General features: G+C 68.8%; 220 protein-coding genes, 2 tRNA genes and 2 pseudogenes (1 of these 224 only partly in view). 123 read left to right on the top strand and 101 right to left on the bottom strand.

Annotation, left to right across the window (positions count from 1 at the left end; translation table 11 throughout):
* Positions 1-476, bottom strand: partial view of an amidohydrolase gene (locus ACN8HC_RS08695; RefSeq protein ID WP_490074434.1) — the 5' end (the start) only. Its footprint begins 1,168 nt before the window's first position; only the first 476 of its 1,644 coding nucleotides appear in the window; it begins with the start codon at positions 474-476; its stop codon lies beyond the left edge, outside the window.
* The gene (locus ACN8HC_RS08690; protein ID WP_490074433.1) at positions 473-1,924 is read right to left on the bottom strand and encodes a purine-cytosine permease family protein; all 1,452 of its coding nucleotides are present in this window, start codon (positions 1,922-1,924) and stop codon (positions 473-475) included. Before ACN8HC_RS08690 ends, ACN8HC_RS08695 begins: the two co-directional genes overlap by 4 nt.
* A gap of 108 nt (positions 1,925-2,032) precedes the next feature.
* Between ACN8HC_RS08690 and ACN8HC_RS08685 the strand changes: the two genes are divergently transcribed.
* A complete protein-coding gene (locus ACN8HC_RS08685; RefSeq protein ID WP_490074432.1) occupies positions 2,033-3,070 on the top strand; it encodes a LacI family DNA-binding transcriptional regulator in 1,038 nt (345 codons plus the stop codon).
* 11 nt (positions 3,071-3,081) lie between these two features.
* On the top strand, positions 3,082-3,867 hold the full coding sequence (locus tag ACN8HC_RS08680) for an MBL fold metallo-hydrolase (protein WP_490074431.1): 786 nt from the start codon (positions 3,082-3,084) through the stop codon (positions 3,865-3,867).
* A 15-nt stretch (positions 3,868-3,882) separates the two neighbouring features.
* On the opposite strand, the gene ACN8HC_RS08675 is transcribed toward ACN8HC_RS08680, so the two are convergent.
* Positions 3,883-4,776, bottom strand: coding sequence for a PP2C family protein-serine/threonine phosphatase (locus ACN8HC_RS08675; RefSeq protein WP_490074430.1), 894 nt, complete (start codon positions 4,774-4,776; stop codon positions 3,883-3,885).
* Between the two features lie 105 nt (positions 4,777-4,881).
* A complete protein-coding gene (locus ACN8HC_RS08670) occupies positions 4,882-5,559 on the bottom strand; it encodes a Crp/Fnr family transcriptional regulator (protein ID WP_490074429.1) in 678 nt (225 codons plus the stop codon).
* A gap of 138 nt (positions 5,560-5,697) precedes the next feature.
* On the opposite strand from ACN8HC_RS08670, the gene nth reads away from it, so the two are divergent.
* Both nth and ACN8HC_RS08660 read left to right on the top strand, forming a co-directional pair.
* Positions 5,698-6,465 (top strand): endonuclease III, encoded by a 768-nt coding sequence (gene nth, locus ACN8HC_RS08665; RefSeq protein WP_490074428.1) that lies wholly within the window; start codon positions 5,698-5,700, stop codon positions 6,463-6,465.
* Positions 6,462-7,115, top strand: a complete 654-nt coding sequence (locus ACN8HC_RS08660; protein ID WP_490074427.1) for an NUDIX hydrolase — start codon at positions 6,462-6,464, stop codon at positions 7,113-7,115. The genes nth and ACN8HC_RS08660 overlap by 4 nt, the downstream gene beginning before the upstream one ends.
* 33 nt (positions 7,116-7,148) lie before the next feature.
* Here the strand turns inward: ACN8HC_RS08660 and ACN8HC_RS08655 are convergent, their stop codons facing one another.
* The 3 genes from ACN8HC_RS08655 to ACN8HC_RS08645 all read right to left on the bottom strand — a co-directional run bounded on the left by ACN8HC_RS08655 (position 7,149) and on the right by ACN8HC_RS08645 (position 9,777).
* Positions 7,149-7,550: a phage holin family protein gene (locus ACN8HC_RS08655; protein WP_490074426.1), complete on the bottom strand. Its 402-nt coding sequence runs from the start codon at positions 7,548-7,550 to the stop codon at positions 7,149-7,151.
* Between the two features lie 127 nt (positions 7,551-7,677).
* Positions 7,678-8,976 carry a Na+/H+ antiporter NhaA gene (nhaA, locus tag ACN8HC_RS08650; RefSeq protein WP_490074425.1) on the bottom strand — a complete coding sequence of 433 codons (1,299 nt, stop codon included), beginning with the start codon at positions 8,974-8,976 and terminating at the stop codon, positions 7,678-7,680.
* A gap of 114 nt (positions 8,977-9,090) precedes the next feature.
* Positions 9,091-9,777, bottom strand: coding sequence for a TetR/AcrR family transcriptional regulator (locus tag ACN8HC_RS08645; protein ID WP_490074424.1), 687 nt, complete (start codon positions 9,775-9,777; stop codon positions 9,091-9,093).
* A 331-nt stretch (positions 9,778-10,108) separates the two neighbouring features.
* Between ACN8HC_RS08645 and ACN8HC_RS08640 the strand changes: the two genes are divergently transcribed.
* The 12 genes from ACN8HC_RS08640 to ACN8HC_RS08585 all read left to right on the top strand — a co-directional run bounded on the left by ACN8HC_RS08640 (position 10,109) and on the right by ACN8HC_RS08585 (position 17,766).
* Positions 10,109-10,336: a hypothetical protein gene (locus ACN8HC_RS08640; RefSeq protein WP_490074423.1), complete on the top strand. Its 228-nt coding sequence runs from the start codon at positions 10,109-10,111 to the stop codon at positions 10,334-10,336.
* 69 nt (positions 10,337-10,405) lie between these two features.
* A complete protein-coding gene (locus ACN8HC_RS08635) occupies positions 10,406-11,014 on the top strand; it encodes a hypothetical protein (protein ID WP_490074422.1) in 609 nt (202 codons plus the stop codon).
* 32 nt (positions 11,015-11,046) lie between these two features.
* Positions 11,047-11,364, top strand: a complete 318-nt coding sequence (locus ACN8HC_RS08630) for an ArsR/SmtB family transcription factor (RefSeq protein ID WP_490074421.1) — start codon at positions 11,047-11,049, stop codon at positions 11,362-11,364.
* Positions 11,361-11,840 carry an SRPBCC family protein gene (locus ACN8HC_RS08625; protein ID WP_490074420.1) on the top strand — a complete coding sequence of 160 codons (480 nt, stop codon included), beginning with the start codon at positions 11,361-11,363 and terminating at the stop codon, positions 11,838-11,840. The genes ACN8HC_RS08630 and ACN8HC_RS08625 overlap by 4 nt, the downstream gene beginning before the upstream one ends.
* Before the next feature lie 93 nt (positions 11,841-11,933).
* On the top strand, positions 11,934-12,770 hold the full coding sequence (locus tag ACN8HC_RS08620) for a Fic family protein (protein WP_490074419.1): 837 nt from the start codon (positions 11,934-11,936) through the stop codon (positions 12,768-12,770).
* 745 nt (positions 12,771-13,515) lie between these two features.
* A complete protein-coding gene (locus ACN8HC_RS08615; protein ID WP_490074418.1) occupies positions 13,516-14,217 on the top strand; it encodes a CpaE-like family protein in 702 nt (233 codons plus the stop codon).
* Positions 14,214-15,371: a TadA family conjugal transfer-associated ATPase gene (locus tag ACN8HC_RS08610; protein ID WP_490074417.1), complete on the top strand. Its 1,158-nt coding sequence runs from the start codon at positions 14,214-14,216 to the stop codon at positions 15,369-15,371. Before ACN8HC_RS08615 ends, ACN8HC_RS08610 begins: the two co-directional genes overlap by 4 nt.
* The gene (locus ACN8HC_RS08605) at positions 15,371-16,060 is read left to right on the top strand and encodes a type II secretion system F family protein (RefSeq protein ID WP_490074526.1); all 690 of its coding nucleotides are present in this window, start codon (positions 15,371-15,373) and stop codon (positions 16,058-16,060) included. The genes ACN8HC_RS08610 and ACN8HC_RS08605 overlap by 1 nt, the downstream gene beginning before the upstream one ends.
* A complete protein-coding gene (locus ACN8HC_RS08600; protein ID WP_490074416.1) occupies positions 16,057-16,629 on the top strand; it encodes a type II secretion system F family protein in 573 nt (190 codons plus the stop codon). The genes ACN8HC_RS08605 and ACN8HC_RS08600 overlap by 4 nt, the downstream gene beginning before the upstream one ends.
* A gap of 125 nt (positions 16,630-16,754) precedes the next feature.
* Positions 16,755-16,934, top strand: a complete 180-nt coding sequence (locus ACN8HC_RS08595; RefSeq protein WP_490074525.1) for a DUF4244 domain-containing protein — start codon at positions 16,755-16,757, stop codon at positions 16,932-16,934.
* A gap of 50 nt (positions 16,935-16,984) precedes the next feature.
* Complete coding sequence (locus ACN8HC_RS08590; RefSeq protein ID WP_490074415.1) at positions 16,985-17,323, top strand: TadE family type IV pilus minor pilin; 339 nt, start codon at positions 16,985-16,987, stop codon at positions 17,321-17,323.
* Positions 17,320-17,766 (top strand): Rv3654c family TadE-like protein, encoded by a 447-nt coding sequence (locus ACN8HC_RS08585; protein WP_490074414.1) that lies wholly within the window; start codon positions 17,320-17,322, stop codon positions 17,764-17,766. Before ACN8HC_RS08590 ends, ACN8HC_RS08585 begins: the two co-directional genes overlap by 4 nt.
* A 7-nt stretch (positions 17,767-17,773) precedes the next feature.
* On the opposite strand, the gene ACN8HC_RS08580 is transcribed toward ACN8HC_RS08585, so the two are convergent.
* From ACN8HC_RS08580 to ACN8HC_RS08570, 3 genes are all read right to left on the bottom strand, one after another.
* Complete coding sequence (locus tag ACN8HC_RS08580) at positions 17,774-19,312, bottom strand: hypothetical protein (protein ID WP_490074413.1); 1,539 nt, start codon at positions 19,310-19,312, stop codon at positions 17,774-17,776.
* Between the two features lie 202 nt (positions 19,313-19,514).
* On the bottom strand, positions 19,515-20,309 hold the full coding sequence (locus ACN8HC_RS08575) for a GNAT family N-acetyltransferase (RefSeq protein WP_490074524.1): 795 nt from the start codon (positions 20,307-20,309) through the stop codon (positions 19,515-19,517).
* A gap of 64 nt (positions 20,310-20,373) precedes the next feature.
* On the bottom strand, positions 20,374-22,707 hold the full coding sequence (locus ACN8HC_RS08570; RefSeq protein ID WP_490074412.1) for a DEAD/DEAH box helicase: 2,334 nt from the start codon (positions 22,705-22,707) through the stop codon (positions 20,374-20,376).
* Between the two features lie 108 nt (positions 22,708-22,815).
* On the opposite strand from ACN8HC_RS08570, the gene ACN8HC_RS08565 reads away from it, so the two are divergent.
* The gene (locus ACN8HC_RS08565) at positions 22,816-23,181 is read left to right on the top strand and encodes an STAS domain-containing protein (protein WP_490074411.1); all 366 of its coding nucleotides are present in this window, start codon (positions 22,816-22,818) and stop codon (positions 23,179-23,181) included.
* A gap of 5 nt (positions 23,182-23,186) precedes the next feature.
* Here ACN8HC_RS08565 and ACN8HC_RS08560 read toward each other — a convergent pair whose 3' ends face one another.
* The 4 genes from ACN8HC_RS08560 to ACN8HC_RS08545 all read right to left on the bottom strand — a co-directional run bounded on the left by ACN8HC_RS08560 (position 23,187) and on the right by ACN8HC_RS08545 (position 28,026).
* Entirely contained in the window at positions 23,187-24,563 is a 1,377-nt protein-coding gene (locus ACN8HC_RS08560) for a UbiD family decarboxylase (RefSeq protein WP_490074410.1), read from the bottom strand.
* Complete coding sequence (locus tag ACN8HC_RS08555; protein ID WP_490074409.1) at positions 24,560-25,192, bottom strand: UbiX family flavin prenyltransferase; 633 nt, start codon at positions 25,190-25,192, stop codon at positions 24,560-24,562. Before ACN8HC_RS08555 ends, ACN8HC_RS08560 begins: the two co-directional genes overlap by 4 nt.
* Before the next feature lie 55 nt (positions 25,193-25,247).
* Complete coding sequence (locus ACN8HC_RS08550) at positions 25,248-26,681, bottom strand: nucleobase:cation symporter-2 family protein (RefSeq protein WP_490074408.1); 1,434 nt, start codon at positions 26,679-26,681, stop codon at positions 25,248-25,250.
* A gap of 337 nt (positions 26,682-27,018) precedes the next feature.
* Positions 27,019-28,026, bottom strand: a complete 1,008-nt coding sequence (locus ACN8HC_RS08545) for a LacI family DNA-binding transcriptional regulator (RefSeq protein ID WP_490074407.1) — start codon at positions 28,024-28,026, stop codon at positions 27,019-27,021.
* 76 nt (positions 28,027-28,102) lie between these two features.
* Here ACN8HC_RS08545 and pucD point away from each other — a divergent pair, with 76 nt between their 5' ends.
* Genes pucD through ACN8HC_RS08525 form a run of 4 tightly spaced genes read left to right on the top strand, consistent with a single transcriptional unit; the run spans position 28,103 to position 32,286 of the window.
* Positions 28,103-30,460, top strand: a complete 2,358-nt coding sequence (gene pucD / locus ACN8HC_RS08540) for a xanthine dehydrogenase subunit D (protein WP_490074406.1) — start codon at positions 28,103-28,105, stop codon at positions 30,458-30,460.
* Positions 30,457-30,912, top strand: a complete 456-nt coding sequence (locus ACN8HC_RS08535; RefSeq protein ID WP_490074405.1) for a GNAT family N-acetyltransferase — start codon at positions 30,457-30,459, stop codon at positions 30,910-30,912. Before pucD ends, ACN8HC_RS08535 begins: the two co-directional genes overlap by 4 nt.
* Position 30,913: 1 nt before the next feature.
* Positions 30,914-31,801 (top strand): FAD binding domain-containing protein, encoded by an 888-nt coding sequence (locus tag ACN8HC_RS08530; protein ID WP_490074404.1) that lies wholly within the window; start codon positions 30,914-30,916, stop codon positions 31,799-31,801.
* A gap of 2 nt (positions 31,802-31,803) precedes the next feature.
* Positions 31,804-32,286 (top strand): (2Fe-2S)-binding protein, encoded by a 483-nt coding sequence (locus ACN8HC_RS08525; RefSeq protein ID WP_490074403.1) that lies wholly within the window; start codon positions 31,804-31,806, stop codon positions 32,284-32,286.
* Positions 32,287-32,492: 206 nt separating this feature from the next.
* On the opposite strand, the gene ACN8HC_RS08520 is transcribed toward ACN8HC_RS08525, so the two are convergent.
* On the bottom strand, positions 32,493-33,887 hold the full coding sequence (locus tag ACN8HC_RS08520) for a nucleobase:cation symporter-2 family protein (RefSeq protein WP_490074402.1): 1,395 nt from the start codon (positions 33,885-33,887) through the stop codon (positions 32,493-32,495).
* Between the two features lie 91 nt (positions 33,888-33,978).
* Positions 33,979-35,370, bottom strand: coding sequence for an amidohydrolase family protein (locus ACN8HC_RS08515; protein ID WP_490074401.1), 1,392 nt, complete (start codon positions 35,368-35,370; stop codon positions 33,979-33,981).
* Positions 35,371-35,764: 394 nt separating this feature from the next.
* Between ACN8HC_RS08515 and ACN8HC_RS08510 the strand changes: the two genes are divergently transcribed.
* Positions 35,765-36,790, top strand: coding sequence for an amidohydrolase family protein (locus tag ACN8HC_RS08510; RefSeq protein ID WP_490074400.1), 1,026 nt, complete (start codon positions 35,765-35,767; stop codon positions 36,788-36,790).
* Between the two features lie 31 nt (positions 36,791-36,821).
* Here the strand turns inward: ACN8HC_RS08510 and ACN8HC_RS08505 are convergent, their stop codons facing one another.
* Positions 36,822-37,544 carry a GntR family transcriptional regulator gene (locus ACN8HC_RS08505; RefSeq protein ID WP_490074399.1) on the bottom strand — a complete coding sequence of 241 codons (723 nt, stop codon included), beginning with the start codon at positions 37,542-37,544 and terminating at the stop codon, positions 36,822-36,824.
* Between the two features lie 109 nt (positions 37,545-37,653).
* Here ACN8HC_RS08505 and ACN8HC_RS08500 point away from each other — a divergent pair, with 109 nt between their 5' ends.
* The 3 genes from ACN8HC_RS08500 to ACN8HC_RS08490 all read left to right on the top strand — a co-directional run bounded on the left by ACN8HC_RS08500 (position 37,654) and on the right by ACN8HC_RS08490 (position 41,167).
* Positions 37,654-38,637: a CobW family GTP-binding protein gene (locus ACN8HC_RS08500; RefSeq protein ID WP_490074398.1), complete on the top strand. Its 984-nt coding sequence runs from the start codon at positions 37,654-37,656 to the stop codon at positions 38,635-38,637.
* 72 nt (positions 38,638-38,709) lie between these two features.
* Entirely contained in the window at positions 38,710-40,218 is a 1,509-nt protein-coding gene (locus tag ACN8HC_RS08495) for a DUF7059 domain-containing protein (protein WP_490074397.1), read from the top strand.
* A gap of 10 nt (positions 40,219-40,228) precedes the next feature.
* A complete protein-coding gene (locus tag ACN8HC_RS08490; RefSeq protein ID WP_490074396.1) occupies positions 40,229-41,167 on the top strand; it encodes an LLM class F420-dependent oxidoreductase in 939 nt (312 codons plus the stop codon).
* 94 nt (positions 41,168-41,261) lie between these two features.
* Here the strand turns inward: ACN8HC_RS08490 and ACN8HC_RS08485 are convergent, their stop codons facing one another.
* On the bottom strand, positions 41,262-42,056 hold the full coding sequence (locus ACN8HC_RS08485) for a dioxygenase family protein (RefSeq protein WP_490074395.1): 795 nt from the start codon (positions 42,054-42,056) through the stop codon (positions 41,262-41,264).
* 182 nt (positions 42,057-42,238) lie between these two features.
* Between ACN8HC_RS08485 and topA the strand changes: the two genes are divergently transcribed.
* Entirely contained in the window at positions 42,239-45,040 is a 2,802-nt protein-coding gene (gene topA / locus ACN8HC_RS08480) for a type I DNA topoisomerase (RefSeq protein ID WP_490074394.1), read from the top strand.
* Positions 45,041-45,226: 186 nt separating this feature from the next.
* Positions 45,227-45,904: a hypothetical protein gene (locus ACN8HC_RS08475; RefSeq protein ID WP_490074393.1), complete on the top strand. Its 678-nt coding sequence runs from the start codon at positions 45,227-45,229 to the stop codon at positions 45,902-45,904.
* A gap of 97 nt (positions 45,905-46,001) precedes the next feature.
* Here ACN8HC_RS08475 and ACN8HC_RS08470 read toward each other — a convergent pair whose 3' ends face one another.
* Entirely contained in the window at positions 46,002-47,357 is a 1,356-nt protein-coding gene (locus ACN8HC_RS08470) for a serine hydrolase domain-containing protein (RefSeq protein WP_490074392.1), read from the bottom strand.
* Positions 47,358-47,430: 73 nt separating this feature from the next.
* Between ACN8HC_RS08470 and tmk the strand changes: the two genes are divergently transcribed.
* Both tmk and ACN8HC_RS08460 read left to right on the top strand, forming a co-directional pair.
* Positions 47,431-48,024 (top strand): dTMP kinase, encoded by a 594-nt coding sequence (tmk, locus tag ACN8HC_RS08465; RefSeq protein ID WP_490074391.1) that lies wholly within the window; start codon positions 47,431-47,433, stop codon positions 48,022-48,024.
* Entirely contained in the window at positions 48,021-49,166 is a 1,146-nt protein-coding gene (locus tag ACN8HC_RS08460; protein WP_490074390.1) for a DNA polymerase III subunit delta', read from the top strand. The genes tmk and ACN8HC_RS08460 overlap by 4 nt, the downstream gene beginning before the upstream one ends.
* A gap of 9 nt (positions 49,167-49,175) precedes the next feature.
* Here the strand turns inward: ACN8HC_RS08460 and ACN8HC_RS08455 are convergent, their stop codons facing one another.
* On the bottom strand, positions 49,176-49,682 hold the full coding sequence (locus ACN8HC_RS08455) for a GNAT family N-acetyltransferase (RefSeq protein ID WP_490074389.1): 507 nt from the start codon (positions 49,680-49,682) through the stop codon (positions 49,176-49,178).
* Between the two features lie 102 nt (positions 49,683-49,784).
* Between ACN8HC_RS08455 and ACN8HC_RS08450 the strand changes: the two genes are divergently transcribed.
* From ACN8HC_RS08450 to ACN8HC_RS08435, 4 genes are all read left to right on the top strand, one after another.
* Positions 49,785-51,374, top strand: coding sequence for an alpha/beta hydrolase (locus tag ACN8HC_RS08450; RefSeq protein ID WP_490074388.1), 1,590 nt, complete (start codon positions 49,785-49,787; stop codon positions 51,372-51,374).
* 39 nt (positions 51,375-51,413) lie between these two features.
* On the top strand, positions 51,414-52,163 hold the full coding sequence (locus tag ACN8HC_RS08445; RefSeq protein WP_490074387.1) for a 3-hydroxybutyrate dehydrogenase: 750 nt from the start codon (positions 51,414-51,416) through the stop codon (positions 52,161-52,163).
* 67 nt (positions 52,164-52,230) lie between these two features.
* Positions 52,231-53,127 carry an alpha/beta hydrolase gene (locus tag ACN8HC_RS08440; RefSeq protein ID WP_490074386.1) on the top strand — a complete coding sequence of 299 codons (897 nt, stop codon included), beginning with the start codon at positions 52,231-52,233 and terminating at the stop codon, positions 53,125-53,127.
* 168 nt (positions 53,128-53,295) lie between these two features.
* Positions 53,296-53,372, top strand: a tRNA-Thr gene (locus tag ACN8HC_RS08435).
* Positions 53,373-53,541: 169 nt separating this feature from the next.
* Here the strand turns inward: ACN8HC_RS08435 and ACN8HC_RS08430 are convergent.
* The 6 genes from ACN8HC_RS08430 to ACN8HC_RS08405 form a co-directional block, all read right to left on the bottom strand.
* Positions 53,542-53,832 carry a type II toxin-antitoxin system RelE/ParE family toxin gene (locus ACN8HC_RS08430; RefSeq protein ID WP_490074385.1) on the bottom strand — a complete coding sequence of 97 codons (291 nt, stop codon included), beginning with the start codon at positions 53,830-53,832 and terminating at the stop codon, positions 53,542-53,544.
* Positions 53,829-54,062 (bottom strand): type II toxin-antitoxin system ParD family antitoxin, encoded by a 234-nt coding sequence (locus ACN8HC_RS08425; protein WP_490074384.1) that lies wholly within the window; start codon positions 54,060-54,062, stop codon positions 53,829-53,831. Before ACN8HC_RS08425 ends, ACN8HC_RS08430 begins: the two co-directional genes overlap by 4 nt.
* A gap of 152 nt (positions 54,063-54,214) precedes the next feature.
* Complete coding sequence (locus tag ACN8HC_RS08420; RefSeq protein WP_490074383.1) at positions 54,215-56,536, bottom strand: bifunctional metallophosphatase/5'-nucleotidase; 2,322 nt, start codon at positions 56,534-56,536, stop codon at positions 54,215-54,217.
* A 146-nt stretch (positions 56,537-56,682) separates the two neighbouring features.
* Complete coding sequence (locus ACN8HC_RS08415) at positions 56,683-57,105, bottom strand: hypothetical protein (protein ID WP_490074382.1); 423 nt, start codon at positions 57,103-57,105, stop codon at positions 56,683-56,685.
* 36 nt (positions 57,106-57,141) lie between these two features.
* Positions 57,142-57,327 carry a DUF1232 domain-containing protein gene (locus ACN8HC_RS08410; protein WP_490074381.1) on the bottom strand — a complete coding sequence of 62 codons (186 nt, stop codon included), beginning with the start codon at positions 57,325-57,327 and terminating at the stop codon, positions 57,142-57,144.
* 82 nt (positions 57,328-57,409) lie between these two features.
* The gene (locus tag ACN8HC_RS08405) at positions 57,410-58,132 is read right to left on the bottom strand and encodes a Type 1 glutamine amidotransferase-like domain-containing protein (RefSeq protein WP_490074380.1); all 723 of its coding nucleotides are present in this window, start codon (positions 58,130-58,132) and stop codon (positions 57,410-57,412) included.
* Between the two features lie 45 nt (positions 58,133-58,177).
* Here ACN8HC_RS08405 and ACN8HC_RS08400 point away from each other — a divergent pair, with 45 nt between their 5' ends.
* The 3 genes from ACN8HC_RS08400 to ACN8HC_RS08390 are packed head-to-tail and all read left to right on the top strand — an operon-like array spanning position 58,178 to position 60,767.
* Positions 58,178-59,086 carry a carbohydrate kinase family protein gene (locus tag ACN8HC_RS08400; protein ID WP_490074379.1) on the top strand — a complete coding sequence of 303 codons (909 nt, stop codon included), beginning with the start codon at positions 58,178-58,180 and terminating at the stop codon, positions 59,084-59,086.
* Positions 59,086-60,006 (top strand): pseudouridine-5'-phosphate glycosidase, encoded by a 921-nt coding sequence (locus ACN8HC_RS08395; protein ID WP_490074378.1) that lies wholly within the window; start codon positions 59,086-59,088, stop codon positions 60,004-60,006. The genes ACN8HC_RS08400 and ACN8HC_RS08395 overlap by 1 nt, the downstream gene beginning before the upstream one ends.
* A 56-nt stretch (positions 60,007-60,062) precedes the next feature.
* Positions 60,063-60,767, top strand: a complete 705-nt coding sequence (locus ACN8HC_RS08390; RefSeq protein WP_490074377.1) for a hypothetical protein — start codon at positions 60,063-60,065, stop codon at positions 60,765-60,767.
* 79 nt (positions 60,768-60,846) lie between these two features.
* On the opposite strand, the gene ACN8HC_RS08385 is transcribed toward ACN8HC_RS08390, so the two are convergent.
* Positions 60,847-61,461 (bottom strand): CGNR zinc finger domain-containing protein, encoded by a 615-nt coding sequence (locus tag ACN8HC_RS08385; RefSeq protein WP_490074376.1) that lies wholly within the window; start codon positions 61,459-61,461, stop codon positions 60,847-60,849.
* An 80-nt stretch (positions 61,462-61,541) separates the two neighbouring features.
* On the opposite strand from ACN8HC_RS08385, the gene ACN8HC_RS08380 reads away from it, so the two are divergent.
* The 3 genes from ACN8HC_RS08380 to ACN8HC_RS08370 are packed head-to-tail and all read left to right on the top strand — an operon-like array spanning position 61,542 to position 63,434.
* Positions 61,542-62,087: a hypothetical protein gene (locus tag ACN8HC_RS08380; protein ID WP_490074375.1), complete on the top strand. Its 546-nt coding sequence runs from the start codon at positions 61,542-61,544 to the stop codon at positions 62,085-62,087.
* 44 nt (positions 62,088-62,131) lie between these two features.
* Positions 62,132-62,356, top strand: a complete 225-nt coding sequence (locus tag ACN8HC_RS08375; RefSeq protein WP_490074374.1) for a hypothetical protein — start codon at positions 62,132-62,134, stop codon at positions 62,354-62,356.
* Positions 62,328-63,434, top strand: coding sequence for a serine hydrolase domain-containing protein (locus ACN8HC_RS08370; RefSeq protein ID WP_490074373.1), 1,107 nt, complete (start codon positions 62,328-62,330; stop codon positions 63,432-63,434). Before ACN8HC_RS08375 ends, ACN8HC_RS08370 begins: the two co-directional genes overlap by 29 nt.
* On the opposite strand, the gene ACN8HC_RS08365 is transcribed toward ACN8HC_RS08370, so the two are convergent.
* Positions 63,423-64,280, bottom strand: a complete 858-nt coding sequence (locus ACN8HC_RS08365) for an alpha/beta fold hydrolase (RefSeq protein WP_490074372.1) — start codon at positions 64,278-64,280, stop codon at positions 63,423-63,425. The genes ACN8HC_RS08370 and ACN8HC_RS08365 overlap by 12 nt on opposite strands.
* A 77-nt stretch (positions 64,281-64,357) precedes the next feature.
* On the opposite strand from ACN8HC_RS08365, the gene ACN8HC_RS08360 reads away from it, so the two are divergent.
* Positions 64,358-64,981: a GntR family transcriptional regulator gene (locus ACN8HC_RS08360; protein WP_490074371.1), complete on the top strand. Its 624-nt coding sequence runs from the start codon at positions 64,358-64,360 to the stop codon at positions 64,979-64,981.
* Positions 64,978-66,336 carry an MFS transporter gene (locus tag ACN8HC_RS08355; protein WP_490074370.1) on the top strand — a complete coding sequence of 453 codons (1,359 nt, stop codon included), beginning with the start codon at positions 64,978-64,980 and terminating at the stop codon, positions 66,334-66,336. The genes ACN8HC_RS08360 and ACN8HC_RS08355 overlap by 4 nt, the downstream gene beginning before the upstream one ends.
* Positions 66,337-66,484: 148 nt before the next feature.
* Here ACN8HC_RS08355 and ACN8HC_RS08350 read toward each other — a convergent pair whose 3' ends face one another.
* A complete protein-coding gene (locus ACN8HC_RS08350) occupies positions 66,485-67,009 on the bottom strand; it encodes an inorganic diphosphatase (RefSeq protein WP_490074369.1) in 525 nt (174 codons plus the stop codon).
* 86 nt (positions 67,010-67,095) lie between these two features.
* Here ACN8HC_RS08350 and dacB point away from each other — a divergent pair, with 86 nt between their 5' ends.
* The 10 genes from dacB (at position 67,096) to ACN8HC_RS08300 (ending at position 77,457) form a co-directional block, all read left to right on the top strand.
* Complete coding sequence (gene dacB, locus ACN8HC_RS08345) at positions 67,096-68,517, top strand: D-alanyl-D-alanine carboxypeptidase/D-alanyl-D-alanine endopeptidase (RefSeq protein WP_490074368.1); 1,422 nt, start codon at positions 67,096-67,098, stop codon at positions 68,515-68,517.
* 213 nt (positions 68,518-68,730) lie between these two features.
* Positions 68,731-69,774 carry a zinc-dependent metalloprotease gene (locus tag ACN8HC_RS08340; RefSeq protein ID WP_490074367.1) on the top strand — a complete coding sequence of 348 codons (1,044 nt, stop codon included), beginning with the start codon at positions 68,731-68,733 and terminating at the stop codon, positions 69,772-69,774.
* A gap of 11 nt (positions 69,775-69,785) precedes the next feature.
* The gene (gene tilS, locus ACN8HC_RS08335) at positions 69,786-70,811 is read left to right on the top strand and encodes a tRNA lysidine(34) synthetase TilS (RefSeq protein WP_490074366.1); all 1,026 of its coding nucleotides are present in this window, start codon (positions 69,786-69,788) and stop codon (positions 70,809-70,811) included.
* A 4-nt stretch (positions 70,812-70,815) separates the two neighbouring features.
* Complete coding sequence (gene hpt / locus ACN8HC_RS08330) at positions 70,816-71,367, top strand: hypoxanthine phosphoribosyltransferase (RefSeq protein ID WP_490074365.1); 552 nt, start codon at positions 70,816-70,818, stop codon at positions 71,365-71,367.
* Positions 71,368-71,570: 203 nt separating this feature from the next.
* Positions 71,571-73,604, top strand: a complete 2,034-nt coding sequence (ftsH, locus tag ACN8HC_RS08325; RefSeq protein WP_490074364.1) for an ATP-dependent zinc metalloprotease FtsH — start codon at positions 71,571-71,573, stop codon at positions 73,602-73,604.
* Entirely contained in the window at positions 73,582-74,169 is a 588-nt protein-coding gene (folE, locus tag ACN8HC_RS08320; RefSeq protein WP_490074363.1) for a GTP cyclohydrolase I FolE, read from the top strand. The genes ftsH and folE overlap by 23 nt, the downstream gene beginning before the upstream one ends.
* Positions 74,169-75,026, top strand: a complete 858-nt coding sequence (folP, locus tag ACN8HC_RS08315; protein ID WP_490074362.1) for a dihydropteroate synthase — start codon at positions 74,169-74,171, stop codon at positions 75,024-75,026. Before folE ends, folP begins: the two co-directional genes overlap by 1 nt.
* On the top strand, positions 75,019-75,912 hold the full coding sequence (gene folK, locus ACN8HC_RS08310; protein WP_490074361.1) for a 2-amino-4-hydroxy-6-hydroxymethyldihydropteridine diphosphokinase: 894 nt from the start codon (positions 75,019-75,021) through the stop codon (positions 75,910-75,912). The genes folP and folK overlap by 8 nt, the downstream gene beginning before the upstream one ends.
* A complete protein-coding gene (locus tag ACN8HC_RS08305) occupies positions 75,909-76,406 on the top strand; it encodes a DUF3180 domain-containing protein (protein ID WP_490074360.1) in 498 nt (165 codons plus the stop codon). The genes folK and ACN8HC_RS08305 overlap by 4 nt, the downstream gene beginning before the upstream one ends.
* A 40-nt stretch (positions 76,407-76,446) precedes the next feature.
* On the top strand, positions 76,447-77,457 hold the full coding sequence (locus tag ACN8HC_RS08300) for a GNAT family N-acetyltransferase (RefSeq protein ID WP_490074359.1): 1,011 nt from the start codon (positions 76,447-76,449) through the stop codon (positions 77,455-77,457).
* Positions 77,458-77,484: 27 nt separating this feature from the next.
* Here the strand turns inward: ACN8HC_RS08300 and ACN8HC_RS08295 are convergent, their stop codons facing one another.
* Positions 77,485-77,814 (bottom strand): VOC family protein, encoded by a 330-nt coding sequence (locus ACN8HC_RS08295; protein WP_490074358.1) that lies wholly within the window; start codon positions 77,812-77,814, stop codon positions 77,485-77,487.
* A gap of 111 nt (positions 77,815-77,925) precedes the next feature.
* Between ACN8HC_RS08295 and ACN8HC_RS08290 the strand changes: the two genes are divergently transcribed.
* Both ACN8HC_RS08290 and ACN8HC_RS08285 read left to right on the top strand, forming a co-directional pair.
* The gene (locus ACN8HC_RS08290) at positions 77,926-78,753 is read left to right on the top strand and encodes a sigma-70 family RNA polymerase sigma factor (protein ID WP_490074357.1); all 828 of its coding nucleotides are present in this window, start codon (positions 77,926-77,928) and stop codon (positions 78,751-78,753) included.
* Between the two features lie 129 nt (positions 78,754-78,882).
* Positions 78,883-79,629 carry a sugar isomerase domain-containing protein gene (locus tag ACN8HC_RS08285; RefSeq protein WP_490074356.1) on the top strand — a complete coding sequence of 249 codons (747 nt, stop codon included), beginning with the start codon at positions 78,883-78,885 and terminating at the stop codon, positions 79,627-79,629.
* A 19-nt stretch (positions 79,630-79,648) separates the two neighbouring features.
* Here the strand turns inward: ACN8HC_RS08285 and ACN8HC_RS08280 are convergent, their stop codons facing one another.
* Together ACN8HC_RS08280 and ACN8HC_RS08275 are read right to left on the bottom strand one after the other, a co-directional pair.
* Entirely contained in the window at positions 79,649-80,809 is a 1,161-nt protein-coding gene (locus ACN8HC_RS08280) for an NADH-quinone oxidoreductase subunit D (protein ID WP_490074355.1), read from the bottom strand.
* A gap of 55 nt (positions 80,810-80,864) precedes the next feature.
* Positions 80,865-81,845, bottom strand: coding sequence for an EamA family transporter (locus ACN8HC_RS08275; protein ID WP_490074354.1), 981 nt, complete (start codon positions 81,843-81,845; stop codon positions 80,865-80,867).
* Positions 81,846-81,945: 100 nt separating this feature from the next.
* Between ACN8HC_RS08275 and ACN8HC_RS08270 the strand changes: the two genes are divergently transcribed.
* From ACN8HC_RS08270 to ACN8HC_RS08260, 3 genes are all read left to right on the top strand, one after another.
* Positions 81,946-82,518: a CGNR zinc finger domain-containing protein gene (locus ACN8HC_RS08270; protein ID WP_490074353.1), complete on the top strand. Its 573-nt coding sequence runs from the start codon at positions 81,946-81,948 to the stop codon at positions 82,516-82,518.
* On the top strand, positions 82,515-83,540 hold the full coding sequence (locus ACN8HC_RS08265) for a DUF8017 domain-containing protein (protein WP_490074352.1): 1,026 nt from the start codon (positions 82,515-82,517) through the stop codon (positions 83,538-83,540). Before ACN8HC_RS08270 ends, ACN8HC_RS08265 begins: the two co-directional genes overlap by 4 nt.
* Before the next feature lie 67 nt (positions 83,541-83,607).
* Positions 83,608-84,768, top strand: coding sequence for a DUF8017 domain-containing protein (locus ACN8HC_RS08260; RefSeq protein ID WP_490074351.1), 1,161 nt, complete (start codon positions 83,608-83,610; stop codon positions 84,766-84,768).
* Here ACN8HC_RS08260 and ACN8HC_RS08255 read toward each other — a convergent pair.
* Positions 84,743-85,732, bottom strand: a complete 990-nt coding sequence (locus tag ACN8HC_RS08255) for an SAM-dependent methyltransferase (protein ID WP_490074350.1) — start codon at positions 85,730-85,732, stop codon at positions 84,743-84,745. The two genes, ACN8HC_RS08260 and ACN8HC_RS08255, sit on opposite strands and share 26 nt — an antisense overlap.
* A gap of 71 nt (positions 85,733-85,803) precedes the next feature.
* Here ACN8HC_RS08255 and ACN8HC_RS08250 point away from each other — a divergent pair, with 71 nt between their 5' ends.
* The 6 genes from ACN8HC_RS08250 (at position 85,804) to ACN8HC_RS08225 (ending at position 90,375) form a co-directional block, all read left to right on the top strand.
* Positions 85,804-86,694, top strand: a complete 891-nt coding sequence (locus ACN8HC_RS08250; RefSeq protein ID WP_490074349.1) for a Rossmann-like and DUF2520 domain-containing protein — start codon at positions 85,804-85,806, stop codon at positions 86,692-86,694.
* On the top strand, positions 86,691-87,566 hold the full coding sequence (panC, locus tag ACN8HC_RS08245) for a pantoate--beta-alanine ligase (RefSeq protein ID WP_490074348.1): 876 nt from the start codon (positions 86,691-86,693) through the stop codon (positions 87,564-87,566). Before ACN8HC_RS08250 ends, panC begins: the two co-directional genes overlap by 4 nt.
* A 74-nt stretch (positions 87,567-87,640) precedes the next feature.
* Positions 87,641-89,143, top strand: a complete 1,503-nt coding sequence (locus ACN8HC_RS08240; protein WP_490074347.1) for an AlkA N-terminal domain-containing protein — start codon at positions 87,641-87,643, stop codon at positions 89,141-89,143.
* Complete coding sequence (locus tag ACN8HC_RS08235; protein WP_490074346.1) at positions 89,140-89,646, top strand: methylated-DNA--[protein]-cysteine S-methyltransferase; 507 nt, start codon at positions 89,140-89,142, stop codon at positions 89,644-89,646. Before ACN8HC_RS08240 ends, ACN8HC_RS08235 begins: the two co-directional genes overlap by 4 nt.
* A 66-nt stretch (positions 89,647-89,712) precedes the next feature.
* A complete protein-coding gene (locus ACN8HC_RS08230) occupies positions 89,713-89,895 on the top strand; it encodes a hypothetical protein (protein WP_490074345.1) in 183 nt (60 codons plus the stop codon).
* 153 nt (positions 89,896-90,048) lie between these two features.
* On the top strand, positions 90,049-90,375 hold the full coding sequence (locus ACN8HC_RS08225) for a histone-like nucleoid-structuring protein Lsr2 (protein ID WP_490074344.1): 327 nt from the start codon (positions 90,049-90,051) through the stop codon (positions 90,373-90,375).
* A 78-nt stretch (positions 90,376-90,453) separates the two neighbouring features.
* Here ACN8HC_RS08225 and ligD (ACN8HC_RS08220) read toward each other — a convergent pair whose 3' ends face one another.
* Entirely contained in the window at positions 90,454-91,365 is a 912-nt protein-coding gene (ligD, locus tag ACN8HC_RS08220) for a non-homologous end-joining DNA ligase (RefSeq protein ID WP_490074343.1), read from the bottom strand.
* The gene (gene ligD / locus ACN8HC_RS08215) at positions 91,358-92,314 is read right to left on the bottom strand and encodes a non-homologous end-joining DNA ligase (protein ID WP_490074342.1); all 957 of its coding nucleotides are present in this window, start codon (positions 92,312-92,314) and stop codon (positions 91,358-91,360) included. Before ligD (ACN8HC_RS08215) ends, ligD (ACN8HC_RS08220) begins: the two co-directional genes overlap by 8 nt.
* A gap of 46 nt (positions 92,315-92,360) precedes the next feature.
* On the opposite strand from ligD (ACN8HC_RS08215), the gene ku reads away from it, so the two are divergent.
* The 3 genes from ku to ACN8HC_RS08200 all read left to right on the top strand — a co-directional run bounded on the left by ku (position 92,361) and on the right by ACN8HC_RS08200 (position 96,798).
* Positions 92,361-93,320 carry a non-homologous end joining protein Ku gene (gene ku, locus ACN8HC_RS08210; RefSeq protein WP_490074341.1) on the top strand — a complete coding sequence of 320 codons (960 nt, stop codon included), beginning with the start codon at positions 92,361-92,363 and terminating at the stop codon, positions 93,318-93,320.
* Positions 93,321-93,576: 256 nt separating this feature from the next.
* Complete coding sequence (locus tag ACN8HC_RS08205) at positions 93,577-96,102, top strand: ATP-dependent Clp protease ATP-binding subunit (RefSeq protein ID WP_490074340.1); 2,526 nt, start codon at positions 93,577-93,579, stop codon at positions 96,100-96,102.
* 183 nt (positions 96,103-96,285) lie between these two features.
* Complete coding sequence (locus ACN8HC_RS08200; protein ID WP_490074339.1) at positions 96,286-96,798, top strand: amino-acid N-acetyltransferase; 513 nt, start codon at positions 96,286-96,288, stop codon at positions 96,796-96,798.
* 137 nt (positions 96,799-96,935) lie between these two features.
* Here the strand turns inward: ACN8HC_RS08200 and ACN8HC_RS08195 are convergent, their stop codons facing one another.
* The 4 genes from ACN8HC_RS08195 to ACN8HC_RS08180 all read right to left on the bottom strand — a co-directional run bounded on the left by ACN8HC_RS08195 (position 96,936) and on the right by ACN8HC_RS08180 (position 101,143).
* Complete coding sequence (locus ACN8HC_RS08195; RefSeq protein ID WP_490074338.1) at positions 96,936-98,318, bottom strand: MFS transporter; 1,383 nt, start codon at positions 98,316-98,318, stop codon at positions 96,936-96,938.
* Between the two features lie 220 nt (positions 98,319-98,538).
* Positions 98,539-99,507, bottom strand: coding sequence for an ABC transporter ATP-binding protein (locus ACN8HC_RS08190; protein WP_490074337.1), 969 nt, complete (start codon positions 99,505-99,507; stop codon positions 98,539-98,541).
* 2 nt (positions 99,508-99,509) lie between these two features.
* Positions 99,510-100,349, bottom strand: coding sequence for an ABC transporter permease (locus tag ACN8HC_RS08185; RefSeq protein WP_490074336.1), 840 nt, complete (start codon positions 100,347-100,349; stop codon positions 99,510-99,512).
* The gene (locus ACN8HC_RS08180) at positions 100,346-101,143 is read right to left on the bottom strand and encodes an ABC transporter permease (RefSeq protein ID WP_490074335.1); all 798 of its coding nucleotides are present in this window, start codon (positions 101,141-101,143) and stop codon (positions 100,346-100,348) included. Before ACN8HC_RS08180 ends, ACN8HC_RS08185 begins: the two co-directional genes overlap by 4 nt.
* A 145-nt stretch (positions 101,144-101,288) precedes the next feature.
* Between ACN8HC_RS08180 and ACN8HC_RS08175 the strand changes: the two genes are divergently transcribed.
* A complete protein-coding gene (locus ACN8HC_RS08175; RefSeq protein ID WP_490074334.1) occupies positions 101,289-102,920 on the top strand; it encodes a hypothetical protein in 1,632 nt (543 codons plus the stop codon).
* Positions 102,921-102,938: 18 nt separating this feature from the next.
* Here the strand turns inward: ACN8HC_RS08175 and ACN8HC_RS08170 are convergent, their stop codons facing one another.
* The 6 genes from ACN8HC_RS08170 to ACN8HC_RS08145 form a co-directional block, all read right to left on the bottom strand.
* Positions 102,939-103,475: a gluconokinase gene (locus ACN8HC_RS08170; RefSeq protein ID WP_490074333.1), complete on the bottom strand. Its 537-nt coding sequence runs from the start codon at positions 103,473-103,475 to the stop codon at positions 102,939-102,941.
* 101 nt (positions 103,476-103,576) lie between these two features.
* Positions 103,577-104,479 carry an HhH-GPD family protein gene (locus tag ACN8HC_RS08165; protein ID WP_490074332.1) on the bottom strand — a complete coding sequence of 301 codons (903 nt, stop codon included), beginning with the start codon at positions 104,477-104,479 and terminating at the stop codon, positions 103,577-103,579.
* Between the two features lie 10 nt (positions 104,480-104,489).
* Positions 104,490-105,566, bottom strand: coding sequence for a DNA integrity scanning diadenylate cyclase DisA (gene disA, locus ACN8HC_RS08160; protein WP_490074331.1), 1,077 nt, complete (start codon positions 105,564-105,566; stop codon positions 104,490-104,492).
* A gap of 36 nt (positions 105,567-105,602) precedes the next feature.
* Positions 105,603-106,988, bottom strand: a complete 1,386-nt coding sequence (gene radA / locus ACN8HC_RS08155; protein WP_490074330.1) for a DNA repair protein RadA — start codon at positions 106,986-106,988, stop codon at positions 105,603-105,605.
* A 156-nt stretch (positions 106,989-107,144) separates the two neighbouring features.
* On the bottom strand, positions 107,145-107,798 hold the full coding sequence (locus tag ACN8HC_RS08150) for a class I SAM-dependent methyltransferase (protein ID WP_490074329.1): 654 nt from the start codon (positions 107,796-107,798) through the stop codon (positions 107,145-107,147).
* Positions 107,799-107,842: 44 nt separating this feature from the next.
* Positions 107,843-108,652 (bottom strand): DUF3109 family protein, encoded by an 810-nt coding sequence (locus ACN8HC_RS08145; protein ID WP_490074328.1) that lies wholly within the window; start codon positions 108,650-108,652, stop codon positions 107,843-107,845.
* A 48-nt stretch (positions 108,653-108,700) separates the two neighbouring features.
* Between ACN8HC_RS08145 and ACN8HC_RS08140 the strand changes: the two genes are divergently transcribed.
* The 11 genes from ACN8HC_RS08140 to ACN8HC_RS08090 all read left to right on the top strand — a co-directional run bounded on the left by ACN8HC_RS08140 (position 108,701) and on the right by ACN8HC_RS08090 (position 117,590).
* Complete coding sequence (locus ACN8HC_RS08140) at positions 108,701-109,627, top strand: Ppx/GppA family phosphatase (protein WP_490074327.1); 927 nt, start codon at positions 108,701-108,703, stop codon at positions 109,625-109,627.
* Entirely contained in the window at positions 109,627-110,430 is an 804-nt protein-coding gene (locus tag ACN8HC_RS08135) for a sugar phosphate isomerase/epimerase family protein (protein WP_490074326.1), read from the top strand. The genes ACN8HC_RS08140 and ACN8HC_RS08135 overlap by 1 nt, the downstream gene beginning before the upstream one ends.
* Before the next feature lie 82 nt (positions 110,431-110,512).
* Positions 110,513-111,466: a proline dehydrogenase family protein gene (locus ACN8HC_RS08130; RefSeq protein WP_490074325.1), complete on the top strand. Its 954-nt coding sequence runs from the start codon at positions 110,513-110,515 to the stop codon at positions 111,464-111,466.
* Between the two features lie 6 nt (positions 111,467-111,472).
* Entirely contained in the window at positions 111,473-112,312 is an 840-nt protein-coding gene (proC, locus tag ACN8HC_RS08125) for a pyrroline-5-carboxylate reductase (RefSeq protein ID WP_490074324.1), read from the top strand.
* An 82-nt stretch (positions 112,313-112,394) separates the two neighbouring features.
* Complete coding sequence (locus ACN8HC_RS08120; RefSeq protein ID WP_490074323.1) at positions 112,395-112,928, top strand: GNAT family N-acetyltransferase; 534 nt, start codon at positions 112,395-112,397, stop codon at positions 112,926-112,928.
* Positions 112,894-114,153 (top strand): acetoin utilization protein AcuC, encoded by a 1,260-nt coding sequence (locus tag ACN8HC_RS08115; RefSeq protein WP_490074322.1) that lies wholly within the window; start codon positions 112,894-112,896, stop codon positions 114,151-114,153. Before ACN8HC_RS08120 ends, ACN8HC_RS08115 begins: the two co-directional genes overlap by 35 nt.
* 330 nt (positions 114,154-114,483) lie before the next feature.
* Positions 114,484-114,684: a helix-turn-helix domain-containing protein gene (locus ACN8HC_RS08110; RefSeq protein WP_490074321.1), complete on the top strand. Its 201-nt coding sequence runs from the start codon at positions 114,484-114,486 to the stop codon at positions 114,682-114,684.
* 169 nt (positions 114,685-114,853) lie between these two features.
* A complete protein-coding gene (locus ACN8HC_RS08105) occupies positions 114,854-114,952 on the top strand; it encodes a 30S ribosomal protein bS22 (RefSeq protein ID WP_082775156.1) in 99 nt (32 codons plus the stop codon).
* Between the two features lie 132 nt (positions 114,953-115,084).
* On the top strand, positions 115,085-116,071 hold the full coding sequence (locus ACN8HC_RS08100; protein ID WP_490074320.1) for an NAD-dependent epimerase/dehydratase family protein: 987 nt from the start codon (positions 115,085-115,087) through the stop codon (positions 116,069-116,071).
* Entirely contained in the window at positions 116,064-117,323 is a 1,260-nt protein-coding gene (locus tag ACN8HC_RS08095) for a lysophospholipid acyltransferase family protein (RefSeq protein ID WP_490074319.1), read from the top strand. Before ACN8HC_RS08100 ends, ACN8HC_RS08095 begins: the two co-directional genes overlap by 8 nt.
* 3 nt (positions 117,324-117,326) lie before the next feature.
* Positions 117,327-117,590 carry a glutaredoxin family protein gene (locus ACN8HC_RS08090; protein WP_490074318.1) on the top strand — a complete coding sequence of 88 codons (264 nt, stop codon included), beginning with the start codon at positions 117,327-117,329 and terminating at the stop codon, positions 117,588-117,590.
* A gap of 53 nt (positions 117,591-117,643) precedes the next feature.
* Here ACN8HC_RS08090 and ACN8HC_RS08085 read toward each other — a convergent pair whose 3' ends face one another.
* Positions 117,644-118,006 carry a VOC family protein gene (locus ACN8HC_RS08085; protein WP_490074317.1) on the bottom strand — a complete coding sequence of 121 codons (363 nt, stop codon included), beginning with the start codon at positions 118,004-118,006 and terminating at the stop codon, positions 117,644-117,646.
* Positions 118,007-118,323: 317 nt separating this feature from the next.
* Between ACN8HC_RS08085 and ACN8HC_RS08080 the strand changes: the two genes are divergently transcribed.
* From ACN8HC_RS08080 to hemB, 5 genes are read left to right on the top strand one after another with little or no spacing between them, the layout of a single operon-like run.
* Complete coding sequence (locus ACN8HC_RS08080; RefSeq protein ID WP_490074316.1) at positions 118,324-118,992, top strand: redox-sensing transcriptional repressor Rex; 669 nt, start codon at positions 118,324-118,326, stop codon at positions 118,990-118,992.
* The gene (locus ACN8HC_RS08075; RefSeq protein ID WP_490074315.1) at positions 118,992-120,293 is read left to right on the top strand and encodes a glutamyl-tRNA reductase; all 1,302 of its coding nucleotides are present in this window, start codon (positions 118,992-118,994) and stop codon (positions 120,291-120,293) included. The genes ACN8HC_RS08080 and ACN8HC_RS08075 overlap by 1 nt, the downstream gene beginning before the upstream one ends.
* A complete protein-coding gene (hemC, locus tag ACN8HC_RS08070) occupies positions 120,290-121,303 on the top strand; it encodes a hydroxymethylbilane synthase (protein WP_490074314.1) in 1,014 nt (337 codons plus the stop codon). The genes ACN8HC_RS08075 and hemC overlap by 4 nt, the downstream gene beginning before the upstream one ends.
* Positions 121,300-122,937 carry a bifunctional uroporphyrinogen-III C-methyltransferase/uroporphyrinogen-III synthase gene (locus ACN8HC_RS08065; protein WP_490074313.1) on the top strand — a complete coding sequence of 546 codons (1,638 nt, stop codon included), beginning with the start codon at positions 121,300-121,302 and terminating at the stop codon, positions 122,935-122,937. The genes hemC and ACN8HC_RS08065 overlap by 4 nt, the downstream gene beginning before the upstream one ends.
* Positions 122,934-123,980, top strand: coding sequence for a porphobilinogen synthase (gene hemB, locus ACN8HC_RS08060; protein WP_490074312.1), 1,047 nt, complete (start codon positions 122,934-122,936; stop codon positions 123,978-123,980). The genes ACN8HC_RS08065 and hemB overlap by 4 nt, the downstream gene beginning before the upstream one ends.
* 227 nt (positions 123,981-124,207) lie before the next feature.
* On the opposite strand, the gene ACN8HC_RS08055 is transcribed toward hemB, so the two are convergent.
* A complete protein-coding gene (locus ACN8HC_RS08055; protein WP_490074311.1) occupies positions 124,208-124,756 on the bottom strand; it encodes a YceI family protein in 549 nt (182 codons plus the stop codon).
* Positions 124,757-124,884: 128 nt separating this feature from the next.
* Between ACN8HC_RS08055 and ACN8HC_RS08050 the strand changes: the two genes are divergently transcribed.
* The 9 genes from ACN8HC_RS08050 to ACN8HC_RS08010 all read left to right on the top strand — a co-directional run bounded on the left by ACN8HC_RS08050 (position 124,885) and on the right by ACN8HC_RS08010 (position 133,079).
* Positions 124,885-125,394 carry a MarR family winged helix-turn-helix transcriptional regulator gene (locus ACN8HC_RS08050; RefSeq protein ID WP_490074310.1) on the top strand — a complete coding sequence of 170 codons (510 nt, stop codon included), beginning with the start codon at positions 124,885-124,887 and terminating at the stop codon, positions 125,392-125,394.
* Between the two features lie 34 nt (positions 125,395-125,428).
* Positions 125,429-126,760: a glutamate-1-semialdehyde 2,1-aminomutase gene (hemL, locus tag ACN8HC_RS08045; RefSeq protein ID WP_490074309.1), complete on the top strand. Its 1,332-nt coding sequence runs from the start codon at positions 125,429-125,431 to the stop codon at positions 126,758-126,760.
* A gap of 87 nt (positions 126,761-126,847) precedes the next feature.
* Complete coding sequence (locus ACN8HC_RS08040) at positions 126,848-127,504, top strand: histidine phosphatase family protein (RefSeq protein WP_490074308.1); 657 nt, start codon at positions 126,848-126,850, stop codon at positions 127,502-127,504.
* Positions 127,505-127,512: 8 nt separating this feature from the next.
* On the top strand, positions 127,513-128,088 hold the full coding sequence (locus tag ACN8HC_RS08035) for a TlpA family protein disulfide reductase (protein WP_490074307.1): 576 nt from the start codon (positions 127,513-127,515) through the stop codon (positions 128,086-128,088).
* Positions 128,089-128,095: 7 nt separating this feature from the next.
* Positions 128,096-128,839 carry a cytochrome c biogenesis CcdA family protein gene (locus ACN8HC_RS08030; RefSeq protein WP_490074306.1) on the top strand — a complete coding sequence of 248 codons (744 nt, stop codon included), beginning with the start codon at positions 128,096-128,098 and terminating at the stop codon, positions 128,837-128,839.
* Complete coding sequence (gene resB / locus ACN8HC_RS08025) at positions 128,840-130,483, top strand: cytochrome c biogenesis protein ResB (RefSeq protein WP_490074305.1); 1,644 nt, start codon at positions 128,840-128,842, stop codon at positions 130,481-130,483.
* The gene (gene ccsB / locus ACN8HC_RS08020; RefSeq protein WP_490074304.1) at positions 130,480-131,514 is read left to right on the top strand and encodes a c-type cytochrome biogenesis protein CcsB; all 1,035 of its coding nucleotides are present in this window, start codon (positions 130,480-130,482) and stop codon (positions 131,512-131,514) included. The genes resB and ccsB overlap by 4 nt, the downstream gene beginning before the upstream one ends.
* Positions 131,514-131,762 carry a DUF4229 domain-containing protein gene (locus ACN8HC_RS08015; RefSeq protein ID WP_490074303.1) on the top strand — a complete coding sequence of 83 codons (249 nt, stop codon included), beginning with the start codon at positions 131,514-131,516 and terminating at the stop codon, positions 131,760-131,762. The genes ccsB and ACN8HC_RS08015 overlap by 1 nt, the downstream gene beginning before the upstream one ends.
* A gap of 96 nt (positions 131,763-131,858) precedes the next feature.
* The gene (locus ACN8HC_RS08010) at positions 131,859-133,079 is read left to right on the top strand and encodes a S1C family serine protease (RefSeq protein ID WP_490074302.1); all 1,221 of its coding nucleotides are present in this window, start codon (positions 131,859-131,861) and stop codon (positions 133,077-133,079) included.
* 16 nt (positions 133,080-133,095) lie between these two features.
* On the opposite strand, the gene ACN8HC_RS08005 is transcribed toward ACN8HC_RS08010, so the two are convergent.
* Complete coding sequence (locus ACN8HC_RS08005) at positions 133,096-133,974, bottom strand: 1,4-dihydroxy-2-naphthoate polyprenyltransferase (protein WP_490074301.1); 879 nt, start codon at positions 133,972-133,974, stop codon at positions 133,096-133,098.
* 39 nt (positions 133,975-134,013) lie between these two features.
* Positions 134,014-135,171, bottom strand: a complete 1,158-nt coding sequence (menE, locus tag ACN8HC_RS08000) for an o-succinylbenzoate--CoA ligase (RefSeq protein WP_490074300.1) — start codon at positions 135,169-135,171, stop codon at positions 134,014-134,016.
* A gap of 129 nt (positions 135,172-135,300) precedes the next feature.
* Between menE and ACN8HC_RS07995 the strand changes: the two genes are divergently transcribed.
* Positions 135,301-136,125, top strand: a complete 825-nt coding sequence (locus ACN8HC_RS07995; protein WP_490074299.1) for an inositol monophosphatase family protein — start codon at positions 135,301-135,303, stop codon at positions 136,123-136,125.
* Between the two features lie 38 nt (positions 136,126-136,163).
* On the opposite strand, the pseudogene ACN8HC_RS07990 reads toward ACN8HC_RS07995, so the two are convergent.
* Positions 136,164-136,511, bottom strand: a pseudogene (locus tag ACN8HC_RS07990) (cytidine deaminase); the annotation flags it as partial.
* 128 nt (positions 136,512-136,639) lie between these two features.
* Positions 136,640-137,635: an o-succinylbenzoate synthase gene (locus ACN8HC_RS07985; protein WP_490074298.1), complete on the bottom strand. Its 996-nt coding sequence runs from the start codon at positions 137,633-137,635 to the stop codon at positions 136,640-136,642.
* A 31-nt stretch (positions 137,636-137,666) separates the two neighbouring features.
* On the opposite strand from ACN8HC_RS07985, the gene ACN8HC_RS07980 reads away from it, so the two are divergent.
* Positions 137,667-138,590, top strand: coding sequence for a 1,4-dihydroxy-2-naphthoyl-CoA synthase (locus ACN8HC_RS07980; protein WP_490074297.1), 924 nt, complete (start codon positions 137,667-137,669; stop codon positions 138,588-138,590).
* Positions 138,591-138,711: 121 nt separating this feature from the next.
* Here the strand turns inward: ACN8HC_RS07980 and ACN8HC_RS07975 are convergent, their stop codons facing one another.
* Positions 138,712-139,155: a MarR family winged helix-turn-helix transcriptional regulator gene (locus ACN8HC_RS07975; protein WP_490074296.1), complete on the bottom strand. Its 444-nt coding sequence runs from the start codon at positions 139,153-139,155 to the stop codon at positions 138,712-138,714.
* Positions 139,156-139,239: 84 nt separating this feature from the next.
* Between ACN8HC_RS07975 and ACN8HC_RS07970 the strand changes: the two genes are divergently transcribed.
* The 5 genes from ACN8HC_RS07970 to ACN8HC_RS07950 all read left to right on the top strand — a co-directional run bounded on the left by ACN8HC_RS07970 (position 139,240) and on the right by ACN8HC_RS07950 (position 143,753).
* Entirely contained in the window at positions 139,240-141,117 is a 1,878-nt protein-coding gene (locus ACN8HC_RS07970) for an ABC transporter ATP-binding protein (RefSeq protein ID WP_490074295.1), read from the top strand.
* Positions 141,118-141,187: 70 nt separating this feature from the next.
* A complete protein-coding gene (locus ACN8HC_RS07965) occupies positions 141,188-141,802 on the top strand; it encodes a hypothetical protein (RefSeq protein WP_490074294.1) in 615 nt (204 codons plus the stop codon).
* Between the two features lie 36 nt (positions 141,803-141,838).
* On the top strand, positions 141,839-142,459 hold the full coding sequence (locus ACN8HC_RS07960; protein WP_490074293.1) for an HAD family hydrolase: 621 nt from the start codon (positions 141,839-141,841) through the stop codon (positions 142,457-142,459).
* Between the two features lie 138 nt (positions 142,460-142,597).
* Positions 142,598-142,981 carry a cold-shock protein gene (locus ACN8HC_RS07955; protein ID WP_490074292.1) on the top strand — a complete coding sequence of 128 codons (384 nt, stop codon included), beginning with the start codon at positions 142,598-142,600 and terminating at the stop codon, positions 142,979-142,981.
* 1 nt (position 142,982) lies between these two features.
* Positions 142,983-143,753, top strand: a complete 771-nt coding sequence (locus ACN8HC_RS07950; protein ID WP_490074291.1) for a DUF3027 domain-containing protein — start codon at positions 142,983-142,985, stop codon at positions 143,751-143,753.
* 132 nt (positions 143,754-143,885) lie between these two features.
* Here ACN8HC_RS07950 and zwf read toward each other — a convergent pair whose 3' ends face one another.
* Positions 143,886-145,325 (bottom strand): glucose-6-phosphate dehydrogenase, encoded by a 1,440-nt coding sequence (zwf, locus tag ACN8HC_RS07945; protein WP_490074290.1) that lies wholly within the window; start codon positions 145,323-145,325, stop codon positions 143,886-143,888.
* 42 nt (positions 145,326-145,367) lie between these two features.
* The gene (locus ACN8HC_RS07940; protein ID WP_490074289.1) at positions 145,368-145,622 is read right to left on the bottom strand and encodes a DUF2530 domain-containing protein; all 255 of its coding nucleotides are present in this window, start codon (positions 145,620-145,622) and stop codon (positions 145,368-145,370) included.
* A gap of 50 nt (positions 145,623-145,672) precedes the next feature.
* Here ACN8HC_RS07940 and ACN8HC_RS07935 point away from each other — a divergent pair, with 50 nt between their 5' ends.
* From ACN8HC_RS07935 to ACN8HC_RS07925, 3 genes are read left to right on the top strand one after another with little or no spacing between them, the layout of a single operon-like run.
* Positions 145,673-147,142, top strand: coding sequence for an NCS2 family permease (locus tag ACN8HC_RS07935; RefSeq protein WP_490074288.1), 1,470 nt, complete (start codon positions 145,673-145,675; stop codon positions 147,140-147,142).
* 26 nt (positions 147,143-147,168) lie between these two features.
* On the top strand, positions 147,169-147,387 hold the full coding sequence (locus ACN8HC_RS07930) for a ribbon-helix-helix domain-containing protein (protein ID WP_490074287.1): 219 nt from the start codon (positions 147,169-147,171) through the stop codon (positions 147,385-147,387).
* Positions 147,384-147,791, top strand: a complete 408-nt coding sequence (locus tag ACN8HC_RS07925; RefSeq protein ID WP_490074286.1) for a PIN domain-containing protein — start codon at positions 147,384-147,386, stop codon at positions 147,789-147,791. The genes ACN8HC_RS07930 and ACN8HC_RS07925 overlap by 4 nt, the downstream gene beginning before the upstream one ends.
* A 7-nt stretch (positions 147,792-147,798) precedes the next feature.
* Here ACN8HC_RS07925 and ACN8HC_RS07920 read toward each other — a convergent pair whose 3' ends face one another.
* Positions 147,799-149,445 (bottom strand): DNA repair helicase XPB, encoded by a 1,647-nt coding sequence (locus ACN8HC_RS07920; RefSeq protein ID WP_490074285.1) that lies wholly within the window; start codon positions 149,443-149,445, stop codon positions 147,799-147,801.
* Positions 149,446-149,520: 75 nt separating this feature from the next.
* Complete coding sequence (locus ACN8HC_RS07915) at positions 149,521-150,060, bottom strand: YbaK/EbsC family protein (protein WP_490074284.1); 540 nt, start codon at positions 150,058-150,060, stop codon at positions 149,521-149,523.
* A 176-nt stretch (positions 150,061-150,236) separates the two neighbouring features.
* On the opposite strand from ACN8HC_RS07915, the gene ACN8HC_RS07910 reads away from it, so the two are divergent.
* Positions 150,237-152,183: a M13 family metallopeptidase gene (locus ACN8HC_RS07910; RefSeq protein ID WP_490074283.1), complete on the top strand. Its 1,947-nt coding sequence runs from the start codon at positions 150,237-150,239 to the stop codon at positions 152,181-152,183.
* Between the two features lie 163 nt (positions 152,184-152,346).
* Here ACN8HC_RS07910 and ACN8HC_RS07905 read toward each other — a convergent pair whose 3' ends face one another.
* On the bottom strand, positions 152,347-154,326 hold the full coding sequence (locus ACN8HC_RS07905) for a putative Ig domain-containing protein (RefSeq protein ID WP_490074282.1): 1,980 nt from the start codon (positions 154,324-154,326) through the stop codon (positions 152,347-152,349).
* A gap of 238 nt (positions 154,327-154,564) precedes the next feature.
* Between ACN8HC_RS07905 and ACN8HC_RS07900 the strand changes: the two genes are divergently transcribed.
* Complete coding sequence (locus ACN8HC_RS07900) at positions 154,565-155,398, top strand: TrmB family transcriptional regulator (RefSeq protein WP_490074281.1); 834 nt, start codon at positions 154,565-154,567, stop codon at positions 155,396-155,398.
* A 66-nt stretch (positions 155,399-155,464) separates the two neighbouring features.
* Here the strand turns inward: ACN8HC_RS07900 and ACN8HC_RS07895 are convergent, their stop codons facing one another.
* Complete coding sequence (locus ACN8HC_RS07895; RefSeq protein WP_490074280.1) at positions 155,465-157,666, bottom strand: helicase-associated domain-containing protein; 2,202 nt, start codon at positions 157,664-157,666, stop codon at positions 155,465-155,467.
* Between the two features lie 109 nt (positions 157,667-157,775).
* On the opposite strand from ACN8HC_RS07895, the pseudogene ACN8HC_RS07890 reads away from it, so the two are divergent.
* Both ACN8HC_RS07890 and ACN8HC_RS07885 read left to right on the top strand, forming a co-directional pair.
* Positions 157,776-159,414: pseudogene (locus ACN8HC_RS07890) on the top strand (AMP-binding protein).
* Positions 159,407-160,336, top strand: coding sequence for an aldose 1-epimerase family protein (locus ACN8HC_RS07885; protein ID WP_490074279.1), 930 nt, complete (start codon positions 159,407-159,409; stop codon positions 160,334-160,336). Before ACN8HC_RS07890 ends, ACN8HC_RS07885 begins: the two are co-directional and overlap by 8 nt.
* Positions 160,337-160,482: 146 nt before the next feature.
* Here the strand turns inward: ACN8HC_RS07885 and menD are convergent, their stop codons facing one another.
* The 10 genes from menD to ACN8HC_RS07835 all read right to left on the bottom strand — a co-directional run bounded on the left by menD (position 160,483) and on the right by ACN8HC_RS07835 (position 173,699).
* Complete coding sequence (gene menD, locus ACN8HC_RS07880; protein WP_490074278.1) at positions 160,483-162,246, bottom strand: 2-succinyl-5-enolpyruvyl-6-hydroxy-3-cyclohexene-1-carboxylic-acid synthase; 1,764 nt, start codon at positions 162,244-162,246, stop codon at positions 160,483-160,485.
* A gap of 61 nt (positions 162,247-162,307) precedes the next feature.
* Positions 162,308-163,642, bottom strand: coding sequence for an MFS transporter (locus tag ACN8HC_RS07875; RefSeq protein WP_490074277.1), 1,335 nt, complete (start codon positions 163,640-163,642; stop codon positions 162,308-162,310).
* Positions 163,643-163,722: 80 nt separating this feature from the next.
* Complete coding sequence (locus tag ACN8HC_RS07870) at positions 163,723-164,181, bottom strand: flavodoxin family protein (protein ID WP_490074276.1); 459 nt, start codon at positions 164,179-164,181, stop codon at positions 163,723-163,725.
* Complete coding sequence (treZ, locus tag ACN8HC_RS07865) at positions 164,178-165,896, bottom strand: malto-oligosyltrehalose trehalohydrolase (RefSeq protein ID WP_490074275.1); 1,719 nt, start codon at positions 165,894-165,896, stop codon at positions 164,178-164,180. Before treZ ends, ACN8HC_RS07870 begins: the two co-directional genes overlap by 4 nt.
* Complete coding sequence (gene treY / locus ACN8HC_RS07860; RefSeq protein WP_490074274.1) at positions 165,893-168,301, bottom strand: malto-oligosyltrehalose synthase; 2,409 nt, start codon at positions 168,299-168,301, stop codon at positions 165,893-165,895. Before treY ends, treZ begins: the two co-directional genes overlap by 4 nt.
* 62 nt (positions 168,302-168,363) lie before the next feature.
* Positions 168,364-168,489: a hypothetical protein gene (locus ACN8HC_RS07855; protein WP_490074273.1), complete on the bottom strand. Its 126-nt coding sequence runs from the start codon at positions 168,487-168,489 to the stop codon at positions 168,364-168,366.
* Positions 168,490-168,511: 22 nt separating this feature from the next.
* Positions 168,512-169,528: a GNAT family N-acetyltransferase gene (locus tag ACN8HC_RS07850; RefSeq protein WP_490074272.1), complete on the bottom strand. Its 1,017-nt coding sequence runs from the start codon at positions 169,526-169,528 to the stop codon at positions 168,512-168,514.
* Positions 169,529-169,577: 49 nt separating this feature from the next.
* Positions 169,578-170,594 (bottom strand): CapA family protein, encoded by a 1,017-nt coding sequence (locus ACN8HC_RS07845; RefSeq protein ID WP_490074271.1) that lies wholly within the window; start codon positions 170,592-170,594, stop codon positions 169,578-169,580.
* 444 nt (positions 170,595-171,038) lie between these two features.
* Entirely contained in the window at positions 171,039-173,237 is a 2,199-nt protein-coding gene (gene katG / locus ACN8HC_RS07840; protein ID WP_490074270.1) for a catalase/peroxidase HPI, read from the bottom strand.
* Between the two features lie 24 nt (positions 173,238-173,261).
* Positions 173,262-173,699 carry a Fur family transcriptional regulator gene (locus tag ACN8HC_RS07835; protein WP_490074269.1) on the bottom strand — a complete coding sequence of 146 codons (438 nt, stop codon included), beginning with the start codon at positions 173,697-173,699 and terminating at the stop codon, positions 173,262-173,264.
* A 166-nt stretch (positions 173,700-173,865) separates the two neighbouring features.
* Between ACN8HC_RS07835 and ACN8HC_RS07830 the strand changes: the two genes are divergently transcribed.
* From ACN8HC_RS07830 to ACN8HC_RS07820, 3 genes are read left to right on the top strand one after another with little or no spacing between them, the layout of a single operon-like run.
* Positions 173,866-176,511, top strand: coding sequence for an FtsX-like permease family protein (locus ACN8HC_RS07830; protein ID WP_490074268.1), 2,646 nt, complete (start codon positions 173,866-173,868; stop codon positions 176,509-176,511).
* Positions 176,508-177,362, top strand: a complete 855-nt coding sequence (locus ACN8HC_RS07825; RefSeq protein ID WP_490074267.1) for an ABC transporter ATP-binding protein — start codon at positions 176,508-176,510, stop codon at positions 177,360-177,362. Before ACN8HC_RS07830 ends, ACN8HC_RS07825 begins: the two co-directional genes overlap by 4 nt.
* The gene (locus tag ACN8HC_RS07820; RefSeq protein ID WP_490074266.1) at positions 177,359-177,964 is read left to right on the top strand and encodes an ATP-binding cassette domain-containing protein; all 606 of its coding nucleotides are present in this window, start codon (positions 177,359-177,361) and stop codon (positions 177,962-177,964) included. The genes ACN8HC_RS07825 and ACN8HC_RS07820 overlap by 4 nt, the downstream gene beginning before the upstream one ends.
* Positions 177,965-177,997: 33 nt before the next feature.
* Here ACN8HC_RS07820 and ACN8HC_RS07815 read toward each other — a convergent pair whose 3' ends face one another.
* From ACN8HC_RS07815 to ACN8HC_RS07800, 4 genes are all read right to left on the bottom strand, one after another.
* The gene (locus ACN8HC_RS07815) at positions 177,998-179,509 is read right to left on the bottom strand and encodes a bifunctional phosphatase PAP2/diacylglycerol kinase family protein (RefSeq protein WP_490074265.1); all 1,512 of its coding nucleotides are present in this window, start codon (positions 179,507-179,509) and stop codon (positions 177,998-178,000) included.
* A gap of 117 nt (positions 179,510-179,626) precedes the next feature.
* A complete protein-coding gene (locus ACN8HC_RS07810) occupies positions 179,627-180,592 on the bottom strand; it encodes a PDR/VanB family oxidoreductase (RefSeq protein WP_490074264.1) in 966 nt (321 codons plus the stop codon).
* Positions 180,589-180,801 (bottom strand): hypothetical protein, encoded by a 213-nt coding sequence (locus ACN8HC_RS07805; protein WP_490074263.1) that lies wholly within the window; start codon positions 180,799-180,801, stop codon positions 180,589-180,591. The genes ACN8HC_RS07810 and ACN8HC_RS07805 overlap by 4 nt, the downstream gene beginning before the upstream one ends.
* Positions 180,801-181,865, bottom strand: a complete 1,065-nt coding sequence (locus ACN8HC_RS07800) for a Rieske 2Fe-2S domain-containing protein (RefSeq protein ID WP_490074262.1) — start codon at positions 181,863-181,865, stop codon at positions 180,801-180,803. Before ACN8HC_RS07800 ends, ACN8HC_RS07805 begins: the two co-directional genes overlap by 1 nt.
* Positions 181,866-181,970: 105 nt before the next feature.
* On the opposite strand from ACN8HC_RS07800, the gene ACN8HC_RS07795 reads away from it, so the two are divergent.
* Positions 181,971-182,768: an IclR family transcriptional regulator gene (locus ACN8HC_RS07795; protein ID WP_490074261.1), complete on the top strand. Its 798-nt coding sequence runs from the start codon at positions 181,971-181,973 to the stop codon at positions 182,766-182,768.
* 64 nt (positions 182,769-182,832) lie between these two features.
* On the top strand, positions 182,833-183,513 hold the full coding sequence (locus tag ACN8HC_RS07790; RefSeq protein WP_490074260.1) for a Pr6Pr family membrane protein: 681 nt from the start codon (positions 182,833-182,835) through the stop codon (positions 183,511-183,513).
* A gap of 93 nt (positions 183,514-183,606) precedes the next feature.
* On the opposite strand, the gene ACN8HC_RS07785 is transcribed toward ACN8HC_RS07790, so the two are convergent.
* On the bottom strand, positions 183,607-184,542 hold the full coding sequence (locus ACN8HC_RS07785; protein WP_490074259.1) for an alpha/beta fold hydrolase: 936 nt from the start codon (positions 184,540-184,542) through the stop codon (positions 183,607-183,609).
* 19 nt (positions 184,543-184,561) lie between these two features.
* Positions 184,562-184,637, bottom strand: a tRNA-Lys gene (locus ACN8HC_RS07780).
* Between the two features lie 145 nt (positions 184,638-184,782).
* On the opposite strand from ACN8HC_RS07780, the gene ACN8HC_RS07775 reads away from it, so the two are divergent.
* The 3 genes from ACN8HC_RS07775 (at position 184,783) to ACN8HC_RS07765 (ending at position 188,396) form a co-directional block, all read left to right on the top strand.
* The gene (locus ACN8HC_RS07775) at positions 184,783-187,338 is read left to right on the top strand and encodes a DEAD/DEAH box helicase (RefSeq protein WP_490074258.1); all 2,556 of its coding nucleotides are present in this window, start codon (positions 184,783-184,785) and stop codon (positions 187,336-187,338) included.
* A 42-nt stretch (positions 187,339-187,380) separates the two neighbouring features.
* Positions 187,381-188,028, top strand: coding sequence for a hypothetical protein (locus tag ACN8HC_RS07770; protein WP_490074257.1), 648 nt, complete (start codon positions 187,381-187,383; stop codon positions 188,026-188,028).
* Between the two features lie 170 nt (positions 188,029-188,198).
* Positions 188,199-188,396, top strand: a complete 198-nt coding sequence (locus ACN8HC_RS07765) for a hypothetical protein (RefSeq protein WP_490074256.1) — start codon at positions 188,199-188,201, stop codon at positions 188,394-188,396.
* Here ACN8HC_RS07765 and ACN8HC_RS07760 read toward each other — a convergent pair.
* The 11 genes from ACN8HC_RS07760 to ACN8HC_RS07710 form a co-directional block, all read right to left on the bottom strand.
* Positions 188,377-189,093, bottom strand: a complete 717-nt coding sequence (locus ACN8HC_RS07760; protein WP_490074255.1) for a GAF and ANTAR domain-containing protein — start codon at positions 189,091-189,093, stop codon at positions 188,377-188,379. The genes ACN8HC_RS07765 and ACN8HC_RS07760 overlap by 20 nt on opposite strands.
* A gap of 185 nt (positions 189,094-189,278) precedes the next feature.
* Positions 189,279-190,055, bottom strand: a complete 777-nt coding sequence (gene pstB, locus ACN8HC_RS07755) for a phosphate ABC transporter ATP-binding protein PstB (RefSeq protein ID WP_490074254.1) — start codon at positions 190,053-190,055, stop codon at positions 189,279-189,281.
* 24 nt (positions 190,056-190,079) lie between these two features.
* A complete protein-coding gene (gene pstA, locus ACN8HC_RS07750) occupies positions 190,080-191,060 on the bottom strand; it encodes a phosphate ABC transporter permease PstA (protein WP_490074253.1) in 981 nt (326 codons plus the stop codon).
* A 25-nt stretch (positions 191,061-191,085) separates the two neighbouring features.
* Complete coding sequence (gene pstC / locus ACN8HC_RS07745; protein WP_490074252.1) at positions 191,086-192,039, bottom strand: phosphate ABC transporter permease subunit PstC; 954 nt, start codon at positions 192,037-192,039, stop codon at positions 191,086-191,088.
* 57 nt (positions 192,040-192,096) lie between these two features.
* A complete protein-coding gene (gene pstS / locus ACN8HC_RS07740) occupies positions 192,097-193,233 on the bottom strand; it encodes a phosphate ABC transporter substrate-binding protein PstS (protein WP_490074251.1) in 1,137 nt (378 codons plus the stop codon).
* Positions 193,234-193,369: 136 nt separating this feature from the next.
* A complete protein-coding gene (locus tag ACN8HC_RS07735; protein WP_490074250.1) occupies positions 193,370-194,314 on the bottom strand; it encodes an NUDIX hydrolase in 945 nt (314 codons plus the stop codon).
* Complete coding sequence (locus tag ACN8HC_RS07730) at positions 194,311-196,575, bottom strand: RNA degradosome polyphosphate kinase (protein WP_490074249.1); 2,265 nt, start codon at positions 196,573-196,575, stop codon at positions 194,311-194,313. Before ACN8HC_RS07730 ends, ACN8HC_RS07735 begins: the two co-directional genes overlap by 4 nt.
* A gap of 166 nt (positions 196,576-196,741) precedes the next feature.
* A complete protein-coding gene (locus tag ACN8HC_RS07725) occupies positions 196,742-197,041 on the bottom strand; it encodes a sigma factor (protein ID WP_490074248.1) in 300 nt (99 codons plus the stop codon).
* A 437-nt stretch (positions 197,042-197,478) separates the two neighbouring features.
* On the bottom strand, positions 197,479-198,213 hold the full coding sequence (locus ACN8HC_RS07720; RefSeq protein WP_490074247.1) for a class F sortase: 735 nt from the start codon (positions 198,211-198,213) through the stop codon (positions 197,479-197,481).
* 21 nt (positions 198,214-198,234) lie between these two features.
* Positions 198,235-199,095 carry a GVDTG sorting domain-containing protein gene (locus tag ACN8HC_RS07715; protein WP_490074246.1) on the bottom strand — a complete coding sequence of 287 codons (861 nt, stop codon included), beginning with the start codon at positions 199,093-199,095 and terminating at the stop codon, positions 198,235-198,237.
* A gap of 180 nt (positions 199,096-199,275) precedes the next feature.
* Positions 199,276-199,878 (bottom strand): hypothetical protein, encoded by a 603-nt coding sequence (locus tag ACN8HC_RS07710; protein WP_490074245.1) that lies wholly within the window; start codon positions 199,876-199,878, stop codon positions 199,276-199,278.
* 134 nt (positions 199,879-200,012) lie between these two features.
* Between ACN8HC_RS07710 and ACN8HC_RS07705 the strand changes: the two genes are divergently transcribed.
* The 4 genes from ACN8HC_RS07705 to ACN8HC_RS07690 all read left to right on the top strand — a co-directional run bounded on the left by ACN8HC_RS07705 (position 200,013) and on the right by ACN8HC_RS07690 (position 204,024).
* Positions 200,013-200,432, top strand: a complete 420-nt coding sequence (locus ACN8HC_RS07705; protein WP_490074244.1) for a hypothetical protein — start codon at positions 200,013-200,015, stop codon at positions 200,430-200,432.
* 157 nt (positions 200,433-200,589) lie between these two features.
* The gene (locus ACN8HC_RS07700; protein WP_490074243.1) at positions 200,590-202,302 is read left to right on the top strand and encodes a PxKF domain-containing protein; all 1,713 of its coding nucleotides are present in this window, start codon (positions 200,590-200,592) and stop codon (positions 202,300-202,302) included.
* 379 nt (positions 202,303-202,681) lie between these two features.
* Complete coding sequence (gene sigK, locus ACN8HC_RS07695) at positions 202,682-203,275, top strand: ECF RNA polymerase sigma factor SigK (protein ID WP_490074242.1); 594 nt, start codon at positions 202,682-202,684, stop codon at positions 203,273-203,275.
* Positions 203,272-204,024, top strand: coding sequence for an anti-sigma factor (locus tag ACN8HC_RS07690; protein ID WP_490074241.1), 753 nt, complete (start codon positions 203,272-203,274; stop codon positions 204,022-204,024). Before sigK ends, ACN8HC_RS07690 begins: the two co-directional genes overlap by 4 nt.
* A gap of 33 nt (positions 204,025-204,057) precedes the next feature.
* Here ACN8HC_RS07690 and mshD read toward each other — a convergent pair whose 3' ends face one another.
* From mshD to ACN8HC_RS07620, 14 genes are all read right to left on the bottom strand, one after another.
* The gene (gene mshD, locus ACN8HC_RS07685) at positions 204,058-204,906 is read right to left on the bottom strand and encodes a mycothiol synthase (protein ID WP_490074240.1); all 849 of its coding nucleotides are present in this window, start codon (positions 204,904-204,906) and stop codon (positions 204,058-204,060) included.
* Positions 204,907-204,957: 51 nt separating this feature from the next.
* A complete protein-coding gene (locus ACN8HC_RS07680) occupies positions 204,958-205,944 on the bottom strand; it encodes an NYN domain-containing protein (RefSeq protein WP_490074239.1) in 987 nt (328 codons plus the stop codon).
* Between the two features lie 6 nt (positions 205,945-205,950).
* On the bottom strand, positions 205,951-206,925 hold the full coding sequence (locus ACN8HC_RS07675; protein ID WP_490074238.1) for a glycosyltransferase family 87 protein: 975 nt from the start codon (positions 206,923-206,925) through the stop codon (positions 205,951-205,953).
* Positions 206,922-208,295, bottom strand: a complete 1,374-nt coding sequence (locus ACN8HC_RS07670) for a glycosyltransferase family 87 protein (RefSeq protein ID WP_490074237.1) — start codon at positions 208,293-208,295, stop codon at positions 206,922-206,924. Before ACN8HC_RS07670 ends, ACN8HC_RS07675 begins: the two co-directional genes overlap by 4 nt.
* A complete protein-coding gene (locus ACN8HC_RS07665) occupies positions 208,292-209,740 on the bottom strand; it encodes a hypothetical protein (RefSeq protein WP_490074236.1) in 1,449 nt (482 codons plus the stop codon). The genes ACN8HC_RS07670 and ACN8HC_RS07665 overlap by 4 nt, the downstream gene beginning before the upstream one ends.
* Positions 209,727-210,641: a type II secretion system F family protein gene (locus ACN8HC_RS07660; RefSeq protein ID WP_490074235.1), complete on the bottom strand. Its 915-nt coding sequence runs from the start codon at positions 210,639-210,641 to the stop codon at positions 209,727-209,729. Before ACN8HC_RS07660 ends, ACN8HC_RS07665 begins: the two co-directional genes overlap by 14 nt.
* 1 nt (position 210,642) lies before the next feature.
* Positions 210,643-212,607: a type II secretion system F family protein gene (locus ACN8HC_RS07655; RefSeq protein ID WP_490074234.1), complete on the bottom strand. Its 1,965-nt coding sequence runs from the start codon at positions 212,605-212,607 to the stop codon at positions 210,643-210,645.
* The gene (locus ACN8HC_RS07650; protein ID WP_490074233.1) at positions 212,604-213,977 is read right to left on the bottom strand and encodes a TadA family conjugal transfer-associated ATPase; all 1,374 of its coding nucleotides are present in this window, start codon (positions 213,975-213,977) and stop codon (positions 212,604-212,606) included. The genes ACN8HC_RS07655 and ACN8HC_RS07650 overlap by 4 nt, the downstream gene beginning before the upstream one ends.
* Positions 213,974-215,140: a CpaE/TadZ family protein gene (locus ACN8HC_RS07645; RefSeq protein ID WP_490074232.1), complete on the bottom strand. Its 1,167-nt coding sequence runs from the start codon at positions 215,138-215,140 to the stop codon at positions 213,974-213,976. Before ACN8HC_RS07645 ends, ACN8HC_RS07650 begins: the two co-directional genes overlap by 4 nt.
* Positions 215,140-215,970 (bottom strand): Flp pilus assembly protein CpaB, encoded by an 831-nt coding sequence (gene cpaB / locus ACN8HC_RS07640; RefSeq protein ID WP_490074231.1) that lies wholly within the window; start codon positions 215,968-215,970, stop codon positions 215,140-215,142. Before cpaB ends, ACN8HC_RS07645 begins: the two co-directional genes overlap by 1 nt.
* An 18-nt stretch (positions 215,971-215,988) precedes the next feature.
* The gene (locus ACN8HC_RS07635; protein WP_490074230.1) at positions 215,989-217,206 is read right to left on the bottom strand and encodes a pilus assembly protein TadG-related protein; all 1,218 of its coding nucleotides are present in this window, start codon (positions 217,204-217,206) and stop codon (positions 215,989-215,991) included.
* The gene (locus ACN8HC_RS07630; protein ID WP_490074229.1) at positions 217,194-217,619 is read right to left on the bottom strand and encodes a TadE/TadG family type IV pilus assembly protein; all 426 of its coding nucleotides are present in this window, start codon (positions 217,617-217,619) and stop codon (positions 217,194-217,196) included. Before ACN8HC_RS07630 ends, ACN8HC_RS07635 begins: the two co-directional genes overlap by 13 nt.
* A gap of 338 nt (positions 217,620-217,957) precedes the next feature.
* Positions 217,958-218,146 (bottom strand): Flp family type IVb pilin, encoded by a 189-nt coding sequence (locus ACN8HC_RS07625; RefSeq protein WP_490074228.1) that lies wholly within the window; start codon positions 218,144-218,146, stop codon positions 217,958-217,960.
* A gap of 620 nt (positions 218,147-218,766) precedes the next feature.
* Entirely contained in the window at positions 218,767-219,474 is a 708-nt protein-coding gene (locus tag ACN8HC_RS07620; RefSeq protein ID WP_490074227.1) for a winged helix-turn-helix transcriptional regulator, read from the bottom strand.
* Positions 219,475-219,580: 106 nt separating this feature from the next.
* Here ACN8HC_RS07620 and ACN8HC_RS07615 point away from each other — a divergent pair, with 106 nt between their 5' ends.
* The 3 genes from ACN8HC_RS07615 (at position 219,581) to ACN8HC_RS07605 (ending at position 221,469) form a co-directional block, all read left to right on the top strand.
* On the top strand, positions 219,581-219,820 hold the full coding sequence (locus ACN8HC_RS07615) for a MoaD/ThiS family protein (protein WP_490074226.1): 240 nt from the start codon (positions 219,581-219,583) through the stop codon (positions 219,818-219,820).
* Between the two features lie 16 nt (positions 219,821-219,836).
* Positions 219,837-220,613 carry a hypothetical protein gene (locus ACN8HC_RS07610; RefSeq protein WP_490074225.1) on the top strand — a complete coding sequence of 259 codons (777 nt, stop codon included), beginning with the start codon at positions 219,837-219,839 and terminating at the stop codon, positions 220,611-220,613.
* A 157-nt stretch (positions 220,614-220,770) separates the two neighbouring features.
* On the top strand, positions 220,771-221,469 hold the full coding sequence (locus tag ACN8HC_RS07605) for a GAF and ANTAR domain-containing protein (protein WP_490074224.1): 699 nt from the start codon (positions 220,771-220,773) through the stop codon (positions 221,467-221,469).
* Positions 221,470-221,592: 123 nt separating this feature from the next.
* Here the strand turns inward: ACN8HC_RS07605 and ACN8HC_RS07600 are convergent, their stop codons facing one another.
* Positions 221,593-222,153: a heme-binding beta-barrel domain-containing protein gene (locus tag ACN8HC_RS07600; protein ID WP_490074223.1), complete on the bottom strand. Its 561-nt coding sequence runs from the start codon at positions 222,151-222,153 to the stop codon at positions 221,593-221,595.
* A gap of 86 nt (positions 222,154-222,239) precedes the next feature.
* Positions 222,240-223,373 carry an LCP family protein gene (locus tag ACN8HC_RS07595; protein WP_490074222.1) on the bottom strand — a complete coding sequence of 378 codons (1,134 nt, stop codon included), beginning with the start codon at positions 223,371-223,373 and terminating at the stop codon, positions 222,240-222,242.
* A gap of 65 nt (positions 223,374-223,438) precedes the next feature.
* On the opposite strand from ACN8HC_RS07595, the gene ygfZ reads away from it, so the two are divergent.
* The 3 genes from ygfZ (at position 223,439) to ACN8HC_RS07580 (ending at position 225,729) form a co-directional block, all read left to right on the top strand.
* The gene (gene ygfZ, locus ACN8HC_RS07590; protein WP_490074221.1) at positions 223,439-224,485 is read left to right on the top strand and encodes a CAF17-like 4Fe-4S cluster assembly/insertion protein YgfZ; all 1,047 of its coding nucleotides are present in this window, start codon (positions 223,439-223,441) and stop codon (positions 224,483-224,485) included.
* Positions 224,486-224,552: 67 nt separating this feature from the next.
* Positions 224,553-224,897 carry a helix-turn-helix domain-containing protein gene (locus ACN8HC_RS07585; RefSeq protein ID WP_490074220.1) on the top strand — a complete coding sequence of 115 codons (345 nt, stop codon included), beginning with the start codon at positions 224,553-224,555 and terminating at the stop codon, positions 224,895-224,897.
* A gap of 58 nt (positions 224,898-224,955) precedes the next feature.
* The gene (locus ACN8HC_RS07580) at positions 224,956-225,729 is read left to right on the top strand and encodes a hypothetical protein (protein WP_490074219.1); all 774 of its coding nucleotides are present in this window, start codon (positions 224,956-224,958) and stop codon (positions 225,727-225,729) included.
* Positions 225,730-225,879 lie beyond the last annotated feature (150 nt).

The raw sequence follows: 225,879 nt of genomic DNA, 5'->3' as shown, positions 1-225,879 counted from the left end.
GTTTCGTCGTCGATGCCCAGCTCGTGCAGCGCCGCCGTGTTGACCCAGCCGGTGTGCACGTCGTTGGAGATCAGGTAGACCGGCCGGTCGGGCACCGCTGCGTCGAGCATTCGCCGGTCCGGCATACGGCCCTGCAGCGGTGCATAGAGCCAGCTGCGTCCGACGACGCGTGCGGCATCGGGGTTCGCCGCGGCAGCCGCGGCGAGCCGCTGCTGTATGTCGGCCAGGTCGACCGCCGGCAGCAGATCGACCTGCTGCAGCGACGTGCCCAGGCCGAGCAGGTGCGTGTGCGCGTCGACGAATCCGGGCAGGACCAGCGCGCCGTCGAGCTCGACCACCCGGCCGTTGCCGGCGATCGCGTCCGCGCCGGCGACGTCTCCGACATACGCGATCAGACCGTCACGCACGACCAGCGACTCCGCCCAGGAGCCGTTCGCGGCATACACCATCCCGCCGCGGTAATGAACCGAACTCATGAGGCGAAGGACCTCCTCGCCGCGCGGTAGCGCGGCATCAGCAGTAGGTAGGCGATGCCCGGCAGGAAGGTGCCGACCCAGACCGACACGTCGACACCGCTGAGTCCGCCGGCGACCCAGCCGGTGTAGCTCGCGCCGCCCGAGAAGACGACGGATGCTGACATCGCGCTCAGGACGATGCCGCCGACCGCGCAGCCGATGCCGACGAGGTTGGCGCCGCCCGAATACCAGTAGGGGCTGGTCCGGCTCTCGTCGCACAGTCCGGGGCCGTCGTATCGATTGCGACGCAGGATCATGTCGGCGACATACACCGACATCACCGGGCCCAGTACGACGACGGCGAGCTGCAGCGCGTTCTGCACGGTGTCCAGGAAGTTGGAGACGAGCACCGCGTAGAGCGTCATGAGCGTGCCGACCGTGCCGTCGAGCAGCACCGTGCGGGTGCGCGGCCACTTGATGCCGACCACCTGCAGGGCCAGGCCTGAGCTGTATGCCGTCATCGCGTTGTTCGCCACGGTGCCGAGGATGACCGCGATCATGAAGACCGGGCCGAACCATGGCGGCAGAATGTGGTCGAGTGCACGCACGGGGTCGGACATGTCGAGCGCGGTCGCGGCCAGCACACCGACGATGGTGAAGATCATGTTCGGTATGGCGGAGCCGACCGCGGTCCACCACGCCACCGACGCCCCGGACGTCTTCGAGGGCAGATACCGGGCGAAGTCCGCGCTGTTGTTGTAGGACAACGGCGCCGACGCGATGGTGGCGACCGCCGCGGCCAGGCTGCCCCACAGCAGTGCGCCGTGCAACGGCTGCTTGGGGTGGTAGCCGAACTGCGCGTGCGCCAGCACATAGGCGGAGGCGATCACGAAGACGACCACCAGGCTCCAGGCCAGCGGCTGGTAGAGCCGCATGATCAGCCCGTGACCGTAGACGCTGATGGTCAGCGTCACCGCGGACACCACCAGGATCAGCAGGATCTTGACCGGATCAGCGGTGTCGACGCCCACCCGGTGAGCCAGTTCGAAGCTGACCACGGCGACCGTCGCCCAGTTGATCGCCAGGTAGCACACGCTGATGAACCAGCCGTTGACGAAGATCGCGACGCGGTTGGCCCGGGTGCCGAAGAGCGCGCGCATGATGACTTCGCTCGGTGTGCCGGCAGCTGGGCCGCTGGCGGCGACCACGCCGGTGAAGACGGTGAAGAGGCTGCCGACCACGATCGCGGCGATCGCCTGCCAGAGGGTCAGCCCGAACACCGCAATGAGCAGGCCGCCGACCAGCAGGTTGAGGTAGTTGACGTTGGGTGCCGCCCAGACCGCGAACAGTTCACGCGGCCGCCCGTGTCGCTCGGACTCGGGGATGTAGTCGATCCCGTGCGTCTCGACGCGGGTGGGTTGGTCGGGTATGGCGGTGGCGTCGTCATACGACTTGGTGGTGGTGGTCATCCGGGCTCTCCAGGGGTGCGGCCGCGGCAGCGGCTGAGGGGACGCTTCAGCACGTTAGGGATCCAAATCGTTTTGGGGAAGGGGGTACGGGCAGATATTCTTCGGCGCATGTCCGAGCGCGCCGTCCCACGCCGAGCACGGCCCACGATCCATGACGTCGCCCGCAAGGCCGGTGTCTCACCGACGACCGTGTCGCACACCTTCAGCGGCAACGGCACCGTCGCGCCCGCCACACGGGAGCGGGTCCGGCGCGCCGCGTCGGCGCTCGGCTACCGCCCGGACGTGCTCGCCAGCAGCCTGCGCAACAACCGGCTCGGAGTGATCGCGCTCGTGCTGCGCACCCTCGAGGACAATCCTCCCGAGGGCATCGACTACGTGCTGCAGTTCGTCGGTGCCGCTGCGGTGACCGCCATGCAGTTGGGCTACGGGCTGATGCTGGTCGCCGATCCGACCGCACCCGGCGCACCCGCGACGGCGATGGCGTGCGACGGCTTCATCGTCACCGAGCCGGTGCAGGACGACCCCCTCGTCGCGGTGCTGCAGAACGACGGACTCCCTTGCGTCGCAGTGGGTCGCGTACCGGGTCGCGACGATGTCGCCGCGCTCGACATCTTCACCGCACCGATCACCGATCGGGTGCTGGAGCGGCTGCGGGCGAGCGGTGCCCAGCGGATCGCGCTGCTCTCCGGGACCACGCCGAACGCCTGGAACCTCGACACCGAGACCGCGTACGAGGCGTGGGTGAGACCGCATCGCAGGACTGCGCTCGCCATACGGCGTCCCGAGCGCAGCGAGCTCGTGGGCGGGCGCGAGGCCGTCGACGAACTGTTCGACCGGGCCGACCCGCCGGACGGGATCTACTGTCTGACCGCCGAGCACGCCGCCGGCGTGCTGGATCGTTTACAGGAGAAGGGGATTGCGGTTCCCGACGAGGTGCAGGTGTTGTGCGGCTCTGACGCCACGCGTGTCCGGGCGACCGACCCGCAGATCACGGCGGTCGATCTGCAGCCGGAGTTGCTCGCCCAGCTCGCGGTGACCCGGCTGGTCAACCAGCTCGATGGCGCCGACCATCCCGAGCCCAGCGAGGCGGCCACCGGCCGCTTGGTGGAGCGTGCCTCGACCCGGCCCGCCGGAGGTGGACGCTAGCGTGGTTGCTCGTGACTGAATCTGTATGGCGCGGCGGCGCTCTCGGTGATCACGCCCGCGCCGTGCTCGCGCCCAACCCCGGGCCGATGACCCTCGACGGCACCAACACCTGGATCCTGCACGCACCGGGCGATGACCGCGCCGCCGTGGTCGATCCGGGTCCGCTCGACGAGGGGCACCTGCAGGCCGTGCTCCGCGAGGTCGACCGGCTCGGTGCCCGAATCGCGCTGACCCTGGTGACACATTGGCACCACGACCACACCGAATCCCTCGGCCGCTGGGCGCAGCTGACCGATGCACCGATCCGCGGCGGTGGGCACGGGAAGCCGTTCGCCGACGAGGAGCGGATCGTTCTCGGGTCATTGGAGATTCGGGTGCTCCGGACACCGGGCCACACAGCCGACTCGGTGTCCTTCCACCTGCCCGACGCGGACGTGCTGATCACCGGTGACACCGTGCTGGGCCGCGGCACGACGGTCGTGGCGCACCCGGACGGCGCACTCGGTCCCTACCTGGCGTCGCTGGACACGTTGTATGCCGTCGCGGCGGCTCGGCCCACGGCACTGGCACCCGCCCATGGCCCCGCGCACGCGGATGCGGCAGGCGTCATTGCGGCATACCGGCAGCATCGCGCCGAGCGCCTGGAGCAGGTCCGTGCGGCACTCGCCGCGGGTGACGCCGAGGCGCCGGACGTCGCACAGGCCGTCGTGGAGCGTGTCTATGCCGACGTGCCGCGCGAGGTCTGGCCGGCGGCGAAGGCGAGTGTGCAGGCGCAGCTGGACTATCTGGCTGGGTGACCGAGCCGGTCGGGGTCAGCCGGTCAGGGCGGCAAGGACCACACTGATGTTGTCAGCGCCGCCGGAGGCGTTGGCGAATTCGACCAGTCCGTCGGTGATTTCGGCCGGCGCGTCACCCCGAGTGGAGCGGATCCGCTGCACCAGGTCCCAGAGATCGGCGGGCGCTGAGCAGTAGTTCCAGAGGCCGTCGCTGCACACGATCAGCCAGCCGGGCTCCTCGGCGAACAGGTGCGCCAGGTGTGGCGTGACGTCCGCGGGCGCGGTGCGGCCCAGCCACCGCGTGATCGCGTGGGCGTTGGGTGCGTTCTCGGCGTTCTCCCGCGGCACACCGCGACGGATGAGTTCGTTGGCCATCGAGTCGTCCTGCCCCAGTTGCACCGCGCGCTCCGGCCCGGCGGCCGGGATCCAGTAGACCCGGCTGTCGCCGACGTTGCCGCCGACGATCAGGTTGTCCTCGACGACGGCAGCGGCCATTGTGCAGGAGGGGGGCGTCGGATCGTCCTCCACCGCGGTCGCCGCCGCAGCGCTGCGGCCCGCCTCTGCAGCCTCTGCGAACGCCTGCGCCGCCGTCTCGAGCCAGCTCTCGACGGGCACGTCGCTGCGCGGCATGGGCTCGGACAACCGCTCCATCGCGGCGATCGAGGCCGCCTGGGACGCCAGTTGTGACTCGGTGGAGGTGGATACTCCGTCACACACCACGAGGACCGCGCGGGCACCGACCTCCGCAGAGGCCGCGAGCGCGATCGAGTCCTCGTTGCGGTGGTGCCGGCGCCCGATGTCGGACTGGCCGGCGACCCACGAATGGGTGGACAGCACAACGTGGTTGCGCGGATCCTCCGCAGCGTGGCTGTTGTCCACTCGTGTGCCCTTTCTTCCGCCGCTCACCTTGGTGCCCAGAGCAGACGGCACCAGGGCACCGGTGGTTCCCCCGGTCGGCGAGGTCAGTATGCCGGATCGGTTGCCGCCCGCGCGGCCATCGCGTGCGGTCTCGGCGGGTGGTGTCAGCGGGTGGTGTCAGCGCGCGCGGCGCTGCAGCCGCTCGGTGTCGATCAGCGTGACGGCCCGAGCCTCGAGCTTGATCCACCCGCGCGAGGAGAAGTCCGCGAGGGCCTTGTTGACGGTCTCGCGGGAGGCGCCGACCAGCTGGGCGAGTTCCTCCTGCGTGAGGTCGTGGGCGACGAGCGTGCCTTCGTCCGACGGCTTGCCGAACCGGCGTGACAGGTCCAGCAGCGCCTTGGCGACACGGCCCGGGACGTCGGTGAAGACCAGGTCACCGAGTGCCTCGTTGGTGCGTCGCAGCCGCGCGGCCAGCGCGGAGAGCATGGTCATCGCCACCTCCGGGCGCGTGCCGAGGAAGGCGGTCATGTCCGGATGCGACAGACCGACCAGCTCGGTGTCCGCGATGGCGGTCGCAGTGGCGGTGCGCGGACCGGGGTCGAAAAGGCTCAGCTCGCCGAGCATTTCGCCCTCGCCGAGAATCGCCAGGAGGTTTTCCCGGCCGTCCGGCGAGCGGCGTCCCAGCTTGATCTTGCCGGACGTGATGACATACAGGGAGTCGCCCTGCTCGCCCTCGTGAAACAGCTCCTGGCCCCGCGCGAACTTGCTGCGGGTCATCGTCGAGAGCAACGCCTCCGCGGCGTCGTCGTCCAGAGCGGCGAACAGTGGCGCTTTGCGCACGGCCTCAGTATCCACGCCTGCAGTCTGCCACGACGTGGCTGCCGAAGTTGCGCAGCTCACACGCCATGCCGTCGAACCGCGTGCCGCGGACGCACTCCGGGGGCCCGGCCGTCGGGACATCGCCCGTCGGTCCCCGCGGCTAGGCTCGGCGACGTGAAGCGCATCGACGTCTCGGCCGAGTCCGACCTCGCCCGCACCCGCCGGGCTCGCAAGATGTTCCGTGCACTGGCGCAGCAGTTCCCGCACGCTCACTGCGAGCTCGACTTCCGCACGCCGCTCGAGTTGCTGGTCGCGACGATCCTGTCCGCGCAGACCACCGACGTGGGCGTCAACAAAGTGACGCCCACCCTGTTCGCGCGCTACCCGGACGCCGCGGCCTATGCCGCCGCCGACCGCGACGAGTTGGAGAAGCTGCTCAAACCCACCGGCTTCTTCCGCGCCAAGACCAACTCGGTGATCACGCTCGGCCAGGCACTGGTCGAGCGCTTCGAGGGCCAGGTGCCGGCTCGGCTCGACGACCTGGTCACGCTGCCGGGAGTCGGTCGCAAGACCGCGTTCGTCGTGCTGGCCAACGCGTTCGGGCAGCCTGGGGTCACCGTCGACACGCACTTCGGACGTGTGGTGCGGCGGATGGGCTGGACGGGCCAGGAGGATCCGGTCAAGGTCGAGCACGCGATCGGCGCGATGTTCCCGCGCAACGACTGGACTCATCTGAGCCACGTGCTGATCTTCCACGGCCGGCGCATCTGTCACGCGAAGCGCCCGGCGTGCGGTGTGTGCCCGGTGGCGCGGTGGTGCCCGTCATACGGCGTGGGGGAGACCGACCCCGACAAGGCGCGCAAGCTGCTGAAATTCGAGCTCGCACCGGGCGCCGAGCGCCCGGCCGGAGTTCCCGAGCCCGCCGCGGTGTCGCCTGTATGACGGCACAGGTCACCGGCGTGCCGGAGCCGGGCTGGTTACAGGACCTGGACCGCCGGGCACACGCGTCGTCGTTCGCCGCGAAGCTGCCGCCCGCTCGGGGCCGCGCGTCCGCGGTGCTGATGCTCTTCGGGCCGGCCGGCGACGGCGGCGAGGACGTCGTGCTGACCGAGCGTGCGGCGACGCTGCGCAAGCATGCCGGGCAGGTGTCGTTCCCGGGTGGTGGCGCGGACCCCGGCGACACCTCCCTGGTCGACACGGCGCTGCGCGAGGCTCGCGAGGAGATCGGCCTGTCGCCCGACGGTGTGCAGGTGATCGGCGAGTTGCCGGTGCTGCCGCTCAGCGTGACCGGGTTCCAGGTCACTCCGGTCGCCGCCTGGTGGCACACCCCGTCGGCGATCGGCGTGGTCGACACAGCGGAGGTCGCCCGGGTCGAGCGGGTGCCGCTCGGGGAGCTGGTCGACCCGGCGCACCGCTTCACCGCGGTCCATCCGGCCCGGTCCTTCGACGCACCGGCCTTCGAGGTCGACGGGCTCTACATCTGGGGCTTCACCGCGATCCTGCTCGACGCGACGTTGCGCCTCGCCGGGCTGGAAGTGCCGTGGGACCACGGGGACAGGCGTCCGGTGCCGGAGCGCTACTTCCGGTCCTGAGCTGTCCCGGTTGCGCGCTGCGGACGTGTGGAGTCAGACCTTCGGCGGCTTGATCGCGGCGACGGTGCGCTGCGCGTTGTCGATGGTGCGCGCCGGCTTGCCCTTGACCTTCTTCAACGCGGTGATGCCCAGCAGGGCGAGGATCAGGGTGATGACGAGCAGCAGACCCGAGGTGATCAGCAGCCCGATCCACAGCTGCAAGCCGGCCGCGTGCAGGCCCCAGGCGAGCGTGAGCAGCAGGAAGCCGAGCAGGTAGAGCCCGAACAGCCCGGCGCCCGCGAGCAGGCCCGCGCCCTTGCCGCCCTTGGCGACATCGGCCTTGATTTCCACCTTGGCCAGCGCGATCTCGTCCTTGACGATCGTCTTCAGGTCGGCGGAGGCGTCGGCGACCAACTGGCCGAGAGTCCGCTCCGTGCCCTTGGTGGTCTGGGCCATCGATTGCTCCTCGTGGTGGTTGTCTGCTCGCTCTTCAGGCTGCCTACGCGTGCCAGCATAAAGTGATCGAACCCCTCGGTACCTTAGTCGGGGTCCGGCGGGATGGCAGCCCGGGCAGCGCGCAGCGTCAGCGGGCGGGTGGCGAGCCTGCTTCGGCGGCGTAGCAGTCCGGTACCCCGTCACCGTCCTCGTCACGCGACTCGATCTCGTGGATCCTGCGGTATGTCGCATTGCGCAGCCGCAAACACACCGACGCCAGCAGCGCGGCGAGGACCGAGCCGCCGAGGACGCCCAGCTTCACGTGGTCGTCGGTGGCCGTCCCACCCCCGAACGCCAGCTCACCGATGAGCAAAGACACGGTGAACCCGACACCGGCCAGCATCGCCAGGCCGAAGATGTCCGGCCAGGCCAGCTCGTCGTCGAGTTCGGCCCGGGTCAGCCGCACGGTGAGGAACGTGCCGCCGAAGACGCCGATCGTCTTGCCGATGACCAACCCAATGGCGACGCCGACCAGTACCGGGTCGTGGATCGCCGCGCCCAGGCCGCCACCGACCACGGTGACGCCCGCAGCGCAGAAGGCGAATGCCGGCACGCACCAGCCGGCCGAGAACGGCCGCATCCACCGGTCGAGGCGCTCGCCGAGGGAGACGGGTTCGCCGGGTGTCGGGGTCACCGGCACCAGCAGGCCGAGCGCGACGCCGGCCACCGTCGCGTGCACGCCGGAGTTGAGCGTCGCCAGCCAGGCGACCAGCGCGATCACAATGAGCAGCAACGGATTTCGGGTATGCCGCAGCGCCAGCGCGAAGCAGCCCAGGGCTGCCACGGCGAGGAGGAGCCAGCCGATACTGATCGTGCTGGTGTAGAAGAACGCGATGATCGTGATGGCGATCAGGTCGTCCACCACCGCGAGGGTGAGCAGGAAGGACCGCAGCGCGCTGGGCAGGTGGGTGCCGATCACGGCGAGCACCGCCAGCGCGAAGGCGATGTCCGTCGCGGTGGGGATCGCCCAGCCGCGGAGTTCGCCTGCGCCATACAGCTGCCAGCCGGCGTAGAGGATCGCCGGGAGTGCGACGCCGGTGCACGCGGCGACGATCGGAACGGCCGCCTTGCCGGGGTCGCGCAGCTCGCCGTGCGTGAACTCGTGTTTGAGCTCCAGGCCGGCCAGCAAGAAGAAGATCGCGAGGAACCCGTCAGACGTCCAGTGCGCGAGACTCATGCCCAGATGCAGGAAGTGCGGTCCGACTTCGGTCGCTACCAGCCGGTGGTATCCGTCCCGCCACGGGGAATTGGCCCAGACCAGTGCGGCGAGGGCGGCGACGAGTAACAGGGCGCCGCCGACGGTCTCCTGGCGCAGCAGCGCGGCGACACGGCGGGCCTCGGGCCACTCACCGCGGGAGAACACACGGCGGATGGGGTGAATGGTCATGGGACCTTTCAGGGTAGGCGGATGACGTCGCCGACCAGCCTTCCCGGCACACCGACACTCATTTTACCGTGCGGCGGTGTGGACCATCAGTGAGCCGCTGGAGGGCCCGAGCGGTCAGTCGGTGAAACCGATGGTCTGCGCGGCGGTGCGGAAGGTGAAGGTGCAGACCGCGTCAGCCGGCTCGAAGCTGCCGACGAACTGGCCGAACAGCTCGAAGCTGATCGCACCGAAGACCTGCGTCCAGGCGGCGGCGAAGCGCAGCAGGACCGACTCCGGCAGCTCGGTCGCGAGCGCGGCCCGCAGCTCGCGCGCCTGGCGTCGCAGCGTGCTGCCCGTGGGTGGCAGCGGCCGGTCGGTGAGTTGCCCTGCTGTCCACGCAGCCTCGATGAGTCGTATGGCGGCAGCCGGCGTGCGGGCGGCGTCGGTGACGGTCTCCTGCGGCGCGCGGTAGCCCGGCACCGGTGATCCGTAGAGCAAGGCGTACTGGTGGGGGTGCTCGCGTGCCCATCGGTGGATGGCGTCGCACAGTGCGATGAACCGGCGACCCGGTGCGGCCCGACCGGCAGCCGCGCCCTCGGCCACCTCGGCCAGATCGCGGTAGCCCTCCACGATGAGCGCGGTGAGCAGGTCGTCGCGGCTCGGCACGTAGCGATAGACCGCGGAGGAGACCACGCCGAGGTCGCGGGCGACAGCACGCAGCGAGAGGGCGGCTGCTCCCTGCTCGGCAAGTTGCCGGCGTCCGGAGTCGAGGATCCGCTCCATGGTGTCGATGCGTGCGCGTTCACGAGGAGTCCGATTCATGAGGCCCATGCTCGCAAGAGCGAGCACCTCACACAACAGAGAGCACCGCTCTTGTTTTGGGATGTCCAGTGTGCTTGACTGATTGCGAGAGCGGTGCTCTCGAAACTTCGGAAAGGTGTTGCCATGACTTCTCAACTCGACCGGTCGACCCGCGTGATGAACGTGGTCGTCAAGGCGCTGTCTCGCCTCGGCATCAGTGCGTTCGGTGCAAAGGAACTCGTCGTCGTGGGGCGCCGGACCGGCCGCCCGCACAGCACGCCGGTGAACCCCGTGGAGCTGAACGGCACGCTCTACCTCCTCGCGCCCCGCGGGCAGACGCAGTGGGTGCGCAATGTCCCACGATCCTCGGGTCACGTTGCGCAGCGGACGGACCGAGGCGTCATACAGCGCGCACGAGGTGCACGGTGTGGCCGCCGTGCCCGTGATGCGGCACTACCTGGGGCGGTGGGCGTGGGAGGTCGGCAAGTTCTTCCCCGAGGGCGTGACAGCGAAGTCGACCGACGCCGAGATCGAGACCGTGATTCCGGATCACCCCGTCTTCCGCCTCGAGCGAGTGTGAGCCCGCCGGGTGGCCCGGCATACAACCCGAACGCATGACGTTGTCGGTTCGGTGCGAAAGACTGGGCGTATGCCGTTGACCGATCAGGAGATCGAGCAGCTGTCCGCGTCCGAACGGCTCGCCCTGATTCGCCGGCTGCGACGGGGGACCGTTGAGCCGGTGCGTGCATCCGCGGCGCGCCACTGGCGTCTGCGTCGCGCCGTCGCGCTCACCGTCACCGCTGTGGCGACCGCGCTGCTGGTGCCGTGGACGGCGTACCTCGGGGTCCACCTCCCCGAGCACTACGAGTCGCACGCCTGGGCGCTGACCTGGGTGGGCTTCGACGTGCTGCTCATGGTCATGTTCGGGCTGACGGCGTTCTTCGCGTGGAAGAAGCGGATGCTCGTGATGCTCACGTCGTTCGCGGCCGGCGTGCTGCTGTTCGCCGATGCGTGGTTCGACATCACGACGGCCGACCGCACGACGATGCCCTACTCGGTGGCGGAGGCGGCGGTCGTCGAGATCCCGCTCGCGATCTTCCTGATCGGTATGGCGATCAGCATCGCGTGGCGACTGACCCGACTGCTCAATGCGGCGACCGGACACGGAGCCGCAGGGCGCTGGCGGATGCCGATCCACTCCGACGTCATCTCCGACTCGCCGGAGGACCTCGTGCGCGAGACCGCACAGCAGGATTGACATCCCCGCCGGTAAGTGGAAACTTACCGTTCGTGACAACTTACCAAGACGCGTGGGCCGTGTTGTCCGACCCCAGCCGGCGAGCCATCGTGGAGGCGCTCGCCGACGAACCTCGTGCCGTGGGCGAGCTCGCGGCCGAGCTGCCGATCAGCAGGCCCGCGGTCTCCCAACACCTCAAGGTGCTCAAGGATGCCGGCCTCGTTGCAGAGCAACCGGCGGGCACCCGGCGGGTCTACCGCCTCAACCCGGTTGCGGTCGAGGCACTGCGTGACCAGTTGGACGCGTTCTGGGCACGCACGCTCGCCCGTTTCGGCGAGCAGGCGAGGGAATCGAAGGGACAGACGACATGACGACGACAACGCCCGAAGTGGTGCGCACCGTGACGGTGCCGCTGCCGGTCGACGACGCATTCCGGATCTTCACCGAACAGTTCGACCTGATCAAACCGCGCGAGCACAACCTGATGCAGGTGCCCGTCGCCCGCACCGTCATGGAGGTCCGGCCCGGTGGCCGGATCCTGGACGAGGCCGAGGACGGCACGCAGTGCGTCTGGGGCGAGGTGATCGCCGTCGAGCCCCCGGACCTGCTGCGCTTCGCATGGCTGATCGGGCCGGACTGGCACGTGCAGGCGCGCGAGAACGCCAGCGAGGTCGAGGTCCGATTCACACCGGACGGCGACGGCACGTTGGTGTCGCTGCGGCACTTCCGGCTCGACCAGCACGGTCCCGGGTGGCAGAGCATGCCCGAGGCGCTCGGCGGCGACGGCGGCTGGCCGCTCTACCTCGCCCGGTTCGCCGAACTGGCCGGTGCTGCCGCAGAGGTCTGACGCAGCGCTGCGGCGTCATACCGCGTGTGGCGAGCGCTCGGGACCGCCCTATCCTCGGGTGGTCCCGACCAGCACGAGGAGTGCGACCTGCAGATGACCGCTGAGCTGACGCGCCTGCTGGTGTTGCCCGGCGTCGCCGAAGCGGTCGACGCCGCCCGGGAGGCGTGCACCCGGTTGCGCTGGCACCAGGCGCTGCGCCGGCGGATCCCTGAGGTCGCGGCCGAGTCGCGGGTGCGCGGCGCGCGAGCCAGCGCGTTCCTCGAGGGCGCGGAATTCCCGGTGCCGCTGGTGCGAGACGTCATACGGGGCGCCCTGGCGCTCGAGCACGACGGTCCGGGGGAGCGGGTGCTGCGCGGCGCCATTCACGCGACCGCCGCCACTGAGCAGGTGCGTCCGATCGCGCTCACCGCGCCGGCTCAGGCACTGGCCCGGTTGCACACGGCAGCCGCCGCCGGGCTGGCGGCGGCCGACCAGCTCGGACGCCCCCGACTGGCCGGGGAGACCTCGGCCGAACTGAAGGACGTCGGTCCGCCTCCGGAGGCGGCCACCGCGGCGGCGCGACTGCGTGGCGTCGTCGAACTGATCGGCTCCGCCGAGGACCAGCCGGGAGTGCTGGTCGCGGGCATCGTGCACGCGGAGATCGCCTCCGCGCGGCCGTTCGCGCGGGGCAACGGGGTGGTGGCACGGGCGCTGGAGCGCGTGCTGCTGCAGGTCCTGGGCGTCGACCCGACCGGTGTCGTCGTCAGCGAAGCGGGCTACTCCCGCCAGGGTGCCGTCGCCTACCAGGGCGCGCTCGCGGCATACGCCACGGGCCGGCCGGACGGGGTCGGGCTGTGGCTGCAGCACTACGCGGAGGCGGTGATCGCGGGCGCCGCGGAGGCCTCCGACATCGCCGACGCGGTGCTCGCCGGGCGGCTCACCACTGGCTGAGCCGAGGGTGGATTGTCCGCCTCCGGCGCGCCGGATACAAGTCTTGTATGACGACTCCGATGGGAGTAAACCTGATCCCACGAACGACGGATGGGAATCCGACGACCACCGCTATCGAAACCGGCACCCACGCGGAGACAGTCCACGTTATGGACCGCTCGTCCGGGGCCTTGCGCCGCGGCGACAAACCTTGAGGATGCACGCCTGGTAACCGGAGGTAGAAAGCGGTTGAGGGCCTCGCCACTCCACGTGGCGGGGCCCTCGTCCCGTCTTCGGATCGTTCTCGTCCGCCGTAGCGGTTCTTCTCCGGCATAGTTCGCGGGCTCGGACGGGCGGCCCGGAAATTATCCGCTCGCCGGCGGGATGCGGCGAAAACCGTTGTGTTCCTTACCAAACGCACCTACTTCTGCGTAGGGTAAGGATTTCTTATGGGATCGCGTGAGGCCATTGTCTTGTGCCGCAACGCGTTTCACACTGGATGACGAAGCGCTCCCTTCCAGGTCGAAGCGCCGCAGCGGGTTCCTAACCCCCCCCCGGGGACCCGGTGCACACAGAAGGCCCCCGCCCACCCCCCCCGGCGGGGGTCTTCTAGTGTCCACCGGCCAGAGCCGGTGCGCCCTTGCAGCGAATGCCGACCGACACACCTCCGGTCCCCTCATCCACACCCCGGTGGCGTGCCGGCCGACATCCACAGGTAGCGACGTGCGGACTGCCGTTTCGGTTCCACCGGCTCCACGCTCGAGCCATGGACGACGTGAGAACCATCGCGGTGCTGGGCGGCGGCACCGGTGCCGGAGCGACGACGATGTTGGTCGCGCTCGCGATGCGGGCGACTGCTGCCGGTCGCGATGTAGCGGTCATCGATGCCGATGCCTGCGGCGGAGGCATCGACGTCGCGTTCGGGATCGAGACCGAGTCCGGGGTGCGCTGGGAGGACCTGCTCGGCTCCGACGGCCCGCTCGACGGCCGGCGCCTCGCCGAGCGATTGCCGGCGTACCCCGACGGGCCACCCGTGCTGTCCTTCGGGCGGCAATGGTGTGCGCTGCCCGATGAGCTGCTCGAGCGGGCGCTCGCCGCCCTCAGTGGGGTCAACGAGCTGACTTTCGTCGATCTCGGCCGGGACACGACGGCGATGCAGTCGCTCCGTTGCGACGAGCTGCTCTTGGTCGGCCGGGGCACGCCGTGCGGGCTGGCGGCCGCCGGCGCCACCGCCCAGCGCTTGGAGTGCTCTCCGCGGTTGATCGTGCGCGGGCTGCCCGAGCCGCGCGCCCGCGATGCGGCGGAGGCACTCGCCCTGGACTTCGCGGGCTGCCTGCCCGAGGACCGCCATCTCGCCGGTGATTCCGACCGTGGCGTGCCGCCGGGCTCACGTGCCCGGTCGGCATATGCCGGCGCGTGCGACCGCCTGCTGCGCGACCTGCTCCTGCCGGAGGTGGAGGCGTCATGACGGACAGAGACGTCGCGGTGGGTGACGCGCTCTGGGCCGAGATCCGGGACGGGCGTTCGCCGACCCCGGAGACCGTCGACGGGCTCGCCGCGGTCGACGCCGCCGTGCTCGGGGAGCACAGCGTCCACACCCTCGCCGGGCGGCTTCGTTCCGACGTCTTCGGCGCCGGACCGCTCGACCCCTTGCTGGGGGTGCCCGGCGTCACCGATGTGCTGGTCAACGGCGTGGAGGGAGTGTGGCTGGACCGCGGGCACGGGCTGGAGCGAACCGACGTCGAGATCCGGGAGCCGGCTGCGGTGCGCCGGCTCGCAGTCCGGCTGGCCACCCGCGCCGGGCGCCGGCTCGACGAGACCGTGCCCTACGTCGACGGACTGCTCCCCGGCGGCGTGCGCTTGCACGCCGTGCTGCCACCGCTCGTCGAGGGCGCCGCACACATCAGTCTCCGGGTGCCCCGCCGGCATCCGCCCGGTCTGGAAGAGCTGGCGGTCACCGGCACGTGCGATCGGCGTGGCCTCGACGTGCTGCGCCGGATCGTCGCCGGACGACTGGCCTTCGTGGTCAGCGGCGGCACCGGCTCCGGGAAGACGACACTGCTCGCGTCGATGCTGGCCGAGGTGGCCCACGCCGAGCGCATCGTGATCGTCGAGGACGTCCGGGAGCTGCAGGTGGACCACCCGCACGTGGTGCGTCTCGAGAGCCGCGCGCCCAATGTCGAAGGCCGGGGCGAGATCTCGTTGTCGACCCTGGTCCGGCAGTCGTTGCGCATGCGGCCTGACCGGCTGGTCGTCGGTGAGGTCCGCGGCGGCGAAGTGCGAGAACTGCTCAGCGCGCTCAACACCGGCCACGAAGGTGGCTGCGGGACGGTGCACGCCAACACGAGCGCCGACGTGCTGGCACGGTTCGAGGCGCTCGGTGCGCTCGCCGGTATGTCGGGCGACGCGGTGCGTTCCCAACTGGCATCCGCGGTCCAGGTCGTCGTCCATCTGCGCCGGGAAAGCACCGGCCGTGCCGTCGCGGAGATCGGCGTGATCGGCTGGCACGACGGGCGGTTGCGTGTGACGCCGGCCCTGCGCCGGATCGACGGCGTGCTGTGCGAGGCGCCCGGCTGGCCGCTGCTGTCGGCGTTGCTCGGGCTGGCGGGGCGGCTCTCGTGATGCTGTTGGCCGCCGCCTGCCTGTGCCTCGCCATTGTCGCGTGGCCGCTGCGGGAAGCCCCCGTCATACCGCCTCGGGAGGGGGGTCGGGCGATCCGTCGGCTGCGGCGGCGACGAAAGCCGGTCAGCGACCTGGAGGCGGTCACGGCCATGCTCGAGGGCATCGCGCCGGCGCTCGCCGCCGGCGTTGCGCCGGCGACTGCGGTGTCGACATCTGCCTCGCTGGCCGCTGCGCGAGTGTCGCGCGCGGGACTACGGGAGGACCTCGGCCGCCTCGCGCGGGAGTCGGCCACCGGCGCGGAGCTTGCTCCGCTGTGGGCCCAGATGTACGCCCGGCACCGGCTCCCGGCGCTCGATGACATCGCCCGCGCCTGGGCGCTCTCCGAACAACTCGGCTGCCCGATCGGAGCCGCGCTGGGCGCGGCGACGGCGATGATGCGCGAGCAGGCCGATCTGGAGCGGCGGATCGCCGCCGCGACGGCCGGTCCCCGCGCGACGATGCAACTGCTGACGGTGCTGCCCGTCCTCGGCGTCGTCATCGCCTCGCTCATCGGGGTCCCGCCCTGGCAGCTCTATGCCGGGACGCTCGGCCTGACCGTGCTGGTCCTGGGGGCGCTGTTCGTGACGTCCGGGCGGTTGCTGACCCGTCGCATGATTCGGCGGGCGACCGCACCGGCGGCGTTGTCATGACTGTGGTCGCCGCGCTCGCGCTGGCCCTCGTGCCACTCGTGTGGCCGGCCGACATGAGGCGGCGCTACCCCCCGGTGGCGTGGCCGTCACCTGCGACCGGGAAGTCCGCGCCGGTGCACGCGCGCACGGAGGACGTGCTCAGTGTCGCGAGTGCTCTCGATCTGATGGCGCTCGCGCTGAGCAGCGGCGTGCCGCTCGTGCTCGCCGTCGAGGAAGTGGCGACGCGCTCCGGGCCGGTCGTCGCGGCCCATCTGCAGCAAGTGATCGCTGCGCTGCGGTGGGGCGTCGAGGACGCTGCCGCCTGGGACGGACTGCCGGACGTATGGCGCCCCGCCGGCCACGCCGTCGCGCTCGCCGGGATGGCCGGAGTGCCACCTGCCGGTTTGCTCGCCCGCGCTGCCGCCGATGTGCGCCGTGCCGAGCAGCGACGGATCGAGGAAGCCGCCGGCCGGCTGTCGGTGCTGGTCGTCATACCGCTCGGACTGTGCTTTCTACCGGCATTCGCGCTGCTCACCGTCGTGCCGGTGATCGCGGCGCTCGCCGGCGACCTGCTCGCGGGAGCGGCGTGACATCACAGAGCTGCGCCGAACGTGGCGCATGAAAACCGCTCTCGCAGAGGGCGACTCACATCAAAGGGAGATAACACATGTCACAGAGAACACTCCGGCTCGGCGTGCGGTTGCAAAGTCGACTGATGCGGCTGGTCACCGCGCCCAAGGACCGTCGCGACAGCGGCATGACCACGGCCGAATACGCCGTGGGCACGCTGGCAGCGGTGGCCTTCGCGGCCGTGCTGATGGTCGTCGTGAAATCCGGCGCGGTGAAGTCCGCACTCACCGGCATCATCCAGACGGCGCTGAGCGTCGGTTCCTGATGCGGGCCCGGTGGTCGCGGCGCTCGCGGCGTCGTCGCCCCGAGGGCGGGATGGTCACTGCTGAGCTCGCGGCCACCATCCCGGCGCTGGTGTTCGTGCTCCTGCTCGCGGTCAACGCCGTGCTGATCGGCATGAACCAGGTGCGGTGCGTCGACGCCGCGCGCATCGCGGCGCGCGCCGCCGCACGAGGCGACAGCGCGGCTGCCGTGCAGGAAGTCGGCGCCCGCGCGGGACCCGCGGGCAGCGCGGTGTCCGTCACCGCCGGCGGCGCTGAGGTCACCGTCACTGTCATCGCGCCGGTGCCCGGCCCGTTCGGCTGGCTCGTCGGCGGACACCCATTGCGGGCCGCCGCGACCACACCGGTCGAGGACGCGGAGTCGGCGTCGTGAGCAGTGAGCCGACACCTGCCGACGGTGGCCGCCGGTTCCCATCGCCCCATCGCGGCCGGCTGTCACGGGAACGTCACATCCGTGACCGGGGGTCGGGGACCGTGCTGGTGGTGGGCGCCATCGGAGTGCTGGCGGTCGTCCTGATCGCAGCCCTGGCCCTGCTGTCGGCGGTCATCGCCAGTCATCGCGCGCGAGCGGCCGCCGACCTCGCGGCACTCGCCGCCGCTCGACTGCTGGTCGACGGTGCGGCCGCCAGTGACGCCTGTGCGCTCGCCTCGAGCGTCGCAGCCCGCAATGGATCTCTGCTCGTCGCGTGCACAGCCGTCGGTGACGACGCGTCCGTCACGGTCGCGAGCAGCGCCAGGTGGCCCGGGTTGGGGCCGGCGCGGGCACGCGCCCGTGCCGGGCCGGACCCGCCTCCGGTGTCGGGTGGCGGGCCGTGAGCCGCGGCTACTCGCAGACGCCGCCACCCTTGGCGCGCCACCACGTCGCCCAGTCACTGTCCGCGTCCGCGCTGTAGAGGTCTGGATGATGGGTGATGCCGGCAGCGTAGACGCCGGTATAGCGACAGCCCTTGGCCCGCATGAACGGCTTGAGATCATCCTGTGCGGTCAGCACGCCGGCATGGGCCATGCCCGTCAGCGTGTTGATGACCAGCCCCGCACGGCGGCCGCGTTTGAGAAGCAACCGGAGCCGCTCGTCGTTCTCCCGTGTCGCGAGCCGTGAGACGAGATAAGTCGCCAGCTGCCGGGTCAACGGATCCTGTGCGCTGGTGCACACGTCCGCTGCGGCGTCGCAAATGGCGGCGGCGAACGGACTGAAGTAGATCAGCGTCGCGGCGTGGTGGCGCAGGCCGAACTGCTCGCTGGTGAGAACGAGCCGCAGCAGTTCGGGCAGCACGCTGCCCGTCGGGTGGTCCGGCCACGAGTTGGCCATCGCGGCACGGGTGTAGGTCGCGATCTCGTCGCCGACGTGCCGGTCATCCCGATGCCCGGTCAGCCGGGACATCGGGTGCACTTCGGCGTCGATCCTCTGCAGGATCGGCACGCCGAGTGCCTCCGGGAGCGCCGCGGCGAGGCTGGCCAGCGGCTCGCACGACCCCAGTGACCAGTGGGGGAGTCGGCGGATCAGCTCGGCGGCGATCACCCGCTCCTGCTCGTCGGAGAGGGCGCCGCGGTGCATGGGCATGGCGAGCGCGACGGCGAGCTTGAAGAACCCGTCGTCCGGCACCGACGACAACTCCGCGACCAGTTCCTCGATCACGTCCGGTGCCCGGATGTCGCCCACCACGCTCCACGCCTCGAGGGTCCCTGAGGCTCCAGGTGCCGCAGTCAGCTCGCGGGCTGCATCCAGCAGGTGGGCCGCATGATGATCGTGCCCGGCCACCGTCGACAACGCTTCGATCCGCGGGAAGTATGCCGCGTTGACCGACCGCATGCATTCGTCGAGCAGCGTCCGGATCCACTCAGCCGCCAGTGCGTCGGGAAGAAGGGACTGCTCCCCGTAGGTGATCGCGTCCGCCAGTCGTAACCAGTCGCCGGCGCTGAAACGCTCACCGTCGCGATAGCGCACGTAGAAGTCGTTGACGACCTCCTGCCTGGCGGTCAGGGACCTCGGGACCGTTCGAAGTGCGGCCAGCTTGTCGGACCCGGGCGCAGCAGGCGCCAGTCGGGCGGCCGACCGAAGCGGCGCGCTGAGACGTCCCACCGGCATACCGAGCACCCGCTCGTACTTCGCAATCGCGGTCACCGCGATGTCGCCCTCGCCGTTCTCGGCGCGTGACACCTCCGTCTCGGACAGTGATACGCCGCAATCGCGTGCCGCGGCGGCGAAGGCCCGCCCCGTCATACCCCCGTAACGCGACGCCATCCGATGCGACCACAGCAACCAGCCGGCGACCGCGTTCATGTCCTCCAACGTCTGCCACGGTCCGGCAACAGCCGGTCCCTGGCCGACGTGCCCCCGTCGCTTTGCGACCTCCCACACCATGGGCGAATCTTGCCGCCGAAACGCGGGGGCAGCGCGCCGATTCGCAGAATCTTGCGGTGCTGGCGAGGCGACGCAAGTTCGAGACCCCGTGGCCCTATCCGGGGCTCATGGTGAGCGCCCCGGGCATCCCATGCCAGCCGGAGTGGGCTCGCCCGAGGTGGACGACGAGAAGGGCCGAGGTGCTTCGGGTGTGACGCTGCGTTCAGCGACGCCAGGTGTATGGCGTGGTCGTCGTCACCCGGCGGAAGCCGGACCGCTCCAGGATCGGTCGGGAGAACTCGGTCGAGTCGGAGTTGATCAATGTCTTACCGGCGCGAAGGGCCGCCTGCGCGCGCTTCGCGGTGAGCGCCCGATAGATCCCGCGGCCCCGCCACTCGGGCAGCGTCGCCCCGCCCCAGATGCCGGCGAAGTCGGTGCCCGGCACGGGCTCGATCCGGCCGGCGCTCAGGACCTGTCCGCCGGCCTCGGCGACCCACAACTCGAAGCCGTCCCCGTCAGCCTCGGTGAGCCGCTCCATCGTCGACTCGAGTCGTTCGGTCGTCGTCTCCGGATCGCCGAAGACCGATGCCTGCATCCGGGTCATCGCTTCGACATCGGCGCGCTCGGTGATGCGGCGGAGCGAAACCCCTTCAGGGAGAGCGACGTCGGACGCCAGCAGCTGCGCTTCACCGATCATCACCGACTCCTGCTCCTCCGCGACGATGCCGTGTTCGGTCAGCAACGCGTCGAGCTGCGGAACTCCGTCGTGCCCCCTCGTCTTCCACTCGAACTGGTTGATCTCCGGATCCGCGGCGTAGTGCTCGACCGTGTCGAGGATCAGTTGCTCGAGCTCGTCGTCGCTCGGGGAACCGAGCGATCGATAGCTGACGAAACCGCGGCCGCCGCGGTATTTCCCCCAGAACAACGGCCCGTGTTGCTCGAATTCGAGCGTCGAGCGCATCTCGGTCGTGGTGCGCAGTTGTTCGTCGTATGCCGCCAGCAGGCTCGCGTCGTCCATCACGGACCAGACCCTGCCCGGTGAAAAGCGTTGCCGGCAAGCGATTTACGGAAGTAGAACAGGGTCAGCTGCGGTCCCGCAACACGCGATCGAGCACGACGACCGCGCCGGCCTTGTCCAGCGGATTGTTGCCATTGCCGCATTTAGGGGATTGCACGCATGTGGGGCAGCCGTCGGTGCACGCGCACGCCGCGATCGCCGCGCGGGTTGCCATCAACCAGGTCGCCGCCTCGGCATACGCCCGCTCGGCGAAGCCGGCACCTCCGCGGTAACCGTCGTAGACGACCACGGTGGGAAGCCCGGTGTCCGGATGCAGGGCGGTGGACACGCCGCCGACATCCCACCGGTCGGATTGGGCGACCAGCGGGAGCATCGCGATCGAGGCATGCTCCGCGGCATGCAGCGCGCCGGGCAGGGCAGCCGGCGCCAACCCTGTGGCCAGCAACTCGTTCTCGTCGAGCGTCCACCACACGCCGCGCGTGACAAGCTCCTGCTCCGGCAGGTCGAGCCGGTGTATGCCGAGCACCTCGCCCGACGGCAGCAGCCGCTGGAAGGATGTCACCTGCGTGCGCACCCGGATCGTGCCGAAGTGCAAAGCCACACTGCCCCAACGGGTTTCCCGGTCCACCTGTTGGATGTCGAACGCCGACACGGACTGCGCCACCGTGGACCAGCCCGGGTCACCGACGACCACCTGTGCGGTGGTCGCCTCCAGGTCGAGCTCGGTCACCACGTGCGACTGCCCTTGGTGGAGGTAGACAGCACCGGTGTGGACGGCAGCGTGGGCGCGCGTCGCGTCCACAGTGCCGAGGACGCGCGCGGTGCCGGTTTCGACGATGCGGACGTCGTCCTCGCCGCCGCCGCGCAATGAGAAGTGGTCGGCCGGCCGGTCGTCGCGCGCCCAGAACCAGCCCCGGGGACGCCGCCGGAGGATGCCGCCGCTCACCAGCGAGTGAAGGATGCCCGGCAGCGACGGCCCGAACAGTGTGGTGTCGCCGTCGGTGACCGGCAGCTCGTGCGCGGCCGCCGCCACGTGTGGAGCGAGGACGAACGGGTTGCCTGGGTCGAGCGTGGCTGCCTCCACCGGCCGTTCGAACACCGCCTCCGGGTGATGCACCAGGAAGTTGTCGAGCGGGTCGTCATCGGCGACCAGCACGACCAGCGAAGCACGCCGGCTGCGCCCGGCGCGGCCGGCGCGTTGCCACAGCGATGCAAGGGTGCCCGGCCAGCCGGCGAGGATGACCGCGTCCAGGCCGCTGACGTCGATGCCCAGCTCGAGTGCCGACGTTGCCGCGAGTCCTCTGAGTTTGCCCGTCCGGAGGTCGTGTTCGAGCGCGCGACGCTCCTCCGGGAGATAGCCACCCCGATATGCGGCAACGCCCTCGCCTGCGGACCGGCGCACCATCTCCGCCACGACCTCGACGCCCACGCGCGAACGCGCGAAGGTCAGGGTCTGCACGCCCCGGTCGATCAATGCTGCCATCAGGTCAGCCGATTCGGCCACGGCGCTGCGTCGCGCATCCTCGCTGCCGGCACCGGCCTTGGCGCCCGGTTGCCAGAGCCCGACGAGCATCGGGGCCCGTGGTGAGCCGTCCTCGGTGACCTCCTGGACCGGCAGCCCGGTGAGCTCGCTCGCGTGCAGCCCAGGAGTCGCGACCGTGGCGGAGGCCAACACGAAGGTCGGGTCGGCGTGATAGCGCGCCGCGATGCGTCGCAGCCGGCGCAGAACACCGGCGACGTGAGAGCCGAAAACCCCTCGGTAGACGTGACATTCGTCGATCACGACATATTGCAGCGCGCGGAAGAACGATGCCCACCGCTCATGTCCCGGGAGGAGCGTGTGGTGCAACAGATCGGGGTTGGTGAGGAGAAGCGACGCATGATCGCGGATCCACCGCCGCTCGTCGAGTGGCGTGTCACCGTCGAGGGTCGCTGCGCGCACGCTCGGTATGGCGAAACCCCGGATCCGCGCTTCCTGGTCGGCCGCGAGCGCCTTGGTGGGCGCGAGGTAGATGGCCGTCGCGCCACGGCCGGTCGGCGCCGCGGAGCCGTCTGCCACGCCGGACAGCATCGGCAGCAGATAACCCAGGCTCTTGCCCGACGCGGTGCCGGTCGACAGGACCACGTGCCGGCCGGAGCGGGCGAGGTCGGCAGCCTGCCGCTGGTGCGACCACAGCCGGAGGATGCCGGTGCCCTTGATGGCTGCCGCGACCTGCGGGTTGACCCACTCCGGCCACGCCGTCTCCTGGGCAGGGCGTCCCGGAATCTCCCGCACGTGCAGCAGTTGTCCGGTGCCCACGCCATCGAGGGCCGCCAGGGCAGCGCGCGCGTCGAAGTCGGCCGGTTGATCCCCGAGCGGGGACAACACAGGAGCGGTCAGCGGCGCGGTGTCGGTCATGGCACCTCCCACGGTAGGTCCGATCGGGGACAGGTGCTGACACCACCCGGCCGCGTCGATGGGAGACTTGCCCGCAGCAGCCGCTCCCGACATCGAAAGGCACTCCCCGTGACCGTTCTGGACATCACCGGCAGCGACGAGGGCGATTTCACGGTCATCCGCCTGGTCGGTGACGTGGATGTGTCGGCGGCGGCTCGGTTGCGCGATGCGCTCTCGAGGATGATCACCGAGTCCTCCGAAAAGGTCCTCATGGACCTGACCGAGGTGCCCTTCCTGGACTCCACGGGACTCGGGGTGCTGGTCGCCCGCCTCAAGCAGCAGCGACTCGAGGGTGGCGACCTGGCGCTCGTCATACCTTCTGAGCGGCTGCTGCGAAACTTCCGGATCACCGGCCTGGACCGTGTCTTCCGGATCTACCCGACCGTTGCGGAGGCGGTCGCCGACGACGCCACCGCGCCCACCGACGAGGGCTGACGACCTCAGCTCATGGACGCGAGCAGGTCGCGCGCCCAGTCACGCGCGTCCTGGGAAATCACGATGCGTCGCCCGTGGAAGTCCGGTCCGCGCGTGGCGTCCAGACAGAGCCGGGACGTGGTGCCGTCGGCGGACGATGACGGGTCCAGCGGCGACCCCGGCAGGCCGTCGACCGTGAACAGGTCGCGGTCCGGCTGGAAGTGGGTCGCGAGTGCCCACAGCACTTCGCTGTCCTGCGTGACGTCGACGTCGTCGTCCACCGCGATGACCGTCTTGAGGTAGGGGTCCCAGCCGAGCAGCCCGAGCATGACCTGTCGTGCCTGACCGGGGCGGCGCTGCCGGAGCGCGACGTAGCAGTGGAAGTGCGTGCCCGATGTCGGATAGTGCACCGCCGTCACGTCCGGGAAGCGCTCCTTGAGCTTCTGTGCCATCTCCGACTCGCGGGGGATCCGCGCCAGGTTGAGGTGCTCGTCGGTATTGCCGCCCTCGACGTCGATCAGCAAAGGCTCGCGTCGCTGCAGGACTGTGTCGACATGGAGCACATTGCGCGTCGAGCGGTCGGAGGAGTAGCCGGAGAACTCGCCGAACGGCCCTTCGTCGGCATGCGCCTCGGGATCGATCGTGCCCTCGAGCACGAAATCTGCCCACGCAGGCACCTGTATGCCGTGCTTCGGCGTTTCCACGACTTCCAGCGGAGCACCGAAAAGGCCTCCCGCCACTGCGCGTTCGTCGATCTCGTAGCCCACCCGTGCCGACGCGGCGAGCATGAAGAGCGGATGGCCGCCGATCACCATCGCGACCGGAAGCCGCTCGCCGCGCTCCTGCGCCTGCTGCAGCATCCGCCACGCGTCTCCGCGCGAGTGCAGGCTGGTGGCCAGCTCCCGCGGCGAATGCACCATCGACCGGTGGTAACTCAGGTTGCCGACTCCGCTGAGCGGATCTTGACAGACCAGGATTCCGCTGGTGATGTATGGCGCCCGGTCCGACCCGAAGTGCCGGATCATCGGCAGCGCGCGGAGATCGACGTCCTCACCGGAGCGCACCACCTCGGTGATCGGGCCCACGTCGACCAGCCGCGGCGGGAGCAGATTGGCCGCGCGTCGTTGGTAGGTCTCGTGCAGACCCGGGAGGTCGGTGCCCAGGATCCGCGCGATCCGCTCGCGGGACGCGAAGACATTGCTGAGCACCTGCACGTCGAGGCCGTCGACCTTGCGGCAGAGCACCATCGGCCGCCGGCCGGTGGCGGTGAGCTCGTAGATCAGTCCGGTGATGCCTTGGTCCGCGGGCACCGGCTCCTCGACGACGAGCACGTCGTCCGGATACTCGCGCCGGTATGCCTCGACGAAAGCGTGCGGGTCCTGAGCGGACGCCGAAGTGTTCATCTGCGTGCTTCCTTCAGGTCTGCTGCGACGTCGTCCCATCGAAGACTCGCCGTGTCGGGTGGTCCCTGCCAGCGCGGGTAGAGGTCGTGCTCGATGCCGAATTGGTCGAGCACCTTGCCGGTGAGGTGCGCCAGCAGGTCGGGGACCGATTCCGGCCGGTGGTAGAACGCCGGCACCGGGGGGAGCACCACGGCGCCGGCTTCGGTCACCGCCACCATGTTGCGCAGGTGGATCAGGCTGAGCGGAGTCTCCCGCGCCACGAGCACCAGTCGGCGCCGCTCCTTGAGACAGACGTCCGCTGCCCGGGACACCAGGTCCTCGCTGAAACCGTGCGCGATGCTCGCGAGAGTCTTCATCGAGCAGGGCACCACGACCATGCCGAGCGTGAGGAACGAGCCGGAGGCGATCGGTGCGGCGATGTCGCCGCACCGGTGGTGAACGTCCGCGAGTGCGGCGACTTCTCTTGACCGGTAGTCGGTTTCGAGCTCGATCGTGCGATGTGCGGCGCGGGACATCACCAGGTGGGTCTCGACCGTGCCGAGCCTGGCCAGGGACTGCAGCAGGTGTATGCCGAGCACCGGCGCACTCGCCCCCGTCATCGCCACGACCAGCCGCGGCCGCTCGCTCATGGCCTGCTCCTCCTTCGTCGGGTCGCGCCCTTCACCTGAGTCGTTGGTCGCTCGCTCATGGCGCGTCCAGTGCCTCGGCCGCGCGGGGGTCGTCCAGCGCGGTCTTCACGTCCTCGTTCGCCGTGCCGTGGAAGTCGACGCGGTCCTCGTGGTCGAAGTTGCCGAGGTGGTGGAAGAGGATGTTGAGCAGGACGGCGACCGCGGTGCCGGTGGCGACGCCGCTCTTGAGGAAGATCTGCGCCCAGTCGGGGAACTGCTGGTAGAAGTTCGGCGCTCCGGCGGGCACGAGCCCGAAGCCGAGCGACAGCATCACGATCGTCAGGTTGCTCGGGCGGCCGAAATCCACGCTGGAGAGCAGTTGGATGCCGGAGACGGCGAGTGCCGAGAACGTCACGACGGCAGCGGCGCCGATGACCGGCTGCGGTATGGCGGCCATGATCTCGCCGAACGGGCGGAAGACGCCGAGCGCCACCAGGATGACCCCACCCGCTGCCACGGGGAACCGGCTGCGCACCCGGGTGAGGGCGATGAGCCCGATGTTCTGACCGAAGGTGGTGTAGGCGAAACCGTTGAAGATGCCGCTGATCGCGGTCAGCAGGCCGTCGACGCGCAGCAGGCGGGCGATGCCGTCGGGCGTGGTCTTCTTGCCGACCACCTGGCCGACCGCCAACCCCTGGCCGCTGCCCTCGACCATCAGCACGAACGCGATGATCAGGAACAGCACGATGGACGGTATGTCGAACTTCAGCGCCCCGAAATGGAAAGGCTCGACGAACGCGACGATGGGCCCGTGCCCGACATCCTTCAGACTCGACATGCCGGTGAACCACCCGATGGCAGAGCCGATGGCCAGCGCGATGAGGATCGACAGCTGGTTCAGCAGTCCCCGGAACACCCGGTAGAACACCGCGATGAGCAGACAGGTGAACGCGGCGAGCGCGATGTTCCGCATGCTGCCGTAGCTCGGCGCGGACGGATCGGGGCCGGCGATCATCTTCAGGCCGACCGGCACCAGGGTGAGACCGATGAGCGCGATGACGGTGCCCGTCACCACGTTGGGGAAGTAGCGCAACGCCTTGCAGAAGACCGGCGCGAGCAGGATCCACAGGATGCCCACCACCAGCAGCGAGCCGTAGACGGTACCCATGCCCTTGTCCTTGCCGACCAGGATCATCGGCACGATGCCGTTGGACGCGGCGCCGACGACGAGCGGCATCCGGATCCCGAACTTCCACAGGCCGAGTGCCTGCAGGAGAGTGCCGACGCCGGCGAGCACCAGGTCGATGCTGACCAGTTGCGCGGTTTGCTCACCGGACAGGCCGAGTCCGGCGCTGACCAGGATCGGCACCACGACGACGCCGGCATACATGATGAGCACGTGCTGTGCGCCGAGCAGCACCGTGCGGCCGAAGGGGAGTCGCTCGTCGACAGCGCTGGGCGGATCACCCGCGGTGGGCTGCGGGGATGCGGAGAGGAAATTCCAGACCATGGTCACTCACCTCGAAGGAGTCGCCGGCCGGTGGGTCTGCCTCGGGTCCGGTGACGCTGCCGCGGGGAGGCATCGGGTCCGAAGCTCCGGCAGGACCCTGTCGTCCGTGCCGGGCCCCCGGCCACGCGATCACGCGTACCTACGGGGTGTGCGAGGCGGTTACGCCTGGGCAACAAGATTGCATGTAATGGAGGGACTGTCAACGGATTGTTGCAGAATGTCCCACCTCCGTTGGCGGCGCCGTGTCGCCGTGCTGTATTGGAGCTGCGGCAGTTTGATCCGCCACCGCTGATCGCCTGGCAAAACATGCAATGTGTCGCTGTCCGGGCGGTTCCTGTCAGGCATGGCAACCACAACTGGCGCGCATCGTGAGACCGACGTCGAGCACCACGTCCGGGTGGCTGCCGTGTTCGGCGACCGCCGCCAGTGTTCGCACCGCTACTTCGCCGAAATCGGCGAACGAGTGCCCGGCCGTGGTGAGCGACGGCCAGCTGTCCGCGGCGGCTTGGGTCCCGCCGAAGCCGACGACTGCCAGGTCTTCCGGCACGCGCAGGCCGAGGGCGTGGGCCGCGGCGATGGCGTCCAACCCAAGACCGTCGGCGGTGGCCACGATCGCGTCCGGCCGGTCGGGGTCGCGCAGCCAGCGGGTGACGACCTCGCGAGCGCGCCTACGGTCGAGCGAGGTCCGCCGCATCGGCCGGTTGCGGCCGGCCTCGCGCATGGCGTCGCGCCAACCCTCGGCGCGCTGTGCCACCGCGCCCGACGGTGCGGCGCCGGTCAGGCAGCCGATGCGCGAATAGCCGTGGGCCAGAAGATGTTCGGTCAGCATCCGGCCGCCCGCCGTGTTCGCCAGGACCACCGAGGTGGCGCCCGACCCCTCTGGCGCGGCGTTGTTGAGGTGCACGACTGGCACCGCCGAGTCGAGCCCGGCGCGTGGGCCGCTCTGGTGGGAGCGGCGCACTTCCGCCCGCGCGAGGAGCACGCCGTCGACGTGCATGCTGGTGAGCGATTCGAGGTACCGGTCCTCGTGCTCGACGGAGAACTCGGCGTTGCCGAGCAGCACCAACGACCCTCGCGCGTATGCCGCGCGTTCGACCCCGTGCACCAGCTCGTTGAAGAACGCCTGACTGCTGTCCGGCACCACCATGCCGATCGTGTTGCTCCGGCGAGCACGGAGGGCGCGGGCGACCAGGTCCGGCTGGTAACCGAGTTCGGCGATCGCCGCCTCGACCCGGGCACGTGTGGCGGCCGCGACCGGTCGGGGCCCGTTGTTGACGACGTAACTGACGACGGCGGTCGAGGTGCCGGCGCGCCGGGCCACGTCATTGCGGGTCACACGCGACATGCGGGAAGGCTACAGCGCGGAGCGATGGTCCGAGCGACTCTGGACAGAACGGATCTACACGAGTAGATTCCGGCGCATGACAGCACGCCAGGTAGGTCTCGTCGCAGCTTCCGAAACACGCTCCGCGGGGAAGGTCGGGTCGTGCGCGAAGCGCCCCGACGGGAATCTGAAGGTCACCGGGCGGTTCGCCTATTCGTCCGACCTGTGGATGGAGGGCATGGTCTGGGGCGCGACGGTCCGCAGTCCGCATCCCGCTGCTCGCATCCTGTCGATCGACGTCTCGCAGGCACTCGCGCTGCCCGGGGTGCACACAGTGCTCACCCACGAGGACGTCCCCGGCGCCAAGACCTACGGGATGAAGGTCGCGGACCAGCCGGTGCTGGCCATGGATTGCGTGCGTTACCAAGGAGAACCGGTTGCGGTCCTCGCCGCGGATTCGCCCGAGATCGCCCGGCAGGCCGTCAAGCTGGTCCACGTCGAGTACGAGGTGATGGACCCGGTGGTCGACGCGGAGCTCGCGCTCGACCCGAGCAGCCGCGCCGTGCAGGAAGGTATGGCGAACGGAAATCTCGTGCGACACGTGAAGATCCGGCACGGTGACATGGAGCGGGCCGAGCGGGAGGCCGAGGTCGTGGTGTCGGGCGTCTACGAGACCGGCATGCAGGACCACGCCTACCTGGGCCCCGAGTCGGGCCTGGCCGTCCCCGGTGAGGACGGCGGGGTCGACCTCTACGTGTCGGCGCAATGGCTGCACAAGGACCGCGAGCAGATGGCGCCGTGCCTTGCGCTCCCCGAGGACAAGGTGCGGCTGACCCTGGCCGGTGTCGGTGGTGCGTTCGGCGGCCGGGAGGACCTGTCGATCCACCTGCACGCCTGCATGCTCGCGCTGCGCCTCGGCAAGCCGGTCAAGATGTCCTACAACCGGTACGAGTCCTTCATGGGACATGTGCACCGGCACCCGGCGAAGATGTACTACGAGCACGGCGCCACCCGCGACGGCAAGCTCGTCTACGTCAAGGCACGCCTGGTGATGGACGGCGGTGCCTACACCTCGACGTCGCCGGTGGTGATCGCCAACGGTTCCTACTTCGTCGCCGGTGCCTACGACGTGCCGCATGCGCAGATCGACGGCTTCGCGGCATACACCAACAACCCGCCGGCCGGCGCCATGCGCGGTTTTGGCGCCGTACAGGCCTGCTACGGCGTGGAATCCAACATGGACAAGCTCGCTCGCGCACTGCAGATGGATCCACTCGAGCTGCGGATCCGCAATGCGATGCAGACAGGGACGGTGCTTCCGACCGGTCAGGCGATCGACGGTCCGGCGCCGGTCGCCGAACTGCTCGAGCGGCTGGGCAGTATGCCGTTGCCGCCACCCGCCAGCAGCACACCGGACATCCGCGAACTGCCCGGCGGCGTCGGCAACACCAGCCACGGCGAGGGCATCCGGCGCGGTGTCGGCTATGCCGTGGGAGTCAAGGCGATCGGCTACTCCGGTGGCGTGGACGACATCTCGACGGCGCGGGTCACCATCGCGGTCGCCGGCGGCGAGCCGATCGTCTCGGTGCACACGGCCGCCGCCGAGTGCGGGCAGGGTGTCACGACGGTGCAGGCGCAGATTGCCCGTACCGAGCTCGGGATCTCGCGGGTGGTCGTGTTGCCCGCCGACACCCAGGTCGGTGACGCCGGCTCGGCCTCCGCCTCCCGGATGACCTGGATGTCCAGCGGCGCGGTGCAGGGCGCCTGCCGGCAGATCGCCCGTGAACTGATCCGCCGGGCCGCCGCGTCCAGCGGCCGCAGCGATGCGAGCCTGGAACTGGGCGAGGGGTATGTCGTGGACGCCACGACCGGTGAACCGCTGGTATCGGTCGTCGAGCTGCTCGGCGACGAGACTCTCGAGCGCACGCACGAATACCACCACCGTCCCACGGAACCCATCGACGACGAAACCGGTCAGGGCGACGCGCACATCGCCTACGCGTTCGCGGCGCACCGGGCGGTGGTCGACGTCGACACCGAGCTCGGCCTCGTGAAGGTGGTCGAGCTGGCCACCACGCAGGACGTCGGCAAGGCGATGAATCCGCTTGCCGTGGAAGGCCAGATCGAGGGTGGCTCGGCGCAGGGCCTGGGCCTGGCGCTGATGGAGGAGATCCAGCTGGATCACGGGAAGGTACGCAACCCGTCCTTCACGGACTACCTCATCCCGACGATCCTCGACATGCCGCCGATGCGGATCGAACTCTTCGAATACCCGCATCCCGACTCGCCATACGGCCTCAACGGCGTCGGCGAGCCGCCCACCCTTTCGTCGACCCCCGCAATCCTCAACGCGCTGCGCGACGCCACCGGCCTGGAGCTGCCCCGCGCACCGATCACACCGGACGACATCGCGCTGGGGCGTGCGGTGCCGGCCCGCTCCGGGGACGTCGCGTGACCGCAGCCACGGCCCTGCGGCTCGTCGACCTGGGGGCAGAGGACGCGCGGTGGGCGCAGGCCTTACCCGTGCTGCGCGAGCTGCGGCCGCACCTCACCCCGGAACTGCTGGCCGCCGTGCTGAGCCACGAGACGGCGCCGACGTTCAGTGCGCTGCTCGACGCCGAGGGCACGTGCCACGCGATCGCGGGCTGGCGGGTGATGGCGACGACCGCGAACGGGAGCGGTCGCCGGCTGCACGTCGACGACCTGGTCACCACCGCGGCCCACCGGGGCAAGGGGTATGGCGCCCGCCTGCTCCGGCTCCTCGAGGAGCGCGCGGCGGCTGCCGGCTGCGGTCTGCTCGAGCTGGACTCCGGTCTGGAGCGCAGCGATGCCCACGCGTTCTACCGCACCCGGGGGATGACGCACACGTGCCACCACTTCGGCAAACACATCGACCACGGAGGCTGACATGGACTTCATCCGGCCGCAGACCTGGGCCGAGGCCCTGGAAGCCAAGGCCACCCATCCGGACATCGTCCCGATCGCGGGCGGCACCGACGTCATGGTGGAGCTCAACTTCGACCGGCGCCGACCGCCCGGTTTGCTCGATCTGTCCGGCATACCGGAGCTGACGGGGTGGGAGGTCGTCGATGACCGGCTGCGGCTCGGCGCCGGCGTCAGCTACACCCGCGTCATCGACGAGGTCGCGCAGCTCGTGCCCGGGCTGGCAATGGCTGCACGCACGGTCGGCTCACCGCAGATCCGCAACCGGGGGACCGTCGGTGGCAACCTCGGCGCCGCCTCTCCAGCAGGGGACTCGCACCCCGCGCTGATCGCGGCAGGTGCGGCCGTCGAGTTGCAGTCGGTGCGCGGAACCCGCATCGTGCCGATCGACGAGTTCTACACCGGCGTCAAGCGCAACTGCTGCGCGCCGGACGAGCTCATCGCCGCGGTATTGGTACCGAAAGCGACCGGACCGCAACAGTTCTGCAAGATCGGCACCCGCAATGCCATGGTGATCTCGGTGACCGGGTTCGGTCTCGCCCTGTGGCCGGACCGGTATGCCGTGGGCGCCGGCATCGGTTCCGCGGCGCCGACCCCTCGACGGGCCGCGCAGGCCGAGGCGTTCCTCGGAGTCGCGCTGGCGAGCTTCGACCTCTGGTCATCCCGAAAAGCACTGCCCCAGGCGGTGATCGACGAGTTCACCGGTCTCGTTCGGGCCGATGCCGCACCGATCGACGACGTGCGTGGCACCCGGTCCTACCGACTGCATGCGCTCTCGGTCATGGCCGGCAGGGCGCTGCGCTGGGCCTGGCGGGACTACTGCACCACCACCGACGAACGGAAGGCTTCCTGACCATGCGGGTCAACACCACGATCAACGGCCGCGCGGCCGAGGTCGACGACGTCTGGGAGGGGGAGAGCCTGCTCTACGCGCTGCGTGAGCGCGTCGGCCTCCCGGGCTCCAAGAACGCCTGCGAACAGGGCGAATGCGGTTCCTGCACCGTCTATCTCGACGGCGTCCCGGTCTGCTCCTGCATGGTTGCCGCGGGGCAGGCGGAGGGACGTGAGATCGTCACGGTGGAGGGGCTGGCCGGCGACGACGAGGAGCTGCACACGGTGCAGCGTGCCTTCATCGATGCCGGTGCCGTCCAGTGCGGCTTCTGCACGCCCGGCCTGCTGGTCGCCGCGCACGACCTCATCGCCCGCAACCCTGACCCGGACGACCTCGAGATCCGTGAGGCACTCGCCGGAAACCTCTGCCGCTGCACCGGGTACGAGAAGATTCTGGATGCGGTCCACCGCGCAGCCGCCGAGCAAGCCGGGACCCCCGCCGGCTGACCACGCCTTTCGCCGAGAGGCTCAGAAACACCTCGAAAGGCTCAGCTAATTCGCTCGAATCGGCCGCATTAGCTAAGCCTCTCGACGATTGGTGAGCCTCTCGGCGAGGTGGGCGGGCGGGCGGCGGGTGTCATACGTCGTGGCAGACGGAAGCGGCCCGCCATACCTCATGGTTCGAGGTATGGCGGGCCGCTTCTCGCTGCGGCTCAGACGGCGTCGAGCGCCTCCTGCTCCAAGGTGGGGTCCGACTCGTCCGGCCTGCCGTCGTCCGTACGGCGCGCACCCGGTCCGTGGTGCAGCACCAGGTTGAGACAGAAGGCCACGATCCCGCCGGCCGCGATGCCGCTGGTCAGCACCGTCTGCAGCGCGTTGGGCAGGTGGCTGTAGAACTGCGGGGCACCCACCGGCAGCAGCCCGAAGCCGAACGACACCGCCACGATCAACAGATTGCGGCCCTCGTTGAGGTCGGCCTGCGCGATGATCCGCAGGCCGATGGCGCCGACGGTGCCGAACATCACCACCGCGACGCCACCGAGCACCGGGCCCGGCAGCGATGCGACGACGGAGCCGAGCTTCGGCATCAGGCCCATCACGACCAGGATGACGCCGGCGATCGCCACCACGAAGCGGCTCATCACCTTGGTGATGCTGACCAGGCCCACGTTCTCACCGAAGGTCACCATCGTGAACGAGTTGAAGACGCCGGCGAACGCCGTGCCGGCACCGTCGGCGCGCAGCGCCTTGGAGATCTCCTTGGGTCCGACCGGTTTGTCGACGATCTGTCCGATGGCGAGCGTGTCACCGGTCGACTCCACCATGTTGACCAGCTGCACGACCAGCATCGGCAGGATGGCGGCCACCGTGAAGGTCGGAGCACCGAATTCGAAGGGATGCACGATGCCGACCCACTGCGCGTGTCCGACCGACGAGAAGTCGACCAGGCCGAGTGGCCAGGCCGCCAGGGTGCCGAGCGCGAGTGCGATGAGGATGGCGAATCGGCCGATGCTCGCCGGTGCGTAGCGTTCCAGCACGACGACCAGGACGATGGTGGCGACGGCAAGCCCCAGCCGTTCGGCGGAGCCGTAATCGGCTGCGGTGGGGTTGGATCCGGCGATCAGGTTGGACGTCGAGGGCAGCAGCGAGAAGCCGATGATCGCGATGATGGTGCCGGTCACGATGGGTGGGAAGAAGCGCAGCAGTTTGCTGAACCACGGAGCCACGAGCCAGGTCAGGACGCCCGCGACTATGGTCGCGCCGAAGATGGCGGGCAGCCCGCCGTCCTTGCCGACGATGATCGCCGGCGTGATGCCCGTGAAGGTCGACCCCATCAGGATGGGCATCCGGACACCGGTGCCCCAGATGCCCATCGTCTGGATCAAGGTGGCGACACCGCTGACGAGAACGTTCGCCGTCACGAGCGTGGCGATCTGATCGGTCGACAGGCCGATGCCGAGGCCGATGAGCAGTGGCACGGTGACCATGCCGGAATAGCCCACGAGCACGTGCTGCAGGCCGAGCGGGATCGACCGGCGCAGTGGCGGCAGGGTGTCGACGGGGTGGGTCGCGGTGCGGTCGGGCGGGCGGGTTGCGCGAAGAGGCATTGCTCCTCCAGGGTTTCGTGAGTGCAGTGGGGGATGTGCGGTGACGCCATACGGCGAAAAGAGCTGTGCTACGGATGAATTGGGCCAGCTGTTAGGAAGGCGAGTTGATGCCGGCACGGGCCAGCAGCGCGCTGGCACGCTCGCGGGCGGTCGCCATGACGGCCTGCTCGTCGACCAGGAGGCAGTGGCCGTCGCGATAGACGATGTGCCCGTCGACCACGGTCAGCACCACGTCGGAGCTGCGCGCGGAGTAGACGAGCGTGCTGACGACGTCATGGACCGGCTGGAGGTGCGGCTGGTCCAGGTCGACGACGACCAGATCGGCGAGACGACCGCCGACGAGCTGGCCGGCGTCGACCCCGGCGTAGCGCGCACCCTCGCGGGTCGCCAGGTCGAGGGCGTCCGCCGCCCTGGCCGCGGCCGGCTCGAGGGTGTGCAGTCGCTGGACGAAGACGCTCTGCTTCATCACCTCGAACATGTCCTGCCGGTGGCCGCAGCTGGGACCGTCGGTGCCGAGCGAGATCGGTATGCCGCCGGCCCGCAGCTCCGGTATCCGCGCGGTGCCGGACGCGAGATAGGCGTTCGATGTCGGGTTGTGTGCGACGCCGGCACCGGCCGCGATCACGTGATCGAGGTCGGTGTCGTCCAGCCAGATCGCGTGAGCGAGGGTCGCTCGATCGTCGAGCAGTCCCTCCTTGGCCAGCCATTGCACCTGACGGATCCCGTAAGTCTCGAGATAGCCCTCCGGATCATCGCTGCCCTCGCAGCAGTGGGTGTGCCACTTGGTGCCGAACTGCCTTGCCAACTCGATGCTCGCGGCGACGAGATCCTGATCGACATACGTCAGGTTCAGGGGTGCCGGCCAGACCGTCACCTTCGAGCCGCTCGGGCGCGCCTGCATCGCCTCCCGCGTCATCGCGATCTCGTCGGCGGCGCTGTAGCGGAACAACTCCGGCGGTTGACCGCGTGTCGCCGAGATCTCGGTGCGTTCGCCGACGATGCCGCGGGCGACGATGCCTCGGCCGCCCACCTGCTCGATGACGTCAGCCACGGCCAGGGTCGTCTCGAGGGCACTGGGCGCGTAATGGTTGTCGACGATCGTGGTGATGCCGCCGCGCAGTGCTTCCACGACGCCGAGTCGTGCGCCGGCGACGGCGTCGGCATGCTCGACGGCGATGGAGTAGGGCCACATGAAGTCGCACAGCCACGGCACGATCGACATACCTTCACCGAGACCGCGGGCCAGCGCCTGATAGAGGTGGTTGTGACCGTCGACAAAGCCGGGCAGCACGGCCTTGCCGCGACAATCGACGGTCTCGGCCGCGCTCCATGCGGCGCACTGCTCGGTGGGGCCGACGGCGACGATCCGGTTGCCGCGGACCGCCACGAAGCCGGAGCGGTGCACCGTCCGGTCGTCGTCGACCGTGACGACCGTGCCTCCCGTCAGCAACAGATCGCAGTGTTGGGGTTCAGGGTGACTCATTCGGACCTCTTCCCCGGCGAGCACGGCTCGCCGTCGACCTCGTCGGAACTGCACGTGAGGGATCTGGCGGTCGGCCGAACGGTTTAACCCGGGAAGGGAGGTCACCGGCGCTGGACGTCGAAGGGACGTCCCGTTGTTCTGCTGTTACATGCAATCAGTGACGACGATCGCTGTCAACGATTTCGAACAATTTGGCCGCTTCGATTCAACGGTGCCGCAGCCTTCCGGTGCCTGACCTGGGAATCTTCGCGGTAGTTACATGCAATCCCTTGACACTGCTCGGCGCATTGTGTTGCACTCGTCGGGACGCCGCACATCGCGGCGAGTGGCCCGAAGGTGCGGTGCGAGGCCGCGGCCGGGGAAGCAATCAGCTCCGACCGAAGGAGACTCGACAATGCTCATCGACACCCATGTCCACCCCACCAACCTGGTGGACGAGGCCTGGCGGCACACCGGGACGCCGTTCACCGGCGACCGGGTCATCAAGATGATGGACGGGCCGTTCTACATCAACGGCAAGCCGCGCCGCGTCGACATCAGCTGCATCATGCCGCCCCCCGGCAACACCCAGTGGCGCGAAGGCAACCGGACTGGGCGCGAGGGGATCCGCGACTACCAGGCGCACGTCACCGACATGGTGCACAAGTACCCCGACCGGTTCATCGGCAACTTCATCTACAACCCGCGCTTCGGCCCGGAGAACGGTGCGGCCGAGCTCGCCTTCCACGTGAAGGAGCACGGCTACAAGATGATGAAGCTGCACGCCAACATGCACTCCTACCGGCCGGACCGGGCCCTCGACTGGCTGCGGCCGGCTCTGCGCGTCTGTGACGAGCTCGGCGTGATCGTGTTGATCCACACCGGTGACGGTCCCTACTCGATCCCGACGCAGTTCTACCCGATCATCCGCGAGTTCCCGAACGTGCAGTTCATCCTCGGTCACTTCGGCATCCAGACCGGCGGCGTCTACTGCTTCGAGGCGTTCTGGATGATCCAGGACTCCGAGAACGTCGTCGGTGAGTCCGGCTGGTTGCTCCAGTCGCGGATCGTGGAGTTCGCCAAGGAGATGAAGAAGTCGAAGATGGTCTACGGCACGGATTCGCCGCCCAACGAGCCGGGCATGTGGGCGCGCGAGCTGGAAGTGCTATGCCACGACGCGCCGCAGGGGCTCAACCTCTCCGAGGACGACCTCGAGGGATACCTGGGCAACAACATGGCCAAGATGCTCGGCCTGCAGCCGACGCCGCCGCCGAGGGACAAGGCGGAGGCCGAGGCCTACCTGCGCGGTGAGGTCGTCCAGGCGTCGGCGACCAACTCCCACGCGGACCACTACGCCGGCTACACCCCGTCGGCGTGGTCGGAGCCGGGCCAGGAGGTCCCGAAGACCTCGGTGGCCAAGGCCGCAGCGGGCGTGAGCTGAGACGCCGGCGGGGCATCGGTCCGATGGGTGGTCACTGCTGCAGCCGGGCCTTGGTCCGGCTGCCGGCATGGCCCTCATCGGGCTGGAAGGCGCGGGCCCGGACGAGCCGGATGCGCAGTCGTGCGATGTGCTGCCGGGCGGCCTGCTCGGCGAGCGCCGGGTCGCCGATGACGATGGCCTCGGCGATCCGGCGGTGCTCGTCGAGCGCCTGCCGGGGCGCATCGGGGCTGCGCCACAGCGAGTGCAAGGCGAAGTGGGAACGACCACTGATCGGGTCCAGAGCAGCGGTGAGATGACTGTTCGCGGCGAGCTGGCGGATCATCCGATGGAAGCGCATGTCCAGCTCGATGTGCCGTGCATCGCTCGGGTCCTCGGTCAGCGCCTGCTCGTGCTCGTCCAGGATCTCCTGCAGGGCGCCGACGCCTGCCGCGTCGCTGCGCTCGGTCGCCAGCCGAGCGGCCAACCCTTCGAGGAGCTCCCGGACGATGTAGAGCTCACGGAGGTCGTCGGTGTTGACGTGGCTCACCTCGGCGCCGCGGTGGGGCACGTGCACCGCGAGCCCGTCGTAAATCAGTCGCTGCACGGCTTCGCGGACCGGGCTGCGGCTCAGGTTCAGCTGCCGGGCCAGCTCGGGCACCGACAACGCCGTTCCCGGCGGCAGTTCACCCGAGAGGACACCGGACTTCAGCCGTTCGTAGGTCTGCTCGGAGAGCAGCCGGCCCTCACCGTGCTCCGCGCGTTCGGTCCCCGTCATGGCCGTCAACTCCCCTCGAGCCTGGTGAACACGCCAGCCGCGGCGCCTGCGCCACATTACATGCAAGCCACCCGACATCACTTTCGACACTTCGTACGGAGAGCACCTGATGACCACCACCTCGAAGATTCCCGCCACCGTTCTGTCCGGTTTTCTCGGCTCGGGCAAGACCACCTTGCTCAACCGGATCCTGACCGAGAACCACGGACAGCGGATCGCCGTGATCGAGAACGAGTTCGGCGAGATCTCCATCGACGACGCCCTGGTCCTGCAGGGCGACGAGGAGATCATCGAGATGAGCAACGGCTGCTGCCTGTGCTGCACGGCTCGCTCCGATCTGGTGCGCATGCTGCACTCGTTGCTGGAGCGTCCCGGCCGCTTCGACCGGATCGTCATCGAGACGACCGGTATGGCCGACCCGAACCCGGTCGCCCAGACGTTCTTCTACGATGAACAGATCAGCCAGGCCGTCGAACTCGACGCCATCGTGACCATGGTCGACGCGAAGCACATCCTGCCGCACCTGGCGGAGGTCGACGTGGAGGGCGTCGGCGACAAGGCACTGGACCAGATCGCCTTCGCCGACAAGCTGGTGCTCAACAAGACCGACCTGGTCGACGCGGCAGAGCTGGACGCCGTCGAGACGCGGTTGCGTGGCATCAATGCGACCGCGGACATCCTGCCCGCCACCTATGCCTCGGTGGACCTGGACCGCATCCTCGGCACCAATGCCTTCGCGACGACGCACACGGCGGCGATCGACCCCGACTGGCTGGAGGCAGAGCACCTGCACGACCCGGCCCTCGCCTCGGTGGGGATCGAGCTGGACGGCGAGCTGGACTCGAGCCGGCTGGAGAAGTGGATCGCGCAACTGGTCGATGAGCAGGGCGACACGATCTACCGCCTGAAAGGCATCCTGGCGCTCAAGGGGGACGCCCGGCGGTCGGTCCTGCAGGGCATTCACCGGCTCTACGAATTCCGCCCCGCACAGCCCTGGGGCGTGGAGGAGCGGTCCAACAAGCTGGTCTTCATCGGCCGTGACCTGGACCGGGTGGCGCTCACCGACGGCCTGAAGGCCTGTCTCGCGGCGTAGCGCCTGGCCGGCTCAGTACGGCCGCGACGCCGCTCGATCCGGACCGACGGCCAGGTTGGGCAGGATGGAGGTATGCCGCACTCCGCCCCGCCGCCGCTCGGCGACGACCCTGCCGCACTTCGACGCGCACTGATCGCGGCGCACTTCACCCTGGACGGCGTCGCCGACTGCCTCGGGCCACTGGCGTCGGCGGCGCTGCACCGCGAGCAACGGCTGCCCGCGGATCTCGCCACGCGCGACGACGACTCCCCGGTGGCGACGCTCGTCCGGCTGTTCGCGCTGGGACTGCCAGCCGGCGTCCGGCAGCTGGACCGGGCGCTCGCCGGCTGGGACACCGCCCGGTTGGCCGCCGCCGGCCTGGTCCGCGTGGACGGATCGCGTGCTCGGGCGGCATACGACCTGCGACCGTACGGCGACGATCAACACCAGTGGTGGATCGCGTCCGACGTGTCCGAGGTGATGACCGGCGAGCCGCTACCGGTGGACCACGTGCTCGGGATCGGCGGTGCGTCGATGACGCTGGCGTCGTGGACGCCCCGCCGTCGCGTCGCGCGGGCGCTCGATCTCGGCACCGGGTGCGGTGTGCAGTCGCTGCACCTCACCGGGCACGCCGGCGAGATCGTCGCGACCGACACCTCCCAGCGTGCGCTGGACATCGCCGCGTGGAACGCTCGGCTCAACGGTGCCCAGTGGGATCTGCGGCGCGGCGACCTCTTCAAACCCGTTGCGGGACAACGATTCGACCTGATCGTCAGCAACCCGCCGTTCGTGATCACCCCACGGGCGGACGGTGTGCCGGCCTACGAATACCGGGACGGCGGGCGCGTCGGTGACGGCGTCGTGCGCTCGCTCATTCGTGAGCTGCCGCGCCACCTCAATGCCGGCGGCGTCGCCCAGCTGCTCGCCAACTGGGAGGTGCCCGAGGGGTCGGACTGGAAGGACGTGGTCGGCGCCTGGTTCGATCGCACCGGCCTCGACGCCTGGGTGGTCCAGCGCGACACGCAGGACCCGGCCGAGTATGCCGAGCTGTGGGCCGGTGACGGCGGATTGCGTGCGGGGGCAAGCGGTTTCGAGCAACTGTATGCCGCCTGGCTGCGCGACTTCGCCGCGCGGGGCGTCGGCGAGATCGGGTTCGGCGTGATCACCGTGCAGCTTCCGGAGACCCGGCGCCGACCATGGCGCGACCTCGTCGAGGTGACCGGTCCGGTGCAGTCGCCGATGGGTCCCGCCATCGACGCGGGTCTCCGGGCCCGGACGCGGCTGGCCGACGTGGGGGAGTCGGGCGTCCTCGACGCGCAGCTGACCGTTGCCCCGGACGTGACCGAGGAGCGGCACGGGCGGCCCGGTGCCGAGGACCCGTCGGTCATCGTGGTCCGGCAGGGCGGCGGTCTGCGGCGAGCGTTCACGGTCGACACCGCAATGGCTGCTTTCGTGTCCGTGTGCGACGGTGAGTTGTCCACCCGGCAGGCACTCGGCGCGATCGCGTCCCTGCTCGACGTGCCGACCGATGGGTTGGTGCGCGAGACGCTGCCCGTCATACACGACCTCGTGGCGGACGGTCTGCTGATCGCCGGCCCGTAGCATCGGCTTCATGGAGCTACGAATCTTCACCGAGCCGCAGCAGGGAGCGTCGTATGACGACCTCATCGCCGTCGCGAAACGTGCCGAAGAGCTCGGCTTCGGAGCATTCTTCCGCTCCGACCACTACCTTGCGATGGGCGACGCCACGGGCCTGCCGGGCCCGAGTGACGCGTGGATCACGCTGGCCGGGATTGCCCGGGAGACGTCGACGATCCGGCTCGGCACGCTCGTGACGAGCGCGACCTTCCGGCTGCCCGGCGTGCTCGCCATCGAGGTCGCGAACGTCGATGCCATGTCCGGCGGCCGGGTCGAACTCGGGCTGGGTGCAGGGTGGTTCGAGCGCGAGCACGCGGCATACGGCATCCCGTTCCCGTCGACCCGGGAGCGCTTCGACCGGCTCGAGGAACAACTGGAGATCGTCACCGGCCTGTGGTCCGCACGCGGCAGCTACTCGTTCGACGGCACCCACTACCAGCTCGTCGACAGCCCGGCGTTGCCGAAACCGATGCAACGTGACGGGATTCGCGGTGGTGTTCCCGTCGTCGTGGGCGGGCACGGCAAGAAGCGCACGCCGAGGTTCGCCGCGACCTATGCCGACGAGTTCAACATCGCCTTCTCCTCGATCGAGGACACCCGCGCACAGTTCGGCCGGGTACGTGCAGCGGTCCAATCCGCCGGGCGCGCCGCGGACTCGATGACCTACTCGGCGGCGCAAGTGCTCTGTGTGGCCAAGGATGAAGCCGAGCTGGAGCGGCGGGCCAGGGCGATCGGGCGGGACACGGCGGAGTTGCGGGCCAACGGCGTTGCGGGCACACCGGCCGAGGCGGTCGCCCGGCTGCGGGCCCTCGCCGACGCCGGTGCCGAACGGGTCTACCTACAGGTGCTCGACCTGCACGACCTGGAGCACCTGGATCTGGTGGCCGCGGAGGTCATGCCGCACGTCTCCTGATTGAGCGGCAGACGAATGTGTTGACCGGCGTAGGGAATCGCGGGGATTCCGTGTGCCGGTCATTGTGGAGGTATGCCGCTCGATCGAGAACGCGTCAGGCGGCGGAGTGCATGTCCAACTGCCAACTGCGCTTGGACAGGCCGTGCCAGAAGCCGTCGATGACGGTGCGTGACGCGGCTCCGTCGGACGCGGCCGCACCGAGTGCGACATACAGCGGTGCCCAGTGCTCGGTGCGCGGGTGCGCGAGCTGGGCGGCCGGAGCGGTGTGGCTGAAGTCCATCAGCGCGTCCAGGTCGCCGCGCGCCATCGTCTCGGCAGCCCAGTGGTCGAACTCCGTCATCACGGCCTGCGGCGCGGAGTCGGAGCCCGGCGCCATCAGGTGCAGGTTGTGTGTGGTGAAGCCGGACCCGACGATCAGCGTGCCGTCATCGCGCAGGGGCGCCAGCTTGCGGCCCAGATCGTAGAGCTCCTGTGGGTCGAGCGTCGGCATCGACAGCTGCAGCACCGGCACGTCGGCGTCGGGGAACATCTCGGCGAGTGGCACGTACGCGCCGTGGTCGAGGCCGCGGCTCTCGTCGTGCACGAGCGACTGTCCAGGGGTGGAGATCAGCTTGGCGACGTCCGCGGCGAGGTCCGGCGCCGACGGGGCGTCATACCGCACGTCGTAGTACTTCTGGGGAAAGCCCCAGAAGTCGTAGAGCAGCGGGGCTCCCGTGGTGGAGCTGACCGCGATCGGCGCCGACTCCCAGTGCGCCGACACCATCAGGATGCGCTTCGGGCGGGGCAGGTCCTGGCCCCACGCGCCGAGCTCGGCGGTCCATCGGGCGTCGTCGGCGAGCGGCGGCGCGCCGTGGCTGAGGAAGAGAACGGGCTGCCGGTCGGTCGTCATGATGTCCATGCTGACAGCAACAAGTTAAACATTCAACTAATTCCCGAGCACTGGTCCGGTCGGCTGGTGCTCCCTGCCCGGACTGCGCCCGATCAGACAGTCGTGCATAGACTGCGACGCGTTCGCACGTCGAAGCAGTGACGAATCCACTGCACGTCGGACAGAGAGTGAGAAGAACACGAGTGGCGCGCAAGCTTGTCATCGTCGAGTCGCCGGCCAAGGCGAAGAAGATCGGCGGTTATCTGGGGGACGACTACATCGTCGACGCGAGTGTGGGACACATCCGTGACCTGCCCAATCCGTCGGAGCTGCCGCCGGAAATGAAGAAGGGCCCTTACGGCAAGTTCGCCGTCAACATCGAGGAGGGCTTCGATCCCTACTACGTGGTCGCGACCGCGAAGAAGAAGAAGGTCGCCGAGCTCAAGCGCCTGTTGAAGGACAGCGACGAGCTCTACCTGGCCACCGACGAGGACCGCGAGGGCGAGGCCATCGCGTGGCACCTGCTCGAGGTGCTCAAGCCGAAGGTGCCCGTCAAGCGGATGGTCTTCCACGAGATCACCAAGGACGCGATCCAGCGCGCCGCCAACAACACGCGCGACCTCGACGACCGGCTCGTCGACGCCCAGGAGACCCGTCGCGTCCTCGACCGGCTCTACGGTTACGAGGTCAGCCCGGTCCTCTGGCGCAAGATCCGGCGAGGCCTGTCCGCCGGCCGCGTCCAGTCGGTCACCACCCGCATGGTCGTGGAGCGGGAGCGGGAACGTATGGCGTTCCGCGCCGCCTCCTACTGGGACGTCGAAGGCGAGTTCGCGCCCGGCGGCGGCACCAGCCAGGCGTTCACCGCGAAGCTGACGTCGCTCGACGGCACCCGGGTCGCCACCGGCCGCGACTTCGACGACCGCGGAAACCTCAAGAACGACAACGTCTTCCACCTCAACGCCGCTCAGGCGAACGCCGTCGCTGAGTCGGTCGCTGCGGCGGTCGCGTCGGTCAGCGCCGTGCAGGAGAAGCCCTACACGCGGCGGCCGAGTGCGCCGTTCACGACGAGCACGTTGCAGCAGGAAGCCGGTCGCAAGCTGCGGATGAGCAGCAAGGCGGCGATGAGCGTCGCGCAGCGGCTCTACGAGAACGGCTACATCACCTACATGCGCACCGACTCGATCACGTTGTCGGAGTCGGCGATTCGCGCCGCACGCACCCAGGCCCGTGATCTGTATGGCGCCGACTACGTCCCGGACCAGCCGCGTCGCTATCAGGCCAAGGTCAAGAACGCCCAGGAGGCGCACGAGGCGATCCGTCCCGCCGGCGACACCTTCCGCACCCCGGCGCAGGTCGCCGGCGAGCTGCGCGGCGAGGAGTTCGCGCTCTACGAGCTGATCTGGAAGCGCACCGTCGCCTCCCAGATGGCCGATGCGCGCGGCAGCACCGCAACAGTGAAACTTGCTGTGCCGATCGAGGACTCGGGTGTCGCGCAGCGGTCGGAGTTCACCGCGTCCGGCACGGTCATCACGTTCCGCGGCTTTCTCGCGGCATACGAAGAAGGCCGTGACGTCGAGCGCAACGCCAGCGACGACACCGAACGCCGGCTGCCCAAGCTCTCCGAGGGCGTGGCCGTCGACGTGCTGCGCGCGGAAGCAGAAGGCCACCAGACCAGTCCGCCGCCGCGCTACACCGAGGCCACCCTGGTCAAGGCCATGGAGGAGATGGGCATCGGGCGCCCGTCGACCTACGCGACCATGGTCGCCACCATCCAGGACCGCGGCTACGTGAACAAGCGCGGCACCGCGCTGATCCCGACGTGGACCGCGTTCGCGGTGGTCCGGCTGCTCGAGGAGCACTTCCCGTCGCTGGTCGACTACGACTTCACCGCCTCGATGGAGGAGGGTCTGGACCGCATCGCCGGCGGTGACATCGGCCGTGTCGACTGGCTCACGCGGTTCTACTTCGGCGACGGGAACGACCGCGCGCCAGGGCTTCCCGCGGCCGGCCCGGACAGCAGCGAGGGCCTGCAGGAGATGGTCGAGCGCCTGCCGGACATCGATGCACGCGCCATCTCCACCATCGAGATCGGCGACGGCATCGTCGTGCGCGTCGGCCGCTACGGCCCGTATGTCGAAGAGGTCGTGCCGGACGGCGTCGACCCGTCGACCGGCGAGGTGACGACGGACACGGCCGAGGCGCCGAAGTCGCGCCGCGCCACCATCAACGACGACATCGCGCCGGACGAGATGACTCCAGAGAAGGCACGCGAGTTGCTCGTGGCCGCGGACGACGACGGACGGGTGTTGGGCCAGGACCCCGAGACCGGGCACGACATCGTCGCCCGGGCGGGACGATATGGCCCCTACGTCACCGAGGTGCTGCCCGAGCCGCCGGCACCGGCCGATGACGCGAAGCCCAAGAAGGCCAAGAAGGTCGCCGGACCCAAGCCGCGAACCGCCAGTCTTTTCAAGGACATGGACCTCGCCACCGTCGACCTGCAGACCGCGCTCAAGCTGCTCAGCCTGCCGCGGGTGCTCGGCACGGTCACCGAGGGTGAGGGTGACGAGGCCAAGCAGGTGGAGATCACCGCGCAGAACGGCCGCTACGGTCCCTACCTGAAGAAGGGCACCGACTCCCGCTCCCTGGCGAGCGAGCAGCAGCTCTTCGACATCACCCTCGAGGAGGCCTTGGCGATCTACGCCGAGCCGAAGCGACGTGGCCGTGCCGCGCAGCCGCCGCTGAAGGAGCTCGGCAAGGACCCCGTGTCGGACAAGCCCGTGGTGGTCAAGGAGGGCCGCTTCGGTCCTTACGTCACCGACGGCGAAACCAACGCGACGCTGCGCCGTGGCGACGACCCGTCGTCGATCACGCCCGAGCGCGGTTTCGAGCTGCTCGCCGAGAAGCGAGCCAAGGGGCCGACCACGCGCAAGCGAGCCGCCAAGAAAACCACCGCGAAGAAGACCACGACCAAGAAGACCGCCAAGAAGACCGCGAAGAAGTAGGCGTTTCCATCCGGCGAATCGTCCGCACTGCGGACGATTCGCCGGATCCGTCGAGAATCTATACGCTTCGAGGGGAACCCTGCCCGGACGAGCACCGTCACAAGCTCGATCGCCACGCAGGACGCATGGGGAGCGCACGCAGCCGTCATCTGCGGTGCTGAACGGATACTTCACGGAGGAAAAGTCATGCCCAGCAACACGTTTCGTCGCACTCTGGTCGGTGCCGTCGCCGTCGCCGGGGCCCTGGGCCTGGCAGCGTGCAACAGCAACGACACCACGAGTGTGACGACACCGACCGGGTCGCAGACCACGACGACCTCGGCCGCGCCTGCTCCGAGCACCACCACCACCGAGTCGAGTGCGCCGGAGACGTCCACCACGACCTCGGAGGCCAGCGAGACGTCATCCGACGCCAGCAAGCCGGTCACCGGGCCGACCCAGGTCAGCAACCCGGACGGCAAGTTCACGATCGGTCAGCCCGCGGTCATCAAGGACGACGACGACACCTACCGACTGACCCCGACCTCGCTGGAGGTTGCGCCGGCGTCCGCTTACAACGAGGCACGCCTGAAGAAGACCGACGGGACGATCTACTACCTGAAGTTCGACGTCGCCCCGATCAAGGTCAACTCGACCTTCTTCGGCACCAACTCCATCAACGGACTGTTCTTCCACCCGGAGATCGGCTCCTCGGTCAAGAACGCCAAGCGCATCTACGGCGACACCGACGCGTGCACGAGCGACTCCAAGAAGCTCGCTCCGGGTGAGTCCGGAAGCAGCTGCTACATCTACCAGATCCCCGGCGCCACGGTGTCGACCGTCGTCTACAACGACTACGAGCACAACATCCGCTGGACCAAGTAATCAGCGTCGGAATGCTCCGACTCCTCGCGAACACCGAAGGCGGCCAACTCATTTCGTTCGAGTCGGCCGCCTTCGGCGCGCGGTCGTCGCCGCCACGTCAGGGCGTCGGCTGGCCGAATCCCAACGGCTCTCGGGTGAACCGGTAGGTCGCCCAGTTGAATTGGCGCACCGACCCGTCGTCCCTCCGGTGTATGACGAGCCGCTCGCCGCGTTCCCGGCCGCTGACCGTGCGATAGACGTCATCGCCCTCGGCCTCGAAGACCGAGTCGGGCACGCTCGACGGTGCGCTCGTCAGACGCGCGGTCAGCTTCCCGTCGCGGATGGCAAAAGTGAACTCGTTGCCCTCGGAGAACCACTGCCCCACAAGGGGTTTGAGCTCTTCCGGCTCGACCGTGCCCGGGGTCCACGGCTCGGGCAGCTCCGGGTCGTGGACCACGATATACGCGCCCAGCTTGATGGCGGTGCCCGCCGGGTCCTTGGAGATCGAGTTGTTCATCAGCACCGCGCCCGTGGTGCCCGACTCCGGCTCGGAGAAGAAGCCGGTGATGCCGCCCGGCATACCACCGGTGTGGCCGAACCAGATCCGGCCGTCGCGGCGCTCGAGCTCGAGACCGAGGCCCCAAGCGGTGTTCCACCCGCCGTCGGCGGCGATCTGGGGCTGGCGCATCTCCTCGACGGTGTCGGGAGAGAGGATCTCCTCGTCCGGGTCGAGCAGGAAGCCGTGCCACCGGACCATGTCCGCCAAGGTGCTCGCCAAGGCGCCGGCGGACGCGGTGGTGTTCTTGGTCAGCACCGGCTCCTCGACCGGCACATCGGTGAACGGCGGCACGTAGTAGAGGCCGGCGCGGGGCGGGGTGAGGGAGAGCGTCGTGCGGCGCAGTTCCAGCGGATCGAGCAGCCGTCGCTGCAGCGAGGCCTCCCAGCTGCCGCCGTCGAGGCGGGCGACCACCTCGCCGAGCAGTGCGTAGCAGAGGTTGGAGTAGTGCCAGCGGTGGTGCGGGCGCAGCACCCGTTCCGCGTCGTTCCAGCCGGCGAGCAAGCCGTCGCGGTCGGGGAACTCCAAGGTGTCCCAGACATCGCCGACCGGCTCGCGCTGCATGCCGCTGACGTGCGCCAGCATCTCGCGAATGGTGACCTGGGCATGTGTGGTGCCCGGCACCAGCTGGTCGACGGTGTCGTCGAGCGACAGCTTGCCCTCGTCGCGCAGCTGCATGATCAGCACCGCGGTGAACGTCTTGGTGTTGGACGCGACGAGGAACTGCGTGTCCGCGCCGAGTGGGACGCTCGGGTCGGACAGGTCTGCCTGGCCCACGGCGGCGTCCCAGAGCAGCGTGCCGTGTCGCGCCACTCCCGCCACGAGCGCCGGTGTGCGGCTGGCGCGCTGCGCCTCGATCGCAGTTGCGGTCAGCGCGCGGTTTGTCGAATCGCTGAGGGGAGAGGAGCTTTGCGTCATACGACCAACCTAGGGCAGGGCTCAGCGGTCGGCGCTCGCGCACCTGTCGGCCGGCCCGACTACGCTCCGGATCGTGTTCATAGCGTTCGAGGGCGGCGACGGTGCGGGCAAGACGACCCAGATCGAGTTGCTGCGTGCGCGGCTGGTCGATGCCGGGTATGACGTCGTCGTGACCCGCGAGCCCGGGGGCACCGCACTGGGGACCAGCATCCGCCAGGTGCTGTTGCACGGCGACCACGTCGCGCCGCGCGCCGAAGCGCTGCTCTTCGCCGCGGACCGCGCGCAGCACGTCGCGACGGTCGTTCGGCCTGCGCTCGCTCGTGGCGCCGTCGTGTTGCAGGACCGCTATCTCGACTCGTCGGTGGCCTACCAAGGTGCCGGGCGCGCGCTCGAACCGGCTGAGGTCAGAGCGCTTTCGCTGTGGGCGACCGAGGACCTGCTACCCGACCTGACGGTGCTGCTCGACGTGACGCCGGAGATCGGCCGCGCCCGACGGGGCGACGTGCACGACCGGCTGGAGTCGGAGGAGGACCACTTCCACGCCCGGGTGCGCGAGCACTACCTGCAACTCGCGGCTGCCGACCCGAGCCGCTACCTCGTCGTCGATGCCAGCCTGCCTGCCGAGGAGATCGCGGCGATCGTCAGTGAGCGGGTGGGCCGGCCATGACCGTTTGGGACGAGGTGATCGGGCAGGACCAGGCGGTGGCCACGTTGCAGGCGGCGGTGGCGGACCGCGGCAAGATGACCCACGCGTGGCTGCTCACCGGGCCGCCCGGCTCGGGTCGCTCGATCGCGGCGCGCGCGTTCGCCGCGGCGCTGGAGTGCCCGACCGGCGGCTGCGGCGAGTGCCACGAGTGCCGGACGGTGCTCGATCAGAGTCACGCCGACGTGACGGTGATGGCCACCGAGGGCTTGTCGATCCAGGTGAAGGACGCCCGGGAGCTGGCCGGCCTCGCCCAGCGCCGGCCGAGCATCGGCAGCTGGCGGGTCATCATCATCGAGGACGCCGACCGGTTGACCGAGCGCGCCGCGGACGCCCTGCTGAAGGCACTCGAGGAGCCGGTGGAGCGCACCGTCTGGGTGTTGTGCGCACCGTCGCTGGAGGACGTGATCATCACCATCCGCTCACGGACCCGGCACGTGCGACTGCGCACGCCGCCGGTCGAGGCGGTCGCCCGGTTGCTCGTGCAGCGGGACGGCATCGCCCCGCAGCTGGCAGAGGACGCTGCGCGCGCGGCCCAGTCGCACGTCGGTCTCGCCAAGCGCCTCGCGACCGACGAGTCGGCGCGTGAACGACGCCGCAAGACCCTGTTGCTCGCCGGGCAGATCCGGCACCTGGGCGACGCGATGGCCGCTGCCGCCGACCTGGCTGCGATCGCCGGGGAGGAGTCCTCGGCATCCTCCGCCGAGCGCGACGCCGCCGAAAAGGCCCGGTTGATGGCGCAACTGGGCGCCGACCCGAGCGCTCGCACCCAGCCACCGCACGTGCGCTCGCAGTTGTCGGCGCTGGAGAAGGAGCAGAAGACACGCGCGACCAGGTTCAGCCGCGACGTGATCGACCGCTCCCTCGTCGACCTGTTGTCGATCTACCGCGACGCCCTCGTGGTGCGCGCCGGCACCACGGTGCCGTTGATCAACGCCGATCTCGGAGACGAAGTTCAGCGGCTCGCCGAGACCCGCACCGGTGAGCAGTTGCTGCTCGCCATGGACACCATCGGCACCGCACGGGAGCGGATCGAGGCCAACGTGCCGCCGCTGCTGGCGCTGGAGGCCATGGCGATCGGACTGCAGGCTCCGGCGCGCGGCTGACCGGGGCGGTCAGAGATTGCGACGGTAGCCGATGAAGCGGGCGCGGGAGCCCTCCGGCGCGTCGGCCGGCCCGGTCCTCACGAAGCCGCAGCGCTCGAGCACGCGCTGCGAGGCGTGGTTCGTCGTGGCGACGCGTGCAGCGATCGTCCGGACGCCGTGCTCGGCGGCGAGTTCCAGCATCGCGTCGACGCCCCGGGTCGCGACGCCGCGGCCCTGTTCCTCCTCCGCGACGCGGTAGCCGAGCTCGGTCAGCTCCGGGTCGTCGATGTCGGTCAGGTTGACGCGCCCGACGATCGCACCGGCATCGTCGACGATCACCGTGATGAGCGACGTGCCGGTGCGGTTCTCGGCCGCCAGCGCGGCCAGCCGCTCGGCGAAGTGCTCGAAGTAGTCGTCGCCGCGGTCACCGATCCGGCGTGCGAAGAAGGCCCGGTTGGTGCGCTCGAATCGCTCGAGCTCCGCTTCGTGCGACGTGTTGAGCAACTCGAGCCGTAGGCCGTCGGCGATCACCGGCATGGTGTCGAGCGTCGGGCAGCGAACACCCTTGCGGCAACCGGTTTTCACCGGCACCGGCCGGAGCCGGACTCCGTCAAGGTCGATGACGTAACGTGCAGCTTCATGGTGCGACGACGGCAGGTGGCCGGGCTGGCAGGCGTCACAGTCATCGGTATGGTGATGGCGACCGGCTGCAGCAGCGACCCCGGGCACGCCGCCGCGAGCAGTGCCGCGACGTCGTCGGCCGGCGCCTCGACCGCGGCCGGATCCACGAGCGGCACCGCGGCAGCCGGTGTTACCGCCGGCACACCGTCCGCGCTCGCGCGCTTCTACGAGCAGAAGCTCGACTGGAGCTCCTGCGGCCGCGCCGAGTGCGCGAAGCTGACCGTGCCGGTCGACTACGCGAAGCCGGACGGCGCGACGATCCAGCTGGCCGTCGACAAGGTTGCGGCGACGGGTGACCGCAAAGGCGCCCTCGTCGTCAACCCGGGCGGCCCGGGTGGCTCCGGGGTGGACTATGCCGCGGCCGCCGCCCTGGGCTACGTCGTGACCAAGGACGTGCGCTCGTCATACGACATCGTGGGCTTCGACCCGCGCGGGGTGCAGCGGTCCGCGCCCATCACCTGCTACGGCGACGCGCAGATGGACAGCTACCTCGGGGAGGACCCGACACCGGACACCACCGCCCAGCAGCAGCAGGCGGCCCAGGAGAACAAGGCCTTCGGCACGGCCTGCCTCGCGAAGGCCGGCACCCTGCTCGGCCACGTGTCGACCGTCGAGGTCGCCAAGGACATGGACGTGCTGCGCGCGGCGCTCGGCGAGAACAAGCTGGACTACCTCGGCAAGTCCTACGGCACGTTCATCGGGTCGACCTACGCGGGGCTGTTCCCGAAGCGGGTCGGTCGCTTCGTGCTCGACGGGGTGGTGCCGCCGGACATCACGGCCACCGAGGAGAGCCTCGGTCAGGCGAAGGGTTTCGAGCAGGCGACCCGGTCCTACGTGCGCGACTGCGTCGCGCAGAGCAATTGCCCGCTCGGCAGCAGTGTCGACGCCGGCATGACGCGAATCCGCTCGTTTCTCAAGGCAGTCGACGCCAAACCGCTGCCCGTCACGGGGGAGGGTGACGTCACCGAGCTGACCGAGGGTTGGGCGACGCTCGGCATCGCGGACGCGATGTACGACAAGTCGTCCTGGCCGTCGCTGACTGACGCCTTCCAAGCGGCGTTCAACGGCAGCGGCGACAAGCTGATGGCGCTCGCGGACCAATACGCCGACCGCAACAGCGACGGCACCTACAACGGCAACATCATGCAGGTGATCAACGCGGTCAACTGTCTCGACCGGGGCGCCTCGTCCGACCTGGCGACCTACCGCAAGGAGGTCGCCACGTTCCAGAAGGCGGCGCCCACCTGGGGACCGATGCTGGCGTGGGGTGGCCTCGCGTGCGGGGAGTGGCCGATCAAGGCGACCGGCAAACCCGAGAAGATCACCGCGGCCGGGTCCGGCCCGATCCTGGTCCTCGGGACGACCCGGGACCCGGCGACACCGTACGACTGGTCGGTGCGGCTGGCACACGAGCTGACGGGCGGTCATCTGCTGTCGTATGACGGGGACGGCCACACGGCATACATGATGGGCTCGTCGTGCGTCGACAACGCCGTGGACGCATACCTGTTGAAGGGAACGATCCCTCCGGCGGGCAAGACCTGCTGAAATCGACGGCGGGAGCATCGCCGAGCGAAGGAGAACCGGATGAGCGTGAACCTGACCGGCAAGCGAGCGCTGGTGACCGGCGCGGGCAGCGGTATCGGTGAGGCGTGCGCGGTGGCCCTCGCAGAGGCGGGTGCGTCCGTGACCGTGGCGGACATCAACGAAGAGGCCGCGGGTCGTGTCGCCGACAAGGTAGGCGGCACACCGTGGGTCGTCGACCTGGCCGACCCCGCCGCGCTCGCGGACCTGCGACTCGACCACGATATCCTGGTGAACAACGCTGGCATTCAACACGTTTCGCCGATCGAGGACTTCCCGCCCGAGAAGTTCCACCTCATCCTCACCCTGATGCTGGAGACGCCGTTCCTGCTGACGCGCGCCGTGCTGCCGGCGATGTACGAACGGCGGTTCGGCCGCATCGTCAACATCACGTCGGTGCACGGATTGCGCGCGTCGGCATACAAGTCGGCGTATGTCGCGGCCAAGCACGGGCTCGAAGGGCTCTCGAAGGTCATCGCGCTCGAAGGCGGCGGTAAGGGCGTCACCAGCGTCTGCGTCAGTCCTGGATATGTGCGAACTGCGTTGGTGGACAAGCAGATCGCCGACCAAGCTCGGACGCACGGGATCAGTGAGGACGAGGTCGTCGAGAAGGTGTTCCTGGCCGAGAGCGCGGTCAAGCGACTCGCCGAGCCGTCCGAGGTGGCCGATCTGGTGACCTGGCTGTGCGGTCCGACGGCCGGTATGGCGAACGGCACCAGCTTCACCCTCGACGGCGGCTGGTCGGCGCACTGATGCGACCCTTCGTTCCTCAGCGTCGCATCCGTGCCTGTGCTCATGCCCGTCCTTCGGACGGTGACTGATGAAACACACGACGCACGACGTTCCGGTGCGTGGTGGCTCCCTGCGGGTCGGCCGCTGGCAGGGCGACGGTCCGGTCGAACGCGTGGTGCTCGCGGTGCACGGCATCACCGCCAATCACACCTCGTGGCAGCTGATCGGTGCGGCCGTGACGCCGGGCACGGTGATCCTCGCACCGGACCTGCGGGGTCGCGGCCGGTCCGGCTCACTGCCCGGTCCGTGCGGTATGCCGCAGCACGCGACCGACTGTGTCGCGGTGCTGGAACAGCTGGCCGACGGCCGGTGCGACCTGGCGGTCGGGCACTCGATGGGTGGTTTCGTCGTCGCGACCCTGGCCGGTCAGCATCCCGAGACCGTGGGCCGGCTGTTGCTGGTCGACGGCGGCGTGCCGTTCCCGGTGCCGGCCGGCGTGGACCTGGCGGCGCTGATGAAGGCGGGGCTCGGGCCGGCGGTGGAACGCCTGAGCATGGACTTCCCGAGTCGGGAGGACTTCCAGGCGTTCTGGCAGCGGCATCCCGCGTTCATCGACGGGTGGAACGACGCCGTCGCGGCCTATGCCAACTATGACCTGGGCTCCGGTCCGCCATACCGGAGCACGGTGGCGGCCGACCTGATCGGCCAGGACTACTTGGAGATGTTCGTCGGCGGGCCGGCCGACGTCGCGTGGCGGTCGGTTGTCGCCGACGCGCTCCTGCTCCGGGCGCCACGTGGGTTGCTGAACGAGGACGGCGGTCTCTACCCGCCGGCCGTACTCGACGCCTGGGCAGCCGGGCACCCGCGGTTCGTATGGCGCGACGTGCCCGACGTCAACCACTACACGATCACCCTCGGCGAGCCCGGCGCGCGCGTGGTGAACGACGCGATCACGAAAATGCTCGCCGGAGAGCCGGGCGGCTGATCGACCCTCCGCGCCGACCAGGAAGATGGTTGCCCCGGGCGCTTCGGTTAGACACATCGCGCTGTACCGCGCGATGTGTCTAACGGGAACGGCCGGCAGGCCGCCGATTCGCTGTCCGCGCAGTCTCCTGCGTATACTCGTCGCGGCCTCGGCACCGCCGCTGGCCATGCCGCCTTAGCTCAGTCGGCCAGAGCGATTCACTCGTAATGAATAGGTCGTCGGTTCGATTCCGACAGGCGGCTCCACCGTGATGGCGCGGTCCGGGAGATCCCGGGCCGCGCTTTCTCATGTCTGGCCGCGGCACGATCGAGCGGCATACCGACGCATTGACCGGCGTATCGATTTGCCGGGCTTCCGTATGCCGCTCAATGCACGGGTATGCCGCTCAATGGGAGGGGCTGCTTCGCACGGCACCTAAAGGCGCTCGGACGGCTCCATGCGCTGGTGCAGGATCCGAACGACATCCACATTCTCGGCCGTCTCGACATAGAACACCAGGTGACTGCCGACGCCGTACCTCCGGTAACCCGGCCGGATCTCATCGCAGGCGCGCCCGCGCCGCGGATCGGCGGCGATGCGCTCGACCACTGCCCTGAGCTCGGCGAGGTATCGCTCCGCTTGGTCGGCGTCCCACCGCTCCTGGGTGAAGTCCCATATCTCCGAAAGATCCTGCTGCGCCGCAGGTGTGAGGCGGTATCCCTTCACTGCTTCTTGCCAGCGATAAAGGCATCGAAGTCGAAGGGTTCAGCTGTGCCGGAGGCTTCACCCTCGACGAGCGCGGCACGCAGCGCCGCAAGTTGCGTCTCTCGGTCCTCGAGCAGGCGCAGCCCTGCCCGGACAACCTCGCTGGCCGACCGGTAACGCCCCGACGCAACCTGGCGGGCGAGGAAGCTCGAGAAGTGCTCGTCCAGGCTGACGGAGGTGTTCTGTGCCATGGACGAAGAACACCAATTCTTGGTACCACCCCGTGGCACGTGCCCGGTGAGCATTGCTTCGCCGGTGAAATCTGTGCGCCGAGACACCGAGGAAGAAAGGCCCGCCCCGCCGACTGGTCAGCCGGCGGGAGGGGCAATTCGGTCAGGCGGGACTACTTGACGACGGTGATCACGACCGGGTCGGAGGTGACCACTGCGCCGTTCGGCGCGGTGTAGACGGCAGTGATGCTGTGCGTGCCGAGAGCCGCGTCGCGGGGCAACCAGTGGTCCGCCTTGCCGGCACCGTTGGTGGTGACCGTCGCGACGAGGGCCGCGTTGTCGACGAACTGCACCGGGACACCGGTGGCCTTGCCGGTCTCGGGCGTGACCCATGCGGTGACCTTGGTGCCGTTGCCCTTGCCGTAGCGCTGCACGGTGCCCTGCGCGTCGAGGCGCACCGTCGTGCCGGTCGTCGGTGCGGCCTCGACCGGCACCTGCACCTGTGAAGTGGTGCCGGTGCTGTTGCCGGTGATGGTGAGCGCCGCGGTGCCGACCGGAGTGCCGGCCGGCAGCACGATACTCACGCTGGCGGTGCCGGTCTCGTCGTCCTTCGCGCTGCCGAGCGTGCTGTCGACCGGGAAGGTGCCAAGTGTCGTGTCTCCCAGGCTGACCGTCACCGAGCTGTCCTTGACGGTGCCCGTCGACATCGAGAGCGAGGACAGATCGAACGCCACCGTGTCACCCGGGTGGTATGCCGCGGGCGCACCCGCCGGGAAGTGAACGCCGACCGAGCGCTGGGAGTTGTCAACGGGGAGAGCAGCATTCGAGGCCTTCGCCGCCATGTAGTCGACCATGCCCTGCAGGTCCGTCTGGCCGGTGTCCTTCTTGTTGCTACCGGCCGCCAACTCCAGGAAGTTGTCGCCACCGGTCGCCAGGAAGGAGTTGACCGTCACCGAGTAGCTGCCGGCCGGGTCGATCGGCCCGCCATTCAGCCACATCTGCCGGATGTGGTCGCCGCTCGCGCCGGCCGGGTCGTAGGTGTAGGTGAATCCCTTCGAGATGCCGAGGCGCAGGAACGGCCGTGACGCGCCCGCCGGCTGCCACTGTTGCTCCAGCACCGTCTTGATCTGCGCGCCGGTGAGCGTCATGTTGACCAGCGTGTTGGCGAACGGCTGCACGGTCGCGGCCTGCTTGTAGGTCAGCACCGCCGGGTAGCCGGACTCGTTGTTGCCGGTCATGTCGGCGCGCAGGCCACCCGGGTTCATGAAGGCGATCTGGGCCGATCCGGTTGTCGCGGACTCGGTCGCCCAGCGCTGGGCCTCGGCGACCAGGTTGCCGAGGGTGGACTCACCGCCGCGGTTCTCGACGGCAGCGGAGTCCTTCGCCCGGTTGAACGGTCCACCGATGTTGCCCAGCGGCACCGCGCCCAGGACGTCGGCGTTGGCCACCGCCTTGGAGACGATCTGCCCGACCGTCCCGTCGGCCGCGTAGTGCGGCACCCAGATCGTCTTCGTCGGGTCCTTGGGGTCCGGGACCTGCTCGGTCAGGGCGAGCGTGTTGGACTGCACGCCCGTGACTTCACCGGCGTTCGAGACGGTGAAGTTCAGCTGGTCCAGGTTGTAGCCGTACTGGCCCGCCGAGACCACCGGACGCTGATGCACCGCGCGGCCCGCCCAGCCGGGGACGTCGACCATGCAGTTGTAGGTCAGGTGCGTGTGGCCGGAGATCACGGCGTCGACGTTGTCGTCCAGGTTGGTCACGATCTTGCCGAAGTCGTTGGCCGGGTCGGTGACCGATGAACAGTCGGTGTTCGGGGCGCCCTCGTGCACCAGCATCACGACGATGTCGGCGTCTCCGCTCGCCTTGAGCGCGTCGGCCTCCTGGTTGACCGCCTGGGCGATGTTCGTCACCTGGATGTTCGAGATGCCGCCGGGCGACACCAGCTCGGGCAGGTGCTCGGTGACCGCGCCGACGAAGCCGACCTTGACGCCGTTGAACTCCTTGACCCAGGTCGGGTCCAGTGCGGGGTTGCCGGAGTCCTTGAACTTCACGTTGGCGCCGAGGTACTTCCACTGCGCGCCGCCATAGGGGTTGGTCGAGGCGTCGTATGGCGCCATCACGCGGTTGACCAGGTCGTCGTAGCCCTGGTCGAACTCGTGGTTGCCGACCGCGGACACCTCGAGGCCGGCGGCGTTGAGCGCGTCGATCGTCGGTTTGTCGTGCGCGATGAACGACTCGAAGGTCGACGCGCCGATCAGGTCGCCGGCCGCCGCGAACACGGTGTTCGGCTGCTCGGCTCGCAACTGGTTGACCGCACCGGCGAGCACCGCAGCGCCCGCCTCCTGGCCGTTGGCCTGGATGCGGCCGTGGAAGTCGTTGATCCCCAGGATCTGCACCTGGGTGTCGCCGTCGGCCGCGCTGGCCGGGGTTGTCGCGGCCAGCGTCATACCGGTCGCCATTGCCAGGGCGCCGATGACGGCCGTCCCCAGTCTCATTCCATGACGTCTCACGCCCGTGCACTCTCCTGTGGTCGTCCCTTACCTGCGCGGCGGATGTCCTTAATGCCGCCACCTGTCAGATTCCGGAACATTAGTTGAAAGAGAGCTGTGAATCGGACGATATGGACGAATCCGACTGAATATCAGTGGTTCATTGACTTGGTCGCACGTTCGGCGATGGCGCGCACGCGGTGATTGTCGTCCGCGGCCAGTCGATCGAGCGCGGCGCGGGCGGCGCCGGACGCCGGCTTTCGGGCGGCGAGGACTTTCCCGGCCATCTCGCGCACCCGCCAGTGATCGTCGGAGCAGGCCGCGACGACCGCCGACTCGGCGACCGGATCCCACGCGTAGAGCAACGCACGCAGCGCCCAGGTGCGCGGCCAGTATCCGCCCGGGCCGCCTTCGTGCCCACTGAGGACGTATGGCGCACTCGCCCCGCCGAGCACCTCGATCAGCGGTGGATCCGGTGCACCCCCGAGCAGCTGCACGCACCGCGTGACGACCGCACGCTCGCCGTCGCGCGCCACCACGTCCCGGACCCGCTGCCGGGGTGTCGTCTGCGCCATGTCGCCGAGTCTGGCACTCGGCGGCGACAATCCGACCTACTCGGCGGGAGCCTCGCCGGTCGCGACTCGGGTGACCGAGCGCAGCACTGCCACGTCGTCGACGTGCCCCTCCGGCAGATGGTCGGGTATGACGTCGTCGGGCTCGACCAGATAGTGGAGTGCCGCAATGATCAGGCGACACCGAGCGTCCGCGAGCGGGCCCGTCGCGTCACCGGCGGTCAACCCGGTGATGTGTGCCTCGACGACCGCGCAGGCGATGTCGACTGCCGGCTCCGCGAATGGTGTGAGTCGGCCTGGCGCATCCTCACAACCGGCGTGGCTCGATGCGGGTCTCCACAGCGGTGTCGCCGTTGCGGACCAACCGGTAGGCGGCGGCGCCGTCGACCTCGGACACGGCCTCGACCAACTCGGTGCCGCGGTAGAGCAGACCGACGCCGTCGTCGGTGCAGAAGGACTCCGGCAGCGTGCCGTCGCCGACCAGCCGGTGCATCAGCGGCCGACGCCGCTCCTCGGCGTCGTAGTGCACGCCGTTGCCGTAGGGCAGCAGGCCGAGCCCGTCGGTCACCGGGCGCAGGTCGACACCGAAGGAGTCCGTGGTGCCGCCGGTGTGCCAGCAGATCGAACCGGCGCTCACTCCGGTGAGCACGACACCGGCGTCCCAGGCCGCTCGCATCGCATGGTCGAGGCCGTGCACCCGCCATACGGCCAGCAGGTTGGCGACCGAGCCGCCCATCACCCAGATGACGTCCTGGCCGAGCAGGTGCTCGGCCGGATCGGCGACGTTCGGCATCGGGAAGAGCTGCAGGTGGGAGTGGTCGTAGCCGGCGACCTTTGCCGCCTCCGCCAGGGCGTGCAGCACGTGTGGGCTGTCGCCACACGCGGTGGCGATCGTGCAGACACGTGGTGCGCGGCCGGTGACACCGGCGAGTTCGATTGCGAACTGTGTCAATTCGCTGAACTCGAAATAGGTGCGCTCGCCCTGGCGAAGACCGCCCGAGGTGGCGAGGATGGTTCGCTCGGCTGCCATGGGGTGACCGTAACGCACGAGGTGTCCCCTGACAGACTGACTTTCGTGGCAACGGTGCTGGTGGTGGGCGGCGCGAATGTCGACGTCATCGGCCGGTCGAGCGGGCCGTTCGTCACCGGCACCAGCAACCCGGGCAGCACACACAGCAGTCCGGGTGGAGTGGGCCGCAACATCGCGGCGAATCTCGGACTGCTCGGTGTGCCGACCGTCCTGATCGCGGCATTCGGCGATGACACCTTTGGGCGGCGGATGGAGGACGAAACGCGTGCCGCTGGAGTCGATCTGAGCCATTCGGTGCAACTGCCGATGCCGAGCGGGAGCTATCTGGCGATGCTCGGCGCCGACGGTGAGCTGGTCGGTGCGGTCTCCGACATGACGGCCGGCGAGTCGCTGGCACCCCAGCACGTGCCCGACGCCGTCGTGGCGGCCGCGTCGTACCTCGTGGTCGACACCAATCTCTCGGCGCAACTGCTGGAGCACGTATGCCGCAGAGCGGCCGCCCACGATGTGCCGGTGATCCTGGACCCGGTGTCGGTCCCGAAGGCGGAGCGTCTGGCACCGGTCCTCGGTCACGCACCGATCCACACGATCACGCCCACCCGGGCCGAACTCGCGGCGCTGTCCGGCGAGCAGGGGCTCGAGAGTGGCGTCACTGCACTACTCGGCCTCGGTGTCGATCGTGTCTGGGTGCGCGAAGGCGCAAGTGGTTCAACGCTTTTCGCTGCCGACTCGGTGGTGCGTGTGCCGGCGATACCGGCCGAGGTGCGTGACGTGACCGGTGCCGGCGACGCGATGTGCGCGGCATACGTCCACGCCCTCACCGCCGGACTGGACGACGCCGCGGCAGTCGCGCGTGGTGCTGCGGCGGCATACCTGACCGTCACCAGCGACCACACGGTCCGGCCCGACCTTTCCGCCGAACTCCTCGAACGTGTCCTGAAGGAGCCTGTATGATGACGCCGCATCCCCGCTTGCAGCTGACCGATGAAGTGCGCACCGCGCTCGCCGACGGTCGTCCCGTGCTGGCGCTGGAGAGCACGATCATCAGTCACGGGATGCCCTATCCGGACAACGTGCGCATGGCACGCGAGGTCGAGGCGTTGATCCGCAACGCCGGTGTGACGCCCGCGACGATCGCCGTGCTCGGCGGTGTGCCGCGCATCGGGCTCGGCGACGATGATCTCGAAATGCTCGGCCGCGCCGGAGAATCCGTCACCAAGGCCAGCGTGCGCGACCTGGCCTACGTGCTGGCCAAGGGCAGCCACGGAGCGACGACAGTCGCGGCGACCATGCGGCTCGCGTCGCTCGCCGGCATCCGGGTCTTCGCCACCGGCGGGCTGGGCGGCGTGCACCGCGGGGCGGTGACCTCGATGGACGTCTCGGCCGACCTCACCGAGCTGTCTCGCACGCCGGTCGCCGTCATCTCCGCCGGGGTGAAGTCGATCCTCGACATCGGGCTGACCCTGGAGGCGATGGAGACCCTCTCGATCCCCGTCGTCGGTTATCAGACCGGCGAATTCCCTTCCTTCTATTCACGATCCAGCGGGTATGCCGTGCCGATGCGCGCCGACAGTCCTGAGGAGCTCGCGGTGATCATGAGCACGCAGTGGGGCCTGGGCATCACCGCCGGACTGGACATCGCCAACCCGATCCCCGCGGCGGACGAGATCCCCGCCGAGCAGATCGCCGGAATCATCGAGCAGGCGCTCGCCGACCTGGATCGGCTGGGCATCACCGGGAAGGACGCCACGCCATACCTGCTCGGGCGGGTCGTCGAGCTGACCGGCGGTGCATCGCTCACCGCCAACATCGCGCTGGTCAAGAACAACGCGCTGCTCGGCGCCCAGCTCGCGACGGCCTATTCGCGGCTCTGACCTCGGCACCAGCGCGCGAGCGTTGTCCGGCGCTGCGGAGCGCGGGACAATGCGGCATGCAACGGCGTGGGGTTCTGCCCGAGGACGCGCCGGACCCTCGCGTGGAGCTGGCCGCGCGGGCCCGGCAGCTGCCCGTGCCGGTCATGGGCCTGGTGCCCCAGCCGGCCCTGGAGGACACCGGCACGCTCGGCGTCACCGACGGCCACGATGCCTCCCGTCTCGTCGACATGTCGGTCAGCGTCACCTACACGTTGTGGCGCACTCCGGCCGACCGGTCGGACCCGGTCAACCTGGCCGCACTCGACGACCAGACCCGGGACGCCATCGAGCGGGACACGCCCTGGCCACGGCCGAGGTGGCTGCTCGAGCACCTTCAACAGATGCGCTATCCCCAGCTGTGGGACGCCGTCCGAACTTCCTGGCGCCGAGATGGCAGAGGCCTCGAGCTGGTCGACGAGCTGGCAGCCCACGCCGACGACGTGGCGGGTAACAGGGGCGATGGCGAGGACTGGGCCGACCGGTGGTCGGCGGAATCACGCCGGGCGGCCGCGGGCGCAAGGCGGGACGTGATGATCGACGTCGATGGCGTGCCGGTTCGCGCCGCCGAGATCGACACGCATCCGGCCATTTATGCCATCGGCGTCCAACTCACGCCAAGCAGTGTCGCCACCGTGGTGCTGCCGCGCAGTGCCATGCCGTATGTCGCCGTAGCTCTTGCCGCACGAGACGCCCCCACATCGAGGGGACACGAAACACAGTGAGAGGACACGAAATGCGGCCGCGGACGGCCGAAATATCGTGTCCTCTCGGCCGTTTCGTGTTCTCTCGGCGAAGGGGGCGTCAGTTGTGCCGGCGCGCTGCGAAGGCAGCTTGCTTCGCCCGGTTGCCGCACACCGCCATCTGACACCAGCGCCGCCGGCCCGAAGTGTTGAGGAAGAGCCACCCGCAGTCCACGCCCGGGCACGCCGTGACGGTCTTCCGCACGTCGCTGGTGAGCAGGTTGCCGGCCTCCAGCAGGAATGCGTCGACTGGATCGTCGAGCTGGGGCGACGCGTCGAATTCCCAACGAGCTGAGCGGTTCTCGAGGATGAGGCGTTGCCGAGTGTGCGCCCTGCTGATCGCCTCCGCCAGCCGGCGGCGGGAAGCGGCGCGAGGCTCGCCGGTGAGCGCGGCGTAGAGATCTGCGCGGAGGCCCCGGGTTCGCTGCAGCGTTCCCGCGGCATCGTCGGGCTGCTTCGCTGCCCGGCTGCGGAGCAGCTCGCCGGCCTCGGCGGAGATGACCCCGGAGGTGACCGCGAGCAGCGCGAGCGCGTCATACAACCGCAGGTATTCGCCGCCTGGGCCGGGCGCCTCGCGCCATCCGGCGCGCGTGTTGCACAGCTCGAGCGCGGGATGTCCGCTGAGCGGCTTGGGGAGTCGGATCCCGTCGACCTCAATCACCCAGGGGGTTGACATACCCGCATTCAACCACTGTTATCGATAACCAGTTAAACTGATCTAGCGGTTAGGACGGCATGATGCGAATTTCACGACGTATGGCGACAGGAGTCGGCGTCCTCGTGTTCGCCGTGGGTGGTGCGCAGGCGGTTCCGGCGCAGGCAGCTGCGCGGTCGACGACGTCGATGGGCTGGCATCGGGTGACCGAGGCATGGCAGCCCTACGTCCAGCCGGACATCACCTTTCCTGCGACGCGGTACTGCGGGTCGTTCGACCTGAAGTCCACCGTGATCAGCCAGAACATCCGCTACCGGGTGATCTCGCGCTGGGACAACGGAGTCGCACGCCAGACCTTCTACAACGGGCCGTTGGTCATGGACGTCAGCAACGCGACGACAGGCAAGTCCGGCGACTATTTCATGGGAGGGGACGGCATCGAGACCGACGACGCCACGGGCGCCATCCAGACCTATCAAATGATGGGCCCGGTGGGGTTCGGTATGCCGATCGGCAGTTCTACAGGAATCGCTCCCGGCGTGTACGTGTTCAGCGGCAACCATGTCGTGCAGTTCAATGCCGACGGGAGCCGCACACTGACGCGGTCTTCCGGCCCCGCGACCGACCTGTGCACGGCGCTGGGTTGACGCCGGGTCGGTAGTCCGGTTCCTCGCGGTGCACAATGGAAGGCGTGATTGCCGCCCTGTCAGCCAAGCTCGACCAGAACGACGGGCACCCCATCGGCATCGGCGTCGGGTTCTTCGGCATCTGCCTCTTGATGATCCTGCTCTTCCTGCTCATCGTCTGGGTCGGCAAGCAGCGCGACAAGCGGCGTGGGCCTCGTCCGGCACCGGAGCTGCCGCTGCTGGTCAAGAAGGACGAGGAGCGTGAGCGTCGCAAGCAGTCCGGTCGATGATGCGATCGCGGCCCTCGAGGCGGCGCGCTCCACACCGGTAACGCCCGCCGGACCCCGGCTTGCCGGCGCCGTCGGCATCCTGGCGGTCGAGGACGACATCCTCGCCATGCACGTCACCGGCCACGCCGTCCTGTATGACGCGGCCGGCGCGCTCCTCCCGTCCGACGCCCGGGTGCCGATGCGCGCCGACACCGTCTTCGACCTGGCGTCGCTGACCAAGCTCTTCACCGCGACGGTGGCGATGCAGCAGGTGGAGGCGGGGCTGCTCGACCTCGAGGCGCCGGTCGCCCACTACCTGCCGTCCTTCGCAGCAGGCGGCAAGGGGGGCATCAGCGTCCGCCAGTTGCTCACGCACACCAGTGGCCTGGAGTGGTGGTTACCGCTCTGGCGGGACTGGCCCGACCCGGAGAGCCGCATCAGTGCCGCGCTCAGCAACCCGCCCGCCAGTGCGCCCGGTGGCTTCGTCTACAGCGACCTCAACCTGATCGCGCTCGGCGTGCTGCTCGAACAGCTCGGCGGTACATCGCTCGATGTGCTCGTGCGCGACGGGATCACGCAGCCGCTCGGGATGTCCGACACCGGCTTCGTCACCCAGTTGGGTCACGTTCCGGCACAGCGCTTCGCGGCGACCGAGATCCAGGGCGACGCGGGTCGCGGCATGGTGCGCGGTGAGGTTCACGACGAGAACGCCTGGTCCCTCGGCGGCGTCGCGGGCCACGCGGGGATCTTCTCCACCGCCGGCGACCTGTTGCGCTTCGTGCGCGTCTTCACCTCGCCCGATCCGCCGATCCTGCGCCGCCCCAGCGTGATCCAGATGACCACCGATCTCAATCCTGACCTCCCGGACGACGCACACGGCCTGGGCTTCGAGATCGATCAACCGCGCTACATGGGCGCGCTCAGCGGGCCGCGGACGATCGGGCACACCGGATTCACCGGCACCTCGGTGGTGGCCGATGTCGAACGGGATGCGGTCGCCATCCTGCTCACCAACGCGGTGCATCCGCACCGGCCGGAGACGTCGATCAACGCGCTGCGGGCGCAATGGGCGAGCGCGCTGGCCGCCTCACTGCGTTGACCGCGCACGGCGGATGATGGCATCCGCGACCGCGTCCGCATTGACCTCCGGTAACCAGTGCCCCGCGCCGTCCAGCTCGACGAACTCGTAGTCGCCCGAAACGAATTCAGCGCTCTTCTCCGCCGCCGCGCGGCCCAGGGCGAAGTCCCGGCTGCCCCAGAGATAGGTGGTCGGGACCTCGATGATGCGCGCCGCGCCGCCACCGATCGAGCGGGGCGAGCGGGCGAGACCTTGCAGCTGGCCGGCGAACATGGCGCGATACCAGTTCAGCGGCCCGGTGAGGGCCTCCGGTGTGTCGAAGCGGTCGGCATACTTCTGCGCATCCTCGGCGGCCATCCCGGTCTTGAGATACATCTGCGGCAATTGGCGCAGCACGGCGCGCTCGGCGATCCACGGCAACTGGAAGAACGCCATGTAGCTGCTCTTGCGCCACTGGTCGCTGTGCGTCATCGCCCAGGTCAGGGCGGCGGGGTGCGGGGTGGAGAGCACCGTGCAGGAGGCGACTCGGTGGGGGTGCGCGCCGGCGAACGACCAGGCGACCGCACCACCCCAGTCGTGGCCGACGATGTGCGCCCGGTCGGCACCGGCAGCATCCAGCAAGGCCACGACGTCACCGCACAGCTCACGCAGCCGGTATGCCGAAACGCTTCGCGGCGAGGCACCGGGGGAGTAGCCGCGCTGATCCGGTGCCAGGACGCGATAACCGGCATCGACCAGTTGCGGCGTGACCTTGTCCCACGCCTGGCGGTCCTGCGGAAAACCGTGCAGCAGCACGACAACCGGTGCATCCTCTGGTCCGCTGTCGGTCACGTCGAAGGTCAGCTCGTCGCGCGTGAAAGTCTGCATCTCACGACGGTAGTCCACCTGCCTCTCCCTGGGCCGACTTCACGAAAAGGCATTGTTGCATCTAAGATAGATACAACATGAGTGCAAGCGACAAGGCATACGAACACGTCAAGGCCGGCATCCTCGGGGGTGACATCCCGCCGAGCACCTTCCTGACCGAGGGTCAGCTCGCCGAGGAGATCGGCATCTCCCGCACGCCCGTCCGGGAGGCGTTGTTGCGACTGCAGGCCGAAGGCATGGTCGAGCTGTTTCCCAAGAAGGGCGCGCTGGTCACCGCGCCGACCGCACGCGAAACGCGTGAGGTCTTCGAGGCCCGCGCGCTCATCGAGGAGTGGGCCGCCGCGCAGATGTGGTCGCGTCGCGCCGACGCCATACCTGCGTTGCGGGCGCGACTGGACGAGATGACGGCCGCGCTCAAGACCGACGACGTCAGCTCGTTCAGCGCAGCCGACCGGGCGTTCCACGAAGTCATCGTCGAGGCGGCCGGCAACTCGGTCATCGCCCGGCAGTACTGCCACCTGCGCGACCGGCAGATCGTCATCGTCGCCGGCAACCTCCGGGGCGACAAGCCCCGGATGACCAGTTCGCTGCGGCAGCACCGCGAGCTGTTGCGCCTGCTCGAATCGGGCACGAAGGCGCAGTTCGTGCACGGCTGCCGCGAGCACGTGAGCTACGCCGTGAGCCTGGCGGTGACCCGATGAACGCGCCGGCAACCGAGAGCGGTCAGTTGCCCGGCGTCGTCGAGACCCCCTCTGCCCAGTGGCCGCTCGGCGGCCGGCGGGCGTGGGTGGTCTTCCTGTCCGCGCTGGCCATCTACATCCTGGCCATCTTCCACCGGACCTCGCTGGGTGTTGCCGGCATCATCGCTGCCGAGCGCTTCCACATCAGTTCGGCGCAGTTGGCGACGTTCGTCATGGTGCAGCTGATCGTCTATGTGGGCATGCAGGTTCCCGTCGGGGCGCTCCTGGACCGCTTCGGCTCCAAGGTGCTGCTCTTCGCCGGCGTCAGCACGATGACGATCGCGCAGTTCGGTTTCGCCTTCGCAAACACCTTCGCGCTCGGTGTGCTGGCTCGGGTCTTCGTCGGCATGGGCGACGCGATGGTCTTCATCTCGCTGCTGCGCATCGTCGCGCTGTGGTTCCCACCGGCACGCGCGCCGATGATGAGCCAGTTGTGTGGCGTCTTCGGCCAATTCGGCGCAATCGCAGCGGCCGGGCCGCTGTCCGCGGCACTGCACACCTTCGGCTGGACCAAGTCCTACCTGATGGCGTCCTCGATCGGCATCGTGCTCGCGATCGTCCTGCTGCTGGTGGGTCGGGACTCGCCATACACGAGCAAGGAACGCACCGAGATCAAGCTGCGCGCGGTCGCCCGCGCGGTGTCCAGCGCGTGGCGCGAGCCAGGCACCAAGCTCGGGCTGTGGTGCCATTTCACGTCGCAGTTCAGCACGACCGTCTTCAGTCTGATGTGGGGCTTCCCGTTCCTGACCAAGGGGGAGGGGTTGTCATCCGCGACGGCCAGCCTCCTGCTGGAGATCATGGTGGTCGCCACGGTCACCGCGAGTCCGCTCTTCGGCGCGTTCACCGCGCGCTACCCCTACAACCGGTCCACCCTGGTGCTCGGCTCGGTCGCCGCGATCATGTCGATGTGGGGTGTCGTACTGCTCTGGCCCGGCCGGGCGCCGTTGTGGCTGCTCGTGCTCCTGGTGGTCGTCACCGCGATCGGCGGCCCTGGATCGATGATCGGCTTCGACCTGGCCCGGACCTTCAACCCCGCGCACCGGATCGGCTCCGCGTCCGGCATCGTCAACGTGGGCGGTTTCACCGCGACGCTGCTGTCCGTGTTCGTGATCGGTGTCATCCTCGACCGCGCGGCACCCGGCGGCGCGGCGAGCTACGACCTGCACGCGTTCCGGCTGGGGATGTCGTTCCAGTACGTCATGTGGCTCTTCGGCATCGTGCAGATCCTGCGCTACCGCCGCCGCACCCGCCGCCTCGTCGCGGCCGACGACGACTACCGTCACCTGCGCGTCGGCGTCGGTATGACGGACAGCTGACCCGCCGCGCCCCCGTGCCGAGAGGCCCAGAAACACCTCGAGAGGCCCAGGAAATCCAAGCGAATCCACCTGATTTCCTGGGCCTCTCGAACCGTAAGTAGGCCTCTCGGCGAAGGGCGTGAGGGGTCCTCCGCCGCGGGCGCGGGGGTCAGTGCTGGTTCGGCGCCACCCAGCGCGCGGTGTCGACGCCCTGGTCCTTCGCGCGCTGCAGCGCGTCGGCGACGATCTGCTCGGCGTCCTCGCGGCCGGCCCAGTGCGAGCCCTCCTCGACGCTCTTGCCCGGCTCGAGGACCTTGTAGGTCTCGAAGAAGTGCTTGATCTCGTCGAGCAGGAAGCTGTTGACGTCACTCACGTCCTGGATGTGGTCCCAGCGCGGGTCACCGGCGATGACCGACAGGATCTTGTCGTCGCCGCCGGCCTCGTCGACCATCTTGAAGACACCGACCGGGCGCGCCTCCACGACCGCCCCGGGCACCACCGACTCGGTGATCAGCAGCATCGCGTCGAGAGGGTCGCCGTCCTCGCCGAGGGTGTGCTCGATGTAGCCGTAGTCCGTGGGGTACTGCATCGACGTGAACAATCGCCGGTCGAGGCGCAGCCGCCCCGTCGCGTGGTCGATCTCGTACTTGTTGCGGCTGCCCTGCGGCACCTCGATGGTGACGTCGAACTCCATTGGGTCTGTCCCTTCGCCGGATTCGGTGTGCTTGACTGGCGCCTAGTTTGGCGCACCGACGAGCGCGCCGTCGTCCGAGGGGTGCTATGAAGAAGCGGGTCGCGGCCGTGGCGGCCGCCGTCGTCGTGCTCGCCGCCGGCTACGAGACCCTCGATGTGTATGACGTGGTGCCGGGCCCGCTCACCCGCGCCGCGGCGGACTCGCAGCCGGTGCCGCAACCGGGGAAGACGCGGGTCGGACCGTCCGTCGCACCACCGACACCTGCTGCCGCCGTCCCGCTGCACGCCGCCGACGGACCTGAGCAGCTACCGGCCAAGGTGCGCGCTCGCGTCGCCGCCGCGATGAAGGCACCGGACCTGGCCAAGAAGCTCGCCGTGGAGGTGCTCGACGGCACGACCGGCCAGGTGCTCGTCCAGCAGAACGCCGACAAACCGATGACTCCGGCGTCGACCACCAAGTTGCTGTCGGCGTGGGTGATCGCCAACACGATGGATCTGGACAAGCCGCTCACCACGAAGGTCGTGACCGGCTCGTCCGCGGACTCGATCGTCCTGGTCGCCGGTGGCGACACCGCGCTCAATCCCGGCAAAGGCGACCCCGATTCGGTCAACGGGCACGCGGGCCTCGCCGATCTCGCCGCCCAGGTCGCGACAGCGTTGAAGAAGTCGGGTCAGACGGCGGTGACGGTCGGTGTCGACACGTCATACGCGCCGGGTCCGCTCACCGCGAAGCACTGGGATCCGGGTGTCGTCGCCGCCGGATACGCCGCCCGTATCGCCCAACTCGGGCTCTCCACCGAGCGCGCCACCGACCCGGCGCGGCCGACACCCGCCGATCCAGTCGGGTCGACCCTGGAGGCGTTCGTGAAAGACCTTGCGACACAGGGCATTACCGCGAAGGCGGGCCGGCACGTCACCGCTCCGCCCAAGGCGACGCAGCTGGGGGCGGTCCAATCCTCCCCGTTGCTCGACGTGCTCGGTGACGCGCTGCAGCGCAGCGACAACGCGATGATCGAGTCGCTGGCTCGGCAAGCGGCGTTCGAGCACGGAGTCGGCGGCTCCACTGCAGACGTTGCCGCATTCGTCGGAAAGACTTTGCGTCAAAGCGGTTTCGACCTCGCCGGAGTGAAGCTTGCCGACATGTCGGGACTGTCCGACGGCACCACGATTCCGGCGCGGGTGCTCGCCGACGTGTTGTTGTCCGGAACCAGTGGCAAGAACCGGCCGTTCGCCGAGGTCCTCACGCGGCTGAGCGTCGGCGGCTACAACGGCACGCTCGACAACCGCTTTCTGCAGACCTCCAACTTCTCTGCGGCCGGCGACGTCCGGGCCAAGACCGGGTCGCTGACCGATGTTGCATCGCTCGCCGGCACGGTCCTCACCGAGGACAACCGGGTCCTCGTCTTCGCCGTGATCAGCAACGCGGCAAAGTCGTGGGGGCCATATGGCACTCGTGCCGCGATCGACGACTTCGTCGCGGACCTGCAGAAGTGCGGCTGCTCCGAGTAGGAGGCGAAAAGTTCCGAGCGACAACACCGTTCCCGAGTCACGCCAGCACTGGCTCGACTCGGAGTCGTCGCTGCGGGTGCGGTCGCGGCAGGAGCTGCTCCGTCGCCAGTTGGAGACACACCTCAGGCCACCATCGCCCACCTCGGTCTTCCGGCGCCCGGCCGTCTGACGTGCCGTTCCCGAGACCCGGGCGAGAAAAGTACGCTCGACCTCATGTCTGAGGGGTATGTCGATTGGGACCTGGCCAAGCGCACCGGCCGCCGCTGGGTGTCCCACGGGCCGGACACCACGCCGGCCGAAGCCGCCGACGTGGTTGCCGAGCTACGCGACGCCGCACACCGCGCGCTGCAACCGGTCGCCGACACCGCCCGCCTCGACGCGAGCGCCGGCGCCGATTCGCCGGTCTACGTGGTGGACCGTGCGGCATGGATCGACGTCAACGTCGACTCGATGGCGGGTCTGCTCGCGCCCGTCGTCGACGCGCTGACCGCCAAGCGCAAGGCCGGCCCGCGCGCCCGCGCCATCGGCGCCATGGTGACGGGCGCCGAGACCGGGGCGCTGATGGGTTTCGTCGCGAGCAAGGTGCTCGGGCAGTTCGACATGGCGCCGACCGGCACACCGAGCCTCCTGCTGGTGGCGCCCAACATCGTGGCCGCCGAGCGCGAACTGCACGTCGACCCCTCCGACTTCCGGCTCTGGGTGTGCCTGCACGAGGAGACGCACCGCGTGCAGTTCACCGCGGTGCCGTGGCTGCGGCAACACATGATCGACCGGATCCGTGCGCTCGTGATCGAGTTGATACCCGACCCGGAGCTGCTGCAGCAGCGGCTGCAGGCCGCGGCCAAGGCCATCCCTGCTGCGTTGCGCGAGGGCGGCGGGGGTCTCACCGATCTGGTCGTCAGCCCCGAACAGCGTGCGGAGCTGGCCAACCTCACGGCGATCATGTCCCTGCTCGAAGGGCACGCCGATGTCGTGATGGACGACGTGGGCCCGCAGATCGTGCCGTCGGTGGATGAGATCCGCCGCAAGTTCGACCAACGCCGCAAGGGAGCCGGCGGCCTGGACCGGATCGTCCGCCGGCTCATCGGGTTGGAGGCCAAGATGCGGCAATACCGGGACGGCGCCGCCTTCTGCCGCGCCGTGCAGGACCAGGTCGGCGTCGACGGCTTCAACGCCGTCTGGTCGAGCCCGGAAAATCTGCCGACGGCCGCCGAGATCTACGCCCCCGCGACCTGGGTCGCTCGCGTCCACGGCTGAACGAGGGTCATATGACGGGTCCACACCCGGCAGTCGCCGCGTGTCGCCGGCAGGTGCGACGAGCGATCGGCACTGCAGCACTACCTACCGAAAGCACTGCGCTCGTGGCGTGTTCGGGCGGTGCCGACTCACTGGCGCTCGTCGCCGCCGTGGCGTTCGAGGCCCCGAAACTCCGCCTGCAAACGGTTGCCGTAGTGGTCGACCACCAGTTGCAGGACGGCTCCCGCGAGGTCGCGGAGTGGGCCGCCGAGCAGTGCCGGGATCTCGGCATGGAGCGCGCCGAGGTCCGCACCATCGATGTCGTCGGCGGCGGTGGTCCGGAGGCGGCCGCCCGGGACGCCAGGTATGCCGCCCTGCGCGAAGCGGCTGCGTCATACGACGCGAATGCGGTGCTGCTCGGGCACACCCGCGACGACCAGGCCGAGACGGTGTTGCTCGCGCTCGCCCGCGGGTCCGGTCCGCGCGCGATCACCGGTATGGTGCGCTTGGCGGATCTCGATACAGCCTCGCCCCTGGGGGCTCGGCCTACTCGACCGGCCAAGGCGCTGCGGCCGTTCCTGGACGTGACGCGCGCGGAGACCCATGCGGCGTGCGCCGCCCTCGGCCTGCGGCCCTGGCACGACCCGCACAACGACGACCCGCGCTACCTGCGGGTGCGCGTCCGCCGAGCGCTCACCGACCTGGAGACGGACATCGGCCCGGGCGTCGTCGCCGGCCTCGCGCGGACCGCCGACCTGGTGCGCGACGACCTCGCGTTCCTGGACGAATGGGCCGCCGAGGTCGCCGCCCGGCTCGGCGAATCGCCGTGGCCGGTCGACCAACTGGCCGCGCTCGCCGCCCCCGTCCGCACTCGAGTATGGCGGGAGCTGCTCCGCGGGGCGGGCGCACCGGCCGCGGCACTGGGCAAGGTGCACATCGACGCCGTGGACGCCCTGGTGATCCACTGGCGCGGGCAACGGCCGATCCCCGTGCCCGGCGGCCTGCACGTGCGCAGAGGTGCCGGGCTGATCGTGGTGGAGCCGCGTCGGGTTCAATAGGTCTATGGATTCCAGCCATATGGGCAATGACCTGGACCACGTCCTCTTCACCGAGAAGCAGATCCACGCGCGCCTCGACGAGCTGGCGACCGAGATCTGGCGCGACTACCACGACAAGGACGTGCTGCTGGTCGGCGTGCTGAAGGGCGCCATCCTGGTGATGGCAGACCTGATGCGGGCGCTGCCCGGGACGGTGCCGATGGACTGGATGGCCGTGTCGTCATACGGCTCGGGCACCAAGTCCAGCGGCGTGGTCCGTATCCTCAAGGACCTGGACACCGACATCACCGGCCGCCACGTGCTCATCGTCGAGGACATCATCGACTCCGGCCTGACCCTCAACTGGATCCGCAGCAACCTCAGCTCGCGCCAGCCCGCGTCGCTGGAGATCTGCACGCTCTTGCGCAAGCCGGAGGCGGCCAAGGTGGAGATCGACTGCAAGTACGTCGGTTTCGACATACCCAACGAGTTCGTGGTCGGCTACGGCCTCGACTACGACGAGCGATACCGCAACCTGCGGGACATCGGCACGCTTGCGGAGCACGTCTATTCGTGATTTCGGCGGCCCGGCGCGCTGCCGCGAGTGTGTCGCAGGTGACCTCCGTGACAGGCTGCGCGGAACATCGCCGCCGTCCCGGTCGTTGATCCAGCCGGGACGCCCCGGGAGTTGCCTCATATCCCGCGGTGTACCGTCTATTGGTCTGTCGTCGGGCTCGGCCCAACTGTGAGCAGGAGGATCGGGGCACGCCCCGCAGCTACATGAACTACAAGCGCGTTCTACGCAGCCCTGGGCTCTGGGTCATCCTCGTCGTATTGCTCGGCGTCCTGTGGCTCGCCGTGGGCAATGTCGGTGGATACCAGAAGATCGACACGTCCCAGGCCGAAAACCTCATCTCCAGCAAACAGGTCGAGTCCGCGACGATGACGCCCGACTCGATCAAGCTGACGCTCAAGGACCCGACGACGGTCGGTGGCAAGAAGGACCTCACCAAGGTCGAGGCCGACTACGTCGACCCCCGCGGTGACCAGCTGGTCAACCTGCTCCAGAAGAACCCGCCGTCCGGCGGCTACACCGACGACCCGCAGAAGCAGAGCGTCTGGCTGTCGATCCTGATCAGCATGGCGCCGTTCATCCTGTTCATCCTGATCTTCTGGTTCCTGATGAGCCAGATGCAGGGCGGCGGCTCGCGGGTCATGCAGTTCGGGAAGTCCCGCGCCAAGCTGGCCAGCAAGGACATGCCCAAGGTGACCTTCGCCGATGTCGCGGGTGCCGACGAGGCCGTCGAGGAGCTCCACGAGATCAAGGAGTTCCTCCAGTCGCCGAAGAAGTTCCTCGACGTCGGCGCCAAGATCCCCAAGGGCGTGCTGCTCTACGGCCCACCCGGCACCGGCAAGACCCTGCTCGCCCGCGCCGTCGCCGGTGAGGCGGGTGTGCCGTTCTACTCGATCTCCGGCTCGGACTTCGTCGAGATGTTCGTCGGTGTCGGTGCGAGCCGCGTGCGCGACCTCTTCGAGCAGGCCAAGGCGAACGCTCCGGCGATCATCTTCGTCGACGAGATCGACGCCGTCGGCCGGCACCGCGGCGCCGGCCTGGGTGGCGGCCACGACGAGCGCGAGCAGACCCTCAACCAGCTGCTGGTCGAGATGGACGGCTTCGACGTCAAGACCAACGTCATCCTCATCGCCGCCACCAACCGCCCCGACATTCTCGACCCGGCGCTGCTGCGGCCCGGTCGCTTCGACCGGCAGATCGCCGTCGAGGCGCCCGACATGGCGGGCCGCCACCACATCCTGCAGGTGCACGCCAAGGGCAAGCCGATGTCCAAGGACATCGACCTGCTGCAGGTGGCCCGTCGCACGCCCGGCTTCTCCGGTGCCGACCTGGCCAACGTGCTCAACGAGTCCGCCCTGCTGACCGCCCGGTCCAACGCCCAGGTCATCGACAACCGGGCACTCGACGAGGCGATCGACCGGGTCATGGCGGGGCCGCAGAAGCGGACCCGGGTGATGAGCGCCAAGGAGCGCAAGATCACGGCATACCACGAGGGCGGGCACGCCCTGGTCGCCGCGGCGCTCAACCACACCGACCCGGTCAGCAAGATCACCATCCTGCCGCGCGGCCGCGCCCTCGGTTACACGATGGTGCTGCCGGTCGACGACAAGTACTCCACCACCCGCAACGAGCTGCTCGACCAGCTGGCCTACGCGCTCGGCGGCCGGGTCGCCGAGGAGATCGTCTTCCACGACCCGAGCACCGGTGCCGCCAACGACATCGAGAAGGCGACCGGTCTGGCCCGCAAGATGGTCACCCAGTTCGGCATGAGCGAGCGGGTCGGCGCCATCAAGCTCGGCTCCGCCGGATCCGAGGTCTTCCTCGGCCGCGACATGGGCCACGAGCGCGACTACTCCGAGGAACTCGCCGGCGTCGTCGACGAGGAGGTGCGCCGGCTGATCGAGGCGGCGCACGACGAGGCCTGGTACGCCCTCAACGACAACCGCGACATCCTCGACAACCTGGTGCTCGAGCTGCTCGAGAAGGAAACGCTCGACGTGCACCAGCTGGCCGAGGTGTTCAAAGAGGTCAAGAAGCGCCCGAAGCGCAAGGTCTGGCTCTCCAGCGACCGCCGCAACGTCAGCGACCGCCCGCCGGTGCTCACCCCGGCCGAGCGCAAGGCGCTCGCCAACGGCGTCGACCTGGAGAAGGAGCAGCGGCAGCAGGCGGCCCAGGTGCACCCGCCTGAGGCGGTCGTCGAGGTCCCGGACGGCGGGTATGTCGATCCCACCGAACGTTGATCTGGAGCGCGCAGCGGCCGCAGTCCGCGAGCTGCTGATCGCGCTCGGCGAGGACCCGGAGCGGGAGGGGCTGCGCGACACCCCCAACCGCGTCGCGCGCGCCTATGCCGAGACCTTCGCCGGCATGTGGCAGACGCCCGAGGATGCGCTCAGCCGCACCTTCGACGTCGACCACTCCGAACTGGTGATCGTCCGCGACATCGAGGTCTACTCCACGTGTGAGCACCACCTGGTGCCGTTCCACGGGGTCGCGCACGTCGGCTACATCCCCGCGGCCGATGGCCGCGTCACCGGCTTGTCCAAGATCGCCCGGCTGGTCGAGGTCTTCGCCCGGCGACCGCAGGTGCAGGAGCGGTTGACCAGCCAGATCGCCGACGCCCTCGTCGACCACCTGCACGCCCAGGGCGTGCTCGTCGTCGTCGAGTGCGAACACCTCTGCATGTCGATGCGCGGCGTCCGCAAACCCGGCGCCGTCACCATCACCTCTGCGGTCCGCGGGCAGCTGACCAGCGCCGCCACTCGGGCGGAGGCGATGAGCCTGATCAACGCACAGAGCCGGCGTTGATGAGCGCGGCCGCGTCGACCGTGTTGCCGAGGCGTCCCGCCGACCGCCCGCTGGTGATGGGCGTCGTCAACGTCACGCCCGACTCGTTCTCCGACGGTGGGCTGTTCTTCGATGCCGCTGCCGCCGTTGCACACGGCCGCGAGCTGATCGCGCAGGGCGCGGACATCCTCGACATCGGCGGTGAGTCCACGCGGCCGGGCGCCGAGCGGCCGTCCGTGAACGAGGAGCTGCGCCGCGTCATACCGGTCATCGAGGGGCTGGCCGACGCCGACGTGTGGATCTCGATCGACACGATGCGCGCACCGGTCGCCTCGGCGGCTGTGGCAGCGGGTGCGCGAATCATCAACGATGTGAGCGGTGGCCTGGCCGACCCGGAGATGACGTCGGTCGCCGCAGAGACCGGCGCCGGCTTCGTCGTCATGCACTGGCGGGGTCACAGCCACGACATGCAGACGCGCGCGATCTACGACGACGTGACGGCCGATGTATGCCGGGAGCTGGCCGACCAGGTCGGCGCTGCGCTGGATGCGGGCGTCGCACGGGAGCAGATCGCCATCGACCCCGGACTGGGTTTCGCCAAGACTGCCGAGCAGAACTGGGTGCTGCTGCAACACCTTTCGGCATTCCAGCAGATGCAGCTGCCGGTGCTCGTGGGGGCGTCCCGCAAGTCGTTCCTCGCACGGATGGGCAGCCCCACGGGCGGCCCGGTCCCGGCCGAACAGCGCGACTTCGCGACCGCGGCCGTGTCGGTCGTGCTGGCGCAGGCCGAGGTGTGGGCGATCCGGGTGCACGAGGTGCGGTCGACGTTCGCGGCGTGCGACGTGGTGAAGCACCTCCGAGAGGCTCGTCATGAGTGACCGGATCGGCCTGACCCGACTGGCCGTGACCACGCCGCACGGTGTGCTGGCGCACGAAAAGCTGGAGCCGCAAAGGTTTTTCGTCGACATCGTGATCGAATGCGATGTGTCTCGGGCGGCTCGCAGCGACGACCTCGGACACACGATCAGCTACGCGGAGATCGCGCAGGACGCCGAGCGGATCATGACGCAGCCGCCGGTCGACCTGATCGAACACCTTGCGGAGCAGATCGCTGCCTCCGTGCTGCAGCGGGTCGCGGCGGAGGCCGTCGAGGTGACCGTGCACAAACCGGACGCTCCCGCTGGGGTCGACTTCGCCGGCTTCGGGCTGGCCGGACCGCTCGTGTCGGTGCGGCGCCAGCAGCATCGGCCGGTCGTTATCGCGCTGGGCGCCAATCTCGGGCACCGCGTCCGCACCCTCGAGGCCGCAGTCCGCGCCCTCGGTCGCATCGAGGGCCTGGACCTGATCGAGGTCAGCGGGCTCTTCGAGACCGATCCGGTCGGCGGACCGGCGCAGCCGGACTACCTCAATGCCGTCGCGGTCGGCACCACCCGGCTCGCACCCTGGACGCTGCTCGACCGGCTGCACGAGATCGAGGCCGGCCGTGGCCGCACCCGCGAGATCCGCTGGGGTGCAAGGACGCTCGACCTCGACCTGATCCAGGTCGGTGACCCGGCCGCCGCGACCGACCTCCGTTTCGAGACCGACGAGCTGATGCTGCCGCACCCGCGCGCGGCCGAGCGGGCCTTCGTGCTGGCGCCGTGGCTGGACGCCGATCCACAGGCGCAGCTGCGGGTCGGTCGCAAGGTGCTGCCGGTGTCCGAGCTGCTCCGGCAGGCCGACAGCACCGGCATCCGGGTCGGCCCGGAGTGGAGACCGCTGTGAGCGACTCGGGAGTGAGCTGGCGGCACGCGCTGGGAATCGGAATCGTCATACTCCTCGTCTGTTACGGCGTCCTGCGGTGGACCACGTCCCACGGGCACGGACTCCCGCACATGTCCTGGTTCCTGCTCGTCACGATCGTGCTGTTGTCCATCGCGGTTCTGGCGGCCGGTGCCGAGGTACGCGCCTACCTGCACGGCACGTCGACGCGCCCGCCGTCGCCGCAACGCGCTCGGCGCGCACTGGTGGCGGCCCAGGCGTGCGTGCTCGCCGGTGCGATGTTCGCCGGGTGGTTCGGCGCGTTTGCCCTGATCGAGCTGGGCCGGCTGGACGCGGACAGTGCGTTCGGCAACATGATCCAGGCCGCGGTGCTCTGCGCCGCATCCGTCGGAGCGGTGGCGACCGGGTTGATCGTGCAGAGCTGGTGCCGCATCCCGGAGGACAAGGACCGCGACAAGGACGGTGACTCGCACGGCGGCGGTCCGCTGCACGCCTGACGCACCCGCCGAGCCGGGCCGGTGCGCTTGACTGTATGCCGTGAGCGACCCACTGCTGCCCATGCCCGCCGTCCCCGCCGGCCTGCGGGCTTCCGTCCCCGACAGCCCCGACGTGGCCGACATCGTCGAGCTGCTCGCGGCACACCAACGTGCCGCTCACGGGTCGAGCTCGGTCGACCCGCAGATGGTCGCCTCGAACGTGGCCGGCCCCGGATCCTGGACCCGCCGACAGGCGCTGGTGCGTGACGGCGATGGCACGGCGCTCGCGTGGGTGGTCGTGCACGACCGTGCCGCGGGCCGCATCGTCGTCGAGATCACCGCCCTGCCGTCGGTCACCGACGAGCTGGCCGCGAGCCTGTTCCACTGGGCGGAGGGGGTCGGCCGGTCGATCATGCGGGCGCGAGGTCTGGCGAGCACGCAGCTGGATTCGGGTGCGTATGCCGAGGACGACCGCGGGCAGCGATGGCTCGCGGCGGCCCGGTTCCGGCACGCACGCACCTGGCTGCAGATGAGCCGTCCGGTGCGTCCGGAGGACTCCTCCCTGCCGGCTCCACGACCCGGCGTGACGGTACGACGGATCGGGCTGCACGAGGACGGCACGCCGGTTGCCGCCGACCTGCAAGCGGTCCACTTGGTGCTGGAGGAGTCCTTCGCCGACCACTACAACTCCTATCGCGAGAGCTTCCCGGAGTTCGTGCAGCGGCTGCGGGAGGACCCGGGGCACCGGTGGGACCACTGGTGGCTCGCCGAGGTCGAGACCGACGGCGTGCTCCTGCCCGGCGGCGCCGTCGTCGGCACCGTGCTCCCGGCGGACGAGTCGGGTTTCCCGGGCAGTTACGTCGACTACCTCGGCGTGCACCGGCGGTCCCGCGGCAGGGGAGTCGCAAAAGCGTTGCTGCACACGGTGATCCGCGATGCGCTCGCATCCGGCAGCAACCGCGTCGGGCTCGAGGTGGATGCGGACTCACCGACCGGTGCCGACGGGCTCTACAGCTCGATGGGCTGGGTCACGTCATACAAGACCCAGAGCTGGCACCGCGAGCTCAGTTGAATTGCTCGACTCCTCGCAACGGGTCCGTCAAGGGGTGTCGTGGGTGAGGCCGAACTGGGCGCCGGAGGCGTCGCGCACGACCGCCACACGGCGGCCGTTGCCGACCGAGCGGGGACCGTCCACGACCGTGCCGCCCGCGTCGGTGATCAGCTGCGTCGCCGCCTCCAGGTCGTCGACCTGCAGATGCGGCACCACGGCTTCCGCCCCGGGGACGAGACCGATGTGCTGGCCGTCCACCTCGAAACCGACGTAGTAGTCGGAGTCGGCGATCGGTTCTGCGCCCAGCAGTTTCGCGTAGAGGTCGCGGGATGCGGCCAGGTCGTTGCTCGGCAGCAGGACGATGTTGAAGTTGCCCATGGGGTTGCTCCTCGAAGGTTCTCGGTGGCTGCGCTTCGCGCGCTACTCGTATGACGCGCGAGCTGCGCAGAGTGTGACCGCCGCTGCCCCGCGGTGTGATGGACTTGCCGGATGAAGCAACAGACCGAGGCGTTCGAAGCGGAGCGCCCCCGGCTCGTGCGTATGGCGGACCGCCTCCTCGGAGATCACGCAGAGGCCGAGGACGTCGTGCAGAACGCATGGATCCGGTTGCACGGCAACGACGCCCGCATCGAGAACCTTCCGGCCTGGCTGACGACTGTCACGACCCGGCTGTGCCTGGACCGGCTGCGCAGCAAGCTGCCTGATCCCGAGGAGGAACTCGACCTGGACGAGACCGCGCCGGACCCCGCGGACGAGGTCGTGCTCGCCGACTCGGTGGGCAGCGCTCTGCAGGTGGTGCTCGACCGGTTGAGTCCGTCGGAACGCATCGCTTTCGTCCTGCACGACAGCTTCGCAGTCGACTTCCCCACGGTGGCAACCATTCTGGGCACCTCCCCGGTGGCTGTTCGCAAGCTCGCGTCCCGGGCGCGGAGCAAGCTGGCAGTCCGTCCGGTGGACGAGCCGGCCGAACACCGCGACCACGCTGCCGTCGTCGACGCCTTCCTGCACGCTGCCAAGGGCGGCGATCTCGACACACTGCTCGGTCTGCTCGCGCCGGACGTCGTCATCGAGGGCGCCGACCCGGCGGCGGTCGCGCTCGGCACGCCCCGGCTGGCCGGCCGCGAGCGGGTGGCGGAGTTGCTCAACGGCGGTGCGAAGACTGCGTTCCCGGTGTTCATCGGCGATCGCGCCGGTCTCGCCTGGATGCACCGCGGCGATTACAAGGTGGCGTTCGATTTCGTGATCGAGGACGGCGTGGTGCGCCGGATCGACCTGCGTGCCGATCCCGAGGTGCTGGCGATCGTCCGCAAGCGGTGACCCTCTGTAGCACTTCGGCAGACCGAGTCCGAACTGCGCGACCAAGTTGAGCGCCATGCCGGTCGTCGCCTGCGACGCGCACCGTACGATCGAACGGCCCGTTCCCGCCACCCACTCCGGAGCCATTCGATGAGCAACGCTGCAGCCTTCCTCGCCCAGACCACCTCACGACTCGAGCGCATCGCAACATTCGCGGAGGGCGGCGGCCTGGACCCGGCGATCACGCTGCTGGCCGACGCGGTCGCGGCCGGGGGCATCGTGCATGTCTTCGGCACCGGGCACTCGGAGGCATTCGCGATGGAGGTCGCCGGACGCGCCGGTGGCCTGATCCCGACCAACAAGATCGCCTTGCGCGACCTGGTGCTCCGTGGCGGCGAGGACCCGTCGCTGCTCGGCAGCAGCCTGCTCGAGCGCGACCCGCAGATCGCCGACAAGCTGTGGGCGCTCGTGCCGGCGTCGCCGCAGGACGTCATCGTCATCGCGTCCAACTCGGGGGTGAACGGATCGATCGTGGGGTTCGCCCTGGCGGCGAAGGAGCACGGTCACCCGGTGATCGCCGTCACCAGTCTGCAGCACACGGCGGCCGTGGACTCGAAGCACCCGAGCGGGAAGCGCCTGTCCGACATCGCCGACGTGGTCATCGACAACCTCGCGCCATACGGTGACACGACGCTGGAGATCGCCGGTCTCGGCGTCGGCGCGGTGTCCTCGCTCACCGCGGCGTTCATCGCGCAACTGCTGACCCTCGGCACGGTCGAGAAGCTGGGCCAGACCATCGAGCCGCCGGTCTACATCTCCGCCAACACCCCGGGCGGCCACGAGCGCAACCAGGAGCTGGAAGCGGTCTACGGCGACCGTCTCATCCGCGGGATTTGACTCCGGCTCAGACTCCTGCCTACTTGTCGATGTCGCCGACCACGAAGAACATCGAGCCCAGGATGGCGACCATGTCGGCGATCAGGTTGCCCGGCAGCAGCTCGCCGAGCACCTGGATGTTGTTGAACGACGCCGACCGCAGCTTCATCCGCCAGGGCGTCTTGTCGCCGCGCGAGACCAAGTAGTAGCCGTTGAAGCCCAACGGATTCTCGGTCGCGAAGTAGTCCGCGCCCTCCGGCACCTTCAGCACCTTGGGGAGCTTGACGTTGACCGGACCGGCCGGCATCGACGCGAGCCGGTCGACGCACGCCTCGGCGATGTCGAGCGAGACGTGCACCTGCTCCAGCAGCACCTCGAGCCGGGCCAGGCAGTCGCCCTCGGTCCGGGTGACGACGCGGCCGGGGCCAGCAGGGGCGAAGAGCTCGGCATACGACAGGTAGGGCTGGTCACGCCGCAGGTCGACGTCGACGCCCGATGCCCGAGCGATCGGGCCGGAGATGCCGTATGCCGCAACGGTTTCCGCGTCGACCACGCCGACGCCCCGCGTCCGCGCCCGCAGGATCTCGTTGCCGACGAGCAGGCTCTCCAGATCGGGCATCCGCCGGCGCACCGCCGCGATCGCCTCACGGACCCGGCCCAGCCAGCCGGCCGGGAGGTCGTCGCGCAGCCCACCGACGCGCCCGAACATGTAGTGCATCCGGCCGCCGGAGATCTCCTCCATGACGGCCTGCAACTCCTCACGTTCGCGGAAGGAGTAGAAGATCGGCGTGATCGCGCCGAGCTCCAGTGGATAGGAGCCGAGGAACATCAGATGGTTGAGCACCCGGTTGAGTTCGGCGAGCAGCGTGCGGGTCCAGGTCGCCCGCTCGGGCACGTCCATGCCGAGCATCCGCTCGACGACGAGCGCGACACCGATCTCGTTGCTGAACGCGGACAGCCAGTCGTGCCGGTTGGCCAGCACCATGATCTGCCGGTAGTCGCGCACCTCGAAGAGCTTCTCGGCGCCGCGGTGCATGTAGCCGACGATCGGTTCGGCCGACTTGATGCGCTCACCGTCCAGGGTGATGCGCAGCCGCAGCACGCCGTGCGTTGCCGGGTGCTGCGGCCCGATGTTGAGCACCATGTCGGCGGTCGCGAGACCACCCGCACCGACTCCGACGGTGAGCTCGCGTTGTGGCATGCGGGCCAGTCTGCCAAACGCTGCCGTGTGGGCCTCGCAACCGCCCGGGGCGCGGTCAGTGAGAGGCGCGCAGCTCCCCGAGCCGGACGAGCACGACGCCGCCGACGATGAGCACCCCGCCCATGAGCTGTATGGCGAGCGGGAGCTGCCCGAGCAACAGCCAGGCGAACACGACCGAGAAGAGCACCTCGGCCAGGGCGACGAACGATGCGATGGTCTGGCCGAGTCCGCGGGCCGCGACCACGCCGGTGAAGTAGGCGAAGGCCGTCGCGATGACGGCCAGGGCGGTCAGCGGGATCCAGAACGGCACGAGGTGTCCGGCGAAGGTCGTGTCGGAGGTGGTGGAGTGCATCGGCAGCACGCCGACAAGGCCGAGCAGCGCGAGTGCGGCGGCGCCGACCGCCATACCGACGCCGGCGAGGGCGAGCGGCGGCAGCTCCTCGTCGGCGCGTCCCGCGATGACGAAGTATGCCGCCGAGCAGACGGCGGCTCCGAGACCCCACAGGACGCCCACCAGCGACAGGTGGGCGCCGCCGAACACGTCGAGCACCAGCGCCAGGCCGCCGATGCAGACCAGGGTGCCGGCGATGGTGGCCGCCGCCGGCCGGCGGCGCGTCCAGACCCAGAAGCCGAGCACGAGCAGCACCGGGGAGAGGTATTCGAGCATCAACGCCACGCCCACCGAAAGACGTTGAACGGCATAGAAATACGCCAGCTGGCAGCCCGCGACGCCGGTCAGCCCGTAGATGAGGATCGACCATGCCTTGCGGCGGACGACGCCCCACTTGCCGCGGAGCGACCAGATCGTCGGACCGCCGAGGACCAATGCTGCGAGCCCGATGCGGGCGGTCACGGCCGCGCCGGGCGACCACCCGGCGCGCAGCAGCGCAGTGGCGAAGCTGCCGGAGGTGCTGAAGGCGGCTGCCGACGCCAAGGCCACGCCGATGGTGCCGACACCCGGGCCGACGCGTCGCACGTCGACCTGCGGGGTGAGGTCGGCGGGAACGCCTCGAGCGGTCAGGACGTCGGTGGTCATGCGTGGGGCTCCTCAGCTGATCGGGATGTGTCATGAGCAAATCGACGGTTTGCTCGTGATGCTGCTCTGATCGTAGAGTCTCCGTAGGACAGGAGTCAAAATGGTTTTTGCTCATGACACGGAAGTGGCGTTGACGGCTGCCGCGGCCCTGGTCAACACCGCGATGACCGACCCGGACCCGCTGCTGGACGAGGCGTCCTACCTGGAGTTCGTGCGCGGCTGGGAGTGGAGCGGGCCGGTCGTCGGCAACGACGCGGAGCGGGCTGCCGTGCGCGCCATCCGGCCGGAGATCCGCGCCCTGTGGAGCGACGACGAAAAGGTCGTCGTGGAGCGGGTCAACGCGCTGCTGAGCCGGGAGTCGGCGCTGCCACAACTGGTGCGACACGACGACTGGGACTGGCACCTGCACGCCACGCCGCCCGACGCGCCGCTCGCCTCGCGCTGGATCGTCGAGGTCGCCATGGCGATGGTGGACGTGGTGCGCGCCGGCGAGCTGCGCCGCTTGCGCACGTGTGCTGCGGAGGACTGCGACGGGGTGCTGGTCGACCTGTCGCGCAACCGGTCCAAGCGCTACTGCGACCTCGGCTGCGGCAACCGGCTGAACGTGGCGGCATACCGTGCCCGGCTCACCTCGGCCGGAGCCGGCGCCGTTGAGGGTAGCGTGCAGCCGTGAGCAACCAAGGGGACGGTCGTCCTCCGGAGGGCGACGGCGCGGAGCAGGGGAACGCCGGCGGCCACTGGGCTGGCGGCCAGCAACCGTGGACCGGTGGGCAGCAGCCCTGGTCAGGGCAACCAGCCCAGCCACCGTCGTGGTCCACAGGCGAGACCGGCCCGAACGTCGGCCCCACGATGAACAACCCGCAGAGCTCCTACTACGACCGCTTCTCGGCCGCCTCCGGCGAGGGCGTCACCATCCCGTCCGGCAACGGCGGCAAGAGGGGCAACCGGGGCAAGGTCGTGATCGGCATCGCCGCTGCGCTGGTGATCGTGATTGCGGTGGTCGTCGTGGTTGCCCTGACCCGCGGCAACGGCAAGACACCGACGCCGGCAGCGAGTTCCGCGAGCAGCAGCCTGCCGCCGGTGACCGCCACCACGTGGGTCAATCCGACGCTGGCCGCCGGCGCCCGTGCGCTCAAGGACGGCTGGGTCTCGCAGATCGGCCCGTCGGACATCCCCGGTCAGTATGACGTGCCGAAGAGCAGTGATTGGAAGGTCGAAGCACGCGACACCATTCGCGGCTACGCCGACAAGAACGGCAAGGTCATCACCGCCATGGCGGCCACCTCCGTCTACGCCGACGGCTACTGCCCGAGCGAGAAGGACTCCCACACGGCGACAGTGGGGATGCGCAACGTCCGAACGCTCGATCCCACGGACGTCGGGGCATCCTCGGCGAAGAAGTTCGCTGATGGCATTGCGGCCGGAAAGGTCCCCGGCAAGGCCGGAACGCTCTCGGCGGCCAAGAAGATCACGGTGGACGAAGGCACCATTCCCGCCGTCCAGTACACGATCACCGCCACGCCGGGAGACCCGAACACGTGCGAGAAGGGCAAGACCTTCGAAGTCCGCACCACGACGTTCTCGGCGCACGGCAAGTCGTTCGAGTTGGTGACCGTCCGGATGCTCGGTGGGCAGCACGAGCTGCCGACCAGCCAACTCGAGCAGATCATCTCGACGTTCCGGCCGAACGCATGAACCACGTGCTGGACGGTCCTGGCTGCGCGAACTCTGCATGCGGAGTGCACTCGGTAGCCTTTCGGCCGTGAGCAATCAGGACGACGGCCAGCCGCGGGCCGACGACACCGGGCAGCAGCCGAACGACCAGACGCACCAGGGGCAGCCCGGAGTCTCGGGCAGCCAGCCGCTGCCGGGCCGGTCCGGCGGTCACCGGCTGCCCGGACAGTCGGGATCGCAGCCGCAGCAGCGGAGCACCGGCGAGCAGCACGACTGGACGGGCGGCGGACAGCAGCCCTGGACCGGCGGCCAGGCGCCCTGGTCCTCCGGCGGCCGGCCCGCGCCGCCATCGTGGTCGACGGGGGAGACCGGGCCGAACGCCGGGCCCACGATGAACAACCCGCAGAGTTCCTACTACGACCGGTTCTCCGCGGCTTCCGGCGAAGGCGTCGTGGTGCCACCCAAGGGCGGTGGCAACAGGGGCGGCCGGGGCAAGGTGCTGATCGGGATCGCGGCGGCGCTGGTGGTCGTCATCGCCGCCGTCGCGGTCTTGGCCCTGACGCGTGGCAACGACAAGACGCCGACGAACGCGACAACCCCGAGCACCAGCAGTCTGCCTCCGGTGACCGCCACCACCTGGGTCAACCCGACGCTGGCCGCCGGATCTCGCGCACTGAACGCCGGCTGGCAGGCGCAGACGGCCGGCGGCGACCCGCCCGGTGTGTTCGACGTGCCGAAGAACCGCGACTGGACCCTCGAGAGCAAGGACACTCTTTTCGGCTACGCCGACAACAAGGGCAAGCCGCTCGTCATTGCGCACGCCCCGGCCCGCTTCGCAGTCGGCTACTGCGCCGCGAAGAAGACCGCGGAGAGCGCCTGGGTCGGCATCGTCAACATCGGAAAGCGGGACCCGTCCGACGCCGGTCCGGACCTGGCCCAGAAGTTCGCCGACGCCATCGCTCTGAAGAACGACGGCTCCAAGGCCACGGAGGGCAAGCTGTCGGTGGCCAAACCGATCAAGGTCAACCAGGGGACGGTGCCCGCCCTCGAATACACGATCACCGCGGCGGTGGGGGAGCCCAACGCCTGCGAGAAGGGCAAGAGCTACGAGGTCCGAACCGTCACCTTCTCGGTGTCGGGGCAGTCCTACCAGCTGGTGAGCATCCGGCTGCTCGACGCACCCAAGGGCAAGCAGCTGTCGCCGAAACTGCTCGACCAGATCATCAGCACCTTCCGGCCCGGTAGCTAGCAACAGCGCGCCGCCCGCGGTCACCCCTTGCACCGACCGCCCACCAGAAGTCGCCCAGCCCACCGGTTGCGGTCAGCTCCGCGTAGCTGCCGCACGCCGCCAACTGCGCGAGGTATGCCGCCGGCTCCTCGTGTGCCAGCTGCAGCGGTGGACGTGGCGGTCGCAGCCCGAGTCGGTCGAAAAGCTCGCGCTGGCAAAGTAGTTCGTCGGCGCCGAGCGTGTCCATCGCGACGTGCGCGGTGATGTCGGTGCTCCCGTCGGGGACCGGCCGGCATTGCGCTCCGTCCCGGTAGCCGGTCAGCGTGCCGCCCGCCGGCCGGTCCGTGCGCAGGTGACCGTAGTCCACGACGACCAGCAGGCCGGAGTCGATCCGGTCCCGGAGCGAGCCGTATGCCGCGTCACGCGCCGTCCCGACCTCCGCCCGTCCCCCCGGATCACCGGCGGGCCAGTTCTGCTGCAACCACTGCAGATCCGGGCCTTCGACCGACGCGCCGAGTCGCTCCGTGCCCGCGTCATCCACCTCCACCAGCCGCCACGCGGTGCCGTCATACTCGGCGACCGGGCACGGAACGACGTCGAGCCACTCGTGGGCGAGGGCCACGGTGTCCGTCATACCGCACAGCTCGCTGGGCAGCTCGTCGCCACCGGGGGACACCAGCCAGCCGATGCGGCCGGTCAGTCCGGCGGGCCGTGCGACGACATCGATGCCGGTCAGCTCCAGCTGCGGGGCCACCGCGCTGATCTTCCGCAGCAACTCGCCACGCCCCGCTCCGACGTCCACGACCCGTGAGCAGCCGGCGTCGGCTGCGAGAGCGACGATCGCCTGCGCGAGCAGCCGCCCACCACCGGGGATGCCCTGCGCGGAGGTCGCGAAGTGCCCGGCCGGGCCCTCGGATCGGCGGTAGAAGCCGGCACGCCCGTAGAGCGCTTCCTGCCACGCCGCCTGCCAGGATCGCCACACCACGTCTCGCACCCTATGCGGCGGGGCGCTAGCGTCGGGCAGATGACGGTGCGGCTTCCGGTGGACGGACCACGATGACACGGATCGAGCGGCCCACGTTGCGCGTGGGCATCGTCGGCGCCGGGCGGGTGGGGTCGGTGCTGGGAGCGGCACTGCGCGCAGCCGGCCACGAGGTGGTGGCGGTGAGTGCGGTCAGCGAGGAATCCCTCGATCGCGCGCGATTGCTGCTGCCCGGTGTCCCGGTGCGCGACGTGCCCCAGGTCGTCGCGTCCGCCGACGTCGTGCTGATCACCGTGCCGGACGACGCGATCGGTCCGCTGGTCGCCGGACTCGGCGCACAGGGTGCGTGGGACGGTGGCCGGCTCGCCGTACACACCAGCGGTTTTCGCGGTCTGGAGGTGCTCCGGCCCGTCGTCGAGGCCGGCGGAGAGGGCGTCGTGTTGCATCCGGTGATGACCTTCACCGGTTCGCCCGCTGACGTCGACCGGATCGTCGGCACTCCGATCGCGGTGACCGCGTCGATGGGCGCCGATCTGGTCGCCGACGCGCTCGCCCTCGACCTGGGCGGTGAGCCGTTCCGGCTCGCCGACGAGGACCGCGCGCTGTATCACGCGGCCCTGTCCCATGCGGCCAATCACCTCACCACGATCGTCGCGCAGTCGGCCCAGCTGCTGCGCGACGTCGGAATCGACGACGCCGACCTGCTGCTGCGACCGCTGCTCGAAGCCGCCCTGGAGAACGCCCTGCAGCGAGGCGACCGGGCACTCACGGGCCCGATCGTGCGCGGTGACGTCGGCACCGTCGCCGCCCATCTGGAGGCGCTCGACGGTCAGCCGGCAGACATCCGGCACGCCTATCGTGCGCTCGCGACCGCCACCGCGACGCGCGCCGCCGCTCGGCACGCCATGCCCGCCGAGACCGTGCAGCCCATGCTCGACCTGCTCACCACGAAAGAGGACGAATGACCACCCCGATGACGACCGAACCGGTGGTTGCGCACACCCGCGAGGACCTGCTGCCGGCCCGCAAGGCGCTGCAGGGCACGGTCGCGGTCGTCATGACCATGGGCGCGCTGCACGAGGGGCACGCCGAATTGATCCGAACCGCAAAGAGGTCCGCCGACCACGTGGTTGTGACCATCTTCCTCAACCCGCTGCAGTTCGCGGCCGGTGAGGACCTGTCCCGCTATCCGCAGACCTTCGACGACGACCTGGTCATCTGCGCACGGGAAGGCGTCGCAGTGATCTTCGCCCCGACGCCGGACGTGGTCTATCCGCAGGGTGAGCCGGGAGTCCGTGTTTCGGCCGGCGCGCTGGGCGAGGTGCTCGAAGGTGCTTCTCGGCCAGGACACTTCGACGGTGTGCTCACCGTCGTGGCCAAGCTGCTGCACCTGGTGCAGCCGGACTTCGCCTTCTTCGGGCAGAAGGACGCCCAGCAGCTGCTGCTCATCCGGCGGATGGCGCGCGACCTGGACTTCCCCGTCGAGATCATCGCCGTGCCGACCGTCCGCGAACCGGACGGCCTCGCACTGAGCAGCCGCAACACCTATCTCAGTCCCGCCGATCGAGAGGTCGCACTCAGCTTGTCGCGGGCGCTGCGCGCCGGCGAGAGCCAGGCCGCCACCGGCCCGGCCGCTGTGCGCCGTGCGGCACGTGACGTGCTGGTCCGCGAACCGCTCGCCCTGGTCGACTACCTGGTGCTGGTGCATCCGGACTCGTTGGAGCAGGTGCCGGAGTGGTATCGCGGGCCGGCGTTGCTCGCGGTCGCCGCCAAGGTGGGCACGACCCGCCTGATCGACAACCTGCCGCTCGAAATCGGTGCAACGCACGAGAACTGACCGAGGCACTGGCAGAAAACCGACATGTCGTTTTCTTGCTAGTCATTGTCGGGCCGGCGGCGCAGACTGGACGCATGCTCACCGACTCCGAGACGTGTATGACGGCCGTACGCTCGCGCGACGCCCGCTTCGACGGCTGGTTCGTGACGGCCGTGCGAACCACCGGGATCTACTGCCGCCCCAGCTGCCCGGCGACGCCCCCGAAAGCACGCAACATCACCTTCTTCCCGAGTGCGGCAGCGGCCCAGGTCGGGGGATACCGGGCCTGCAAACGCTGCCGGCCGGACGCAAGTCCCGGCTCGCCGGAGTGGAACGTCCGCGCCGACCTGGTCGCACGGGCGATGCGGCTCATCGCCGACGGTGTCGTGGACCGGGAAGGGATCGACGGCTTGGGCCGGCGACTCGGTTACAGCACTCGGCAGATCGAGCGACAGGTCCGGGCCGAGCTGGGTGCCTCACCACTCGCACTCGCCCGCGCCCAGCGCGCGCAGACCGCTCGCGTGCTGATCGAGACGACGACGCTGCCGCTCAGCCAGGTGGCACACGCCGCCGGGTTCGGCAGCATCCGCTCGTTCAACGACACGGTGCGCGAGGTGTTTGCGATGGCTCCGCGCGAATTGCGCTCGCACTCGACGTTTTCCGCGGCTGACGCCGACGCGCATGACACAGCCTGGCACCACCTGCAGGTGCGGCTGCCCTTCCGGCGCCCGTTGCGCGTGGACCACCTGTTCGGCCATCTCGTGGCGACGGCCGTCCCCGGTGTGGAGGAGTGGCGAGGTGGCGCCTACCGCCGCGCTCTGCGGTTGCCGCACGGACCGGCGATCGTCGCGCTACGCCCCGACGAGGGCTATGTCGCCGCCCGCGTCTGGTTGCGCCACCTCGCCGACCTGCCCGTCGTGATCAGCAGGTGCCGTTGGCTCCTCGATTTGGACGCGGACCCCGAGGCGATCGATGCGCACCTGCGCCGCGACGCCCGGCTGGCGCCGATGGTCGCAGCCGCACCGGGTCGCCGGGTCCCGCGGACCGTCGACGGCGCCGAACTCACGCTGCGGCTGGTGATCGGCCAGCAGATCTCCACACGCGCCGCGCGCACGCACGCCGCCCGGCTGGTGGCGGCATACGGGCAGCCGGTGCAGGACCCCGACGGCGGGCTCACCGCGACGTTCCCGGAACCGGCCGCCGTCGCGGGCGCCGAGGACGTCACGCTCGCCATGCCGGAGCGGCGCCGCGTCACCCTCCGCACCCTCGCGGCCGCGCTCGCGGCCGGCGAGGTCGACGTGTCGACGAGCGCGGACTGGCAGCAGGCGCGGCACCAGTTGCTCGCGTTGCCCGGTATCGGACCCTGGACCGCCGAAGGCGTCGCGATGCGCGCACTCGGCGACCCGGACGCGTTCCCGGGCACCGACCTCGGAGTGCGGCAGGCCATGGCAGGGCTCGACCTGCCCGACCGCGGCCGCGCCCAGCTCGCGGCCAGCGCACCATGGCGGCCCTGGCGCGCCTACGCCGTACAACACCTGTGGGCCACCGGCACCCACGAGATCAACCGGCTTCCCGAAGCAGCAGGAAAGGCATCATGAACAACACCCGCCATCTGGTGATGGAGCAGACCCCGATCGGACCGCTGACCCTGGTGGCCGACGGCGACGACCTGACCGGCGTCTACATGGCGACGCACAAGCATTCGCCCGAGCGCGACCGCTTCGGCGAACGCGTGGAGCAGGACCGCGTGCTCAGCGATGCGGCGCGGCAACTGACCGAGTACTTCGCCGGCGAGCGGGAGGAGTTCGACCTGCCACTGCGTCCCGAGGGCACCGACTTCCAGCAACGGGTATGGCGAGCGCTGTGCGACATTCCGTATGGCCGGACCTGGAGTTATGGCGAACTCGCCCAGCACATCGACCGGCCGAGCGCGAGCCGGGCGGTGGGTCTGGCCAACGGCCGCAATCCGATCTCGATCATCATCCCCTGCCACCGGGTGATCGGAGCCAGCGGCAGCATGACCGGCTACGGCGGCGGCATCGAGCGCAAGCAGTGGCTGCTGGCCCACGAGCGCCGCGCGGAGGAGAACCAACTGTTCTGAGCCGCGACGGGAGGACGGACCGCCTGTGCACCGTCGCGGATTAGCGGCTCAAGAACGAGGCTTATCATGGACTCCGTGTGGCCCTACATCGAGACACTGATCCCGTCGATCGGGTTGCTCTACCTGCTCTACGTCATTCTCAAGCACATGATGGAAGGCGATCGACGCGAACGCATTGCGCATGCGCAGTGGGAGCGCGAAGAAGCGCGCATCGCCGCCGAGAAGGACGCCGACCGCCGGCAGGACTAACTCCCGTCCGAGGTGCTGCTATTCGGCAACGTTCAGTGCCGGGCCGACCCTGACATTTCCCCGAAAATCCTGCGGTGTGGAGGCGTGTCTCCGACAACTTCACTGTGTTAGCGTTATTTCGAACCAGTGAATCCACAGTAGGAGATATCCACAATGGCTCAGCGTGTGCAAATTCTGCTCGAGGACGACCTCGATGGGTCCGAGGCGACCGAGACAGTCAATTTCGCGCTCGACGGCAAGGCATACGAGATCGATCTCTCGGCCGCCAATTCCGCGCAGTTGCGCGACGACCTCGCCAAATGGATCGGCCATGCACGGCCGGTTCGCGGTCGTCAGCGCGTTGCTCCCAGCCGTCCCGCGGCCGGTCGCACGGACCTCAACAAGGTCCGCGAATGGGGCCGTAAGAACGGCTTCAAGGTCAGCGACCGCGGTCGCGTGTCGGCTGAGGTCCAGGAGGCCTACGCGCGCGCCAATTCCTGATCGCACATCCAGCGCCGCTCGGCACGTGACTTCACGTGTCGGGCGGCGCTGGATTGTCCGCTCTGAAACGGGCGCTTCTTACCGACTGTCCAGCAAGCCATCCGCGAACAGATCGCCGTGGAGTTCCAGCCGCTCGAGGACCTCGTCAAACAATAGTTGTCGTATGCTCCCCGGCTTCTCGGCACCTTGCTCTATCTCGTCCCAAGTGCGCGGGGCCGCCACCGTCGGGCGGTCCTTCCCGCGCATCGAATAGGGAGCGATCGTGGTCTTCGCGGCGGTGTTCTGCGACCAATCCAGCAACACCTTTCCCGGGCGTTTCGACTTGGTCATCTTCCATACGACCAATTCTGGATGTTCCCCGGTCAATTGCTGTGCGAGCTCGCGTGCGGCATCACGCACCCCATCGCTGGATTCGGTGCCGTCCAGGGCGGCATACAACTGCATGCCTTTGCTTCCGGAGGTGACCGGAACGCACCGGTCCAGGCCGATCTGCGCCAGCCGTTCGCGCACGATGAGCGCGAGCCGCGCGCACTCGGCGAGTCCGGCCGGCGTCCCGGGATCCAGGTCGATCACCAGCCGGTCGGGGTGCGTTCGCTCTCCGTCGCGGACCCGCCACTGCGGCACGTGGAACTCGAGCGACGCCAGATTGACGAGGTAGAGCAGGTCGGCCAGCGAGGTGATCACCGGATAGGTCACCTCGTCCCCGTTGCCGCGGGAGCCGGACGACGGCAGCGCGACCCTCGGCAGCCAGCCGGGAGCGCCGGCCGGCAGGTTCTTCTCGAAGAACGACGACTCCGAGACGCCGTGCGGCCACCGGATGCGGGTGGCCGGCCGCTCGGCGACGACCGCGAGGAGCGGCTCGGCGACCTGGCTGTAGTAGTGCAGCACCTCGCCCTTGGTCGTCTCGGTGCCGGGATAGAGGATCTTGTCCAGATTGCTCAGCTTGAGCCGGCGGCCGTCGACCTCGGTGGTGATCTGCGCCTCAGGCATCGTCAGTCTCCGTCACCATCAGATCGGCCACGGTCAGGTCGTGTCGTATGCCGCGCCAGGACGGCTGCCGCAGCTGGCCGCCGGCGGAGATGCCGAGGAACTCGACATCCGCGATCAGCTCCGGCCGCACCCAGTGGATCGCGCCGCGATCGGCCTCGCCGACCGGCAACTCGGCCAATGGTGAGCCGTCCGCAGCGATGTCGCGCAACGTTGCCTGCAGGTCCGCGCCACGTGCGCCGGCCAGGCCCGCTCCGACCCGGCCGCGGAAGAGCAGCGGCCCCTCCGGCGTCGGCGTCGCCAGATAGACCGAGCCGAGGGCGCGGGGGTTCTCCCGCTCGGGCAGCCAGCCGCAGATCACGAACGAGTCGGTGCGCCGGTGCACGATCTTGCGCCAGTCCGGGCTCCGCCGTCCGGGCCGGTATGGCGAGCCGAGTCGCTTGGAGACCACGCCCTCCAGCTGCTGGGTGGCGGTCGCCTCCGCCAGCTGGGCGCCGTCGGTGAAGACGGGCGGTGTCTGCACGATCCGGGTCTGCAGGTTCAGCCCTTCGAGCAGCTGCCGGCGCTGCCGCAACGGCATGGTCAGCGTCGACCGGTCCATCGCCTGCAGCACGTCGAAGACGAGATAGGTCGCCGGCGCCGCCGCCGCGAGCCGGGCCGCCATCGCGGCGTCCGACACGTTGAACCGTTCGGCGAGCGCCGCGAACGACGGCACACCGTCGCGCAGGATCACCACCTCGCCGTCGAGCAGGAGGTCGTCATACCCCTGCAGTTCCGAGCCGGACACGATCTCGGGGAACGCGACCGACACGTCCCGCTCCGTGCGGGAGCTCAGCGACACCGAGCTGCCCGACACATGTGCCAGCACGCGCATGCCGTCCCACTTGACCTCGTGAATCCATCCGTCGCCCTCCGGGACGGTGTCCGAGGGGGTGGCGAGCATGGGACGCATGAGGCCAATCTTGCCCTGAGATTCTTTCGATGCGGATAATCGACCGATGCGGGCAATGTGGAAGGGCGCGGTCTCCTTCGGTCTCGTCAACGTTCCGGTGCGGCTCTACTCCGCCACCGAGAACCACGACGTGCAGTTCCGGCAGGTGCACCGGGAGGACGGCGGGCCCATCAAGTACCAGCGCGTCTGCTCGATCGACGGCGAGCAGGTGTCGTATGACGACATCGCCAAGGGCTACGAGACCGACGACGGTCAGATGGTGGTGCTGACCGACGAGGACCTCTCGGAGTTGCCGATCAGCAACAGCAAGGAGATCGCGGTCGACAAGTTCGTCCCGACCGACCAGATCGACCCGATGCTGCTGGACAAGAGCTACTACCTGGAGCCGGACAAGGGCGCGGTCAAGCCCTATGCGCTGCTGCGGGACGCACTGGAGTCGACCGACCGGGTCGCGGTGGTCACCGTCTCGCTGCGGACCCGGTCGACGGTTGCCGTGCTGCGCGTGCACGAGCAGGTCATCGTGCTGCAAACGCTGCTCTGGCCGGACGAGGTCCGCGCGGCCGATTTCGGCGTGCTGGACGACGCGGCCGAGCCGAGCTCGGCCGAAACGGCGATGGCCAACATGCTGGTCGACTCGCTGTCCGGCGACTACGACCCCGATGACTACACCGACGACTACGAGAAAGCCGTCAAGGCGGTCGTGCAGGCCAAGCTCGAGGGCCACGAGGTCACGGCGGTGCCCGAGGAGGAGGACGAGGGCGGCGAGGTGCTCGACCTGCTCGCGGCCCTGCAACAGAGCGTCAACCGGGCCAAGGCCGCCCGGGGCGAGCCGGTCGACGAGGACGAGAAGAAGACGGCGAAGAAGTCGGCCGCCACAAAGCCTGCGAAGAAGGCGGCGGCCAAGAAATCGGCGAGCAAGAAGTCCGGCACGAAGACGGCCGCGAAGAAGTCATCGGGCAAAGAGACGAAATCCACCGCGAAGAAGCCCGCCAAGAAAGCCGGCTGATCCGCTCCGCCGGGCGAAGCACCTCGAGGTCGTTGCCCGCCGGGTGCGGACCGGAACGAGTTGGGCGGGCCGGCCTCCGTTCCGCTCTGCGCGAACACGCGCTTCCGGACCCGCGCGGTGGAACATGCTGACCCCGGCCGGCGTTGACCGCGTCAGGACGTACTGCGCACCCGGCTCGCGCTGTGAACCAGCGCTGCCGATCCCAGGAGCGACAGTTAGCATCGATGGTGGCGAGAGCTACCCCGAGGAGTTAAAGATGTTCGAACGGTTCACCGACCGCGCCCGGCGAGTTGTGGTGCTCGCTCAGGAAGAGGCGCGCATGCTCAACCACAACTACATCGGCACCGAACACATCCTGCTCGGCCTGATTCACGAAGGTGAAGGCGTCGCGGCGAAGGCGCTGGAGAGCATGGGCATCTCGCTGGACGCCGTCCGTGAGCAGGTGCAGGAGATCATCGGCCCGAGCCAGCAGACGCAGTCCGGCCACATCCCGTTCACGCCGCGCGCCAAGAAGGTGCTCGAGCTGTCCCTGCGGGAGGGCTTGCAGCTCGGCCACAGCTACATCGGCACCGAGCACATCCTGCTCGGGCTGATTCGCGAGGGCGAGGGCGTCGCCGCGCAGGTGCTGGTCAAGATGGGCGCCGACCTGTCGCGGGTGCGCCAGGTCGTCATCCAGCTGGTGTCCGGTTACCAGGGCAAGGAGCCGCAGGGCGCCGGCGTCGGTCAGGGCAGCCAGGAGAGCGGCACGCCTGCCGGCTCGCTGGTGCTCGACCAGTTCGGCCGCAACCTGACGCAGGCCGCCCGCGAGGGCAAGCTCGACCCGGTCATCCAGCGGGACAAGGAAATCGAGCGCGTCATGCAGGTGCTGTCCCGGCGCACCAAGAACAACCCGGTGCTCATCGGGGAGCCGGGCGTCGGTAAGACCGCCGTCGTCGAGGGGCTGGCCCAGGACATCGTCCGCGGCGAGGTGCCCGAGACGCTGAAGGACAAGCAGCTCTACACCCTCGACCTCGGGTCGCTGGTGGCGGGCAGCCGCTACCGCGGTGACTTCGAGGAGCGGCTGCGCAAGGTCCTCAAGGAGATTCGCACGCGTGGCGACATCATCCTGTTCATCGACGAGATCCACACCTTGGTCGGTGCGGGTGCCGCGGAGGGCGCGATCGACGCCGCGTCGATCCTGAAGCCGATGCTCGCCCGCGGTGAGCTGCAGACCATCGGCGCGACGACGCTCGACGAATACCGCAAGCACATCGAGAAGGACGCCGCCCTGGAGCGACGCTTCCAACCGATCCAGGTGCAGGAGCCGACGATCCCGCACGCGATCGAGATCCTGAAGGGGCTGCGCGACCGCTACGAGGCGCACCACCGGGTCACGATCACCGACGCCGCGCTGGTCGGTGCGGTCAACATGGCCGACCGCTACATCAACGACCGGCACTTGCCCGACAAGGCGATCGACCTGATCGACGAGGCGGGCGCGCGACTGCGCATCCGGCGGATGACCGCTCCGCCGGACCTGCGCGAGTATGACGAGAAGATCGCGCACGTCCGCCGCGAGAAGGAGTCGGCGATCGACGGCCAGGACTTCGAGAAGGCCGCCGCACTGCGCGACGACGAGAAGAAGCTGATCCAGGCCAAGGAGCAGCGCGAGAAGGAATGGAAGGCCGGCGACATCGACGTCGTCGCGGAGGTCGACGAGGAGCTCATCGCCGAGGTGCTGGCCGCCTCGACCGGCATCCCGGTCTTCAAGCTGACCGAGGAGGAGTCCAGCCGCCTGCTGCGGATGGAGGACGAGCTGCACAAGCGCATCATCGGCAACGACGACGCGATCAAGGCGCTGTCCCAGGCGATCCGGCGCACCCGCGCCGGGCTGAAGGACCCGCGCCGTCCCGGCGGTTCGTTCATCTTCGCCGGTCCGACCGGTGTCGGTAAGACCGAGCTGGCCAAGTCGCTCGCCGAGTTCCTCTTCGGCGACGAGGACTCGCTGATCACGCTCGACATGTCGGAGTTCTCCGAGAAGCACACGGTGTCACGGCTCTTCGGTTCGCCTCCCGGTTACGTCGGCTACGAAGAGGGCGGCCAGCTGACCGAGAAGGTCCGCCGCAAGCCGTTCTCGGTGGTGCTCTTCGACGAGGTCGAGAAGGCTCACCCGGACATCTTCAACTCGCTGTTGCAGATCCTGGAGGACGGCCGGCTGACCGACTCCCAGGGCCGGGTCGTCGACTTCAAGAACACCGTGATCATCATGACCACCAACCTCGGCACACGGGACATCTCCAAGGGTGTCTCGTTGGGCTTCGCGTCCGGCAACGACACCGCGACCGGCTACGAGAAGATGAAGGCGAAGGTCCAGGACGAGCTCAAGCAGCACTTCCGGCCGGAGTTCCTCAACCGCGTGGACGACACGATCGTCTTCCCGCAGCTCTCCCAGGACGAGATCGTGCAGATCGTCGACCTGCGCATCGCCGACCTGGACAACCGGCTCAAGGACAAGGACATGGCGATCGAGCTCACGGCTCCCGCCAAGCGGCTCCTGGCCGAGCGGGGCTACGACCCGGCACTCGGTGCCCGTCCGCTGCGTCGCGCGATCCAGCGTGAGGTCGAGGACGTGCTGTCCGAGAAGATCCTCTACGGCGAGCTCGGCGCCGGCGAGATCGTGCTGGTCGACGTCGAGGGTGAGGGCCGGGACGCCACGTTCACCTTCACCGGCAGCCCGAAGCCGCAGGCGCCCGACGCGCTGACCGTCGAGACGGCCGGTGGCATCGACCTCGGCAAGGACTGACCCCTTTCGCCGAGAGGCTCAGCAAAGACCGAGAGGCCCAGGAAGTCACAGCGATTTTCTGGGCCTCTCGGTGCGTTTGTGAGCCTCTCGACGTGCTCGCTCCGGGAAGTGCGCGACGGTCGGTCTGTGGGGACTCGAAGCCTCCCTGCGCGACTGTGCAGCGTGCTGCGGGAGGATGGGCCCATGACACTCCGCGACCCCGACCTGGTGATCCGTCCGGCACTGGCGACCGACGTGCGCCGCATCCGCAGCCTGGTCCAGTCGTATGTCGACGCGCGCGCGATCGTGCCGAAGCCGGCGGTCGCCTACTACGAGGGCGTGCAGGAGTTCCTCGTGGTCGAGCGCGGTGACTGGCTGGTCGGCTGCGGTGCGCTGCACGTGATGTGGGAGGACGTCGCCGAGGTGCGCACCCTCGCGGTCGACCCGATGGAGAAAGGCCAGGGCATCGGCAGCACCCTGCTCCGCGCGTTGCTGGAGCGCGCCCACACCCTCGACGTCAAGCGGGTCTTCTGCCTGACCTTCGAGGTGGGCTTCTTCGCCAAGCACGGCTTCGCCGAGATCGACGGCGAGCCGGTCACGCCGGACGTCTACACCGAGATGCTGCAGTCGTATGACGAAGGCGTCGCCGAGTTCCTCGACCTCGACCGGGTCAAGCCCAACACCCTCGGCAACCACCGCATGCTGCTGACCTTCTGAGCTGCGCGGCACGTTTGGTTCCGGCCCGGGCGGGTACACCAGGAGCGAGGAAGCCGCTCGCACACGGGACCAGTGTCGAGCGGCTTCGTCGCGTCCGGCTGGCCGGCGGGCCGGTGGATCGCGGTCGCAGGAGGACGTCAGACCGGTTGCGGCTCCCGTCCGCGGTATTCGTGCGGGTCCGCCTCGTGCGAGGTCTCGGTGAGCGACTTCCCGTTGGTCTCCGGCGCCCACGCGAAGGACAGAATGCCACCGAGTGCGGACACCACGCCGAGGATGATCAGCACCGTCGAGACACCGAAGTGCTCCTTGACCGGCGGTAGGCCCCAGGTGCCGATCGCCGCGGCGACGCGGCTGACCGAGCTGGACAGGCCGACCCCGGAGGCACGCACCGAGCTGGGGAAGACCTCCTCGGGATAGATACCGGTCGTGATGCTCATGATCCCGTAGGAGAAGAGGTAACCGAAGTAGGCGACCACGCCGAAGATGATCGGCATGTGCAGGTACATCGAGGCGAGGAAGAGCGCCCCAGCACAGCCGAACATCGGCAGGATGACGACCTTGCGCCGGCCGACCTTGTCGACGATGTACCAGGAGATCGTCGCGCCGACCAGCGCGACGATGGTGCCGAGCAGCGCGCCGAGCAGCGACCCGCTGCCCATCCCCAGCGCCGTGAGGATGTCCGGCCCGAAGAAGGTCAGCGCGAAGTAGGGCATCACGATCGCGCTCCACGACAGCGAGGCGAAGAGCGTGCGACGGATGTACTGCCGGGAGAAGAGCACCATCCACTTGGTCTCCTGCTCCGGCTCCTCGAGCAGATCACCCGGGTGCTGCAGGTCGAGCTGGTCGCGGTAGATCGCCACGGCTTCCTTCCGGCGACCCTTGCTCACCAGCCAGCGGGGTGACTCGGGCAGGCCGTGGCGGACGATCAGGCTGATGACGGCCGGCACGATGCTCATGCCGAGGATCACCCGCCACCAATCCGCGGCGTAGGTGTTGATCAGGTAGCCGACGAGGTAGGCGACCACGTAGCCGACGTTCCAGCCGATCTCCAGCAGCCCCAGGTAGTTTCCCCGGGTCTTGCGCTGCGCGAACTCGCCGAGCAGCGGCGAGCCGATCGAGTAGTCGGCGCCCACCGCCAGACCCATGAGTATGCCGAGCACGAAGACCTGCCACGGCGCCGTGACGAAGAACAGCAGCAACGCGCAGCCGCTGAACAGCATCAGGTCGAAGGTGAACATCGGCTTGCGCCCGATGCGGTCGGTGACGTAGCCGAGCAGCAGGCCGCCGAAGAACGTGCCGATGAGCACAGATGCCGAGATCCAGGACTCCCACAACGTGGTGACGTGCAGCTGGTCCTTGGCCTTGCCGGCCATGGCGGACGCGAACGTCGCGAAGACGAACCCGTCGATGAACATGCCACCGCCGGTGGCGACGGTGAGCCGTTGGAGGAAATGCCTGGACTTGGGCGTCAGTGGTGCGTCATGGTCCGGCCGGGTGCCGACGGTCGTGCCTGCTGTCACGGTGCTCCTTCACTGCCCGCGAAGCGGCGCGGGCCGCGACGTCACGGGCTGGATCTGCTCCGAAACGTCCCGAACTCGGGGCTCACGAACAGCCGGTCGTGACAGGCTGCGGCCCGAGCACGGACGCTTCGAACTGGGCGTCCTTGCTCTGTGCGGCGACCAACTTTATCGGTGCGGAGCGGACGGGGCGAACGGAGCGGGTCCTGAATCGAATTTCGATCTATCGACGTATCTGATAGATGCGGCGGACCACGTCCTCGATGTCGGGCTCCTCGATGCTGAGGTCACGCAGTTCGGCTTGTTGTCCGACGGCCGCCAAAACCAGTGCAGCAGTTGTCTTTTCGGAGTCAAAGGCCAGACGCTGCCGTGCTCCACCAGCATCGCTGCCGAGGTGAGTCGTGTGCGGTATGCCGGTGAGGTCCGGCGTCGCATCTGTGAAATCCAGCACAAGGATGCGATCCGACCCCGCGGCCCGCGCCAGGCCGTCCAGGCTCCCGTCATACACCGCCGAGCCGTGGTCGACCACGAGCACCCGCTCGCAGAGGCGTTCGATGTCTCCCATGTCGTGGGTGGTCAGCAGCAGCGTGGTGCCGTGCGCGCGGCGCTCGGTGATCAGGAATTCGCGCAACCGCTGCTTCGACAGGACGTCCAGGCCGATGGTCGGCTCGTCGAGGATCACCAGGCGGGGGCGGTGCAGCAGCGCCGCCGCGACCTCGGCCCGCATTCGCTGGCCCAGCGAGAGCTGACGCACGGGGGTGGCGAGGAAGTCGCCGAGCTCGAGCTGCTCGACCAGCTCGTCCGTCCGCGCGCGGGCATCGTGTGCCGGCAGCCGGTGGATCGCGGCCAGGATCTCGAACGACTCGCGGACCGGCAGGTCCCACCACAGCTGCGAGCGCTGACCGAAGACCACGCCGACCTGGGCGGCGAGCTGCCGGCGCTCCCGGTGCGGGTCCAGGCCACAGGTGCGCACCGTGCCGGCGGTGGGCACCAGAATGCCGACCAGCATCTTGATGGTGGTGGACTTGCCGGCGCCGTTGGCGCCGATGTAGCCGACGCACTCGCCGGGCCGGATCTGCAACCGCAGGTCGTCCACCGCTCGGAGGGTATGCCGGCGCAGCGCGTCCCGGCCCTTACCACGGCGCACGAATTCGCGCGTCAGTCCGTCGGTTTCGACGATCAGTCCGGTCATCGTTAGCCGCCCCCTCCTTGGTAGTGCCGCACCCCGAGACGCCACATGGTCAGTGCGAACAGCCAGATCCAGGCCGCCGCGATCGGCGCGCACCAGGCCAGCCAGTTCGGCATACCGGCCGGGCCGGGCAGGTCCAGGAGGCGCAGCGCCGGCAGGTATCCCGCCACCGCCATCGGAAAGACGAAGCCGAAGAGCGCCTTCAACGGCAGTGACCAGACGGCCGCGGGCTGCGTCGCCGCGTAGCGGCCGCCATACACGAAGGCGTTGGTGAACTCCGCGCCCTGGATGAGGAAGAACTGCACGCCGGCCGCCCAGATGTACATCGCGGAGAAGATCGCCACCGCGGAGACGACAGCGACCACGAGCAGGCACACGTGCGCCACGGACCAATGGATGTCATTGATGCACAACGCAATCACCAGGGAGCCCACGCCGATGCCGGCGCGAGTGAGCCGGCGCAGCGAGATGTCACTGCTCATCAGTTGCAGGAGGAGCGGCTGCGGCCGCAGATAGAAGACGTCGAGCGTGCCGGACCGGATGTACTTCGGCAGGGTGTCGCAGTGCCCGACGAACATGTCGGCGATCGAGAACGACAGGTCGGCCAGCCCGAAGACGAGCAGCACCTGCCGGAAGGTCAGTCCGCCGAGCACGGTCACCTGGTGGAAGAGCAGCCAGACCTCGGCCAGCTCGATGAAGCCGACCAGGCCGGAACTGACCAGGTCGATGACGAAGTTGCTGCGGTAACTGCGCTGCGAGCGCATCCGGGAGGCGAGCACGGCCCGGTATCCAGCGAAGAGCGTTGGCCTGTCGAGGACTTCGGCCTGATCGACAAGTGTTTTCATCCGCCTTGCACCTCCAGCTTGCGCCGGCCCGCAACGGTCAGCAGGTGCCCGACGAGGAGCGTTCCGGCCAGCCAGGCCAGTTGCACGCCGAGCAGGCCGTATGCCGCGCCGCCGCCCGTGCGACCGGTGAGGATGTCGATCGGATACATCATCATCGACGGGCACGGCGTCGCCTCGGCGATGACCAGCAGCCACTGCGGGAAGAGCGCGATGGGCACGAAGAGGCCGGCGAAGAAACCGGACAGGACCATGTAGAGGATCTGGATGCCGCGCGTCTCGATCAGCCAGAAGCCCGCAACAGCAACGAGATACACCGTGCTGAACGAGACGGTGATGCCGATCAGCAGGCTGAGCAGACCCAGCACGTAGGCGGCCGGCGCGGTCGGCATCGTCATACCGACCACGAGGGCGCCGATGGCGATGCTCGGCAGTCCGCGGGGGATGAGAGCGAAGACCGCTTTACCGACTTCGGTTGCGATCGTGGCGAATTGAACGTTGACCGGCCGCAGGAAGTCGATTGCGACGTCGCCGGTCTTGATGCGTTCGGACAGATCGAGCCGGCCGTGCAGGTTGATCGAACCGAGCAGGCCCTGGGAGACCCAGATATAGGCGCTCATGCTGCCGACGTCATACCCCTGGACTCTGCCACCCGCTGCCCGGACCGTCGCGAAGAGCATCGCGACCTTGAGGAATCCGAAGGTCAGGTTGGCGACCAGGCCGCCGAACATCGCCAGCCGGTAGGCGGCCTGCTCGCGAAAACCTGCTGTGAAGAGGCGACCATAGGGGTAAAGCATCGCCGCACGCACAAACGCGGGAACTTACCAGGCGACCGTACTCGTCGCAAGAACTTTCGGCTGCGTCCAGCACAGCGCCACCTCAGGTTCACTGGGGCCGCCTAGCTTCCAGGCGCGGAGTGCCGTGCTCCACGGAACGGGAGCTGTGACAACTCATCGAAGCCTGGCGCACGAACTGGAGGCGCCCGATGGCGCTGGTTGCCGGTCGAAACCCGGGCAGCTGGTCGTGGCGGGAACGCTGTACACGGTCTTCGCCGTGTTCATCGCGCTCTTCCGGATGCGGATGTCACCGCTGTACCCGAAGCTCAACGACGTCAACTCCGACTTCTCCGTGTATCAAGTGATCGGCAACTCATGGGCGCACGGCAAGCTGCCCTATCGCGATGTCTTCGATGTCAAGGGGCCGTTCTTCTATCTGCTCTTCGGCGGCTTCGCGCGGCTACGTGCCTGGTCGATCGGACCTCCGCTGGCGATGCTGGCCGGGTGCGCGGTTGCGGCGCTCTGGCTGGCCTTCCGGATCGCCCGCCGCTTCGTGGGCGAGCTGCCGGCGACCTTGTCCGCGCTCTCGGTGGGCGCGCTCGTCTACCTGACCGTGCTCGGCGTGCCCACGTCGTTCACCTGTGAGGAACTCGCGGTGCCCGGCGTCCTGTTGCTCCTGTGGCTGATGCTGCGCACGCTCGCCGGCGAACCGGTGGCGGCGTGGTGGTGGGTGCTCGACGGAGCCGTCTTCGGTGCACTCTTCTGGGCGAAGTATCAGGTCATCGCTCCCTGGGGCGCCGTGTTGGTCGCGCTGCTCGTTGTCGGTCGTGGCGGGCGGCGCGGTATGACGCGTGGACAGCTCCTCCGGATTGTGTCGGCCAACGTCGCCGGCTGCGCCATCGTGACGCTGCCGACGCTGGCGGCATACACACCGGTGCTCGGCACGATGCTGCGCGCCTATTTCGTGGCAAAGCTGGCGGCGCCGCGACGCGACGACGAGCTGGTCCTCGAGGGAAGGTATGTCGCGGAGATGATCGGCAGCAATCCGGTCACGGTCGGCACGTTGTGCCTGACCTTCGCTGCTCTGGTGGTGTATGCCGTAGTGGGAACCGGCTCATCGCGCGAGACGAGAGCGGCACCAACCATCTTCGCGATCGCGATGCTGCTGTCGATGTGGGCCGCGGTCTTCGGCGTCCGGCATCCGGCAAACACCGTGGTGCCGCTGTGTTTCGTCGCCGTCGCGCTGCCGATGACGCTGTCCAGGCTGCCGCGACCCGGTATTGCACAGGCAGCAGCCGCCGGAGCCGTCGCCGTGGTGGCGTTCATCGGTGTCGTGCCGTCCATCCAGCAGAGCCGGGCGCTCTACGGTTTGGGGCGGAGCACCGTGCCAGTGCACTGCGCGGCGTGGTCATCGGGTCGGTTGCTCGTGAGGCCCAGCACGACGGCAGCGTTCGTTCGAGCTGCCCACGGTCTCCCGATCCTGTCGATCAACAGTCTGCAGGCCGCGCGTGCGCTCTACCGGACCCACACGGTGCAACCACGGCGCTTCGAATTCGTCGACCTGTCATGGGTTTCCACGACCGGTGCAGCCTCGGCGCAGCCGCATTACCTGCGGCGCCGGACCTTCCGATACGTCTGGGTCAGCGGCCGCCGACCGCTCCGCGGCAACGCGGAGCACGTGGACTTCGGACGCGCAGGTCGGCTCGGTGTGCCGACGGCGGGCGAACAGGTCGCGATCGACCAGGGCTACGTGCCGATCCTGAGCTGCGGCACGCAGGTCCTGTTGCGCAGCCGGTGACGCAGCGCTGGGTTCGGGTCAGTCGGTGACCGCCGGGGTCAGTCCCAACTTGTCGAGTGCCTCGGTGATCGAATCCTCCGGGTTCTGATGGGCCTGCACCACGATGCCCGCCTCGTCCGGCTGCAGCGGCTCGAGCGTCGCCAGCTGCGACGGCAGCAGGGAGGGCGGCATGTAGTGACCGGTGCGGTGCTCGAGCCGGTCACGCAGCACGTCTTCCGGGACCTCGAGGTAGACGAACCGCACGTGCGCGCGCCCCTCACGCAACACGTCGCGATAGGCACGTTTCAGCGCGGAGCAGGTGACCACGGCGCTCCGGCCGTCCTTCTCGTGCTCGTCGATCCAGGTGCCGATCGCGCGCAGCCAGGGCCAGCGGTCCTCGTCGGTCAGGGGGTGTCCGGAGGCCATCTTGGTGACGTTGGCCTGTGAATGGAAGTCGTCGCCCTCGGCGTACAGCCAGCCCATCCGGTCGGCGATGCCGATGGCAAGGGTCGTCTTGCCGGAGCCGGACACCCCCATGACGATGAGGAACTGGGGCTGGCTCTCGGCGGCACTCATGCGGGGTCCCTGCGAAGTATCGGAGGAGCGCAGCGGGGGAGAACTTCGTCGGGTGCTCTCATGCGGGCAACCCTATCCAGGTGGCGAGCGTCGGTGGTGGATCACGCCGGTAGCCGGAACCGCTCGCGGGAGAGCGGCTCGACCAGGCCGTCCTCGATCAGCGAGGCGAGGCAGCGGTCGCGCTGCCCGGCGTCGGGCCAGACCAGGTCGAGGTCGGACCGCGGCACCGGCGCCGGCGCATCGCGCAACACCTGCAACAGCTTGCCGCGGACCTGCCGGTCGGTGCCGTGCCATTTCTGGGTGCTTCGGCGCGGGCCGTCGTGCGGGGGCCGGCCGGCGAGCACCCACGCGCACTGCGACAGCACCGGGCATTCGTCACAGCGCGGCGCCGCCGCCTTGCAGACCAGTGCGCCGAGTTCCATCACCGCGACGTTCCACGCGGCGGCGCGGGCGGGATCGTCGGGCAGCAGCGATGCCGCGAGCCGCGTCTCGGCAGCGCTCAGGGTGGGCGCCGCGTGCTCCACGCCGGTGACGAGACGCGCCTCGACCCGGCGGACGTTGACGTCGACGACGGCCGACCTCATGCCGAACGCGAACGCGCCGACTGCTGCCGCCGTGTAACCACCGATGCCCGGGAGCGCTTGCAACTGCTGCAGATCGGCCGGTATGGCGCCGCCGTACCGCTCCACGACCGAGGTCGCGGCGGCGTGCAGGCGCAGCGCGCGGCGTGGATAGCCCAGGCGGCCCCACTCGCGCACCGCGTCACCGGGTGCGGCGGCGGCGAGTGCCGCGGCGGTCGGCCACAGCTCCATCCAGCGGTGCCAGACCGGTTGGACGCGAACGACCGGGGTCTGCTGCAGCATCACCTCCGAGACCAGCACGCCCCAGGGGCGGTCGACGGCCGGCCACGGCCAGTCGGCAGCCGGGATGCGCCAGGGCAGCTCGCGAGCGTTCGCGGCATACCAGGTGAGGATGCGCTCGTGCAGACCGTCGAGGTCGGTCACGCGAGGTCCCTCATACGTAGCGTTCGAGGATGCTGCTCTCGGCCAGCCGGGAGAGACCTTCCCGGACGGCGCGCGCCCGGCTCTCGCCGACGCCCTCGACGGCCATCAGGTCGTCGAAGTCGGCGGCCAGCAGCTTCTGCAGGGTGCCGAAGTGGTCGACCAGCCGCTCCACGATCGCGCCGGGCAGCCGGGGCACTTTGGTCAGCAGCCGGTAGCCCCGCGGGCTCACCGACAGGTCGAGCAGGTCGCCGACCACCGAGAAGCCGGCCGCTCGGGCACCGGCGGCGAGGTCGAGCAGCTCGGTGGAGGTCATGTCGCCCAGCCGGGCGAGGGCGTCCTCGACGGTCATGTCGGAGCGGGCCGAGCCGACGTAGTCGCGCACCACGAGCTCGCGGTCGTCGGTGAGACCGCCGACCAGTTCGTCCAGTTGCAGGGAGATGAGCCGGCCGTCGGTGCCGAGTTCGACGACGTATTCGCTGATCTCCTCGCTGATCCGGCGCACCATCTCCAGTCGCTGCAGCACGCTCGCGACGTCGCGCACGGTCACCAGGTCCTCGATCTCCAGGGCCGACAGTGTGCCGGTCACCTCGTCGAGCCGGGCCTTGTAGCGCTCCAGGGTCTGCAGGGCCTGGTTGGCGCGCGACATGATCGCGTTGGAGCCTTCGATGACGTGGCGCACGCCCCCGACATACAGGGCGATGATCTGCATGGACTGACTGACCGAGATGACCGGGAAGCCGGTCTGCTTCGCAACGCGCTCCGCGGTGCGGTGGCGGGTGCCGGACTCCTTGGTCTCGATGCTCGGGTCGGGCACCAGCTGGGTTGCTGCGCGCAGGATGCGGGTGACGTCACTGTTGACGACGATGGCGCCGTCCATCTTGGCGAGCTCGCGCAGCCGGGTCGCGGTGAAGTCGATGTCGATGGGGAAGCCGCCGGACGACATACCCTCCACGACCGAGTCGTGCCCGATGACGATGAGGGCGCCCGTGCGCCCGCGGAGGATCCGTTCGAGCGCGTCGCGCAGGTCGGTGCCGGGTGCGACGGCCGCGAGGGTTTCGCGCAGGACGACTTCCGGGGTGCGATTCACGTGGTCAGTGTAGGTGGGCGGCTGGGCCGTCGGCGCTCAGCTGGACACCCGCATTGCGATGGCTCGGGTGGCGGCGTGCACGTCACGAACCTCGAGCACCCGCATGCCGGCCGGGGCGCTCTCGGTGCCGAGCGAACCAGCAGGAATAACCGCTCGTTTGAAGCCGATCCGGGCGGCTTCCGCGAGGCGTCGTGGGACGCCACCGACCGCGCGGACGTCGCCGGCGAGACCCACCTCGCCGACCGCCAGGGTGCCCGGTGGGAGTGGGCAGCCGTCCTTGGCGGAGGCCAGCGCCAGGGCGATGGCCAGGTCGGCGGCCGGCTCGGAGAGTTTGGCCCCGCCGACCGTCGAGACATAACAGTCGTCGTCGCGCAGCCGCACCCCCGCCCGCCGGTCGAGCACCGCCAGGATCATCGCGGTGCGCGAGCCGTCGACACCGTTGGTGGTGCGCCGCGCCGAGCCGCCGTTGCCGGGCACGAGGAGTGCCTGCACCTCGGTGACCAGCGGCCGCCGGCCCTCGAGCGTCACGGTCACGCAGGTGCCGGGCACCGGCTCGTCCATGCGGGAGAGGAAGAGTCCGCTGGGATCGGGCAGCCCGGTGATGCCCATCTCGGTGAGGTCGAAGCAACCGACCTCGTCGGTGGGCCCGTAGCGGTTCTTCACCGCCCGGACCAGTCGCAACCGGGAGTGGCGTTCGCCCTCGAACTGCACCACCACGTCGACCAGGTGCTCCAGCACGCGCGGCCCTGCGATCGAGCCGTCCTTGGTGACGTGGCCGACCAGCAGCGTGCCGATGCCCTCGCGCTTGGCGACCTGGATGATGGCGGCGGTGACCTCGCGGACCTGGCTGACGTTGCCGGGCGCACCTTCCACCTCGGCTGAGGCGATCGTCTGCACCGAGTCGACGACCAGCAGGTCGGGGTGCAGTTTGTCGATCTGGGCGAGCACCGTCGCCAGGTCGGTCTCGCTGGCCAGGTAGAGGTCGCGGGCGAGTGCCTCGATGCGCTCGCCTCGGAGCCGCACCTGGGCCGCCGACTCCTCACCACTGACGTAGAGCACGGTCCGGCCGTCCCGCGCGGCGCGTGCTGCGACATCGAGCAGCAGGGTGGACTTGCCGATGCCGGGCTCGCCGGCGACCAGCACCACCCCACCGCTCACCAGGCCGCCGCCGAGCACCCGATCGAACTCGCCGACCCCCGTCGGGCGGTGCTGTGCCCGGGTTGCGTCGATCTCGCCGATCGGCCGAGCCGGTCGCTCGATGGTCGCTGCCGGCGCGGTGCGCACCTGCTGCTGGCCGACCTCCGTGACAGTGCCCCACGCCTGGCATTCGCCGCACCGGCCGACCCACTTGACCGCCTGCCACCCGCACTCGGTGCAGCGGTAGATCGCCGCCGGTGCCTTCTTGCGCGTGCTGCTCGCCATACGCCGGACGATAGACGGCCCCGCCGACACCCGACTGCGCTCCTCGCCGAGAGGCTCAGAAACACCTCGAGCGGCTCACAAACAAACGGCGTTCCGGTCGATTTTTCTGAGCCTCTGGACGTCGATGTGAGCCTCTCGGTGAAGTGGCTTCGGCGATCAGTAGCGGCGGTGCCGCACGAAGACGGCGTAGTCGACGCCCGTGCCGGCGTGGTCGGCGAGGATGCGATCTGCCTGCTCCGGGGTGAACTCGATGCGCACGACCGCCTCGAAGTCCGCCCGGCTGTCGAACTGCCAGCGCATCGACACCGGTTCTGAGGTGAAGCCCACCCGTCGCCAGAAGCGCTCCACACCGATCGGGTCGTATGACGGCAGCGCTCGCCGGAACCACGCCCCGAAGGTGGACCGGGAAGCGTCGTTGTCGACGACGAACGCCACGCCACCCGGGCGCATCACCCGCTCCAGCTCGGCCAGGCCGGGCTCGCAGCCGGCGCCGAAGAAGTACGCCCAGCGGGCATGGGCAACATCGATGGAATCATCTGCTACGGGCAGGGATTCGGCGGCTCCGAGGCGCACGTCCACGAGGGTGCCGAGTGCGCTGTCGTGCACGCGTTGCTGCGCCATTCGGGTCAATGGCTCGTAGGGCTCGACGCCGATCACCGAGCGGGCGGTGCGCGCGAAGTGGGGAAGGTGGAAGCCGCTGCCGCAGCCGATGTCGAGCACGTCGGCTGCCGCCCAGTCCCGCACACGGCGCATTGCCGCCCAGATGAGCCCGTCCGGGTCGGCGCCGCGGTTCTCGATCTCGTAGGTCATGGGATAGCGCCAGATGTTCGGCGAAGGGATGGGATCCGATCGCGTCATACCGGTTTTCGAGCGGCTTCCTCGGCGAGCAGAGTCGCGGGGTGCACGAGGAGCGGGAGCAGTGTGCGGCCGCCCGGGCCGGCTGCACGGAGCGCCGTCGCCTGCAGCAGGTGCGCCTCGCAGTGTCGCGCCAGCACGTCATACGCGTTGTCACCCATGAGATGACGCAGCTCGCCCTCGTTGGACAGGTAGACCGGCGAACGCCCCACGTGTGCTTCGGGATTGCCCGAGCAGTACCAGTCCAGGTCATGACCACCCGGACCCCAGCCGCGCCGGTCGTACTCGCCGATCGAGATCTCCAGGTATGACGTCTCGTCCGGCAGCTCGACCGTGCGGTAGCTGCGGCGGATCGGCAGCTGCCAGCACACGTCCGGCTTCACGGTGTGCGGCGCGACACCCGTGAGTACGGCGTGCTGGTGCAGCGCACAGCCCGCACCGGCCGGAAACCCGGGCCGGTTGTGGAAGATGCAGGCGCCGTCGACGACCCGGGTCTTCCAGTCGCCGTCCTCCTTCTCCCGCCAGCCGGCCTTCGAGTGGCCCTCGTCGTAGTACTGCCACTCGTCCGGCCCGAGGTCGCGGACCACGGCCTTGACGTTCTGCACATCGTCCTCGTCGGAGAAGTGCGCGCCGAGCGTGCAGCAGCCGACGTCCGGTGCATCCGCGTAGATCCCCTGGCAGCCGGCGCCGAAGATGCAGGTCCACGAGGACGTCAGCCAGGTCAGGTCGCACCGGAAGCGTTCCTCGGCGTCGTCCGGGTTGTCGAACTCGACCCAGGTGCGCGGGATCTCCAGTGCTGTCTCGACCACCGCCACATCGTAGGTGCTGCGCCATACCGGTCGGATAGCGTGGACGCCATGCGGCTCGGTGTGATCGACGTGGGATCGAACACGGTTCACCTGCTGGTGGTCGACGCACATCGCGGCGCTCATCCGCTGCCTGCGATGTCGCACAAGCGGGAGCTGCGCCTCTCCGAGCACACGACGGGCGACGGCTCGATCTCCGACGACGGCGTGCGGCAGCTGATCAGCTTCGTGCGCGAGTGCGTGACGATCGCCGACGACCAGGGCTGTCAGGATCTGCTCACGTTCGCCACCAGCGCGATCCGGGAGGCGCCCAACGGCGACGCCGTCCTCACCCGGGTGCACGACGAGACCGACGTGAAGCTGGAAGTCCTCGAAGGGCCGGACGAGTCGCGGCTGACCTTCCTGGCGGTGCGCCGCTGGTTCGGCTGGTCGGCCGGCCGGCTGCTCGTCGTCGACATCGGTGGCGGCTCGCTCGAGTTCGCCGCCGGCATTGACGAGGAGCCGGACGTCGCACTGAGCCTGCCGCTCGGCGCCGGGCGGCTGACCCGCGACCTGCCGGGGGACCCGCCACTGGCGACCGATCTCACCGTGCTGCGGAAGCAGATCCGCTCGGACATCGCTCGGGTGATCCGCGACCTGCACAAAGTCGGCGAGCCGGACCGGATCGTGGGCACCAGCAAGACGATTCGCTCGCTGGCCCGCGTCCTCGGCGCCGCACCTCGTGCGGAAGGGCCGCGCGTCGAGCGGGTCCTCGAGCGGGAGGCGCTCGGCGAGCTGGTGCCGCGTCTCGCGGCGATGACCGCGGCCGAACGAGCCGAGCTGCCAGGTGTTTCGCCCAGCAGGTCGCGTCAGCTGCTCGCCGGGGCGATGGTGGTGCACGGTGCCATGGAGCTGCTCGGTGCCGACCGGCTCGATCTGTGTCCCTGGGCGTTGCGGGAGGGCGTGATCCTCCGCCGGCTCGATTGGCTGGACGTCTGATGGCGCCGCGGCTGAGGTTGCCGTCGGGACGCATCGCGCTGTCGACGTCGTCGGTCTATCCGCTCGGCGTCGTCGACGGCTTCGCGATGGCCGAACGGCTCGGGTACGACGGTGTGGAGGTGATGGTGTGGACCGACCCGGTAAGCCAGGAAGCCGGTGCCCTCCGCAAGCTGGTGGACCACTACGGCATACCGATCGCATCGATCCACGCACCGACTCTGCTTCTCACCCAACGTATCTGGGGTCCGGAGCCGTGGCCGAAGATCGACAATTCCGTCGCGCTCGCCGAGGAGGTCGGTGCCGATACCGTCGTGGTCCATCCACCGTTCCGGTGGCAGCGGGAGTATGCCGCGGACTTCATCGACGGCATCGCCGAGCGCGGCCGTCGCACCGAGGTCCGCATTGCGGTGGAGAACATGTTCCCGTGGCGGGCCCGCGGACGGGAGATGCAGGCCTACCTGCCGGGATGGGATCCGGTGAGCCTCGATTACGACCACGTCACGCTCGACCTGTCCCACACCGCGACCGCCGGCTCCGACGCGATCGGGATGGCCGACGCGCTCGGTGACCGGCTGGCGCACATCCATCTGGCCGACGGTTCCGGATCGTTCAAGGACGAGCATCTCGTGCCGGGGCGCGGTGGCCAGCCGTGCGCGCAGGTCCTCGAGTCGCTGGCCGCCCGTGGCTACAGCGGGGACGTCGTCGTCGAGGTGGGCACCCGCAAGCTGTCTCGTGCACAGCGCGAACTCGACCTGGCGGAGGCGCTGGCCTTCGCCAGACTGCACTTCGCCGCTGCGGCATAGCCAGGGCCCCCGACCGGGGGCACTCGGCGCGCCATACCCTCGGATCGCCGACCAACTGCACACACCCGAAGGAGCCAGGCCCGTGATCGACCCCAGCGCCGCGCTGCGACAAGGACTGCTCGGCCTGAGCCGCCGCGACGGGGTGCGGCGGGTCATGGGGCGCACGCCGGTGGCGCGGTCGGCCGCACGCCGGCTGGTCGCGGGGGAGACGATCGAGGACTGCGTCCTCGCCGTCGCGGCGCTGGCCGCCGACGGCCGGCTGGCGTCCGTCGAATTTCTCGGTCGCGACACGGTCGACGCGGCACAGGCCAGCCGCATCCGGGACACCTACCTCGGCCTCATCTCCGCACTCAAGACGCAGGGTCTCACGGCGGCGGGCGCGACCGAGCTGAGCGTCGACCTCCGCGCTCTCGGCGAACGGCTGACCGACGACGGCGCCAAGATCGCGCTCGACAACGCCCGTCAGCTCTGTGAAGCGGCCGCCGGCGCCGGCACGACGGTAACCATCGACGCGGCCGATCACACCGCCACCGACGCGACCCTCGGCATCGTGCACGACCTGCGCGCCGACTTCCCGTGGGTCGGTGCGGTCCTGCACGCACAGCTGCGCCGCACCGAGGCGGACTGCCATGACCTGGCCATGGCAGGCAGCCGTGTCCGCCTCTCCGGCGACATCCGCCCGTTGTCGGAATCACTTGCCTTTCAGGACAAACACGAGGTGGACCTGTCCTTCGTGCGTTGCCTGAAGATCCTGCTCGAAGGCGACGGGCATCCGATGATCGCCGGCCACGACACCCGGCTGATCGAGATCGCCCGCTCGCTCGTCGACAAGGAGCTTCGCTCCGCCGAGTCGTTCGAGTTCGAGCTGCACTACGGCGTCCGCCCCGACCTCGAGCAGTCGCTCCTCGACGCCGGCTACCGAGTGCGGATCCAGGTCCCGTATGGCGACGAGTGGTATCCGTACGTGATCCGCCGCCTCGCGGAACACCCCGCCGACGCGAGATTTCTGCTCCGCTCCGGCACGACGAAGGGATGATCTCAGATGTCCGAAACCGCTGAAACCACCGCCGAGTTCGCCGACCGCCGGGTGGCGTTCCTCGGGGTAGGGGTGATGGGTGAGGCGCTCCTGGCCGGGCTACTCCGCAGCGGTCGCGTCGCTCGGCCCGTCGTCTCCGACCGCAGCGCGGAGCGGCAGGCGCAGGTCGCGGAGAAGTATGACGTGCCGGCCGCTTCCACGACCGACGCCGTCGCCGAGGCCGACACGGTGGTGCTCGCGGTGAAGCCGCAGAGCATGGACGAGCTGCTCGCCGAGATCGGCCCCCACTTGCGGCCGGGCAGCCTCGTGATCTCGATCGCGGCGGGCATCACCGCCGCCCACCTCGAGCAGCGACTTCCGGAAGGTACCCCGGTCGTGCGCGTCATGCCCAACACCCCGGCCCTGGTCGGCGAGGGTATGACGGCCGTCAGCGCCGGCAGTCGCGCCGAGGACCGGCACGTGCGGGAGGCGGAGGAACTGATGCGGACCTGCGGCGCGGTGGTCGCGGTGCCGGAGAGCCAACTCGACGCGGTCACCGCGGTGAGCGGCAGCGGCCCGGCATACGTCTTCTATGTGGCGGACGCGATGATCGAGGCCGGCGTCCTGCTCGGCCTGTCCCGCGCGACCGCCACCCAGCTCGCCGTCCAGACCCTGTATGGCGCCGCCACCATGCTGACCGAGACCGGCGAGCACCCGGCGGTCCTGCGCGAGCGGGTCTCCAGCCCCGGCGGCACCACCATCGCAGCGCTCCGGCAGCTGGACGAATACAAGGTCCGGGCCGCGTTCCTCACCGCCCTGGAGGCCGCGGCGCACCGCTCGGCGGAGCTCGCGGGCGAGGACGACTGAACCGCGATCGTCACCGCGTCGGCGCCCGCCGTTCAACGCACCTGATGACCATCGCGGACCGATACATGCGAGAGTTGTGCCCATGACAGACATCACGGTGCGCGCCCTCGGGGATGAGGAATGGCAGGTTTACCGCGACGTTCGACTGAGCGCTCTGCGTGAGTCGCCCGACGCCTTCGCGGCGTCGGCCGAGCAGGAGGAGAACTTCGACGACGAGTTGTGGCAGGCCCGGGTCAAGCGGTCCCGCCGGCTCGTGGCCGAAGACGGCGACAAGGTGGTCGGCGTCGTGTCCGTCGGCAAGGTCCCGCAGGGTGACGACCGGGTCAGCGAACTGTTCGGCCTGTGGGTCAGCCCCGAGCTGCGCGGCAAGGGTGTCGCCTGGAAGCTCGTCGACGCCGGTGTGCACCAGGCGCGTGAGGACAACTACGACTTCGTCCTCTACTGGGTCGGCACCGACAACGGGCGTGCGGTTGCCTTCGCCTCCAGCTTCGGCTTCCGGCCGACCGACGGCCGACGGCCGATGGAGTCCTCGGCGGAGGACGATCCCGAGGACGAGATGGCCATGATCTACCCGCTCGGCGATGACCCGGGCGCCGTGCCGAGCTCGGTCCTCTGAGCGGGCCGGGCCGGTGACCGCCGTCGCGCCCCGCGTCCGTGTCGTGTGGGGCGACGCGCTGACCGCCTACGACTTCGGTCCCCAGCACCCGATGAACCCGGTCCGACTGGACCTGACGGCCCGGTTGTGCCGCGAAGTCGGGGTCTTCGACGCGCCGGGCGTGGAGGTCGTGCAGCCGTCGCTGCCCGACGGCTCGGACGACTTCCTCGCCTGGGTGCATACCGCGGACTATGTCGACGCGGTCCGGGCCGCGTCCGCCGACCCCGCGTCGGCCGACCCGTCATACGGGCTGGGAACGGAGGACGACCCCGCCTTCAGCGGCATGCACGACGTGTCCGCGCTGATCGCCGGCGCGACGGTCGGGCTCGCGCAGGATCTGTGGCGCGGCACGATCGACCACGGGGTCAACTTCTGCGGCGGCCTGCACCACGCGATGGCGGACCGCGCCTCCGGCTTCTGCATCTACAACGACGCGGCGCTCGCCATCCAGTGGCTGCTCGACAACGGCGCCGAGCGCGTCGCCTACGTGGACGTCGACGTGCACCACGGCGACGGCGTCGAGCGCATCTTCTGGAACGACCCGCGCGTCCTCACCATCTCCATCCACGAGACCGGCCGGGTGCTCTTCCCGGGCACCGGTTTCCCCGGCGACGTCGGCGGTCCGGACGCCGAAGGATCCGCCGTCAACATCGCGCTGCCACCCGGCACCCGGGACGCCGCCTGGCTGCGGGCGCTGCACGCCGTCGTGCCGCCGCTGGTCCGCGAGTTCCGGCCGCAGGTGCTCGTCACGCAACAGGGCTGCGACTCGCACTACGCCGACCCGCTCGCGCACATGGCGCTGTCCGTCGACGCGCAGCGCACGGCATACGCCATGCTGCACGAGCTCGCGCACGAGATCAGCGAGGGCAAGTGGCTGGCCCTCGGTGGGGGCGGCTACGAGCTCATCGACGTCGTGCCGCGCGCCTGGACGCACCTCACCGCGATCGCCGCGCACCGGCCGATCGACCTGGACGACGAGGTTCCTGCCGTATGGCGCGAGCACGTCCGCCGCACCTTCGACCGGCCCGGGCCGCGGCGCATGGGCGACGGGCAGGCCGAGAACGGCCACGTCTGGTGGCGGTCCTGGGAGTCCGGCGTCAACCCGGACGATGCGACCGACCAGTCGGTGCTGGCCACCCGCACGGCGGTCTTCCCGCTCCACGGGCTCGACGTCTGGTTCGACTGAAGCACTGTGCTTTCCGTAAGTCGCGACGGTCGCGAGCTGTGTGCGGGATCTCGCCGGGCGCCGCACCTAAGTCGCGACGGTCGCGAGTTGCGCGCAGGCCGCTCCAGCGACGCCCGCGTCCCATCAGCAACGCCGGAAACTCGTGGCTCAGCCCGCCATACGCCACATTTTTCTCACCTGTATCGGCGTGTCAGGTGGACAATTAGTCCTCCCGGGCTTTCCACGGACTGCCCTGACCCCCTAAAGTTGCCCACCAGTACACCTCTCCAAGTGCGGTTTCGACCGCCGGACAGGTGACATTCCGTCGTTGGAGAAGGGTTGGCACAAGCCATGGCCGAAGAGCGTCAGCCGGGCGAGGTCGCATTCATGACCGTCGCCGAGGTCGCCGCCATCATGCGCGTCTCGAAGATGACGGTTTACCGGTTGGTGCACTCCGGTGAGCTGCCGGCGGTGCGTGTCGGGCGATCGTTCCGGGTCCGAGAGGACGCAGTGAGCGAATACCTCAGCCAGTCCTACATGGGCACCGCCTGATCCCGCCGGATGCGGCAGGCCGACTCGATTCGTCGGCCGCCGGGCCCATGGCGTAACCTTGGGCCTCGATCGTGTCCCATCCCCGGATGGGCCCAACATCAAGGCTTCGCGACCGGAAGGGGCGCAGCCCACCGGTTACTCGTCAGCAATTTTCAGGAAGAGCGTACGTATGGGTTCAGTCGTCAAGAAGCGCCGTAAGCGGATGGCGAAGAAGAAGCACCGCAAGCTGCTTCGCAAGACGCGTCACCAGCGCCGCAACAAGAAGTAAGGCGCCCGCTACGCGAAGAGCCCCGGACCGCAGGATCGCGGCACCGGGGCTTCGTCATACCTGGCGGCATACGTTGCTCGCACGTCGCTCGATAGGATCGGGACGCACGTCGATCGGCGCGGAGGAGGACAGATGGGTCGGGTCGTCCTGGTCACCGGTGTCTCCCGTGTGGTGGGCGGTATGACGTGCCGCGCACTCGCCGCCCACCCCACGCTCGACCGGGTCATCGCCGTCGACACGGTCCCCCCGCTGCACAACCTGGGCCGGGCCGATTTCATCCGGGCCGACATCCGCAACCCGATCATGGGCAAGATCCTCGGGCAGGAGAAGGTCGACACCGTGCTCCACCTCGGCGTCATCATGACGCCGAAACAGGCAGGAGGCCGCACCCTCCAGAAGGAGATCAACGTCATCGGCACCATGCAGCTGCTCGCTGCGTGCCAGAAGGCCGACTCCGTCCAGCGGCTCATCGTGAAGTCGTCGTCGACCGTCTACGGTTCCTCGCCCCGCGACCCCGCCATGTTCACCGAGGACATGAGCGCCCGCCGCAGCCCGACCGGCGGCTTCGGCCGCGATTCGGTGGAGGTGGAGACCTATGTCCGCGGGCTCGCCCGTCGCCGGCCCGACATCGACGTCACCCTGCTTCGTATGGCAAACCTCGTCGGGCCGGGCCTGCGCACGACGTTCTCCGAATACTTCTCGCTGCCCGTGCTCCCCGTCCCGCTCGGGTATGACGGTCGTTTCCAGGTCCTGCACATCGACGACGCCGTCGCGGTGCTGCAGCTCGCGACCAATGCCGAGGACCTCTCCGGCACCGTCAACGTCGCCTGCCCCGGACTGCTCACCGTGCGACAGGCCGCCCGCATAGCGGGCAAGCCGGTGCTGCGCGTGCTGCCTCAAGCCGGCGGGCTCGTGCAGCAACTGAGCGGGCTGCTCGGTGGGGCAGGGTCGTTCGACGCCGAGCAGATGCAGTTCCTGCAGTTCGGCCGCGGCATGGACATCACCCGGATGCGCGAGCGGCTCGGTTTCGAGCCGCTCCACAGCACCCGCGAGGCGTTCCGGGAGATCTTCGGAGCCGACCGTTCGAACACCGCCGACCTGGGAGAGGCCCGTGTCTGAGGATCAGCCGACCCGCCCCGCCCGGAAGACCACGACGAAGAAGCCCGCTGCCCGGAAGTCGGCTGCGGCCGGTAAACGCCCGGTGAAGAAGCCGGCGCCGGGCACGGGAAAACCGGATATCGGGAATTCCGCGGAAGCGGCCCGTCATACAGCTGAGGCGCCGGCCGCCGCCGCGGCACCAGGCCGCCCCTCACGCCGCAGCATCAGTGCCGCGGCCCAGACCGGCGCCGGCCGGCGCGCCGGCGACCCCACGCAGAAGACGACCCCCCCGCTGCGGGTGGTGCCCGATCCGCCCGAGTCCACGACGCCGGATCCAGTCACCGGCCTGCTCGGCGACGGTGACTTCGAGGGCCTGGTCAACCTGCTGGTCGAGGCGCTTCGCAAGGCGGGCGCCATGGTCGGCCTCGAGGGTGACGACCTCGAGCGGCGGATCGCGACCGCGCTGGCGTTCCTGCGCCGCCGGTTGACCGGCGACTACGAGATCGACGACTTCGGTTTCGACCGCGAGTTCACCGAGAAGGTCTGGCTGCCGATCCTGCGGCCGCTCTACCAACGGTGGTTTCGTGTCGAGGTGCGCGGCATCGAGCACATCCCCGACGACGGTCCAGCGCTGGTCGTCGCGAACCACTCCGGCACGCTGCCGGTCGACGGTCTGATGACCCAGGTCGCCATCCACGACGAGCACCCGAAGCACCGGCACGTGCGAATGCTCGGCGCCGACCTGGTTTTCGAGTCGCCGCTGATCGGTGAGCTCAGCCGCAAGGCCGGCACCACTTTGGCGTCCAACCCGGACATCGAGCGGCTCTTCGCCCAGGGCGAGCTGGTCGCGGTCTTCCCGGAAGGGTTCAAGGGCGTCGGCAAGCCGTTCGCCGAGCGATACAAGCTGCAACGTTTCGGCCGTGGCGGTTTCGTCGCCGCGGCGTTGCGCGCCGAGGTGCCGATCATCCCGTGCGCGATCGTCGGTGCCGAGGAGATTTTCCCGATGATCGGCAATCTCAAGGGGCTCGCGCGGCTGCTCGGCTTCCCCTACTTCCCGATCACACCGTTCTTCCCGCTCTTCGGGCTGGCCGGGCTGATCCCGCTGCCCAGCAAGTGGATCATCGAGTTCGGCGAGCCGGTCGAGACGCACACCTACGGCACGGCGGCGGCCGACGACCCGATGCTGGTCTTCGACCTCACCGACCAGGTCCGCGAGACTATCCAGCAGTCACTGTATTCACTTCTGCTGCAACGTCGCTCGGTGTTCTTCTAGCTCATGCCGCAGCCACGCATCACCCTCATCGGCAAGCCCGACTGCCACCTGTGCGACGACGCACGTGCGGTGATCGAGCGGGTCTGCGCCGACACGGGGGAGACCTTCACCGAGCGGAATATCCTGGAGGAGCCGGAGCTGATGGCGGCATACGCGGAGCAGATCCCGGTCACGCTGATCGACGGCAAGCAGCACGACTACTGGCGGGTCGACGAGCAGCGGCTGCGCAAAGCGCTCGCGCGCCGCCGGTTCTTCGGCAACCGCTGACTCCCGGGTTGAACCGAACGCGCTCCCTGGTGTCCTGTCGGTCGGGTTGATCGTCAGGCGTCGCGGCATACGTCGACGATCAGGTTGCCCGGCCCACGCAGGTATGCCGCCTCGGTGCCCCAGTCGGTGATCAGCGGACCGTCGAGCAACTCGGCCCCGGCCTCCTGGGCGCGCTTCGTCGCAGCGGGCACGTCGTCGACGTAGTGGTGCAGGATCACGCCGTCGGTGCGACCCCAGGGCACCATCGCGTCGACCGAGAGCATGATCCGCAGCGGTCCGGCCATCAGCTCGCCGAAGTCCTCGCCGTCGGACGTCACCTGCCACCCGTATGCCGCCGCCAGCAGCTGCGTCGCCGCCGGCACGTCGTCGACCTGTATGTCGATGGCCGTCACGCCGAGCCCCGTTGTCTCATCCATGAGGTGCTCCTTTCCGTTCCTTCGCCGACTCACTGCCGAGCATTCCACGTAGCTGAGCACTCGGGGCGCGCGCCGCCGGCCGGGTCAAAAACGTTGGCGCGGCGGGAGATCCGCAGGCGCGCACCCTCTCCGTCATACCCAGGAGCGCTACCACGCGCGCCTCCGGCGACGACAGCCGACCCCCGTTTAGCACTTTTGGCGGGAATTTGCGACTTTGTGCCTGCGTTCACAAAGACCTACAGTCAGGGGGTCATTGATCCTCTGTGGCCGGCGTTTGGTATACGCCTGCCCGAGACGCATGAGGAGTCGAAGCGCCAGTGAGCACCGCATCGGCCGCCCGTCGGGAGATTCCCGAAGCCACCGTGGCTCGGCTACCGCTCTACCTGCGTGCTCTCGCCTCCCTCGATTCCCGCGGAGTCGAGGTCGTCTCCTCCGAAGAACTCGCCGAGGCGGCCGGTGTCCGCTCCGCCGGACTGCGCAAGGATCTCTCCCACCTCGGATCGTATGGCGTGCGTGGTGTCGGCTACGACGTCGCCCGCCTCACCGAGGAGATCTCCCGCGAACTCGGCCTGCACCACGACTGGTCCGTCGCCATCATCGGCATGGGCAACCTGGGGCACGCGCTCGCGGCATACGGCGGTTTCGCCACCCGGGGCTTCAGCGTCCGCTGGCTGGTCGACGAGGACCCCGCCATCATCGGGACCGAGATCGCCGGTCTGCGGGTGATCGACTTTGCCGAGCTGGCTCGGCAGGCTCCCGAGAGCATCATCGCGGTGCTGGCAACCCCGCCGCACGCCGCCCAGCAGGCCGCCGATCAGGCGATCGCGCTCGGCGTGCGATCCATTCTCAATTTCGCGCCCTGCGTGATCACCGTCCCGGACGGGGTAGAGGTGCGCAAGGTCGACCTGGCCACCGAGCTGCAGATCCTCGCGTTCCACGAGCAACGCGGCCGGGACGACGCGCTCGGCAAATGGGGTGAAGCATAGTGAGTCTGATCGTGATCGGTATGTCGCACCGCACCACCGGTGTCGATCTGCTCGAGCAGGTCTCGTTGACCGCGGAGCAGATCCGCCGCTTCGAGGACTCCCTCGGCCGGAGCGAGCACGTCAACGCGACAGTCGTCGTGTCGACCTGCAACCGGGTGGAGGTCTACGCCGACGTCGAGACCTTCCACGGTGCAGTCACCGGCATTACCGAATCACTTGCGGCAGCAACAGGTCTGGCGGTTTCGAAGCTCCGCGAACACCTCTACGTGCACTTCGAGGACCGTGCCGTCGCGCACGCCTTCCAGGTGGCGTCCGGGCTCGACTCGGTCGCGGTCGGCGAAGGACAGATCCTCGGTCAGTTGCGCGACGCGTTGCGCGCCGCCCAGGAGGGCGACCACCTGGACCCGTCCCTGTCGGCGCTCATGCAGCACGCACTGCGCGTCGGCAAGCGCGTGCACACCGAGACCGACATCGACTCCGTCAGCCGGTCCCTCGTGGAGCGGTCGCTCGACATCGCGGAGTCGACCCTCGGCGAGCTCAGCGCCCAGCGCGCGCTGGTCGTCGGCGCCGGGGCGATGAGCGGACTCGCCGCACACACTCTCGCGCGCGCCGGGGTCGGCACCCTCACGATCATCAACCGCACCGCGTCGAAGGCCGTCCGACTGGCGGAGGCCACCGGCGGAGTCGCCGGTGAGTGGACGCAGCTGCAGGACGCGGTGGCGCAGGCCGATCTGGTCGTCTCGTGCACGGGCGCCCTCGGCCACATTCTCGACACGACGAACGTCACTGCGGCCGAAAGTGCCACGCTCCTGGTCGATCTGGCCTTGCCACGGGACATCGACCCCGCACTGGCCGCGCTGCCCGGCATCACCCTCATCTCGCTCGAGGACCTCAACGCAGCCGTCACCGACGACGCCGAGAAGACGCAGCTGGCCGCGGCCCACGACCTGGTCAGTGCCGAGGTCGCCGAGTTCCTCGTCGCGCGGCGGGCCGCCGCAGTTGCTCCGGCGGTCGCCGAGCTTCGGGCCCGTGCAGCAGACGTGGTCGCAGCCGAGCTCACCCGCCTCAGCCAGCGCGTCGATCTCTCCGAGCACGACGAGGCACAGGTGCAGATGACCGTGCACCGGGTGGTCGAGAAGATCCTGCACACGCCCACCGTCCGCATCAAGCAGCTGGCAGGGGAGGAGCAGGGCGGCCACGACTACGCCGCACTGCTGCGGGCGCTCTTCGACCTCGACCCGCACGAGTCGCGCGTCTCGCAGATCCCCCATCGCGGGGTGCCGGGGGGTGCGCAGCGATGAAGATTCGGATCGGCAGCCGCCGCAGCAAGCTCGCGCTGACCCAGACCGGCCTGATCGCCGATCAGCTTCGCGGCTTCGGCCACGAGGTCGAGATCGTCGAGATCGTCACCGAGGGCGACACCAACCGCGCCTCATTGAGCCAGCTCGGCGGGACCGGCGTCTTCGCCACCGCCATCCGGAACGCCTTACGCGACAGCCGGATCGACCTGACCGTGCACTCGTTGAAAGACCTGCCCACTGCGCCGGCGGACGGCCTCACGATTGCCGCCATACCGCCCCGCGAAGACCCACGGGACGTGCTGATCGCGCGCGACGGGCTCACCCTCGGCGAGCTGCCGGCGGATGCGGTCGTCGGCACCGGTTCGCCACGCCGCGTCGCCCAGCTGGCCGCCCTCGGTCTCGGGCTGCACCTGGAGGACATCCGCGGCAACGTCGACTCGCGGATCGAGCTGGTCCGCACCGGAGCGCTCGACGCAGTGGTGCTGGCCCGTGCGGGCATCGCACGTCTCGGTCGGCTCGACGAGGTCACCGAGGCCATCGACCCGCTGCAGATGCTGCCGGCACCCGGCCAGGGCGCGCTCGCCCTCGAAATTCGCAGCGACGACGCCGCGTTGTATGACGTGGTGGCCGCGCTCGACGACCCCGACACCCGCGCCGCCGTCACCGCGGAGCGAGCGGTGCTCGCCCGGCTCGAAGCCGGCTGCTCGGCGCCGCTCGGTGCGCTCGCCGAGATCAGCGAGGACGTCGACGGCAGCCTCGAGATCTCGTTGCGGGCGTTCGTCGGCCGCACCGATGGCAGCTTCGACCTGCGCCGGTCCATGACCGGTCCCGTCGAGGACGCCGAGCGACTCGGACACGACGTCGCTCAACTACTGCTCGACGACGGGGCTGCCGAGGCCTTCACGCCGAGCGACAACCCGCCGGAGCCGGCACCCGGCGGCCACTTACCCAGGGGCGCAGATCCCGTCACCGACAACCACCCCCCAGCGCCGCGGAGCGTGAACAAGTGAGTACAACCAGAACCCCCAAGACACTGCCTCAGGTCGCCTTCATCGGATCTGGCCCGGGGGACCCGTCCCTCGTCACCGTCCGGGCGGCCAGGCTGCTGCGCGAGGCGGACGTCGTCATCATCGACCAGATCGCGCGGGAGGACTTCGTCGCCCGGTTCGCCCGCGACGACGTCGAGATCGTCGACGCCGGCCACGGCGAGACGGGACAGACCCTGACGACCGCGTCCCGCGCGAAGCTCGTGGTCCGCACCGCCAAGGCAGCCGCCCGTAACGACGGCACCCAGGCCCTCGTCGTACGGCTGATGGACGGCGACCCGGCGACCTTCAACGGCCTCGCCGAGGAGTCGGTCGCCTGTCACAAGGCCGGCATCGGCTTCGAGATCGTGCCGGGCGTGAGCGCCGTGACCGCGGTGCCGTCATACGCCGGCATCCCGCTGGTCGGCAGTGGCGCGCGCACGGTCCACGTGTTCTCCGCCGCGGATGACAAGACCGACTGGGCCAGCGCGGCCGCGAACGACGCGACCGCTGTGGTCCTCGGCACCGCCGAGACCATCCCGGCCGGCCTCGCCAAGCTGGCCGCCGCAGGCCACAGCGCCGACACCCCCGTCGCGCTGAGCACCGACGGCACCACGATCCGGCAGCAGACCCGCGTCACCACCCTCGGTGACGTGAGCGCCGCTCTCGCCGGTCACCCGCTCACCAATCCCGTGGTGGCGGTGGTCGGTTCGGTCGTGGGACTGCGCGACCAGCTGTCCTGGTGGGAGACCAAGCCGCTCTTCGGCTGGAACGTCCTGGTGCCGCGCACCAAGGACCAGTCGGGCACGATGACCGACCGCCTCGCGGCACACGGCGCATCGAGCGACGTGGTGCCGACGATCAGCGTGGAGCCGCCCCGGACGCCGCAGCAGATGGAGCGCGCGATCAAGGGCCTGGTCACCGGCCGTTACGAGTGGATCGGGTTCACCTCGGCCAACGCGGTTCGTGCGGTCCGCGAGAAGTTCGTCGAATTCGGCCTCGACGCAAGGGCCTTCGCCGGTCTGAAGATCGCCGCCGTCGGCGGTGTGACGGCCGAGGCGCTGCGCGTGTGGGGGCTGGAGCCCGACCTCGTGCCGTCCGGTGAGCAGTCGGCCAAGGGGCTCCTCGAGGACTGGCCGCCGTATGACGAGGTGCTCGACCCGATCAACCGGGTCTTCCTGCCCCGCGCGGACATCGCGACCGACACGCTGGTCGCGGGCCTGCAGGACATGGGCTGGGAGGTCGACGACGTCACGGCATACCGGACCGTTCGCGCTGCCCCGCCGGCGCCCGAGGTGCGCGAGGCGATCAAGACCGGCAAGTTCGACGCGGTCTGTTTCACCTCGAGCTCCACGGTGCGCAATCTCGTTGGTATCGCTGGTAAACCACACGCCACCACGGTGATCGCGTGCATCGGACCGGCGACCGCCAAGACCGCCGAGGAGCACGGCCTGCGGGTCGACGTGCTGGCGACCGAGCCGAGCGCCGACTCCCTCGTCGACGCCCTCGCCGACTACGGTCGCGGCCTCGCGCTCGCCGCGCAGGAGGCCGGCGAGCCGGTCCGTCGCCCCAGTGAGCGGAAGGCTTCGTCCCGGCGCAAGGCCAAGGCGTCGCGATGAGCGAGACCGCTCAGACCAGGGCTGCTGCCCGGCATCGGGCGGCCGACGGCAACCCGTGGGCGCTGCCCGCAGGCGCGGTCCGTCCGCGTCGGTTGCGGACGACCCCGGCCATGCGCCGGCTGGTCGCCGAGACACGGCTGCACCCGGCCGACCTGATCCTGCCGATGTTCGTCAAGGAAGGCATCGACGCGCCGGTCGCGTTGCAGTCGATGCCGGGCGTTCAGCAGCACACGCTCGACTCCCTGGTCAAGGCCGGCCGGGAGGCGGTCGACGCGGGTGTCGGCGGGCTGATGATCTTCGGCGTGCCGGAGACCCGCGACGAAATCGGTTCGGGCGGCACGGATCCGGACGGCATCCTGAACGTCGCGCTGCGTCGCCTGCGCGACGAGCTGGGTGACGACACGGTGCTGATGTCGGACCTGTGCCTCGACGAATTCACCTCCCACGGACACTGTGGCGTCCTCGACGCGCAGGGCCGGGTCGACAACGACGCGACCCTGCAGCGCTACGCGGAGATGGGCGTCGCACAGGCCGAGGCAGGCGCTCACCTGGTGGGGCCGTCCGGGATGATGGACGGCCAGGTGGCAGTCATCCGCCGCGCCCTCGACGAGGCCGGCCACACCGACGTCGGGATCCTTGCGTATGCCGTGAAGTACGCCTCTGCGGCATACGGGCCGTTCCGCGAAGCGGTGGAGTCGACCCTGCAGGGCGACCGGCGCACCTACCAGCAGGACAGCGCCAACCGGACCGAGGCGCTGCGCGAGGTGCAGCTGGACCTCGCCGAAGGTGCCGACCTGGTGATGGTCAAGCCGGCGCTGCCCTACCTGGACATCATCCGCGATGTCCGCGAGATCAGCGATGTGCCGGTCGCGGCATACCAGATCAGTGGCGAGCTGGCGATGATCGAGGCCGCCGCCGCCAACGGCTGGATCGACCGCGATGCGATGGTGCTGGAGACGCTGACCTCGATCAAGCGGGCCGGCGCGCAGGTCGTCCTGACCTACTACGCCACCGAGGTCGCCCGCCGCCTCCAGGAGCGCTGACCCTCTTCGCCGAGAGGCTCAGAAACACCTCGAAAGGCTCAGTAATCCAGGTCCAATCGGCCCGGATTACTGAGCCTTTCGGCGTTTGCTGAGCCTGTCGGCAAGCGGGGGCGAGCGGCGGGGCGGGGACAGAAGAACGCGAGCGGGACGCAGCACTCGGGGGTCTGCCACGTCCCGCTCGCGGGTTCGAGGGTAGGCGCTCACGCGCCTCGGTGGTGAAAAGCGGGTCAGGCCTTCACGAACTGCAGGTCGAGGACGATCTTGACCTTGTCGCCGACGACCACGCCGCCGCCCTGCAGCGGCATCTCGATGTCGACGCCGAACTCCTTGCGGTTGATCTCGGTGGTGGCCTCGAAGCCGGCGCGGGTGCCGCCCCAGGCGTCCGGGCCCACGCCGCCGAACTCGACGTCGAACGTGACCGGCTTGGTGACGTTCTTGATCGTCAGATCACCGGTCAGCGAGCTCTCGGTGACCTCGGTCGACGTGAAGGTCATGGTCGGGTAGGTCTCGACCTCGAAGAAGTCGTTGGTGCGCAGGTGGTTGTCGCGGTCGGCGACGCCGGTGTTGATCGAGGCCATCTTCACCTCGGCCTCGACGCTGGTCTCCGCCAGCGTGTCGCCGACGGTGAGGGTCGCGGTGAACTCATCGAACTTGCCCTTGACCTTGCTCACCATCAAGTGGCGGACCTGGAAGCCCAACTCGCTGTGTGCGGGGTCGAGGTTCCACACGCCGGTGGTCAGGCCGTCGAGGGTGGTGGTGGCTGTGGTGCTGCTCATTGCGCTCCTTCGGAGGGATGTGAAGCTGTATGGCGTGGTCGCCGTGCCGGCAACCATGATGTCCAACAATGGTTGATATTTCAATTATTCCCGCTGCGACCGGAAATTCGGCCACCTATGCTGTGAGGGTGTCCGAGAGTGAGTTCGCGCCGCCCTGCGCCGGGCCGTCCGCGACCGAGGTGCCGTGGCTGACCGACGACGAGCAGGCATCCTGGCGCGCTTACCTGCAAGCCAGCCGGGCGCTGGAGTTCGTGCTCGACGCCGAGTTGCAGCAGGCCGGTATGTCGCTCGCGGAGTACGAGTTGCTGTCCATGCTGTCCGAGGCGCCCGACCACGTGCTGCGCATGAGCAAGCTGGCGGACATCACCGTCCAGTCGCGCAGTCGGGTGACGCACTCGGCGACCCGGCTCGAGCGCCGCGGCTGGGTGGAGCGACGCAAGGCCGCAGACGACGGCCGCGGCATCGAGTTGTTCCTCACCGAGCAGGGCTGGGAGGCGGTCCAGTCCGCGGCCCGGGTGCACGTCGCCGGGGTACAGGAGCACCTCGTGCATCAGATGGATCCGCAGCTGTTCAGGGCTCTCGGCGATGCCATGGGCAAGGTGCGCGATCACCTCATCGGCAACCACTACAACCCGTAGGAGATCGCGCCGGGCCGCCTGAGACAATGGTGGTATGACGAGCGCGCCCACCGAGCACCCGACTGTTCTCGACGAGGCATCGGCGGCGCTGCTGCAGCGCGCGCGAGCCGTCACTCCGGGTGGGGTCAACTCGCCGGTCCGCGCCTTCCGGGCGGTCGGCGGGACACCGCGGTTCATCGCCTCGGCGCAGGGACCGTGGCTGACCGACGTCGACGGCAACCGTTACGTCGACCTGATCTGCTCCTGGGGGCCGATGATCCTCGGGCACGCCCACCCCAGCGTGATGGACGCCGTGCAGACCGCCGCCACGCGCGGCTTCAGCTTCGGCACACCGAGCGAGAACGAAGTCGCGCTCGCCGAGGAGATCGTCTCCCGCGTCGAGCCGCTGGAGCAGGTGCGCCTGGTCAACAGCGGCACCGAGGCGACGATGTCGGCGCTGCGCCTCGCGCGCGGCGCCACCGGCCGCAGCACGGTGGTGAAATTCGCCGGCTGCTATCACGGGCACGTCGACCCCTTGCTCGCCGCCGCCGGATCCGGTGTCGCGACCTTCGCGCTGCCCGACTCCGCCGGCGTGCCGGCGTCCGCCGCGCACGAGACGATCGTGCTGCCCTACAACGACGTCGCCGCCGTCGAGGCCGCGTTCGCCGAACACGGCGACGAGATCGCCTGCGTCATCACGGAGGCCTCGCCGGGCAACATGGGCGTCGTTCCACCGGCACCCGGCTTCACCAGCGCACTGCGCCGGATCACCAAGGAGCACGGGGCGCTGCTGATCTCCGACGAGGTGATGACCGGTTTCCGCTGCTCGGCCGCGGGCTGGTACGGCCTGGAGGGCGAGCCCGAGGGCGGCGCCCCCGACCTGTTCACCTTCGGCAAGGTCATGGGTGGTGGCTTCCCGGCCGCGGCCTTCGGCGGCAGCGCCGCCCTGATGGCCAACCTGGCACCGGACGGCCCCGTCTACCAGGCGGGCACGCTCTCCGGGAATCCTGTCGCCACCGCCGCAGGCCTGGCGACACTGCGCGGTTGCACCGCGGAGGTCTACGACCGGCTGCCGGTCGTCGCACACGCCATCGCCGACGCGGCGTCCGCCGAGCTGGTCCGTGCCGGCGTGCCGCACACGGTCCAGTGGGCCGGGTCGATGTTCTCGGTGTTCTTCCGCGAGGGCGCGGTCCGCAACTACGAGGACGCGAAGGCGCAGGACACGGCAGCGTTCGGCCGGTTCTTCCACGCCATGCTCGACCAGGGAGTGCACCTGCCGCCGAGCTCGTTCGAGGCGTGGTTCGTCAGCGCGTCGCACGACGACGCCGCCGTCGAGCACGTGCTGGCCGCCCTGCCGGCAGCCGCCGCGGCGGCCGCCAGGTCCTGAGAAGACGACACAGCTTCCGATGCGACACTCCGACCGTGATTTTCGTACGCCGTCGATCCGCTGCGCCGTTCGCGGAGGTGCCGGCCGATGACTGAGACCGTTGTGCACCTCGTACGGCACGGCGAGGTCGACAACCCGGGTGGGCTCCTCTACGGCCGGATGCCGGGCTTCCATCTCTCCGCGCTGGGCCGGCAGATGGCCGAGCGCACGGCGGCATACCTTGCCGAGCGCGACATCGTCCACCTCGTGTCCTCCCCGCTGGAACGCGCCCAGGAGACCATCGAGCCGCTCGCCGAGACGCTGAAGCAGCCGGTGCACCTGGACGACCGAGTTGTCGAAGCGGGCAACGACTTCGAGGGGCTCACCGTCGGCAAGAACCCGAAACAGCTTCTCAACCCGCGCTTCTGGACCAAGCTCACCAATCCCCTCAAGCCGAGCTGGGGGGAGCCGTATGTCGAGATCGCCCAGCGCATGGGCGCCGCGATCCGCGACGCCCGCGTCGCCGCCGAGGGGCACGAGGCGGTGATCGTCAGCCACCAGCTGCCGGTCTGGGTCGCCCGCACCCACTTCGAGGGCAAGCGGCTGTGGCACGACCCGCGCCGGCGGCAGTGCACGCTCGCGTCGGTCACCAGCCTGGTGTTCGACGACGACCGGTTCCGCCGCATCGACTACACCGAGCCGGCACGTGACCTGCTGCCCTCCGCCACCGAAGCGGCCGGCACCGCGATGGGTGGACCCCGGTGAGGCGGCGTATGGCGGCAGCGCTCGCCCTGACCTGCGTCACCTCGCTCGGCCTGGCCGCCTGCAGCAGCGGCAGCAACTCGATCACCAAGCAGGCCAACCAGGGCGACGACAAGAACTACCTCGCGGGGGACGGCACCCTGGCGCAACTGGCGCCGGGCAAGCGCGGCAAGCCGGTGGTGCTGACCGGCACCCTGCTGAACGGCAAGCCCTGGTCGACGAAGGACCACCCGGGCAAGGTGATCGTCGTCAACGTGTGGGGTTCGTGGTGCCCGCCGTGCAAATCCGAGACGCCCGACCTGCAGAAGGCGTGGGTCACCCTGCAGAAGAAGGGCGTGCTGATGGTCGGCGTCGACCGTCAAGAAGGCCCGCAGACCGCGGCTGCCTACCTGCAGTCGGCGGGCGTGACCTACCCGTCGTTGCGCGATGACGGCGGCGCGGCACTGGTCGCATTGCAGGGCAAGGCGTCCGCCACGCCGTCGACGCTGGTGCTCGACCAGCAGCACCGCATCGCGGCGCGCGTCTCCGGTCCGACGACCACCGCCACCCTGGTCGGGCTGGTCGACGACGTCCTGAGCAAAGGTTGACCGACAGATGTCGACCGATGCCGCACAGCTGGTTGCCACGGGCAGCCTGCCGATCGCCGTGGTTCTGGCGATCGCTGCCGGTGTGGTGTCGTTCGCGTCGCCGTGCGTACTCCCTTTGGTGCCAGGCTTTCTGGGCTATGTCACCGGACTCACCGACGAGCGCCGCAAGACTCGGCTGGTGACCGGCGCCCTGCTGTTCGTCCTCGGCTTCTCGGTGGTGCTGGTCAGTGTGGCCGCGGCATACAGCTGGGTGGTCAGCCTGCGCTATCTGCACCAGGACGTGATGATCCGGGTCAGCGGCGTGATCGTCATCCTGCTGGCGCTGGTCTATCTGGGGTTCATCGGCCAGCGCGGCATCCCGGTGCGCTGGAAACCCTCGGCCGGTCTGGTCGGCGCTCCGCTGCTCGGTGCTGTCTTCGGGCTCAGCGCCAGCCCGTGCGTCGGCCCGGTGTATGGCGCAATCCTCAACCTTGCCAACCCGATCGGGCATTCCGGAGCATCGCGGGGTGTGACGCTCGCGGCGTTCTACTGCCTGGGGCTCGGCATACCCTTCCTGCTCATCGCGGCCGGCTGGTCGCGCGCTGAGTCCTGGTCGCGCTGGCTGCGCGATCACCACCGTCCGATCCAGTTGGTCGGTGGCACCCTCATGCTGGTCGTCGGTCTGATCATGGTGTCGGGGCAGTGGTTGCACCTGATCTCCTGGGTCCAGGTCCGGCTGACCGGCTCCGACACGTTCGTCCCGGTGATCTGATTGACCGACCTCAAGACAAAGTCCGGCGCCGGCCGCAGGCAAGCTGCCCTGGCGCCCAAGATCGGCTTCGTGGGGATGCTGCGCTGGCTCTGGCGGCAGCTCACCTCGATGCGCACGGCGCTCTTCCTCCTGCTGCTGCTCGCCGTCGCTGCCGTCCCCGGATCGATCTTCCCGCAGCGCAGCATCGACGCCGCGCGGGTCGCCACCTACCTGCAGGACCACCAGACGATCGGGCCGTGGCTGGACAAGCTGTCGATGTTCGACGTGTATGGCGCGCCCTGGTTCGCGGCCATCTACATCCTGCTGCTGATCTCGCTGGTGGGGTGTGTGCTGCCGCGCTGCGTCATACACCTCAAGGCGCTGCGGTCGCCGCTGCCGCGGGTGCCCAGACGTCTCTCCCGGCTTCCCGCGACGGCCGAGCGCACTGTGCCAGCGAGCCCCGACGACGTCGTCACCGCAGCACGTGAAACCTTGCGCCGCAAGGGATATCGGGTGCGTGTCGACGACCCGGTCGACGGCGTGCAGGCGGTGACCGCCGAGGGCGGCCGGCTGCGCGAGACCGGCAACCTGCTCTTCCACCTGTGCCTGCTGGTGCTCGTGCTGGCGGTCGCCGCCGACCACCTGATGGGCTGGCGCGGCGACGTGATCGTGCCCGAGGGCAGCGAGCCGTTCGTCAGCGCGGTCGGCAGCTACAACACGCTCGATCTGGGGCCGTGGGTCAACACCGACGACATCAAGCCGTGGAGCATGAAGGTCGACAACCTCGACGTCACGTTCGAGAAGAACGTCCCCAAGAGTTCGCCCCAGTACGGTCAACCGCGCAACTTCCTCGCCACCGTGACGACCAGCCCGACCCCGGACGGCCCGAGGACGACCCGCCGGCTCGCCGTCAACGACGCGGTCACGCTGGACGGCACGTCGGTCTACTTGCTGGGCAACGGTTACGCGCCGATGATCACCGTGAAGAGCCCGGCCGGCAAGGTGCTCTACCACCAGGCCACGCCGTTCCTGCCGCAGGACAACGCCTACCGCTCGGTGGGCGCGATCAAGGTGCCGGCGGCGTCGCCGAAGGAGCTGGGCTTCTACGGCTTCTTCCTGCCGACCGCGACGTTCAGCACCACGCAGGGTCCGATCTCGACCTACGCCGGGCTGGACAACCCGGAGCTGGTCATCGGGGCCTACCAGGGACAGCTCTTCCCGGACAGCCTTCCGCAATCGGTCTACACGCTGAACACCGCCAAGATGACCCAGGTGATGGACGGCAAGGAGCCCTGGCGGGCGGTCGTGCGGCCGGGGCAGACGGTGAAGCTGCCCGACGGCACGACGATCTCGATGAGCAAGACCATTCCCCGGTGGGCCGGGCTGTCGGCACGCTACGACCCGGGTAAGGGCACCGCGCTGTTCGCCGCGCTCATCGGGCTGGCCGGGCTCATCATGTCCATGACACTGCGGCGGCGGCGGATCTTCGTCAAGGTCGGCACCGGCCAGGACGACGACTCCGGCGCCGGGCGTAGTCTGATCACGGCCGGCGCACTCGCCAAGGGCGAGGATCCGCGGCTGCAGGTCGCACTCGACGCCCTCCTCGACGGTGTCGAGGGACGACTAGGAACAACCCCCACATCCCAGGCAGGTCCGGCTCGATGATCAGTTTCACGTTCACGCCCAGCATCTCCTTCGGCGGTCACGCGACCGACGTCGGACTGTCCAACCTGTCCAACAACTTCCTCTACGCGTCCGCCGTCGTGCTCGCGCTCGCCATGCTGTCCTTCGCCCTCGACCTGGCCGGTCACCCGGGGCGGACGGCCCGTGCCGAGGCGCGGGCTGCCGAGGCCGCCGGCGGCGCGGCGCCCGTCGCCGCCGCCGAAGGCAGTGGTGGCACCCGTGTGCTGGAGCGCACTGCCGAGACCACTCCCGTCATACCTCCCGAGAAGCGGCAGTGGGCCGGCATCGGTATCTCCCTGTCGTGGCTGGGCTGGATGCTGCTCGGCGCGTGTGTCGGCTTCCGCGCGGCATCGGTGGGGCGGCCGCCGCTGGGCAACATGTACGAATTCGCGATCGTCGGAGCGTTCTTCGTGCTCAGCGCGTTCCTGCTCTGGAGCCTCAAGCGCGACATCCGCTCGCTCGGGATCTTCGTGGTCGGTCCGACGCTGCTGACCGAGATGCTCGCCGCGCTCGTCTTCTACACCGCCGCCAGCGAGCTGATGCCGTCGCTGAAGAACTACTGGCTGACCATCCATGTGACGGTGGCGATCCTCTCGGTCGCGTTCTTCACCATCGCGTTCTCCACGACGATCCTCTACTTCGTGCAGAAGTGGCGCGAGGACATCCACGACACGAAGTACAAGTTCATGGACGCCGTGCCCGGCTCCGAGGTGATGGACCGCACCACCTACGGACTGCTGATCATCGCCTTCCCGTTGTGGACGTTCACCCTGATCGCCGGCGCGATCTGGGCGCAGAAGGCCTGGGGTCACTACTGGAGCTGGGACCCCAAGGAGGTGTGGACCCTGGTGATCTGGGTGGTGTATGCCGCCTACCTGCACGCCCGGGCCACCGCCGGTTGGACCGGCAAGAAGGCCGCCTACCTCTCGCTCGCGGGCTTCGGCTGCGTGCTGTTCAACTTCTGCGTCGTCAACGTCTTCATCGTCGGCATGCACTCCTACTCGGGAATGTGATGATCCGCTACACCATCCTGCGACTGCTGATTTTCGTGGTCGCGCTGATGATCCTGTTCGCCGTCGGTTTCCGCAGCTGGGCGCTGTTGATCCTGTCCGCACTGATCTCACTGGTCGTGTCGTTCTTCGCGCTGCGTGGGCCGCGGGAGCAGTTCGCCGAGCAGGTGCAGCGCAAGGTCGCCGAACGCCAGGAGCGCGCCGCGGCATACCGCTCGGCCGAGGACGACGACACCGACGAGGACGAGTAGGAAGCCGCTCACAGGGAGCCCACAACTTCTTGCGCGGTGACACATCGGTGGTCGAGGGAATCTGATCTCAGTCGAAGAAGCCTGAGGAGCCCAGTCATGAATCGTCGTCTCGTCGCCGCCACCGCGGCACTTGCCGTCGCAGCACTCGCCCCGGCCGGCGCGGTGATCGCCGACCACGCGGTGGGCGGTCAGGTCACCGTCTCCGGTGCCGCCCCATCGGTGCGCGTTCCGAGCAGCAGTCCGTCCACCGGATCCGCCGGGTCGGGCTCGACGGGCAACGGGTCGTCCGGGTCGAACGGCAACGGGTCGTCGAGCGGCAACGGATCATCAGGCGGCAACGGGTCGTCGGGTGGCTTCGGCCCGTGGTCGCAGACGGCGAGCAGTCAGGTGTCCGGGACGCCGGTCTCCTCGTGGCCGGGCGTCGTGATGATCGACACCGTGCTGACCAACGGTGAGGGCGCCGGCACCGGCATCGTGCTGACCTCCGGCGGCATCGTGCTGACCAACTACCACGTCGTCGGCGGGTCGACCTCGATCCGGGTGAAGGCGGCGAACGGCCAGACCTATACCGCCAAGGTCCTGGGCTCCGACGAGACGCACGACATCGCCGTCATCCAGTTGCAGGGCGCGAGCGGCCTGCAGACCGCGTCGCTCGACACCGGGAAGGCCGTCCTCGGGGAGAAGGTCACCGCCGTCGGCCAGGGCGGCGGGCTCGACACGCTCTACAAGACGAGCGGCTCCATCACCGCGACGGGACAGCAGATCACCGCATCCGACGAGGGCTCCGGCTCCAACGCCGAGACGCTGACCGGTCTGCTCCAGACCGATGCGCAGATCGTGCCCGGCTATTCGGGCGGCCCGCTGGTCGACTCCGACGGCCAGGTCATCGGCATCGACACCGCGGCGTCGTCCGGGACGCCGATCACCGGATACGCCATACCGATCTCCTCGGCGGTGAAGGTCGCCAACCAGATCGAGAGCGGCACCAGGTCGGCGACGGTGCACATCGGTGCCCGCGCCGCGCTCGGTGTCGAGATCAGCACCCGGTCGTCGACCGGCTACGGGTATGGCACCGGCAGCACCTCGTCCGGCGCGTCCGTCGTCGGCACCATGCCGGGCGGCGCCGCAGCAGCGGCCGGCATCACCGCCGGCTCGACGATCACCGGCATCGACGGAACCCGCGTGACCGGTCCGACCGCGCTGACCAATGTGCTCGAGACGAAGTACCCGGGCGACAAGGTCACCGTCACCTGGACCGACGTGCAGGGTCAGTCGCACACCACCACGGTCACCCTGGGCGCGTCCCCCGAGAACTGAGTCTCTGGCGACCGGCTCAGGGCTGATTCAGGAAGAGTCCGAGCCCGAAGAGCACGCCATACAGCAGGATCGTGATGCCGGTGGTGGCGAGCGGCGGGATGAGGTCACGGCCGGTGGCGCCGCTGGACACGGTGCGGACCGAGCGCGCCGACGGCGCGAGGCCGATGAGCGCGATGATCGCCCACGGCTTGTGTATGGCGGCCACGACGACCGCGAGCAGCGCGATGGCGAACATGGCGGAGAACAGCTTCCGGGTCGCCACGTCGCCGATGCGGACCGCGAGGGTGCGTTTGCCGGAGATGGTGTCGCCCGGGATGTCCCGCAGGTTGTTCACGACCAGGATGGCGCACGCGATCGCGCCGATCCCGACGGCCGCCGCAATCGCGCCGAGGTCGACCGAGCCGGCCTGCGTGTAGGTCGTGCCGAGGGTGGCCACCAGGCCGAAGAAGACGAAGACGAAGACCTCGCCGAGTCCCAGGTAACCGTAAGGGTGTTCACCGCCGGTGTACTTCCACGCAGCCACGATCGCGAGCGCGCCGGCGATCAGCAGCCACCAGGTCGCGGACAACGCGACCAGCGCGAGCCCGCAGAGACCGGCCGCGGCGAAGCAGGCGAACGCCGCGAATTTCACGCTCGCCGGCGCCGCCAGGCCTTGGCCCACCAGGCGCACCGGCCCGACGCGGCTGTCGTCGGTGCCGCGAATGCCGTCGGAGTAGTCGTTGGCGAAGTTCACGCCGATCTGCAGCAGCAGCGAGACGAGCAGTGCGAGCAGTGCGTAGGCCGGGTTGCCGTTGCCCAGCGCGTATGCCGCACCCGTGCCCGCGGCGACCGGTGCGACGGCCACGGGCAGCGTGCGAGGGCGGGAACCGGCGGTCCATTCGGTGAGGGTGGCCATGGGGTGCTTGGTGACACTTTCGAGGAGGTGGAACGGCCGTCAGTCGGCCACGGGCGGAGCAGCCAAAGTCTGCCATCCGCACCGCACAGCCAGCGCCGCACGGTCGGGCTTGCCCGGCCCGCGCAACGGCAGCTCGTCGACCATCAGCAGCCGGCGGGGGAGAGCGTATGACGGCAGCCGGCCGCGCAGTTCTTCCCGGATCTCATGCAGGTCCAGGTCTTTCCGGGCACGAATGGCGAGCGCGACCGCCTGCCCCCACTCCTCGTCGGGCAGCGCCAGCGCGACCGCCTCGAGCACATCGGGGTGCTGGAGGACAGCTGTCTCGACGATGCGCGGCGCCACCTTGATCCCGCCGGTGGTGATCAGGTCGTCGATCCGGCCCAGCACGTGCAATCGGCCGTCGCGCCATTCACCGATGTCGTCGGTCCGGAAGGTTCGTGTGCCGTCCTCGCGCTGGCCGAACGTCAGCGCCGTCAGCTCCGGCTGTCCGAGATAACCGGCGGCAATGGTATTGCCGGCCAACGTGATCCGGCCGTCCTCCGCCAGCCCGACGGTGGTGCCGCTGAGCGGGACGCCGCTGTAGACGCAGCCCCCGGCGGTCTCGCTGGAGCCGTAGGTCGTGAGCACGGTGGCGCCGATGCGCTCCGCGTCCTCGAGCATGCCGGGGTCGGCGGCGGCGCCGCCGAGCAGGATGCCGTCGAAGCCCGCGACGGCCGCGCGGGCTTCGTCGCTCGCGTCGAGCAGCCGGTGCAGCTGGGTGGGAACCAGGGCCGTGTAGCGCCGCGCGTGGCTGAGTTGGTTTGCACCGGCGATGAATTCGCGCACACCGAAGCGCTGCAGGACCACCGGTGTCGTGCCCGCCCGCACGCTGCGAATGAGCACCTGCGTGCCGGCGATGTGCTGTGCGGGCATCGGCAGCAGCCACTGGCCGGGGCCGCCCAGCCGCTCGTGCGTGGCATCCGCGCTGGCGGCGAGTGCGCCGGCGGTGAGCATCGCGCGCTTCGGGGTGCCGGTGGATCCGGAGGTGCCGACCACGAGTGCGAGATCGTCCGGTCGGCGCGCGTCGGGGTCGAATGCCGGCGGGACGTCGCCGGCATACGGTGCGAGTGCCGGGCCGCCGTCGAGCGCCGCCGCCAGGGCGTCGCGGTAGTCGGTGACATCGTCGGCGCGCACGTGGAACGGTTGCAGGTCAGCCACTCACCCAGGGTAGGCAGGCATGCCGCGCTTTCGTCGTGCGGCCGGGGGGCCGCGCCGTGACCGTCCGCCGTGACCGCCCGCGCGCGACCTGCGTGGGGGAGCGGGCCGCGGACCCGGCATAGTGGCGGTGTGCAGACTGACGAGGTCCTGAACCTGCTGCAAGAAGTGGCCGAGGCGGTGATCGAGCCGCGTTTCCGCGCACTCGCCGACGGTGAGGTGATGGAGAAGAAGCCGGGAGATCTGGTCACCGTTGCCGACCGGGAGGCCGAGGTCGAGATCACCAAGGCGCTGACGGTCGCCTACCCGGACGCGCTGATGGTGGGCGAGGAGGCGATTTCGGCCGACTGGTCGAGGCTGGACGCGGTCGCCGGCGCCGACCACTGGTTCACCATCGACCCGGTCGACGGCACCCGCAACTTCGTGCACGGGTCGGCGGACTACGCGGTGATGGTCGCCGAGGTGCGCGGCCGCGAGGTCGTGCGCGGCTGGATCTGGCAGCCGGAGCACAAGCTGGGGTATGTCGCCGAGCGCGGGGCCGGGGCGTGGTGCGGTGAGCGGCAACTCCAGGTGCCCGAGCGCGACGACGCGGATCCGCGAGGGCGAACCTCCCGCCGGTCGCTGATCGGCACGTCCGTCGGCGGACTTGCGCCGCTGGAACTGACCTGGGTGAGCTGCGGCATCGACTACCCGAAACTGGCCGAAAACGCTTGCGATTACTTGCTGTACAACGGTGCGCTGCCCTGGGACCACGCGGCCGGTTCACTGCTGGTCGCCGAGGCGGGTGGTGTGACGACGTATGACGACGGCGCGCCGTACGACCCCACGACGACCCGGTCACCACTGGTCGTCGCGGGCAGCGCGGGAGTCTCGCGAACCGTGCTGAGTGCGCTGGGCGGCGGCGCTGAGCCGAGCCAGCCCGGATCGACGTCGCCCGGGAACGCGGTCATCCAGTAGTCGGGCAGCACGTCTTTCAAGGGTTTCCAGACGATTTCGGTCGCGTCACCCGGTTTCGCGACGGCCACCAGCACCCGCGGTCCATGGACGGCGAGACGCTCTCGGCATACACCACAGGGGCTGAGCACGATGGTGCGGCCGCCGGGCTCGCGGTGCAGGCAGATCGACGCGACGACCGCCTGCCCGAGCCGGAACGCGCCGCAGTAGGGCTCGATCTCGTGGCATACCTCCACCGACGGGTTGACCGCGTCGGGTGCGGTGCCGGTGAGGATCGTGCCGTCTGCGAGCAGCATCGCCGCTGCGCCGCGGTGCTCGTCGTCCGGGAAGCGGGTGTTGATCAGTTCCGTGCAGGCAGCCGCGGTTTCGGCGAGTCTTGGATGGTCCACGACGCTCAGCGTAGGCACGACCCCGGTCACGCGCCGCTGATTTTCTCTGTTATGTAATTCTCGAAGCGACTCTGACGGTCCGTTTCACGATTGACGGTCCAATTAGGCGTCAATCCTGAACCAGGCCGTCAGAGTTGGGCGAGTTGTGCGTGACATGCGGTGACGCGATCGCGCCACCATGCCTCTCGTTCGGCGGGCGCGCGGTACTCCTCGAGCAGCTCTGATGCGGGTTCGGGTCGTCGTATGGCGATCGAACCGGCCTGCGGGACCAGCGGATCCGCGACGACATCGCCGGCCATCAGCTCCAGGGTGGCCAGGCCGCAGGCGAAGGGCAGCTCCGGCAGCGCTGCGGCGAGTGCCACGCCGGCCGCAATGCCGACCGATGAGTCGATGGCGCTGGAAACGACTGTCGGCAGACCCGATTCGGTTGCTACTCGCAGCGCCGCGGAAACCCCGCCGAGCGGGGCGACCTTGACGACGGCCACGTCCGCGGCGCCGAGGCGGGCGACACGCAGCGGGTCCTCTGCCTTCCGGATGGATTCGTCGGCAGCGATGAGCACGTCGACCGCGTTGCGGGCCAGGACCTTCCGCAGCTCGATGAGTTCCTCGACGGTCGCGCAGGGTTGCTCGACGTACTCCAGCCCGTATGGCGCGAGCGCCCCGATCGCGCCCAGGGCATCGTCGACGGACCAGCCGCCGTTGGCGTCGATGCGCACCCTGGCGTCTGCGCCCATGACGTCCCGCACCGCAGCGACCCGGTCCACGTCGTCCCTGAGCGACTGACCGCGCTCGGCCACCTTCACCTTCGCGGTCGTACAACCGTCGTACCGACCCAGCACCGAGCCGACCTCGGACGCGGCGACGGCGGGCACGGTGGCGTTGACCGGCACCGAGGCGCGCACCGGTGCCGGCCACGTGCCCCACCCGGCGTCGATCGCGGCACCGAGCCAACGAGCCGCCTCGGGGGCGGCATACTCCAGGAACGGTGAGAACTCACCCCAGCCGGATGGCCCTGCCAAGACGGCGATTTCGCGGTGCATCACCCCGCGGAAACGCACCCGCATCGGGATGCTGACGACGTGCATGGACTCGAGGAGCTCGGTGAGAGGTGGTGTGGCGGTCACGGCATACGACCGTAGCCATAGAGTCGGGGTCGTGATCAGCGAGATCTTCGACGAGAGCGCCTGGAAGGCCGTGCCCGGGTTCGACTTCACCGACATCACCTACCACCGGTGCGTGCGGCCGGGTCCCGAGAAGGGCACGGTGCGGATCGCGTTCGACCGGCCGGAGGTGCGGAATGCGTTCCGGCCGCACACCGTCGACGAGCTCTACCGGGCACTCGACCACGCGCGGATGACGCCGGACGTCGGGGTCGTCCTGCTCACCGGCAACGGACCGAGCGCCAAGGACGGCGGGTGGGCGTTCTGCTCCGGGGGTGACCAGCGGATCCGCGGCCGGTCGGGCTATCAGTACGCCGAGGGTGAGACCGCCGATACCGTCGACGAGGCGCGGGTGAAGGCGCAGGGCGGTCGGTTGCACATCCTGGAGGTGCAACGGCTGATCCGTACGATGCCGAAAGTCGTTGTGGCAGTGGTGAACGGCTGGGCGGCCGGCGGCGGCCACAGCCTCCACGTGGTGTGTGACCTGACGATCGCCTCGCGCGAGCACGCCCGCTTCAAGCAGACCGACGCCGACGTCGGGTCGTTCGACGCGGGCTACGGCTCGGCATACCTCGCCAAGCAGGTGGGGCAGAAGTTCGCGCGGGAGATCTTCTTCCTCGGGCGTTCGTATGACGCCGAGACGATGCAACGCATGGGGGCCGTGAACATCGTGGCCGAGCACGCCTCGCTCGAGGACGAGGCGCTGCAGGTGGCGGCCGAGATCAACGGCAAGAGCCCGACGGCGCAGCGGATGCTGAAGTTCGCGTTCAACCTGACCGACGACGGGCTGATGGGGCAGCAGGTGTTCGCCGGCGAGGCGACCCGGCTGGCGTACATGACCGACGAAGCGGTCGAGGGCCGTGATTCGTTCCTCGAGAAGCGCGACCCCGACTGGTCGCCCTTCCCCTGGTACTTCTGAGCAGCGAGCCGTCACACGGGCTCAGATTGACCGGCATACCGGAGCATCGAGCGGCACACCGAATTCGCCGGATTCGGTATGCCGGTCAATGCAGGGACCTGCCGGTCGATCGAGGGGCGGCTCAGCGTCGCTGGTGCGGGGCGAGCGCGTCCTGGAGCAACTGAGCCAGGGATTCCTGCTGTGCCGAGGTCAGGTGACCGAAGAACTCGTCACCGCGCCGGGCGCGGGCGCGCTCGATTCGCTTGCGGACAGCTCGTCCTTCACCGGTCAGGCTGATCGTCACGGCCCGGCGGTCGGTCGGATCCGGCACTCGTTGCACCAGCCCGAGCGCCTGGAGGTCGTCGACGACCTCGGTCGCGGAGCGGGGTGCGATGTCCAGCCGGGCCGCGATGTCGCCGAGTCGCGGGGGGCTGTCGCCATACCGGCTGATCACGCCCAGGGCACGTGCCTGACTCGGCGTCAGTCCGAACGGCTCCAACTCCTCCCGGTTGACGCGGCGCAACGCCCGTGCCGTGCGCATCACGAGCTGGCTGAGCGACGGGTCGTCCTCGGGTTGCGCTGACATGCGGGAATTGTATGGCGCCCCCAGTGGTTACACCAATGTGAGGTAGCCTCACGAATACGTCGACCGAAAGGCAGGTGCTGCCCTGTGACAGCTCTCACCACACTTCCCGGCACCCGGCCTCCGGGCGCTGATCCCGGCGGACCGCCGCCGAGTGTCCGCGCCAGCCGGAAGAAGGATCCGGCCGATATCGCGCAACTGGAGGAGCATCCGGTGGCCCTACGCCGCGTCGGCGCGCTCTTCAGCCCGCACCGCACACCGCTGGCGATCGTCACGGCGATCATCGTGCTCAGCTCGCTGGTCGGGCTCATCACACCGTTCCTCACCAAGCACCTCATCGACGACGCGATCCCGCAGCAGAACGTTCATCTACTGCTCCTGCTCGTCGGCGGCATGCTCGCCGTCACGGTCGTCACCCAGGCACTCGGCGTCATCCAGACCTGGCTGTCGACGAAGATCGGCCAGCAGGTCATGCACGGACTCCGCACCGACCTCTTCACCCATCTGCAGCGCCTGCCACTCGCCTTCTTCACCCGCACCCGAGGCGGGGAGGTGCAATCCCGAATCACCAATGACATCAACGCGATGCAGGACGTCGTCACCAATTCGGCCACCTCGATCGCCACCAATGTCACCACCGCGGTGGGGACCGCGGTCGCGATGGTCGTGCTCTCCTGGCGTCTGTCGCTGCTCAGTCTGCTGGTGTTGCCGCCCGCGATCTGGCTCACCCGCCGCGTCGCTCGGCTGCGCCGCACGATCCAGTCCCGCGCCCAGCGCGCACTCGCCGACCTGCAGACCCAGATCGAGGAGTCGCTCTCGGTCAGTGGTGTCCTGCTCGCCAAGACGGTCGGCTCCGGCCCGAAGCTCTCGGCACGGTTCCGCGAGACGTCCTCCGAGCTCACCGAATTGGAGCTGCAGTCGCAAATGGCCGGTCGCTGGCGGATGGGCACCATGGCGATCGTCTTCGCCGCCATACCCGCCCTGATCTACCTCGCGGCCGGGCTTCCCGCTACCAGTGGCGGTATGACGATCGGCACGCTCGTCGCTTTCACCACGCTGCAGGCTGCCCTCTTCCGGCCCATGCTCGGCGTGCTCAACGTCGGTGCCGAGGTCGTCACGTCCATGGCGCTCTTCAGCCGGGTCTTCGAATTCCTCGATGTACCAGTCACGATCGACGATCCTGAGCAGCCGGTGTCCGTCGATGCGCGGACCGCTCGCGGCGACGTCACGCTGACCGACGTCACGTTCCGATATGACGGGGCCGATCGCGACGCGCTCAGCCACATCGATCTCGAGCTTCCCGCCGGACGCCGCGTCGCCCTCGTCGGTGCGACCGGATCCGGCAAGTCGACGCTCGCCGGCCTGGTCTCGCGATTGCACGATCCGACCACCGGATCCGTGGCCATCGACGGCGTCGACCTGCGCGATCTGACGCTGCGGAACGTCGCCGACCTGGTCGGTGTGGTCTCCCAGGAGACCTACCTGCTGCACACCACCATCCGCGAGAACCTTCGCTATGCAAGGCCGGACGCCACCGACGCGCAGATCGAGGCCGCCGCCCGCGCCGCGCAGGTGCACGACCAGATCGAGGCCCTGCCCGATGGCTATGACACGCTGGTCGGCGCTCGCGGCCACCGCTTCTCCGGTGGGGAGAAGCAGCGGATCGCCTTGGCTCGCACCATTCTTCGTGACCCGCGTGTCCTCGTGCTCGACGAGGCGACCAGCGCACTGGACAACACCACCGAGCGCGCGGTCCAGCTCGCCCTCGACGAGGTCAGCCGCGGCCGGACCACCTTGACCATCGCGCACCGGCTGTCCACGGTGCAGGACTGCGATGTGATCGTCGTGCTCGACCACGGCCGCATCGTCGAGCGCGGCACCCACGAGCGGCTGCTGGGCGCGGACGGCCGTTACGCGCAGCTGTGGAACGCTCAGGGCGCCGGCGTCGTCAGCCTGGTGAACTGATCGGCTGGACGCGATCGGCGCCCACATGGTCTGCTGACCGGGCCGTGCGCCCAACCAGGGAGGACCCACCATGAACCTGCCCAAGCGCCGAGGACTCGCGCTGACCATCATCGGCGCCGTCCTGATGCTCGTCCTCGCTCCGGCAGCGGCTGGCATCGGCATCTGGCAAGGCGTGTCCAAGGGCATGAGCGCCGTCGACGACCAGCCCTGGATCGCCGCGAACAGCACCGTCCACGTCACCGGTCACGGCAGCCAGACGATCCTCGTCGAAGGCACCTACGAGAACACCGAGCCGTTGCCCGTCTGCCGGGTGACCGGGCCGGACGGGCGGCGAATCCCGGTGGTGCAGGGCTCCGGCCGACTCACCATGGACTGGGGCGGCACCGCCCTCACCCGTGTCGGGACGTTCCCGACCCAGGGCGGGGGCGACTACACGGTCGACTGCGCCGGCCTGCGGGCCAAGGTGCTCGACTCCGGGATCGCAGACGACATCGCCTCGCGCGTGCTGATCCCGCTCGGCATCGGCGTCGGCGTCGCCGCGCTGGCCTTCCTGATCGGGGTGATCCTGTTGATCGTCGGCATCGTCAAACTGGTCAACTCCGGCAAGGAACGCAACCAGGCCCGCATTGCCGCGGCCGGCTATCCCGGCCCGTATGGCGGTGGCCCGTCGCCATACGGCCGTTGACCCGTCACTGGAGGGCGGCGGCTATCGTTACGGCCCGTGTATGACGCAAGGCGCCTCGTCGTCGGCTTCGACCTGGACATGACGCTGGTGGATTCCAGCCGGGGCATCGTCGCATGCATGCAGCGCGTCCTCGCCGCACGGGGCGTCACCGCCACCGAGGAGCAGCTCTGGCCGCTGATCGGTGCGCCACTGCTGGACAACCTGGCGCTCTTCCTGCCGACCGACCAGGTCGCAGACGCGGCCGACGACTACCGCGCCGACTACCTGGTGCGGGCCGTCGAAGTGACGGTGCCACTGCCCGGAGCGCTCGAACTGGTGCGCGCCATTCACGATGCCGGCGGCAGTGTGCTGGTGGTGAGTGCGAAGCACCCGACCGCGGTGCGCGCGACCCTGGATCATGTCGGGATCATGCCCGATGTGGTGGTGGGCGACCTGTTCGCGCACGACAAATCGGGGCCGTTGCGCGAGCACGGTGCCACCGCGTACGTCGGCGACCATGCGGGTGACATGCAGGCGGCGCACACGGCTGGGGTCACGGCGATCGGTGTCACGAGTGGGCCGGCGGACGCGGCGGCGCTCCGCACCGCCGGCGCGGACCTCGTCGTGGACGACCTCACCGAGCTGGTGCCACGGCTGCCCGAACTCGCCGGCCGCTGAGCCCTCGGTCGATCGCTGGAACGATTCGATGGATCCGCGGCTGACGGGTTAATCTTGCGGCGCGAGCACCCGCCGGGTCCTGACCCGCGCCGGCGCTCCCACGCACAACCTCCACGCAACGATCAAGTAGGTGTCACGGTGCCTTCCGGCAAGGTCAAGTTCTTCGACTCCGACAAGGGTTTCGGCTTCGTCTCCGGCGACGACGGCCAGGACGTCTTCCTGCCCGCGAGTGCGCTGCCCGCCGGCGTCACCACCGTCAAGAGCGGCACCCGCATCGACTACTCGGTCGCGGAGGGTCGTCGCGGCGCCCAGGCGCTGAGCGTCACCATCCGCGACGCGTCGCCATCGCTCGCCGCCCGGCATCGCAAGCCGGCCGACGACATGGCGGTCATCGTCGAGGACCTGATCAAGTTGCTGGACGACCTGGGCAACGGCCTGCGCCGCGGCCGCTACCCCGACAAGCGTCACGCGGCGAAGGTCGTCTCCGTGCTGCGCGCCGTCGCCGACGATCTCGAGGTCTGACATGCCCGTCACCACGAAGAAAGCGGCGAAGAAGGCCGCCAAGGTCAAGCCCGACAAGGTGCTCCTCGACGCCGTCGAGCTGGCGCGCGGAGCCGCGGTCGGCATCGCCGAGCCCGGCACGGTCGGCGAGCACGCCGGCGCCATCATGCTCGGCGACCGGCTCGCCATGCACTACTTCGAGTGCACCTCCCGTGGGTATGTCGGCTGGCACTGGGCCATTTCGGTCGCGCGTGCGCCGCGGCAGAAGTTCGCGACCGTGTGCGAGACCAATCTGCTGCCCACCGACGCGGCGGTGCTCGCTCCCGAGTGGCTGCCGTATGTCGACCGCCTCGCTCCCGGCGACATCGGCGCCGGTGACGAGCGTCCCTACGTTGCCGATGACCCGATGCTGGAGCAGGGTTTCGAGGCGACCGGCGAGGAGGACGTCGACCAGGTCGCGTTCTTCGAGCTCGGCCTCGGCCGGCCGCGAGTCCTCTCCGCGGAGGGCCGGGAGGCCGCCGCGCAGCGTTGGTATGACGGTGAGGGCGGCCCCTATTCGGAGGTGGCTCAGCAGGCCAAGGCGCATTGCGCGACCTGCGGCTTCTTCCTGCCGATGCCCGGCGTGCTGCGCCAGGTCTTCGGCGTGTGCGCCGGCGAGTGGTCGCCGTCCGACGGCCGCGTCGTGTCGCTCGACCACGGGTGTGGTGCACACAGCGAAACCCACGCCCCCGCAACGGCTCCCGAGACGGTCGACGCTCCGGTCCTGGACGAGCTGGCCCTCGACTTTTCCTGACCCCTCGGTCTCCCGGATAGGCCCATCGCGCGGTATGGCGCGCGCTCGGCATACCGGGAGCGAGAGGTGTTCTCAGCGCTGGGCCCATCGCGCGGTATGGCGCGTGTCTTGCGAGGAGCCGAAGCCAACGATTCAGCTCGGCTCGCGCCACTTCCGCTCGAAAGGCAGCCGCCACGCGTTGGGTGCGATGAGCTGGTGGATCTGGTTGGGCCCCCATGACCCGGGCGCGTACGGGCGCACGGGCGGCGGGTTGTCCAGCAGCGGCTGGCTGATCTCCCAGAGCCGTTCGATGCCGTCGGCCGTCGTGAAGAGCGTGTGATCGCCGCGGACGGCGTCGTAGATGAGGCGTTCGTAGGCCTCCAGCACCGAGCCCTTCCATTCGGTGTCCTGCACCGCGAACTGCATGGACGCCTTGTCCAGGCGGAAGCCGGGCCCCGGGTGTTTGCCATAGAACGACAACGAAACTCGCGCCTCGTCGGCCAGGTCGAAGGTCAGGTGGTCCGGGCCCTGCTGCCCGACCCCGGACCCGGCGGGAAACATCGACTTCGGCGGCTCGCGGAACGCGATGGAGATGATCCGCTGCCCCTCGGCCATCTTCTTCCCGGTGCGCAGATAGAACGGCACGCCGGCCCAGCGCCAGTTGTCGATCTGGCACTTGAGGGCGACGAACGTCTCGGTCTCCGACTCCCGGTCCACGCCGTTCTCGTCGCGGTAGCCCTGATATTGCCCGCGTACGACGGAGGACGGGTCCAGCGGCATCATCGACCGGAAGACCTTGTTCTTCTCCTCGGTGATCGACTCCGGATCCAGCGAGGTGGGCGGTTCCATCGCCGTGAACGCCAGCACCTGGAACAGGTGGGTGACCACCATGTCGCGGTAGGCACCGGTGCCTTCGTAGAAGCCGGCACGCATCTCCAGGCCGAGTGTCTCCGGCACGTCGATCTGGATGTGGTCGATGAAGTTCCGGTGCCAGATCGGCTCGAAGAGCCCGTTGGCGAAGCGGAATGCCAGGATGTTGAGCGCCGCTTCCTTCCCGAGGAAGTGGTCGATGCGGTAGACCTGCTCCTCGTCGAAGACCTGGTGGACGGCGGCGTTCAGCTTGACCGCGCTGGCCAGGTCGGTGCCGAAGGGCTTCTCCATGATGACGCGGGAGCCCTTGACGAGGTCAGCGGCCTCGAGCGTTTGTATGACGTCCAGCGCGGCCTTCGGCGGCACGCTGAGGTAGTGCAGCCGCTGGATCGGCGGCGCCATGTTGGCCTCCGCCTCGGTGACGACATTGCGCAGCGCGGCGGGACCCGCGGAGCCCGGCACATAGTAGAGCCGCCGGGCGAAGGCCTCCCAGACCTTGCCTTCCGCCGGATGCTTGCCGAACTCGTCGATCGCCTTCTTGGCGAACTCCACGAACTCCTCGCGGCTCATGTCCTCCAGGGAGGTGCCGATGACCCGAAGGTCGGCGAGCAGGTGGGTGTCGAAGAGATGGAACAGGCCCGGGAGGAGCTTGCGCCGCGAGAGATCTCCGGTGGCACCGAAGAGCACGAAGGTTGTCGAGTCCTGCATGGCGTCTGGCGTCATACCCCCACTCTGTACCCAGAGCAGGTGCTGAGGAAAGTCGAGTTATGCGGCGGCGGCGTTGCCGCGTCCGCGGCGGACGTAGACCCAGCCGATCGTGCCGCCGACGATGGCCGACACGCAGGTCCACGGCCACCAGTCGCGTCCGTCGCCGTGCAAGGCCGGTATGACGAGCGTCAGCACCAGCGCGATCACCCAGCACACGATGCCGATCTCGAGAACCCGCAGCACGTCGACCTTCACCGGCAGCAGGTCGTCGGCGCTCAACTCGGCGGACTCGTCGGGGCGCGAATCGTTCACGGAGATCAGCGTAGTCGTGCGCGGGCCGAGCGGGCGGTGGCCCTACGCTCATGCCCATGACGACACCCGCCGTTGCCCCGAACGCCGTCGATCGCTTCTTCCGGATCACCGAGCGGGGCTCCACCATCGCACGCGAGATTCGCGGTGGTTTCGTGACGTTCTTCGCGATGGCGTACATCATCGTGCTGAATCCGTTGATCATCGGCACTGTCCGCGACGACGGCGGCCGCGGACACGTGCTCGGCGGCGGCACAGACCCGCACCTGGCGAAGGTGGCCGCGGCCACGTCGCTGGTCGCCGGGATCATGACGATCCTGATGGGCGCGATCGCCAACTACCCGATGGCGATCGCAACAGGCTTGGGGCTCAACGCTTTTGTGACGTTCTCCATCGCCGCGTTACCCGGCATGACGTGGGCGGATGCGATGGGGCTGGTCGTCCTGGAGGGCATCGTGATGCTGGTGCTCGTGCTGTCCGGCTTTCGGGTCGCGGCGTTCAAGGCGTTGCCGCCACCGATGAAAACGGCGATCAGTGTGGGCATCGGCCTGTTCATCACCTTCGTCGCGTTCTTCGACTCCGGTTTCATCCGGGCCGGCGCCGGGACCCCGGTGCAGTTGGGGATCGACGGTCAACTGAACGGCTGGCCGCTGCTCGTTTTCTGCATCGGTCTCATCCTCGTCATCGGCCTCTACGTGCGAAAACTCAAGGGAGCCATACTGATCGCCATACTGGCGACGACGGTGCTCGCGATCATCGTGGAGTCCGTCGGCCACGAGGGCGCGCAGAGCAGAACGAATCCGACCGGCTGGGGCCTCAATGTCCCGAAGCTGCCGTCGCACTGGATCGCCGGCCCCGACTTCGGACTGGTCGGCCACATCAGCCTTTTCGGGTCGTTCGGCAAGATCAGCGTGATCACCGCGCTGCTGCTCATCTTCTCGCTGGTGCTGGCGGACTTCTTCGACACGATGGGCACCATGGTCGCCATCGGCAGCAAGGCCGACCTGCTCGACAAGACGGGCACGCCGGCCGACGCGCAGAAGATCCTGGTCGTCGACTCCCTGGCCGCGGCCGCCGGTGGCTTCGCCTCGGTCAGCTCCAACACCGGCTACATCGAGTCGTCCGCCGGCGTCAGCGAGGGTGCCCGCACCGGGTTCGCGGCGATCGTCACCGGCGTGCTGTTCCTGGTCTCGACGTTCCTGTCGCCGCTCGTCGAGGTCGTGCCCTACGAGGCCGCGACCCCGGCCCTGGTGCTGGTCGGCTTCCTGATGATGCAACAGGTCGGCGGGATCGACTGGCACGACTGGGACATCGCCATCCCGGCGTTCCTCACGATCGTGCTCATGCCGTTCGCCTACTCGATCACCGTCGGCATCGGCGCCGGCTGCATCGCGTTCGTCGTGGTGAAGATCGCCCGCGGCCGGATCGCTCAGGTGCCGCCGCTGATGTGGCTGATTGCCGGGCTGTTCGTCATCTACTTCGCGATCGCGCCGGTCCAGGACATCCTCACCACGCTGTTCTGAGTACCACCGGCGGTACCATATGTGTCATGACGACAAAGACGACGCTGTACCTGCCGGATGAACTCAAGAAGGTCATCCGCGCGGAGGCGGCTCGCCGTGGCACCTCCGAGGCCGAGGTAATCCGGACGACATTGTCCGAAGGCTTGTTCGACGCACGTCCCAGGCCGCACTCGGCGCTGTTCGCGAGCGCAGGAAACACCGCCCGCGAGGCAGATGAGCACCTTCGAGGATTCGGCGAGAGGTGATCGTCGATACCAGCGCCCTGCTGGCCTATTTCGACTCCAGCGAGCCGGACCACGCTGCCGTGGTCCGCGCGGTCGAAGCGGCAGACGCGCCACTGATCGTGTCTCCATACATCGTTGCCGAACTCGACTACCTCGTGGCGACTCGGATTGGCGTGCGTGAGGAAGTACTCGCACTTCGAGAGCTCTCGAGTGGTGCGTGGGAACTCGCCGCAATCGCGCCGTCTGAACTGTCGCGCATCGTTGAGATCGTCGAGATGTATGCCGATCTCGGCATCGGTGTGGCAGACGCGTCGAACGTGTTATTGGCCGATCGGTACCGGACCAAGAAGATCGCGACGCTCGATCATCGTCACTTCCGAGCGGTTCGGCCGTTGGCGGGCGGGCACTTCGAAGTACTGCCCTAGGCTGAAGTCAATCCGCCGCCCGTATGTCGCCCGCGTCGACGATCCGGTAGGCGTAGCCCTGCTCGGCGAGGAACCGCTGCCGGTGCGCGGCGAATTCGGCGTCCACCGTGTCGCGGGTGACCACGGTGTAGAAGTGCGCGGTGCGCCCGTCACCCTTTGGTCGGAGCACCCGGCCGAGCCGCTGCGCCTCCTCCTGCCGGGACCCGAACGTGCCGGACACCTGGATCGCGACGCTCGCCTCGGGCAGGTCGATCGAGAAGTTGGCCACCTTACTGACGACCAGCTTGTTGATCTCACCGTCCCGGAACTGCTGAAAGAGCTTCTGCCGCTGGGAAACTCGTGTCTCGCCGGTGATCAGATCGGCGCCGAGCCGCTCGGCCAGCGCCTCGAGCTGGTCGAGATACTGGCCGATCACGAGCGTCGGCTGGCCGTCGTGCTGCCGGACGAGTTCCTCGACGATCGACTCCTTCACCGGAGCACACGATGCGAACCGGTAGCGGTCGTCCGGTTCGGTGGTCGCGTAGACCATCCGGTCGCTGTCGGAGAGCGTGACGCGGACCTCGACGCAGTCGGCGGGTGCGATGTAGCCCTGCGACTCGATGTCCTTCCAGGGCGCGTCATACCGCTTGGGGCCGATGAGCGAGAAGACGTCCGACTCGCGGCCGTCCTCGCGCACCAGCGTCGCTGTCAGCCCGAGGCGGCGCCGCGCCTGCAGGTCGGCCGTCATCCGGAAGATCGGCGCGGGAAGGAGATGCACCTCGTCATACAGGATGAGGCCCCAGTCACGGGCGTCCAGCAGCTCCAGGTGCGGGAAGACGCCTTTGCGCTTGTGCGTGAGCACCTGGTAGGTGGCGATGGTGACCGGCCGGATCTCCTTGCGAGCGCCGGAGTATTCGCCGATCTCGTCCTCGGTGAGGGTGGTCCGCGCGAGCAGCTCGTCGCGCCACTGGCGAGCCGAGACGGTGTTGGTCACCAGGATGAGCGTGGTGGCCTTGGCCTCCGCCATCGCGCCCGCGCCGACGAGCGTTTTGCCTGCGCCGCAGGGGAGTACGACGACTCCGGACCCGCCGTGCCAGAAGCCGTCGACGGCCTGCTGCTGGTAAGGGCGCAGCGACCAGCCGTCCTCGCTGAGCGCGATCGGGTGCGCCTCGCCGTCGACGTACCCCGCGTCGTCCTCGGCGGGCCAGCCGACCTTGATCAGCTGCTGCTTGATGGCGCCCCGCTCCGACGGGTGCACGAGGACCCGGGAATCGTCGAGCCGTTCCCCGACCATCGGCGCGATCTTCTTGTGCCGCAAGACTTCTGCGAGGACCGCGGTGTCCGTCGTGGTGAGCACCAGCCGCCCGTCGTCGTCCTTGGTGAGCCGTAGGCGCCCATAGCGGTCCATGGTCTCGGCGATGTCGATGAGCAGTGGGTTGGGGACCGGGTAGCGGCTGTAGCGGATCAATGCGTCCACCACCTGCTCGGCGTCGTGGCCGGCGGCGCGGGCGTTCCACAGACCGAGCGGGGTCACCCGGTAGGTGTGCATGTGCTCCGGCGCGCGCTCCAGCTCGGCGAACGGTGCGATCGCGCGGCGTGCCTCCGTCGCCAAGGGGTGGTCGACCTCCAGCAGCACGGTCTTGTCGCTCTGGACGATCAGCGGTCCGTCGGTCACTCAGGTGTGTCCTTTCGAGAAAGTTGCCGATTAACCGTAACGACCGGGATCGGTCAGATCTTCCGGGTGGCCGGCTCAGCCGGCGAAGGTGCCGACGTGTGCGGTGGGGAGCGCGGCCAGCTCCGCCGGTGGCACCAGGCACTTGCTCCGGCGCAGACCGGAGCCGATCACGACCTCGGCGGGCGCCGCTGCGACCCGCTCGTCGACCAGCACCGACCAGTCCGGGGGCAGGCCGATCGGTGTGATGCCGCCGTACTCCATGCCGCTGAGCCGGACTGCGTCCTCCATCGGCGCGAACGAGCAGCGACGCACGTCGAGGAACTTGCGCACCGCCTTGTTGACGTCCGCCCGCGTGGTGGCGAGGACGAGGACCGCGGCATACCGGGTGAGCTCGCCACGGCGGCCGGCGACCACGACGCAGTTGGCCGACAACTCCGGTGCCACACCGTATGCCGCGCAGAACTCCGCGGTGTCCGCGAGCGTCGGGTCGATCGCGCTGACCTCCAGGCCGGGCGCCGACGCGAGCGCCGCCGCGACCGGTGCACCGAGCAACTCGATCCGTTCGGTGGCGGGGTGCCAGTCGAGGGTGCCGCGTCCGTCGGGTGTGTCAGCCATGCCGCCAGGCTAACGTCGGCAATCCGGTCGAAGACTCGATACATGAACTCGGTCCCCTGCTGCAGCGCGTCGACGTAGATCCATTCGTCGTTGCCGGGCCGCTGTACGTGTGCTGGATCACAGAATGCGACGATGGGTGACAGGCCCAGGGCGATCGAGCGATGAGGAGTGCACAGATGAAGTCCGGTGTCATCACCGACAATTTCGACCAGAGTGTCCGGCCGCAGGACGACCTGTTCGGCCACGTCAACGGAGGATGGATCAATGCGAACGAAATTCCCTCCGACCGAGGGCGTTACGGCACTTTCGACAAGCTGCGGGAAGCTGCCGAGGAGGCCGTCCACGCGCTGATCGAGGAAGCAGCGGCTGCCAACTCCGAGCCGGGGACGCCGCGACGCCAGGTGGGTGATCTCTTCGCCGCGTTCATGGACACCGAGCGCATCGAGCAGCTCGGCGCCGGCGCGCTCGCGGACGACCTCGCCCTGATCGACGGCGTCGCGTCCACCTCCGACCTGCTGCGCGTGTGTGGTCAACTCAGCCGCCGCGGGGTCGACACCTTCATCAACTTCTATTCGATTGCCGATGCGAAGGATTCAGCGCACAACATTCTCTATGTCATGCAGGCCGGCATCGGTCTGCCCGACGAGTCCTACTACCGCGACGACGAGCACGCCGAGGTGCGGGAGAAGTATGTCACGCACATCGGCCGGCTGCTCGACCTCGCCGGACTCGACGGGTCGCAGGCCGACACGATCATGGCGCTGGAGACGCGCATCGCCAAGTCGCACTGGGACCGGGTGGCCGCGCGGGACGCGGTCAAGACGTACAACAAGCTGTCGCGTTCGGAGCTGGAGCAGCTGACGCCCGGCGTCGACTGGGACGCCTGGCTGGAGGGTGTCGGTGGCGAGGCGCGGATCCTGGACCCGGTAAACGTCGAACAGCCTTCCTTCCTCGGCGGTTTCGCCGACGCACTGCGCGAGGAGCCACTCGAGTCGTGGAAGGCCTGGCTCACCTGGCGGCTGGTGTCGGACCGGGCGCCATACCTCCACCAAGCGATGGTCGACGAGCGCTTCGACTTCGCCGGGCGGACGCTGTCCGGCATACCGGAGAACCGCGAGCGATGGAAGCGTGGTGTCGCGCTCGTCGAGTCGCTGATCGGGGACGCCGCCGGCCAACTGTATGTCGAGCGCCACTTCCCGCCACACGCGAAGGAGCGGATGGAGAAGCTGGTGGCCAATCTGGTGGAGGCCTACCGCCGTGACTTCGACACGCTGCCCTGGATGGGCGAGACCACCCGGGCGAAGGCGCTGGACAAGCTCGGGAAGTTCACGCCCAAGATCGGCTACCCCCAGGAGTGGAAGGACTACTCGTCCATCGAGATCCGGCCCGATGACCTCATCGGCAACATCGCTGCCGCCAGCGCGTGGGAAGTCGACCGGATGTTGCGTCGGGTCGGCGACGAGGTGGACCGCAACGAGTGGTTCATGACGCCGCAGACCGTGAATGCCTACTACATGCCGGTCATGAACGAGATCGTCTTCCCGGCCGCGATCCTGCAGCCGCCGTTCTTCGACGTCGATGCCGAGGACGCGGTCAACTACGGCGGCATCGGCGGTGTGATCGGCCACGAGATCGGCCACGGCTTCGACGACCAGGGCTCGCGCTACGACGGCGACGGCAACCTCGTCGACTGGTGGACCGACGAGGACCGGCAGCGCTTCGATGCGTTGTCGCAGAAGCTGATCGAGCAGTTCAACGGTCTGGAGGGACGTGACGCCCCGGGCAACAAGATCAACGGTGCGCTGACCATCGGCGAGAACATCGGTGACCTCGGTGGTCTCACGATCGGCTACAAGGCGTTCCAGATCTCTCGGGAGCAGCAGGAGTCGCCGGAGCTGGACGGTTTCACGCCGGAGCAGCGCTTCTTCCTCGGCTGGGCACAGGTCTGGTGCGCCAAGGCGCGGGAGGCGGAGGCGAAGCGGTTGCTGACCATCGACCCGCACTCGCCGGCCGACGCACGCGCCAACGTCGCCCGTAACCTGCGCGAATTCGCTGAGGCGTTCGGTGTTTCGGAGGAGGACGGTATGTACCTCGCCGAGGAGGACCAGGTCCGGATCTTCTGACGACTGGTGAGCCCTCTGCTCGACAGGCTCAGAAACGCACCGAGAGGCTCAGTAATCCGGCCCGGATTGGCCGGTTTCACTGAGCCTCTCGGCCTTGTGTGAGCCTCTCGGCCTTGTGTGAGCCTCTCGGCAAAGGGAAAACCCGAGTTACGGAGTCACGGTGTCACGACAGGGTTGTCGTGACGTCGTCCAGCACGAACGAGGTCTGCAGGGACGAGTCCTCGGTGCCGGTGAACGTCAGCGTCACGGTCTTGCCGGCGTATGCCGACAGGTCGATCGTGTGCTTGGTGTAGCCGCTGGCCGCGTTGGCGTTGGAGTAGCTCGCCAGCGTGGTGCCGTTTGCCTGCACCTTCAAGATGTCGTACGGCGTGGAGCCGTACTCGTCGGTGTCGATGTGCAGGTAGAACGCGAGCGATGCGGAGCAACCTGAGGGGATCGTGATGCTCTGTGACAGCGTGTCGGTGTGCGCCTGGCCGTAGCCGTCGAGCCAGGCGTCATACGAGCCGGAGTGCGTCGGCTCGTAGGAACCCCACTGGCCGATGATGTCGCTGTTGCTCTGCGTCCAGCTCGTGGCGCCCGACTCGAAGCCGGGGTTCTTCACCAGCTGGCCGGAGCACGAGCCGCCGCTGCCACTCGTGATCGTCCAGCTGAAGGTGGTGGAGCCGGTCTTGCCGGCCGAGTCCTTCGCGGTGGCGGTGACCGAGTAGGTGCCCGCGGTGGTCGGCGTGCCGGTGATCAGCCCGGAGCTGCTGATCGACAGACCGGTCGGCAGGCCGCTCGCGCTCCAGGTGTATGGCGCGGTGCCGCCGCTCGCCGCGAGCTGCAGCGAGACCGCGGTGTTGACCGCGCTGCTCTTGCTGCCCGGGTTGGTGACCGTCACGCCGGAGGTGGTGCCGGCGCCGAAACCGGCCACACCGTTCGGCGTGCCGTTGCCGGTCGGACCGTCCCAGCCGGGACCCGCGGTGCACAGGACCGTGCCGCAGCTGCCGTTGTTGCCGCTCGTCACGTCGTTGAAATTGCTGGTGTGCGAGTAGGACAGGTCGTTGCCGTAGGTCGAGTTGCCGGCCGCACCTGCGAGCGCGGCGGTTGCCGCGAGCAGCGGGGAGGCGAGGCTGGTGCCGCCATACACGCTCCAGCCGCTGCCGCCGTAGGTCTGGTAGACCGCGAGTCCGGTGGCCGGGTCGGCGTCCATCGACACGTCGGCCTCGGCGCGCTTGCTGCAGCTGGTGCTGACGCCCGTCTGGAACGACGGCTTGCTGACGTATGCCGAGCAACCGGAGCCGGTGCCCTCGGAACTGCTTGTCTTCCAGACGGATTCGGTCCAGCCACGGCTGGTGCCACTGGCCCGGCTGAGGGAGGTGCCGCCGACGGCCGTGACGTATGCCGACGTCGCCGGGTATTCGGCGCCGTAGTCGCTGTCACCTGCGCTGGCAGTGATGAAGACACCCGAGTGCTTGAAGTAGTTGGTGTCAGCGGTGGTGGCGCTGCTGTCCTCCGAGCCGCCGTAGCTGTTGGAGACGTACTTCGCGCCCTTGGCCACCGCCGTGTTCACCGAGCTGCCGAGGTCGGCCATGCTCGCGGAGTTGGCCTCGACCAGCATGATCTTGCACGCCGGGCAGGCGGCGCTGACCGCGTCGAGGTCCAGCGAGATCTCGCCCGCCCAGCCACTGTCGGCCGTGGGATAGCTGCCCTGCTGACCGGACTGGTTCAGCTTGGTGAAGCAGCCGTTGGCCGTGGTGCACGACGGCAGGCCGTACTGGCTGCGGTACGCCGCGAGGTCGGACTCGGCGTTCGGGTCGTCATACGCGTCGACGATCGCGACAGTCGTGCCGGAGCCCGCGGTGCTGCTCGGCAGGTTGTATGCCGACTGGATGTCGCTCGGACCGTAACCGGACGGCGTGGCGTTCGGAGTGACCGCGTGCGGGACGATCTTGTTCGGCTCCACCGGGTTGGTCTGCTTCAGGGCGAAGCAGGTCGCGAAGCCCTTCTTGACCGACTGGGAGCAGGTGTGCTCCACCTTGACCGCACCCTTGATCGGGGTGCCGGTCATGGTCGACGACGGCGAAGTGTGCTTCGCCGTCCCGTGCGCCTGGTGCGCGGCAGTGCCGTGCAGCGGGTGTGCGTATGCCATCCCGCCGGTCATGGCGAGAGGCAGTGCGGCGACAACCCCCAGGAGTGCGACGCCAGCGGCTTTTCGCCGTGGCCCACGTCGCGTTGATGACGACATCCGATGTCCTTTCAGGTTATATTCAGATTGTCACCACTCCCCGGTGGTGACAATGTGCGAAGCTACTCGCGACGTTCCCCCGCACGGGGTCAAGGATTGGCAATGGTCTGTCAAGAGTTTCGTCAACGCTCCCCGCGTCGTCATGGTGCGTTCCATGGCCGTTGAGCTCGACGAGATCCGCCGTGTTCTGCGCGATCTCGGCCTCACGTCATACGAAGCCAAGGCGTATGCCGTGCTCGTGCAACGCAATTCGTCGACGGCAGTGGAGTTGGCCCGTCGCGCGGTGATTCCGCGGCAACGCATCTACGACGTCGTCGACGGGCTGGTGCAGCGCGGGCTCGCCCGGCCGGTGAGCGGCGACGTGGTGTCGTTCGCGGCCACCGATCCGCGAGTGGCGATCGCCGGGCTGATCGCCGAGCATCGGGAGCGGTTCAGCGTGCTGACCCGCAATGCGGACACCGCGTCCGAAGCGCTCGCCGGACTGTGGAACAGCGGACAGCAGGAGCAGGCGCCGCTCGCGTTCGTCGAGTTCCTGCGGGACCCCGCGAGTCTGGGCGCGCGGTTCGTCGAGCTGCAGCGGCGGGCGACCAAGTCGATGCTGCTCTTCACCCGGCGCCCCTACGTCGTGGAGGACAACACCGTCGGACTGGAGGCGACGCGACGGATCACTCGGGCCGGCGGTGACGTGCGGTGCTGTTATGAAGCCGACATCCTCGACTCGGCCGAATCCATCGCGGAGATCGCGCAATTCGATGCGGCGGGGGAGCGCGGACGGGTGGTCGAGTCGGTGCCGATGAAGCTCTGTCTCGTCGACGGGACGCACGCTCTCTTCTCGCTCACTGATCCGGTGGCGGGTGGACTCACGGCGACCAACGTGCTGGTCGAACACCCCGACCTCGCCACGTCGTTGAGCTACGCCTTCGAGGCCCTCTGGACTGCCGGACGCCCGATCCTCGACGTCGCCCGCGAAGCCGGCCACGAGGTCTGACGACCCCGGCCGCATCCGCGCCCGGCCTCCTCATCGACCGGACCTGAGCCGCCGCGGGATGGCGCGTCAGACCGGGACGACGCCGGAGATGCGGTGGATCGAGAACGTGCGCATCTGGTCGCCCTCGCCCACGACGCCGGTGACCCGGCCGCCGTCGACGCGGTGCGGGCGGAAGAGTGCGCGGTGCAACTCGCCGTCGACGTCGGAGAAGCCGATCCACACCGGTGCTCGGTCCGCGGCGGCGTCGTGCAGCATCGCCAGGGTGACCGTCGGGTCGGTGGACGGGATCCGTGGGCCGGCGGTGGATGCCGATCGCGCCGCCGACGCCGTCTCGCCACGCCGCAGATGCGCGACGACCTGGTCGAGCGTCTCCTCGGTGACCGTGCTGAGGGTCGGCGCGTCGCTGAACCGAGTGGCCACAGCCCGCGGCCGGTCGTGTCCGACGTGCACCACGTGCCCGTCCTGCCCCTCGGCAACCGGCGAATAACCATGCTGCCGCAGCATTTCCAGCACCGTGGCCGGGTGGGCTGGTGACACGACGACCGTGGGAGCGATCTTGCGCAGCTGCAGCGCGGACAGGTTGCGATCGCTGCTCATCGCGTCGAGGGTCGCCACGTCGTCATTGCGCAAGTAGCAACCGGCGGTGCCGACCCTGGTCTGCCCATGACGGCGGGCGACGTCGCCGATCAGGTAGTCCAGTGGTTGCGGTACCGGCGTGGGGCTGGCGACGGTCAGCCGCTCGAGCAGCTCGGTCGCGGACCGGCCCGAGTCCAGCGCTCGGCGGATGCTTCCCTCGGTGAACCGGTAGACCGTCGCCCCGCCGCGGGACTCGACGTCCGCAGCGACCTGCATGAGGTTGCCGAGCTCGTCGGTGAGCGGTCCAGGTGCCACAGCGGTCAGATCCGCTTGCAGCAGCAGGTGATCGACCGGTGCCGGCAGCGCAGCCCGCATCGTCCCGGCGACGTCACGATCGCTGAGCAGGGCACCTCCGGGTGCGGACAGCACACCGCGGCCGGTGACGCCCAGCCAGGCGGCCTCCCGCAGCACCTCCGCCGCGCGGGTCGGTGCTCCCGGCGGCAGCCGCAGCGGACGCCGCCAGTGCAGCACGGCATCGACATACTCCACCGGCACGGCGAGGCCCGGCTCGACGTCGGCCAGGATCTGCACCACGTCGTGCCGACGTGCCCGCATCATCGGCCAGGACACCTCGGTGCTCAGCACGTTGACGGTTCCCTGCGCGGTGCTGGCCCCGGCGAGGAACGGCGCACGGGTGCTGGTCCACCACGCCGTCGCCAGTGCGGCCCACCGGGCGGCCGGATCACGGTCGACCCAGTCGTCATACCCGGAGGTGGGCAGCCAGCTCGGCTCGAAGTCGCCATCATTGGCGACCAGCCCGGCGACATACGCCAATTCGATGACGAACGCTGCGAATTCGAGGTCGATGTCGAGTGCACTCGCCGCAGCGCGGTGGTCCCGAACGCTCAAGCCGCCGGACCGCAACACACGCGGCGGCGTCTGGTCCCAGAGCCGAACGAGCGCCTGGACATGCCAGAGGACGTCGAGGCCGGCCCGCGCGGCGTCGGCGTCGACGTCATGGGCGAGCAGGCGATGCGTCGGCGGCGCGGGTGCCGTGATGCCGTCCTCGTAGAGCCGGCCGCCGCGGAGCGCCAGACCGACCTCGCGCGGCACGATGCCGCCGTCCTCGGTCCGCACCACGAGGCCGGCGTCGACGAGTTCGCCGAGCACAGCGTTGGCGGACGTGCCCTCGAAGCTCGCCCGCGGATGTTGCCAACGCAGCCGGTCGATCGCCGCTTTCGCTGCGGCACTGAGGTTTTCGTATGCCGTGGGCGCGTCCGCACTGCGGTCGGGCACACCGAGTTCGTGGCTGGTCGGTCCCAGGCGTGCGGGTGCGCCGATGACCTCGGACGCGGCGCGGGCGGCTCGAAAGCCCTCGGGGCTGCGCCACAGCAGCGCCTGGTCCCAGAGCGCGCGGAGGATCGCCTGCACAATGCGTTTCGGTGCCCCGAGGAGGGTCGCGGCGTCGTCCGGGCCGCCCACGAGCACGGCCTCGAGCACCCGCAGCTGATCCGCGGGCAGGTGGTCCAGGGCGCGCTGCACACTGCCGCGTGTGCCGGCGCGTGCGGCGAGCGCGCTGAGATCCGCGGGGACCGGACGGGTCAGGTCGGGCCGTGCAGCAAGCAGCGCGCGCAGCTGGTCGTCGCTGCGCGCCCGGATGTCGTCGGCGAAGCTGCGCGCGGATCTCGGCACCGACCAAGGATAAGTCCCGGCATGGTGCTGCCGAGGTCGGACGGGTGCGGCCTCCCGCGGCGCTGACCTAATGTGAGAGACAACACATCGCCATCCGCAGGAGGTTCCGATGCCCGCGAGCAGTCACCCGTCATACAGCAGTGGCACGTCGAGTATGCCGCTGCTCGGCGACACGATCGGCGACAACCTGCGGCGCACCGTGGAGCGCTTCGCGGAGCGCGACGCGATGGTCGACATGACGAGCGGCCGCCGGTGGACCTACGCCGAATTCGACGCCGCCGTCGACGAAGTGGCCCGCGGGCTGATCGCGGCCGGCATCGACAAGGGTGACCGGGTCGGCATCTGGTCGCCGAACTGCCCGGAGTGGACCCTGGTGCAATACGCGACGGCGCGCATCGGCGCGATCATGGTGTGCGTCAATCCGGCATACCGCTCCCACGAGCTGTCCTATGTCGTCAACCAGTCCGGCATGCGGATGCTGGTCAGCGCCCAGACCCACAAGAGCTCGGACTACCGCTCGATGGTCGAACAGGTGCGCGGCGAGTGCCGCGCCTTGACCGACGTGGTCTTCATCGGCGACCCGAGCTGGGACGAGCTCGTTGCCGGCGCCGCGGACGTGGCCGCCGAGCAGGTGGAGCAGCGCTCTGCCGGGTTGTCAGCCGACGACCCGATCAACATTCAATACACTTCAGGCACAACGGGATTTCCCAAGGGCGCCACGCTCTCGCACCACAACATCCTCAACAACGGCTACTTCGTCGGCGAGCTGGTCAACTACACCGAGCAGGACCGCATCTGTCTGCCGGTGCCGTTCTACCACTGTTTCGGCATGGTGATGGGCAACCTGGCGGCGACGTCGCACGGCGCGTGCACGGTGATCCCGGCGCCGTCCTTCGAGCCGGCCGCGACGCTGAAAGCCGTTGCAGAGGAAGGCTGTACGTCGCTCTACGGCGTGCCGACGATGTTCATCGCCGAGCTCGCGCTCATTGACGAGGGGGAGGAGAGCTTCGACCTGAGCACGCTGCGCACCGGCATCATGGCCGGCTCGCCGTGCCCGGTCGAGGTGATGAAGCGGGTCATCGCCGAGATGAACATGAGCGAGGTCGCCATCTGCTACGGCATGACCGAGACCTCGCCGGTGTCGACGATGACGCGCGAGGACGACAACCTGGCGCGCCGGACCGAGACGGTGGGTCAGGTGATGCCGCACCTCGAGGTGAAGATCGTCGACCCTGCAACGGGATTGACCGCACCGCGGGGGGACCACTGGTGAGCTGTGCACACGCGGTTACAGTGTGATGCTCGGCTACTGGGAGCAACCCGACAAGACGGCTGAGGCGATCGATGCGGCGCGCTGGATGCACACCGGTGACCTGGCGACGATGGACGACGACGGTTACGTCAACGTCGTCGGCCGCATGAAGGACCTGGTGATCCGGGGCGGGGAGAACATCTACCCGCGTGAGGTGGAGGAGTTCCTCTACACCCACCCGAAGATCGCCGACGTGCAGGTCATCGGCGTTCTGGACGAGAAGTACGGCGAGGAGCTGATGGCGTGGATCATCATGCGCTCGGGGGAGGATCCGCTGAACGCCGACGACATCCGCGAGTTCTGCGAGGGCCGGCTGGCGCACTACAAGATCCCCCGCTACGTCCACGTCACCGACGAGTTCCCGATGACGGTCACCGGCAAGATCCGCAAGGTCGAGATGCGTGAAGCGGCCACTAAACTCCTCGCCAATGACTGACACACAACGCATCCCGCCATCGGGCGAGCAGTGGGAGATCAACCACGGCGAGCAGCGCCTGACGGTCGTCGGCGTCGGCGGCGGCATCCGGTCGTATGACGCGGGCGGCCGCCCGGTGCTGCACGGCTACCCCGCCGATGCCAGAGCCGATGCCGGACGTGGCGAGCTGCTGATGCCGTGGCCCAACCGCATCCGCGACGGCAAATACACGTTCAACGACAAGTCGCAGCAGCTGTCGTTGACCGAGCCGGCCCGCCACAACGCGACGCACGGCCTGGTCCGCTGGCAGCAGTGGTCACTGATCGAGCGCACGGATTCCACTCTGGTCGTGGGCTTTCGGCTCATGCCCTGTCCTGGTTGGGACGGCATCGTCGACCTCGCGGTGCGTTATGCACTCGGCGACGAGGGGCTGACCGTGACACCGTCGGCGACCAACGCGGGATCGGTTGCCGTGCCGTTCGGTTTCGGCGCACACCCCTATCTCACCGTCGGTGAGGACTCGGTCGACGAACTCACCCTCTGCGTGCCGGGGAACAGCTATCTCACCGTGGACGAGCAGCTGATCCCGACCGGGTCGCAGCCGGTGGACGGCACGGCGTACGACTTCCGCGACCCGCGCCCGATCGCTGAGACGCAGCTGGACACCGCCTTCACCGATCTCCGGGCCGGGGACGACGGTCGGTGGCGGGTCAGCGTGAGCAGCGGCAACCGATCGACGACGCTGTGGGGAGAAGCGGATTCGTTCCCTTACACCCAGATGTTCACCGGCGACTCGCTGCCCGCGGACCGCGCCCGTCATACCGGCGTCGCCGTCGAGCCGATGTCCTGCCCGGCCAATGCGTTCGCCACCGGTGAGTCACTCGTCGTGCTCGAGCCGGGCGACAGGTGGTCAGCGTCCTGGGGCATTGCCCACGAGAACTGACCCCGACCTTCGTGCCGAGAGGCTCAGATACGACCGACAGGCTCAGGAATACACCCGGCGGGACCCTCGATTGTCTGAGCCTTTCGACGTTTTCTAAGCCTCTCGGCGTTGAGGCGTAACGGGGTCCAGCCGCGATCTGACGCGGTCTACCGCGGCGACGTCGATGCGCCGAGTGCGGCGGTCGCCGCAGCAGCCAGCTCGGCGCGGAACTCCCGCTGGCCGGCTCGGTCGATCGGCACCTCGCACACCCGTATTCCCTTGCCCGGCCGAGAAATCCGGTCAGCGAGGACCTCGGCCTGGGCGACATACTCGTGGTCGATGTGGTGGGCGGCGCACATCTCGCTGAGGTTGGTGTTCGTCGGTGTGGCGAAGATCCGCTCGTAGGGGCCGGCCAGCGCCTCACGACCCGGTTCGAGCGTGCCGAAAATGCCGCCGCCGTTGTCGTTCATCACGACGATCGTCAGGTCCGGCCGCGGCTCGTGCGGCCCGATCAGCAGCGCGTTGACGTCGTGCAGGAAGGTCAGGTCACCCATCAGCGCGAAGCTCGGATGCGGCGCCCGGGAGAGCGCGAAGCCGATTGCCGAGGACAGCACACCGTCGATGCCGGAGAGGCCGCGGTTGCCCACGGCGACCACGCCGTCCATGATCTCGCGCGGGTCGCGGGCCAGGTCGACGTCCCGGGCGGTGTTGGAGGATCCGACATACAGTCCCGACTCGGCGGGCAGGTGGTGCACGACCGTCCGGGCGATCGCCGGTCCGCTCGGCCAGCTCCCCTCGATGAGTGGCACGGCCGCGGCGGCGACCACCTGCCCCGCCGTCCGCCACGTGGAGGCCCAGGCACGGTCGACGCAGGAGGACACCGCCTGGTGGCTGCGCTCGATGTCGTCCCAGTCGTGCACCCGGCGCACGACATGGCCGGGGTCGGCCCAGGAGGTCAGCGGGGTGACCGCCTCGACGGTCACGGCGGGATTGCGCAGCAGCCGGGCGACTTCCCGGTCGAGCGTGACCCGACCGCCGATCAGCACCCGCTCCGGCAGATGCTTGTCCACCCAGTCGTGGGCGCGCAGCAGCAGCGGCCCGTTGGGCGTCACGCGCCCCCGCCGGTAGGCACCGAACGGCTCGGCCATGATCGGCCAGCCGGCGGCGTCGGCGAGCTCGGCCAGCTCTGACGAGTGGTGCGGGGCCGGCAGGTCGCCGAGCAGCACGAGCGTCCGCGGCACCGGCGCGATGCCGGGCCCGGTCACGACTCCGCGCGGATGGGAGTCCGGCTGCCGCAGCCGCAGCCAGGCCTCGCCGTGCGGGCGGCCGGACAGGCTCTCCGGCCAGTCGGCGTCGGTCTCGTCGAGCGCGTCCGGCACGAGCGGTTCGCGCAGCGGCACGTTGAGGTGCACCGGGCCGGGGTCGCCGGACGGGTAGCCGCGCGACTCGGCCACCGCGCGCCCGATCACCGATCGCCAGATGGCCTGTTGCCCGGCGCGGCGCTCGGGGGTGCCGAACTCGTGGAACCAGCGGGTCGTGGAGCCGAAGATCTTGACCTGGTCGGTGGTCTGGTTGGCGCCGGTGCCGCGCAACTCCTGCGGCCGGTCGGCGGTCAGCAGGATCATCGGGACGTAACCGTGGGACGCCTCCAGCACGGCGGGGTGCAGGTTGGCCACCGCGGTGCCGCTCGTGGTGATGACCGGCACCGGCATACGCGACGTCTTGGCCAGCCCCAGTGCGAGGTATGCCGCCGACCGCTCGTCCACGCGCACGTGCAGCCGGATGCGACCGGCCCGCTCGGCCGCCTCCGCGGCATACGCCAGCGGCGCGGAGCGCGATCCCGGCGCCAGCACGACCTCGCGTACGCCCTGCCGGATGAGCTCGTCGAGCAGCACGGTCGCAATCGCAACGGAAGGATTCACGCCTGCCATCTTCGCGCATCCCGGCGGGGGCGCCGGTGACGGCTTCCTCGGCGGGCGGCAGGATCCGAGGTCAGTCGACGAGGGGACCGTCGGTGGCAGCCACGACGACCGGTGTGCCCACCGGTCCCTCGCGCTGCATGAACCGCTCCGCCGCATGCGCCGCCGGGCCGGTGCCGAGCGCGGCGAACACCACGATCGCGGCGATCACCAGCCAGCCGGGTCCGCTCCAGCTGAGGGCCAGGAAGGTGAAGGCGGCCGGCGCCCATCGGCCGCCGAGAGTGCCGAACACCTCTGCGACACCGCCGTATTCGCCACGGCGACGCGGGTCCATCAGGAGGGCGGAGAAGGCGAAGTTGCCGGCCGAGTTGGCCAGCTCCGCGCCGGTGACCGCGACGTGGCCGAGCCACACCAGGAAGACGGTGACCAGGCCCGCCGTGCTGTGGGTGACCATGGTGATCAGGCAGGACGCGACGAAGAACCCGCTGGAGATCCACACGGCCCGGATGGCGTGGTCCACGGTGCGCACACCGCGCGAGGTGTATGCCGGCAGGAAGATGCACAGCACCGTGTTGGTCCCGAAGAGCCAGGCGAGCAGCCAGTGTGGGGAGTCGGTCTCCTCCACCAGCCACAACGGGATGACCACGTTGAGCAGCACCTGGTTGGTGAACATCGTCCCGGAGAAGAAGCTGAGCGCCATCCAGCCGGCATTGCGGAGCGGTCCTTTGCCCGGGATCCGCTCGCGGCGGCGTCGCTCGGCCTTTTCCCGCTTCGCCCGCTCGGCGACGCGCTCGTCATGCGAGGCGCGCGGCAGTCGCGCGATCCAATAGGCGTTGAGCAGCCCGATGGCCAGCGTCAGCAGCGGCAACCACCGCATCACCGTCAGATTGTCGAAGGCCAGCGCAACGCCGCCGATGATCGCGCCCAGGGTGAAGCCGACGTTGAGCGAGGAATACATGTACGCCTGGGTCTCGACGCGCTCGGCCTCGGGCATGACGTCGAGGATGTAGGCGTTGCGCCCGGCACCGCCGGCATTGCCGATGATCTCGAACATCACCACCATCAGCAGGTATGGCGCGAAGCCGCTCATGAACGGCCACAGCCCGAACATCAGCGCGCCGAGCAGTGCGCCGAGCGACCACATCCGCTTCGGTCCGAGCACGTCGACCAGCCGCCCGGCCGGGTAGGCGACGACGAACGACACGACCCCCGCCACGGTCAGGCCCAGGCCGACCTGGGCCGCGGACAGGCCGACCACCTGGGTGAAGAAGACCGCGCTGCCGGTGAGGAACGTCCCCTCGCCGGTCGCGAACAGCAACGACTGCAGCGACAATCGGCGGGACAACGGCGTGGGCGGGATGAGCTGCCGAAGTCCGGAGCGTGCGCGCGCGAAGGTGGGTCCGGACACAGCCACCAGTCGATCACGCCGCACCGACAGCCGTCACCCGAGTTTCTCCACCGACACTCGCCTCGTGCCGACGGTCGGTGTCAACTGCCGTCCGCGACCAGGGCGGCGAGGGTGCCGCCGAGCTCGGTGAGCGCCGCCCGCTGGTCGGCGGACTCGACGCGGAGGATCTCCACGGGCTCGGCGACGAGCCGCCACTCGAGGCCGGTGGCGACCGATTCCAGCGAACGCCGGGCGCCGGTGGTGTCGGACCGGCCGTGGATCCAGAAGGAGTAGGGACGCCGGGAGATCTTGCCGCGGGTGTCGTCGTAGGTCGAGTCGAACGCGTGCTTCATGGCACCCGACATGTAGCCGAAGTTCGCAGGTGTGCCGAGCAGATAGCCATCTGCGGTCAGGAAGTCGTCGACGGTGACCGACAGTGCCTCGACGACGTGTATACCGACCGGAGGCAGATCCTCATGACGGGCTCCCGCGAGCACGGCGTCGAGCAGCGAGCGCAGCCGTGGTGTGGGGGAGTGGTGCAGAACGAGCAACGTTCTCATTGTGGCGTTCTGACGACCGCCACCGAGTCCGGGCCGACGGTGACCGGCACGTCGTGGCCACCGGTCACGGTGCCGAACGCCGCCACGACCTCGCCGGGCAGCGCTGCGTCGTAGCTGCCGAGGTTGATCACCACCGCATGGTCGCCGCGCCGGGCGACGATGGTCATGCCGTCGCGTCGCACCTGCGTGACGTCCGCCTGGCGAAACGCCGCCGTCTCGCGCCGCAACCGGATCAGGGTGGTGTACCACTCCAGCAGCTGGGCGTGGTCACCCTCGGCGGGCTCCGTCCAGTCCAGTTTGGAATGAGCGAACGTCGAAACCGCTTGCGGGTCGGGCACCTCCACGCCCCAGCCGTGCGTCGAGAACTCCCTGCGCCGGCCCTCCGACACGGCCCGCGCGAGATCCGCCTCGTGGTGATCGGTGAAGTACTGCCACGGCGTCGACGCGCCCCACTCCTCGCCCATGAACAGCATCGGCGTGTAGGGCGAGGTGAGCAGCAGAGCTGCACCGCCGGCAAGGCGTCCCGGGCTGACCAGCTGGGAGAGCCGGTCGCCGGTCGCTCGGTTGCCGACCTGGTCGTGGGTCTGCAACGACGCGACGAAACGCCACGCCGGTGTGCGGTCGAGGTCCACCGGTCGTCCGTGGTGCCGTCGCCGGAAGCTGGACCACGTGCCGTCGTGGAAGAACGGTGTCCGGAGCACCTTGCCGAGGGCCTCCGGATCGGCGAAATCGGCATAATAGCCGTGGTCTTCGCCGGTCAACGTCACGTGCAGCGCGTGATGTATGTCGTCCGACCACTGACCGGTCAGACCCAGTCCGGCACCGGAGTCGTCCCGCGGAACCACCGTGCGCGGGTCGTTGCGATCCGACTCGGCGATCAGCGTCAGCGGCCGGCCGAGCTCTGCGGAGAGCTCGTCGACCCGGGCCGCGAGCTCTTCGAGGAAGTGCACGGCACGTCCGTCGTGCAGCTCGTGCACGGCGTCGAGGCGCAGCCCGTCGAAATGGAAGTCACGCAACCACATCAACGCGTTGTCGATGAAGTAGGCGCGCACCTCGTCGCTGTCCGGGCCGTCCAGGTTGACCGCCGTGCCCCAGGGGGTGGAGTAGTGGTCGGTGAAGTAGGGACCGAACTCGGGCAGGTAGTTGCCGCTCGGACCGAGGTGGTTGTAGACCACGTCCAGTAGCACGCCGATGCCGCGGGCGTGGCACGCGTCGACGAACCGCTGACAGGCAGCGGCCCCGCCATACACCTCATGGACGGCGTATGGCGCCACGCCGTCGTACCCCCAGCCACGAGTGCCGGGGAAGCACGCGACCGGCATCACCTCGACCAACGAAACGCCCAGTGCGGCAAGGTGATCCAGCTTCCCGATCGCGCTGTCGAAGGTGCCTTCGGGGGTGAACGTGCCGATGTGGAGCTCGTAGATGACCGCGTCCTGCATCGGCATCCCGGCCCAGTCCGCGTCGGTCCAGTCGTGGGAGTCCAGCTCGACGACTGCCGACCGCTCGTGCGGGCCGTCCGGCTGGGACAACGACCGAGGGTCGGGTCGCTCGTCCTCGGCGCCGTCGAGCACGAAGCCGTAGCGGTCACCCGGGGACGCGTCGGCGGTCGCGCGCCACCAATCACCGTCGCGCTGCATCGGCAGCCGCTGGTCGCGGAGCGCGAGCTCGACGTTGTGCTCGGCCTGGGGCGCCCAGACCGCGAAGCTCGTCATGACAGGTGCTCCAGGAGTGCCACCGGCGAGTCGCCGAGGACGTCAGCGACGGCGAGACTGCCGTCGCTGCTGAGCGTGCTGTCGGCGAGGTGATTGCGCCACTCACCGCGCGGCAGGTCGACCGTGGCGTCGGCCCAGCCGCCCGACCGCCCGAGCCGTGCCGGTGCCCGAGTCGCCAGGGTCACGAAGGTCTCGCGGCCGCCGCGACCGATCGCGCCGGTGAGGCGTCCGGGTGGGGCGGACCGGCTGAAGCCGAGGAGGTGCTCCGAGCTGGAAAGCACTGGACGGTAAGTGGATTCAGCGCCGAACGTGCGGGGATGCTGGCGCCGCGCGTGCAACGCCGCGGTCACGACACGCAGCTTCTCGGCGTCCAGCCCGGAGGCGTCCTCAGTCGTCAGCAGTTCGGCACGCGCGTCGAAGTCGACCGGCCGTCGGTTGTCCGGGTCGACCAGGGAGAGATCGACGAGCTCGGTGCCCTGGTAGATGTCGGGGACGCCGGGCATGGTGAGCTGCAGCAGCTTCGCGCCCAGCGTGATTGCCCGAATCGCGCTGCCGTTGCGGGCGATCGCCGTCGCGACGGCGTCGTGAACAGCCCCGTCAGCCGCCGCCGCGAGCGCGAGGTCGATGACCCGTTCCTCGTACGCCGGATCGGGATCGATCCACGTCGTCTTCAGATCCGCCTCGCGCAGGGCTTTCGCCAGATAACCGCGCAGGCGGTCGTCACTGATCGGTCCGGCGCCGAGCAGGGTCTGCCAGACGAAGTGAGCCGTGCGCGGATCGATCCCGGCCGACTTCGCAGCCTCGCTCGCAGCGCGTGAAACAGCCTGCCAGGCTTGCGGATCGCCCGCGACGGCGATGAGCCGGGCCCGGACGTCCTCGCTGCGTTTGGTGTCGTGGGTGGAGAGGGTGGTCATGGTGTGCGGCCACTGCGACTGTTGCTGGGTGCTCCAGGTGTGCAGGTCGTCCGCCGCGGACTCACTCACCCGGCTCGGATCGCTGCCGACCTCGTTCATGGCGATGAATTCAGCCCAGCGGTAGAAGGTCGTGTCCTCGATTCCCTTCGCCATCACCGGTCCCCACGTCTGCTGCAGTCGGACGCCGAAGTCCAGGGCCGACGGGTTGTCGTCGGTGAGCAGCGCGAGCGGCAGCAGCGCGTCGAGCTCGGCCTTCAGGTCGGGTCGCGCTGCGAGGGCCGCCGCGTGCACCTCCTCCAACAATTCGTGGGCGATGCTCGAGGTGCGGTGTCCCGGTCGTACGTAGGCGCGATAGACGGGGCTGGCCACCAGGAATTCGACGATCGCCTCGCGCAGCCGTTCCCGGTCCAGCTGGGGCAGCGCCTCCGCGGCCCGCCGGGTCAGCCGCTGCAGCTCGGGCTGCAGCGATCCACCGACCACCTGGCGTTTGGCAACGTCCACCGAATGCGCGTAGTCCGGGTCTCCACCGGTCGCCGTCCAGGTCGCGTGGAGGGTGGGAGCGGTGTCGGCATCGGTGAGCGCGGACTGCAGCACGCGCAGCGCGTCATACCCGGTCGTGCCGGCGCACTTCCAGCCGCGTGGCAGTGATTCGCCCGGTTCGAGGATCTTCTCGATCCAGACCTTCGTGCCCCGAGATCGCTTCTCCGACAGGCGTTCCAGATAGCCGGTGGGGTCGGCGAGGCCGTCCGGGTGGTCGATGCGGAAGCCGTCGATCAGCCCGTCGTCGTTCAGCTCCAGCAGCAACGCGTGGGTCGCGTCGAAGACGTCGTGCTCCTCGACGCGAATGGCGATCAGGGTGTCGACGTCGAAGAAACGCCGGTAGTTGAGCACCTCGTCCTTGGCGCGCCAGTGCGCGAGCCGGTAGTGCTGCCGCTCCAGCAGTTCGGCGACGTCGTCCGTGGTGTCGGTGCCGACGGAGAGCGGCCATTCGTGGTCGTAGTAACGCAGCACCGGCTCGTCGCCGGAGCGGTCGAGTTCGATCTCGCCCGCGGCGAGCACCTCGGGCAGCGGATTGCCGAGGAACGGCAACACGATCCGGCCACCGCCGGCCTTCCAGTCCACGTCGAACCAGTGCGCGGTGCTCGCATCGCGACCGTCCCGGAGCAGCTCCCACAGCTGCTTGTTGAGTGACTCGGGTGCCGTGATCGCCATGTGATTGGGCACCACGTCGACGATGATGCCGAGCCCCCGACTGTGGGCGGCGGTCGCGAACTGCTCGAACGCGCCGCGGCCGCCCAGCTCCTCGCTGATCCGGGAGTGGTCGACGACGTCATACCCGTGCATCGAACCCGGCGCCGCTTGCAGGATCGGCGAGAGATAGACGTGCGAAACCCCGAGCGCGGCAAGGTAGTCCAGTTGGGTCGCTGCATCCGCGAAGGTGAACCCTGCATGCAGCTGCAGCCGATAGGTGCCGGTCACGTCGCGAGCCATGGTCTCCATCATGCCTGCTCGGTCGTGGCGCTCGACCGGGGGAGGAGCCGCGGCGCAGTTACTCAGGCGGACGGTACCGAATCGCCCTCGTCGGTGCCGGTTAGCCGCACCAGGTGTGGTGGCAGCGCGATCCGGGCGTCGAGCACGGCGAAGAGTTCTCGCCGATCGGTGCCGCCTTGCTCGCGCACGCACACGCCACCAGACGGCGCGTCACGGACGCGTCAGCTGGTGCACACAACTGCTCGACGTGCGGACATAGCCCAGCTTCTCGTAGAGCCGTAACGCTCCGGAACGGTTCGCCGCGTCGACACCGAGACCGGCGGCTTGCATGCCGGATTCCCTGAAGCGGTGCATGGATTCGAGCAGCAGCGCTGCCGCGACGCCGCGACCGCGGTGGCTGCGCAGGACGCCCAGCAGGTCGGTGTAGCCCTCGGTGTGGCCCTGCGGCTCCCAGTCCTGCTCCCAGGCGAAGTTCATCGCCGCACCGATCACCCGGTCGGTCGCGTCGTCGATCGCCAGCACCGTCCATTCCGGGCGGAAGGCGTGCGAGTCGATGCCTTCCTGCCACATCTCCGGCGTGCTGTCGACGTGTCCCCAGTGGTCGCGGAACGCCTCGTCGGTCATCTGGTGCACCTCGGCGCTACGTGCCGGATGCCAGTCGGCGAGCCGGATGCCGGGGACCGTCGGTGCGGAGATCGGCGTGCCGAGCGGGCGCGACATCTCTAAGAAATAGCGTTCGACGGCGAGATCGTGTCGCGTCGCGAGGCGGCGTACATCCGCTTGATCGGTAGGTGCGTGGAGCCGCATCACCAGGGGTCCGAAATCGTCCCGGCGCGATGCCTCGTCCCAGGCCAGCCCGTGCGCGAGTTCCCATTGCAGGACGGCGGTTCCGATACCCTCCCGTCGCCGGTCCGGGTGAACAGCGCCGCCCAGGAATACGTTTCGTCGTTCGGTGACGGCACGGTTGCAACCGGACCAGGCGGTCGCGATCACCCGTCCGTCCGGATCGCGTCCGACGAGCGTGTCCTCCTCCGGCACCGAGCGAGGTGAGTCCCAGAACTCCTGGAGTATGACGAGCGACGTCCGCTCGGGTTTGGCGTCATACGTCTCGCACTCGGTGTAGAACGCCGCGATCGCCGGTAGGTCCTCGCGCTGGAAGGAACGCCAACGGATCCCGGGTAGGGCGTCCAGCGTGCGGCGCGCATCGGGCTCGGCGGGGAGCGGCATACGACCGATCCTCGAGGAGAGGACGACGCGGAGCAAGCGAATTTCGGCCTCAGTCCACCGGTTTCGCGCCACAGCTGTTGCCGCCGGAGGCGACGACGGAGGTCGTCCGCTCCCACGATGCCGGATCCGACGCCCTCGTCACGAGGCGTATGACGTAGCCGTGCGCCCGGTCGACCCGCGTGGGCTGGAACCGCTCGGTCGACGTGATGTGACCCGCGGCATCACGCCGGAACGTCACCAGTGCGATCATCCCGTCCTGGGCCGCCTGCGTCGACCGGGTGCCGCCATACGCGACGATGCCGGCGGTCTGATCCGACAGCGCGTTGCCCAGGCTGTAGTTGACCATCCGGCCGTCGACCCGCTGGCACGGCTGCACGACGTGCGGGTGGTTGCCGATGATGTAGTCGACGGTGCCGGACGACAACAGCTCACGCGCGAAACGGCGTTGTTCCGCAGTGGGTTTCGCGGCCTGCTCCTCGCCCCAGTGCATCGACAGGAGCACCAGATCCGCGCCATCCGCGCGCGCGGCGCGCGCGTCGGCCTCGATCCCGGCGACGCCGGTCACGTCATACACGTTGCGAGCGGTCCATGGTGCGGTGGCCGGGACGTGCCGGGTGTCGCCGACCGTGTTGTCCAGCGTGTAGGAATAGGACAGCTGCGCGATGGTGAAGCCCTTCGCCCGGTAGAACGCCGGCTGTCCGGGATGGGTCGCGTCCGACGCGGGCCCGGCCGCCTGGAGGCCGGCCGCGGCCATGATCCTGCGGGTGTCACGCACTCCGGCGAGGCCCTGGTCGAAGGTGTGGTTGTTCGCCGTGCTGCATCCGTCGAAGCCGGCGTCGCGCAGGCCGGTCGCGAACGCCGCTGGTGCGCCCATGACGAAGCCGTGACTCAGGTTGCCGCCGGTCGCGCCGAGCGGAGTCTCCAGCTGACAGATGGCGACGTCGGCGGACCGTATGACGGGCGCGACCTGCGCGAATATCGGCCCGAAGTCCCAGCCGCTGCCGCTCCGCGCCGCGGCCAGCACCGCCGGATGCGGGATCTCGTCGCCGGAGACGGCGATCGTCACGGAACCGGGCTGCACCTTCGCTCGAGGCGTCGAACTCGACGCGGCGGGGGATGGCGACTCGGACTCGACCGAGGCCGCCGCGGAGGACGAGGCGGTGCCCGTCGAGGTGGCCGTCACGGCAGACGGCGCAGACGTCGCCGGAAGCGATCGCGCTGGCCCGCTCGACGAGCTCGAGCAGCCCGCGAGCGCGACTGCCGCGGCTGCCAGCGCGGTGATCGACAGCTTGCTCCGGGATGGCCACATGGGCCGAGAGCGTAATCCACCTCGGGTTCCGCCGACCGGAGCACTCAGCGAGAGGTCAACCTACGGACGGAGGGGACACAAACGACGCGAGAGGACCAGCAAATCAGTGCGATTTGCTGGTCCTCTCGGTGCGTAACGTGTCCGCTCGATCCGCAACCGGTCCGCTCGATCAGGAGCGGACCGGGCCGAGCCGGGCGCGGGTCAGCGACGCACGTCGAACCGGTCGTTGTCCATGACCTTCGCCCACGCGGCGACGAAGTCGTTGACGAACTTCTCGGCTGCGTCGTCGGAGGCGTATACCTCGGCGACCGCGCGCAGCTCGGAGTTGGCGCTGAACGCCAGGTCGGCACGGGTGCCGGTCCAGGTCTGGCCGTCGGGTCCGGTGCCGACATAGGTGCCGGCCTTGTTGCCCGGCTGCCAGTCGGTGGTCATGGCCAGCAAGTTGACGAAGAAGTCGTTCGTCAGCAGGCCCTCCCGATCGGTCAGCACACCGGCCTTGTTGCCGCCGGTGTTGGCGCCGAGCACCCGCAGACCGCCGAGCAGCACGGTCATCTCCGGCGTCGACAGGTTGAGCAGGTTGGCCCGATCCACCAGGTGGTACTCGAGCGGTGCCTTCGGCTCCGTCTCGACATAGTTGCGGAACGCGTCGATCTTCGGCTCGAGGTAGCCCATCGACTCGACGTCGGTCTGCTCCTGGGTCGCGTCGCCGCGGCCCGGCGTGAACGGCACCTGCACGTCATACCCGGCGGCCTTGGCCGCCTGCTCGACGCCCAGGTTGCCGGCGAGGACGATCGCGTCGGCGACGGAAACGCCTGTCGCAGCAGCGATCTGCTCCAGCTTTGCGACGACCGGACCGGTGACACCCGGGTCGTTGGCAGCCCAGCCCTTCTGCGGCTCCAGGCGCAGGCGCGCACCGTTGGCGCCGCCGCGCTTGTCCGAGTTGCGGTAGCAACCGGCAGCCGCCCAGGCGGTCTTGACCAACTCGGAGACCGAGAAGCCGGCGTCGGCGATCTGCTGCTTGGCGGCGGCGATCGCGTCGGCGCTCGGTGCCTCGGCAGCGGGGATCGGGTCCTGCCAGAGGAGCTCCTCGGCCGGCACCTCGGGGCCGCGGTAGCGGGTCACCGGACCCATGTCGCGGTGGGTCAGCTTGAACCATGCGCGAGCGTAGGCGTCGGCGAACGCCTCCGGGTCGTCCAGGAACCGCTTGGAGATCTTGCCGTACTCCGGGTCGAAGCGCAGTGCCAGGTCAGTGGTCAGCATGCGCGGTTCGCGCCGGCCGTCGCCCTGCGACTCCGGCACCATGTCGGCACCGCCGCCGTTGACCGGGCGCCACTGGTTGGCGCCGGACGGGGACTTGAACAGCTCCCACTCGTAGCCGTAGAGGATGTGGAAGAACTCGTTGTCCCAGCGGGTCGGGTGGTAGGTCCAGGTGACCTCGAGGCCCGAGCCGATGGCGTCGATGCCCTTGCCGCTCTTGTATGACGACTTCCAGCCCAGCCCGTTCTGCTCGAACGGCGCCGCCTCCGGCTCCGGGCCGACCTGCTCAGCGTCGCCCGCACCGTGGGTCTTGCCGAAGGTGTGACCACCGGCGATCAGCGCGACGGTCTCCTCGTCGTTCATCGCCATCCGGCCGAAGGTCTCGCGGATGTCGTGCGCGGCCAGCAACGGGTCCGGGTTGGCATCCGGGCCCTCCGGGTTGACGTAGATCAGGCCCATCTGCGTTGCGGCCAGCGGGTTTTCGAGGTCACGCTCGCCGGAGTAACGTGCGTTGTCGCCCAGCCACTCGGTCTCGGCGCCCCAGTAGACGTCGTCGTCCGGCTCCCAGGTGTCGACGCGGCCGCCGGCGAAGCCGAAGGTCTGGAAACCCATGTCCTCCATGGCGACGTTGCCGGCCAGGACGATGAGGTCGGCCCAGGACAGGGACTTGCCGTACTTCTTCTTGACCGGCCACAGCAAGCGGCGGGCGCGGTCGAGCAGCACGTTGTCCGGCCAGGAGTTCAGCGGTGCGAACCGCTGCTGACCGGCGCCGGCACCGCCCCGGCCGTCCTGGATGCGGTAAGTGCCGGCGCTGTGCCACGCCATACGGACCATGAGCGGGCCGTAGTGACCGAAGTCGGCCGGCCACCAGTCCTGCGAGGTCTTCATGGTGTTGACGATGTCGGCCTTGACCTCGGCCAGGTCGAGAGCCTCGAAGGCCTTCGCGTAGTCGAAGTCCTCACCCAGCGGGTTGGCAACCGCCGGGTTCTTGGCCAGGATCTTGAGGTTGAGCCGCTGCGGCCACCACTGCTGGGTGGCGTCGCCCTGCGCCGGCTGCACGAGTTCGTGCATCACCGGACACTTGCCGCCGCCCGCGTCGCTGTCGTTGATCTCAGCCAGTGGCTGCTCTTCGGTGGTGCTCATGGCGTCCTTTCGTAGCAGCGAGCGTCAGGCCCGCTCGGATGAAATCCGTTGGGTAGTAACACAGTCGGGGCAGTAGCCCCAGTAGATGACCTCGGCCTCGTCGATGACGAACCCGTGGTCGTCCGATGCTTCGAGGCACGGTGCCGCGCCGACCGAGCACGCGACGTCGACGACCATGCCGCACGACCGGCACACCAGGTGGTGGTGGTTGTCGTCCCGCCGGATCTCGTAGCGAGCCGGGGATCCGGAGGGACGGACACGGCGCACCAAGCCGGTCTCGGTGAACGTGTTGAGGCAGTCGAAGATCGCCTGCCGAGAGACGGTCGGCAGGGCGTCGTGGACGGTCTCGGCGAGCGTTGCCGAGTCAGCGTGCGGGTTGTCGCGCACCGCCTCGAGCACGGCGACCCGCGGTTTGGTCACCCGCAGTCCGGCCTCGTGCAAGCAGCTCTCGAAATCGGCCATGCCGCCAAGCCTTGAGCATTATTTGGACTTAGTCAAGTTTAAAGTTGGCTGGGTGGGAAGGTAACGATTCTGTGGCCCTTCGAGCCGATCCGCCGCGGGCGCCGCTGTGCCATCGATAGGTTTGCGAAGCGGAGGGGCGGATGCTTTCGGTGACTGGTGGGGCGGTATGACGGGGCTCGCGGCGATTGCGCGGCGGCATCGGTTCGGCCACGCGATCCTGTTCACGGTGGCGGTGTGCCTGCTCGTGGCGACCGCGGCGGTCGATCCGCTGTTGGCGCGGTCGTTCAGCAATGCCTTGGTGTCGTTCCACGAGAACGAACAGGGCATCATCGGCAGTCAAGTGGTGCTGGAGTCCGGCGGGGGGGTGCTCGTCCCGCTGCAGCGGATGGAGCAGGCGGTCGACCCGCGGGTGCGTGCCGTCACCGGGCCGCCGACGGAGTCGACGGCGGTCAACATCACCGACCTGCCCGACGGTGTGCTGGTGCGACTGCAGTCGACGCACGACCAGTGCGCGCACGTGCACCTCGTCGAGGGCCGCTGCCCGACCGCACGCAACGAGGTCATCGTGTCGCGCGCGGCGGCGGGCCAGGCGCCGCGGCTCACGGTCGGTGCTCGCATACCGGTCGTCGGTGCCTACCTCAATGACTACCAGCAGCTGAACCCGCGCAAGACCCTGCACGTGGTCGGTATTTTCACCGCGTCCACCGCCGACCCCTTCTGGGGTGGCGCGGCGGTGGGCGGTTATGTTCCGCCGCCACCCCCGCCGGCGATCCCGGGTCCCTCGGAGTACTGGCTCACCCCCGACGCGACGTTCGCCGGCACGGTGCCGGCCCACCCCCTGCCGCCGACGCAGGACGCGCCGCCGTCGGTCAGCTGGCTCGGCATCTCGCACACCGTCTCCTATCCGGTGGACGCCGCGAAGCTCACGCCCGACACCTTGGCGAGCGCGGTTGCCGGGATGCACCCGACCCAGCAGAAGGCGGGCGACGCCGTCACGATCCTCGAATCACTATCGTCCGTGTATGACGCGACGCGTGTCGACCTCGAGCAGGTGGGTCAGATCCTGCCGTTCCTCTTGCTGCAACTCGGCATCGTCCTGCTGATCCTGCTGGTGCAGGTGACGTCCTACTTCGCGACGGTGCGGCGAGGCGAGGCCGCCGTGTTGAAGATGCGTGGCAACGGCACTTCCGGAGTGGTGCGGCTGGGGGCTCGGGAGTTCTTGCCTGCAGGGGTCATCGGCGTGGTGAGCGGGCTTGCACTCGCGTATGTCGTGGACGGTCTGGTCCGTCACCTCTGGCTGCCGGGAAGCGCTGCGGCTGCATGGAATTGGGCGTGTTTGGTGGTTGCGGTGGTCGTCGCGTCGCTGGCCGGTGTGGTGTGGTTCCTCTGCTGGTGGCTCATGGCCCGGGAATCGATCAGCGCACTCTTGCGGGCGCGTCCGCCGCGTCGTCGCGGCGTGCGGCTGTCGACGCCGGCGGCGGTGGTGGGCGTCGTCTGCCTGGTCGGGGTGGTGCTGACCGCGACGAAGAATCTCACCGGTGCGCCGGTGCAGGTGACCCCGGTGCTGTTGGCCGGCCTGGTGGCGATCGTTGTCGGCGCGCTGCTGTCGCCGGTCGCTGCCCGACTCGTGCGTGGCCTGCTGGTCCGGCGGCGGCCCGCCGGTGCGCTGGCGGTGGCGCAGTTGGGTCGCCGAGCGGGGGCCGTGACGGCGCTGACGACGGTGATCATCACCTCGGCGCTGTTCGCTCTCAGCGTGAGTGTCTTTGCACGGGGCGCGGAGAACCGCGCCGCACGTGCCGCGGCCGATCTCGGTGCGCCGGCTCTCGTCCATGCGACGGTCGGCGCCGGAGCGGTGAACGGCCAGTCCCTGATGGCTGCGGTCAACTCCGTCGATCCGCATCATCGGCTGTTCACGCCGTCGGTGGAGATCAATGCCTCGTCGCCGACGAGCAACGCGATCGTCGGGGTCGTTCCGGTGGACATGGAGCGCATCGGGCTGCGTACCGGTTTGCCGGCTCCGGTGCCGTGGACGGCGCTCGGGGCCGGTGGTTCGGTGTCGGAGCCGAACGCGCTGGTGGCCACGTGGACGACGAACGCTGCTGTGGGATCGACGGTTTCGGCTCCGACGATGGCCGATGTCGATGGTGATTATCGCGTCGTGGGTGCAGCGCCATACATTCCCGGGGTGGGTGCGCGCACGATCGTGGTGGACCTGAAGACGATGCTGCGGGCGGGCGACCGGCAGGACAATCTGTCGTTCCAGGTCTTTTCGGCGACGCAGGACGCGAAACAGCTGGCTCGGTTGGGAAACGCGTTGCGCAAGGCCGGGTTCGGGTCCACGGATGTCCGCACCATCCGCCAGGCGCGGGCCGGGTATGACGCGACGGCGACCGCGTGGGCGATGAACCTCAGCATTGTGGTGTCCGCCGTGGCGGTACTGGCGGCGCTGACCAGCGTGGTGCTCGTCGCGGCGGCGTCACGGGCCGACCGGCGGCGCGACTTGCGGGCGTTGCGCACCGGTGGTGTGCCCGGGGCAGTGTTGCGGCGGGCAACGGTCGGCGAGTTCGTGCTGCTCGCGCTGACCGGCAGTGTGATCGGCGTATTGACGGCTCCGGTGGCCGCGTGGCTGACCGGTCGGACGATGTTGTGGTGGTCGACTCCGCCGGACCAGCCGGTCACCCGGACCGGTTTCCAATGGCTTTCGGGCACAGTCGCTGCGGCCGGGCTGATCGTGCTGCTGGTCCTGGTCGCCGCGGCCTTCGGCACCCAGCTCGTCCGCGCCGCCCGCAGCGACGGAAGGAGCACCGCATGACGACGCTGGAGCAGAGCACGCCTGTCGTGAGTGTCGAAGGGTTGGTGCAGATCTACCGGCTGGAGGGTCAGGACGTCGCCGCACTGTCCGGCGTCAACCTGATCGTGCACCCGGGCGAGGTCGTCGCCCTCGTCGGACCGTCCGGGGCCGGGAAGTCCACCCTGCTCAGCGTGCTCGCCGGGCTGACGCCGCCGAGTGCCGGCCGCGTTCGGGTGGCGGGCCACGAACTGAGCGGCACCGAGGTCGGCCGGCTCGACGACGTGCGTGGGACGGACCTGGCGGTGCTGCTGCAGGACGTGAACCGCAACCTGTTGCCTTATCTGACCGTGCGGCAGAACGTCGAGCTCGGCTGGCCCGACCGGCTGCGGGACCGCATCGCTGTCGATGAGGCGCTGGATCTGGTCAGGCTTGCTCCGGAGCTGAGACCCCAGCCCTTGCAGGCCATTTCGGCTGAGGCGCGGCAACTGACGGCGATCGCCGCCACGATCGTGACCAGGCCGAAGGTACTGTTGGCCGACGAGCCGACGAGCAGCCTGGCGGGACCCGCGGTGCATGCGATCACCGACGCCATCCTCCGGGTCAACGAGGAATTCGGCACGACGGTGATCGCCGTGACGCACGACCTCGACGTCGCCACCGCCCTGGATGCGCGCGTCATCACCATCCGCGACGGCCGTATCCGGATGGACGCCCGCGGCGGGGACACCCAGGTGATGGTGCGCGACGACGCCATACCACTGCCCGACGACGTTCTCGGACAGTTTCCGAACGGCACCCCGGTCACCATCGAGCCGGGTGGTGATCCGGGCACGTTCGTCGTGCGCCGAGCGGTAGGAGGCGGTCCGGCATGATCCGCCTCGCCGGGGTCACTGCTGAAACACCGCAGGGTGCAATCATCTTCAGCGATCTGGACCTGGAAGTCGCCGACGGTCAGCTGGCGATCGTCAGCGGGCACGCGGGCAGCGGGAAGTCGGCGTTGGTCGATGTATGTCGCGGCGCGCTGCTTCCGGTGTCAGGGACCGTCGAGATCGACCCGTCCGGGTGCGCCGTCGTCACGCAGGACTACGAGTTGTGTGAAACCCTCACGGTCGTCGAGAACATCATGCTGCCGCTCGTCGCCCGCGGGGTCGAGCACGCGCGCGCCACCAAGCTGGCGGCCGGTGCCTTGCACCGCTTCGGTCTGGACCCGATCGCCGAGCACCTCATCGACGAGATCTCCGGCGGTCAGCGGCAACGGGTTGCGGTGGCGCGGGCGATCGCGGACGAGCCCGCCGTGATCGTCGCCGACGAGCCCACCTCCGCGCTGGACGCGGAGAACCGCGCCGTCGTGCTGAACGAGCTGCGGCGGGCCGCCGACAATGGCGCGTCGGTGCTGATCACCACCAACGACACGCAACTCGCCACCGACGCGGATGCGTCATACGTCCTGAGCAGCGGGGCCGGCGCCGTGTGACCCGCTCGGCGAAACGGGCCGGCAGGACCACGGTCAGAGGACGCCGTCGTGCCGGTAGACCGTGAGCGCTCGCCGATCGACGCGCAACTCGAGCACGTCGGCCTCCTCGGCGAGTTCGCCATCGCGTGCGATCCGCACCGGGCCGCCGTCGATCACCTCGATCCGCAGCGACGGAGCGTGGATCTCGTGATAGCGCTTGTGCCGGGCGAGCCGGCCGGTGAGCATCGCCGCGAGGATGGTCAGCGTCGCACCGAGACCGGACGCGTCGAGCATCCGCAGGTCCAGCAGGCCGTCGTCCAATTGCTCGCGGAAACTCGGCGCGAAACCGTGCGGTTGGTACTCGCTGTTGCCGAGGAAGAGCAGGTCGACCTCGGCAGTGCGGTCGTCGAACCGCACGGTGACGGCGCGCGACCGCAGCAGGGTCCGCGCCCCGGCATACACGGCGGCGAGCGGCTTGCCCATGCGCTTCTCGTTCCGTTCACGGATCGCGACGAAGTCGGTGTAGGCGCCGATGCTTGCCGTGTTGAGGAAGAGCTCGTCGTTGAGATAGGCGAGATCGACCTTGCTGGCAGTGCCCCGCTTGACGGCCGCGATCGCCGCGCGCAACGGGTAGGAGCCGGCGTCCTTGGCGAAGTGGTTGAACGTGCCCGCCGGGAAGACCGCCAGCGGCACATCCGCGTCGCGGGCTGCCTTTGCCGCGGTGCGCACCGTGCCGTCACCGCCCGCGACGCCGAGCACCGCTGCGTCGGCTGCAGATTCACGCATCACCGTCTTAAGGTCGTCGTCTTCCGCGAGTTCGACGATCCGTGCTTCCGGCAGCTCCTCCCGGACCTTTGCCAGCACCCGCTTTCCCTCGCCGCTGTGCGCCGCTGGGTTGACCACGAGGACCAGACCGGACCCGGTCGGCCGCGGCTCCTGCTGAATGACGTCAGGGCGCCGTATGACGGGCGGCGGTCCCGCAGGCGGCACCACGCGCGCCCCCAGCTGTGCGACCACGGTGCCGAGCAGCCAGCCCGCGGCCACGTCCGACGGGTAGTGGGTGCCGGTGGCCACGCGGGAGAACCCGACCAGGCCCGCGAGGGTGCGCAATGGCACGGACAGCACCGGCATCTCCAGCGCGACCGCCGTGGCGAACGCCGCGGCGCTCGCCGCGTGCCCGCTGGGGAAACTGGTCGACGTCGGCTGACGTCGAGCGAGCCGACTGAGCGGTACCGAGCTGATCGGCGGCCGGGATCGCCGATTTGCTCGCTTGGCAACCTGATTCGCGACCAGGCTGGTGGCTGCGATGGACACCACTCCGCGCACCGCTGCCCGCTTGGCGCGACGGTCACGTGTCGCGCCGAGCGCCCCGGCGATACCCAGCCACAACAGCGAGTGATCCGCCGCGGCGGTCAAGCGGGGCATGACCTTGTCGATGGAGGAACTGCGCGTGGCGGCCAGCGCCTCGAAGAGCGACACATCGACGTCGTGGATGTCCCGCATGATCTGCCTGGTCCGGTCGAGCACGGGATCGTTCCCCTCGTTGTGGCGAAGTTGTCCCGTCATACTCGCCCATCCGAAGGCGCCACGAGCGCACGGGCGCGCTTCCGAGTTCAAACCTTGACGACCGGAACCTGGGCCGACGTGGTGAGCGCGGCGCCGTGCCGCTCCAGCGGCCCCGCCTCACAGGTCCAAGGTGAGGCGCGGGCAGGCGGCACGTGAGACACACACGAACATGACGTCGTTCGCGGCGCGTTCTGCGTCGGTGAGGAGTGAGTCACGATGATCAACCTCGCCCGCGAGCACGCCGGTCTCGCAGGTGCCGCACGTGCCCTCGGTGCAGGAGGAGAGGATGTCCACGCCGGCCTCTTCGAGCACCGACAGGACCGACCGTTCCGGCGGGACCGTCAAAATGCGGCCGGACGAGGCCAGTTCGACCTCGAAGCTGTCGTGCCGCTGCGGCTCGCCCTGTTCCTTGGGTGCGAAGCGCTCCACGTGCAGTGAGCCGGGCGGCCAGCCGGCGCAGTGTTGTTCGACAGCGAGCAGCAGCGCCTCGGGGCCGCAGCAGTAGACCAGCGTGCCGTCCGCGGGCTCGCCGAGCAGCTCGCCCAGGGGCAAGAGCCCGGTCTCGTCCTGCGGAAGCAGCTGCACCTGCTCGCCGTACGCGGCCCGCAGCTCCTCGGCATACGCCATGGACGCGCGGGTCCGTCCGCCATACGCCAGAAGCCACTGCGAGCCCGCCTCCTGTGCTGCGGCGATCATCGGCAGCAGCGGGGTGACCCCGATGCCACCGGCGATGAAGACGTAGCGCGGTGCGGGGGACAGCGCAAAATGGTTGCGCGGTCCGCGAACTCGCACGAGATCACCTTCGTGCACCGCATCGTGCAGGTATGCCGAGCCGCCGCGGCCGTCGGACTCGCGCAACACCGCCACCCGCCATACCGATCGATCGTGCGGCTTACCGCACAGCGAGTACTGTCGGGTGAATCCGCCTGCCATCACATCGATGTGTGCGCCTGGTGCCCAGGAGGGCAACTCGGTCCCGGCGGGCGCACGAAGCACCAACTCCCGCACCCCGTCGGCGGGTGTGCCGACCTTCTCCACCGCGAGATCGAGCTCGATCTCCGGCATCGCAGAGTGTGAGTTCATCCGGATTCCCCGTGGGTGTCAGGGTGAGCGAGCAGCCACGTCCACAGCTCGATCGGGTCGTCGGCCGACTGTGCCGCGCCGCACCAGCAGTGGCCCACCAGCAGATCGGTGTTCAGCTGCGAGACCACGCGGAAGACGTGGTGGCCGTCGAGCATCCGGTGCGGTGCCGGACCCGGCACGCCACCGGACGTGTCCTGCGGGGCGGTCATCACACGCCCACCGGTGCTTCTGCCACGGTCGCCTCGTCGCCGGCAGCCCGTTGCTTCTTCAGCAGCCGGCGCGCCGCCAGGCCACCGGTGTCGATGTTGATCGACAACTCCTGATAATGCTCTTTCTCGCCTTCGACCACGACCTCCAGCAGGTCGAGCGCCTCGACGTCCTGCAGCACGACCGTGCGGTTGTTCTCGGCGAGGAAGTCGGACACGCCCTGGTCTTCGAGCGCGAAATCCCTTGCCACCATCCAGAAGTCGTGAGTCGAGTGTTCCGTCTCCGGCGTGATCGCGTAGACGACTTCCACATGGAACGCCTGGTCGTCCGGGCCGCTTTCCGGCGGCAGGACGCCCACCGGGGCGATCCGGCTGTGCAGCAGGTAGAGGCACGGCGGGTGGTATTCGATGTCCTGCCAGCGGGTGATCCGGCCCTCGATGCCGGTCGATTTCGCGTAGAACGGCGGGCATTCCGCGTCGTCCATGTGCCGGCTGACGTAGATGACGGCCGCATCCTCGTCCACCTCCGTGGTGATCGGCGTCTCGGCGACCTCCGGGGTGCCGATGTAGCCACCGTGCAGGTAGGTCTCGTGGGACAGGTCGAGCAGGTTGTCGACGAGCAGCTCGTACCGCGCCCGTAGCGGCTCCATGCCGCGCACGGTCGTGTATGACGGCGAGTCCAGCCACGGCGCACGTGGGATCGTGATCGCATCGGCGCGGTCGTCGTCACCGATCCACACCCAGACCAGGGAGTCCTGCTCGACGATCCGGAACGCGGGCACCCTCGCCGTCCGCGGGATCCGCTTCTGGCCCGGCGCGGCCAGGCACTTCCCGCCCTGGTCGTAGGTGAACCCGTGATATCCGCAGATGATCGTGTCGTCGACCAGGTGGCTCTGCGAGAGCGGGTATCGCCGGTGCACGCACCGGTCCTCGAGGGCGACCACCTCGCCCTCAGTGGTGCGGTAGAAGACGAGCGGCTCGCCGCAGATGGTCCGAGCGAAGAGCTCGTGCCCGATCTCGGCGGAATAGGCGGCGACATACCACTGGTTGCGGGGCCAGGTCGGCATCCGGGTTCTCCTTCGGAAAGCGTGCGGTGTCCCACGACTCTGCTGCGCCGCGGCTGTGACGTGGCACACTGTTTCCGGTCACCGGAAGACAAGACAGGTTTCTTGATGGCCGCGTCCGATCCGCCGCGCTCGCTGAGCAGCAAAACGCTCGACCTGCTGGCCGCATTCAGCGTGCGCCGACCTCGGCTCACGCTCTCCGAACTCAGCCGCGCCGCCGGGATGTCGCTGACCACTACCCACCGGATCGTCACCGATCTGGTCACCTGGGGTGCGCTCGAGCGCTCTCCCGACGGCCACTACGAGGTCGGTCTGCGGCTGTGGGAAGTGGCGGCGCTCGCGCCGCGTGGCGTGCCGCTCCGCGAGGCGGCGTTGCCGGTGATGGAGGACCTCTATGAGAGCACCCACGAGAACGTCCAGCTCGCCGTGCGCGAGGGTCTCGAGGTCGTGTATGTCGAGCGCCTCGCCGGGCGCGGCGCCGTCCGGGTGCTCACCCGCGTCGGCGGCCGATTCGCCTTGCACGCCACAGGTGTCGGGCTGGTGCTGCTGGCACACGCGCCCGACGACATACAGCACGAAGTGCTCGAGAGCGAACTGCGGCGATGGACCGAACACACGGTGACCGACCCCGTGCGGCTGCGCTCCGTGCTGGCCGAGGTTCGCCGCTCGGGTATGGCGGTCAGTGACCGGCAGGTGACGACCGACGCAGTGTCGGTGGCGGCGCCCATCCGCGGCGGCGACGACACCGTCGTCGCGGCGCTCTCCGTGGTGATGCACACGGATTCCGCGCTCACGCCGCTCGCTGTGGGCACCGCGGTGCGGGCGGCGGCGCGGAGCATCTCGCGCAGCCTCGGCGCGACGTCGGCGCGCACCGCCCCGGCCGGTGCCCGGCGCACGCCCGGCTGACGAGGGAAAGCGCTCTCCGCGCGGTGCCCACCGTCATACCCCGCCGACGTCTACCGTGATGCTCGTGACCGCCGACGAACGCGTGCAGAGGACCGACCCGGACGTGCGCACACCCGGGATCGCGCAGGCACACGCCGCAGTGCGGCTCCTGGTCGCGGCCCTCATCGTCGTGACGGTGATCGCGCAGCTCGTCGAGGCGCTCGGCCGCCCTCAGCCGGCCACGGCCGGAAACTTCTTCAGTTACTTCACGATTCAGTCCAACATCATCGTCGCGGTGGTGCTCGGGATTGCTGCTGTCATCCAGCTGCGGGGACCGGAGCCTCGCTGGCTCGATCTCACACGGGGTGCGGCGACCGTCTACATCTCGATCACCGGCGTGGTCTATGCGTTGTTGCTCAGCAACATCGACGTGAACACACCACTGCCGTGGGCGAACGTCGTGTTGCACTACCTGGTGCCGATCGCCATGGTGATCGACTGGCTGCTCGACCTGCCGGCGCGCACCATCCAATTCCGTTCCGCCGTCGGCTGGCTCGCGTATCCGCTCGCCTACCTCGCCTACACGTTGCTTCGCGGCCCGCTGGTCGGCGACTGGTATCCCTACCCGTTCCTCAACCCGGACCCGCACGGCTACGGCTACGTGGCGGTGATGAGCGTGTGTGTCGCGATCGCGGCCGCGGTCTTCGTCGCACTCGTCGCGGGGGCGACCCGGCTGCCGGGCCGGATGGTCAGCTCGGGGTCGTGAGCGCCGACTGTCGGCGGTGTTTCGGACAACGCACCTGTAGGACCGGTCCTCATGGTTCTCGGCTCGTGACCACGATCGACACCCGGCGACCTCTCAATCGAGATGGGCTTCGACGAAACCGATGATCTCCGCCGCGACCTCGTCCCTGATCGGCGGTTCGTTGTGCACCTCGTGCCGGTAGCCGGTGTAGACCCTGGTGCGCACATCACGGTTTCCGCTGTCCCACAGCCGGTTTGCGACGTGATAGGCGCCCTCGCCGTAGTTCGCGACCGGGTCCTGGTCGCCGGCGAGAATCAGCACGGGCAGGTCGTTCGGGATCTTGGCCGCCCAGTCGTCGGCGTTCGCCTCGGCATAGAGGTCGAGGAAGTCGCGCAAGAAGCGCAACGTCATCGGCACACCGAACCGGTTGAGCGGGTCGACGGCGTGGTCGGCCACGACGTCGCGGTCGGCGGCCACCCAGTCGGTCGGGCCCCGCACGTCGTCATACCGATCGACCGTGCCTGCGAAGAGCGCCGGCATGAAGTCGTCCGCCACACCCGTGCCGTCGGTGTCACCGATCGCGGCCTCGACGTCGGCGACCGAGATCCGTTCCGGACCGCGCATCTGGGCGGCGATGCCGCCGAGCACCAGCACGTCGACGTGGTCGGGATGGCGCGCGGCGTACGCGCGAGCGATCATCGAGCCCCAGCTGTGCCCGAAGAGCACGTAGGGCAGGCCGGGGTATGCCGCGAGCGTCTTCTCCCGCAACGTCGCTTCGTCCTCGACGACGGCGGTCAGGCCGTTCTCGCCGCTGTCCGCCCACACCCCGGACGCCATGGCCGTCGCCCCGTGCCCGACGTGGTCGTCGGCGCACACGACGAATCCCGCGTCCAGTAGCTTGCCGATGAGTCTCAGGTAACGACGCGAATGTTCGCCCAGGCCGTGAACGAGGTGGACGATCGCGCGCGGCGGGGTGGCGGGTGCGTAGATCCACGCCTTGATCGCGTCGCGGCCGTTGTGGGACGGGAAATCGAATTCCGTGAGCGCCATACCAGGACGCTAGCCATAGTGGTGGGCCCCGCGGGGCTCGAACCCGCAACCTACGGATTAAAAGTCCGCAGCTCTGCCAATTGAGCTAGAGGCCCTCGTGCTTGCGACGGTAAGACTAGCCATGGGCCGGCGGGAGCGTCACATCGGCATACTGCCGACGTCGGGTATGCCGAGCGCGCGCCATACCGCGCGATGTGCCGGGCGGCGGCCACCGACGGCGCCTGGGAGGATGGCCGGACCATGAATCTCTACGACCGCCTGCCGGACGCCGACGACCCGGACGAGACGTACTCCCGGTTCGTCGAGTGGGCGGGGGAGCGCGGCCTGACGCTCTACCCGCACCAGGAGGAGGCGATCATCGAGCTGCTCGCGGGCGCCAACGTCATTCTTGCCACGCCCACCGGGTCCGGAAAGTCGATGGTGGCAACGGCGGCGCACTTCGCCGCACTCGCCGGCGACCGGGTCAGCTTCTACACCGCTCCGATCAAGGCGCTCGTGTCGGAGAAGTTCTTCGCGCTGTGCGAGATCTTCGGCGCCGACAACGTCGGCATGTTGACCGGCGACGCCTCCGTCAACGCCGACGCGCCGGTCATCTGCTGCACGGCCGAGGTGCTGGCCAACATCGCGTTGCGTGAGGGCCGGCACGCGGACGTCGGCATGGTCATCATGGACGAGTTCCACTTCTACTCCGAGCCGGAACGCGGCTGGGCGTGGCAGGTGCCGCTGCTCGAGCTGCCGCAAGCCCAATTCGTCTTGATGTCAGCAACGTTGGGCGATGTCACGACCTTCGAGGAGGAACTCACCAAGCGCACCGGACGCCCGACCGCCACGGTCGCCGGGACCGAGCGACCGGTGCCGCTGGCGTTCACGTGGGCGATGACGCCGCTGCACGAGACCATCGAGGAGTTGCTCTACGCCAAGGAAGCGCCGGCGTATGTCGTGCACTTCACCCAGTCCGCGGCGCTGGAGCAGGCCCAGGCGCTGATGAGCGTCAACATGCTGAGCAAGATCGAGAAGGACCGGATCGGCGAGATCATCGCCGGCTTCCGCTTCTCCGCCGGCTTCGGCAAGACCCTCAACCGGTTGGTACGCCACGGGATCGGCGTCCACCATGCGGGCATGCTGCCCAAATACCGGCGGCTGGTCGAAACGCTCGCCCAGGACGGGCTGCTGAAGGTCATCTGCGGCACCGACACCCTCGGAGTCGGCATCAACGTGCCGATCCGCACCGTCATCTTCACCGGTCTCACCAAGTTCGACGGGACCCGCCAGCGGCTGCTCAAGGCTCGCGAGTTCCACCAGATCGCCGGCCGCGCCGGCCGCGCCGGCTTCGACACCAGCGGCACCGTCATCGTGCAGGCCCCCGAGCATCAGATCGAGAACGCCCGGGCACTCGCCAAGGCCGGTGACGACCCGAAGAAGCTGCGCAAGGTGCAGCGCAAGAAGCCACCCGAGGGGTTCGTCAACTACACCGAGGAGACCTTCGAGAAGCTGGTCCACGCCGACCCCGAGCCGCTGCAGTCCCGGATGCGGATCACGCACTCGATGCTGCTGAACCTCATTGCCCGGGAAGGCGATCCGTATGCCGCGGTGCGCGACCTGGTCCGCGACAACCACGAGGATCCGCGTCGCCGCAGGCGGCTCGCAAAGCGCGCGATCACGCTGACCCGTGAGCTGATGACGGCGGGTGTTGTCGAGCGGCTGCCCGAGCCGCTCCCGGACGGGCGCGGTGTCCGGCTGGTGGCCGACCTGCAGGACGGCTTCGCGCTCAACCAGCCGTTGGCGCCGTTCGCGCTCGCCGCTCTCGACGTGCTCCCCGATCCCGAGAATCCGGACACCGACCAGCTGACCCACGCCCTCGACGTCGTGTCGGTCATCGAATCGATCCTGGAGGACCCGCGCGCGATCCTCTTCGCCCAGCGGCGCAAGGCCCGCGGGGAGGCGGTTGCGCAGATGAAGGCCGACGGCATCGACTACGACGAACGCATGGAACTGCTGGAGGACATCACCTGGCCGCAACCCCTCGCCGGCCTGCTGGACGCGGCGTTCGAGACCTACCGGACACATCAGCCGTGGGTGGGGGAGCAGGCGCTCTCGCCGAAGTCCGTCGTGCGCGAGATGTACGAAAACGGTTGGAGCTTCGGCGATCTGGTGCGCTACTACGAGATCGCCCGCTCCGAGGGCATCGTGCTGCGCTACCTGTCCGACGCCTATCGCACGCTGCGGCAGACCGTGCCGGACAACGCCAAGACCACCGAGCTGGACGACCTGATCGAGTGGCTCGGCGAGGTCATCCGGCAGACCGACTCCAGCCTGCTGGACGAGTGGGAGGAGCTGGTCAACCCGGCCCTGCACGAAGAGCGGCAGGCCGCGCTGGTGCACACCCCGCGATCGATCACCACCGGCAAGGCGTTCGGCATCCAGATCCGGCGGGGCATGTTCCACCGGCTGCAGCTGGCGGCGCGACGGGACGTGGCTGCGCTCGCTGAGCTGGAGCGGTCCGTCGCCGCGTCCACCGATCCGCGGACCGAGATCGTCATGGACGAATCCGCTTGGGAGGACGACCTCTCTGCCTACTACGCCGACCACGACGAGATGCGCACGGACGCGGACGCGCGTGGCCCGGCATACCTGCGCATCGAGCGCGGCGGCAAGGACAAGTGGCAGGTGCGCCAGGTCGTCGACGATCCTGAGGGCGACCACGATTGGGGCATCGATGCGGAGGTCGACCTCGCCGCCAGTGACGCCGCCGGGCAGGCGGTGATCGTCGTCCTCGGCCTGAACCGACTCGATTAGGTTCGTCGCTTACGGTGGAAGGCGAGCGAGAGAGGGAGCGTGATGGTGAACCCCAGCAACGGCGATCGGCGACCGCGGCGTCCGGCGATGTTCAGCCCCGGCGCGCTCGACGCGCACGCATCCGGCGGGGTCGATCCGGCCGAGGTCTCCGAGATTGCGCACGAGTCGGCGGCCGTCCTGGTCGGGACCGGCCGTGCCACGCACGATCCCGACGTGACGCGCCGCTTGGTGCGGCTGGTCGACGAGCTCGGTATGGCAACCGTCGCGCAGCTCTGGGCCGCGCAGCCTCCGGTCAGTCTGCCGGGTGCGCTCTGGCGGCTCTACGCCATCCACGAGTCGGTGCGGCGCGACGCCGTCGGCGCGGCCATCGATTACGACCTGGGACGGCACCACGCGGACGTGCAGCACGCGGTGGCGGGCGCGGCGGAGCCGCCGTCACCGGACGCGTTGCGGGGGCTGGTCGACGCGATCCTGACAGGTGTCTTCGACGGTGACCTGGCGGTGGCGCTGGAGCGGGCGGCGGCGTTCTGCCGGGTGACGTCGATCGGGCGCGCGCATCGTGCCGACGACCACGACGGGTATGACGAGCCGAGTGCGAGCGCAGCCACTCGCAGCGCCGGGGCGCTGCTCGGCACCGCACAGGACCTGGAGCGCGCAGCATCCGCCTGGCGGGCGGGCACCCTGACGTAGGTTCGCGCAGTGCTGACCTGAGGAGTTGGTGCGCCGGACCGGGAGCGCCTCACGGCGCACGGCCGCTCGTAGCGGCTTATTTTGGGACCCGGGGCTGCCGCGGCCCGGCGCACCATGAAGCCTAACGGCATCCGGGCGGGGGTTTGTTCCCGTCCACAGGCTCCGGACCGATGAACGCACAGACTGCGCGATGTTCCCGGGCGTCGTCGCGCGCCCGGTCCCGCGACCGGCGGGCGCGGCCGGTCCAGTCGCAACTCGTGCAGCAGCCGAAGGCGAAACTGCCGTGCTCTCTGGTCGGCGAGCTGTCCTGGACGGCGTCCGCCATACCGCAATCCATTCGCGAGGCGGTCAGGTGCCGGACCGTGTGACGTTCCTGGCCCGGGCCGGGAGCTGGCGCGTGGCGACCAGCTGTTCGGCGACCAGCCGGAGTTTGACGTTGTGGTCCTGGGAATAGCGGCGGAGCACCTCGAAGGCCTGCTCGGTGGTGAGGCCGTAGCGCTCCATCAGGATGCCCTGTGCCTGGCCGATGATCTTCCGGGCATCGAGTGCGGTGTTGAGCTGCGCATCGCGGAGCGACGTGGCCAGGGCGACTGCGGCGTGCACCGCGAAGATGTTGGCGTAGGCCAGGTCGTCGCTGGTGAACGTGGTGGGCTCGGTCCAGTAGAGGTTCAGCGCCCCGAGGCGGCGGCCGGTCTCGGTGGCGCTGAGCTCGGCGGCCAGCACCGCCCCGATGCCGAGGGCGACGGCCCGCGGTCCCCACTCGGGCCAGCGGTGATCTGCGGCGAGGTTTTGGCTGGCCAGGGTGACACCCTCCCAAGCGGCGTCGTGACACGGGCCCTCGTGCAGTTCGTACTGCAGCAGATCGGCCTTCACGACGAGCTCGTCGGACGGCGCCATCGTCTCCAGCCGCCCACCACTACGGATCAACGTGATGCCGCCGTATGACGCGCCGAGCGCGACGAGGGCCTGGTCGACGACCTGGTCGGCCGTCTGCTGCACGTTGCCGGCGTTGGTGAGGGCCTGCGCGAGCTCGGCGAATTCCTGCGCATCTCGTTCTGCCGTCACAACCCCTCCCACACCCCGAGACACGAAAGATATCGACGCAATGACGACGGTGCACGTGTCAGTCATCGCACTCCAGGGTACGCGCATGCCCAAGCGAGGTGGTTGCCCCGGGACAATCCCCCCGTCAGAGCCGGCCGGTCGAGCCCAGTGCTGGCCGGCTCGCCTCTCTGAGGTGCACTTCGGGCTCAGCCGAAGCGGCCGGAGATGTAGTCCTCGGTGGCCTTTTTGCCCGGGTTGTTGAAAATTTGCTGGGTGTCGTCCATCTCGATGAGATTGCCCGGCTTGCCGGTGGCCTCGAGGTTGAAGAACGCCGTCTTGTCCGACACCCGGGCCGCCTGCTGCATGTTGTGAGTGACGATGACGATGGTGAACTGCTCCTTGAGCGTGGTGATCAGGTCCTCGATCGCGAGGGTGGAGATCGGGTCGAGCGCCGAGCAGGGCTCGTCCATCAACAGCACCTGCGGCTCGGCCGCGATCGCTCGGGCGATACACAACCGCTGCTGCTGGCCACCGGACAGGCCGGCGCCCGGCTTGTGCAGACGGTCCTTGACCTCGTTCCACAGGTTGGCGCCGACCAGTGACTGCTCGACCTTCTGATCGAGCAGCTTCTTGTTCCTGACGCCGTTCAGCCGGAGCCCGGCAACCACGTTGTCGCGAATCGACATGGTGGGAAAGGGATTCGGTCGCTGGAACACCATGCCGACGGTGCGTCGGACGGCGACCGGGTCGACGGTGGGCGCGTAGAGGTCCTCGTCGTCGAGCCGGACCTGACCCTCCACGCGGCCGCCCGGCGTGACCTCGTGCATCCGGTTGAGGGTGCGCAGGAAGGTCGACTTGCCACATCCGGAGGGGCCGATGAACGCGGTCACCGACCGCGGTTCGACCGTCATCGTGACACCCTCGACGGCCTTGAAGTCGCCGTAGAAGACGTTCAGGTCCTTGACGTCGATTCGCTTACCCATGAATTGTTTTCCTCGATTGCGGGGTCAGCGCTTGACCCTGGTCAGCCGGGCGATCAGTCGCCCGATCAGGTTGATCACCAGCACGAGCAGGATCAGGGTGCAGGCTGCTCCCCAGACGCGGTCTGCGCTCACCTGATCACCGCTCATGTTGGCGAAGTTGCCGTTGATCATCGTCGGCAGCGCGGCCATGATCCCGGAGAAGGAGTTCTGGTTGAGGTATGGCGTGTAGGACGCGAGCAGCAGCAACGGCGCGGTTTCCCCGGCCACCCGGGCGAAGCCGAGCAGTGAGCCGGTGATGATGCCGGACATCGACGTCGGCAGCACGACCTTGACGATCGTCTTCCACTTCGGCACGCCCAATGCGTATGACGCCTCACGTAACTCGGTCGGCACCAGCTTCAGCATCTCCTCGGTCGACCGGGTCACCACGGGGACCATCAGCAGGACCAGCGCGAGGGAGGAGCACAGCGGGATCAGCTTCCAGTGGAAGACGGTCACCCATGCGGTGTAGACGAAGAGCGCCGCGACGATGGACGGCACACCCGAGAGGATGTCGACCATGAAACTCACCGCGCGTGCGACGCGGGTGGCGCCATACTCCACGAGATAGATCGCGGTCATGATGGCGACCGGGATGGCGATGACCGAGGTCCACAACGCGACCAGCAGCGTGCCGACGATCGCGTGCCGCGCGCCGCGTACGTTGTGGTCGAAACCCGGTGCGCCAACACCGGATTGGTCCTTCTGCCACCAGGTGATGTTCAGGATGGGATGCAGTCCCTTGGACAGCACCGACCACATGATCCACACCAGCGGGATGAGCGCGACCGCGAAGGCACCCCAGATCAGCACCGTCGCGAAAGTGTTCTTCAGCGCGCGGGCACCCGACTTGCCGTGGTCGATGCCCCCGAGATCGCCCCCACCCCACGACGTTTCTCCCGCGCTGCGCTCCTCCGAATACTTCGTGGGGACCGCGGGTTCAAGTGCCGTCTTCTCCGCACTCACTGTTCTGCCTCGCCTCGGTCGCGGCTCATTCGGAGAATGCCTTTCTGCGCTCGATCACGATCCGCGCTCCCGCGTTGACAACGAAGGTCAGCACGAAGAGCACCAGACCGGCCGCGATGTAGGAGCCGGTGCCGACACCCGGGGTGAACTCCGCGACATCGCCGGCGATCTTGGCCGCGAAGGTGGTGCCGCCACCGAAGATCGACCAGGACCACGGTGCGCCGTCCGGCAGGGACGACAGGATGAACATCACCGCGATCGTCTCGCCGAGCGCCCGGCCCAGACCGAGCATGGTGGCGCTGATGATGCCGGGCCGGCCGAACGGCAGCACGGCAGTGCGGATCATCTCCCACTTCGTGGCACCGAGCGCCAGCGCCGCCTCCTGATGGGACCGTGGCGCCTGCGAGAACACTTCTCGCGTCAGGGCGGTGATGATCGGCAGGATCATGATGGCCAGCACGATGCCGACGGTGAAGATCGTCGTGCCGCCGCTGACCGAGCTGACCCTCCCGAAGAGCGGGATCCACCCGAGCGTCCCGGACACCGCGTCCTGCACCGGCACCAGCTTCGGCGCCAGCACGGTGAATCCCCACACCCCGAAGATGATCGACGGCACCGCGGCGAGCAGGTCGATCAGCGTCGCAGCTGTCCCGGCCAGCCACCGCGGCGCGTAGTGCGTGAGGAAGAGCGCGATCGCCACGGAGAACGGCACCGCGATGACCACCGCGATCACCGATGACACCACTGTCGTCCACAGCATCTGCAGGATGCCGAACTGGGCCGGCTTGTCGTTCGGAGCCCAGTCCGTCGAGGTCAGGAAGTTGACATGGTCCTGAGCGATCGCCGGAAGTGCTTCAGCGAGAAGGAAGACCGCGATCAGCACCACCGAAACGATGACCGTCCAGCCGGCTGCGGCGGCGCTGCCGCCGAAGAGCAGGTCACCCAGCCGTCGCGTCTTCGCCGCTTCGGAGTCTGTCACTTCGATCGAGTTCAATTCATCGCCTCACTGTGACCCGTCTGCACGGGTCGTGGTGTCTCAGCTGATCGAGTCGATCGATGCCAGGACCTTCTGCTGGATCGGTGCAGGCAGCGGAGCCGCACCCACTTGGGTCAGCTGCTGCTGGAACTCCGAGGAGGCCATGTAGGACAGGAACGCCTTGACGTTGTTGGCCTTCGTGGCGTCGGCATACTTCGAGCAGACGACCTCGTAGGTGACCAGGACGATCGGGTAGGCGCCCGCGGTCTTGGTCCGGTAGTCGATCTTCAGCGACAGGTCCTTGCCGGTGCCGATGATCTTCGCCGACTCCACCGCCTTGCCAGCCGAATCCGCGGTCAGCGCAACGCCGTTCAGGCTCGCCATGTTGAGCTTGTTCTGGATGGCGTAACCCCACTCGATGTAGCCGATGCCACCGTCGGTCGACTTCACGGCGGAGGCGACGCCGGCGGTCTTGGCCTTGCCCTGGCCGACCGAGCCCTTCCAGCTCTTGTCGTGTGCTTGCGGCCAGTCGGCCGGGTCGACCGTGTTCATGTAGTTGGTGAAGTTGTCGGTCGTGCCCGAGGAGTCGGAGCGGAAGAAGACCGAGATCTTCGTGCTCGGCAGGTTGACGCCCTTGTTGGCGGCCTTGATGGCGGGGTCGTTCCATGCGGTGATCTTGCCGGCGAAGATCTTGGCGATCAGCTGCGGCGTGAGGTTCAGCTTGTCGACACCCTTGACGTTGAACGCGACCGCGATCGGGCCGGTCACCATCGGGATGTCCAGGGCGGTCGAGCCGCACGCGGCCTTGGCCTTGGCCGGCTCGCCCTTGGCGGGGTTGAGCGCCGAGTCGGAGCCGGCGAAGTCGATCTGCTTGGCGATGAACTTGGTGATGCCGGCACCGGACCCGGTGCCGTTGTAGGAGATCTTGGCGCCGTTGCACTTGCTCTGGTAGCTGGAGATGGCCTGCGTGATCGCGTTCTGCTGGGCGGTCGAACCCTCGGCCGAGAGGCTGCCGGTGAAGCAGGTCTGGCCCCCGGCGCCCGAGGCCGAGCCGGTCGACGAATCCGCTGAGCTGCTGGTGCCGCCGCCCGCGGCCGAGTTCGTGGCGTCGGTGTTGGACGCGCTGCCGCACGCCGTGAGGGCGAGTGCGGTCACGACGGCGAGACCGGTGGCGCTTCCAATACGCGAGATCTTCAAGAGATGTGCCTTTCACGAATCTGCTTGGCGACCGGTCAGATCGACCGGTCGTGCCAGACCGTAGGCAGCGTGGATGACGTGCGGTCATTACCGCGGTGAACTTCGGGTGAACGCCCCGGGACGGCTTGGTGGGACCTCAGGCAGGTGTATGACGCTCGACGCTCATCACCTGAGCGTCGGCGCCGCGGCCGGCCACCTGGCACACCAGCGCCTCGCCCTTGGCCATGCCGCCGTCGATCGCGTCACTCAGGGATGCATAGGCGGGCGAGCTCGGGCTGGTGAGCTTGCGGAGCCGCTCCAGTACGGTCGGCAGCACCGGGCGGTGTGTGCAGAGGGCGGACGGCTCGCCGCGTTCGACCAGCCGGTCCAGGTTGCGGGCGGCCTTGTCGGGGCGCTCGTCGAAGGTCTCCTCCGACAGTCCGGACTTCGTCTTCAACGCGATGCCGGCGGCGGCGGCATACGGCTGGACGGTGGTGAAACAGCGGACCGACGGTGAGGTGATGACCCGCTGGATGCCGTAGGCGGCGAGGATCGGCACCAGCGCCTTGGCCTGCTCGCGCCCGGAGCGGTCCAACGGCCGCTGCGGGTCGGCCTTGGACCACTTCGAGCGGCCGACCGAGTCGGCGTGCCGCACGACGACGAGCGGCCAGGTCTGCAGGGTGCCGGCGCGGTCGGCCTCGACGACGGCCTGCAACTGCAAGGCGTCCCGCAGGTAGGTGAACCGCACCTGCGCCTGCGCGGGCGTGAGCCAGGCGAGCTCGTCGATCTCGTGCTCCAGGTCGCCGCTGCCGCTCATCACCTCGGCCGCCCAGTAGCGGATCTCCTTGAGCCGGCCGTGTTGCATCGAGTAGACCGACCGGGGGAGCGGTATGCCGAGCCGCGGCCGGAAGCCGGTCTCTTCCAAGACTTCTCGCGCGGCCGCCGCAGCCCACGTCTCCCCGGGGTCGAGCTTGCCCTTGGGCCAGGACCAGTCGTCGTACTTCGGCCGATGCACCAGGGCGACCTGCAACTGGTCGTCCACGCGGCGCCAGAGCACGGCACCTGCGGCCGGGACGGTGCCGGTGTCGGTGCGGGTCGTCACCGGCGGCGCGCCTTCCGCTTGCGCTTGGCGTAGGTGACCACGAGGTCGGCCTGCAGGTCGCGCAGCGGTTGGCCGTCGGCGTCCAGGTGGTGGCGTTCCCAACGGGCGTCGCCGTGCAGGTGCCAGGAGGAGGTGTCGTCCGACATACCCTCGTCCAGCAGTGCAGCGAGCGTCGCGATGTGCTTGGGATCGGTGATCCGCACCAGCGCCTCGACGCGGCGGTCGAGGTTGCGGTGCATCATGTCGGCGCTGCCGATGTAGACGACGTCCTCCTCGCCTTCGACGACGAAGCGGAAGACGCGCGAGTGCTCCAGGAAACGGCCCAGGATGGAGCGGACCCGGATGTTCTCCGACAAGCCTTCGACGCCCGGGCGCAGGGCGCAGATGCCGCGTACCCAGATGTCGACCTGTACACCGGCCATCGAGGCGCGGTAGCAGGCGTCGATGATCTCCTCGTCGACCATCGAGTTGACCTTGATCTGCACCCGCGCCTGCTTGCCCTCGCGGGCGGCCTCGGTCACCCGCTTGATCTGGTCGAGCAGGCCCGAGCGCACCGACCGCGGCGCGACGAGCAGCCGCTTGAACTTACTGCGCGGTGCCATCCCGGACAGCTGGTTGAAGAGCCGGGACAGGTCCTCGCCGACCTCGTGGTCGCAGGTGAGCAAACCCAGGTCCTCATAGAGGCGAGCGGTTTTCGGGTTGTAGTTGCCGGTGCCGACATGGGAGTAGCGGCGCATTTCGCCGTTCTCCTCGCTCACCACGAGGCACAACTTGGCGTGGGTCTTGAGTCCGACCATGCCGTAGACGACGTGCACACCGGCGCGCTCCAGCTTGCGGGCCCAGGTGATGTTGTTCTCCTCGTCGAAGCGCGCCTTGATCTCCACCACGGCCAGCACCTGCTTGCCGGCCTCGGCGGCGTCGATCAGCGAGTCGATGATCGGCGAGTCGCCGCTGGTGCGGTAGAGCGTCTGCTTGATCGCGAGCACGTGCGGGTCGTTGGCGGCCTGCTCGATGAAGGCCTGCACCGAGGTGGAGAACGAGTCGTAGGGGTGGTGCAGGAGTATGTCGCCGGACCGCATGGCCGACATCACGTCCGACTGGGCGGAGCGCTCGACCGGTGCCAGGTCCGGGTGCGGTTTGGCAAGGAACGGCGGCCAGCGCAACTCCGAACGGTCAAGATCGGCGAGGATGTTCAGCCCACGCAGGTCCAGCGGCTCGGGCAGCCGGTAGACCTCGTCGTCCCGGACGCCGAGCTCACGGACGAGCAGGTCCATGACGTGGTCGTCCATGTCGTCGGCGACCTCGAGCCGCACCGGCGGCCCGAAGCGGCGTCGGGTGAGTTCTTTTTCCAGTGCCGTCAAAAGGTTTTCGGCGTCGTCCTCCTCGACCTCGAGGTCTTCGTTGCGGGTGACGCGGAAGGTGAAGTGCTCGCGGACCTCCATGCCCGGGAAGAGATATTGCAGGTGCTCGGCCATCACGTCCTCGATCGCGACGAAGCGAGCGTCATACAGCTTGTCCTCGTCCTCGCCCGGGGGCAGCGGCAACAGCCGGGAGAGCAGCGGCGGCACCTTGACCCGCGCGAAGTGCTCGCGTCCGGTCTTGGGGTTGATCAGCACGACCGCCAGGTTGAGCGAGAGCCCGGAGATGTAGGGGAAGGGGTGCGCGGGGTCGACGGCCAGCGGCGTCAGCACCGGGTAAATGCGGTCGCGGAAGAGCTTGTTGAGGTAAGCGCGGTCGGCCTCCGTCCACTCGTCGGGCCGCACGATGCGGATGCCGACGTCGGCCAGCGCCGGACGGACGTGCCGCTGGAACATCTTGGCGTGCACCGCCATCAGCTCGTGCGCCGCGTTGCTGATCTCGTCGAGGACCTCGCGGGGCTCGAGCCCGGAGGCAGAGCGAACCGCGAGCCCCGTCGCGATGCGTCGCTTGAGGCCGGCGACGCGGACCATGAAGAACTCGTCCAGGTTGCTCGCGAAGATGGCGAGGAAGCGGGTGCGCTCCAGCAGCGGCACCAGCGGGTCGCCGGCCAGTTGCAGCACCCGCTCGTTGAACTGCAGCCAGGAGATCTCCCGGTCCAGGAAGCGGTCGGGCGGCAGCTCGGCCGACGCGTCGGCGAGCTCGGGCGCGACCCGGATGAACTGCCCGTTCGAGCCACGAGCCCGCTGGGCGGCCCGCGTCTGCAGGCGCACCAGTGACGCGTCGCTGGCGGCGGTCTGAGTCGCCGGGTCGTCCGCAGTGCTCAGGAGGGGCTCGGATTCCATGTCCCTATGGTTGCAAACAACGCAGGCGACCGCGTCGCTAACGCCGGCCGAGTAGCTGGTCGCTCAGCTGTGACGGCTGGAGACCAGGTGCGCGTAGACGACGATGTTGTCCAGGTAATGCCCGGTGGCGCGACCGGACGCGCCGATGCAAGAGATCAGCGGATTGTCACGATGCGGCGTTTTCTTGCGCCAACGTATCAAGGCACGAGCGCACGGCAAGGGATCGCTCCTGCCACTCCCGTGGTGGCCGTACCGCCCATCCATGGTCGCGAAAATATCGCTTCAATTCTCCGCTGATGGTCGGCACGGCGAAGGCCAGGAATCCGTGCCCGCGGCCCGGGTTGTAACGCCGCACTGCTTGCACGAGACCCAGCAACGCGACCTGTTCCAGGTCCTGTTGTTCCGGGCCGCGGTGGCTGTACCGGTGAGCGATCGAGGTGGCCAATCCCAGGTGATCGAGAACCACCTGGTGACGGAGCCGGACGGCGGCGCCGCGGCTGGCGTGTTGTGCTTTACGGAGCAGTTCTTCAGCACTCGAGCTGTGCTCCGCTGACCTGCTGGTTGCTGACTGAGGCGGCATGGTCCTGCTTCCCGTAAGGAATTCGGACCGACCACCGTCTTGAGCCGGGAACGATGTTCTCAGGCTGACACCTGTCCCCAGTGGTGGCAAATGAGCGAAATCGTCAGGAGCGCCGAATTTCGCTCCCTCCCAACATCATTCACCCATCTCTATGAGATTGCTGGGAAAGCAGAAGGCGCGTGTTCCTGGAGCTTCGGTTCTGGATCTTCCTGACGCGCAGATGGGTCAAGCAGGCCGCGAGACCCATCATGCGATGTGACGCACGCCCGGGCACTCGAAGGGATACGGAGCCCGAAACTGCAGTGCTCAGAGGTGCTCCTGTATTAGCCGTGGTGGCTGGAGACCAGGTGCGCGTAGACGACGATGTTGTCCAGGTAATGCCCGGTCGCGCGATCGAACGTGCCGATGCAGGAGATCAGCCGGAGACCGGCGTGATTGATGTTGCCGTAGACGTGCGCGGTCGGGAAGCTGGCCTTCGGATATTCCTCCAGGCTGTCCACGCGGAAGACCGCGACGGTGTGGTCGGCCAGGGTGACCTGCACCTGATCGCCCGCCCGTAGCTGACCGAGCCGGAAGAAGACCGACTGCGCGTCCTTGGTGGCGTCGGTGTGGCCGACGATCACCGAAGGCCCGAGCTGCCCCGGTGCGGGCGATCCGGTGTACCAGCCCGGTGGCGCACCGGGCGTGGGTGGCGGGACCGCGATCGCTCCGTGGGAGTCGGTACCCAACGCGGCCAGGTGCGCGTCGTGAATGCCGATCGCGGGAATGCTGAGGAACGTGGGCACGGACCGGGGCAACACCGGGCCGACCACGGCGGGCGACGAGGGGGCCGCCGAGGGCGGTTTCGTGGTCTTGCCCGCGGGAGCGGCGTGGCCGGATCCGGCCGGCGCCGGCAGGTTTCCTTCGGCGGAGAGGTGCGCCGCCGAGGCCGGCGGGGTCGCGGCGTGCACCTGGCTCCGGATGCCGACGACGACCAGCACGATCGCGGCGATCACGAACAGGCCGGCCACCACGGCCGCCGAGCGGCGACCGTGGTGACCGGGTCCGGAGTTACGCATACGCAGCAGTGGGCGCCGCGCTCAGTGCTGCTTGCCGAACCGGCGACGCACCGTCAGGACGGCACCGGCACCGAGCAGCAGTCCGCCGGCTCCGTAGAACAGGCCCTGGTTCTGCAGACCGGAGGTGCCGCCACCGCCGGTCTGCACCCCACCGGACGGCATGGTGCTCATCTGGGACTTCTCCAGCGTGCCGCACAACGCAGGGGCGGTGCCGATGAGCGCCAGCTTCTTGCTCGCACCCGGCAGGGTGACGCCGAGGGAGTTCGGGGTGGTCAGGGACGCCTTGGGGGCGTTCGCCGGATTCAGTCCGTGCACGACGATGACTGCCTTGCCGTTCTTGATCGCCGACAGCGTCGCCTGGTTGATGGTGAACGTCCGCTTGTAGGTGAAGCTCGCGCCACCGGGTGCCTTGGTGACGTCGGTCGCGGTGGAGGCGTCGGTGGCTCCCTTCGTCGACAAGGTGGTGCCGATCTTGCCGTATGCCGGCTGGCCCTCCACGGTGCTGATGACGCCGTCGCCGTTGGTGTCCGCCGACTTCGTCGGGCACATGCCGCCGCCGTCGATGTGGATGTGCTGGACGTGCGGGAACGGTGCCCCGGCGAATGCGGTCGGGATCCCGAGCGCGTCCAGCGTCTTCTTGTCGGTCGGCAGCTTGTCGGCCAAGCCGGACACGGTCTCGGTCACCGTGGCCTGGTCACCGGTGATCGAGATCATGAAGTGACCCGAGGCCGCACCGGACGGGGTGTTAAGTGCGACCGCCTGGAGATTCGCCATGTAATTCCAGCTGTCCGCAGCGTGCGCGGCCGGTGCCCCCACACCCAGGGCAGCGACGCAGGCCGCTGCTGGGACGGCTGCGAGGAACAGCTTGTTCTTCGTCTGCATGATTGCTTCCTTCTCCATCGGATGTCGATAGGGCGAGCGCTCCACCGACTGGTTGGGACGTACGGAACGGCACAGGCCGTCGAGCCAACGAACGCCAGTAGTTCGATGCGGGCGCCGGATCGGATGGGACGAATTTCCCGGAACTCGATCGGCTCGCCGATGTGCTGGTCGCCCGGAGCCTCAGTGGCCGTTCCAGCAGCCGAGGACGACTGCTGCGATGTTGTAGGCGTAACCGGCGCGGCGGGCGTAGAGCCGGGACTGCGGCGACAGCCCGGATGTGTCGACGCGCATGGTGTCGTTGTCCTTCTGCAGCACGACGACGCCGCCCGCCGTGCCGAACGCGCCCGCGTTCAGCCCGACGAGTGTCTTCTCCCCGGCGACGGTCGACCGCTGCTGAGCGGTGTAGGCGGTCGCCGCCGGAGCGCTCGCCGACTCATGCACGGTCAGGACGATCGACCCGGCCGGCAGTCGGTAGGTGCAGGTGTACGTCCTGTTCCGCCAGCTCGACACCGGTTTCGGCTCCGGCGCGACCGAGAGCACCGTCGTGATGTTGTCCCGCGTCTCGTCGGTGCAGATCATCTTCGCCGCCTCCGACGGACCGGACGGGACGACGGTGTGTGCGGTCGCCGAGCTCGTCGGCTTCGGCGAGCGCGTGGATCCGGTCGCGGATGTCACCGGGTGCGGACGTGAGGATGCCGGTGCCATGCTCGCGCGCGCGGAGCAACCGGCAAGCGGCACCGCTGTGACAGCGAGCAGGACCGCGCCGATCTTCTTGATCCTCATAAGGCACATCCACTCTCGAGTTGGTGAGAGCTGTTCGTTGCCGAGCCGTGTTCGGATGTGCCCATCCGGCCCGGGAGTGGTGACGAATCCCCTGACACGATGTGGTCGCCGTTTCACCCTCCCGAGGAGTTGTCATGCTCGAGCGTGTCCTGGGTCCGTCGCTGGATTCTCGTTTCCGGCCGCTGATCGTTCTCGCGGCGGTGGTCGCGGCGGTGGCGCACCTTCCGGTCATCAAGCCGCATCTGTCCGAAGCGCCTTATATGGGAGCGCTTTTCATCGTGCTGACCGTCGGCTGTCTGGCTCTGGCTGCGACCCTGACGTTCCACGACGGGATAGTGGTCTACGCGTTGTCGATCGTCACCTGCGGGCTCGCGGTTATCGGGTATGCCGCAACCCGTGTGGTCGCGTTCCCGATGCTGGCCGACGACGTCGGCAACTGGCTGGAACCGCTCGGCGTCGTCTCGATCGCGTCCGAGCTCATCGTCGTGGCCGGTGCCTGCCTGGCCATCCGCACCAGCAGGGGAGTGCACGCGAGCACATCGCAGCTCGCCTGAGCCGATCCACTCATCCGAGCGGTTGCCTCGCCAGATAGCCGGTGGCCGAGGCAGCACGTAGGGGCGCGCAAGGCGCGGAATTCGGCAGGATACTGCTCGCCTTTCGCAGCCTTGCAATAAACGTCCAGCAGCTTCTCAGCGCGGTTAAGAATTCGCCATGCACCCACGACTCCTGCACTGTGCGCCCCCGAGAATGCTCCTCGTCACCGGAGCGACCGCCACCCTCGTGCTCGCCTCGGCCTCCGCGGCATTCGCCGCCGACATCGACACCACCGCCACGCTCGGTACCTCCGCGAGCACCCCGTCAGTCGTCTCCATCGGCGACAACCCGTTCACCGTCTCCGTCAGCGCCACCGGCACCCTCGCGACCAAACTGACCGGCACAGCGACCGTCACCACGAAGTACTTCATGGCCGGCGACGGCACGATTACCCCGTCGTCCGATCCGGCCGACCAGCAGACCCTGAACTTCACGCCGGGCACCAACTACACCCAGTGCTCCCCGACCGATCCACCGAAAGGCTGTTCGACCAGTCCCTTCGTGGTGTCTGCCGACCTGGTGGTCGCCGCCGGCACACCAGGCGGCGCGACGGGCACCCTCACGGTCGCGACCACCGGCAGCCAGGGACTGACGAGCGACAGCACGCCGGCCGCGGGATTCGTCAAGGTGGCGGACAGCAATCACGCGCCGTCCATGCCGGGCGCGCCAGCACTCGCGTCGTCGTCGACGACGCCGAACAACACCGGTGGCTTCACGGTCGCGTGGGGCGCTGCGACGGACCAGGACGCGGGCGACACCGTGACCTACACCCTGCAGAAGCGGGACGCGGACGACGCGGACTGGACGGACGTCGCGACCGGCCTCACCACGAACTCCTACACGTTCACCGGCGAGGCCGAGGGCACCTGGCGCTACCAGGTGCAGGCGGTCGACAACCACGGCGCGAGCAGTGCCTTCGCGCCTGACGACGCCCCGATCGTCGTCGTCGACCAGAGTGCGCCGAGCGCACCGACCGCGTCGACAGCGGCGCCGGCATACGCCGACGCCAACGGCGGTCAGTGGTTCAAGGACAGCGCGACCGTCACGTTCGCCTCGGCAGGCGACCCCAATCTGCGCGACGGCAGCGACGGCAGCGGAGTGGCCTCGGTCACCGGCCCGCAGACCTTCAGCCAGACCGGTCCGTTCACGGCGACCGGAACCGCGACCGACAACGCGACGAACGTCTCCGCCGAGACCACTCTGGGCGGTTTCGTGGACGCGACTGCCCCGGTTGTGCAGGCCACCTGTCCGACGGATGTCGTGCTGCACGCGAACGCCGCGGCGTCGTGGACCGCGTCCGACGAGGGCTCCGGTCTCGCCACGGCGGCGTCCGGTTCGGTCCCGCTCGACACCTCGACGGTCGGGGACCACACGGTGGCCGTCCCGGCCGGGACCGCGGTCGACAACGTCGGCCACGTCAGTGACGCAGCAGAATGCCACTACCACGTCGGCTACGCCTTCGGTGGCTTCCTGCAGCCGATCAACGACACCGCGCACTTCGTCGGCGAGACCACGAGCGTCTTCAAGGCGGGTTCCACCATTCCGGTGAAGTTCCAGCTGTTCGACGCCAACGGCGTTCCGGTCCAGGCGTCGGCTCCGCCGAGCTGGCTGAGCCCGGTCAAGGGATCGACGCTTCCCTCCACCGTCACGGTCGACGAGACGGTCTACGCAGCCACCGCATCGTCCGGCTCGGTGTTCAAGTGGGACGCGACCGGCCAGCAGTACATCTACAACTACAAGACGGACAAGAGCCAGACCGGCAGCTACTGGCGGATCGGTGTCACCCTCGATGACGGCAACACCTACTTCGTCAGCATCGCGCTGAAGTAGCGGATAGCGCCTCGACCGCGGGTCTCCCGCGGGCAGGTGAGGACAAGCTGTGCGGGCCGGAATCCTCCGGCCCGCACAGCTTCTCGCGTTCGGCGCCGGTGATCACGCCGTTCCTGTTCCTTCTGCGTCCGCGCACCACGGCGCGCCCGGTCAACAGCCTGGCGCACCGACGCCGCGGTCTCGGGGAGAATGTGGCGGATGCGGTGAAACGCCGCGAGGCAGATCCCCGTCGTGACGCGATCCGCCGGCTGACCCATCCGAGTCGGCGGCAGTGACGAATAGTCAGCTGTAATGCCGTCCAGCCAGCAGGGAGTGACCATGCCGAGGTGCCAGCGCCTGGCCCGCCATGGCCGTGGCTGCGAGCCGGGTCGGAGCGGACATGCACGCCGTTCCTGACGATCGATCGGCTCGCGTGGGTCAGCAGGAGGCCGACACGCTGACCGCCATACTCACCGCCTGCGCACGAGGTGACGAAGCGCAGTTCGCTCAGTTGTATGACGCCACCGCGCCACGCATTTTCGGGCTGGTCCGCAAGGTCGTCCGTGACCCGGCGCAGGCCGAAGAGGTCACCCAGGAGGTCTACCTGCAGATCTGGCGCCAGTGCGCACGATTCGACCCGAATGCGGGCAGCGCACTCAGCTGGATGATGACCATCGCGCACCGTCGAGCGGTCGACCGGGTTCGCTCCGCACAGGCGCAGACCGACCGGGAGACGGCATACGACACGGGGCAACAGACGATTCCCTACGACACGACAGCCGAGAGCGCGCACCGCGAACTGGACGCCGAGCGAGTGCGCAAGGCGCTGGGCAAGTTGACGCCCGCACAGCGCTCGGCCATCGACCTCGCCTACTTCGGCGGCTACACCCACCGTGAGGTCGCCGCCCTGCTGAATCTGCCGATGGGCACAGCCAAGACCCGCATCCGCGACGGCTTGATCCGGTTGCGTGACACGATGGGAGTGGAGCAATGAACGACGACATCCACGCCCTCATCGGCGCATACGCCCTCGACGCGCTGACGGACGTCGAACGCGCCGAATTCGAGCAACATCTGCTGGCCTGCGCGGAATGCCGCACCGAGCTCGCCGGCCTGCGAGAGGCCACCGCGGAACTCGGTGGCTCGGTGCCGACGATGCCCCCGCCGGCCCTGCGCGATGCCGTGCTGAGCGGGATCACGTCGATTCGCCCGCTCCCACCGCTGGTCGACGCCGAGCCGACGCACCGGGCAGAGCCTGCCGCCCACGGCAACGCGGTGACCGACGTTCGCGACCGACGGTCGATGTGGCGCTGGCTCGCCGCAGCGGCGGCAGTGGCCGCGATTGTGATTGGCGGACTCGCCTGGCACCCGTGGACCGGATCTCAGCCGACGGTCTCCGCCGTGCAGCAGGTGCTGCGAGCACCCGACGCGCACCACTACGTCAAGCATGTGGAGGGGGCGACCGCAACGGTCGTCTACTCGCCGAAACTCGGCAAGTCGGTGCTGGAGAGCCGTCACATGCCGGCCGCTCCCACCGGCCATACTTATCAGCTCTGGTACCTGACTGCCGCCGGCAAGGCCACCAGTGCGGGCCTGTTCACGCCGTCATCGGACGGGTCGGGCCGGGTGTTGCTCACCGGCGACGCCGATCGGGCTGCGCTTGTCGGGATCACCGTCGAGCCGGCCGGCGGGTCACCTCAGCCGACCACCAAACCGCTCATGGTCGTTCAGCTCGCCACCTGAGTCAGCGCCGCGGCTGGCTCGGTCGCTGGTAGGTCACGGAGCGGGCGTCGCGGCGGCATACATGACATCCACGCTCTCCCGGGTGAACCCGAGCCTGCTGTAGGTAGCCACCGCAGCGGTGTTGTCTCCTTCGACATACAACTCGATGCGTATGACGCCCCGCGCCTTGAGGTGTGCCAGCCCGAGGGCGGTGACGATTTTGCCAAGGCCACGTCCTTGATGGCCCGGGTCGACCGCGACGACGTAGACCTCACCTACGTCCGGTGATTCGGGCTCGATCTTGGTCCAGTGCGACGCGGCGAGTTCGCCGGTGGCGTCATCGAAGACAAGAATCAGCCCTGCCGGATCCCACCAGGGCTCTGCCATCCGCTCGTCGAGGTCGGCGCGGGTCATCCTGCCCTGCTCAGGGTGGTAGTCGAACGCTCGCCGGTTGACGTCCAGCCACGCGTCCTCGTCGCCGGGCCGGAAGGCTCGCGCGGTGAAACCACCTGGAACCTTTGACGATTCGATCGCTGGTTCGGCGTCGACGTCACGGCTCATCTTCCACAGGTTGCGCACGATCGTCATACCGGCAGTCGCCGCCAACGCCTGCGCGGCCGGGAGATCGCCATGTGCCCAGAAGCGCGCGTCCACCCGCTGCTCGAGGATCTCCTGCACCAGCCGGCTACCGAGCCCGTGCCGTCGGCACTCCGGGTCGACCACCAGTTCCACCGCGCCGTCGTCGGCGACATACGCACCGGCGGTGACGGCCTGGTCCACCGTGATGACGTGTTGCGGTGCAGTGTGCCGCAGCGCCAGACGGGTCTGCTCGGAGAACGGGTCGACGCCGTCGTAGGACGCAGCGCGGTCGGCGATGGCGAGAAGTTCCTCAGCGGCGGTCACCCCGCCATCATGCATCGCCGCCCGGTCGCGAGTGCAGCGGGTGCGGAATCGCTACTGGATCGAAAGCGAGGCCTCGTCGGTCAAGCCGAACGCGGCCCACACCGCGAGCGTATCCTCGACGGACAGATTGAGTCCGGTCGTGTTGGCGCGGGCAATCACCGTGCGTACGAAGGCATTTGCCACTTCATCGGCTTCGGGCGGCGGCTGGCGGTAGAGCGGGCACCCGCCTGTGGAAGCACCGCGGATGACCGTCCCGACGATCTGCCGGCTCACCTCCACTCCGCTGGACGCCAGCTGATCCTGTGACCAGCGCGTGGCTTCGCTGATGGAGAACTCATGCGACCCCGCGAAGGTGGCGAGCATCTCGTAGACGCTGCGCCAGGCTTCCGGCGCCAAGGTAGGGAGCTTCAGTGCGCGCTCCACGCGCTCGACCACCTCCGCCCGCTCCACGGCGACCTCCTTGGGCATCGCGCGTCCGGGACTCGCCTCGGTGATTTGCGGCCGCAGCAGACCAAGGAGTTCGTCACCGGTGATCAACTGGTCGGCGCTCGCGCCCACCGCCTCGGCGGAGGCCGAAGGGGAGACGACCGTGACCTGCCGGTCCAGGGCGCGCAACCGGAAGATCAGTGGCGTAATGTCGGAATCACCTGACAAAAGGACGAATTCGTCATAGCGCGGCTCTACCTGCAGGGCGTCCAGCGCGTCGATGACGATGCGGATGTCGGCGGCATTCGTCGTGTCCGAAACAGGGAGGCAGTCAATGACTTCGAACCCGGCGCTCGTGAGCTGGCGACGGAACGTCGAAGAGCGCTGCCGAGCCGAGGCGTTCTTCGGATCCCCGACCGATCCTCCGGGGCTCAGGTAACAGCGCAGCACCGACCATCTGCGGGACGGTTGGTCGGCGGAGCCGGCACTGAGCTGGTCGAGCCACATCCCTGGCTCCTCGGCAAACCGCAGCGCCGCCTTTGCATCGAGTTGGAGCAGACCGGCAAAGACGCTGTCGAAGTCGAGGAACAGCGCGCTGCGCACTGACGTCATGGAGGGTCACACCTTCGGCGTTGCTCGTGGAATCGTCCGCTTGAGAACGTCGGTCACAGCTGTGTTCGTTCGGCGGACATCGTCAGAGGTGACCGTTTGCCTGGTGTCATCTTCCCTAACACGTTGGCGCATGCGAGGCAATGCGAACAACACTGACAACGCGGCGACGCCGAAGACGGGGGTTGCGCAGATCATCGCGACCGGTAGCGTCCAGCGTTTGTCCTTCAGAGCGCCCCATACGACGAGAGCCAAACTCAGTGGCAGACGGACCATCAACGGCGGTGCGATAGGGGACCCGACGATCCCGCGTGCCCCGCCGCCATGCAGGGTCAGAAAGTGCAGCCAGTCCGTCCACGCATGCGGAGCAGCGTAGAAGCTGAGAAGTGTCACAACACCCGTTGCCAACAGTGACAGCACGAGGTTGCGCCATTCCCGCCGAGCCACGAACCACGCGGGGCCGAGGCATGGTGTCACCTTGGTCAGCGCGACAAACGCCCAGCTTGTGGGGTAACGGAACCCCAAGACGGCGACGAGCGCGAAAATGAGGTAGACATTGCCTGCCATCACTTCGTTTAGCCCCGCGAGGCCCAACGGTATTGCTAGTCGAAGAGATAGTGGCTTGAGCAACCACGCGAGGACTCCCAGCAGAATCAGTGTGTAGATGGTCGCAAATGCTGGCCACGGCAACTGCGCGAGCGGCCAGATCAGTTGTGCGAACGCAGGGCTGTAGAGATAAGCGTCAGGAGCGCCAGGTGCGGACCTGTAAAGGTTCTGCCGCCAGGCGTGCCAGTAGGCATGGGAGTCAAAGCCATAGCGGAAGACCACAATCACAGTTAGTGCCTGCGCCAGACTCGCGAACGCAATGATCCACGGAAGGTCCTTCTCGAGGCGATGTCGGACGTCGATCTGCCGGCCCCCGCGAACCGCCCCAAGGCCGACTTCGGTCGTCTGCGGACGCCGTGATCCTTTCCCAGCCGTCACGGCGTCGCCTCCTTGGACGCTGAGGTCAGGGCGGATTCCGAACATCCGCCTCCGACCGAGATGTCGATCGGCCTCGACGCGGCACCGCTAGGTGGCACATCATCTGCCGACTGTCGTTGCCGTCGAATCCGCAGCCGTCCCACGGTTGCTACGGACAGTGACCAGTCGTCTGACATCAAGCGGAGCGTCAGGGTCAAGGGCACGAGGATCACCCACTCTGCGGATAATCCAGAGATGGGCCACGGCATGGTCCGCAGGAACGAGAGCAGCGGGCCCAACCATACGGCGATGAAGCCTGCCGCCACGGCCATACGGATCGCCGGGCTCGGCCGGTGACGAACGAGCGTCGCAATCGCGGGAAGCACGAGCACCAGGTCGTAGACCATCGCGTGTGGGGCTGCCAAGACGGTGATGAAAGCCGCGGTCGACATAGCCATCCACTGTGGCGGCTGGCGGCGGAGAAGCCACAGTATCCAGGAGGTGAGTAGGACGAGGCCGGCTACGAGCCCGAGAACGGATGCGGCAGGTGCGGCGCCACCCGGCGCAATAGCGATGGTGAACCCCTGAAGGGAGGCGGATTTGTATGCCTGTCCGAAGGTGACCTGGTTGGTGAAGGTGGGCGACGAGATTGCCTGGAGCCAATCGATCCAGCTGGCCACGCCGAGAACAAGAAGCGAGGACAGGGAGACCCCGACTGCTCCCAGGACAAGCCCCCCGAGCATTCGGATGCCGCCGTAGAGAACGACGAAAACGATGGCGGCGAGCATCATTTGCGGCTTGACCAGCAGCGCAACCGACAGCGCGAACCCTGCTGCCCAAGGTTGCCGCCCCAACCAAAGGCGCCAGGCCACCACACCAGCGAGCAGAATCAGCCACGAGTCCTGACCCGCACCGAGCAGCTCGAGGGTGGATTGGCTCGCAATGACGATGAGCACCACTGACCAGTACGGTCCGCAGCGGGCGGGCCAGTATGGGCGCAACAGCTTGGTGATGACTATCAGCCCGATGACGGAGACGCTCAGCCACAGCAACGCGGCCACCGTGTACGGCAGCGCGCCGAGAGGTGCGAAGAGCGCTGCGACCGGCGGGGGAGACACGAACCACGACAGCGCATGTCTCCCCCCCGCGCCCTGGATCACAGATTGGGCGGCCGGGCTGTAGAGGTCAGCGCTTTCCCCGTGCACCACCATGGCGCCGGCGGTCCAGCGAGCGCGGAAATCAGGCAACATGTTGTTCGGAGCGCTGACTACTCGGACTGCCCAGACCAGCACGAACATTCCGATGAGGATGCTCGGGTAGACCCGAAGTCGCTCCTTGGTCAGAAGCGCGTCCAGTCTTTCGACGACCTTGGTCGCGCGTGAGGTCTTCATGTGTGCACCCCACGTGTCTGCGCGCTCGGTGCCGGACGCTGGAAGACGAGTAGGTCCGAAACGACAGCAACCTGCCTCCAGCCGGCGGAGCGAACTGCACCAGCGAGATGGTCGTCGACGACCACGAGGCCGATCGAGGGAGCCGGCGGGATCGCCCCGTGATCCATGAACGCGAGGAATTCGCGCTGGACCTTGCGTGGGAAGGCGTCGATCGGATTGCCGGCCCACACCCGGATTCCGGCCTGCGCGAAGGTCTCATCAACCGGGTTGATTGCGAGCACCGCGCGACCTGCTGCCAGCTTGCGGACCGTCGACACTGCGTTGGCGCCGCGTGCGTCGAGCGCCGATCCGCGGCTTGCCAACTGCCAGCCCACTCCGAGGAACAGCAGAACAAGAGCTGCCACAGCTGGGCGCCAGGAAAACCGTTCTGCTTCCTTTGTGTCCGCGCGACCACGAGCTGCCAGCGGAAGTAGGAACAACATCAACCAGATGCCGTTGCGTGCCGCCGTCAAGGTTGCGAAGGTCATCCCAAGAATGGCGACGATTTCCCATCGCTGAGGGCGACTGCTAGTCCACATGACGATCATTGCAATTGCGGCGAGCGCCATCAGGACGTCGAGCGGCTGGTGCAGGCTCGGTCGCGCCCACATGCCGGCATGTTGTCGTGCCGCTTCATTGCTCAGCACACCCCGGTAGTAGTCGATGGTGCGCCAGCCGGCGCTCGTCGCGAGCAGGACGGCCGCGAGGGCGGACCCGCTGATCAGGACTCGGCGGCGCAATGGGCCTTCGCAGCAGACCAGGTGCACGGCAAGCAAGGCGCAGCCGACGAGCACCCCGCCGTGCAGGTTGCCCCACACGCCGAGCAGGGGCACGGCGAGCCAGAGCTGCCGTGACGGCCGATCGGCGTTGCGTAGCAAAAGCACCAGCAGTGCGGCATACGGCAGCAGGCTGAGTGATGGCATCCGAGCGATGGCGAGCGTAGCGGCACCGCCGACCACCGTGAGCGTCAGCGAGAGACTCATTCGAGCCTCACGATGATGTGCGCTGAGACTGTGCGCGGCCAGGATCCCCAGGGTGGCCGCCACCAGCGTGAGGTGCAGGGCGACCAGGGCTGAGGGACCCAACCGGTGAACGACGGACAGCACGACCTCACCAAGTGCCATCGGGTTGGCCCAGTCACCGGACGGTGCGGCGGCGAACGGCACCGAGTGAGGTATGCCGAGCCCACCGCGAATGCGATCGCCCATGGCCACACCCCAGAGCAGATCGGCGCCCTGCGTCGTCACCGCTGAAAGCAGGACAGTGAGCCCTGCCAGCACGAACCAGGGTAGGCCGGGGAAATGCCAGTTGCGAGCAGCGGGTGCGCCGTACTCCCGGGGCCCGCTTTCGACAGGGTGCCGCGGTGCCGACTCCTCGGGGCTCGTGGTTGTCTCAGTGGCCGGCATGCGAGAACATCTCGGCAATTCGAATGCCACCAGGTCCGACGACCACCACCATGAGCGCGGGGAAGAGACACAGAATCAACGGGAAGAGGATCTTCACGGTGACCTTCTGAGCTTGAGCTTCCGCCCGCTGGCGGCGTGCCAATCGCATGGCGGCGGTCTGCTCCCGCAGCACCGAAGCGAGCGGGATGCCAAGCTTGTCGGCCTGCGCGATGGCCGTCACGAAACTCTTGACCTCTGCCAGGTTCACCCGGTCACCAAGGCCTCGGAACGCCTCGCTGCGTGAGGTCCCGATCTGAATTTCGGCCGTCATCCTGGCGAGTTCGCCCGCGATGGGTCCCTTGACGTTGCGCGCAACTTCCTGCAGAGCTGCGTCGAACCCCTGCCCGGCCTCGACACAGATGGTCAACATGTCGAGCATCTCGGCCAGGCCACGCAGGACCTGTTCCTGCCGGCGCAGCGCCGCGTTGTAGAGCAGCATGTCGGGCAGAAAGAAGAGGAGGACGCCGAGCAGCAGCCCGAAGACGACACCCCGCAGGGTGAAACCGTCACCGAGCAACAACCCCAGCACTCCACCGGCGAGCGCGCAGAGGCCTTTGGCGCCCAACAACCGCTCCACGGTCCATGGCGCCGGGTGCCCGGCTCGGTCCAGGTTTCGCGCAAGGCGCACGCTGACCGACGCTGGCGTGATTCTGCCGGTGATATGAGCCGTCAACTCGAGCATTCGGTCGACGAGATTCTCGGTCTCCGAGCCGGCGTTCGTTGCGCGGCCCTGGGGTGCACCGGCGATGAGCGCGAGCGACTTCGCCACCGTTTGGGCATTGTCCGATGAGCGGAGGAGCAGGACAACGGCGAGCGCGATGGCGAGCGCGATGAGGCCGGCTCCGGCGTATGCAACTGTCATCTCACACCTCGATCTGCACGGTCTTGCGCATCCAGATGGTGCCGATGCCCATCAGCACGCAGGTGCCGATGAGCATCACTACTCCAGCGCCAGTCGTCCACAACAACTTGATGTAGTCGTAGTTGACGAGGGTCATGTAGAGGAAGAGACAGATGGGTAGCGCGATGAGGATCGCCGCTGACAGGCGTCCCTCAGCGGACAACGCCGCCACTTGGCCGCGCAGCGCCTCACGCTCGCGCAGCGTGTGCCCGGTGGTGTCGAGTGTCTCTGCGAGGTTGCCGCCGACCTGTCGCTGGATCCGGATCGCCATCACCGCCATGTGCAGCGATTCGGTACCCATCCGGGTCGACACCTCGTCGAGCGCGTCGGAGAGGTCGGATCCGATTTGAACCTGCGCCAGCGCCCGCGAGAGTTCCTTGCCCGCCGGCTCCGCGGCATCGCGGGTCACTGCCTCCAACGCCTGCGGCAGTCCGAAGCCACTGCGCAAACTGGTTGCGACGAGCGTGAGCACCTGGGGCAATTGCTTCTCGAACGCCGCGGTCCGCCGGGATGCCTTGAAGCGCAAGACGGCTGCTGGCAGCGCGAAACCGATGACGGCGCCGAGGACGAGACCGACTAGCGCGGCATCACCAAGGAGAGCGGCACCGACGAACGCGAGGATCAGGATCGCCAGCACCCGAAGGACGAGCCATTCGCCGGCGCGGAGGGGAAGGTCGGCACGCTGGATCAATTGGATGGTTTTGGACTCCACGCCACGTTTGTTCATGACGCGCTCGCCGATGCCGACCAGCGTCTCGCGGAGAGCGGACGGGCCGCGCTCCTGCACGGCCTTGCCGCGGTGAGAAGCGGCCTCCAGATAGGACTGGATGGTCGCGATGCGTCGCTCTCGCTGCGAGGTTTGCGACGGCGTCACCAGCATGTAGGTGAAGAGGAAGAGGCCCAACGCGAGCAGAGTCCCGCCGACCCACAGCGTCCAGGACGTGACGTCCGTTGTGTGTACTGAAGCGACCGGACTTGGTTTCGGCGCCGGCGCCGCAGGCGTGGCTGCTGGCGAAGCGCTGCCCCGCGGGCGTGACCCGAAGTCGATTTGCTGCGAGATTGCAAAAGGCCGTCCTGCGGCGGTTCCGCTGATGGCCAGTCGATGGCTGCCCTCGAGGGCCGTCGAGGGCCGAAGGGTGAACTGCGCCTGGGAGTTGAGGGCTTGGGCCGACGCCCGGAATGCAGCGGCCACCCCCGCACTGTCGTTGGCCAATACGTCCGATCCACCCCCTGCCGCCGCAAATCTGGCAAGAGCGCGCTCCGCGCCGTTGTCGCGGTTCTTGAAGCGGACGACGTCCACTCGGATGCCCAGTGCGTGCAGTGCTGCGGCATCGGCCGCCAGGTCTTGCGCGGCTCGCTTGCTCTCCGTGTCCGCCCCGTCGCTCAGCAGCACGATGCTGCGGTCTCCTCCCGTGCCGAGCACCCGGATCGTTTTCTGCACCGCGGCATACAGCGAAGTGTTGCCGCCCGGACGCAGAGCATCGACCGCCTTCTGCACGGCACCGCGGTCCGTGGTCGGCTGCAGCACGACGTCGGGCGTGGACGCGAAGCGCAGAACGCCGATCCGCACGTCGGAGGGCACTTCCTTCAGATAGACGGCGGTTGCCTGACGCACGGTCTGCATGCCGCTGCTACCCATGGAGCCGCTGGTGTCGATCACCAGCAGGGCGGTGCGCCGTAGGTGCGTCGTGCCCTCGACGGCGAGGGGCACCGGCTTGCCGTCGACCGTGGCGGTCACCGACCGCGGGTCGGGCTGCACGACTTGTTGCGCCCGAAAGGTCAGTACGCCCTGATAGCTGTCGTTCACCGGCTTCAGGTCACCGATCGTCACGGTCGGAGTGCTGTCCGCGCGGGATGGGGCGATCCAGCCGATCGTTGCTCCGACGGTGAGCAGCGTGACCAGTAGCACCCGCCACAGATTCTTCACGACGCGACCGGCGCGAAGAACATGACTGGTACCTCGATGCCATGATCTGCCAGCTGCTCGACCAATTTCGGGCGTATCCCCGTCGGCACGAGTCGCCCACGAAAGCGGCCCATTTCATCGCGGCCGGCGGAATAGTCGAAGGTGAAGAGGTCCTGCAACGTGATGATGCCGGACTCCATGCCGACGACTTCGGTGACTGCCACGATGCGGCGGCTGCCGTCCTTGAGTCGGGTCTGTTGCACGATGAGGTCGACCGCACTGGAGACCTGCTCCCGGATGGCGCGGACCGGCAGGTCGACGCCCGCCATCAACACCATCGTCTCCATACGGGAGAGCGAGTCGCGCGGGGTGTTGGCGTGGACGGTGGTCAGCGATCCGTCATGGCCGGTGTTCATTGCCTGGAGCATGTCCAGCGCTGCGCCGTCGCGCACCTCGCCGACGATGATGCGATCAGGCCGCATACGCAGCGAGTTGCGGACCAATTCGCGGATCGCGACCTGGCCTCTGCCCTCGATGTTGGGTGGTCTCGCCTCCATCCGCAGCACGTGGTCCTGGTGCAACTGCAGCTCCGCGGCATCCTCGATGGTGACGATCCGCTCGTCCTCGGGCACGAACCCACTCAGGACGTTGAGCGTGGTGGTCTTGCCGGAACCGGTACCCCCGGAGATGACGATATTGCGGCGGCCGAGAACACACATGCGCAGGAAGTCTCGGACCGTCTCGGTCATGGTGCCGAAGCCGATCAGGTCCCTGTCGGTGAACGGGTCCGCGGCGAACTTGCGGATCGTCAGGATCGAACCGTCCAGCGCGATCGGCGCGACGACGGCGTTCACACGGGAGCCGTCGGGCAGCCGCGCGTCGACCATGGGACTGGACTCGTCGACCCGACGGCCGACGCGGGCGACGATCTTGTCGATGGTCCGGCGCAGGTGTGCGTCGTCGCCGAAGCTCGCGTCGGTCGACTGGATCTTGCCGTTGCGCTCGACGTAGATGTCCGACGGCCCGTTGACCATGATCTCGGTGATGTCCGGGTCGCGGAGGTACGGCTCGAGCGGCCCGTGCCCGAGGATGTCGTCCGAGATGTCCTGTGCAATGCGAGTCCGGTCGGCGTGCGACAGCGGGGTCTGTTCGGCGTCGATGACCGTCTGCAGCATCGTCCGCACCTGGACCGCGAGCTCGGCTTCGGGCAGGTTCGGGTCGTAGAGCCGCGGGCCGAGTTGCTCCACCAGCGCCTGGTGGACGCGGTCCTTCACCGGGGCGAAGGCGTCTCGGGCACGGCGGTGTTTTGCGCCGGCAACCGGCGCCGGAACAGGCGGCGCACCGCCCTGCGCCTGCCTCGCTAGGTCGATGCGGGCTGCGAGATTGGTCATTTGTTCCTCCTCAGCCGGTGACTGCGGCGGCCGCTGGCGCGTGTGGCGCCTTCGCCGAAGTGCGGCCGCACCTTGTAGTCGATGAACTCCCGCAGCGCCGCCGCGAACGAATCCTTCGCATCGTCGACCGCGAGTACCACGCCGCGGTTGGCGGCCGCCGGCACACTCAGCGTGTTGGGCAGTCCCACGCTGACCGGGTAGTCCAGCGCGGCCTCGACGTCCTTGGCCGAGAGGCCGACCTTCAGGTCAGCTCGATTGAGAACCAACAGCCGGTTCTGTTGGGGTGCGCCGAGCACATCCAGGGTGTTGATCGCGAGCCGCAGGTTCTTGATCGCCGGGATGTCGAGAGTCGACACCAGCACGAGCAGATCGCTCAGGTCGAAGGCGCCCAGCACGTGCTCCGGCATCGACGGCGGCATGTCGAGGACGACGTAGTCGTACTGCGTCCGCGCGATGCGAATCAGCTCGCTCACCAGGTCCGCGGGCACGCGGTCGGCATCTGCCGGGTCATGCGGGGCAACCAGGACATCCACGCCTGTCGGCTCGTGCGTCTCGACAACGGAGCGAAGCCCTTGGGCGTCGAGATGACCGGTCATGGCGACGAGATCCATGATCGACGTTGTCGGTGGCAGTTGAAGGCAGATGCCGACATCTCCGAACATGAGGTCCAGGTCGACCAGCAATGTCTTTGCGCCCGAAGTTCCCAGGTAGGCAGCCGTGTTGACCGCGATGGTCGTCTTGCCGACGCCTCCCTTCGCGGAGAAGACGGTGACGACATGCCCCGCAGCGCTCCGCTCGCCCGCCACAGCGCCGAGTTGCGAGCTCAGCGACTCACTCCGCCGGACGGCCTCGACGAGCGCGCCCTGGTCATCGACCTGGACCACATCGCGCACCCCACTGCGCAGGGCTTGCGCGAGAACGGCCACCTCGAGGCGATGGCGCAACAACACGACCCCCGCGCCAGGGCTTTCCACCCGCAGCTGTTCGGCGAGCTCGTAAGCGCTCTCGACGGGGACTTCCGGTCCGATCACCACCAAGTGGTGACCGTTTGCGTTGATCTCACGCGGAACGGCCGCCGAGTGCGCGACCACGGTGACGTCATCTCCGAGCGCGATCCGGAAGGTGTCGAGTGCTCCCGGGGCGGAATCCAACAGGATGGTCATCAGGACCCCGCTCCGACTGATCCATGCATGAGCGACCTGCCGCCGAAGGTGTTGCCGTCATCCGTCTCACCCTGGGGGTTGACCTTGGTGCCGGAGCCGAGCAGGCCGGCGTAGAGGGTGTAGACGCTCGTTGCGTGCACCAGTCTTGTCGAGTCCGCCGGGCGCACCGCGACGGTGACCAGGTAGGCAGAGTCGTTCGTGCTCGAGGTGGTGCTCGAATTGCCTTTGCCCGACGAAGTGCTGTTGTCGCTCGGGTTCTGCAGTGGAGTGCTGCCGAAGGCGATGACTTCGGCGTCGGGCAGTAGGACGTTGGTCCCGGTGAAGTTGAGGCCGTTGAAATTCTTGTCGGCGTCGCTCGTGCCGAGGGACTTGATGCCGTGCGTCGCGAAGATCGCGATGTGTGAGCCGGGCGTGATGAAGTTGGCGACTCGCCCGGGGGCGGTGAGCTGCACCGAGATCGCGACCATCCCGTCCGGCACCCCGATGGCCTGTTCGCCCACGGGCTTGGTGCCGAAGCGGGCGGTCATCACGAACTCACCGGGTTGGATGTCGGTTGTTGCGATCAAACCGCTGTTGGTCGCATCGACCGTGGTCAACGCGCCGGCTGGCCGGCCGCTGGCCGTCACCTTCGTGACGGCGATCAGGCCCTGAGTCTTTGCCTGCTCCAACGAGGTGCCGGCCGGAACGAGCTTCTTGACGATGAAGGCAGTCACCGGATGCTGTGATTCGACCGCCCGTGCGTCTGCGCCGTGCACGTAGCTGAAGACGAGCCCGAAGCCGACGACGGCCAAGACGAGCGCGAGGACGACCGCGGTGACTCTGCGTTTCATGGGTAGGCGCTTTCTGTTTCAGCCGGCGGGAACGACGACGTGATTGCCCAGGTCGTTGCCCGAGGGGTCGATGGTGCCGTTGGGGATCTTTTGGAGGGAGGTGGTGAACCAGCCCCAGAGGTACGTCGTCGAGCCGTTGCACGTGCCGGTGCAGACCGAGCTGGGTTCGGTGTACACGGAGGTGGTCTTGCCGGGGTTGACCGCCGGGATGTTGTCCCAGCCGGCCAGGTAGAACGAGGCGATACCGGCGATGTGGTATTGGCCGTTGGAACCGGTTCCGATGAATTGGTCGAAGATCGGGATCGAAACGACCGTGCCGAGGTAGTTCTGCAAGATGTTCGGGCAGCCGTTCTTCGGGACGGAGGCGCCGGTGTCGCTGTAGATCCAGCCGTTGGAAGGGATCGAGACAACACAGGTGGAGCCCGGAGTGAGGTAGGCGAAGCCACCGTTCGGGAGCGCGGAGCACGTGTTGGAGGAAGTGGCGTGGGAGAAGATGCCGACGGTGTAGGCCTGCACATTGGCCGGCACGGCCGGCGCTGGCGTGCTGAGGCTCGGTCCGGGCGTGTATGGCGGGGCGGGCGCGTATTTCGTCCCGGAAGCCGTCGCGTTGGTCCAGTCGCACATGCCCATGGTGAGCGGGAATGTGGATCCCGTGCTCCCGGCCGGCCCCCAGGCCGTGCGCGAGCAGGTTCGCGACGTGGATCCCTTCCCTGCGCCGCTGAGCAGCTGGGCGAAGTGGAACGGCAGCACGTTGGTGCCGTCCTTCATGAGTGTCTGGGTGGTCACCTCGACATACGACACCTTGCTCGGGTCGACGCTGAGCGGCCAGGGTTGGCAGGTGCTCAGATTCGTGGCCGACGCCGTTGCCGGGCTGTTGGGGCACGGCAGCAAGCTGGTCGCACCTTTGTAGTTCGCGATGCAGGTCCGGTTGTCCGTGAGGACGCTCATCGACTGGTCCGTCACGTTGGCGTTCCGCTGTGCCAAGGTCGTGAGCGCGGACGTGACGCCGCACGGTTGTCCCGTCGAGGGCTGCGCGCAGGCCGCTGCGAGTGCGAGTGATGTCGCATCGGCACCGTTCTGCAGTTCGGCCCGGTTGTAGGTGACGTTGCCGAGGTCGACCGTGAGGGCGAGCATCCCGATGGCGACGAACATCACCAGCGTCGCGGTGAGGACCGCAATGGCGCCGCGTTCACCGTCCGGCCGGCGGCCGGCGAGTAGTCGAATCAGCCGCCGCATTGCATTGTCGCCTTCCCGGAAAGGCTCGTCGGGAGTGTGTTGCTCGCCCCTGGAATGAGGCTCAGTGCGGGGCCCAACAGCTCCCACTGGAACTTCGCCTTCGTGACCGTGACGGTGACGGATGACGGAGTCGGTCCCGGTGATGCCGGGCACGGGCTGGTCACGGTGACGGTCAACGTGGAGTCATTACCTGCGGCCGTGATCGCGCGGGCGGAGGTGTTTGCGGCGGTGCCGGAATACATCGCCGACCGGGCGCCCTCGCGAGCCGCATTGGTCAACATGACCTCGGTGTAGAAGGCACGGCCGAAATCGACCATGCCGCCGACGAGGAGCAGGAAGAGCGGCAGCACGAGCGCGAACTCGACGAGCGATGCACCGCGTTCACGGTGTGCGGCGGGCCGGGCAGCTCGCATGGCGCCTCCCCTCGGAGGTTGAAAAACAATGGATGGTGTCTGCTCGCGTCCCGCAGATGCTGAGCGGACAAACTCGATCAGAGCGGGAAGACGACGAAAAGCGAGCGCACTGAGGTTCCGAAGGCCTGCACTGCGGTGTATGCGACAAGGGCGATGAGAGCGAGGAGGATGGCGTATTCGGCCATCGTCGCCCCTGAATCCTCCCGAGAAGCACGCTGTCGGGAAAGGCATCTGCACAGCGCGTTGAATGCGTTGACCACGATGACGTCCTCGAACGATTCCCATGCCGGGGCCGTATCCACCTGAGCGGAACCGACCCCGGCAAGACAGCTGGATCGTCAGATACTGCTGCCGACGCTGGTGAAGAGGGCGGCGATCTGGCTGCCGAGCGTTGTGGCGGCGACCGCCACGACCACGGCAATGAGGGCGACGATCAAGCCGTATTCCACCATGGTGGCGCCGCGCTCCTTCTTGCCCTGGACGGCGTCGACGACGTGCTGCTGCAGACGGATGAGTGCCTGAGACATGGGAAATCTCCTTCTGGGCGGCAGGACTGTGCCCCCCTGGACGGGTTGGTGAAAAAAGGGTGTGGTGTATCGATGGAGCGGTGTAGATAAATCGAGAGCCCGCCATCGGCGGGGACTCGCTGAAGACGCTCGGTCCGCTTGTGTAGCCCTGAGAACCTTAAGTTACGTACGCGTAAGAAACTTGCGTTTGTCTTGTGTGGTCCGAACGTGTTGAACAGTAACGCGCAGGTAAAGAAAAGTCGAGACCAATCTAAAATTTTGGTCAAGAAAATTTGAGCCCTGATGACCTCCGAAAAAATTAGGCAGCGGCGTCGTCAGTGTGGTATGCGCGCTTGGCAATGTCCGCTGCAGGCGGCCGCTGATTGCCGCCGGGTGGCACATTGAGCATTCCCGACGTGTCTGACGATGCACTGCGTGCCGGACCGGCTCCAGTCGCGGAGGTGCCCAATGACGTTGGGATTGCTCACGATCGGCGCTGTGGCCGGTGGTCATGGTGTCATCGCCGTCCCGCACGCGTCGAGCCCCGAGAGCAGCCATGCAGACGAATTTGCCTGCCGCGCAACCGTAATTGACCGGTTTCGCGGCCGCCGGACTGCTTCCGGCGCTACCTCGTTGACGCGTCAGTCGACCAGTGAGTCGGCGTCCGAGCGCTGCGCGTTGGCCACTCCGACGAAGCGATAGCCGACGTTGCGGATCGTGCCGATCAGCGACTCATGCTCCGGGCCGAGTTTCGCGCGCAATCGCCGCACATGGACGTCGACCGTGCGGGTGCCGCCAAAATAGTCGTAGCCCCAGACCTCTTGAAGCAATTGCGCTCGGGTAAACACTCGACCCGGGTGTGCCGCAAGGTGTTTCAGCAGTTCGAACTCCTTGTAGGTGAGGTCGAGTAACTCGCCATGAATGCGCGCAGCGTATGCATCCTCATCGATGACCAGTCCACCAGCCGTGATCTGGGTCGGCTCTTCGGCCTGCGCCTCGGGGAGGCGCCTGACGGCATACCGCAGCCGCGCCTCCACCTCCGCGGGACCGGCGCTGTCCAGGATCACGTCATCGACCTGCCACTCGCCCGTGAGCGCCGCAAGACCGCCCTCGGTGAAGATCGCAATGAGCGGCACTGACAGGCCGCTGGTGCGGAGCACCCGACTCAGCCCACGCGCCCCGGCGAGGTCACGGCGAGCATCCAGCAGGACCAGATCGCACTCGGGCGGATCGACGAGCGCGGACGGCTCCGGCGTCAAGATCCGCACCCGATGGCTCAGCAACCCGAGCGCCGGCAAGACCTCCACGCTCGCGCCGGGCGCGTCGGTCAGCAGCAACAGGCGAGCCATGGTTTGCAAGAATACTGACCAAGAAGGTTGAGCTGGTCTCGATACGGCCTGCGCTGGCGCTCCGGCCTACTCGATCAGCGCTCATGGCCACCAGCTTGGAGGAACGATGCACGACGTGACGGTCCGCTATTGGGCGGCCGCCCAGGCCGCCGCCGGCATCCACGAGGAGACGCTCGCCGCAGGCGACCTCGACCAGTTGCGCACGGCAGCGCTGCAGGCTCACCCCGCGCTCGAGCCGGTGCTGCGGCTGGCGTCGTTCCTGCTCGACGGGCGCCGCGTCGACGGTGCCGTCGCCCTGCCGGCCGGTTCGGTTGTGGAGGTGTTGCCGCCGTTTGCCGGAGGGTGATGGGAGGATGCCGGTCGTGTCCACCGTCTCACCGGCCGAGCCGCCCGCACGCCCGACGCTGACCTCGCTGCCGGTCGTCGGCGGGGTGATCGCCGCGCTCCTCGTCGTCCTCGGCGCGTATGCCGGTCACGACGTCGCGGCATACGCCGTGCTCGCGGCGGGCCTGGCGTTCTCCTGGGGCTGGCCGCTGCTCCTCGATCTGCCGCGCCCGACCGGCACCAGCCTGGTGCTCGCTGCGACGGCCATCGGTATGGCGGTGGTGGTCGTCTTCTCCGGCGATGCCGACGGGATGCAGGCCATCAGCGTGGTGCTGGCGATCGGGCTCGTGCTGGCGTTCCTCCACGAGCTGATCCGCACCGACGGCCGGAAGTCCCTGACGCTGTCGCTCGCCGGTTGCGCGCTCGGGCTGGTGGTGCTCGCGAGCGGCATGTTCAGCGCGGGCGCCGCGCCATACGACCTGGGTGATGCGGCCGTCGCGGTCGCCATCGGCACACCTGCGCTCGGTCTGATCGCGGACACGCTGCTGCCGCACACGCACGAATACGAGTGGTCGCTGCCGGTCAGCCTGCTCCTCGGTGTGGCGCTCGGGCTGCTCGTCGGCGCCACGACGGGCGGCTCGTGGAACGTCCTGCTCCTGACCGGGCTCGTCGCCGGTCTTGTCGGCACCGCGATCCGGCGGGCGCTGCGCCAACTGGACAACTCGGACCCGGCCAGCCGGCTCAGCTACGGCATCGCCGCGGTGCTGGTGTCAGGCGTCTTCGCCTACGCCGCCCAGTGGCTCCTCAACCGCTGAGCAGTTGCTGGTGCAGCGTTTGCCCAGCCCGAATGTCGGTTAGATCGACTGAGCTGATGAAAGGGCAGTTGCAGTGGACACCGAACGACAACGACATGCCAGCCCTCAGGGCCAACCGTCCAGTGAAGACACCGGATCGGCCACCGGTGATGATGCGTTGGCGCGTCGACTCGGCGAGTTGGCCCGTGAATTCCACCGGGAGCAGGACACGCCCGCCACGCTCACGTACCTCGTCTCGGCCGCGGTCAACCTCATCCCCGGAACGCAGCAGGCATCGATCAGCGTGATTCTGGCGCGAAAGGTAGCGCAGTCGCAGTTTCCGACCGGTCCGCTGCCCGAGTTGGTCGATGCCATCCAGACGCAGACGGGCGAAGGCCCGTGCCTCGATGCGGCATACGAGGAGCAGACGGTGCGGGTCAACGACCTGCGCGCGGCGAGCGACCGATGGCCGGCGTTCGCGCCCCGCGCCGCGGCGGCAGGCGTTCGCAGCATGCTCGCGTTCCAGCTCTACCTCGAGGACGACAACCTGGGGGTCCTCAACCTCTTCTCGTCGCAAGTGAACGCCTTCACCGACGAGTCCGAGCACATCGGGCTGCTGTTCGCGACCCACGCAGCGATCGCGTTCGCGGGCTCACGCGCTCACGACCAGATGCGTCAGGCGCTGCTCAGTCGCGACGTGATCGGCCAGGCCAAGGGAATCTTGATGGAGCGATACCCGCTCTCCGCTGACCGGGCCTTCCTGGTCCTGACCCGAATGAGCCAGGACTCCAACACCAAGCTGTCTGACGTGGCCGCCGAGCTGATCCGCACACACAAGGCACCCGGGGAGTCGGCCGGGCGGCCTCGATTGGATTGAGCGCTCAGCGCCGGGTAGGTGCGCTCCACCCGTGGAGTTGATGCTTGGCAGCGCCCGCCCCAAGGCCCGTCGGTCGAGCGCCCAGCGGTCGGCGGACGTCGAGCGGCGCATGCGAGACCGCCGTCACTCAGAGCTGCCGCTGATCTCCGTGTTGCCGCTGGGCAGGTCGAGCTCGCCGAAGACCGGGCCGGCGGCACGCTGCAGCTGGGCGGAGGCATAGGACTGCAGCGGCTGCCCGAGCGCCGCCATGTCGGTCGCCCACATCAGGCCGCCCTGCACATAGCCGTAGAGCCGATGTGCCGCGGAGTACTCCCGCGCGACCGGGCTGCGCAGCACGCCGTCGGTGCGCAGCTCCGCCCTGGCCGGCTCGGTCTTGCCGTAGTAGAGCTCGGTCACGCCGGTGGGGTGCGACAGCACCAGCTCGACCTCGTTGTCGGGGAGCGGCCGCCAGAAGCCCAGCTCGGTCTCGAACGGCTCACCTCGGTTGCCGTCCTCGTCGAGCACCCAGCTGCGCGCCTCCCAGCGCAGGAACGGGCGACCGTCGTGGGTGCAGCTGATCTCCTGCGCGAAGTTGACCGTCGGCAGGTCGGGATAGCCGGCGACGCCGGTGCCCTCCCACTGTCCGAGCAGCCAGGCCAGGGGTGCGAGATCGGGGTGCATGGACGTGTCGAGTTCGATGGGCACGTCTCGATCGTAACCAGGGCTGCTGGGGCGGTGGAGGTGCCGAAGGGCCAACGGTCGGTCGATGGGCCCGTCCCGTTGCACCGGACTCAGCGGATGGCGTTCCTGCCGTAGCTGTAGTCGGCCATCTTGTCGTGGTAGAGCGCCTGGCCCAGCTTCTTCATCTGCGGGACGTTGACCACGTCGATCGAGCCGGCCACCGGGTTGTTGGCGAAGCCGGTGAACGGGGCGGTGTAGTAGGTGACGTCGCCCGAGCGCAGATTGCGCAGGCTCCAGGCGAGGCCACGGATGTCCCCGGCCGACGTGTTCGCGTCGACCTCGGTGTATTTGGTGAGGTCGTCGACGGTGCTGGTCAGCTTGAGGGGATTGAGCAGCGTGCCGGCTGACAGGGTCTTGTGCACCACCGCGGCGATCCACGCCTGCTGGTCGCGGCCGCGGTCGATGTCGCCCTCGGCCAGCTGGTGCCGCTCCCGGACGAAACCGAGCGCCTGCGCGCCGTTCATCGTGTTGTAGCCCTTGTGGAAGGTGCCGAAGCCCGGCTCGGTGAACGGTTGCGCCACATAGACGTTCACGCCGCCGAGGTCGTCGGTCAGGTCGGCGAAACCCTTGAAGTCGATGATCGCGTAGCGGTTGATCGTCACCCCGCCGAGGAGGTCGGACAGCGTCTGGGCGAGAAGAGCCGGACCGCCGTACGAGAATGCCGCGTTGATCTTGTTCTTGCCGTGGCCGGGGATCGAGACGTAGAGGTCACGCGGGAAGTGGATGACCTGCACGGACTTGTCGTCGGCGCTGATGTGCACGAGTTGTATGACGTCGGACCGCGCGTTTTCCCGGTTGTTCTTGACCGAATCGGATCGGGTGTCGCTGCCGATGAGCAGAATGTTCTCGGAACTTCCGGCATCCGCGGCGGGTTTCATGGATGCGGTCGGCAGTGGTGCGCCGTGTTTGATGTTGGCGCTCAGCACATGGTTGAGGTAGAGCGCGAAGCCGACGAACGCCAGCACGACGATCAGGAGCATCGTGAGCAGCGTCAGCAGGGTGACCTTGAGCCAGCCGGCCTTCTTCTTCGGGCGGCGGCCTCGGTCGCCGTTGCGAGCTCCCGCGTAGCCGGCGGTCGCCGGCGTCCCGGATTCCGGCGCCGTGTCCACGTCTACCGAGCGCGAATCCGCCCCGGTCTGCGCGTCGATGTCGTGCGGCTGGTTGTCCCCGTCGTCCCCGGTCATGGCGCCGAGTCTAAGGTGACGCACTGCGGAGGCCGCGGAGATTCCGCCGGTCGTACCCTGGAACGGTGACGACGGCATCCGTGGAGAGTCCCCTGCTCACTCGCTCCGGCGCGGTCCCGGCCGACGGTCTGGACGCCGGCGTGGCCGCTCACTACGGGGACCCGATGCGCGAGCAGCGGCTGCTCGAGCAGGGCCTGGCGGTGGTGGATTTGTCCCACCGCGGGGTGGTCACGGTCGCCGGTCCCGACCGGCTCAGCTGGTTGCACTCGATGACCACCCAGGCACTGACCGACCTGGCGCCATACACCTCGACGGAGTCGCTGGTGCTCAGCCCGCACGGGCACATCGAGCACGACCTGCACCTGGTCGACGACGGCGAGACCACCTGGATCACCGTCGAGCCCGGCACCGCGCCGGCGCTCGTCGAGTGGCTCAACTCCATGCGGTTCATGCTGCGGGTCGAGGTCGCCGACGTCACCGAGTCGTATGCCGTGCTCGGCGAACCGATCGGCAGCGAGTCGCTGCCGGCCGAGCAGGAGGAGCGCGGCGTCATCGCCTGGCGCGATCCGTGGCCGACGGTCGGATCCGACACCGCGCTGTATGCCCACGCCGATCCGCACCCGGCCACCGGACGCGCCTGGCGCGAACTCATCGTGCCTCGTGGGCAGCTCGTCGCCGAGGTGGGTGACCGGCATGTCGCCGGCAGTTGGGCGGCCGAGGCCGAGCGGGTGAACGCGTGGCGGCCACGCCTCGGCAAGGAGACCGACCACCGCACCATCGCGCACGAGCTGGACTGGCTGCGCACCGCCGTGCACCTGCACAAGGGCTGCTACCGCGGCCAGGAGACGATCGCACGCGTGCACAACCTCGGACGGCCGCCGCGCCGCCTGGTCTTCCTGCACCTCGACGGCTCCGGGCACGTGCTGCCTGCCGAGGGCGCCGAGCTGGTCGTCGCGCCGGGGGAGCGACCGGTCGGCCGGATCACCACGGTCGCCCGACACGTGGACGACGGCCCGATCGCGCTGGCCGTGGTCAAGCGGAACACGCCCGCCGACATACAGCTGCTCGCCGGCGACGTCGCGGCAGCGCAGACGGTGATCGTTTCGCCGTAGAGTGTGTGACTCGCCTCACGCTTGCTCCAGCTTGCAATTTGCTAACTACGGTTAGCACAATGGACTCATGAGTCCGAACCCGGTGAGCGATCTGGGCAGCTACCTCAAGGAGCAGCGCCAACAGGCACAGCTGTCCTTGCGGCAGGTGGCTGAGCGCGCCGGGATCTCCAATCCCTATCTCTCGCAGATCGAGCGCGGCCTCAAGCGGCCGAGTGCCGAGATCCTGCAGGCGATCGCGAAGGGCCTGGCCATCTCGGCCGAACAGCTCTACGTCCACGCCGGCATCCTCGACGCGCTGCCCGACGACAACGCGCCGCTCGACACACGGCTGGCGATCAAGACCGATCCCCGGCTCACCGACAAACAGCGCAAGGCATTGCTCGACGTCTACGACTCGTATGTCGGTGACTGACCCGACGACCGCAGCCGAGCGACCGAAACCACCCGTACCCCAATAGAAAGGCAACACCATGCCCACCACCAAGACCATCCTGGAGCGTTCTCCGTTCTACGCGTTCCTCGGCGCCGCCGACGTCGCACTGGAGACCGTCCGCAGCTCCTTCGACACCGCCGCCGACAATGCCGCGAACCTCCGCGACGAGTTCAGCCCGGAGCAGGTGCAGGAGCGGATCCTGAGCACTGTCAACGAGGTTCGCGAGCAGATTGCGGCGTTGCCGGCGCTCGCCACTGAGCAGTATGGGCTGGTTTCCGACAATGTGCAGCGCGCCTACGAAGAGTTCGTGCAGAGCTACCTCGAGTTCGCCGAGCGCGGGGTCGAGCTGACCCGCGAGGCCACCGTCCAGGGCATCTCCGCCGTGGCCGCTGCCCGCGAAGCCGCCCGTGAGGCGAGTGACAGCACCTTCGCCGCCGTCATCGACGCGCGCAAGGAGGCCGCGAAGGGTGTCGAGCGGCTCGCCGGTCTCGCCGGCCAGGGCGCCGACGCCGTCGAGTCCGAGGCGGAGACCGTCGTCCGCAGCGCGGCCGCCAAGCAGGGTGCCGCCAAGCGCCCGAGCCGCAAGGCTGTCGCGAAGAAGGCTGCGAAGAAGACCTCCGCCGCCAAGCCGGCCGCCAAGAAGGCCGCCACGAAGAAGACCGCCCCGGCCAAGAAGGCCACTGCCAAGACGGCTCCGGCCAAGGCCGCCGCGAAGAAGGCGACGCCGGCGAAGACCGCCGCCGCTCCCGCGCCGACCCTGCCGGTCGAGGCCAAGGTCGAGGCGAAGGTCGAGACCACCGACAACGCCTGAGTCCGCTGAATCGAGCCCGGCCCCACCCTCTGAGGTGCGGCCGGGCTCGCGCCGTCTTGGGGTGTAAGTCGCGACGGTCGCGAGTTGTGGGCACCATTCCGGCCCGCGCCGTACGTAAGTCGCGACGGTCGCGAGTTGTGGGCACCATTG

The organism is Flexivirga sp. YIM B11880, from assembly GCF_058148645.1.
Note: the sequence above shows the minus strand (reverse complement) of the source record. Positions and strands in the feature narration are given on the sequence as shown.

Bases quoted from the DNA above. Each gene is read 5' to 3' on its own strand.
- hemL (WP_490074309.1), top strand. From the start codon at position 125,429: ATGACGAGCGCGCCCACCGAGCACCCGACTGTTCTCGACGAGGCATCG.
- folP (WP_490074362.1), top strand. From the start codon at position 74,169: ATGAGCGCGGCCGCGTCGACCGTGTTGCCGAGGCGTCCCGCCGACCGC.
- ACN8HC_RS08230 (WP_490074345.1), top strand. From the start codon at position 89,713: ATGGACTCCGTGTGGCCCTACATCGAGACACTGATCCCGTCGATCGGG.
- ACN8HC_RS08515 (WP_490074401.1), bottom strand. From the start codon at position 35,370: ATGAGTCACCCTGAACCCCAACACTGCGATCTGTTGCTGACGGGAGGC.
- katG (WP_490074270.1), bottom strand. From the start codon at position 173,237: ATGAGCACCACCGAAGAGCAGCCACTGGCTGAGATCAACGACAGCGAC.
- cpaB (WP_490074231.1), bottom strand. From the start codon at position 215,970: ATGAAACGCAGAGTCACCGCGGTCGTCCTCGCGCTCGTCTTGGCCGTC.
- ACN8HC_RS08620 (WP_490074419.1), top strand. From the start codon at position 11,934: ATGACCGCTGAGCTGACGCGCCTGCTGGTGTTGCCCGGCGTCGCCGAA.
- dacB (WP_490074368.1), top strand. From the start codon at position 67,096: ATGAAGAAGCGGGTCGCGGCCGTGGCGGCCGCCGTCGTCGTGCTCGCC.
- ACN8HC_RS08205 (WP_490074340.1), top strand. From the start codon at position 93,577: ATGTTCGAACGGTTCACCGACCGCGCCCGGCGAGTTGTGGTGCTCGCT.
- ligD (WP_490074343.1), bottom strand. From the start codon at position 91,365: ATGCCTGAGGCGCAGATCACCACCGAGGTCGACGGCCGCCGGCTCAAG.
- ACN8HC_RS08340 (WP_490074367.1), top strand. From the start codon at position 68,731: ATGTCTGAGGGGTATGTCGATTGGGACCTGGCCAAGCGCACCGGCCGC.
- ACN8HC_RS08285 (WP_490074356.1), top strand. From the start codon at position 78,883: ATGAGCAACGCTGCAGCCTTCCTCGCCCAGACCACCTCACGACTCGAG.
- treY (WP_490074274.1), bottom strand. From the start codon at position 168,301: ATGGCTCGCGACGTGACCGGCACCTATCGGCTGCAGCTGCATGCAGGG.
- ACN8HC_RS08240 (WP_490074347.1), top strand. From the start codon at position 87,641: ATGCTCACCGACTCCGAGACGTGTATGACGGCCGTACGCTCGCGCGAC.
- ACN8HC_RS08250 (WP_490074349.1), top strand. From the start codon at position 85,804: ATGACACGGATCGAGCGGCCCACGTTGCGCGTGGGCATCGTCGGCGCC.
- ACN8HC_RS08105 (WP_082775156.1), top strand. From the start codon at position 114,854: ATGGGTTCAGTCGTCAAGAAGCGCCGTAAGCGGATGGCGAAGAAGAAG.
- ACN8HC_RS08415 (WP_490074382.1), bottom strand. From the start codon at position 57,105: ATGGCGCAGACGACACCCCGGCAGCGGGTCCGGGACGTGGTGGCGCGC.
- ACN8HC_RS07700 (WP_490074243.1), top strand. From the start codon at position 200,590: ATGCACCCACGACTCCTGCACTGTGCGCCCCCGAGAATGCTCCTCGTC.
- ACN8HC_RS08280 (WP_490074355.1), bottom strand. From the start codon at position 80,809: ATGCCACAACGCGAGCTCACCGTCGGAGTCGGTGCGGGTGGTCTCGCG.
- ACN8HC_RS07730 (WP_490074249.1), bottom strand. From the start codon at position 196,575: ATGGAATCCGAGCCCCTCCTGAGCACTGCGGACGACCCGGCGACTCAG.
- ACN8HC_RS08510 (WP_490074400.1), top strand. From the start codon at position 35,765: ATGCTCATCGACACCCATGTCCACCCCACCAACCTGGTGGACGAGGCC.
- ACN8HC_RS08470 (WP_490074392.1), bottom strand. From the start codon at position 47,357: ATGACGCAAAGCTCCTCTCCCCTCAGCGATTCGACAAACCGCGCGCTG.
- ACN8HC_RS08505 (WP_490074399.1), bottom strand. From the start codon at position 37,544: ATGACGGGGACCGAACGCGCGGAGCACGGTGAGGGCCGGCTGCTCTCC.
- ACN8HC_RS07665 (WP_490074236.1), bottom strand. From the start codon at position 209,740: ATGCCGGCCACTGAGACAACCACGAGCCCCGAGGAGTCGGCACCGCGG.
- ACN8HC_RS08100 (WP_490074320.1), top strand. From the start codon at position 115,085: ATGGGTCGGGTCGTCCTGGTCACCGGTGTCTCCCGTGTGGTGGGCGGT.
- ACN8HC_RS08455 (WP_490074389.1), bottom strand. From the start codon at position 49,682: ATGCCGGTGATCGCCGACGGCCTACGGCTCGAGTTGCTCAACACGTCG.
- ACN8HC_RS08580 (WP_490074413.1), bottom strand. From the start codon at position 19,312: ATGGTGTGGGAGGTCGCAAAGCGACGGGGGCACGTCGGCCAGGGACCG.
- ACN8HC_RS07910 (WP_490074283.1), top strand. From the start codon at position 150,237: ATGAAGTCCGGTGTCATCACCGACAATTTCGACCAGAGTGTCCGGCCG.
- ACN8HC_RS08425 (WP_490074384.1), bottom strand. From the start codon at position 54,062: ATGGCACAGAACACCTCCGTCAGCCTGGACGAGCACTTCTCGAGCTTC.
- ACN8HC_RS07770 (WP_490074257.1), top strand. From the start codon at position 187,381: ATGGTGAACCCCAGCAACGGCGATCGGCGACCGCGGCGTCCGGCGATG.
- ACN8HC_RS08355 (WP_490074370.1), top strand. From the start codon at position 64,978: ATGAACGCGCCGGCAACCGAGAGCGGTCAGTTGCCCGGCGTCGTCGAG.
- ACN8HC_RS08475 (WP_490074393.1), top strand. From the start codon at position 45,227: ATGCCCAGCAACACGTTTCGTCGCACTCTGGTCGGTGCCGTCGCCGTC.
- ACN8HC_RS08185 (WP_490074336.1), bottom strand. From the start codon at position 100,349: ATGAAAACACTTGTCGATCAGGCCGAAGTCCTCGACAGGCCAACGCTC.
- ACN8HC_RS08090 (WP_490074318.1), top strand. From the start codon at position 117,327: ATGCCGCAGCCACGCATCACCCTCATCGGCAAGCCCGACTGCCACCTG.
- ACN8HC_RS08405 (WP_490074380.1), bottom strand. From the start codon at position 58,132: ATGGCAGCCGAGCGAACCATCCTCGCCACCTCGGGCGGTCTTCGCCAG.
- ACN8HC_RS08690 (WP_490074433.1), bottom strand. From the start codon at position 1,924: ATGACCACCACCACCAAGTCGTATGACGACGCCACCGCCATACCCGAC.
- ACN8HC_RS08495 (WP_490074397.1), top strand. From the start codon at position 38,710: ATGCCGCACTCCGCCCCGCCGCCGCTCGGCGACGACCCTGCCGCACTT.
- ACN8HC_RS07950 (WP_490074291.1), top strand. From the start codon at position 142,983: ATGCCCGTCACCACGAAGAAAGCGGCGAAGAAGGCCGCCAAGGTCAAG.
- ACN8HC_RS08225 (WP_490074344.1), top strand. From the start codon at position 90,049: ATGGCTCAGCGTGTGCAAATTCTGCTCGAGGACGACCTCGATGGGTCC.
- ACN8HC_RS08660 (WP_490074427.1), top strand. From the start codon at position 6,462: ATGACGGCACAGGTCACCGGCGTGCCGGAGCCGGGCTGGTTACAGGAC.
- ACN8HC_RS08360 (WP_490074371.1), top strand. From the start codon at position 64,358: ATGAGTGCAAGCGACAAGGCATACGAACACGTCAAGGCCGGCATCCTC.
- zwf (WP_490074290.1), bottom strand. From the start codon at position 145,325: ATGACGCCAGACGCCATGCAGGACTCGACAACCTTCGTGCTCTTCGGT.
- pstB (WP_490074254.1), bottom strand. From the start codon at position 190,055: ATGGGTAAGCGAATCGACGTCAAGGACCTGAACGTCTTCTACGGCGAC.
- ACN8HC_RS08290 (WP_490074357.1), top strand. From the start codon at position 77,926: ATGAAGCAACAGACCGAGGCGTTCGAAGCGGAGCGCCCCCGGCTCGTG.
- ACN8HC_RS08555 (WP_490074409.1), bottom strand. From the start codon at position 25,192: ATGAGCGAGCGGCCGCGGCTGGTCGTGGCGATGACGGGGGCGAGTGCG.
- ACN8HC_RS08655 (WP_490074426.1), bottom strand. From the start codon at position 7,550: ATGGCCCAGACCACCAAGGGCACGGAGCGGACTCTCGGCCAGTTGGTC.
- ACN8HC_RS08395 (WP_490074378.1), top strand. From the start codon at position 59,086: ATGACGCCGCATCCCCGCTTGCAGCTGACCGATGAAGTGCGCACCGCG.
- ACN8HC_RS08275 (WP_490074354.1), bottom strand. From the start codon at position 81,845: ATGACCACCGACGTCCTGACCGCTCGAGGCGTTCCCGCCGACCTCACC.
- ACN8HC_RS07660 (WP_490074235.1), bottom strand. From the start codon at position 210,641: ATGACAGTTGCATACGCCGGAGCCGGCCTCATCGCGCTCGCCATCGCG.
- ACN8HC_RS07720 (WP_490074247.1), bottom strand. From the start codon at position 198,213: ATGCGTAACTCCGGACCCGGTCACCACGGTCGCCGCTCGGCGGCCGTG.
- ACN8HC_RS08170 (WP_490074333.1), bottom strand. From the start codon at position 103,475: ATGAGTGCCGCCGAGAGCCAGCCCCAGTTCCTCATCGTCATGGGGGTG.
- ACN8HC_RS08500 (WP_490074398.1), top strand. From the start codon at position 37,654: ATGACCACCACCTCGAAGATTCCCGCCACCGTTCTGTCCGGTTTTCTC.
- nhaA (WP_490074425.1), bottom strand. From the start codon at position 8,976: ATGACCATTCACCCCATCCGCCGTGTGTTCTCCCGCGGTGAGTGGCCC.
- ACN8HC_RS07625 (WP_490074228.1), bottom strand. From the start codon at position 218,146: ATGTCTCAGGCACTCATCCGTCTGCAGCAGCACGTCGTCGACGCCGTC.
- ACN8HC_RS07815 (WP_490074265.1), bottom strand. From the start codon at position 179,509: ATGACGGGACAACTTCGCCACAACGAGGGGAACGATCCCGTGCTCGAC.
- ACN8HC_RS07930 (WP_490074287.1), top strand. From the start codon at position 147,169: ATGACGACAAAGACGACGCTGTACCTGCCGGATGAACTCAAGAAGGTC.
- treZ (WP_490074275.1), bottom strand. From the start codon at position 165,896: ATGACGAGCTTCGCGGTCTGGGCGCCCCAGGCCGAGCACAACGTCGAG.
- ACN8HC_RS07615 (WP_490074226.1), top strand. From the start codon at position 219,581: ATGCACGACGTGACGGTCCGCTATTGGGCGGCCGCCCAGGCCGCCGCC.
- ACN8HC_RS07635 (WP_490074230.1), bottom strand. From the start codon at position 217,206: ATGCGGCGGCTGATTCGACTACTCGCCGGCCGCCGGCCGGACGGTGAA.
- ACN8HC_RS07830 (WP_490074268.1), top strand. From the start codon at position 173,866: ATGACGGGGCTCGCGGCGATTGCGCGGCGGCATCGGTTCGGCCACGCG.
- ACN8HC_RS08490 (WP_490074396.1), top strand. From the start codon at position 40,229: ATGGAGCTACGAATCTTCACCGAGCCGCAGCAGGGAGCGTCGTATGAC.
- ACN8HC_RS08015 (WP_490074303.1), top strand. From the start codon at position 131,514: ATGATCCGCTACACCATCCTGCGACTGCTGATTTTCGTGGTCGCGCTG.
- ACN8HC_RS08035 (WP_490074307.1), top strand. From the start codon at position 127,513: ATGGCGGCAGCGCTCGCCCTGACCTGCGTCACCTCGCTCGGCCTGGCC.
- ACN8HC_RS07795 (WP_490074261.1), top strand. From the start codon at position 181,971: ATGGCCGCGTCCGATCCGCCGCGCTCGCTGAGCAGCAAAACGCTCGAC.
- ACN8HC_RS08420 (WP_490074383.1), bottom strand. From the start codon at position 56,536: ATGAGACTGGGGACGGCCGTCATCGGCGCCCTGGCAATGGCGACCGGT.
- ACN8HC_RS08635 (WP_490074422.1), top strand. From the start codon at position 10,406: ATGCCGTTGACCGATCAGGAGATCGAGCAGCTGTCCGCGTCCGAACGG.
- ACN8HC_RS08595 (WP_490074525.1), top strand. From the start codon at position 16,755: ATGCGGCTGGTCACCGCGCCCAAGGACCGTCGCGACAGCGGCATGACC.
- pucD (WP_490074406.1), top strand. From the start codon at position 28,103: ATGACAGCACGCCAGGTAGGTCTCGTCGCAGCTTCCGAAACACGCTCC.
- ACN8HC_RS07645 (WP_490074232.1), bottom strand. From the start codon at position 215,140: ATGACCATCCTGTTGGATTCCGCCCCGGGAGCACTCGACACCTTCCGG.
- hpt (WP_490074365.1), top strand. From the start codon at position 70,816: ATGGATTCCAGCCATATGGGCAATGACCTGGACCACGTCCTCTTCACC.
- ACN8HC_RS07805 (WP_490074263.1), bottom strand. From the start codon at position 180,801: ATGACCGCCCCGCAGGACACGTCCGGTGGCGTGCCGGGTCCGGCACCG.
- folK (WP_490074361.1), top strand. From the start codon at position 75,019: ATGAGTGACCGGATCGGCCTGACCCGACTGGCCGTGACCACGCCGCAC.
- ACN8HC_RS07870 (WP_490074276.1), bottom strand. From the start codon at position 164,181: ATGAGAACGTTGCTCGTTCTGCACCACTCCCCCACACCACGGCTGCGC.
- ACN8HC_RS08445 (WP_490074387.1), top strand. From the start codon at position 51,414: ATGAGCGTGAACCTGACCGGCAAGCGAGCGCTGGTGACCGGCGCGGGC.
- ACN8HC_RS08550 (WP_490074408.1), bottom strand. From the start codon at position 26,681: ATGGTCTGGAATTTCCTCTCCGCATCCCCGCAGCCCACCGCGGGTGAT.
- ACN8HC_RS08115 (WP_490074322.1), top strand. From the start codon at position 112,894: ATGACCCGGGCGCCGTGCCGAGCTCGGTCCTCTGAGCGGGCCGGGCCG.
- ACN8HC_RS08605 (WP_490074526.1), top strand. From the start codon at position 15,371: ATGCTGTTGGCCGCCGCCTGCCTGTGCCTCGCCATTGTCGCGTGGCCG.
- ACN8HC_RS07800 (WP_490074262.1), bottom strand. From the start codon at position 181,865: ATGCCGACCTGGCCCCGCAACCAGTGGTATGTCGCCGCCTATTCCGCC.
- ACN8HC_RS08590 (WP_490074415.1), top strand. From the start codon at position 16,985: ATGGTCACTGCTGAGCTCGCGGCCACCATCCCGGCGCTGGTGTTCGTG.
- tilS (WP_490074366.1), top strand. From the start codon at position 69,786: ATGACGGGTCCACACCCGGCAGTCGCCGCGTGTCGCCGGCAGGTGCGA.
- ACN8HC_RS07765 (WP_490074256.1), top strand. From the start codon at position 188,199: ATGAACGCACAGACTGCGCGATGTTCCCGGGCGTCGTCGCGCGCCCGG.
- ACN8HC_RS07670 (WP_490074237.1), bottom strand. From the start codon at position 208,295: ATGAAGACCTCACGCGCGACCAAGGTCGTCGAAAGACTGGACGCGCTT.
- ACN8HC_RS08525 (WP_490074403.1), top strand. From the start codon at position 31,804: ATGCGGGTCAACACCACGATCAACGGCCGCGCGGCCGAGGTCGACGAC.
- ACN8HC_RS08365 (WP_490074372.1), bottom strand. From the start codon at position 64,280: ATGCAGACTTTCACGCGCGACGAGCTGACCTTCGACGTGACCGACAGC.
- ccsB (WP_490074304.1), top strand. From the start codon at position 130,480: ATGATCAGTTTCACGTTCACGCCCAGCATCTCCTTCGGCGGTCACGCG.
- ACN8HC_RS08180 (WP_490074335.1), bottom strand. From the start codon at position 101,143: ATGCTTTACCCCTATGGTCGCCTCTTCACAGCAGGTTTTCGCGAGCAG.
- ACN8HC_RS07775 (WP_490074258.1), top strand. From the start codon at position 184,783: ATGAATCTCTACGACCGCCTGCCGGACGCCGACGACCCGGACGAGACG.
- ACN8HC_RS08235 (WP_490074346.1), top strand. From the start codon at position 89,140: ATGAACAACACCCGCCATCTGGTGATGGAGCAGACCCCGATCGGACCG.
- ACN8HC_RS08625 (WP_490074420.1), top strand. From the start codon at position 11,361: ATGACGACGACAACGCCCGAAGTGGTGCGCACCGTGACGGTGCCGCTG.
- ACN8HC_RS08520 (WP_490074402.1), bottom strand. From the start codon at position 33,887: ATGCCTCTTCGCGCAACCCGCCCGCCCGACCGCACCGCGACCCACCCC.
- ACN8HC_RS08460 (WP_490074390.1), top strand. From the start codon at position 48,021: ATGACCGTTTGGGACGAGGTGATCGGGCAGGACCAGGCGGTGGCCACG.
- ACN8HC_RS08010 (WP_490074302.1), top strand. From the start codon at position 131,859: ATGAATCGTCGTCTCGTCGCCGCCACCGCGGCACTTGCCGTCGCAGCA.
- ACN8HC_RS08380 (WP_490074375.1), top strand. From the start codon at position 61,542: ATGGCGACAGGAGTCGGCGTCCTCGTGTTCGCCGTGGGTGGTGCGCAG.
- hemB (WP_490074312.1), top strand. From the start codon at position 122,934: ATGAGCGAGACCGCTCAGACCAGGGCTGCTGCCCGGCATCGGGCGGCC.
- ACN8HC_RS08600 (WP_490074416.1), top strand. From the start codon at position 16,057: ATGACTGTGGTCGCCGCGCTCGCGCTGGCCCTCGTGCCACTCGTGTGG.
- ACN8HC_RS08390 (WP_490074377.1), top strand. From the start codon at position 60,063: ATGCAACGGCGTGGGGTTCTGCCCGAGGACGCGCCGGACCCTCGCGTG.
- ACN8HC_RS08545 (WP_490074407.1), bottom strand. From the start codon at position 28,026: ATGTCGCGTGTGACCCGCAATGACGTGGCCCGGCGCGCCGGCACCTCG.
- panC (WP_490074348.1), top strand. From the start codon at position 86,691: ATGACCACCCCGATGACGACCGAACCGGTGGTTGCGCACACCCGCGAG.
- ACN8HC_RS07850 (WP_490074272.1), bottom strand. From the start codon at position 169,528: ATGCCGCTCCCCGCCGAGCCCGATGCGCGCCGCACGCTGGACGCCCTA.
- ACN8HC_RS08110 (WP_490074321.1), top strand. From the start codon at position 114,484: ATGGCCGAAGAGCGTCAGCCGGGCGAGGTCGCATTCATGACCGTCGCC.
- ACN8HC_RS08135 (WP_490074326.1), top strand. From the start codon at position 109,627: ATGGCGCCGCGGCTGAGGTTGCCGTCGGGACGCATCGCGCTGTCGACG.
- hemC (WP_490074314.1), top strand. From the start codon at position 120,290: ATGAAGATTCGGATCGGCAGCCGCCGCAGCAAGCTCGCGCTGACCCAG.
- ACN8HC_RS07965 (WP_490074294.1), top strand. From the start codon at position 141,188: ATGAACCTGCCCAAGCGCCGAGGACTCGCGCTGACCATCATCGGCGCC.
- ACN8HC_RS07785 (WP_490074259.1), bottom strand. From the start codon at position 184,542: ATGGCGCTCACGGAATTCGATTTCCCGTCCCACAACGGCCGCGACGCG.
- ACN8HC_RS07900 (WP_490074281.1), top strand. From the start codon at position 154,565: ATGGCCGTTGAGCTCGACGAGATCCGCCGTGTTCTGCGCGATCTCGGC.
- ACN8HC_RS08385 (WP_490074376.1), bottom strand. From the start codon at position 61,461: ATGTCAACCCCCTGGGTGATTGAGGTCGACGGGATCCGACTCCCCAAG.
- ACN8HC_RS07630 (WP_490074229.1), bottom strand. From the start codon at position 217,619: ATGCGAGCTGCCCGGCCCGCCGCACACCGTGAACGCGGTGCATCGCTC.
- ACN8HC_RS07680 (WP_490074239.1), bottom strand. From the start codon at position 205,944: ATGACGTCAGTGCGCAGCGCGCTGTTCCTCGACTTCGACAGCGTCTTT.
- ACN8HC_RS08485 (WP_490074395.1), bottom strand. From the start codon at position 42,056: ATGACGACCGACCGGCAGCCCGTTCTCTTCCTCAGCCACGGCGCGCCG.
- ftsH (WP_490074364.1), top strand. From the start codon at position 71,571: ATGAACTACAAGCGCGTTCTACGCAGCCCTGGGCTCTGGGTCATCCTC.
- folE (WP_490074363.1), top strand. From the start codon at position 73,582: ATGTCGATCCCACCGAACGTTGATCTGGAGCGCGCAGCGGCCGCAGTC.
- ACN8HC_RS08530 (WP_490074404.1), top strand. From the start codon at position 30,914: ATGGACTTCATCCGGCCGCAGACCTGGGCCGAGGCCCTGGAAGCCAAG.
- ACN8HC_RS08190 (WP_490074337.1), bottom strand. From the start codon at position 99,507: ATGACCGGACTGATCGTCGAAACCGACGGACTGACGCGCGAATTCGTG.
- ACN8HC_RS08610 (WP_490074417.1), top strand. From the start codon at position 14,214: ATGACGGACAGAGACGTCGCGGTGGGTGACGCGCTCTGGGCCGAGATC.
- ACN8HC_RS07705 (WP_490074244.1), top strand. From the start codon at position 200,013: ATGCTCGAGCGTGTCCTGGGTCCGTCGCTGGATTCTCGTTTCCGGCCG.
- ACN8HC_RS07710 (WP_490074245.1), bottom strand. From the start codon at position 199,878: ATGAGGATCAAGAAGATCGGCGCGGTCCTGCTCGCTGTCACAGCGGTG.
- ACN8HC_RS07835 (WP_490074269.1), bottom strand. From the start codon at position 173,699: ATGGCCGATTTCGAGAGCTGCTTGCACGAGGCCGGACTGCGGGTGACC.
- ACN8HC_RS08055 (WP_490074311.1), bottom strand. From the start codon at position 124,756: ATGAGCAGCACCACAGCCACCACCACCCTCGACGGCCTGACCACCGGC.
- ACN8HC_RS08295 (WP_490074358.1), bottom strand. From the start codon at position 77,814: ATGGGCAACTTCAACATCGTCCTGCTGCCGAGCAACGACCTGGCCGCA.
- ACN8HC_RS07820 (WP_490074266.1), top strand. From the start codon at position 177,359: ATGATCCGCCTCGCCGGGGTCACTGCTGAAACACCGCAGGGTGCAATC.
- ACN8HC_RS07975 (WP_490074296.1), bottom strand. From the start codon at position 139,155: ATGTCAGCGCAACCCGAGGACGACCCGTCGCTCAGCCAGCTCGTGATG.
- ACN8HC_RS08040 (WP_490074308.1), top strand. From the start codon at position 126,848: ATGACTGAGACCGTTGTGCACCTCGTACGGCACGGCGAGGTCGACAAC.
- ACN8HC_RS07650 (WP_490074233.1), bottom strand. From the start codon at position 213,977: ATGACCAATCTCGCAGCCCGCATCGACCTAGCGAGGCAGGCGCAGGGC.
- ACN8HC_RS07585 (WP_490074220.1), top strand. From the start codon at position 224,553: ATGAGTCCGAACCCGGTGAGCGATCTGGGCAGCTACCTCAAGGAGCAG.
- ACN8HC_RS08140 (WP_490074327.1), top strand. From the start codon at position 108,701: ATGCGGCTCGGTGTGATCGACGTGGGATCGAACACGGTTCACCTGCTG.
- ACN8HC_RS07690 (WP_490074241.1), top strand. From the start codon at position 203,272: ATGAACGACGACATCCACGCCCTCATCGGCGCATACGCCCTCGACGCG.
- radA (WP_490074330.1), bottom strand. From the start codon at position 106,988: ATGGCGAGCAGCACGCGCAAGAAGGCACCGGCGGCGATCTACCGCTGC.
- ACN8HC_RS08440 (WP_490074386.1), top strand. From the start codon at position 52,231: ATGAAACACACGACGCACGACGTTCCGGTGCGTGGTGGCTCCCTGCGG.
- ACN8HC_RS08120 (WP_490074323.1), top strand. From the start codon at position 112,395: ATGACAGACATCACGGTGCGCGCCCTCGGGGATGAGGAATGGCAGGTT.
- ACN8HC_RS08150 (WP_490074329.1), bottom strand. From the start codon at position 107,798: ATGACCTACGAGATCGAGAACCGCGGCGCCGACCCGGACGGGCTCATC.
- ACN8HC_RS07905 (WP_490074282.1), bottom strand. From the start codon at position 154,326: ATGACCGGCGGGATGGCATACGCACACCCGCTGCACGGCACTGCCGCG.
- ACN8HC_RS07915 (WP_490074284.1), bottom strand. From the start codon at position 150,060: ATGGCTGACACACCCGACGGACGCGGCACCCTCGACTGGCACCCCGCC.
- ACN8HC_RS08575 (WP_490074524.1), bottom strand. From the start codon at position 20,309: ATGGACGACGCGAGCCTGCTGGCGGCATACGACGAACAACTGCGCACC.
- ACN8HC_RS07715 (WP_490074246.1), bottom strand. From the start codon at position 199,095: ATGCAGACGAAGAACAAGCTGTTCCTCGCAGCCGTCCCAGCAGCGGCC.
- menD (WP_490074278.1), bottom strand. From the start codon at position 162,246: ATGGCAGGCGTGAATCCTTCCGTTGCGATTGCGACCGTGCTGCTCGAC.
- ku (WP_490074341.1), top strand. From the start codon at position 92,361: ATGCGGGCAATGTGGAAGGGCGCGGTCTCCTTCGGTCTCGTCAACGTT.
- ACN8HC_RS08030 (WP_490074306.1), top strand. From the start codon at position 128,096: ATGTCGACCGATGCCGCACAGCTGGTTGCCACGGGCAGCCTGCCGATC.
- ACN8HC_RS08005 (WP_490074301.1), bottom strand. From the start codon at position 133,974: ATGGCCACCCTCACCGAATGGACCGCCGGTTCCCGCCCTCGCACGCTG.
- ACN8HC_RS08645 (WP_490074424.1), bottom strand. From the start codon at position 9,777: ATGAATCGGACTCCTCGTGAACGCGCACGCATCGACACCATGGAGCGG.
- ACN8HC_RS08640 (WP_490074423.1), top strand. From the start codon at position 10,109: ATGTCCCACGATCCTCGGGTCACGTTGCGCAGCGGACGGACCGAGGCG.
- ACN8HC_RS07580 (WP_490074219.1), top strand. From the start codon at position 224,956: ATGCCCACCACCAAGACCATCCTGGAGCGTTCTCCGTTCTACGCGTTC.
- ACN8HC_RS07935 (WP_490074288.1), top strand. From the start codon at position 145,673: ATGCCCATGACGACACCCGCCGTTGCCCCGAACGCCGTCGATCGCTTC.
- ACN8HC_RS08450 (WP_490074388.1), top strand. From the start codon at position 49,785: ATGGTGCGACGACGGCAGGTGGCCGGGCTGGCAGGCGTCACAGTCATC.
- ACN8HC_RS07595 (WP_490074222.1), bottom strand. From the start codon at position 223,373: ATGACCGGGGACGACGGGGACAACCAGCCGCACGACATCGACGCGCAG.
- ACN8HC_RS08685 (WP_490074432.1), top strand. From the start codon at position 2,033: ATGTCCGAGCGCGCCGTCCCACGCCGAGCACGGCCCACGATCCATGAC.
- ACN8HC_RS08350 (WP_490074369.1), bottom strand. From the start codon at position 67,009: ATGGAGTTCGACGTCACCATCGAGGTGCCGCAGGGCAGCCGCAACAAG.
- ligD (WP_490074342.1), bottom strand. From the start codon at position 92,314: ATGCGTCCCATGCTCGCCACCCCCTCGGACACCGTCCCGGAGGGCGAC.
- ACN8HC_RS08200 (WP_490074339.1), top strand. From the start codon at position 96,286: ATGACACTCCGCGACCCCGACCTGGTGATCCGTCCGGCACTGGCGACC.
- ACN8HC_RS08570 (WP_490074412.1), bottom strand. From the start codon at position 22,707: ATGACCGACACCGCGCCGCTGACCGCTCCTGTGTTGTCCCCGCTCGGG.
- ACN8HC_RS07620 (WP_490074227.1), bottom strand. From the start codon at position 219,474: ATGGCTCGCCTGTTGCTGCTGACCGACGCGCCCGGCGCGAGCGTGGAG.
- ACN8HC_RS08560 (WP_490074410.1), bottom strand. From the start codon at position 24,563: ATGAACACTTCGGCGTCCGCTCAGGACCCGCACGCTTTCGTCGAGGCA.
- ACN8HC_RS07810 (WP_490074264.1), bottom strand. From the start codon at position 180,592: ATGAACTCACACTCTGCGATGCCGGAGATCGAGCTCGATCTCGCGGTG.
- ACN8HC_RS07885 (WP_490074279.1), top strand. From the start codon at position 159,407: ATGACTGACACACAACGCATCCCGCCATCGGGCGAGCAGTGGGAGATC.
- ACN8HC_RS07825 (WP_490074267.1), top strand. From the start codon at position 176,508: ATGACGACGCTGGAGCAGAGCACGCCTGTCGTGAGTGTCGAAGGGTTG.
- ACN8HC_RS08270 (WP_490074353.1), top strand. From the start codon at position 81,946: ATGGTTTTTGCTCATGACACGGAAGTGGCGTTGACGGCTGCCGCGGCC.
- ACN8HC_RS08085 (WP_490074317.1), bottom strand. From the start codon at position 118,006: ATGGATGAGACAACGGGGCTCGGCGTGACGGCCATCGACATACAGGTC.
- sigK (WP_490074242.1), top strand. From the start codon at position 202,682: ATGCACGCCGTTCCTGACGATCGATCGGCTCGCGTGGGTCAGCAGGAG.
- proC (WP_490074324.1), top strand. From the start codon at position 111,473: ATGTCCGAAACCGCTGAAACCACCGCCGAGTTCGCCGACCGCCGGGTG.
- ACN8HC_RS08615 (WP_490074418.1), top strand. From the start codon at position 13,516: ATGGACGACGTGAGAACCATCGCGGTGCTGGGCGGCGGCACCGGTGCC.